Here is a 226,285-nt window from a genome sequence, read left to right as displayed (position 1 = left end):
CCTACATCCCGACGCCGGTTCGCCCGCTCGACAAGCCGTTCCTGATGCCGATCGAGGACGTGTTCTCGATCTCGGGCCGCGGCACGGTGGTGACCGGCCGCGTCGAGCGCGGCATCGTCAAGGTCGGTGAGGAACTGGAGATCGTCGGCATCCGTCCGACCACCAAGACGACCTGCACGGGCGTCGAAATGTTCCGCAAGCTGCTCGATCAGGGTCAGGCCGGCGACAACATCGGCGCGCTGCTGCGCGGCGTCGACCGTGAAGGCGTCGAGCGCGGCCAGGTTCTGGCCAAGCCCGGTTCGGTGAAGCCGCACAAGAAGTTCGTGGCCGAAGCCTACATCCTGACCAAGGACGAAGGCGGCCGTCACACGCCGTTCTTCACCAACTACCGTCCGCAGTTCTACTTCCGCACGACCGACGTGACGGGCATCGTGACGCTGCCGGCCGGCACCGAGATGGTGATGCCTGGCGACAACATCACCGTCGACGTCGAGCTGATCGTGCCGATCGCGATGGAAGAGAAGCTGCGCTTCGCCATCCGTGAAGGCGGCCGCACCGTCGGTGCCGGCATCGTCGTCACCATCAAAGAATAACCGATCCGGCTTTTGCCGGCTCGACAAGGCAAGGGCGGTCTTCGGGCCGCCCTTTTTCGTTTCGGCGACAGGATCGCACGGCTCTTCGTCAATTCTGTTGCAAGCATCGTCGCCCCAACTAGTATGGGTTGTATCCTTGGGGCTGCCAGACGTGGTTTCCATATTCCGTTCAAAGACCGTGCGGTGCTGGCGCGGACTGCTCCGCGTGGGGGCGGCCGTTGTCATGGCGCTGGCCGCGTTCGGCGCCACCGCAAAGGAAGATCCCCCGGATTACGGTCCGACGATGCGTTTCGTCGTCGTGCGGTCCAGCGCGCCGGGCTGCGAGCCAAACTGCCCGGAATGGATTTCCGCCGAAGGCACGATCGACGTGGGCACGCCGTTACTGCTCAAGCGCCTGCTGAAGACGCTCGGCGGGCGGCCGCTGCCGATCGTCGTCAATTCTCCCGGCGGCAATGTCGATGCCGCGCTGCAGCTTGGCCGCTTGGTGCGCAAGAACAAGCTCGATATCGCGGTCGGCATCACCGAATTTTCCGGCTGTTCGCCGGGAATGAAGAATTGCCGGGATAATGACGGCAAGGGCGAGTCCTATTCCGGTGTCGCTCATGACAGTGGCGCGATGTGTAATTCTGCCTGCCCGCTGATGTTTGCCGGCGGCATCCGCCGCGTCGTTGGTGAATGGGCCTATCTCGGTGTGCATCAGATCACCACCACCTTCCGGCGCGAGAAGCTGCTCTACCGCACGACCTATCGGATGGTGAACGGCAAGAAGAAGATCATCAGCACCAAGATCGTCAGCCGCAAGAATGCCGGCAGCTACAAGACATTCGAGATGAGCAACGCGGTCGAGAAACGGCTGTCGGGCTATCTGAAGGAGATGGGCGTGGAACGGGGCGTGCTGGACGTGATGAAGGCGACGCCCGCCAGCGACATCAGGCAGATCGAGCCCAAGGACATGCTCGGGATGAAGCTCGTCACCAGCCTCGATTCGCTCGATTTGCTGACCGAGAGGACCATTTGCCAGCGTCAGCCGGTGCCGGCGAACTGTCGCGCGATTCCGGCGAACGCCAAGCCGACCGAGGTTGCGGCCGTCGATGCCAAGCCTTCTCCCATTGCCCCGGCTCCTGCGCCCGCGCCGCAGGCCCAGGAACAAGAGATGCGCTTCGTTCTTGTTCGCGGCAGCAATCCGCTTTGCAATCCCGATTGTCCGGAATGGATTTCGGCGGAAGGCACGATCGCCTCGGGCACGGCCGACAAGTTGCGCCAGTTGCTCGATACCATCCGTGAGCGCCGGTTGCCCGTCATAGTCAACTCGCAGGGTGGAGATGTGCAGGCCGCGCTTGCCGCGGGCCGACTGATCCGCGAACGCAGGCTGGATGTCGCGGTCGCCCGAACCGATTTTCTCGATTGCGACCCGGATACGGTTGGTTGCGTCGCAACCGACGGTCTCCATTCCGGCCTCACCGTCGATGCAGGCGCCGAATGCGACGCCGCCTGCGCGGTGATGGTCGCCGGCGGCGTGCGGCGCCTGGTCGGCGCCGATGCGCATTTCCTGGTGCATTCCATGGGCATGGAAGACAAGGTCAGGACGTATCTCGACGAGATGACGATCGGCTCGGGCTTTTTCGTCACCATGCAATCGGCCGAATATGCGAAGCACAGGGAACTCAGCCGGGACGAATTACGGAAATTCGGACTGACGACCGGGCCGCAATCGGTGGACGCGCTGACGGGCGCCACGATCTGCAGATCCGCGCCGAGGCCGGACAATTGCCGGGTCCTTCCGGCCGCCGACGCCGAGGCAAAGGCGCCAGCGAGGCTCTAGCCACTTGCACTGGCCATGGAGGCAGGTTGAGCCGGGCAGGGCGCTGGCACTATCTTCCCGATGCTGTCTGCAGAATGGAGGAGCGGAGATGAGCGAGGACATCCCGACTTTGTATCAATGGGCCGGCGGTATCGAGGCGCTGAACCGGCTGACACGGACCTTTTACGACAAGGTGGCGCGGGATCCGATCGTAGGACCGGTGTTCAAGACCATGTCGCCCGATCATCCGGCGCATGTCGCCGCCTTCATCGGCGAGGTCTTTGGCGGGCCGAAGACTTATAGCGAGGAGTTTGGTGGACATCGCGAGATGGTGATGCATCATCTCGGCAAGCACCTCACCGAAGAACAGCGGCGCCGCTGGATCAACCTGCTGGCCGACGCGGCGGATGAGATCGGCCTGCCCGACGACCCGGAATTCCGTTCCGCTTTCATGGGCTATGTCGAGTGGGGATCGCGGCTGGCGAAGATGAATTCGAATCTCGGCGAGACCTGCGATCCCGAGACCGAGCCGATGCCGGCCTGGGGCTGGGGCGTGCCCGGCGGACCGTACAAGCCGCCGGCCGGAAAGCCCTAGGCGCGAACGCGCTCAATCGGGAGCGAGATTGGCAGCTGAACCGGAATCCAGATTTCCGGCAAAGCTTTCAAAACAGCATCGGAGCGCTCTTTACAGAGGGCCCGGAAGCTTTTAGGAAGCGCCTGCGCCGAACAAGCGCATGCACGGGCATAGCTCAGTTGGTAGAGCGGCGGTCTCCAAAACCGCAGGTCGTAGGTTCGAGCCCTGCTGCCCGTGCCATTTTCCAAATGGCCAATCCAAGCCTCGATATTTGAAAATCGCCGGGTGGCTTGCCATATAGTGGGAATTCGGGCATAAGCCCCGCATAGCCGGGACGGGACGACTGGATGGTTCCGAGGCGGCGCTAGAACATAAAGCGGACCCTTGCCACTTGCGTGGATTAAGAATCGGTTTTATGTAGACAGAACAGACACGCGACGCGTGGAGCTGGGAAGCCAGCTTTACGCGTCTGATTTGCATGGGTGAAATGGTGGTGCTGAATCGGCGCCGCATAGAGCCCAGGCGGTACGTCCCGGCCAGCGGGATCATCCAGGAGGCCCGGCCAACGGGTCTTTAAAACAGGCGGCACATGGCTTCGAAAACCACTAATCCTTTCACCTTTCTCCAGCAGGTTCGCGCGGAGACGGCAAAGGTGACATGGCCTTCGCGGCGCGAAACCATGATCTCGACCGTGATGGTCCTGGTGTTCGCGGTGATCGCGATGCTCTTCTTCTTCGCTGCCGATATTCTGATGGGCTATGCGATCGAGTGGATCCTGGGTCTCGGGCATTAATTCGGCGGTTTACGGAGAGGTCGTGAAATGACTGCGCGGTGGTATATCGTCCACGCCTATTCGAACTTCGAGAAGAAGGTCGCCGAGGATATCGAGAACAAGGCCAAGCAGAAGGGCCTGTCCGGCGAGATCGAGCAGATCGTCGTGCCGACCGAAAAGGTCGTCGAGATCCGCCGCGGCCGCAAGGTCGATGCCGAGCGCAAGTTCTTCCCGGGCTATGTGCTCTTGAAGGCTAACCTGACGGATGCCGTGTTCTCGCTGGTCAAGAACACGCCGAAGGTCACCGGCTTCCTGGGCGACTCCAAGCCCGTGCCGATCACCGAGACCGAGGCGCAGCGCATCCTGAATCAGGTTCAGGAAGGCGTCGAGCGGCCGAAGCCCTCGGTCACCTTCGAGATAGGCGAGGCGATCCGCGTTTCGGACGGTCCGTTCGCGTCGTTCAATGGCGTCGTCCAGGAAGTGGACGAGGAGCGCGCCCGCCTCAAGGTGGAAGTTTCGATCTTCGGGCGCGCCGTGCCCGTCGATCTGGAATTCGGACAGGTCGAAAAGGGCTGATCCGAACACCCGCGCCCGAAGGGCGTCGGGAACCCGCGCCGCAGGGCGTTGGGGCGGTTGCTTGAAGCGCCGCATGAACGGGTGGGAGGCGAAGGCGGCATAGCCGGCCGTCGGAACCGCACCACCAGACTGCAACCGCCGCGCTTCCCGCATAAAGGGGCCGGCATGAGAAAAGGCAGGAATAGAGATGGCTAAGAAAGTTGCAGGCCAGCTCAAGCTCCAGGTTGCCGCGGGTTCGGCTACGCCGTCACCCCCGATCGGCCCGGCGCTTGGTCAGCGCGGCATCAACATCATGGAATTCTGCAAGGCGTTCAACGCGCAGACCCAGGAGCTCGAGAAGGGATCGCCGATCCCGGTCGTCATCACCTACTACCAGGACAAGTCGTTCACCTTCGTCATGAAGACGCCGCCGGTGAGCTACTTCCTGAAGAAGGCCGCCAACCTGAAGTCGGGCTCCAAGGAGCCGGGCAAGACCAAGGTCGGCACGATCAGCCGCGACAAGGTGCGCGCGATCGCCGAGCAGAAGATGAAGGACCTGAACGCAAACGACGTCGAGGCGGCCATGCGCATGGTCGAGGGCTCCGCCCGCTCGATGGGCCTGGAAGTGGTGGGCTAAGATCATGGCAAAGATTGCAAAGCGTGTTGCCAAGAGCCGCGAAGGCATCGATCCGAACAAGGCCTACGCCCTCAATGAGGCGCTGCAGCTGCTCAAGGACCGGTCCAAGGTGAAGTTCGACGAGACCGTCGAGATCTCGATGAATCTCGGCGTCGATCCGCGTCATGCCGACCAGATGGTCCGCGGCGTGGTCAACCTGCCGAACGGCACCGGCCGCTCCGTGCGTGTCGCCGTGTTCGCCCGTGGCGACAAGGCCGAGGAAGCCAAGGCCGCCGGCGCCGATATCGTTGGCGCCGAGGACCTGGTCGACATCGTCCAGAAGGGCACGATCGATTTCGATCGCTGCATCGCCACCCCGGACATGATGCCGCTGGTCGGCCGCCTGGGTAAGGTGCTCGGCCCGCGCGGCATGATGCCGAACCCGAAGGTCGGCACCGTGACCACCGACGTGGCCGCGGCCGTCAAGGCTTCGAAGGGCGGCGCCGTCGAGTTCCGCGTCGAGAAGGCCGGTATCGTCCAGGCCGGCGTCGGCAAGGTCTCGTTCGACGTCAAGGCGCTGGAAGAAAACGTGCGCGCCTTCGCCGATGCGGTGAACAAGGCCAAGCCGACCGGCGCCAAGGGCAACTACGTCAAGAAGGTGTCCGTCACCTCGACGATGGGTCCGGGCCTCAAGCTCGACCTCTCGACGCTCGCCGCGTCGTAAGTGTTATCGGATCGGCTTAAAGCCGATCACTGAAGAATTCCGGACCGCCGATCCGTCGGCGGCCCGGTACCCCGGAAGCCGAAAGGTTTCCGGATATCCTGTCCGAGATTGCAGGCGGCCCAAAGCCTTAATTCGTCTGGGCCTGCATGAGACGGGTGAAGACCCGACAAAGGAGCCCAAAGCTCCAATGAAAGGTTCGAACCGTGTTTGCCTTTTGTCAGCGCATCGCCGGCTTTGGCCGTCGGTGTGGCGAAAGGGGGCAGGATCCTCGAGCGCCGTTCGGGAGATCCAGGATTTGGATGGCCCGGCCGGCAAAAGGCAACCCGACTTCTGACCTCGAAAATGAGGCAGGGGTCAACTGGAGATAGGCAGTGGACAGAGCGGAAAAGCGCGAACTCGTCACGGGCCTGAACGAAGCGTTCGGAAACGCAGGTTCAGTCGTCGTGGCCCACTACGCCGGTATCACCGTGGCGCAAATGAACGACCTCCGGTCGAAGATGCGCGCCGCCGGCGGCACCGTCAAAGTCGCGAAGAACCGTCTCGCCAAGATCGCTCTTCAGGGCACGGACTCCGCATCGATCATCGATCTGTTCAAAGGACAGACGCTGGTCGCTTATTCGGAGGATCCGGTTGCGGCGCCGAAGGTCACGTCCGATTTCGCCAAGGGGAATGACAAGTTGGTCATTCTCGGCGGCGCGATGGGCTCGACCTCGCTCAACGCCGACGGAGTGAAGGCACTCGCCACACTTCCGTCGCTCGACGAGTTGCGCGCCAAGCTGGTTGGCATGATCGCCACGCCGGCAACCCGGATCGCCCAGATCGTCAATGCGCCCGCGGCTTCGGTCGCGCGTGTCATCGGCGCTTACGCCCGGAAGGACGAGGCGGCATGAGGCCGTTCCTCGCTGTCAACAACACACGTTCGAACCAAGTAAAGGAATACAACAATGGCTGATCTGGCAAAGATCGTAGACGACCTTTCGAAGCTGACCGTCCTCGAGGCGGCCGAGCTGTCGAAGCTCCTGGAAGAGAAGTGGGGCGTTTCGGCTGCCGCTCCGGTGGCGGTTGCCGCTGCTGGCGGCGCTGGTGCCGCTGCTGCTGCTCCGGCTGAAGAGAAGACGGAATTCGACGTCGTTCTCGCCGACGCCGGCGCTCAGAAGATCAACGTCATCAAGGAAGTCCGCGCCATCACCGGTCTTGGCCTCAAGGAAGCCAAGGACCTGGTCGAAGCGGCTCCGAAGCCGGTCAAGGAAGGCGTTTCCAAGGCCGACGCCGACAAGTTCAAGGCTCAGCTGGAAGCAGCTGGCGCCAAGGTCGAGCTGAAGTAAGACGTATCAAGCGGCGGGCGGCCTCGCGCCGTCCGCCACTCCCCTGCCTGGCAGGGGAGAACGCGTAGCGCGAGAACAGACGAGAACCTCTTTCCTGAGGGCCGCGGTCCGGCCTTCAGGAAACGGGTTTTCTCCCGTTTTAGCCGGCCGCCGCCAAATAATTGGCAAGGGAGGCCGGAGAACAGACAGAGAGCCGCCGCCCAGGTGGCTCGGCATGCAAGGCGAACCACGGCGAGGTTCGCCCCGAGTTCAGAGCTAAGGAGCGACGATGGCCCAGACCCAGACTTTCAATGGCCGCAGACGCGTACGCAAATTCTTCGGAAAAATCCCGGAAGTTGCGGAGATGCCGAACCTCATCGAGGTTCAGAAGGCATCCTATGACCAGTTCCTGATGGTGGACGAGCCCAAGGGCGGCCGTCCGGACGAAGGGCTGCAGGCTGTTTTCAAGTCGGTCTTCCCGATCTCCGACTTTTCCGGCTCCTCGATGCTGGAGTTCGTGAAGTATGAGTTCGAGGCACCGAAATTCGACGTTGACGAGTGCCGTCAGCGCGACCTGACCTATGCCGCGCCGCTCAAGGTGACGCTGCGCCTCATTGTGTTCGATATCGACGAGGATACCGGCGCGAAGTCGATCAAGGATATCAAGGAGCAGGACGTCTATATGGGCGACATGCCGCTCATGACGTCGAACGGCACCTTCATCGTCAACGGCACCGAGCGCGTCATCGTCTCGCAGATGCACCGCTCGCCGGGCGTCTTCTTCGACCATGACAAGGGCAAGTCGCACTCGTCGGGCAAGCTTCTGTTTGCCGCGCGCGTCATTCCCTATCGCGGCTCGTGGCTCGACATCGAGTTCGATAGCAAGGACGTCGTGCACGCCCGCATCGACCGCCGCCGCAAGATCCCGGTGACGTCGCTCTTGATGGCGCTCGGCATGGACGGCGAAGAGATCCTGTCGACCTTCTACAACAAGATCACCTACAAGCGCGCTGGCGACCATTGGCGCATTCCGTTCAACGTCGAGCGCTTCCGCGGCCTCAAGGCCGTCGGCGACCTGATTGATGCCGATACCGGCGAGATCGTCGTCGAGCAGGGCAAGAAGATCACCGCCCGCCAGGCGCGCCAGCTTGGCGAGAAGGGTCTCAAGGCCATCAAGGCGACCGACGAGGATCTGCTCGGCAACTACCTCGCCGAGGACATCGTCAACTACGCCACCGGCGAGATCTTCCTCGAAGCCGGCGACGAGATCGACGACAAGACGCTGAAGGTGCTGCTCGGCACCGGCGAGGAAGAGATCCAGATCCTGGACATCGACCACGTCAATGTCGGCGCCTATATCCGCAACACGCTCAACGTCGACAAGAACGAGAGCCGCCAGGACGCGCTGTTCGACATCTACCGCGTCATGCGCCCCGGCGAGCCGCCGACGCTCGAGACCGCCGAAGCCATGTTCAACTCGCTGTTCTTCGACAGCGAGCGCTATGACCTGTCGGCCGTCGGCCGCGTCAAGATGAACATGCGCCTCGAGCTCAAGGCCGAGGACACCGTGCGCGTGCTGCGCAAGGAAGACATCCTGGCCGTGGTCAAGACGCTGGTCGAGTTGCGTGACGGCAAGGGCGAGATCGACGACATCGACAATCTCGGCAACCGCCGCGTGCGTTCGGTCGGCGAGCTCATGGAGAACCAGTACCGCGTCGGCCTGCTGCGCATGGAGCGCGCGATCAAGGAACGCATGTCCTCGATCGAGATCGACACGGTCATGCCGCAGGACCTGATCAACGCCAAGCCGGCGGCCGCCGCCGTGCGCGAGTTCTTCGGTTCCTCGCAGCTGTCGCAGTTCATGGACCAGACCAACCCGCTGTCGGAGATCACCCACAAGCGTCGTCTCTCGGCGCTTGGACCGGGCGGTCTGACCCGCGAGCGCGCCGGCTTCGAGGTGCGCGACGTGCACCCGACGCATTACGGCCGCATCTGCCCGATCGAGACGCCGGAAGGTCCGAATATCGGCCTGATCAACTCGCTGGCGACCTTCGCGCGCGTCAACAAATACGGCTTTATCGAAAGCCCGTATCGCAAGATCGTGGGCGGCAAGCTCACCAATGAGGTCGTCTACCTGTCGGCCATGGAAGAGGCCAAGCACCACGTTGCGCAGGCCAATGCCGAGCTCGACAAGAATGGCGGTTTCGTCGACGAGTTCGTCATTTGCCGTAACGCCGGCGAAGTGATGATGGCGCCGCGCGAAAACGTCGACCTGATGGACGTCTCGCCGAAGCAGATGGTGTCTGTCGCGGCAGCGTTGATCCCGTTCCTCGAGAACGACGACGCCAACCGCGCGCTGATGGGCTCGAACATGCAGCGTCAGGCCGTGCCGCTGGTGCGCGCCGAGGCGCCGTTCGTCGGCACCGGCATGGAGCCGGTCGTCGCCCGTGACTCTGGCGCCGCCATCGGCGCCCGTCGCGGCGGCGTGGTCGACCAGGTGGACGCGACCCGTATCGTCATCCGCGCCACGGAAGATCTCGATCCCGGCAAGTCCGGCGTCGACATCTACCGGCTGATGAAGTTCCAGCGTTCGAACCAGAACACCTGCATCAACCAGCGTCCGCTGGTGCGCATGGGCGACCGCGTCAACAAGGGCGACATCATTGCCGACGGTCCGTCGACCGAGCTCGGCGATCTGGCGCTCGGCCGCAACGTGCTGGTCGCGTTCATGCCGTGGAACGGCTACAACTACGAGGACTCGATCCTGCTCTCCGAGCGCATCGTGGCCGACGACGTCTTCACCTCGATCCACATCGAGGAGTTCGAGGTCATGGCGCGCGACACCAAGCTCGGGCCGGAGGAAATCACGCGCGACATTCCGAACGTTTCGGAAGAAGCGCTGAAGAACCTCGACGAGGCCGGCATCGTCTATATCGGTGCCGAAGTGCAGCCGGGCGACATCCTGGTCGGCAAGATCACGCCGAAGGGCGAAAGCCCGATGACGCCGGAAGAAAAGCTTCTGCGCGCCATCTTCGGCGAAAAGGCCTCGGACGTTCGCGACACCTCCATGCGCATGCCTCCGGGCACCTTCGGCACGGTCGTCGAAGTGCGCGTCTTCAACCGCCACGGCGTGGAGAAGGACGAGCGCGCGATGGCGATCGAGCGCGAGGAGATCGAGCGTCTGGCCAAGGACCGCGACGACGAACAGGCGATCCTCGACCGCAACGTCTATGCGCGTCTTTCCGATATGCTGGTCGGCAAGGAAGCGATTGCCGGGCCGAAGGGCTTCAAGAAGGGCTCGAAGCTGTCGAAGGACACGCTCGACGAGTATCCGCGCTCGCAGTGGTGGCAGTTCGCCGTCGAGAACGAGAAGCTCCAGGGCGAGCTCGAGGCTCTGCGCGGCCAGTACGACGAGTCCAAGAAGGCGCTCGAGCAGCGCTTCATGGACAAGGTCGAGAAGGTGCAGCGCGGCGACGAAATGCCTCCGGGCGTCATGAAGATGGTCAAGGTCTTCGTGGCGGTGAAGCGCAAGATGCAGCCGGGCGACAAGATGGCCGGACGTCACGGCAACAAGGGTGTCGTGTCGCGCATCGTTCCGGTCGAGGACATGCCTTTCCTCGAGGACGGCACGCATGCCGATATCGTGCTCAACCCGCTGGGTGTGCCGAGCCGCATGAATGTCGGCCAGATCCTGGAAACGCATCTGGGCTGGGCTTGCGCAGGCATGGGCAGGAAGATCGGCGAGCTGATCGACGCGTATAAGGGTGGCGGCGACATCAAGCCTCTGCGCAAGACGCTGGAAAGCTTCATGCCGGCCAACGACCGCAACGAGCCGATCCGCGAATATGACGACGAGAGCATCGTTCGCCTCAGCGAGCAGATGCGCCGCGGCGTCTCCATCGCGACACCGGTGTTCGACGGCGCGCACGAGGCCGACATCAACACCATGCTGCAGCAGGCTGGCCTGCACACCAGCGGTCAGTCGCAGCTCTATGACGGCCGCACCGGCGAGCCGTTCGATCGCAAGGTGACGATGGGCTATATCTATATGCTCAAGCTGCACCACTTGGTGGACGACAAGATCCACGCGCGTTCGATCGGTCCGTACTCGCTCGTCACCCAGCAGCCGCTGGGCGGCAAGGCGCAGTTCGGCGGCCAGCGCTTCGGCGAAATGGAGGTCTGGGCGCTCGAAGCCTACGGCGCCGCCTACACGCTGCAGGAAATGCTGACGGTGAAGTCGGACGACGTCGCCGGCCGCACCAAGGTCTACGAGGCGATCGTGCGCGGCGACGACACGTTCGAGGCGGGCATCCCGGAGAGCTTCAACGTTCTCGTCAAGGAAATGCGCTCGCTCGGTCTCAATGTCGAGCTGGAGAACACCCAGGTCGAAGAGAACCAGACGCGTCTGCCCGACGCAGCCGAGTAAAGGCTATGGCGCGCCGCTCCTGGAGCGGCGCGTCCTTCAGGTTTTTCGGCCGGTTTGACCGGCCAGTCTGCGGACATTTCGTCCGCGATCGATGCAAGGGGTTATCGAGGACCCCGAAAAGGAGAACGGCATGAACCAAGAGGTCATGAATCTCTTCAACCCGCAGGCGCCTGCGCAGGTGTTCGATTCCATCCGGATCTCGCTTGCCAGCCCAGAGAAGATTCTGTCCTGGTCGTTCGGCGAGATCAAGAAGCCGGAGACCATCAACTACCGCACCTTCAAGCCGGAGCGTGACGGCCTGTTCTGCGCGCGCATTTTTGGCCCGATCAAGGACTATGAGTGCCTGTGCGGCAAGTACAAGCGCATGAAGTACAAGGGCGTCATCTGCGAAAAGTGCGGCGTCGAAGTCACGCTGTCGCGCGTTCGCCGCGAGCGCATGGGCCATATCGAGCTCGCCGCGCCCGTCGCCCATATCTGGTTCCTGAAGTCGCTGCCCTCGCGCATCGGCACGCTGCTCGACATGACCCTCAAGGACATCGAGCGTGTGCTTTACTTCGAGAACTACATCGTCACCGAGCCGGGCCTCACCGCGCTGAAGGAGAACCAGCTCCTCAGCGAGGAAGAGTACATGCTCGCCGTCGACGAGTATGGCGAGGATTCCTTCACCGCCATGATCGGCGCCGAGGCCATCCATGACCTTCTGGCCGGCATGGACCTGGAGAAGATCGCCGGCGACCTGCGTTCGGAGCTGGCTTCGACCACTTCCGAGCTCAAGCAGAAGAAGTATCTGAAGCGGCTCAAGGTCGTGGAAAACTTCATGGAATCCGGCAACCGTCCGGAGTGGATGATCATGAAGGTGGTTCCGGTCATCCCGCCGGACCTGCGCCCGCTCGTCCCGCTGGACGGCGGTCGTTTCGCCACGTCGGACCTGAACGATCTCTATCGCCGCGTCATCAACCGCAACAACCGCCTGAAGCGGCTGATCGAGCTGCGCGCTCCCGGCATCATCGTGCGCAACGAAAAGCGCATGCTGCAGGAAGCCGTCGATGCGCTGTTCGACAACGGCCGTCGCGGCCGTGTCATCACCGGCGCCAACAAGCGTCCGCTGAAGTCGCTGTCCGACATGCTCAAGGGCAAGCAGGGCCGGTTCCGCCAGAACCTGCTCGGCAAGCGCGTCGACTATTCCGGCCGCTCGGTCATCGTGACCGGTCCGGAGCTGAAGCTGCATCAGTGCGGCCTGCCGAAGAAGATGGCGCTCGAGCTCTTCAAGCCCTTCATCTACGCCCGTCTCGACGCCAAGGGTTTCTCCTCGACCGTCAAGCAGGCCAAGAAGCTGGTCGAGAAGGAGCGTCCGGAAGTTTGGGATATCCTCGACGAGGTCATCCGCGAGCATCCGGTGCTGTTGAACCGCGCGCCGACGCTGCACCGCCTCGGCATCCAGGCGTTCGAGCCGACCCTGATCGAAGGCAAGGCGATCCAGCTGCATCCGCTGGTCTGCACCGCCTTCAACGCCGACTTCGACGGCGACCAGATGGCGGTCCACGTGCCGCTGTCCTTGGAAGCGCAGCTTGAAGCCCGCGTGCTGATGATGTCGACCAACAACATCCTGCACCCGGCCTCCGGCGCGCCCATCATCGTGCCGTCGCAAGACATGGTTCTCGGTCTCTACTATCTCTCGATCGTCAACCAGAACGAGCCGGGCGAAGGCATGGTGTTTGCCGACATGGGCGAGCTCCAGCACGCGCTGGAGACCAAGGCCGTGACGCTGCACGCCAAGATCAAGGGCCGCTTCCGCACGGTCGATGCCGAAGGCAACGTCGTGTCGAAGATCTACGACACCACGCCTGGCCGCATGATCATCGGCGAGCTTCTGCCGAAGAACGTCAACGTGCCGTACGAGACCGCCAACCAGGAGATGACCAAGAAGAACATCTCCAAGATGATCGACACCGTCTACCGCCACTGCGGTCAGAAAGAGACGGTCATCTTCTGCGACCGCATCATGGCGCTCGGTTTCGCTCATGCCTGCCGTGCCGGCATTTCGTTCGGCAAGGACGACATGCTGATCCCGGACACCAAGCTGAAGCTTGTCTCCGACACCGAGGCTTTGGCCAAGGAATACGAGCAGCAGTACAATGACGGCCTGATCACGCAGGGCGAGAAGTACAACAAGGTCGTCGACGCCTGGGCCAAGTGCTCGGAGAAGGTCGCCGACGAGATGATGGCGCGCATCAAGGCGGTGGAGTTCGAGGACAACGGCCGCCAGAAGCCGATGAACTCGATCTACATGATGTCGCATTCGGGTGCGCGCGGTTCGCCCACCCAGATGCGTCAGCTCGCCGGCATGCGCGGCCTGATGGCCAAGCCGTCGGGTGAAATCATCGAGACGCCGATCATCTCGAACTTCAAGGAAGGCCTCACCGTGCTCGAGTACTTCAACTCGACCCACGGCGCCCGCAAGGGTCTGGCCGACACCGCCTTGAAGACGGCGAACTCGGGCTACCTCACCCGCCGCCTCGTCGACGTGGCGCAGGACTGCATCGTCAATTCCGTGGATTGCGGCACCGACAAGGGCCTCACCATGCAGCCGATCGTCGATGCCGGTCAGATCGTCGCTTCGGTCGGCCAGCGTGTGCTGGGCCGCACCGCGCTCGACGACATCAACCATCCGGTCTCCGGCGATCTGCTGGTCAAGGCCGGCAAGCTGATGGACGAGCGCGATGTCGAGCAGATCGAAAAGGCTGGCGTGCAGTCGGTCCGCATCCGTTCGGCGCTGACCTGCGAGGTCAGGACCGGCGTCTGCGCCGTCTGCTACGGACGCGACCTGGCCCGCGGCACCCCCGTCAACCAGGGCGAGGCCGTCGGCGTCATCGCGGCGCAGTCGATCGGCGAGCCGGGTACCCAGCTCACCATGCGTACCTTCCACATGGGCGGCACGGCGCAGGTGGTGGACAGCTCGTTCCTTGAAGCCTCCTATGAGGGCAAGGTGCAGATCCGCAACCGCAACGTGGTGCGCAACTCGGAAGGCCAGCAGATGGTCATGGGCCGCAACATGGCGGTACTCATCCTTGATGAGACCGGCAAGGAGCGCGCCACGCACCGCGTCGCCTATGGTTCGCGTATCTTCGTGGACGACGGCGACAAGGTGAAGCGCGGCCAGCGTATCGCCGAGTGGGATCCCTATACCCGCCCGATCCTCACCGAAATCGAGGGCAGGGTGGCGTTCGAGGATCTGGTCGACGGCATCTCCGTTCAGGAAACGGCCGACGAGTCGACCGGCATCACCAAGCGTGAGGTCATCGACTGGCGTTCGACGCCGCGCGGCAGCGACCTAAAGCCGGCGATCGTCATCCAGGACGCCAAGGGCAAGGTCGGCAAGCTGTCGAAGGGCGGCGATGCACGCTTCCTGCTCTCGGTCGAGGCCATCCTTTCGGTCGAGCCGGGCGCCCATGTGAAGCCGGGCGACGTGCTGGCGCGTATCCCGATGGAAAGCGCCAAGACCAAGGACATCACCGGTGGTCTGCCGCGCGTTGCGGAACTGTTCGAGGCTCGCCGTCCGAAGGATCACGCCATCATCGCCGAGATCGATGGCACGATCCGCTTCGGCCGCGACTACAAGAACAAGCGCCGCATCATCATCGAGCCGCATGACTCGACGCTCGAGCCGGTGGAGTACCTGATCCCGAAGGGCAAGCCGTTCCATCTCCAGGACGGCGACGTCATCGAGAAGGGCGACTACATCCTCGACGGCAACCCGGCGCCACACGACATCCTGGCGATCAAGGGCGTGGAGGCGCTTGCCTCCTACCTCGTGAACGAAATCCAGGAGGTCTACCGTCTGCAGGGCGTGTCGATCAACGACAAGCACATCGAGGTGATCGTTCGCCAGATGCTGCAGAAGGTCGAGATCACCGTCCAGGGCGACTCGACCTACATCCCGGGCGACCACGTCGACGTGATCGAGCTGGAAGAGGTCAACGAGCGCCTGATCGAGGACGGCAAGAAGCCGGCCGAAGGTCAGCCGGTGCTGCTCGGCATCACCAAGGCCTCGCTGCAGACGCCGTCCTTCATCTCGGCCGCCTCCTTCCAGGAGACGACCAGGGTGCTGACGGAGGCTGCGGTCGCCGGCAAGACCGACATGCTGCAGGGCCTGAAGGAAAACGTCATCGTCGGCCGTCTGATCCCGGCCGGCACCGGTGGCACGATGAGCCAGATCAGGCGCATCGCCACCTCGCGCGACGAGTTGATCATCGACGAGCGCCGCAAGGCCTCCGGTGTCGAGGTCGCCGACCCGATGCTGACCGACATGGTCAACGCCGCGCAGTAAGCGGCATGACATGAGAAACGAAGAGAAGGGGCCATACGGCCCCTTTTCGCATTTTGGCTTCACGCAAAGAGGAAGAGCTATGAGCAGCAAGACCTGGACGGCTGTCGACGACTACATCGTTTCTTCTCTTTTCGAAGCGGATCCCGTGCTGGACGCGGTCCTTGCGGCCAACCGCGACCGGGGCCTGCCGGCGATCGACGTTTCGGCCGCGCAGGGCAAGCTGCTGTCGCTGCTGGTACGCATCCGCGGCGCGAGGAAGGTGCTCGAGGTCGGCACGCTCGGCGGCTACTCGACCATCTGGATGGCAAGAGGACTGCCGGCGGACGGCAAGGTAGTGACACTGGAGCTCGACCCGCACCACGCCAAGGTCGCGCACTCGAATTTCGAGCAGGCAGGGGTTTCCGACAAGGTCGACCTGCGTGTCGGACCGGCGCTTCAGTCGCTCGCCGCGCTGGAGGGCGAAAACGCCGGACCGTTCGACCTGATCTTCATCGACGCCGACAAGCCGAACAACCCGAACTATCTGACCTGGGCCATGAAGCTGTCGCGATCAGGCACGGTCATCGTCTGCGACAACGTCATCCGCGTCGGCGCGGTCGTGAAAAAGAACAGCGGCGACGCCAATGTCGAAGGCGCCCGCGCCGCGTTTTCGTTCATCGGCGGTAACAACCGTCTGGACGGCACGGCCATCCAGACGGTTGGCGCCAAGGGCTATGATGGATTTGCGATCGCAATCGTAGAGTGACGCGAGCTGGCGTCAGCCTTAATCGAAAAACGCCTCGACCACATTGCGCTTGCCCAACATGAACGCGTCGGCGACGTGCTGCAGCGGCGCGAGGTCGACATCGGAAGTTCCGGCGCGAACGATCTCGGCGAAGCGCTTGTAAAGCATCGGATATTCGGCTTCCGGCTCGTCATGGACGATCTTGCCGTCGATGGCGAGCTTCGCGCCGCCGCCGGACAGGACCATCTTGCCCTTGTCGGTTTCGGCCAGGATGTCCCAGCTCTGCGGGCCGGTCTGCAGCCAGTCGAGCTCCATCGTCACCGGCAGGCCGTTCGAGGTGCGGAAGGCGACATGCGCCGCGACCGGCGCCGCGCGATTCTCCGGAAAGTCGAGCACGGCCGAAGTGATGAACATCGGCGGCAGGATGTGGGTGGCGATCGACAGTGCATTGATGCCCGGATCGAACACGCCGAAACCGCCCGGTTCCCAGATCCATTCCTGGTTGGGATGCCAGCGGCGCACGTCTTCCTTCCAGTTGATGGCGGCTGACGTCAGCCTGGCCGAGGCGAGGAAAGCGCGCGCGGCCTCGACAGCCGGCGCGTAGCGCGAATGCCAGCTGGCAAAAAGCGAAACACCGTTCTTTTCGGCGAGCGCCTTGAGGTGCTCGACTTCGCTCACCGTGGCGCCCGGAGGCTTTTCCAGGAACACATGCTTCTTGGCTTCCAGCGCGGCGCGCGCGGCGTCGTATCGGAACTGCGGCGGCATGCAGAGTGAGACCGCCTCCAGACCGGGTTCAGCCGCAAGCATCGCCTCGATGCCGGGATAGTTTGGAATGCCGTCGACCTTGCCGTGGCGGCTGGCCGCGGCGGTGAACTGGTAATCGCCATTCTTGGCAACCGCCGGCAGGTGCTGGTCGCGGACGATCTTCCCGACGCCGACGATGCCGAGCTTGATGGGATTGCTGGTCATGGGAACTCCGGAAAGGGAAAGAGAGTGAATGATTAAGCGACGAGCGGTTGACCGATAGGCCGGGGAAGGGACGTTGCGCCGAGCGGCGAGATCAGAACGGCTCGTCGAAGGTGACGATCGAGACCTCGCCTTCGAGCGCGCCCTGATAGGCAGACAGATGCGGCTCGTCGTCGGGCTCGCCTTCCATGTCGCCGATCTGGTCGAGCTCGGCCTCCGCGAATCCCTCCGCGGCGAGCGATTCGAGCGCGCGGCGCACGGCAGAATCATCGTCGGGTGCCACCAGCATCACATGCACGCCCTCAGGCTTGCCGCCCTTTTTCTTCCAGACCCGTCCGGTGATGATGGTGACCGGCCGTTCTTCGTTGTCGTTCACGGGCTGATTCCTCGTTTGCCGGGAGATTGCCCGGCTTAAGCCGCCTTTTGGCACGAAGCCGGCGTGGAAGACAGCCGCAAGCCGGTCACTTTCTTCCTCGCTCTTGAAAAAAGACGCAAGAAAATTACATGCGTTTTGCGCATGGCTGCCACGCCCCGGATTGACCGCAATATTTGCCGTTGCGGGGTTGACGGGCAATGGCCTTACGAGTAGAAGCCGCGACGTCAGAACCGATGTGAGGCTCTCCTGTCCGAAGCGACACGCTTTGGAGTTTGCCTCAAACAGGGTTCGTTTTACGAGCGAAAAGACATTTCCGGCGCGCATGAAGCGGCTTCCGCTTCCTCTGCAATTTGTTCGGGCAGGACCGCGAGGCGCGGTGTGTTGCCCGAATTTGCGTATGGAAATGACGCTTTGAGCGGCCCTGACAGGGCAGACACGGAATTGAGAGACAAGAGGGTTTAATGCCTACCGTCAACCAGCTGATCCGCAAGCCGCGCCTGGCGCCGGTGAAGCGAAACAAGGTCCCGGCCATGCAGCAGAACCCGCAGAAGCGGGGCGTCTGCACGCGCGTCTACACCACGACGCCGAAGAAGCCGAACTCGGCGCTGCGCAAGGTGGCCAAGATTCGGCTGACCAACGGTTTTGAAGTGATCGGCTACATCCCGGGCGAAGGCCACAACCTTCAGGAGCACTCGGTGGTCATGATCCGCGGCGGCCGCGTCAAGGATCTGCCGGGCGTCCGCTACCACATCATCCGTGGCGTGCTCGACACGCAGGGTGTGAAGAACCGCAAGCAGCGTCGTTCGAAATACGGCGCCAAGCGTCCGAAGTAAGGGTTTTCCGATGTCCCGTCGTCACAGTGCAGAAAAGCGTGAGATCAATCCGGACCCCAAGTTCGGTGATCTCGTCGTCACCAAGTTCATGAACGCCGTCATGTATGACGGCAAGAAGTCGGTTGCCGAGACCATCGTCTACGGCGCGCTCGACCAGGTTCAGTCGAAGACCAAGCAGGAGCCGGTCACCGTCTTCCATCAGGCGCTCGACAATGTCGCGCCGCATGTGGAAGTGCGCTCGCGTCGCGTCGGCGGCGCCACCTACCAGGTTCCTGTCGACGTGCGCCCCGAGCGCCGTCAGGCTCTGGCCATCCGCTGGCTGATCGCCGCCGCCCGCAACCGCAACGAGACCACCATGGTCGACCGCCTCTCGGGCGAGTTGATGGACGCGGCCAACAACCGCGGCACCGCCGTCAAGAAGCGTGAAGACACCCACAAGATGGCAGAAGCCAACCGCGCCTTCGCGCACTACCGCTGGTAAAGCGCGAACGAGACTGAGAGGCAACCTCCCATGGCCCGCGAATACAAAATCGAAGACTACCGCAATTTCGGTATCATGGCGCATATCGACGCTGGCAAGACGACGACCACCGAGCGCGTCCTGTATTACACGGGCAAGTCGCACAAGATCGGCGAAGTCCATGACGGCGCTGCCACCATGGACTGGATGGAGCAGGAACAGGAACGCGGCATCACCATCACGTCCGCCGCGACCACGACCTTCTGGAAGGGTCGTGACGGCAAGATGCGCCGCTTCAACATCATCGACACTCCCGGACACGTCGACTTCACCATCGAAGTCGAGCGTTCGCTGCGCGTGCTCGACGGCGCCATTGCGCTGCTCGACGCCAACGCCGGCGTGGAGCCGCAGACCGAGACCGTGTGGCGCCAGGCCGACAAGTACCACGTGCCGCGCATGATCTTCTGCAACAAGATGGACAAGATCGGCGCCGACTTCTACCGCTCGGAAGAGATGATCGGTTCGCGCCTCGGCGCGCAGGCCGTCGTCATGCAGCTGCCGATCGGCGCTGAGACCGAGTTCAAGGGCGTCGTCGATCTCGTCGAGATGAACGCGCTCGTCTGGCGCGACGAAACCCTGGGCGCTGCCTGGGACGTCGTCGAGATCCCGGCCGACCTCAAGGCCAAGGCCGAGCAGTATCGCGAGAAGATGATCGAAGCCGCCGTCGAGATGGACGAGACCGCGCTCGAGAACTACCTCGAAGGCAAGATGCCGTCGAACGACGAGATCCGCGCGCTGATCCGCAAGGGCACCATCGCGGTCAAGTTCTTCCCGATGTTCTGCGGCTCGGCCTTCAAGAACAAGGGCGTGCAGCCGCTGCTCGACGCCGTCGTCGAATACCTGCCGTCGCCGATCGACGTGCCGGCCATCAAGGGCGTCGACGCCAAGACCGACGCCGAGATCGAGCGTCATGCCGATGACAATGAGCCGCTGTCGATGCTGGCGTTCAAGATCATGAACGACCCGTTCGTCGGTTCGCTGACCTTCGCTCGCATCTATTCGGGCAAGCTCGCCAAAGGCACCTCGCTCGACAACACGGTGAAGGGCAAGAAGGAGCGCATCGGCCGCATGCTGCAGATGCATGCGAACTCGCGCGCCGACATCGAGGAAGCCTATGCCGGCGACATCGTCGCTCTGGCCGGCCTCAAGGACACGACCACCGGCGACACGCTTTGCGATCCGCTGCATCCGGTCATCCTCGAGCGCATGGAATTCCCCGATCCGGTTATCCAGATCGCCATCGAGCCGAAGACCAAGAACGACCAGGAAAAGATGGGCCTCGCGCTGCATCGCCTGGCGGCTGAGGATCCGTCCTTCCGCGTCAAGACCGACGAGGAAAGCGGCCAGACCATCATCGCTGGCATGGGCGAGCTGCATCTCGACATCATTGTCGACCGCATGCGTCGCGAGTTCAAGGTCGAAGCCAATGTCGGCGCGCCGCAGGTGGCTTATCGCGAGACGATCACCCGCACGCACGAACAGGATTACACGCACAAGAAGCAGACCGGCGGTACTGGCCAGTTCGCTCGCGTCAAGATCATCTTCGAGCCGAACACCGAGAGCGAAGAGTTCGTGTTCGAGTCCAAAATCGTCGGCGGTGCGGTTCCGAAGGAATACATCCCGGGCGTCGAGAAGGGCATCAACAGCGTCATGGGTTCCGGCCCGTTCGCCGGCTTCCCGATGATCGGCGTCAAGGCGACGCTGATCGACGGTGCCTTCCACGACGTGGACTCCTCGGTGCTGGCGTTCGAAATCGCCTCCCGCGCCTGCTTCAAGGAAGCCGCTCCGCGCCTCGGCGTGCAGCTTCTAGAGCCGATCATGAAGGTCGAGGTCGTGACGCCCGAAGATTATGTCGGCGGCGTCATCGGCGACCTCAACGGCCGCCGTGGTCAGATCCAGGGTCAGGAAGCGCGCGGCGTTGCCGTCGTCATCAACGCGATGGTGCCGCTCGCCAACATGTTCAAGTACGTCGACAATCTGCGTTCGATGTCGCAGGGCCGCGCCCAGTACACGATGCAGTTCGACCACTACGAGCCGGTTCCGACCGCGGTCGCCCAGGAAGTTCAGAAGAAATACGCGTAACTCGAGCGGGTTGCACGAGACCTTAATTCAAGGCCCGCACGGGCAAGCAGGATTGGAGAGATCACATGGCAAAAGGTAAATTCGAGCGCACCAAGCCGCATGTGAACATTGGCACGATCGGCCACGTCGATCATGGCAAGACGTCGCTGACGGCGGCGATCACGAAGTATTTTGGCGAATACAAGCGCTATGACCAGATCGACGCGGCCCCGGAAGAGAAGGCGCGCGGCATCACCATCTCGACGGCGCATGTCGAGTACGAGACGGCCAACCGTCACTATGCCCACGTCGACTGCCCCGGCCACGCCGACTATGTGAAGAACATGATCACCGGCGCTGCCCAGATGGACGGCGCGATCCTGGTCGTGTCGGCCGCCGACGGCCCGATGCCGCAGACCCGCGAGCACATCCTGCTTGCCCGTCAGGTCGGCGTTCCCTCGATCGTGGTGTTCCTGAACAAGGTCGACCAGGTCGACGACGCCGAGCTGCTCGAACTGGTCGAGCTCGAGGTTCGCGAGCTTCTGTCGAAGAACGAGTTCCCCGGCGACGACATTCCGATCGTCAAGGGCTCGGCGCTGGCCGCGCTCGAGGATTCCAACAAGACCATCGGCGAGGACGCCATCCGCGAGCTGATGGCTCAGGTCGACGCCTACATCCCGACGCCGGTTCGCCCGCTCGACAAGCCGTTCCTGATGCCGATCGAGGACGTGTTCTCGATCTCGGGCCGCGGCACGGTGGTGACCGGCCGCGTCGAGCGCGGCATCGTCAAGGTCGGTGAGGAACTGGAGATCGTCGGCATCCGTCCGACCACCAAGACGACCTGCACGGGCGTCGAAATGTTCCGCAAGCTGCTCGATCAGGGTCAGGCCGGCGACAACATCGGCGCGCTGCTGCGCGGTGTCGACCGTGAAGGCGTGGAGCGCGGCCAGGTTCTGGCCAAGCCGGGTTCGGTCAAGCCGCACAAGAAGTTCGTGGCCGAAGCCTACATCCTGACCAAGGACGAAGGTGGCCGTCACACGCCGTTCTTCACCAACTACCGTCCGCAGTTCTACTTCCGCACCACGGACGTGACGGGCATCGTGACGCTGCCGGCCGGCACCGAGATGGTGATGCCTGGCGACAACATCACCGTCGACGTCGAGCTGATCGTGCCGATCGCGATGGAAGAGAAGCTGCGCTTCGCCATCCGTGAAGGCGGCCGCACCGTCGGTGCCGGCATCGTCGTCACCATCAAAGAATAATTGGACTGAAACCGATCTGTCGCGGGCGCGGGAGCTGCCCGCGCCGCGCCAGAACAAGGAATTGACGCATGAACGGACAGAATATCCGCATCCGCCTTAAAGCGTTTGACCACCGGGTGCTCGACGCCTCGACTCGCGAAATCGTGTCGACCGCCAAGCGCACCGGCGCCAACGTCCGCGGCCCCATCCCGCTGCCGACGCGGATCGAAAAATTCACGGTCAACCGGTCGCCCCACGTCGACAAGAAGAGCCGCGAGCAGTTCGAGATGCGCACGCACAAGCGTTTGCTCGACATCGTCGATCCGACCCCGCAGACGGTCGATGCTTTGATGAAGCTCGATCTGGCCGCCGGTGTCGACGTCGAGATCAAGCTCTAAAGGAATGAGAGCGCGGTAAGGGGCGGTGCCCCTGGCCCGGAACTCTAAAGGAATTGAACCGATGCGTTCAGGTGTGATTGCAAAGAAGGTGGGAATGACCCGCATCTATAACGATGCCGGGGAACACGTTCCCGTCACCGTTCTCCAGATGGAGAACTGCCAGGTCGTGGCTCAGCGCACGCAGGAGAAGAACGGCTACACCGCCGTCCAGCTCGGCGTTGGCCTTGCCAAGGTGAAGAACACGTCGAAGGCGATGCGCGGCCATTTCGCCGCCGCTTCGGTCGAGCCCAAGGCCAAGGTCGCGGAATTCCGCGTCTCCGCCGACAACATGATCGACGTCGGCGCCGAGCTGACCGTCGAGCATTTCGTCGCCGGCCAGAAGGTTGACGTCACCGGCACTTCGACCGGCAAGGGTTTCCAGGGCGTGATCAAGCGGCACCACATGGGTGGCGGCCGCGCCACGCACGGTAACTCGGTCTCGCACCGCACGCACGGTTCGACCGGCCAGCGCCAGGACCCCGGCAAGGTGTTCAAGGGCAAGAAGATGGCCGGCCACATGGGCGACACCCGCGTGACCACGCAGAATGTCGAGGTCGTCTCGACCGACGCCGACCGCGGCCTGATCCTGATCCGCGGCGCGGTTCCCGGCGTCAAGGGCGCCTGGATCCTGGTTCGTGACGCTGCCAAGGTTGCGCTGCCGGCCAATGCGCCGAAGCCTGCCGCGATCCGCGCCGCTGCCGCCAAGAACGAAGCCCCGGCCACTGAGGGAGCCGAATAATGGATCTCAAGATCACAACGCTGGGCGGCAAGGACGCCGGCAAGGTGAAACTCTCCGAGGAGATTTTCGGCCTTGATCCGCGCGAGGACATCCTGCAGCGCGTCGTGCGCTGGCAACTCGCCAAGAAGCAGCAGGGTACGCACAAGGCCAAGGGTCGCGCCGAGATCGCGCGCACCGGCGCCAAGATGTACAAGCAGAAGGGTACGGGCCGCGCCCGTCACCACTCGGCTCGCGCTCCGCAGTTCCGAGGCGGTGGCAAGGCGCACGGCCCGGTCGTTCGCAGCCATGAGCACGAACTGCCGAAGAAGGTCCGCGCCCTCGGCTTGAAGCATGCTCTGTCGGCCAAGGCCAAGAGCGCTTCCATCATCGTCATCGACGAGCTGAAGCTCGCCGAGGCCAAGACCAAGACGCTGGCGGCGAACCTCGAGACGCTGGGGCTGACCAACGCCCTGGTGATTGGCGGCGCCGAGCTCGACCAGAACTTCAAGCTGGCGGCGACCAACATTCCGAACATCGACGTGCTGCCCATCCAGGGCATCAACGTCTACGACATTCTGCGCCGCGGCACGCTGGTCCTTTCCAAGGCCGCCGTCGAGGCTCTCGAGGAGCGCTTCAAATGACCGACCTTCGTCACTACGACGTGATCGTCTCGCCGGCGATCACCGAAAAGTCGACCATGGCTTCCGAGCAGAACAAGGTCGTCTTCAACGTCGCCAAGAAGGCGTCGAAGCCGGAAATCAAGGCAGCCGTGGAAGCTCTCTTCGGTGTCAAGGTGACGGCAGTGAACACGCTCGTCCGCAAGGGCAAGATCAAGCGCTTCCGCGGCACGGTTGGCCGCCAGGGCGACGTCAAGAAGGCGGTAGTGACGCTGGCCGACGGCCAGTCGATCGACGTCGCGACGGGTCTCTGAGCAAGGCCGCGAGGACAGGACAATGGCACTTAAGAAATTCAACCCGGTAACGCCGAGCACCCGCCAGTTGGTCATCGTCGACCGCTCGGGCCTCTACAAGGGCAAGCCCGTCAAGGGCCTGACCGAAGGCCTGACCAAGTCGGGCGGCCGCAACAACTACGGCCGCATCACGGCCCGCTTCATCGGCGGCGGTCACAAGCGTTCGTACCGCATCATCGACTTCAAGCGTAAGAAGTACGACGTCGTCGGCACGGTCGAGCGTATCGAATACGATCCGAACCGCACCGCCTTCATCGCGCTGATCAAGTATGACGACGGCGAGCTGTCCTACATCCTGGCCCCGCAGCGCCTTGCCGCCGGCGACAAGATCGTGGCCGGCGAAGCGGTCGACGTGAAGCCGGGCAACGCGATGCCGCTGGCCTCGATGCCGGTCGGCACGATCGTCCACAACATTGAGCTGAAGCCGGGCAAGGGCGGCCAGGTCGCCCGTTCGGCTGGCGGTTACGCCCAGCTCGTCGGCCGCGACCAGGGCATGGCGATCCTGCGCCTCAACTCGGGCGAGCAGCGCGTCGTGCACGGTTCCTGCATGGCCACCGTGGGCGCCGTGTCGAACCCCGACCACGGTAACATCAATGACGGCAAGGCTGGTCGCACCGTGTGGCGCGGCAAGCGTCCGCACAATCGCGGCGTGACCATGAACCCGGTCGACCATCCGCATGGCGGCGGCGAAGGCCGCACCTCGGGCGGCCGTCATCCGGTTTCGCCCTGGGGCAAGCCGACCAAGGGCAAGAAGACGCGGTCCAACAAGGCGACCGACAAGTTCATCCTGCGCTCGCGTCATCAGCGCAAGAGCTAAGAAGAGGTAACGCCAAGTGACTCGTTCGATTTGGAAAGGCCCCTTCATCGACGGCTACCTTCTCAAGAAGGTGGACAAGGTTCGTGAAGGTGGTCGCAATGAGGTGATCAAGATGTGGAGCCGTCGCTCCACCATCCTGCCGCAGTTCGTCGGCTTCACCTTCGGTGTCTACAACGGCCAGAAGCACGTCCCGGTCTCGGTGAACGAGGACATGGTCGGCCACAAGTTCGGTGAATTCGCTCCGACCCGGACCTATTACGGTCATGGCGCGGATAAGAAGGCGAAGAGGAAATAATCATGGGCAAGGCCAAAGCTCCGCGCAGGCTTGCTGATAACGAGGCGCGTGCCGTTCTGCGCACGATCCGTATCAGCCCGCAGAAGCTGAACCTGGTTGCCGCGCTGATCCGCGGCAAGAAGGTCGCGACAGCGCTTTCCGACCTCGAATTCTCGGCCAAGCGGATTTCCGGCACGGTCAAGAAGACGCTGGAATCGGCGATCGCCAACGCGGAAAACAATCACGACCTCGACGTCGACGCGCTGGTCGTGGCGGAAGCCTATGTCGGCAAGTCGATCGTCATGAAGCGTTTCCACGCTCGTGGCCGCGGTCGCGCCAGCCGTATCGAAAAGCCGTTCTCGCACCTCACGATCGTCGTTCGTGAAGTCGAGGAAAAAGGGGAGGCCGCATAATGGGCCAGAAAGTCAATCCGATCGGGCTGCGTCTCGGCATCAACCGTACCTGGGATTCGCGCTGGTTCGCGAACACCGGCGAGTACGGCCAGCTGCTGCACGAGGACCTCAAGATCCGCAAGTATCTCGAGAAGGAACTCAAGCAGGCCGCGATCTCCAAGGTCGTGATCGAGCGTCCGCACAAGAAGTGCCGCGTCACCATCCACGCCGCGCGTCCGGGCCTGATCATCGGCAAGAAGGGCGCCGACATCGAGAAGCTGCGCAAGAAGCTGACCGAGATGACGAAGTCCGAAACGCACCTCAACATCGTTGAAGTGCGCAAGCCGGAAATCGACGCCACGCTGATCGCCCAGTCGATCGCCCAGCAGCTCGAGCGCCGCATCGCGTTCCGTCGCGCCATGAAGCGTGCCGTTCAGTCGGCCATGCGTCTCGGCGCCGAAGGCATCCGCATCAACTGCTCCGGCCGTCTCGGCGGCGCCGAAATCGCACGCATGGAGTGGTACCGCGAAGGCCGCGTGCCGCTGCATACGCTGCGCGCCGATGTCGACTACGGCACGGCCGAGGCGAACACGGCTTACGGTATCTGCGGCGTCAAGGTGTGGGTGTTCAAGGGCGAGATCCTCGAGCACGACCCGATGGCCTCCGAGCGTCGCGCCACCGAAGGTGATGCAGCGCATGGCGGCGGTGGTGGTGAGCGTGAACGCGGCCGTCGTCGCGAGAACGCCTGAGACATTTGAGAATTTGGAGTTAGAACGATGCTGCAGCCAAAGCGCACAAAGTTCCGTAAGCAGTTCAAGGGCCGTATCCACGGTACCGCCAAGGGCGGCACCAATCTGGATTTCGGCGGTTTCGGACTGAAGGCGCTTGAGCCGAACCGCGTCACCGCGCGTGAGATCGAGGCGGCCCGCCGCGCGATCACCCGCGAGATGAAGCGCGCCGGCCGCGTCTGGATCCGGGTGTTCCCGGATCTGCCGGTCACCTCGAAGCCGACCGAAGTCCGCATGGGTAAGGGCAAGGGCGCCGTCGACTACTGGGCGGCGCGCGTCAAGCCCGGCCGCATCATGTTCGAGATCGATGGCGTCAGCGAGGAGACCGCGCGTGAAGCGCTGCGTCTCGGCGCCGCCAAGCTCTCGGTCAAGACGCGCTTCGTGCAGCGCATCGCAGAATAAGGACAGGCGATCATGAAAGCCGAAGACATCCGGACCAAGACCCAGGATCAGCTGACCGACGACCTGGCAGCCCTCAAGAAGGAGCAGTTCAACCTGCGCTTCCAGAAGGCCACCGGCCAGCTCGAAAAGACCGCGCGCGTGAAGCAGGTCCGCAAGGACATCGCGCGCATCAAGACCATCGCCGCGGAAAAAGCCGCGGCCAAGAAGGCTTAAGGACGAGAACCATGCCAAAGCGCATCCTGCAGGGCACCGTCGTCAGCGACAAGAACGAGAAGACGGTCGTGGTCAAGGTCGAGCGTCGCTTCACCCATCCGGTGATGAAGAAGACCGTGCGTATGACCAAGAAGTACAAGGCGCACGACGAGAACAACGCCCACAAGGTCGGCGACCAGGTGTTCATCCAGGAATCGAAGCCGATTTCGAAGGACAAGCGCTGGGTTGTCGTCTCTTCGGATCAGGCTTGATCCGGGCGAACGAACCGAATTTTGGACAGACCGGGGAGGGGTGAGAGCACCCGTCCCGTGAAAAAAGAAGAAGGCGGCCAGTCATGATTCAGATGCAAACAAACCTCGACGTCGCGGACAATTCCGGCGCCCGTCGTGTCATGTGCATCAAGGTGCTGGGCGGCTCGAAGCGGAAGTATGCCTCCGTCGGCGACATCATCGTGGTGTCGATCAAGGAAGCCATTCCGCGCGGCCGCGTTAAGAAGGGCGACGTGATGAAGGCGGTCGTGGTTCGCACGGCCAAGGACATCCGCCGCCCGGACGGCAGCGTGATCCGTTTCGACAAGAACGCGGCCGTTCTCGTCGACAATAAGAAAGAGCCGATCGGCACCCGTATCTTCGGACCGGTTCCGCGCGAGCTGCGCGCCAAGAACCACATGAAGATCATCTCGCTCGCGCCTGAAGTGCTGTAAGGAGCCGGACCAATGCAAAAGATCAAAAAAGGCGACAAGATCGTCGTGCTTGCCGGCAAGGACAAGGGCCGTTCGGGCGAAGTCCTGTCGGTGCAGCCGAAGGAAGACACCGCGGTCGTCCGCGGCGTGAACCTCATTCGCCGTCACCAGAAGCAGACCCAGTCCCAAGAGGGCGGGATCATCACCAAGGAAGCGCCGATCCACCTGTCGAATATCGCGCTGGCCGACCCCAAGGATGGCAAGCCGACCCGCGTCGGCTTCATCGTCCAGAAGGATGGCAAGAAGGTGCGCGTCGCCAAGCGTTCGGGAGAAGTCATCAATGGCTAAGTCTGAAACCAAGCAGGCAGCTGCCAAGAACGAGCCGCGCCTCAAGAAGGTCTACAACGAGACCATCCGCAAGGCGATGCAGGAGCAGTTCGGTTACGACAACGACATGCAGGTTCCGCGCATCGACAAGATCGTGCTGAACATGGGTGTCGGTGAAGCGACCGGCGACTCCAAGAAGCCCTCGGTCGCGGCCGAGGATCTCGCGATGATCGCCGGCCAGAAGGCCGTCGTCACCCGTGCCCGCAACTCGATTGCCGGCTTCAAGGTGCGCGAAAATATGCCGATCGGCGCCAAGGTCACGCTGCGCAAGGAACGCATGTACGAGTTCCTCGACCGCCTCGTGAACATCGCGCTGCCGCGCGTTCGCGACTTCCGCGGACTGAACCCGAAGAGCTTTGACGGCCGTGGCAACTACGCCATGGGCATCAAGGAACACATCGTGTTCCCGGAGATCAACTACGACAAGGTTGATCAGGTCTGGGGCATGGACGTCATCGTTTGTACGACGGCGAAGACGGACGACGAGGCCAGGGCTCTGCTCAAGGCCTTCAACTTCCCCTTCCGCCAGTAACGGCAGCGAAAAAGGAAAAATCTGAAATGGCAAAGACCAGCTCAGTCGAGAAGAACAACCGGCGCCGCAAGCTCGCCGACCAGTACGCCGCCAAGCGCACGGCGCTCAAGGCCATCATCATGGATCAGTCCAAGCCGATGGAAGAGCGTTTCCGCGCCCAGTTGAAGCTTTCGGCGCTGCCGCGCAACTCGGCCAAGATCCGCATCCGTAACCGCTGCGAAGTCACGGGCCGTCCGCGCGCCTACTATCGCAAGCTGAAGCTTTCGCGTATCGCGCTTCGCGATCTGGGCAATACCGGCCAGATCCCGGGCCTGGTCAAGTCGAGCTGGTAAGGAGACACTGAGATGTCATTGAGCGATCCTCTCGGCGATATGCTGACCCGCATCCGCAACGCCTATGGCCGCAAGAAGTCGAGCGTCTCGACTCCGGCCTCGCGTCTGCGCGCCCGCGTCCTCGAAGTGCTGAAGTCGGAAGGCTATATCCGCGACTACAGCCAGACCGATTTCGAAAACGGCAAGTCCGAAATCGAGATCGAGCTGAAGTATTTCGACGGCGCTCCGGTCGTGCGCGAAATCGAGCGCGTCTCGAAGCCTGGCCGCCGCGTCTATGTCTCGGCCAAGTCGATCCCGCAGGTCGCCAACGGCCTCGGCATCGCCATCCTTTCGACGCCGAAGGGCGTCATGGCCGACCATGAAGCGCGCGAGCAGAATGTCGGCGGCGAGATCCTCTGCCAGATCTTCTGATCGGCCAAGAGATTGATGAATGGGCTTCGGTTCTCGGGATCGCGCCCGGGAACTGGAACCTGAAACCAAAGAAGTGACGAGGACAACAAAATGTCTCGTATCGGAAAGAAACCCGTTTCGCTGCCGCAGGGCGTGACCGCTTCCGTCAACGGCCAGACCGTGACGGCGAAGGGCCCGAAGGGCGAGCTGAAGTTCGTGGTGAACGACGAAGTGCTGGTCAAGATGGAGAACAACGAGATCTCCGTCCAGCCGCGCGACCAGACCAAGAACGCACGCTCCAAGTGGGGCATGTCGCGCACGCAGATCGTCAACATCCTGCAGGGCGTGAAGGACGGCTTCGAGAAGAAGCTCGAGATCACCGGCGTCGGCTATCGTGCGGCGCTGCAGGGCAAGAACCTGCAGCTGGCGCTCGGCTTCAGCCACGACGTGGTCTATCAGACGCCGCAGGGCATCACCATCACGGTGCCGAAGCCGACCGAAATCACGGTTTCGGGCATCGACAAGCAGCAGGTCGGCCAGGTCGCCGCCGAGATCCGCGAATATCGCGGTCCGGAGCCGTACAAGGGCAAGGGCGTGCGCTATGCCGACGAGCGCATCGTGCGCAAGGAAGGCAAGAAGAAGTAAGATTTACACAGCCGCGGGGAGCGGCCGCGGGAGGCCTGGCCTACCGCACAGGGTTGCCCCCGTTCTCTGAAGGCAAGGAACCGACATCATGGCAAGCCCCAAAGAAACCATCCAGCGCCGCGCGCAGCGCGTCCGCCGCCAGCTGAAGAAGGTCGCCGGTGCGCGTCCGCGGCTTTCGGTGCACCGCACATCGAAGAACATCTACGTCCAGGTCATCGACGATGCCAACGGCCACACGCTGGCCGCCGCCTCGACGCTCGAGAAGGACCTCAAGGGCTCGCTCAAGACCGGCGCCGACACCGCTGCTGCCGCTGCGGTCGGCAAGCTGATCGCCGAGCGTGCTTCGAAGGCCGGCGTCAAGGAAGTCGTCTTCGACCGCGGCCCGTACATCTACCACGGCCGGGTCAAGGCGCTGGCCGAGGCTGCCCGCGAAGGCGGTCTCAGCTTCTGATTTTAAACCGTCGGCGACCCGAAATGCGGCGTCGGCAAACAGCAACCCGTGCTTCCGGAAAAGAACAAGGAACAGGATATGGCACAGGAACGTAGAGAAGGCGGCCGCGGCCGCGAGCGTGAACGCGAAGAGCGTGACGACGGCATGGTGGACAAGCTCGTCCACATCAACCGCGTCGCCAAGGTGGTGAAGGGTGGCCGTCGTTTCGGCTTTGCCGCTCTCGTCGTCGTCGGCGACCAGAAGGGCCGCGTCGGCTTCGGCCACGGTAAGGCGCGCGAAGTGCCGGAAGCGATCCGCAAGGCGACCGAATCGGCCAAGCGCGACATGATCTTCGTGCCGCTGCGTTCGGGCCGCACGCTGCATCACGACGTCGAGGGCCGTTGGGGCGCCGGACGCGTTCTGTTGCGCGCCGCCAAGCAGGGTACCGGCATCATCGCCGGTGGTCCGATGCGCGCCGTATTCGAGACGCTCGGCATGCATGACGTGGTCGCCAAGTCGATGGGTTCGTCGAACCCGTACAACATGGTCCGCGCCACTTTCGACGCGCTGAAGAGTCAGATGCATCCGAAGGATGTGGCTGCCGCGCGCGGCATCAAGTACTCGACCCTTCAGGCCCGCCGCGGCACCGCCGTTGCGGCTGAAGAATAGTCGACGCTGACCAGGGATTTAGACCATGGCCAAGAAAGCTACCAAGACCATCACCGTCGAGCAGATTGGTTCGCCGATCCGCCGGCCGAAGGAGCAGCGCGCGACGCTGGTCGGCCTCGGCCTCAACAAGATGCACAAGCGGCGCACGCTGGAAGATACCCCTTCCGTGCGCGGCATGATCGCTGCCGTTCAGCATCTCGTCCGCGTCGTGGACGAGGCCTGAACCGAAGCGCAGGAGAACTCAGATGAAACTCAACGATCTGCGTGACAAGGACGGCGCCACGCACTCCAGGAAGCGCCTCGGTCGCGGCATCGGCTCCGGCTCGGGCAAGACCGCCGGTCGCGGCGTCAAGGGCCAGAAGGCTCGCTCGGGCGTTGCCATCAACGGCTTCGAGGGTGGCCAGATGCCGCTCTACCGGCGCTTGCCGAAGCGCGGCTTCAACAACATCTTCGCCAAGAGCTTCACCGTCGTGTCGCTGGCCAAGATCCAGGCTGCGATCGACGCCAAGAAGCTCGACGCCAAGGCGACAGTGACGGCCGAGGCCCTGGTTGCCGCCGGCGTCATCCGCCGCGCCAAGGACGGCGTGCGCGTTCTGTCCGACGGCGAGCTCAAAGCCAAGCTCTCCTTCGACGTCGCCGGCGCCTCCAAGGCCGCGATCGAGAAGATCGAGAAGGCCGGCGGTTCGGTGAAGCTGCCGGAAGCGGCCGCCGCCGAGTAACGGCGATTTGAAGCGCATCGGGCCCGAATGATTTCGCATTTGGTGCCGAACCGCGCTTTGATCTGATGAATTGGGCGGCCGCGTCAACGCGGCCGCTTGCATGTTTACGGTCCGGAGCTTATCTCGTGAGCTTCGGTGACACGCGCCGCCTGAGCTGCGGGCATCGAGCGTGGTTATAGAAATCAAAGAAGTAGAGCATGACGTTGTCCGAATACCGCTCCACACTTTTCGGCGGCATGCTCTAGCGGAGAATCAGGCATGGCTTCGGCTGCTGAACAACTAGCCTCCAATCTGAATTTCGCGGCCTTCGCCAAGGCCGAGGATCTCAAGAAGCGCATCTGGTTCACCATCGGCGCGCTGCTCGTCTACCGCCTCGGCACCTACATCCCGCTGCCCGGCATCAATCCGGACGCCTTCGCCCAAGCCTTCTCCTCACAGAGCAAGGGCGTGCTCGGCATGTTCAACATGTTTGCCGGCGGCGCCGTGCAGCGCATGGCGATCTTCGCGCTGGGCATCATGCCCTACATCTCCGCCTCCATCATCATGCAGCTGATGACCTCGGTCATCCCGTCGCTGGAAACGCTGAAGAAGGAAGGCGAGCAGGGCCGCAAGATCATCAACCAGTACACGCGCTACGGCACGGTGCTTCTGGCGCTGATTCAGGCCTATGGCATCTCGATCGGCCTCGAAGGCGGTAACGGCATCGTCAACGATCCAGGCATGTTTTTCCGCATCTCGACCGTCGTGACGCTGGTCGGCGGCACCATGTTCCTGATGTGGCTCGGCGAGCAGATCACCGCGCGCGGCATCGGCAACGGCATTTCGCTGATTATCTTCTCGGGCATCGTCGCCGGCTTGCCGCGGGCAATCTCCGGCACGCTGGAACTCGGCCGCACCGGCGCGCTGTCGACAGGCCTGATTCTCGCGATCATCGTGCTGGCCATCATCGTCATCGCGCTGATCGTCTTTTTCGAGCGCGCGCAACGCCGCCTGCTGATCCAGTATCCGAAGCGCCAGGTCGGCAATCGCATGTTCCAGGGCGACACCTCGCATTTGCCGCTGAAGCTCAACACCTCTGGCGTCATCCCGCCGATCTTCGCGTCCTCGCTGCTGCTTCTGCCGGCGACGGTCGCGGGCTTCTCGCAGGCGACCAACCTGCCGGCCTGGGCAAGCACGATCCTGGCCTCGCTGGGCCACGGCCAGCCGCTCTACATGATCTTCTATGCGAGCATGATCGTCTTCTTCGCCTTCTTCTACACGGCGATCGTCTTCAATCCGAAGGACACGGCCGACCAGCTCAAGAAGCATTCCGGCTTCATCCCGGGCTATCGTCCGGGCGAGCGCACCGCCGAATATATCGACTATGTTCTGACGCGCATCACCGTCATCGGTGCCATCTATCTGGTGCTGGTCTGTCTGCTGCCGGAGTTCCTGATTTCGGCGACTGGCGTACCTTTCTACCTCGGTGGCACATCGCTTCTGATCGTGGTCAGTGTCACGCTCGACACGGTGGCGCAGATTCAGGGTCACCTGATCGCGCACCAGTATGAGGGCCTGATCAAGAAGTCGAAGTTGCGCGGGGGGAAGAGGAGCAGATGAGGCTGATATTGCTTGGGCCGCCAGGAGCGGGCAAGGGGACGCAAGCACAAAGACTGGTAGACAAACACGGCATACCCCAGCTCTCGACGGGTGACATGCTGCGTGCCTCCGTCCAGGCCGGAACCGAGGTCGGCAAGCGCGCCAAGGCGGTGATGGATGCCGGTGAGCTGGTCTCTGATGCGATCGTCAACGCCATCGTCGCCGAACGCATAGACCAGCCGGACTGCGCCAAGGGCTTCATCCTCGATGGCTATCCGCGCACGCTGGTCCAGGCCGATGCGGTGGAAGCGATGCTTGCCGAACGCGGCATTGCGCTCGACACCGTCATCGAGCTGGTCGTCGACGACAAAGCGCTGGTTGGCCGAATCGTCAAACGGGCCGAGGAGGCCCAAGCCGCCGGCCAGCCGGTGCGCAAGGACGACAACCCGGCGGTGTTCGAGGAACGCCTGCGCGAATACTACAAGAAGACGGCGCCGCTGATCGGCTACTACTATGCCAAAGGCAAGCTCAAGACCGTCGACGGCATGGCCAACATCGATGCAGTGACCGCGGAGATCGGCAGGGTGCTCGCGGCGGCGGCGAAGTAAGCCGTGCCGACAATTAAAGATTGCGCTTGGCGACAATTGAAGATTGCGCTTGACTGAACCGGGTCGTTGGGTTATGGCGGCCCGTCTTCCTATCAGGCATGGACTTTGCTTGCCCTTGCGGGCAAGGCAGTCGCTTTGAACCAGGAAACTCCCGCAAGGGCCGGTCTCCACCGGACGCGGGGCAACTTCGACAGCGCCGGGCTTACCTTGTTTTAGAGGGTTGGCCGGCCCACATGGAGAAAGAGAAGAAAATGGCTCGTATAGCCGGCGTCAACATTCCGACCAACAAGCGCGTCGTCATTGCGCTTCAGTACATTCACGGCATCGGCAAGAAGTTTGCCCAGGAGATCGTCGACAAGGTCGGCATCCCGGCTGACCGCCGCGTCAACCAGCTGACCGACGCGGAAGTGCTGCAGATCCGCGAGACGATCGACCGCGACTACCAGGTCGAAGGCGACCTGCGCCGCGAAGTCTCGATGAACATCAAGCGGCTCATGGACCTCGGCTGCTACCGAGGCCTGCGTCACCGCCGCTCGCTGCCGGTTCGCGGCCAGCGCACGCATACCAATGCGCGTACGCGCAAGGGCCCGGCCAAGGCGATCGCCGGCAAGAAGAAGTAAGTGAGCGAATAGCGAGTAGCCGTTAGCGAGTAGGTCCCTATTCGCTAATCCCTACTCGCTTTTACAAGGTGGAGCCGCTGGCATTACGGCGGTGTAGAGATCAACTGAAAGGACTACCATGGCCAAGGAAGCCGCTCGTGTTCGCCGTCGCGAACGCAAGAACATCTCGTCGGGCGTTGCCCACGTCAATTCGACCTTCAACAACACCATGATCACCATCACCGACGCGCAGGGCAATTCGATTGCCTGGTCGTCGGCCGGCGCCCAGGGCTTCAAGGGTTCGCGTAAGTCGACCCCGTTCGCCGCCCAGATGGCCGCCGAGGACGTCGCCAAGAAGGCGCAGGAACATGGCATGCGCATGCTCGAAGTCGAGGTCTGCGGACCCGGCTCCGGTCGTGAATCGGCGCTACGCGCGCTGCAGGCCGCCGGCTTCACCATCACCTCGATCCGCGACGTGACGCCGATCCCGCACAACGGCTGCCGTCCGCGCAAGAAGCGCCGCGTCTAATTTTTCAACGCCGCGCGAACGCCAAGGCGTTCCTCCGCGGTTTTCCAGGTCGCCCGCCACGATTGGATGGTGGCGGGGCAAAGGAAGGAAGACATTTATGATCCAGAAAAACTGGCAGGAACTGATCAAGCCGAACAAGATCGAGTTCTCGTCGAAGAAGAAGACGCTGACCACGCTGGTGGCCGAGCCGCTCGAACGCGGCTTTGGCCTGACGCTGGGCAACGCGCTGCGGCGCGTGCTTTTGTCTTCGCTGCGCGGCGCGGCTGTGACCGCCGTGCAGATCGACGGCGTGCTGCATGAATTCTCGTCCATCGCCGGCGTGCGCGAGGACGTGACCGACATCGTGCTCAACATCAAGGAAATCGCCATCCGCATGGAAGGCGATGGTCCCAAGCGCATGGTCGTGCGCAAGCAGGGCCCGGGCGCCGTGCTGGCGGGCGACATCCAGACCGTGGGCGACGTCGAGATCCTCAACCCCGACCACGTCATCTGCACGCTGGACGAGGGCGCCGAGATCCGCATGGAGTTCACCGTCGACACCGGCAAGGGCTATGTGCCGGCCGAGCGCAACCGCGCCGAGGACGCGCCGATCGGCCTGATCCCGGTCGACAGCCTCTATTCGCCGGTCAAGAAGGTCTCCTACAAGGTCGAGAACACCCGCGAGGGCCAGGTTCTCGACTATGACAAGCTGACCATGACGATCGAGACCAACGGCTCGATCTCGGGCGAGGACGCGGTGGCTTTCGCCGCCCGCATCCTGCAGGACCAGCTCGCGCTGTTCGTCAACTTCGACGAGCCGCAGAAGGAAGTCGCGGCCGAGGCCGTCACCGAGCTCGCCTTCAACCCGGCGCTGCTCAAGAAGGTCGACGAGCTCGAGCTTTCGGTCCGCTCGGCCAACTGCCTGAAGAACGACAACATCGTCTACATCGGCGACCTGATCCAGAAGACCGAAGCCGAGATGCTGCGCACCCCGAACTTCGGCCGCAAGTCGCTGAACGAGATCAAGGAAGTGCTGGCGGCCATGGGCCTCCATCTCGGCATGGAAGTGCCGGACTGGCCGCCGGAAAACATCGAAGACCTCGCAAAACGTTACGAAGACCAATATTGAGCATGAATTCCAAGGATCGGCGGCGTGAGCCGCTCGATCCGACGGTCATGCGGAAAACCATCAGAGGCCGTGGCCTCTTGAACAACTGAAGAAGGAAAAGAGCCATGCGCCACGGTTTCAAAGGCCGTCGTTTCGCCCGCAGCATCAGCCACCGCAAGTCGATGTTCGCCAACCTCGCCGTGTCTCTGATCGAGCACGAGCAGATCGTCACCACCCTGCCGAAGGCGAAGGACCTGCGTCCGATCGTCGAGAAGCTGGTGACGCTCGGTAAGCGCGGCGACCTGCACGCCCGCCGCCAGGTCATCGCGCAGATCGGCAATGAAGGCGTCGTCAAGCGCCTGTTCGAAACCCTCGCCCCGCGCTACGCCACCCGCAACGGCGGCTATCTGCGCATCATGAAGGCAGGCTTCCGCAAGGGCGACAACGCCGCGATGGCGGTCATCGAGTTCGTCGACCGCGACACCTCGGCCAAGGGTGCCGGCGACCGCGCCCGCCTTGAGGCGGAAGGCGCCAAAGAGGAAGCCGCGGCCGCCTGAGGCACGGATATTCCGAGAAAGCGTTCAAGGGGCCTTCGGGCCCCTTTTTTGCGTTCGCCCGCTATCGAAGCAGGTTCAGATAATGCTGGCCGGTCAGGAGCTGCCAATTGAATACTTCGGGCAGCTCTTCGGTGGCCTTCCGCAGATAGGAGTAGACGCTGTCAACCTTGGTTCGGGAGTCGATATCCCGGACAAGCTGGAGCTCGGTCGACCTATTCAAATACTCCATCGCGTCGCGATTGCCGATGAAAGATGTGTCGACCTGGAAATGAATCTGGATGCCTCCAGCACAAATGTTTCAGCAGGATGTCGTCGCTTAGCGCCGCGTAGTAGACTGACGCCTGCGTGGGATCCCACAAGCTCGCTGCAAGGAATTCGGACGGCCTCGTTGCGCCGCTGAATCCATCCAATGACATTTTCAGCTGTTTGGTCAAAGGTTCAAATTCACCCTCGAGCTGCGATGCCTCTTCAATCTGAAACCAATGCATCGAGTGGGGTGCGGTGCTGTCGAAGGAAATCTCCAGCTTGCCGAAGAACCAGTAGACCGGAATCGGGTCGCCTTCGTCGATATTCCATCCATCGGGTGACCCGAGTGCCTGCGCAACCTCGATAAGCCTCATGTCTAGCGACACCGGCCCCAAGACACCGGTCGCCAGGAAGTCGCGGAAGGAGACGAGCTGTTTTTTCATGAAACGGACAACAGTACCTGATTGGGGATGTAGCTATAGCCGGTTACTGGCTGAAAATAATTCGATTTCATCGCCTTAGCCTTTCATTCTGCACAATCGTCGGGACAATGGCGCCCGATCTGGAGGATTCGGAATGCACCTCAAACGACTGTTTCTTGTCGCGGTTTGCGCGCTGGCCGTTTTCGCCGCGGCACCGGCCGCAAGACAGGCTTTTGCCGAGGATGCCGCCAAGCCGGCCGATCCGGGCCTCTCCGACGTGCTGACCGATCTCTTGCATGGCGTCGAAGGCGAGAACGGCACGCCCGGCCCCGACAAGCGCGTGCCGTTCGGCCGCGAGGAGGTGCAGCTTTCCTTCGCGCCGCTGGTCAAGCAGACGGCGCCCGCCGTCGTCAACGTCTACGCCTCGCAGACCGCCAAGGTGACGTCGCCTTTCGAGGGCGATCCCTTCTTCGAAGAGTTCTTCGGCCGCGCCCAGCCGCGCGCGCAGTCTTCGCTGGGCTCCGGCGTGCTGGTCGATCCGAGCGGCGTCATCGTCACCAACTACCACGTCATCAAGGACGCCGACGAGGTGAAGGTCGCGACCGCCGATGGCCGCGAATTCACCTCCAAGGTCATGCTCAAGGACGAGACGCTCGATCTCGCGGTGCTCAAGATCTCGGCCGACAAGCCGTTCCCGGTGATCGCCATCGGCGATTCCGACGCGCTCGAGGTCGGCGACCTAGTGCTGGCGATCGGCAACCCGTTCGGCGTCGGCCAGACCACCACCAGCGGCATTGTCTCCGCACTCGCCCGCAGCCATATCGGCGTTTCGGATTCTGGCTATTTCATCCAGACCGATGCCGCCATCAATCCCGGCAATTCAGGGGGCGCGCTGATCAACATGGGCGGCCAGCTGGTCGGCATCAATACGGCTATCTACAGCCGCAGCGGCGGCTCGATCGGCATCGGCTTCGCCATTCCCTCGAACATGGTGCGCGCCTTTGCCGATGCCGCCAAGGCCGGTCTCGACTTCTTCGAGCGCCCCTATATCGGCGCGGAATTCGAAATGGTGACGCCGCAGATCGCCGAGTCGCTCGGCATGGAGAAGCCCACCGGCGCATTGGTGTCATCTGTCGACGCCGCCGGGCCTGCCGGTAAGGCGGGGCTGAAGCCGGGCGATGTCATCCTGTCGCTCAACAACACGCCGGTCGAAAGCATCGAGGCGCTCGACTACCGCATGGCGACGCTGTCGATCGGCACCAAGGCGACCTTCGCCGTGCTCAGCAAGGGTCAGCAGGCGACGATGGAAATTCCGCTGGAGCGCGCGCCGGAAGGCGCCAAGCCCAGCGAAGTCACCTTGCGCGGTCGCAGTCCCTTTTCCGGCGCCAAGGTCGCGGAACTGTCGCCCAGGCTTGCCCAGCGACTTGGCCTTCGCACCGATCTCAAGGGCGTCACCGTCATCGATATCAGCCGCGATTCGCCAGCCGCCGATTTCGGCTTCCAGCCCGGCGACATCGTGCGCGAGGTGAACGGAACCACCATCGACAACGCGGCGACGTTGGCACAGGTTGCCCAGCAGGACACGCGCTGGTGGCGCTTTACCGTCGAGCGCGGCGGGCAGATATTGCGCCAGGTGTTGCGCTATTGAGGCGGTCCGAGGGTCGTCTCACAAGCTTTGAAGATTTGAATGGCGGATCTCTTCAGCGCAGATGAACCGGAGAAAGCGCCGCCCGGCCGGCCGCTTGCAGATCGGCTGCGCCCGAAGAACCTCGGCGAGGTCGTCGGCCAGGAGCATCTGACCGGCCCCGATGGCGCGCTGACCAGGCTGATCGATTCCGGCTCGCTCGGCTCGATGATCTTCTGGGGCCCGCCCGGCACCGGCAAGACGACCGTGGCGCGGCTGCTGGCCGGCGAGACCAATCTCGCCTTCGAGCAAATCTCGGCGGTGTTTTCCGGCGTCGCCGACCTCAAGAAGGTCTTCGAGGCGGCCAAGCTGAGGCGGGCCAACGGCCGCCAGACGCTGCTCTTCGTCGACGAGATCCATCGCTTCAACCGCGCCCAGCAGGATGGTTTTCTCCCCGTGATGGAGGACGGCACGGTGGTGCTGGTCGGCGCCACCACGGAAAATCCGTCCTTCGAGCTGAATGCCGCGCTTCTGTCCCGCGCGCGCGTGCTGGTGTTCCGTTCGCTGGGCGAGGAAAGCATCGCCAAGCTCCTGGTGCGGGCGGAAGAAACGGAGGGCAGGGCGCTGCCGCTCGACGACGAAGCACGCTCGATGCTTATCCGCATGGCCGACGGCGACGGCCGCGCCTCGCTGACGCTGGCCGAGGAAGTCTGGCGTGCCGCCAAGAAAGGCGAAGTGTTCGGCCCGGAAGGCCTGCAGCGCGTCATCCAACGCCGCGCGCCGATCTATGACAAGGGCCAGGACGGCCACTACAACCTGATCTCGGCGCTGCATAAATCGGTGCGCGGTTCCGATCCGGATGCCGCGCTTTATTACCTTGCGCGCATGTTCGATGCCGGCGAGGATCCGCTCTATCTCGGCCGCCGGCTCGTGCGCATGGCGGTGGAGGATATCGGGCTCGCCGATCCTCAGGCGCTGGTCATCGCCAACGCGGCCAAGGACGCCTATGATTATCTTGGCTCGCCGGAAGGCGAGCTCGCCTTCGCCCAGGCCGCCGCTTACTTGGCCACGGCACCGAAATCCAACGCCGTCTACAACGCCTTCAAGGCCGCGACCGCCGCCGCCAAGGAGTTCGGCTCGCTGCTGCCGCCCAAGCACATCCTCAATGCGCCGACCAAGCTGATGAAGCAGGAGGATTACGGCGCCGGCTACCGCTACGACCATGACGAACCGGACGCGTTTTCCGGTCAGGATTATTTCCCTGAGAAAATGGGCCGCCACACTTTCTACGATCCGCCGGAGCGTGGTTTCGAGCGTGAGATCAGGAAGCGGCTGGAATACTGGGCAAAGCTGCGCAAGGAACGCGAGTAACGCCCCAGCAAAACTTTAGTGCTGGTGATCGAAGGGCGCCGGCCTTTACCTTTGTGGCTCGCGCCCCTGATCAAACCTCAAGAGAAAGGCCCGCTGCGTCTTCGCAGTCGGGCCAATGCGTCCACCTATGCGGGACGCACTCAGTGGTCCGTCACCAGCGGCTCGGAAGATGAGTCATCGGATCCGTCGGTCTCGGTACCGGAATCTGCGCCAGTGCCAGTCGTGCCTGTGTTATGCTCACCCTGGTCGTCAGCAGATTCCTTTTCACCGTCATGGCTGCCAGAGGTTCCGCTGCTGCTGTGGCCGTCGCCGCCATCGTGTTCGCCGCCGTCACCGCCACCATCGCCGCCGTCGTGACCGCCGTCGCCGCCGCCACCACCGCCCTCGGACTCGGCGTGGGCAACGGCCGGAACGAGCTTAGCCGCACCATCGAGCGTCAAGTGGTAGGGTGCAATGGTGAGCGCCAGCGCCGTCGACGCGCGCAGCGCGAGCCAGACGAGCCGGTTGAAGGGAATTCGGGTCATCTTATCCTCCTCGTGGAGCGCTGTTAGTGAACCAATTCGGCCAAAGATGTCGCAGCCGTGCTGCATCTGCTGGCTGCCAGAGCGGGTCCGGCGACCATGACCGCGAGGGCGGGTGAAGCAAGAGTGCGATACATGAGGTCTCCTTTCGGGAGGTTGGGGGAAGTGCAGTGCGATTGATAATTTCGACGACAGGCCACGACGGCTTGCGACCGTCATTGGTACGGGATAGCGAATCCGACCTGACAACTGGCTGACAGCCGTTTAGGTGCTGCCGGCCAAGCCGACGAGTTGGGGCGCTTCTGATCGTGGAGGAAAAGAGCGCGGCGATGATTCTGGCTCAGATTGTGCGGAGCCGTGAAAAATTCTATCAAGACGCACGGCTGGCGGGGGTCGCCGTGATTTTGGCTCTTGGAACAGGATCGCGCTCCCGCGCGAAAGACAATGACAAAACAAACCGTCAAGACGCTCCGCAAGGCTGCCATCGCGGTCGTGGTGCTCGCGCTCGCCTTCTATTTCATCCCGATCCTGACGACGATCTGGGTCGCCTGCGGCCTGATCGACGTCATGCGCAACGACCAGAAGGACCGCAACCTGTTCGAGCGTTATTTCCTCGGCAACGGGCTGTTCACCTGGCTGCTGTCGCCCTTCAATCTGATCGTCGACCTTCTCTGCTACCGCAACCCCGGCGTCTGGAAGCCCGAGCAGTTCCCGGAGGACTATCAGCGCGAGATCAACGAGGTGCTGGGCGTCTTCAAGTCCCGCAAGGACGAGATCATCGCCGACATCGATGCCAATTTCGGCGCCGGCCGGCGCGGCATGTATGTCTACCAGTGGTACGGCAAGCACAAGATCGACAACGTTCCTGAATTCAACAAGGACTACAAATACATCAAGACGATCGCCGTATCGGTTTTCAGCAAGGGCGAATCCACGTCCTGGCATTTCGGTCCGCTGCGGCTGAGCCTGCGCATCCTCTACAATCTGATCCCGGTGAAAGCCGAGATCTTCGTCCAGTGCGGCAGCAGGAAGAACTACTGGCACGAGAACCCGCTGTTCATCTTCGATGACACGCTGTTTCACCGCTCGGTCAACGAGTATGACGGCCGCCGCTATTGCGTCTTCGTCGACATCATCCGCCCGTCCCCGTTCCCGGGCCTGATCGCCGGCCTGCTGGCCATCGTCTCGGTCAGCGTCGAGCGCATCAATTCCGTCTTCTACAAGAATTGGAAGATGATCGGCTCGTCCAAGCCGAAGGCCGCCAACTGATTTGGCATTCGGTTGTTGTTCTGGTTCGGCCGATATCGTCGTTGATGAGGCGCCGCGCTGTTTGGGGTAATCGTCGCGCTTTGTTGGGTCTTTGGCTCGCAACCTGTTCGCCTTAGTGCTATGGCGCCGCTTTCAAACGGAAAAGCGTAGTCATGGCAGGTGTTGAACAGATCACGGTGGAGGCCGGCGAGGCGGGCATGCGGCTCGACCGCTGGTTCAAGGTCCATTTTCCGGGCCTCGGCTTCGGCCACCTGCAGAAGCTCTTGCGCTCGGGCCAGATCCGCGTCGATGGCGGCCGGGCGAAGGCAGATACACGCGTCGAACCCGGCCAGACGGTGCGCATCCCGCCGCTCGACGTCGACAAGAAGGGTGACGCACCGCTCACCGGCCACTCGATCCGCAACCAGGGCGATGCCGATGTGCTGGCCAAGATGCTCTTGCACGAGGACCCGAAAGTCTTCGTCTTCAACAAGCCGGCAGGCTTGGCCGTGCAGGGCGGTTCGGGCGTCACCCGCAATGTCGACGACATGCTGGAGGCTTGGCGCAACCAGAAGGGCGAGAAGCCGCGTCTCGTTCACCGTCTCGACCGCGACACCTCAGGGGTGCTGGTCGTTGCCCGCACCCGTCTTGCCGCGATGAAGCTCTCGGAAGCGTTCCGGGCGCGCGAGACCAAGAAGACCTATTGGGCGCTGGTCAAGGGTGTGCCGCCGAAGCGCGAGGACAAGATCTCGACCTGGCTGATCAAGGAGGCGACGCCGGACGGCGACCGCGTGCGCATCGCCAAGCATGGCGAGAAGGGCGCCGACCATGCCGTGTCTTACTATCGCGTCGTCGAGCAGGCGGCGCAGTCGCTGTCCTGGCTGGAGATGGAGCCTTACACCGGCCGCACGCACCAACTGCGCGTCCACGCCGCCCACATCGGCTGTCCGATCATCGGCGATCCCAAATATTTCGAGGCCGACACCAATTGGGACTTTCCGGGCGGCATGCAGAACCGGCTGCATCTGCATGCGCGCCGCATCGTCATCCCGCATCCGGACCAGGGTGTGATCGACGTCACCGCGCCGATGCCGCCGCATATGCGCCAGAGCTGGAACCTGCTCGGCTTCGACGAACAGAGCGCGGAAGACTGAACAGGGGGCGCAACAATGGAAGGATCTACCGTTACCAGCCAGTTGATCGGATGGTTGCCATTCATCCTGGTTTTCGCTGTGTGGTTTGCCTACACGCGGCGGATTGCGACCAGGCAGGGCTCGATGGCCGAGGTTGGACGTGAGAACACCGAGGCGGTCAGACAAAACACTGAGGCGCTGAAGGCGCTGCTCGCAAAACTGGAAAGCCAATCGAAGCAATGACCACCGCTGCCGAAATAGATCGCCGCGACGCGGTCGACATGACCGCGGCGGTCATCATGGTCGGCCTGACCTTTTCCTGGGGGTTGAACTACGTCGCCGCCAAGGTCTCCTACGCCGGCTACGGCCCCGTCTTCGTCTCGATCGCGCGCTCGGTTCTCGGAGGGCTATGCGTGCTCGGCTGGTGCCGGATGCGCGGCATCAAGCTGTTCGAAGCGGACGGCACGCTTGGTGCCGGCATCGCCGTCGGCGCGCTCTTCGGCGTCGAGTTCCTGTGCCTCTATATAGGGCTGGAATACACGACCGTCGCCCGCAACACGCTCCTGGTCAACACCATGCCGTTCTGGGTTCTGATCGGCGGCCATTTCCTGCTCGGCGAGCGCATCAACGCGCGCAAGTTCGGCGGTCTCCTTCTTGCTTTCTGCGGCCTGGTGGCTGTCTTCTCGGATGGCATTGTCACCGGCGCTGACAGGACGCTGACGGGCGATCTGCTCAGCCTGGGCTCCGGCGTGCTCTGGGCGACGACCAGCATCGTCATCAAGCGGTCGAAACTGGTGGAGACCAGCGCCGAGAAGCTGTTGCTTTACCAACTGGCCGGCGCCGCAATTGTCGGCGTGCTTGTCATGCCTTTCGCCGGCCCGCCGTTACGCGCGGTTGCGGCGTTGCCGACACTGGCGCTGCTGTTCCAGTCTTTCTATATCGTGGCCTTCACTTATGTGTTGTGGTTCTGGCTGCTCACGCGCTATCCGGCCGCCGGCTTGTCGAGCTTCGCCTTCCTGTCGCCGGTCTTCGGCGTCCTGTGCGGCGCGGTGCTGTTGGGCGAGCCGCCCACGCTCAGGATCTTCCTGGCGCTGGCGCTGATCGCCGCCGGCCTGATCATCGTCAACCGGCCGGCGCGCAGGCAGCCCACGGTTTAAGGAGTTCGACATGCGCGACATCCTCGAAGATCTCGAAGCCGGAAAGCTGCTCTCCGATCCCGACCCTGTGCGGCGCGCACAGATCCAGATGAAGACGCCGCTACCGAAGCGTTTCTATGAGGCTGTCTCGGTTGTCCCGGTGGAAAACGGCTTTGCCGTGCATCTCGACGGCAGGCCGGTGCGAACGCCGGGCAAGGCCATGATGGTGCTGCCGACGGAAAAGGCCGCCGTGCTCGTGGCCGATGAATTCAGCGCGCAAAACGAGGTCATCGATCCCGTGACGATGCCGGTGATGCGTCTCGTCAACACTGCAATCGACGGCGTCGCGTCAGACCCGCAGGCGGTGCTGGAGGATGTCCTGCGTTTTGCTTCCTCCGATCTGCTTTGCTACCGCGCCGACGCGCCCCAGGGCCTTGTCGACCGGCAGAACCAGCTTTGGGATCCAGTTCTTGATTGGGCACGCAGTCACCTCGGCGCGCGCTTCAACCTTGCCGAAGGCGTCATTCATGTCGAGCAGCCGCGCGAGGCGATCGCCGTTCTGGGCGCGCATCTTGGCCAGCGTTCCGAGCCGATGCGGCTGGCCGCCATCCATGTCATGACCGCGCTGACCGGCTCGGCGCTGCTGGCTCTGGCCGTCGATTTCGGCGAGCTCGACGGTGAGGAGGCCTGGGCGGCGGGCCATGTCGACGAGGACTGGCAGATCGAGCATTGGGGGCAGGATGCCGAGGCCGCCGCGCGCCGCGCGGCCCGCAAGCGCGACATGATGGCGGCGGTCAGTCTGCTCGAGGCGCTGCAAGGCTGAGGCGGCGCCGCTTTCGCAGCGCACCTAATACCAAAGTCATAATCCCATCGTCGCGGTGCCTTTCACCCGGCCTTTCTGTCATTTCTTCCTTTGTTGGCTGCGTTTTTTCGAGTCCGCGTTCGAGGAACGTGGACGGTGGCGCATAGCCATCGAGGACAGACGGGATCTCACGGGAGGAAATATCAATGGCAATGGCTTCGACCGCCGGCGGAACCAGCCGCGGCATGACGCGAGAGGAGAAGAAAGTCATCTTCGCCTCTTCGCTCGGTACCGTTTTCGAATGGTACGATTTCTACCTCTATGGCTCGCTGGCGGCCTTTATTGGCTCGACCTTCTTCAGTCCGGCGATCCCGGAGGCGACGCGCAACATCTTCGCGCTGCTCGCCTTCGCGGCCGGCTTCCTTGTCCGACCGTTCGGCGCGCTGCTTTTCGGCCGCCTCGGCGACCTCGTCGGCCGCAAGTATACTTTTCTCGTCACCATGACGATCATGGGCCTGTCGACCTTCCTGGTCGGCTTGCTGCCCGGCTACGCAACGTTGGGCATCTTGGCTCCCATAATCCTGATCGGACTGCGCATGCTGCAGGGCCTGGCGCTCGGCGGCGAATATGGCGGCGCCGCGACCTATGTCGCCGAGCATGCGCCTGACGACCGCCGCGGCTACTACACCTCCTGGATCCAGACCACGGCGACTCTCGGCCTGTTCCTGTCGCTGATCGTCATCCTGATTGCCCAGAGCTCGCTCAGCAAGGAAACCTACGCCGACTGGGGCTGGCGCATTCCCTTCATCGTTTCTTTCCTGCTGCTCACCATTTCGATCTGGATCCGGCTGTCGCTCTCCGAATCGCCGACCTTCCTGCGCATGAAGGAAGAGGGCAAGGGCTCCAAGGCGCCGCTGTCGGAAGCCTTCGGCCAATGGAAGAACGCCAAGATCGCGCTGCTGGCGCTGCTCGGCCTCACCGCCGGCCAGGCCGTCATCTGGTATAACGGCCAGTTCTACGCGCTGTTCTTCCTGACGAACGTGCTGAAGGTCGACGCGCAGTCGGTCAACATCATGATCGCGATCGCGCTGGCGGTCGGCTCGATCTTCTTCGTCGTGTTCGGCTGGCTGTCAGACAAGATCGGCCGCAAGCCGATCATCATGGCCGGCCTGGCGCTTGGCATCGTCTGCACCTTCCCGTTGTTCAAAGCGCTGACTTGGGCCGCCAACCCGGCTTTGGCCACCGCGCAGCAGAACACGCGCGCCACGGTGACCGCGGCACCAGGCGACTGCAGGTTCCAGTTCAATCCGGTCGGCACGGCGAAGTTCACGACGTCCTGCGATATCGCGACCTCGTTCCTGACCAAGAACTCGGTGCCTTACGACGTCGTTTCGACGGCAGCACCTGGCACGGCGGCCACGGTCAAGATCGGCAACGAGACAGTGGACTCCTATGACGCCGTCGCCGCCGGCGACCAGGCCAAGGCCAAGGACGCGGCCTTCGTCAAAGCGGTGAACATGTCGCTGAAGGACGGCGGCTATCCGCTGAAGCGCGCCGCGGCCAAGGTGGCGGATCAGAAGCTCGACGCCTTCATCGCGGCCAATCCGGAACTGAAGCTCGATGCGACCGCCATCCGTGGCGGCGAAAAGACGACGGTTCCCACCGACAAGGCGATCGCCGACAAGCTCTTGACCAAGGATGAAGCAGCCGGCACGCCGGAAGTCACCGTCTATACCATCCCGGGCGGCGGCGCCTTCGCCATGACCGCCGATCCGGCGGCCATCAACTGGCCGATGACGATCGGCATCCTGTTCATACTGGTGCTGTTCGTGACCATGGTCTACGGGCCGATCGCGGCGATCCTGGTCGAGATGTTCCCGACCCGTATCCGTTACACCGGCATGTCGCTGCCTTATCACATCGGCAATGGCTGGTTCGGCGGCCTGCTGCCGGCGACGGTGTTCGCGCTTAGCGCCTACAAGGGCGATATCTACTATGGTCTCTGGTATCCGGTGGTGATCGCCGCGATGTCGCTGATCATCGGCATGATCTTCGTCAGGGACACGCTCGGCACCGACCTGCACGGCAAGGACTGACTCAAACAAAAGCCCGGCGCGAGCGCTCGCGCCGGGCTTTTTCGTGCCCGAACCTCAAGAGCCGGTCAGCTCCCGCGCTGCTGGTTTTCTTCCTCGACGGCCGCTTCGTGATACCAGCCGTCAAAGTCGGCATGCTCGCCGCGAAGCGCTGCAAGTTCTGCCGCGAATTTGGCCTTGGCGCCTAAATTTGAGGCAGGCCTGCGCCCTGCCAGCGGGAACATCAGGATTTTCGCCGTGGGACGGGCGGAGACGATCTCCATTGCCTGTCTCCTTTCTTCTTCGCGCGCTTTTCGATTCACCTTTTCTACAATCTAGGTTCTGCGAGTCATTTAGGCAATATGCCTACCAAAAGATCAGTATCTGCATACTATTTATGCATATCGCAATTCTGATTGATCTCGGCGCAGCGCTGAGACGGCTCAGCAAATCCAACACGATCTCGTGACCATTTTGCCGCACCCGACGGGGCGTGTGTGGCATACGAATTGCTTTTTAACGACCGGCAGGCCGGCTAGCCCGGCCATGCGTCGACACCGCATGCGGCGATCAAGCAACGAGAGGCTCTAGAATGACCAAATACAAGCTCGAGTATATCTGGCTCGACGGATACGTCCCGACCCCCAGCCTGCGCGGCAAGACCCAGATCAAGGAGTTTGCCGAGTTCCCGACGCTCGAGCAGCTGCCGCTTTGGGGCTTCGACGGTTCCTCGACGAACCAGGCAGAGGGCCACAGCTCCGACTGCGTGCTGAAGCCTGTCGCCGTCTATCCAGATCCGGCGCGCACCAACGGCGTGCTGGTCATGTGCGAAGTCATGATGCCCGATGGCGTGACGCCGCATGCCTCCAACAAGCGCGCCACCATCCTCGACGACGAGGGCGCCTGGTTCGGTTTCGAGCAGGAGTATTTCTTCTACAAGGACGGTCGTCCGCTGGGCTTCCCCGAAAGCGGTTATCCGGCGCCGCAGGGCCCGTACTACACCGGCGTCGGCTACAAGAACGTCGGCGATGTCGCCCGCACGATCGTCGAGGAGCATCTCGACCTCTGCCTCGCCGCCGGCATCAACCATGAAGGCATCAACGCTGAAGTGGCCAAGGGCCAGTGGGAATTCCAGATCTTCGGCAAGGGCTCCAAGAAGGCCGCCGACCAGATGTGGATGGCCCGCTACCTGCTGCTGCGCCTGACCGAGAAATACGGCATCGACATCGAATTCCACTGCAAGCCGCTCGGCGACACCGACTGGAACGGTTCGGGCATGCACTGCAACTTCTCGACGAGCTACATGCGCGAGGTCGGCGGCAAAGCCTATTTCGAGGCGCTGATGGCGCAGTTCGACAAGAACCTGATGGACCACATCGCCGTCTACGGCCCGGACAACGACAAGCGCCTGACCGGCAAGCACGAGACCGCGCCGTGGAACAAGTTCTCCTACGGCGTCGCCGACCGCGGCGCTTCGATCCGCGTGCCGCATTCCTTCGTCAAGAACGACTACAGGGGCTATCTGGAAGATCGCCGCCCGAACTCGCAGGGTGACCCCTACCAGATCGCCTCGCAGGTCCTGAAGACGATCTCGGAGGTTTCGACCGCCGCCGTTTCGGCTGCCGCCTGACTTCTCACCGCGCAGCCGCGCCTGCGCGTAGATAGGCCCATTTGCGAAAGGCCCCGGCGTTCTCCGCCGGGGCCTTTCGCATGGCAACTGCCGGCGAGAAAGCTGCGCCCGCAGCCGTCAGCCGGCAATGATGCCGCGCGATTTGAGCGCCGCCGCAACCTTGGCATGCGACAGGGCAGGCGTTCGATTGCCGTCGCGGCCGACCATCTCGATGTTGGCGATCATTGCATTGAGCACGGCTTCCTCGGTCGCCTGCACGACCGCCGTATAGAAACCGTCCATGCGGCCCCATGCGGCTGTAGCTATCTTCGCCTGCAGCGCCCTTCGGAAAACGGCCGTTGAGCACATCCCGATTGGCGGTCGAGAATGCGAGAAAAATATCGCCGGAGAAATGCGATCCGGCGGTGTCCGTACGCGCCAACCCGAGCGCTACGCGTCTGGCCGGCGCCTTGCACTGCCCTGGCAGCAGCGGCGCGTCGGTGGCGACTATGCCTGTGCAGGAGCCGGCGCCCGTCGGGCCGCCGCTGAAGTAGGCCTCCATCGGATTGTCGGTCGCGAGCTCAGCCCCAAGCGGTAAGCCGGCGATGCTCAGCTCCTGGCGCGAGCCGAAATTGGCCTGCAGGAAGACCCCGACCGTATAGGAGCGATTGCCGTAATCGACGATCCGCGACGCCGAGCCGGAGCCGCCGTTGAAGGCGTAGCAGTTCATGCCGGTGCCGCCGCCGACCGATCCTTCCTCGATGGCGCCGCCGGCCGCATCGTCGATCGCGTCGATCGTGTGGTCGACGGCGACATGCGAGCCGTTGATGTCGTTGAGATAGCCGTCCCAGGTCTCGGCCACGCTCGGGAACATGGTCGCGAAAACCCGTCTCCGAAAATGAAAAGCCCTTGGAAGCAGCTGCCTCCAAGGGCTTGATTTCAGCATTCGATCAGAAGCTTAGACCGAATAGTACATGTCGTACTCGACCGGATGCGGGGTCATTTCGAAGCGCATGACCTCGGCCATCTTGAGTTCGATGTAGGAGTCGATCTGGTCGTCGTCGAAGACGCCGCCGGCCTTCAGGAAGCCGCGATCCTTGTCGAGGCTCTGCAACGCTTCGCGCAGCGAGCCGCAGACGGTCGGGATCTTCTTCAACTCCTTCGGCGGCAGATCGTAGAGATCCTTGTCCATCGGCTGTCCCGGATGGATCTTGTTCTTGATGCCGTCGAGGCCGGCCATTAGCATGGCGGCGAAGCCGAGATAGGGGTTCGCGCCCGGATCGGGGAAGCGGACCTCGACGCGCTTCGACTTCGGCGAGGAGCCGAACGGGATGCGGCAGGAGGCCGAGCGGTTGCGCGCCGAATAGGCGAGCAGCACTGGCGCCTCATAGCCCGGCACCAGACGCTTGTAGGAGTTGGTGAGCGGATTGGTGAAGGCATTGATCGCCTTGGCGTGCTTGATGATACCGCCGATGTAGAACAGGCAGCTCTCCGACAGGCCGGCATATTCGTTGCCGGCGAAGGTCGGCTTGCCGCCCTTCCAGATCGACTGGTGGACATGCATGCCCGAGCCGTTGTCGCCGAACACTGGCTTCGGCATGAAGGTGGCCGTTTTGCCATAGGCGTTGGCGACCTGGTGCACGACATACTTGTAGATCAGCATCTTGTCGGCGTTGCGCACCAGCGTGTCGAACTTGATGCCGAGTTCGTGCTGGGCGGCGGCGACCTCGTGGTGGTGCTTTTCGACGCGCACGCCCATTTCGGCGAGCACGGTCAGCATCTCGGAGCGCATGTCCTGGCAGGAATCGATCGGCGGCACCGGGAAGTAGCCGCCCTTGATGCGCGGGCGGTGGCCGAGATTGCCGGTCTCGTAGTCGGTGTCGTCGTTGGACGGCAGCTCGGTCGAGTCGACACGGAAGCCGGTGTTGTAGGGGTCGGCCTTGTACTTGACGTCGTCGAACACGAAGAACTCGGCTTCCGGGCCGACATAGATGGTGTCGCCGATGCCTTCCGACTTCATATAGGCCTCGGCCTTCTTGGCGGTGCCGCGCGGATCGCGGTTATAGGCTTCGCCCGAGACCGGATCGAGAATGTCGCACAGGATGACCATGGTAGACTGGGCGAAGAACGGATCCATATGGACGGTATCCGTATCCGGCATCAGCACCATGTCGGACTCGTTGATCGCCTTCCAGCCGGCGATCGAGGAGCCGTCGAACATGACGCCGTCGGCGAACATGTCTTCCTCGACCTCGACGACATCCATCGTCACATGCTGCAGCTTGCCCCGCGGATCGGTGAAGCGCAGGTCGACGAATTTCACGTCGTTGTCCTTGATCTGCTTCATGATGTCTTTGGCTGTCGTCATGTCATGTATCCCTGTGTGATGACGTGTTTTGATGATGACGTTGCAGAGAGATGGGGACCTCAGATGGCGTCGATGCCGGTCTCGCCGGTGCGGATGCGCACGACTTCCTCTATGTTGGAAACGAAGATTTTTCCATCGCCGATGCGGCCAGTCTGCGCCGCCTTGCGGATGGCCTCGATGGCACCTTCGACGGCCTCGTCGCCGAGCACCACTTCGATCTTCACCTTAGGCAGGAAGTCGACGACATATTCGGCGCCGCGATAAAGCTCGGTGTGGCCCTTCTGGCGGCCGAAACCCTTGGCCTCGGTAACGGTGATGCCCTGCAGTCCGGCCTCCTGAAGCGCTTCCTTCACTTCGTCCAGCTTGAATGGCTTGATGATCGCTTCGATCTTTTTCATGTAAAAAGTGGCCTCCACTGCCAAGAAGACGGGTTGTGTGCCCCGCTTGCGCCTCCAAGCACGAAGCGTGCCAATCCAACAGAACGAAGAGGGCGCAGGGCGTTTTCGATCGCATGCCGCCCTCGGATGCAAATTCGCGTCATCCGCTGCATCGGATGCGTCATGGACGCCCAAACCCTATACATCGCTCCTCCTCACGCCTGCGCAAAAAATGGGCAGGCAGCGCAATTTACAGGCAGAACCCTCTCGGATGCGACCGCATCTTGCAAACAAAGCGTGGTCGCGATGGTTTGCGTCGAACCGAAAACTGGACAATGCTTGATCGCATGAAGATCGGCAATCCCATGCGCAATGAACTTCTGTCGCCGGCCGAAATGGCCGAGGCCGACAGGCTGGCAATCGCGGCCGGACCGCTCGACGGCTACGGGCTGATGCAGCGCGCCGGCGAGGCGGTCGCGGCGATGGTGCTGGCGCGCTACCCGGCGGCGAAAAAGGTGCATGTGCTGTGTGGTCCCGGCAACAATGGCGGCGACGGCTATGTCGTGGCGCGGCTGTTGGCCGAAGCGGGTGTCGATGTGGAGCTATGGGCGGAAGGTAAGCAGAAGCCCGGTAGCGACGCGGCTTTGGCTTCCGAGGCCTGTAACCTGCCGGTCAACCACATCGGCCATTGTTATCCAGAGGCGGGTGACGTGGTGGTGGACGCGCTCTATGGCGCGGGATTGTCGAAGGATATCTCCCAACATGCTTTGGCTGTTTCGGGCGTCAGCAGCGCGGAGCGCGTACCGGTGATCTCGATCGATTTGCCCTCGGGCGTGTCTGGTGAGACCGGACAGATGAGAGGGCACTTCGACGCCGCAGTGACGGTGACTTTCGCACGCAAAAAGCCCGGTCATCTGCTCATGCCAGGTCGCAGGGTGTGCGGCGAAATCATTGTCGCCGACATTGGCATCCCGGATTCGATCATTGACCAGCTGAAAATCACGACATTCGAGAATACGCCGGACCTTTGGCTGCGATGGTATTTCCCGAGAACGGCGATCGACGCGCACAAATATAAGCGCGGCCATGTTGCTGTCTTTTCTGGCGGATCCAGTGCGACCGGCGCCGCGCGCTTGTCGGCGCTGGCTGCGGCGCGCACCGGGGCGGGAGCGGTGACTGTCCTTTCGCCTGGAAATGCCATGCAGGTGAACGCTGCACATTTGACTTCGATCATGCTGCGCAAGGCCGACACAATCGAAGACATAGCAGAGTACCTTGCAGAGCGTCAGCCTTCTGCATTTGTGCTTGGCCCCGGATTTGGCATCGGTGAAAGGGCACGCGCCTTCGCCTTGCGGCTACTGCAACAGAACCGCGTCTATGACTATGACCGTGGGATCGAGTTATGGGGCATCGTGCTGGATGCCGATGGCCTCACTTCGTTTCGTGATAACCCCGACACTCTGTTCGAGGCATCACATCGCGCTTTGGCGCCGCCGCTGGTATTCACACCGCATGAGGGAGAATTCGCCAGGCTTTTTCCCGACATCGCCAGATCGAAGAAGCAGTCGAAACTTGCCAAGGCTCGCGCCGCCGCGCAGCGCGCCAATGCGGTCATCGTCTATAAGGGCGCAGATACGGTGATTGCCGCGCCGGACGGTCACGCGGCAATCAATGCCAACGGCGCGCCATGGCTTGCCACGGCCGGCTCTGGTGATGTTCTGGCGGGCATTATCGCCGGGCTTCTGGCGCAAGGCATGCCACCCTTCAAGGCTGCTTGCGCCGGGGTCTGGATTCATGCTGAAGCCGGCCGCCGTTTTGGTCCAGGAATGATCGCCGAGGATCTGCCGTTGGCGATCGTACCGGTCTTGCACGAATTGATCGAAAATCAACCGGACCTTCGATGAGACCTCTTGCTGTCGTCTTCTCGGCGTTCATCATGGCCGCGTTAGTAGGACAATCGGTGCGTGCCGCCGATCATCCCGTCACCATCGTCGACGACCCGCGCGTGCTCGCTACGCTCGATGCCAAGGGATACGGCTTTGCCGGCCTGTTCGGCGTCGATGGCAGCGACGACCTGAAATCCCTTTACGATGAGGCGCCGGCCTACCACGCCATCGTCGACACGGTGACCGCCGATGTCGCGGCACTGCGGGCAGACATGAAGGTCGGTGGGCGAACTCTCTACGAAGTCACCGACGGCAATGTCGGCCGCATCATCGACATGCGCTGGCTGAAGACGAACTTCGCGCGCTTCCGTCTGGTCGGCGTCGTCAACCGGCTCGACCGGCGCGACTTCGCCACGCTGAACGATGACAAGAGCTGCGGCGAGGTGCGGTTCATCTACCGCCTTGCCTACGCCTTCAAGAAGGACGGCAAGCAGCTGGCCTCTCGCCTGCCGTTCAATCTCAGCGCCATATACCGCGTCGCTTCCGATCCCGACGGCGGTTGCGCCGGCGTGGCCGGCCGCTGGACGCCACAGATCGACGAAACGGTCGATGCCGGCTGGCTGACCGGCGGGCCGCTCGAAAGGACCTCGCTGTCCTTCAAGCAGCTCGAACTCAACGCGCAGGTGGTGCGCTTTCCATCCGGCCAGGAGACCGAGTTCGGCGGGCAAGCCGCCTACCTGATGCGCATCTTCAGCATCGATGGCGCGGCGGTCGGCGAGAGACCGCTGGAAAATACGCCGGACACGGCCCGCCTTGCAGAAGATGCGGCACTAAAGGCACGGCTTGCCGACTATGTCCGCGCAAATGCCACGGCGGTCGATCTCGGCGTCTACGAAATCCCGGACGAATTCCTGGCGCGCAAAGTCATCTCCTGGTCGACCTTCGGCAGCGCAAGGCAAGCCAATCATCCGTTCACGCCGCTGTTCGACCCCAAGGAGTTCGCCGGTCTCGACTATTCGAAGTTTTCCCTGGCGCGCACGCCGGAGGCCCTGGTCGAGCGGCTCGACAACGGCGCCTGCCAGGGCTGCCACCAGGCAGGTTCGACCGCCGGCTTCCATTTCATCGGCCTCGACGATGCAACGACCTCGCCGCTCAACCGCATCGAGGTCGGCGCCGCATCTCCATGCCGAGATCCCGCGGCGCGAGGCATGGCTCGAGGCGGCGGCCGAAGGCAGGCAGCCCAATCGTTTTCGTCCGCTCTCCTTCGCGCCGCCGGCCGCCTGGAAGAACACCGGCGAGGTGGCTTACGCGCCAGCAGTAACGACGATGCCATGCCTGATGCCGGAAGACGCGAGCCGCTTCGGCGGCACCTGGCAATGCGGCGGCGGCACGGTCTGCACGCCGATCGCGACTGCTTCAGGGGTGAGGACCAAACTGGCGCAATGCCTGCTGCCGAAAGACAGTCCCGCGATGTTTTCCGGCCATCCTTGCCTCACCGGCTCGATCGCCTCCAACGCGGCGCAACCGTTCAACGACGGCTACAAGATCACCGGCCAGTTCGCCGCCCCTGCGCCTGCGATTTCGCGCACCGCCTATACCTGCCGGCCACCCAAGATCGGCGTTCCAGGCGGCCTCGCCTACCGCGCCTGCGACGAGAAGGACCGCGCCTTCTCCGCCTTCAAATCCGGGAAGCCTATGCCGAGCGAAATCTGCGGCCTGGTCGGCGGCAAGAAATTCGACATCTGCGTGGCGACCAACAATTTCGACCAGTGTCTCGGCGGCGCCGTCAATCGCGGCAACCGCCCGGCCTGCTCGGCCGACCATTTCTGCCGCGAGGACTATATGTGCCAGTCCCTGCCGGCGGACACGCCGGGCGCGGCCAGGATCAAGGGCATAGGCTTCTGCTCGCCGACCTATTTCATTTTCCAGATGCGCATCGACAACCACGCCACGCCATGGACGACCACGGCGCGCGCCGGCATGGACGCCGGCTTCGGCGCGGCAGGCGAGGAGTAGGTCAGGCCTCCTGCCTGCGGCCCGACTGCGCCACGGCGTCGGCCAGAGCCGCAAGGACGCGTTCCTCGCTGACGCCGCGTGTGTCGTGGACCCAGCTCGGCGTCGAAATCGGCGGCTCGAGATAGCGGACCTGGTCGTTCACCGGTCCGGTCTCATAGGAGCGGTTCGATCCGAAGATGAGCACGCAGGGTCCGCCCAAGGCTGCGGCCGCATGGCAGAGCCCACCGTCGACGCCGAGGAAGGCGGTCGAGGCGGCGATCTGGCATATGGCGTCGGTCAGTTGCGGTGTCGACGTGAAATCCACCGCCTCCGGAAGCGCTGCCCGGATCTGGGCGGCCGCCTCGCGTTCCCGCGGGCCGCCGATGAGCCAGACCGACCAGCCGCGCCGGGCGTGATCCTTCGCCACCGAGATAAAACGCTCCGCCGGCCAGGAGCGGAAATTGGTGAAAGCGGAGGTGTAGAGCGCCAGCGCCGGCCTCGCCGGATCGATCCCGTGCCGGGCGCGCCAGTCGGAAAGTTCCTCGGCCGAAACGGCCATTTGTGGCGCAGGCAATCGCATGTCATCGGCAGGCTTCTCGCCCAGCATCGCGATCGCGCAGGCCTGCTCGAACAATCTCGTCTTGCGCGGGCCGAACGCCACGAAGCTCTTCGGCCAGCCGGCCGGCAGGCGATTGATGATGCCGAACTGGAATTCGCGGGGATAGCCGATGCGCTCCGGAATGCCGGCCAGCCACGGAATGAGCGCGGCCTTGGTGCTGCTGGTGAGCATATAGGCCGCCTGGTAGTCCTCCTTGCGGATTTCGCGCGCCAGGCCTGCGCGCTCTTTGAGCCCCGGTCTCCAATGTTTCTCGACGATCCAGGTCTTGCGGATATGCGGCATCAGCCGCGCCAGCGGCGCGGCTAGCGGCGAGGTGGCGACGTCGATCGGATGTCCCGGAAACTTCTCGGCCAGAATCTGGATTGCCGAATGGCAACGGATGAAGTCACCGATCGCCGGCAAGCAGAAGACGAGGATGGGACGCAACAGGCGCTACCTTTCCGATCCGGAACAATCGCCGCCGATGGCGGACATGACGGTGATTTGTCACGGAAGCGCTTCGCCATCAAGGATGCGGGCATAGAGTTCCAGATAGGCCTTCGCTGTCTTCTCGATCGGAAACCTGTCGGCGGCCGACTGGCGGCATCGTTGCGCCGGCAGGCTTCCGATCTCGGCAAAACCGCGCCCGAACTCCTCGTCGGTCTCAAAGAAGCGGCCGGTATCCGCATCGACGGTCTCTACGAGCGCGCCGCGCGGTGTGGTGAGCACGGGCGTGCCGCACAGCATGGCTTCGACCTGCGCCATGCCGAAAGGCTCTTCCCATGAGATCGGGTTGAGGAATGCCTTCGATTCCCCCAGCAGGCGCAACTTATCCCGGCCGTCGACCATGCCGTGAAAGCGGTAGCGGGCGGAAAGGCTCTTGAAGAACACGCCCTCGCGGCGCGTCTTGCTGCGACCGAGCAGCTTCCAGCGCGAACCGCCGGCGATATCGAGCGTGAAGTCGAATTTTTTGGCAAGGTCCACCGCCCGGTTCAGCCCCTTTCCGGCGCGCGCGATGGCCGCCATGAAGAACAGGTGATCGTTCTTCGACGGCGCCAGCCGGTAAGCATCCACCGGAAAGCCGTTATAGACGAAGGTCTTGCGGCCATGCAGTTCGGCGTGGCGGGCGCTGAGGAAGTTCCAGTTGGGCTGCGGCCGCGGATAGTCCGGAAGATGGCCGTGCTCGGTGTTGAGCGTCGGGAAGGGGACCTCGACCTTCCAGGCGTGCAGGTTGACGATCTGCGTATCGCGCGGGATCGCCGCCCGGCATTCGGCATCGCTGACGGCATGCCTGACCTCGCACATCGGATGCGACGATCCCGGCGCGGCGATCAGGACGACATGGTGCCCGAGCCTGACCAGTTCGGTGACCAGCCATTCGACCTGGCGCTGCGTGCCGCCATACCCCTTGGCTGGAATAAGGCTCTGGGCTGCAAGGGTTATGCGCATTTCTCGCCGGCGCAGCTTTCTCACAATGGGATGTTGTCGTGCTTCTTCCAGGGATTCTGCATGTCCTTGTTGCGCAGCATGCGCAGCGCGCGCGCCACGCGGCGCCGGGTCGAATGCGGCATGATCACCTCGTCGACATAGCCGCGTTCGGCGGCGACGAAGGGTGACAGGAAGCGATCCTCGTAAACCTTTGTATGGGCTGCGATTTTCTCCGCATCGCCGATATCCTTGCGGTAGATGATCTCGACCGCGCCCCTGGCGCCCATCACCGCGATCTGCGCCGTCGGCCAGGCATAATTCATGTCGCCGCGCAGATGCTTTGACGCCATGACGTCATAAGCGCCGCCATAGGCCTTGCGTGTGATGACGGTGATCTTCGGCACGGTCGCCTCGGCATAGGCGAAGAGCAGCTTGGCGCCGTGCTTGATCAGCCCGCCATATTCCTGCGCGGTGCCCGGCAGGAAGCCCGGCACATCGACGAAGGTGACGATGGGAATGGAAAAACAGTCGCAGAAGCGCACGAAGCGCGCCGCCTTGCGGCTGGCGTCGGAATCGAGCACGCCGGCCAGCACCATCGGCTGGTTGGCGACGAAGCCGACCGTGCGGCCCTCGACGCGCCCGAACCCGGTGACGATGTTTTTCGCAAAGCTCTGCTGGATCTCGAAGAAATCGCCTTCGTCGACGACCTTCAGGATCAACTCCTTGATGTCGTAGGGCTTGTTGGCATTGTCTGGGATCAGCCGGTCGAGCGACAGGTCGTGGTCCGTCACCGACTGGTAGCACTCGATCTCGGGGATCTCGGCCGTGTTCGACGCCGGCAGCAGGTCGACCAGCCGCCGCATCTGCAACAGCGCCTCCACGTCGTTGTCATAGGCGCCGTCGGCGATCGAGGATTTGGTGGTGTGGACGGAAGCGCCGCCGAGGCTTTCGGCGGTCACCGTCTCGTTGGTCACCGTCTTCACCACGTCCGGCCCGGTGACGAACATGTAGGAGGTGTCGCGCACCATGAAGATGAAATCGGTCATGGCGGGCGAATAGACGTCACCGCCGGCGCAAGGACCCATGATCAGCGAGATCTGCGGAATGACGCCGGAGGCCAGCACGTTGCGCTGGAAGATCTCGGCATAGCCGCCGAGCGCCGCCACCCCTTCCTGGATGCGCGCCCCGCCGGCGTCGTAGAGGCCGATGATCGGCGCGCGATTGCGCAGCGCCATCTCCTGAACCTTGATGACCTTTTCGGCATGCGCTTCCGACAGCGAGCCGCCGAACACGGTGAAATCCTTGGCGAAGATATAGACCGGGCGCCCGTTGACCGTGCCCCAGCCGGTGACGACGCCGTCGCCGGCGATCTTGGTCCTTTCCATGCCGAAATCGGTCGAGCGGTGCTCGACATACATGTCGAACTCTTCGAACGAACCCTCGTCGAGGAAGATCTCGATGCGCTCGCGGGCGGTCAGCTTGCCCTTCTTGTGCTGCGCCTCGATACGGTCCTTGCCGCCGCCCATGCGGGCGATTTCGCGACGGCGCTCGAGTTCCTTCAGCACGTCTTTCATCGCTGGTTCCCCAAAACGGATAAATAATTTGTGGTAATGGCGAGGGCAGGGCAGCGCAAGCGTCCTTGTTTTGCTGCATTGCAGCATGGCCTCTTGCATTTCGGCGCGGACTCGGCCATATGCGGCGGTATAGGCGCTTGGGCCGGCTCGTCCGGCTTTCTCCACGCATGAGACTGGTTGCGTCTGTTTTCCCTCTTTCCGGTATGTCGGCCTCGGTCGATCGGCAAGACGGCGAAAAAGCCCCGGGGCATGAAGTCCGCGGGCACGACAGCGCAGCCGTGCGGACACTCCTGTCCGCCGCCTTGTCGTTTCCTGATGATTTGTTTCGACGGCAGGTTGCGCCCCGCCGCCATTGACGTTTGCGGCGATTGCGCCGCTTGAAAGAAGATAGATTTGACCAACGAAAACACTCTCCCCGGTAACGATGCAGGGGAACTCTCCGGTTTCGCAGCCCTTGGCATCAGCGGCGCGTTGCTGAAGGCCACTGCCGCCGCGGGCTTCACCGAGCCAAAGCCGATCCAGGTGCAGGCGATCCCGCCGCAGCTGGAGGGCCGCGACATTTTCGGTATCGCCCAGACCGGTTCGGGCAAGACGGCTGCCTTCGCGCTGCCGATCCTGTCGAAGATCATCGGCCTCGGCACCAAGCGCCGGCCTAGGACGGCGCGCGCGCTGATCCTGGCGCCGACGCGCGAACTCGCCGTGCAGATCGAGGACACCATCAAGCTGCTCGCCAAGGGCGCGCACATCTCGACGGCGCTCGTTCTGGGCGGCGTCTCGCGCTTCAGCCAGGTCAAGAAGATCGGCCCCGGCGTCGACGTCTTGATCGCCACGCCTGGGCGGTTGACCGACCTGGTGCGCGAAGGCGACCTCATCCTTGCCGACACCAAATGGCTCGTCCTCGACGAGGGTGACCGCATGCTCGACATGGGCTTCATCAACGACGTCAAGCGCATCGCCAAGGCGACCGCGCCGGATCGCCAGACGGCGCTGTTCTCGGCCACCATGCCGGATGAGATCGCCGAGCTCGCCAAGGGGCTGCTCAAGAACCCAGTCCGCATCGAGGTCGCGCCGCAGAGCACGGCCGCGGCCGAGATCGTGCAGAGCGTGGTGCTCGCCCGGACCAAGCAGAAGCGCCAGGTGCTGTCCAAGATGCTGGCCGACGAAGCGATGCACTCGGTGATCGTGTTCTCGCGTACCAAGCATGGCGCCGACCGCGTCACCAAGGACCTTGCCCGCGACGGCTTCGAAGCTGCGGTCATCCATGGCAACAAGTCGCAGAACGCCCGCCAGAAGGCGCTCAACGATTTCCGCGACGGCTCGGTCCGCATCCTGGTCGCGACCGATATCGCCGCGCGCGGCATCGACGTGCCCGGCATCAGCCATGTCGTGAATTTCGACCTGCCGGACGAGGCGGAAAGCTATGTCCACCGCATTGGCCGCACCGGCCGCAACGGCAGGGACGGCATCGCGATCACGCTTTGCGATCCCTCGGAGAACGCCAAGCTGCGGCAGGTCGAGCGGATCATCCGCATGAAGCTGCCGGTCGTCGCCGATCATCTAGGCAGTCCTGATCCGCAGCGTGACCCGAGGGAAAAGACCGAGCGCCATTTCGAGCCGGTCAACGACCGCGAGCATCATGGCGGACGCCGCGACGGTCGCCGTCCGGGCAACGGCGGCGACATGAAGCGTTTCGGTGCCAAGCCGAATGGCGAGCGCGGGCCGAAGCCGCAGGGCGAACGCCCGGCGGCGGCCAAGCCGAATGGCTCGGGCAAGCCCGACGGCTTCAAGCGCTTCAAGGGCAACAACAAGCGCCGCTTCGGCGGCAAGCGCCCGGCGAACCGGGCTGCCTGAGCCGATCAAGGCTGATCGAAGTAAAGAAACGGCCGGAGCATAGCTCCGGCCGTTTCTCGTTTCACTGGCCTGACTGCTGCTGCATCAGCGCCTTTACCCAGACCACGATACGCTCCGTAAGAAAGGGCGTGGTCTGCGGCGACAGGACGTCGCCCACGATCACGTGGCTGTCCGGATCGCCGTTGTCGTCGACCGGCACCAGCTCACGCGGACCGCCCCAGCGCCCGGCGATCTCGCGAGTACGGTCGGGCCGCACCACCTTGTCGGAATCCGAGAAGATGAACAGGGCAGGGATTTTTGCCTTCTCGACCGGCGCGGCATAGGCGAGCTCGGTAAGCGCGGCCATCGGCAGCACCGCCTTCATGGGATATTTGGTGGTCCAGAACTTTTCGTGCAGCGCGTTGCGCGCCGGGAAGCTGCGCTCCTTGCCGCCGATAAGCTCGGCGAGCTGGCCGCCCCAGGGCATGGTCAGCAACTCGGCCCCGGATGCCTTGACGCCGAAATTCGGCGATATGAACGCGATTGCCGCGACATCGTCCGAGGCGCCCGGCTGCGTCGCGGCCCATGCGGCCAGCGAGCCGCCGGTCGAGGTGCCGATGACGATGACCTTGTCGCCGATGGCGCGCCCGATGGCCAAGGCCTCCTCATAGTCGTTGATCCAGGCATTGACGCTACCTTCAGCCATCGCCGCGCCGTCCTGGCCGTGACCGGTCAGGCGTGTGTAGAAGAGGTTGGCGTTCAGTTCGTCCGCGACATCGTCCGGCAGGGGGCGAACCTCGCCCTTCGAGGCGGAGAAGCCATGGATGTAGACGATGGCCAAAGGCGTCTTGGCATGGACCATCGGGTTGGCCCAGATGATCTCCTTGTCGAGCCCGTCGCGGATGTTGGGCACGGCAGCCTCTTCGCGTGCCAGATAGGCCTGCGGATCGTCGCCGATCACCGACGGATCGAAACGGATCGTCGTGTCGGCCCGCACGCGCGGGCCGAGGAAGAAGCCAGCGACCAGGATGACGACAAGGCAAAGCACTGCAAACACGATCCGTCGCCCCATCGCAGTCTCCAGGTAATGATTCTCAACCTATGGCCGTCCCCGCCGGCGGGCAATCGCCGTTTCGCCGGCTTACGTCGTCTTGTCGCGGGACGGATCTTTTTCGCCAGGCAGCCTGCGATCGAAATGCAGCGGTCGCCCCCACCATTTGGTGGTGTGCCCGATGACGAAGCGGCAGATCGGCCGCGGCAAGAGGCCAAGCAGCTTCAACGGCCAGCTTATGTGGTAGGGGAAGGTAACTTCGAAGCCGCCCTTCCTGATGCCGCGCGCCATGCGGCGCGACGCGCGATGCACGGGCATCAGGCCCGGCATGGGCAGTTTGTTCTTTTCCGTCAGCGGCGTGTCGACGAACCCCGGATTGATCACCTGAACGCGGATGTTGAGCTTGTCGAAATCGTATTTGAGCGACTCCGCCAGGATGTTGATCGCGGCCTTGGTGCCGCCATAGGCCGCCGTGGTCGGCCAGCCGGAATAGGCGGTGACCGATCCGACCAGGACGACATGGCCGCGTCCCCGCACGCGCATGTGGTCGACGACAGGCACCACGCCGTTGACGATGCCGAAATAGTTCACGGCGAAGGAGCGGTGGAAATCGCGCACCACCAGATTTTCGCCGGGGGTGGCGATGTAGTTGCCGGCGTTGAACACGGCAAGCACGATCGGTCCCATTTGCTCCTCGATCGCGGCGGCCGTTCGTGCCATGCCGGCCTCGTCGGTGACGTCACAGGGAAAGGACTTCACATGCCCGGGCATTTGCGCCGTTTCGACGATCAGCGTGTCGGCCGGATCTTCCGGCAGGGAGGTCACCGCGACGGCATAGCCCTGATTGGCGAGATCCTTGGCCAGCGCGCGGCCGAGGCCGCTGCTGCCGCCCGTGATCCAGGCGACACCGTCCTTCGGATTGGCCCGGTAGAGTGTCATGCGATGCCCTGCGAATGTTCGGGCCTGCTCTAGCGGTGAAGAAAACGAATGAAAAGAGCGGTTCTTGCGCCCGGTGTTGAAATGATCGCGAGCACAGCAGCATCAGAAATGCGACTGGACCAGGCAAAATCTTGCCTTGAAACCGCGGCGTCCGGTTTTTAGGGTCTCGCCGCACACTTGAAGGAATCCTGCATGCCCCGTTCTGTGATCGAAGCGATCGGCAACACGCCCCTGATCCGGCTCAACAAGGCCTCGGAGGCGACCGGCTGTGAGATTCTCGGCAAGGCCGAATTCATGAATCCGGGGCAGTCGGTCAAGGATCGGGCCGGCCTGTTCATCATCCGCGACGCCGAACAGCGCGGGCTGCTCAAGCCCGGCGGGCTCATCGTCGAAGGCACGGCAGGCAACACCGGCATCGGTTTGACCTTGGTTGCCAAGGCGCTCGGCTACCGCACCGTGATCGTCATCCCCGACACCCAGAGCCAGGAGAAGAAGGACACGATCAAGCTGCTCGGTGCCGAGCTGATCGAAGTGCCGGCCGTGCCTTACAGGAACCCCAACAATTACGTGAAGCTGTCCGGCCGCCTTGCCGACCAGCTGGCGCGCGCGGAACCGAACGGCGCGATCTGGGCCAACCAGTTCGACAATGTCGCCAACCGCGACGGCCATGTCCGCACGACCGCGCAGGAGATCTGGGCGCAGACCGGCGGCAAGGTCGATGGTTTCGTCTCGGCCGTCGGCTCCGGCGGCACGCTCGCCGGCGTCGCGATCGGGCTCAAGGGCAAGAGCAAGGACGTCAAGATCGCGCTCGCCGATCCGCTGGGCGCCGCGCTCTACAGTTTCTACACCAGCGGCGAATTGAAATCCGACGGCAGCTCGATCACCGAAGGCATCGGCCAGGGCCGCATCACCGCCAATCTCGAAGGCTTCACGCCGGATTTCTCCTACCAGATCCCGGACGAGGAAGCCTTGCCGATCATCTTCGACCTGATCCAGGAAGAGGGGCTCTGCGTCGGCGGCTCGACCGGCATCAACATCGCCGGCGCCATCCGGCTGGCGCGCGAGCTCGGCCCTGGCCATACCATTGTGACAATCCTCGCGGACTACGGCACGCGCTACCAGTCCAAGCTCTTCAATCCGGAGTTTCTGCGTGGCAAGAACCTTCCGGTGCCGGGCTGGATGGAAGAGAAGACCGACATTTCGGTGCCGTTCGAAAAGGTGGCATGATGATGCAAAAGACCGAGGCGCTGTTTCGCGACGACGCTTATCAGAGCACGGCGGAGGCCGAGGTCGTGGCGATCAACGAGCGCGGCGGCATCCTGCTCGACCGCACGATCTTCTACGCCACGTCGGGCGGCCAGCCGGGCGATACCGGTATGTTCGAGCGGGCCGACGGTGGCCGCATCGCCATCGCCGCCACCATCACGGGCGAGACCAAGGACGAGATCATCCACGTGCCGGCTCCGGAGCAGGCGCTGCCCGTAGTCGGCGAAAGGCTGAATCTTCTCATCGACTGGGAGCGGCGGCACCTTCTGATGCGCATGCATTCGGCCTGCCACCTCTTGACCGTTGTCTGTCCGTTTCCGATCACCGGCGCGGCGGTCGCCGAGGACGACAGCCGCGTCGACTTCGACATTCCCGATGCCGGCTTCAGCAAGGAGGACGTGACGGCGCGGTTGATGGAGCTGGTGCGCGCCGACCATCCGATCTTCACCCGGCTGATCACCGACGAGGAGCTCGCCGCCAATCCCGGCCTGGTCAAATCGAAAAACGTCCGCCCGCCCGTCGGCACCGGTAAGATCCGCCTGGTCTGCATCGGCGACAACGGTTCGATCGACAGCCAGCCTTGCGGCGGCACGCATGTGAAGTCGACCGGCGAGGTCGGCGAGATCCATATCGGCAAGATCGAGAAGAAAGGCCGCGAGAACCGGCGCTTCCGTATCCGCTTCGGGCCGATGCCAGCGAACTGAAGCGAAGCGGGGCAGGGAGAACAGAATGGCGCAGGACAGTCCTTTCATCGTCGACGCCGACTGGCTGCAGAAGCAGCTTGGCGAGCCCGGCCTCGCCATTATCGATGCCTCCTGGTATCTGCCGGCGCAAAAGCGCGACGCCCGCGCCGAGTACGACGCCGCCCATATCCCCGGCGCGCGCTTCCTCGACCAGGATGCCGTCTCGGATCCGCGGTCCGGACTGCCGCACACCTTGGCGTCGCCTCGGGATTTCGCCCAATATGTCGGCGCTATGGGCGTTTCAGCCGACGACACCATCGTCGTCTATGATGGGCCGGGCCTGTTCTCGGCGCCGCGCGCTTGGTGGATGTTCCGGGTCATGGGCGTCTTCCAGGTCTACATACTGAACGGCGGCTTCGATCGCTGGAGGGCCGAGGGCCGACCCGTGACAGCAGAGCCGACAAGGATCGCGCCCAACATCTTCCATGCCGACTTCGATGCGGGCCGCGTCGTCAGCCTCGACGAAATGCGCAGGATCGTCGACAGGCGGGAGAGCCAGATCGCCGATGCCCGCTCCGCCGGCCGCTTTGCCGGAACCGATCCGGAGCCGCGCCCGGGTGTCCGTTCGGGTCATATGCCGGGCGCGCACAATGTCCCGATCACGGTGCTTGCCGAAAATGGCGAGCTGCTGCCCAAGGATCGCCTGCGCAAGGTGATCGAGGAAGCAGGCATCGACCTCTCGAAGCCGGTCGTCACCTCCTGCGGCTCGGGCATTACGGCCGCGGCGATCACGTTGGCGCTGGAGACGCTCGGCCATGCCGACAACCGGCTTTACGACGGTTCCTGGACAGAGTGGGGCGGTCTCAGCGACACGCCGGTGGTTACGGGGAAAGAATGATGGAAAACGGCGCGATGCAAGATATCGACGTCACGGTCACGTTCCTGGAGATGCATGCCGCGCCGGCGGTTTCGCCGCCGATCCCCTACAACCGCCCGATCGCGCTGTTGAAGACCAAGGATATCCCGCTCCATTTCTACCGCTATCTGATGGATCGCGTCGGACGCAAATGGCACTGGGTCAATGTGCTGAGGCTAAGCGACGAGGAGCTTGCCGCCGGCCTGCACCGCGAGGACCGCGACATCAGGGTCCTCTATCTCGACGGCGCTCCCGCAGGCTTCTTCGACCTCAAGCCGCATCTGCCGGACGAAGTGGAGCTCGCCTATTTCGGCATGATGGAGCATGCGCACGGCCAGGGCATTGGCCGCTGGTTCCTCGGCGCCGCGATCTCGGCGGCCTGGGCGCATGGCCCAAGGCGCGTCACCGTGCAAACCTGCACGCTCGACCATCCGGCGGCGCTTCCGCTCTATCAGAAACTCGGCTTCACGCCGGTGGCACAGAAAAAGGAAGTCGTGCATCCACTGACCTTCGCCGAGCGCTCGGCCAGCGTCATGCGAGCCTAGAGCCTTGGAATCGCTCGGCGCCTGAACATTCCATTCATCGCCGCTTCAGACTGTCTTTGCCATTGTCCGGCCCGCATAACGAGGCCGAGCTTTAGGAGAAAGACATGTTGACCCGACGTACATTTACCATGGCCGTGATTGCGGCAATTGCCATGCCGAGCCTGGCATCCGCGCAGGCGACCACGCCTTCGGCGGCGACCATCGAGCGCCAGCTCGACGCCGCTCCCAGGAAGAAGCTGCGTCCCAATGAGCGTGTCACCGTTCGCGAATTCAAGCGTCGGCCGGACCTGCGGCGCATGGCGCGATCGATCGACATTCAGTCGATCAATTTCGAATTCGGCTCCGCCGCCATTGCCCCCTCGCAATACGGCAAGGTCGAAATCATCGCCGACGCGCTCCATCGCATCCTGCGCCGCGACCGCGGCGCGCGGATCCTGATCGAGGGCCACACCGACGCAGTTGGCTCGTTCGAATCGAACCAGGTCCTGTCCGAACGCCGCGCCGCCTCCCTGAAGCGGACATTGGTGGGTGAGTTCGGCGTGCCCGCCTACGCATTGGACACTGTCGGCTACGGCGAGGAATTCCTGCTCGTGCCGACCCAGCAGGAAAACTGGCGCAACCGCCGGGTGACGCTGCGCCGCTTCGACGACTTCGTACGGTAGCGCCCAGGTCGACAATGCCCATATTGAGAGCCCGGTTGTTCGAAGCTGCCGAGCTTTTTTTGGTATGCAGGCCGCTAGTCAGGAATCGGGTGGGCGCGGCCATGGCCGCGGCATAATTTCCGGACATCGCCACCGGAGATTTGCCATGAGCATCCAGTTCAAAGCCTTGCCGACCGAAGCCGTGCGCGCCTTGCAGCGGGGAGGGCCTGATGCCTATGGCCGCACCCCTGAGCACAGCATTTCCGACGGCGACGGCGTGCCTTGCAGGCACTGCATGAAGAACGTTGCCGCCGGTGAGGGCTATCTGATCGTCGCCTACCGGCCGTTCCCGGAGCTGCAGCCCTATGCCGAAACCGGCCCGCTCTTCCTGCATGCGGAGGAATGCGAACGCGCCGTGGAGGGGGATGCGCTGCCCGAGATGCTCGAAAGCAGCGACTACATCGTCAGGGGCTATGGCAGGGATGACCGCATCGTATATGGCAGCGGCGCCGTCACGCCGACAGGCGACATAGCCGCTCGTGCCGAAACGCTGTTTGGACGCGACGACATCGCCTACATCCACGTCCGCTCGGCCCGGAACAATTGCTATCAATGTCGCATCGAGCGGGCCTGATCCCAAACCGGCATGACCCAAAAAGAAGCCCGCCGATGGGCAGGCGGGCCGTTGGAGGGTCTGACAGAAGCTGTCGGCCAGTGCTGCCAGGCCGGAATTGTCCGAAACCGGCAAGCAGCACAGACCGCCAGTAGCACTGCGTGTCTAGGCATCTTTCCCGCCGGGCGAATGTGAAGCATTTCACACACCCACGCATAGCGGCCGGAAGATAGGTTCGAGGCCTTCCAAGACTGTCGTATTCTCGTCGTACTACTACGCTAAGAAGTAACCGTTGATGATTTGTCGACCGCGGATGGACCGGCGGCAGATCGCAACACCGAGGAAGCGGGGCTTTTGCTCCGCTTTTTTGTTGCCCGGATTTCCTTCCGTAGCCTTGTTCCGCGCAAGAAAAAGCCCGCCGGAATGAACCGGCGGGCGTGTCGGGAGGAGTTCTTGCCGGATATCAGGCGGCAAGCACCGCCTTCGGCTCGACCATTTCGTAGCCGAGCGCCTCGGCGACGGCGCGGTTGGTGATCTTGCCCTTGTGGACGTTGAGGCCGTTGCGCAAATGATGGTCGTCGACCAGTGCCTTGAGGCCCTTGTCGGCGAGTTGCAGGCCGTAATGCAGCGTCGCGTTGTTGAGCGCGTGCGCCGAGGTGACCGGCACGGCGCCGGGCATGTTGGCGACGCAGTAGTGGATGACGCCGTCGACCTCATAGGTCGGCTCGGCATGGGTCGTGGCATGCGAGGTCTCGAAGCAGCCGCCCTGGTCGATCGCGACGTCGACCAGCACCGAGCCCTTCTTCATGCCGGTGAGCATTTCGCGGGTGACGAGCTTGGGCGCCGCGGCGCCCGGGATCAGCACCGCGCCGACGACGATGTCGGCCGAGAAGCATTCGTCTTCCAGCGCCTCGACGGTCGAATAGCGGGTGTGCACGCGGCCGCCAAAAATGTCGTCGAGCTGGCGCAGGCGCGGGATCGAACGGTCGATGATGGTGACGTCGGCGCCGAGGCCAACCGCCATCTTGGCCGCATGCAGACCGACGACGCCGCCGCCAAGCACGGTGACCTTGCCGGGCAGCACGCCGGGCACGCCGCCAAGCAGTACGCCACGGCCGCCATTGGCCTTCTGCAGCGCGGTCGCGCCGGCCTGGATCGACAGGCGGCCGGCGACTTCCGACATCGGCGCCAGCAGCGGCAAGCCGCCGCGGTCGTCGGTCACGGTCTCATAAGCGACCGCGGTGACGCCTGAACCGAGAAGACCCTTGGTCTGCTCCGGATCCGGAGCCAGGTGGAGATAGGTGTAGAGGATCTGGCCATCGCGCAGCTGCACCCATTCATTGGGCTGCGGCTCCTTGACCTTGACGATCATGTCCGACTTCGCAAACACGTCCGCCGCGGTCTTGGCGATGGTCGCGCCGGCGGCGCGATAGGCGTTGTCGTCGGCGCCGATGCCGGCGCCCGCACCCGTCTCGACCAGCACTTCGTGGCCATGCGCGACATATTCGCGGACCGAACCGGGCGTCAGGCCGACGCGATATTCATGGTTCTTGATTTCCTTGGGGCAGCCGACACGCATTTTCTTCTCCTGTGCGCGCCCTTCGAGGGGCGCTCTCCCTGTCACTCGCGCGTGCCGGCAACTCCGGATGCGGAGGCGACACGCAATAACCGCAGTCAACCATGAATCGTTCCGCATGTGTTTGCGAATGCACTTGCGGCAGCGGTCGCTCTTCGATAATCGTTGCGCAAAATGCCAGGAAATTCGCAGGAACCACGAAAAATGCCGCTCGACAGGATTGATATCGCCATTCTGGAGACTTTGCAGAAGGATGGCCGGATACCCAACGCGGCGCTTGCCGAGAAGGTCGGCCTTTCGCAATCGGCCTGTTCGCGCAGGCTCGACAATCTCGAAAAGTCCGGAACCATCCGCGGCTATCACGCACGGCTTTCCAACAGCGCGCTCGGCCACCAGATGACGGCGATCGTGCACATATCGCTGTCGGGGCAATTCGAAAAGACGCTGTCGGATTTCGAGGCGGCGATCAAGCGCTGCCCGAACGTGCTCTCCTGCCATCTGATGTCGGGCGAATATGATTACATCCTGCGCATCGCGGCCAAGGATCTCGTGGACTATGAACGGATCCACAAGGAATGGCTGTCGGCCATGCCGCATGTCACGAAGATCAACTCGTCCTTCGCGCTGCGCGAGATCGTCGATCGCACGGCGGTCGGGCTGCGGCCAGAGATGGCTTAGACGCTGGCCTCGGTCACCACCTCGCTCATCGGAATGTCGTGCGGCTGCGGATAGATGGTCGGGATGCGCTGCAATTCGTAGCCGACGCCGATGACGAGCGGCCTGAACGGCATCGCCGCCAGCGTGCGGTCGAAAAAGCCGCCGCCATAGCCAAGCCGATAGTTGCGGGGATCAATGCCGACGATCGGGGAAATCACGATGTCGGGCAGCACCGGATCACCCTCGGCCGGGATGGGGATGTTCCAGACGCCTTTTTCCAGCCGCTCGCCCGGCCTATAGGCGCGAAACACCAGCGGGTGCCCCTTCTCGATGACGACAGGCAGCGCCGTGCGACCGCCGCGCTCGTTGATCGCGGCCATCCAGCCGCGCAAATCCGGCTCGCCGCGGAATGGCCAGTAGAGGCTGACCATCCGCCCGACTATCTGTCCGATCAGCGCATCGAGACCGTCGGCAATGCGCGCCGACATTGCGGTCCGCGCGTCGGCAGAAACGGCAAGGCGGGCATTGATGAGCCGCTCGCGCTCGGCCTTGCGCCATCGCCGGACATCCGTCCAGTCGGAAAGCGGCTCCCGGCATTCCGGATCGAGTTCGTGCATGAAGCAGGGCGGTGAGGCGTATTGCGCCGGTCCTTCATCGTCGCGGTTGTCCGCCATGCTTGGCTCCTGTCGTGGTGTCACACGCTATACCCGCGGTAGCACACGTTACATGTGCAATCACGACGCCGCGCGACGACTCTGGGGCATGTTTCCAACCCGGCAAGGCGTTGTTGCGGTGCACAAAAATACCTACATCTTTGTGGTAGTTTCACTTCGCGAGGTGGGATGAAATGAGCGAAACCACGCATCATGTCGTTGTCGTCGGCGCCGGATTCGGCGGCCTCGAACTCACCCGCGCGCTGGCCGGGGCTCCGGTGCGCATCACCATGATCGACAAGCGCAATCACCATCTTTTCCAGCCGCTGCTCTACCAGGTGGCGACGACGTCGCTGGCAACCTCGGAGGTTGCCTGGCCGATCCGTCATCTGCTGCGCAGGCGCAAGGACGTGACGACGCTTCTCGGCAATGTCACCGGCGTCGACCGCGCCGGCAAACGCGTGTTGCTCGAGGACGGCGACTCTATTCCCTACGACACGCTGGTTCTCGCCACCGGTGCGCGCCACGCCTATTTCGGCCATGACGAGTGGGAGCCGTTCGCGCCGGGCCTGAAGACGCTCGAGGATGCCACGACGATTCGCCGCCGCATCCTGCTCGCCTTCGAGCAGGCCGAGCGCGAAACCGAGCCGGCCAGGCGCCAGGCGCTGCTGACGCTGGTCATCGTCGGCGGTGGACCGACCGGCGTCGAACTCGCCGGCACTATCGTCGAGCTGGCGCACGACACCTTGCGCGGCGAGTTTCGCAACATCGATATGCGGCAGGCGCGCGTCGTGTTGATCGAGGCCGGCGACCGGATCCTCGCCAATTTCGCCCCGAAGCTGTCGGCCTATGCGCAAAGGGCGCTGGAGCGGCTCGGCGTCACCGTCGAGCTCGGGCACCCGGTCACCAAACTCGATGCCGAAGGCGTCGTCTTCGGCGACAAGCGCCTGCCGGCAAGGACGATCATCTGGGCCGCCGGCGTTGCCGCCTCGCCGGCAGCCGAGTGGCTGGGCGCTTCGGCCGATCGGGCGGGCAGGGTGCTGGTCGAGCCCGACCTCACCGTGCCAGGCAGTCCCGATATCTTCGTCATTGGGGACACCGCACTAGTCTTGCGGCCGGATGGCAAGCCGGTGCCGGGCGTGGCGCCCTCGGCCAAGCAAGAGGGCAAGCATGTCGCCGCGACGATCAAGGCGCGGCTTGCCGGCGACACCGCGACGCGGCCTTTCCAATACCGCCATGCTGGTGATCTGGCGACTATCGGCAAGCGCGCCGCCGCGATCGACTTCGGCTGGATCAAACTCACCGGCTGGCTCGCCTGGTGGCTCTGGGGCATAGCCCACATCTATTTCCTGATCGATTTCCGCAACCGCCTGGCGGTCTCGCTTAGCTGGCTATGGATTTATCTCACGGGGCAGCGCAGCGCCCGGCTGATCACGCAAGGCGACGACGACAAGAGCTGACGAACCCCGTTCATCGACACGTCACCTTGTCGTGATCGAAACGCCTCCAGCGCACATGGACTCAACGTGCCTTCAACGCCATGCTCCGGCTTGGGGCAGGGGTTGCAGCATTGTCCAACAGGAGAACACGATGTCACGACTGCCAGCCGCTCCCAGTGAATTCTCCCGCCGCGAGTTCCTGGCCGGCGTTGCTGCCGGCGGCGCGCTGATCATGCGGCACCCATTCTCCGCCCTTGCCGCGACCAACCAGGCGCATCTCAGGATCATGGAGACGACCGACATCCATGTGAACCTGCTGCCCTACGATTACTACGCCGACAAAGCGAACGACACGATGGGCCTGTCGCGCACCGCCTCGCTGATCGACGCCGTGCGCAAGGAAGCCACCAATTCCATGCTGATCGACAATGGCGACCTCCTGCAGGGCAGCCCGATGGGCGACTATGTCGCCTATGAGCAGGGCATGAAGGATGGTGACCTGCACCCGGTCATGAAGGGCATGAACCTGCTCGGCTACGAATGCTCGACGCTCGGCAACCACGAATTCAACTACGGCCTGTCCTTCCTCGACAAGGTTTTGGCCGGCGCCAATTTCCCCTTCGTGTGCGCGAACCTGATCCGCGGCACCACGCTTGCCACCAACCCGCGCGACGACAAGCTCTATCTCAAGCCCTATGTGATCTTCGACAAGAAGATCAAGGACGGCTCTGGCGCCGAGCAGCCGATCCGGATCGGCGTCATCGGCTTCGTGCCGCCGCAGATCATGGTCTGGGACCTGAAGAACCTCGAAGGCAACGTCCAGACGCGCGACATCGTCGAGGCGGCCAGGGCATGGGTGCCGCAAATGAGGGAAGAGGGCGCCGATATCGTCATCGCGCTCTCGCATTCCGGCATCGACATCAAGCAGGGCGACAAGATGGAAAATGCCTCCTTCTTCGTCGCCGGCGTCGAGGGCATTGATGCTGTCTTCACCGGACACCAGCACCTAGTCTTCCCCGGAAAGAAGGATTTCCAGTCGCTTCAAGGCGTCGACACCGAGAAGGGCACGCTGCAGGGCAAGCCGGCGGTGATGGGCGGTTTCTGGGGTTCGCATATGGGTCTGATCGACCTGCTTCTGGAGCGCGACGGCTCGAAATGGCGGGTCGTCTCGGCCACCTCCGAGGCACGGCCGATCTATGAGCGTGTCGACAACAAGAACAAGGCGAAGGTCGGCGACGACAAGCGTATCATCGCCGCACTCGAGCAGGACCATCAGGCGACCCTTGCCTATGTCCGCCGCCCGGTCGGCAAGACATCGGCGCCGCTCTATTCCTATTTCGCTCTGGTCGCCGACGATCCGTCCGTGCAGATCGTCAACCAGGCCCAGAGTTGGTACCTCAAGGACATATTGAAGAGCACTGAGTGGAAGGACGTGCCGCTGCTGTCGGCGGCAGCACCTTTCAAGGCCGGCGGCCGCAACGGCGCCGACTACTACACCGACGTTCCCGTCGGCGATATCGCCATCAAGAACGTCGCTGACCTCTACCTCTATCCGAACACGGTGCGCGCGGTCGAAATCACCGGTGCCGAGGTGAAGGAATGGCTGGAGATGTCAGCCGGTATCTTCAATCATATCGACCCGGGCAAACCGGATCAGCCCCTGATCAACACCGACTTCCCGTCCTACAATTTCGATGTCATCGACGGCGTCACCTACAGGATCGACCTGTCGCAGCCGCCGAAATACGATGCCAAGGGCGGCATCGCCAACGCCGGTTCAAACCGAATCGTCGATCTGAAATTCGACGGAAAAGCCATTGATCCGGCAGCGAAATTCGTCGTTGCCACAAACAATTACCGCGCCGGCGGCGGCGGCAACTTCCCCGACATCAACGCTTCGAAGATCATCTATGAGGCGCCGGACACCAACCGCGACGTGATCGTGCGCTACGTCGTAAGCCAGGGCACGATCAATCCGTCGGCGGACGGCAACTGGTCGTTCACGCCTCTGCCCGGCACCAGCGTCGTCTTCGAAACCGGACCGAAGGCCAAGGATTTCATCGCCGAAGTGAAATCCCTGAAGATCGAGCCTGCCGGCGATGGCGAGGCAGGCTTTGCCAAATACCGCATCACGCTTTGATTGGGCGCTGTCGGGCTGCCGATCGCGGTTTCATCATGTCGCCTCACGAACGTATGGCTCCGCCTTGCGGGGCGGGGACGGGCGCCGTTAACGGAAAAGTCGCCGTTTCGCAAAAAGCAGTGAACTGGAAGGATCGCAGCCGCCGCCACTCTGGTTCCGGCCGCTCGCATGCGATAGTTTTAGCCATGCGTTATGTAATCGTCATCGCCGCCATCACCTTCTTCCTGTTCTGGGACGGCCTCTACAATCATGGCCACTACCTCGACGTGACCGTACGCGAGGTGTCGCACATCGTGCGATACGTCACCGGGTAAGGTCCCGCCGGTTTCGCATGGCGGGCGCGACATCGTTGCCGGTTGACGCCCAGGCGTTGCTCCCACAAAAACACCGCTGAATCGACGATCAGGGAGGCTGGATTGATCCGGCACATCGTTTTCTTCAGCGTGCGGCGCAAGGAAGATGTCGGGGCCGTCCGCTCGGGCCTGCTGGCGCTCGGCAAGATCCCGCATTCGAAGCATTTCGAAGTCACGCTCAACACCAAGGTCGATCTGTTCTCAAACGCGATCGACGTGGTCGTCTATGCCGAATTCGAGGACGAGGCAGCCCTTGCCGCTTACAAGGCGCATCCGATTTATGCCGATACGACCAGCAAGGTGAAACCGCTGCGCGAACTGCGCTATTCGGCGGATGTCGTAGCCGCCGCTTGAGCCGCCACAGCGCCATCTGTCGGCCCGCTGCTCTTGAACCGCCGGCCGGAATGGGGCACACCGCGCCGGCATGATCAAAACATCAGCCCACCCGCTCGATCATCTGGTGCTGCCGGTACGCAGCCTCGACGTCGCGCGAACCCGTCTGGCCTCGCTCGGTTTTGTCGTCGCGCCGACCGGCGTCCATCCTTTCGGAACCGAGAACGCTTGCGTCTTTTTCGTCGACGGCACCTATCTGGAGCCACTGGCGGTTGGCAATGGAGCCATTACCGAGCAGGCGATCGGCTCGGGCAATGTCTTCGTCGCACGCGACCGCATCTATCGCGACAGACTGGGTGATGACGGTTTTTCCGCCGTCTCCCTCGGGACGGGCAACGCCGATTCCGACCACGCCCGCTATCTTCAAGCCGGCCTTTCGGCCGGCGATATGCTGAGCTTCTCGCGCGCCTTCACCGATCCAAACGGCAAGAGCGACACGGCGTCGTTCAAGCTCGCCTTCGCATCGGGCAAGGAGACAATGGATGCCTTCCTCTTTGCCACTGAGCGCGTCAACGCGCCGAACATCGACCGCTCGGCGCTGCAGGCCCATGCCAATGGCGTGATCGGCATCGTCGAAATCGTCGCCGTCAGCGACAGACCTGCCGCGCAATTCCCTCTGATCTCGATCGCTGCCGGCGCGGAAGGTGCCGACAGCGACGCGGTCCGTTTGCCGAATGCAAGCCTCACCGTCCTGACGCCCGACGGCTACACCTCCCGCTTCGGCGTGCCGGCCGCGCCGTCGCAGCATTTGCGTTTGCAGGCCATCGTATTCTCGATCCGCGACAAAGCGGCCACGGCCCGCCTGCTTGCAGCCAGCGCCATCGATCACGACATGACCGGCAATGATATCGTCGTTGCGCCGGCGCCCGGGCAGGGCGCCGCCTTCATCTTCCGGGAGATCCCATGAGCAAGCCCCTGGCGCCCAATGCATCGGTAACCGTCGGCAAGGTCGTCTTCGCCAACAATGCGCCGCTGTCGCTGATTGCCGGCCCGTGCCAGCTTGAATCGCGCCAGCACGCTTTCGACATGGCCGGCGCGCTGAAGGAACTGACCGGGCGGCTGGGCATCGGCCTCGTCTACAAGACCAGCTACGACAAGGCCAACCGTACCTCGCTGTCGGCGACGCGCGGCGCCGGCCTCGATGCGGCGATGCCGATCTTCGACGATCTGCGCAAGGAGTTCGGCCTTTCGGTGCTGACCGACGTCCACACCGAAGAGCAGTGCGCGATCGTCGCGCCGCATGTCGATGTCCTGCAGATCCCCGCCTTCCTGTCGCGCCAGACCGACATGCTGGTCGCTGCAGCCAGGACCGGCAAGGTCATCAACGTCAAGAAGGGCCAGTTCCTCGCGCCCTGGGACATGAAAAACGTGGTCGCCAAGATCACCGGTTCCGGCAACCCCAACGTGCTCACCACCGAGCGCGGCGCCTCCTTTGGCTACAACACGCTGGTCTCGGACATGCGCGCGCTGCCGATCATGGCCGAGATCGGCGCCCCGGTGATCTTCGACGCCACCCATTCCGTGCAGCAACCAGGCGGGCAGGGCGGTTCGTCCGGCGGCGAGCGGCGCTTCGTCGAGACGCTGGCGCGCGCGGCGGTTGCGGTCGGCGTCGCCGGCGTCTTCATCGAAACCCATCAGGACCCGGACAACTCGACGTCTTCCGACGGTCCCAACATGGTTCCGCTGACGGACATGCCGGCACTGCTGGAAAAGCTGATGGCCTTCGACCGCATCGCCAAGGGGCACTGATCCCGGCCGGATCCAACGAATCCTGCGCCGGCTTGTGGTTGCAATGAGCCGGCGCTACGCTCGTTTTCGTAACTGAGCGTCTTGGCAGGAGGAAGCCATGTCCGTTGCCCGCGTCACCGAGATCACGTCGTCGTCCAAGAAGAGCTTTCAGGATGCCATCGAGAAGGGCATCGCGCGCGCCGCAAAAACCCTGAAGAACGTCGAGGGCGCCTGGATCCAGGACCAGAAGATCGTCGTCGAGGATGGCAAGATCGCCGCTTACCGGGTCAATATGAAGGTCACCTTCATCCTCACCGACAACTAAGCCGCAAGCCGGAACCTTCGTCCGCGCCCCTCATTGTCACCGTATCGCAACGACAAAGAGGAGCACCACCATGACCACCCCGTCCGGGCACACCGAAGCCATTGCCGCCTCGCGCGTCATCGGCACGTCTGTCTACAACACCGCGGGCAACAGCATCGGCAGCATCGAGGACGTCATGCTCGACAAGATGTCGAACGGCATCATGTTCGCCGTGATCGGCTTCGGCGGCTTCCTTGGCATGGGCGAGAAGTACCACGCCGTTCCGTGGGCGACCCTAGACTATGACGAGGATCGAGGCGGGTACGTCGTGCCGTTCACCAAGGAGCAGTTGCAGGCCGCGCCGGCATACTCGATCGAGGAACTGACCGGTTCCGACGGCGAAGCCGCCCGCGATGCTTCATTCCAGTACTACCATGTGAAGCCCTATTGGCATTGACCGCTCGATCGGCACACTGAAAACGTCAAAGGCCCCGGACAAGCCGGGGCCTTTGACGTTTGAACTACTCCGCCGCGTAGAGCGGTGACAGCTCCATCGAGCTCTGCTGGGGCTTCTGGCTGTCGCAGGACGTCAGGAACGCCGCCGCGATCAGGAACAAACTCACGATACCGCTCAACTGGGACATGGCGAAACTCCTCCTGTTTCGCCCCGCGCGAACGCGACCATAGATGAGAAGGCCGCGCGGCGCGCATGACTTATGATGACAGAAATTTGCGCTTCGTGAATCCTGCCCGCGGCAATAATTGCGGCACCGCCGATTGCCTTTTGCTCCGCTTTGGCTAAGAGGGGCGCGACGCTTCAATCGATCAATCGGGGACATCGCAAATGACCGCCATCATCGACATTGTCGGGCGTGAAATCCTGGACAGCCGTGGCAATCCGACCGTCGAGGTCGACGTGGTGCTGGAGGACGGCTCGATGGGCCGCGCCGCCGTGCCGTCGGGCGCATCGACCGGCGCGCATGAGGCGGTCGAACTGCGTGACGGCGGGCCGCGTTACCTCGGCAAGGGCGTCCAGCGCGCCGTCGAGGCCGTGAATGGCGAACTGTTCGAGGCGATCGGCGGCATGGAAGCCGAGAACCAGATCCATATCGACCAGACGATGATCGAGCTCGACGGCACGCCGAACAAGAGCCGCCTCGGCGCCAACGCCATCCTCGGCGTGTCGCTGGCGGTCGCCAAGGCTGCCGCGGAAGCCGCCGGGCTGCCGCTCTACCGCTATGTCGGCGGCGCCAAGGCGCACGTCCTGCCGGTGCCGATGATGAACATCATCAATGGCGGCGCGCATGCCGACAACCCGATCGACTTCCAGGAATTCATGATCCTGCCGATCGGCGCGCCGACGCTGCGCGACGGCGTGCGCTGGGGTTCGGAAATCTTCCACACGCTGCGCAAGAAGCTGAAGGATGCCGGCCACAACACCAATGTCGGCGACGAGGGCGGTTTCGCCCCCAATTTGAAGAGCGCGCCGTCGGCGCTCGATTTCATCATGGAATCGATCGAGAAGGCCGGCTTCAAGCCCGGCGAGGACGTGGCGCTCGGCCTCGACTGCGCCGCGACAGAGTTCTTCAAGGACGGCAACTACGTCTATGAGGGCGAGAAGAAGACCCGCGACCCGAAGGCGCAGGCCAGATACCTCGCCAAGCTCGCCTCCGATTATCCGATCATCACCATCGAGGACGGCCTTGCCGAGGACGACTGGGAAGGCTGGAAGATCCTGACCGACCTGATCGGCAAGAAGACCCAGCTCGTCGGCGACGATCTCTTCGTCACCAACACGGCCCGCCTTCGCGACGGCATCCGCATGGGCGTCGCCAACTCGATCCTGGTCAAGGTCAACCAGATCGGCTCGCTGACCGAAACGCTCGACGCCGTCGAGACCGCGCACAAGGCCGGCTACACCGCCGTCATGTCGCACCGCTCGGGCGAAACCGAGGATTCGACCATCGCCGACCTCGCCGTCGCCACCAATTGCGGACAGATCAAGACCGGCTCGCTGTCGCGCTCGGACCGCATGGCCAAGTACAACCAGCTCATCCGCATCGAGGAAGAGCTCGGCAGGCAGGCGCGCTACGCCGGCAAGTCGGTGGTCAAGGGCTGATCCAGCCTGGTCGAACGGTTCGAAAGGGGCGGGTCATTCCCGCCCTTTTTCGTTTTCGGAGATGCCTGATCAGGCCACCCGTAACCGTCCATTAAGCACAATCGGGCGAAATACGACTCATGGCCGCTTGCGTTCGCGGCCGCGAGGGTTCGGGTTATGTGGACACGTCAGCACAAGCAGAGAAACACCGGCAGGCTGATCATCCCCTCGCTCTGCGTGCTCTTCCTGGCCTATTTCGGCTTCCACGCCTATCACGGCGAATTCGGCATCTATTCCAAGTACCGGCTTGAAGCCCGCAAGGTCGAACTGCAGGCGCAGCTCGATGCCGTCAAGGCGCGCCGGGTCGACTTCGAGCGTCGCGTCCAACTGATGCATGAAGGCACGCTGGAGAAGGATATGCTTGACGAGCAGGCTCGAAAGGCGCTCAATCTGTCCCAGCCCGACGAAATCACCATCATGCTTCCCGCACCGACGAAATAACCGAATTCCGGTTAATCGTTGTTATTCGCAATGATTCTAATCGCTTAGACGCATGCCAGCCATGCATTTTTCAGCATGGCGCAATGCATCCTTGCGTGTTAGCTTCTCGCAAATCGGTGGGGAGGCGATCGATCTCCCTGAATGTCCGCAAAGAGACGCCAACAGGGAGTGACGCATGGCCACCGCCGCCAAAAAAGCGCCCGCCAAATCCAGATCCGACAAACAGTCCAATCTGTCAGCACCCAAGCCGGCGGATTTCACCAAGGAAGACGAGCTTTCCGCCTATAGGCATATGCTCTTGATCCGCCGCTTCGAGGAAAAGGCCGGCCAGCTTTACGGCATGGGCTTCATCGGCGGCTTCTGCCACCTCTATATCGGCCAGGAGGCCGTCGTCACCGGCATGAAGATGGCGCTGATCGAGGGCGACCAGATGATCACCGCCTATCGCGACCACGGCCACATGCTGGCGATGGACCTGTCGCCGCGCGGCGTCATGGCCGAGCTCACCGGCCGCCGCGGCGGCCTGTCGAAGGGCAAGGGCGGCTCCATGCACATGTTCTCCAAGGAGAAGCATTTCTATGGCGGCCACGGCATCGTCGGCGCGCAGGTGTCGCTCGGCACCGGTCTCGCCTTTGCCAACCGCTACCGCGACAACAAGAATGTTTCGCTGACCTATTTCGGTGACGGCGCGGCCAATCAGGGCCAGGTCTACGAAAGCTTCAACATGGCCTCGCTGTGGAAGCTGCCGGTGATCTACATCATCGAGAACAACCGCTACGCCATGGGCACGTCCGTGTCGCGCTCGTCGGCCGAGACCGACTTCTCGCATCGCGGCGCTTCCTTCAAGATCCCCGGCATCCAGGTCGACGGCATGGATGTGCGCGCCGTGAAGTCGGCGGCCGACCTGGCCACCGAATGGTGCCGCGCCGGCAACGGCCCGCTGATCCTCGAGATGCAGACCTACCGCTATCGCGGCCATTCGATGTCCGATCCGGCCAAATACCGCTCCAAGGAAGAAGTGCAGAAGATGCGCTCCGAGCATGACCCCATCGAGCAGGTCAGGGCGCGGTTGCTCGACAAGAAGTGGGCGAGCGAGGACGAACTCAAGGCCATCGACAAGGAAGTCCGCGACATCGTCGCCGACGCCGCCGAATTCGCCCAGCACGACGCCGAGCCGGATCCGTCCGAGCTCTGGACCGACATCGTACTCTAAGGAGAGGGCAAGGACATGCCGATCGAAATTCTCATGCCCGCGCTCTCCCCGACGATGGAAGAGGGCAATCTGTCCAAATGGCTGAAGAACGAAGGCGACAAGGTCGTCGCCGGTGACGTCATCGCCGAGATCGAGACCGACAAGGCGACGATGGAAGTCGAAGCCGTCGACGAAGGCACGCTCGCCAAGATCGTGGTTCCCGCCGGCACCGAGGGCGTCAAGGTCAACGCAGTGATCGCGGTGCTTGCCGTCGACGGCGAAGACGTCGACAAGGCCGGCGAAGGCATCGGCGAGGAAGCGCCTGCCAAGGCTGAAGCCGCGCCGGCGCCGGCACCCGCTGCAGCCAAGAGCGAAGCCGCGGCGCCTGTCGCCGCCGCGCCGAAGACGGAAGTCGCTGCCGATCCGGACATCCCCGCCGGCACCGAGTTGGTGTCGACCACTGTGCGCGAGGCGCTCCGCGACGCCATGGCCGAGGAAATGCGGCGCGACGGCGATGTCTTCGTCATGGGCGAGGAGGTCGCCGAGTACCAGGGCGCCTACAAGATCACGCAAGGCCTGCTGCAGGAATTCGGCCCGCGCCGCGTCGTCGACACGCCGATCACCGAGCACGGCTTTGCCGGCGTCGGCGTCGGTGCGGCGATGGCCGGGCTGAAACCGATCGTCGAGTTCATGACCTTCAACTTCGCCATGCAGGCGATCGACCAGATCATCAACTCGGCCGCCAAGACGCTCTATATGTCCGGCGGCCAGATGGGTGCGCCGATCGTCTTCCGCGGCCCGAACGGCGCCGCTGCTCGCGTCGCAGCGCAGCACTCGCAGTGCTACGCGGCCTGGTACAGCCACATTCCGGGCCTCAAGGTGGTGATGCCCTATACGGCAGCCGACGCCAAGGGCCTGCTCAAGGCGGCGATCCGCGATCCGAACCCGGTCATCTTCCTCGAGAACGAGATCCTCTACGGCCAGTCCTTCGACGTGCCGAAGCTCGACGATTTCGTGCTGCCTATCGGCAAGGCGCGCATCCACAAGAAGGGCAAGGACGTCACCATCGTCTCCTTCGGCATCGGCATGACCTACGCGGTCAAGGCCGAAGCTGAACTGCGCGGCATGGGCATCGATGCCGAGATCATCGATTTGAGGTCGATCCGACCGCTCGACTTCGACACCATCATCGCCTCGGTGAAGAAGACCAACCGGCTGGTGGTGGTGGAAGAAGGTTTCCCGCAGAGCTCGGTCGGCGACCATATCGCCAACCAGGTCTCGCAGCGCGCCTTCGACTTCCTCGATGCGCCGGTGATCACCATCGCCGGCAAGGACGTGCCGATGCCTTACGCGGCGAACCTCGAAAAGCTGGCTTTGCCCAATGTCGGCGAAGTCGTCGAGGCGGTCAAAGCCGTGACGTACCGGGGATAACCAGATGGCGCGCGAACTCGCAGTTCCCGCAGCGGTAACCGAGAACGGCGAATTCGATGAGATACTCCGCGTCTGGATTGGTTCGGACGCGGTTGTCACGATGCAGGACTTCTTTGGGCCAAACGCTCAAAACTGGGGGATGGTGCTAGCTGATGTCGCCATGCACATAGCCAGGATGAGATTGGAACAGGACGACGTCCCTGAAATCGAGACGCTTCACGCCTTGGAAGACGGCTACCGCGGCAGAATGTCGGAACAGTTCAATATCCAGCACCGTTCGCTGACCGGGCGGAACTGAGGAGGAAAAATGCCGATCAACATTACCATGCCGGCCCTCTCGCCCACGATGGAAGAGGGCAATCTTTCCAAATGGCTGGTCAAGGAAGGCGACAAGGTTTCACCGGGCGACGTGATCGCCGAGATCGAGACCGACAAGGCGACGATGGAAGTCGAAGCCGTCGATGAGGGCACCGTCGCCAAGCTGGTGGTTCCAGCTGGCACCGAGGGCGTCAAGGTCAACGCGCTGATCGCCATCCTGGCCGGCGAGGGCGAGGATGCCGGTGCCGCCGCCAAGGGCGGTGGCGAGGCCGCGCCAAAGGCTGAAGCGCCGAAAGCGGATGCCCCGAAGGCCGAGGCGCCCAAGGAAGCGCCGAAGCCGGCTGCAGCCGCAGCGGCGCCCGCACCGGCAAAGGCCGAGGCCGCTCCGGCTGCTAACGGTCATGCGACTGGCGATCGTGTGTTCGCGTCGCCGCTCGCCCGTCGCATCGCCAAGGATGCCGGCGTCGATGTGTCCGTCGTGACGGGCACCGGCCCGCACGGCCGCGTCGTCAAGGCCGACGTCGAAGCGGCTATTTCTTCCGGTGGCGCGAAGGCTGCCCCTGCGGCGAAGGCGCCCGCCGGCGCGCCACCGTCCGCCCCAGCCCCCGCGCCGAAGCCGATGTCGGACGACCAGGTGCTAAAACTGTTTGCCGAAGGCTCCTACGAACTCGTGCCGCATGACAACATGCGCAAGACCATCGCGCGCCGCCTGGTCGAGGCGAAGTCCACCATCCCGCATTTCTATTTGACGCTGGATTGCGAGCTCGATGCGCTGCTGGCCTTGCGCACGCAGTTGAATGCCGCCGCGCCGGTGAAGAAGACCGACAAGGGCGAAGTGCCGGCCTACAAGCTCTCGGTCAACGACATGGTGATCAAGGCGATGGCGATGGCGCTGATGGCGGTGCCGGATGCGAACGCTTCGTGGACCGACAGCGCCATGGTCAAGCACAAGCACGCCGATGTCGGCGTCGCCGTGTCGATCCCCGGCGGTCTGATCACGCCGATCATCCGCCATGCCGATGAAAAGACGCTGTCGACCATCTCCAACGAGATGAAGGATCTGGCGAGCCGCGCCCGCAGCCGCAAGCTGAAGCCGGAAGAGTACCAGGGCGGCACGACGGCGGTGTCCAATCTCGGCATGTTCGGCATCAAGGACTTTGCCGCCGTCATCAACCCGCCGCATGCGACGATCCTGGCGGTCGGCGCCGGCGAGGAGCGGGCGGTGGTGAAGAACGGCGAGATCAGAATAGCGACTGTGATGTCGGTGACGCTGTCGACCGATCACCGGGCCGTCGATGGCGCGCTCGGCGCCGAACTGCTCGGCGCCTTCAAGCGCATGATCGAAAACCCGATGGGCATGCTGGTCTAACAAGGAAAAGGCGGTGCGGGCATTCTTCACCAGCCTTTTCGCCTTCATCCTTTCCGGGTTCCTGGGCAGGGTGGTCGCGCAGCAATTGGCGGTCGCGACCGGTGCCGACGAGACATATATCATCGTCTTCATGGCAACGGCCCTCGTGGCCGTCCTGGTGACGATCTTCTTCTTCGTGGCCCAGTTCCGCTCCGACCCGGTCCGCGCGGCCGACCGGACAATGTGGCGACTGCTTGCCATATTCGGCATCGCGCTGGTCGTGCTCGCCGGCTGGACCTTCGCGGAGCCGGGCGCGAACCGGTCGACGGGGCGCGATCTTTCGATCATTGCCGGGTTGATCCTGCCCGGCGCGGCGACGATTGTCGCGCAATGGTTGTTCGTGCGCTGGCGGCTCAAACGCTCGGCGATCAAGTTCGGTAGAGGCGGGGCAAACGCGTGAAGACAATTCTCTGCTATGGCGACTCTTTGACCTGGGGCTACGACGCCGCCAGCCTTGGCCGCCATGCGCTGGAAGACCGTTGGCCAAGCGCGCTGAAGGCCGCGTTCGGCGGCGAAGTCGAAGTCATCGCCGAAGGCCTCAATGGCCGCACAACGGCATTCGACGATCATCTGGCCGGCGCCGACCGCAACGGCGCCCGCTTGCTGCCGACGATCCTGACCAGCCACGCGCCGCTCGACCTGATCATCATCATGCTCGGCTCCAACGACATGAAGCCGTGGATCCACGGCAATCCGGTCGCCGCCAAGCAGGGCTTGCAGCGCCTGATCGATATCGTGCGCGGCCATGATTACCCGTTCGACTGGCCGGCGCCGCAGATCCTTCTCGTCTCGCCGCCTGCCGTCTCGCGCACCGACAATGCCGAATTCAAGGAGATGTTCGCCGGCGGCGACGACGCCTCGAAGCGGCTGGCGGTGCAGTATTCGGCGCTGGCCGACGATGCCGGCTGCGGCTTCTTCGATGCAGGCAGCGTCGCCACCACCACGCCGCTCGACGGCGTCCATCTCGATGCCGAAAACACCCGCCATATCGGGCGGGCGCTGGCGCCGCTCGTGCGCGTGATGCTGGAACTCTAGAAAGAAAACCGGAGAAAACCCCGTGGCTGAATCCTACGACGTCATCATCATCGGCTCAGGCCCCGGCGGCTATGTCACGGCGGTGCGTTCAGCCCAGCTCGGCTTCAAGACGGCGATCGTGGAGCGCGAGCATCTTGGCGGCATCTGCCTCAACTGGGGCTGTATCCCGACCAAGGCGCTGCTGCGCTCGGCCGAGATCATGCATTATTCCGATCACCTCAAGGATTACGGCCTGAAGCTCGAAGGCGGCAAGGTCAGCCCCGACACGGCCGCTGTGGTCGACCGCTCGCGCAAGGTTTCGCTCAGGCTGAATGGCGGCGTCGCCTTCCTGATGAAGAAAAACAAGGTCGACGTCATCTGGGGCGAGGCAAAGCTCTCCAAACCCGGCGAGATCGTCGTCTCCAAGACCGCCAAGAAGGCCATGGAGCCCCAGCCGCCAGTGCCGAAAGGTGTCAAGGGCGAGGGCACCTACTCCGCCAAGCACATTATCCTCGCGACCGGCGCCCGGCCGCGCGCTCTGCCCGGCATCGAGCCGGACGGCAAGCTGATCTGGACCTATTTCGAGGCGATGGTGCCTAAGGAAATGCCGACGTCGCTGCTGGTGATGGGTTCCGGCGCCATCGGCATCGAATTCGCCTCCTTCTACCGCACCATGGGCGCCGACGTGACCGTCGTCGAACTCTTGCCGGCGGTGATGCCGGTCGAAGACGCCGAGGTCTCGAAATTCGCGCAGAAGCAGTTCGAGAAGCAGGGGATGAAGATCATCCTCGAAGCCAAGGTGACCAAGGTCGAAAAGGGCGCCAATTCGGTCACCGCGCATGTCGAGATGAAGGACGGCAAGGTCGAGAAGATCACCGCCGATCGCATGATCTCGGCCGTCGGCGTGCAGGGCAACATCGAAAATCTCGGCCTGGAGGCGCTCGGCGTGAAAACCGATCGCGGCTGCGTCGTCGTCGACGGCTATGGCAAGACCAACGTGCCTGGCATCTACGCCATCGGCGATGTCGCGGGGCCGCCCATGCTTGCTCACAAGGCCGAGCACGAGGGTGTGGTCTGCATCGAGAAAATAGCCAATTTCCCCGGCGTTCACGCCACCGACAAATTGAAGATTCCGGGCTGCACTTACTGCAATCCGCAGGTCGCCTCCGTCGGCCTGACCGAGGCCAAGGCCAAGGCCGAAGGCAAGGACATCCGCGTCGGCCGCTTCCAGTTCGGCGCCAACGGCAAGGCGATCGCGCTCGGCGAGGACCAGGGTTTCATCAAGACCATCTTCGACAAGAAAACCGGGCAGCTGCTCGGCGCGCATATGGTTGGCGCCGAGGTGACCGAGCTGATCCAGGGTTTTGTCGTGGCGATGAACCTGGAGACGACCGAGGAAGAGCTGATGCACACCATCTTCCCGCATCCGACGCTCTCGGAGATGATGAAGGAGAGTGTGCTCGACGCCTATGGCCGCGCTTTGAACGCATGATAAGTTACCGACCGGTGATAGGTCACCAATGGGTGACAGATCACCAATCGGTGATAAACCGCCAATCGGTGATAGACGCCCAATCCGTGCTAACGTGGTCGGGCGAGACTCACACGCGGCAGCCGGAGAAACCTGACGGCAAGGCAGTTCGTATCCGGATGCGTTTTCACCTGATCGAGGAGGAACTGGCATATGCATTTGAATGGCGTCGGTTGGATCGCAGCCATCATCGTCGGCGGCCTGGCGGGCTGGCTCGCCGAGATGGTCATGAAGAGCAACACCGGCATCTTCATGAACATCATCATGGGCATCGTCGGCGCGATAGTGCTGAATGCGATCCTGCAGGCTCTCAACATCCAGTCGTTCGGCGTCGGCTGGGTGGCCTATCTGATCACCGGCTTCATCGGTGCCTGCCTGCTGATCTTCGTAGGGCGGCTTGTTCGCCGGTAGGGCGCGCGAATGCGTCGCTGAACGAAGCCGCTATGCGAAAACGGCCGTGGCGGCATTCGCTGGCGCGGCCTTTTTCTTTGCCACGAAAAGTCCTAGATGACGAAGGATGGCGGCTGAAATAGCGGCCGCGAAGGGTTTGAGATGGTCACAGTCGTAGACACGATCGCCAACCGGCCGCGCCCGCGGCATCCCGAGAAGGCGCACAGGCCCGACCAGGAAGTGCTGCGCAAGCCCGACTGGATCCGCGTCAAGGCGCCGGTTTCCAAGGGCTATGCCGAAACGCGCGAGATCGTGAAGTCGCACAAGCTGGTGACGGTGTGCGAGGAGGCCGGCTGTCCGAATATCGGCGAATGCTGGGACAAGAAGCACGCCACCTTCATGATCATGGGCGAGATCTGCACGCGCGCTTGCGCCTTCTGCAATGTCGCGACCGGTATCCCGACCGCGCTCGACCCCGATGAGCCCGCGCGGGTCGCCCACGCGGTCAAGCAGATGGGGCTGAGCCACGTCGTCATCACCTCGGTCGACCGTGACGATCTCGCCGATGGCGGTGCGCAGCATTTCGCCGACGTCATCCGCGCCATCCGCGCGGCGACGCCGTCGACCACGATCGAGATCCTGACGCCCGACTTCCTGCGCAAGGACGGCGCGCTGGAGATCGTCGTCGAGGCCAAGCCCGACGTCTTCAACCACAATCTCGAAACCGTGCCGTCGAACTACCTGACGGTTCGCCCCGGCGCCCGCTATTTCCACTCGATCCGGCTCTTGCAGCGGGTCAAGGAGCTCGATCCGTCGATCTTCACCAAATCCGGCATCATGGTCGGCCTCGGCGAGGAGCGGAACGAGGTGCTGCAGCTGATGGACGATTTGCGGTCGGCCAATGTCGACTTCATGACCATCGGCCAGTATCTGCAGCCGTCGAAGAAGCATCATCCGGTGATTCGCTTCATCCCACCCGACGAATTCAAATCCTACGAAACGGTCGGCAAGACCAAGGGCTTCCTGCTGGTGGCATCGAGCCCGCTGACGCGCTCCTCGCATCATGCCGGCGAGGATTTCGCCAGGCTGCGCGCCGCGCGCGAGGCGCAGCTCAAGAAGGCCAGCTGACCTTCAATGCCGAAATTCGAGGCGACACGCCGCGTCGCGCATACGCCGGAAGAGATGTTCGCGCTGGTTGCGGACATCGAGGCCTACCCGCAATTCCTGCCGCTCTGTGAATCGCTCACCGTGCGCTCGCGCAAGGAGCGTGACGGCCGCACCATCCTGGTTGCCGACATGAGCATCGGCTACAAGGCGATCCGCGAGACCTTTACCACGCAGGTGCTGCTAAGGCCTGACGAGAAAGCCATCGACGTCAAATACATCGATGGGCCGTTCAAATATCTCAGCAACATCTGGCGCTTCGATCCCGCGACCGGCGGCTGCGAAGTGCATTTCTTCATCGACTACGAATTCAAGAGCCGCATCCTGGGCGCGGTCATGGGCACGATGTTCGATCGCGCCTTCCGCATGTTCTCGGAAGCCTTCGAGAAACGGGCCGACGTCATCTACGCGGCAAAACCGGCCTAACGCTCGCCGAGCGCACGCAATCCCAGTTGCAGCGCGTGTCGCACCGTCTCGTGCCGGATGAATTCGCGGCCCTTGTGGCCAAACAATTGCTGTTCGGCGACGACCGGCTGTCCGGCCAATGCAATCCCGAACCAGACAAGGCCGATCGGCTTTTCCGCCGAGCCACCGCCGGGGCCGGCAATGCCTGTGACGGCAAGCGCGATCTTCGCTTGCGAATGCGCCAGCGCGCCGGCAGCCATCTCCAGCACCGTCTCGCGCGAGACCGCGCCATGCGCGCCCAGCGTGGCGGTGGAGACGCCGAGCATCTCCATCTTGGCTTCGTTGGAATAGGTGATGAAGCCGCGATCGATCACGGCGGAAGACCCGGCGATGTCGGTCAGCGCGGCGATGATCAGGCCGCCGGTGCAGCTTTCGGCGGTCGCCAGCATGATGCCGCGCTGCTGGCAGGCCTGCAGCAGGGTGTTTGCAAGTTCAGCGTTGCTCATGCCGGCACCTCGCCCGGATAGACGACGCTGGCCGTGGCGATCGCCGCTATGCCTTCGCCGCGCCCGACAAAGCCGAGCTTCTCGTTGGTCGTCGCTTTGATCGAAATCCGCTCGGGCGCTATGCCGAGCATCGCCGAAAGCGCTTCCGTCATCGCCGCGCGATGCGGCCCGACGCGCGGCGCCTCGCAGATCAGCGTGATGTCGGCATTGGCGATGCGCCCGCCGCGCTCGCGCACCAGCTTTGCCGCGTGCTCGACGAAGATCTTAGAGGCAGCACCCTTCCATTGCGGGTCAGAGGGCGGGAAATGCGTGCCGATATCGCCGGCGCCGCAGGTGGCAAGCAGCGCATCGGTCAGCGCATGCAGCCCGACATCGGCGTCCGAGTGGCCGGAGAGTTTTCGCTCGTAGGGAATGGCGACGCCGCAGAGCGTGACATGGTCGCCAGGCTCGAACGCGTGCACGTCGTAGCCATTGCCGGTGCGAATGTCCGGGAAGCGCTGCGCGCTCGAGAGCCGCTGGTCGGCCAATGCAATATCCCTTGCCCAGGTGAGTTTGACGTTGTCCGGCGATCCGGGAACGATCTTGACCGGAATATGCGCCCATTCGGCGATCGCCGCGTCGTCGGTAAAGTCCGCCTTGCCCAAATGATGCGCCTTCTCATGCGCGGCAAGCAGCGGCCAGAACGGAAAGCCCTGCGGCGTCTGCGCGGCATGAAGGCCGGCCCTCGACACCGTCTCGTCGATCATGCCGGTCGCCGATTCCCGCTTCAGCGTGTCGGCGACGGGCAGCGCCGGCAGCGCGCCCTGGCGCTCGCCGATGGCTTCGATGGTGCGGTCGATCAGCCCTGCATCGACGAACGGACGCACGGCGTCATGCACCAGCACCTTGCCGGGCGCCTGGTCCTTCAGCGCCAGCAGGCCGAGCCGGACGGAAGCTTGGCGCGAGGGGCCGCCGATGACGGTTATGAGACGTTCGCCATGCGCTCCAGCCGCGCGCTGCAAAAGCTCGGCATCGTCGGCGTGGATGGCGACGACCACCGGGCCGATCATCGGGTGGGAGAGGAAGATATCCAGCGTATGGGCGATAACGGCGCGGCCGCCGATGCGCTGATATTGCTTCGGACCGTCGGCTTGGCCAGCGCGCGCGCCACGGCCGGCGGCGACGATCACCACCCCGATCCCGCCGCTTGGGTCAGCCGCTTGCTTTTCGCTTGCCTCGCTCATTCCGATCGGTCCTAGAGCCGGATGATTTCAGGTCGATTCGACCTGAAATCTGAATCCGTCTCTAAATCAAAGAAGTAGAGCATGATGTCGGCCGAAAACCGCTCACACTTTTCGGCATCATGCTCTAGTCGGGGTGATGGCCGAAGGCCAGCTTTTTCCAAAATGCGCCTTAATGTGACGTCATTGCGCGTTGCACAATGCCACACTTCTGGCTAGAGAATGTGCAACGATAGAATATGCTTGGTTTTTGTGCATGGCTGAACTGACCACATTGGCATCGCCACTCGATGTCGGCGGCGTGAGAATCCGCAATCGCGTCTTCCTGGCGCCGATGTCGGGCATCACCGATGAGCCGTTCCGGCACCGTGCCCATGCGCATGGCGCGGGCCTGGTCGTGTCGGAAATGGTGGCTAGCGGTGAGCTGGCCAAGGGGCGCACAGGCTGCGACCTGCGCATCCGTCATTCCGGCCTGCCGGTGCATATGGTGCAGCTTGCCGGTCGCGAAGCGGTGCACATGGGCGAAGGCGCGCGAATCGCGGCGGGCGAGGGCGCCGACATCATCGACATCAATATGGGCTGTCCGGCGAAGAAGGTGACCGGCGGCTGTGCCGGTTCGGCGTTGATGCGCGACCTCGACCATGCTTTGTCGCTGATCGAGGCTGTGGTCGGCGCCGTCTCGGTGCCGGTGACGGTCAAGATGCGGCTCGGCTGGGACGAAGGCGCTCTCAACGCGCCGATGCTGGCGCGCCGCGCCGAGCAGGCTGGCGTCAGGATGGTGACCGTGCATGGCCGCACGCGCTGCCAGTTCTATCAGGGCAAGGCCGATTGGCGCGCGATCGCGCGCGTCAAGGAAGCGGTGTCGATCCCGGTAGTCGCCAATGGCGATGTCAGATCACCCGAGGAGGCCAAGACAATCCTTCAACAGTCCGGCGCCGACGCCGTGATGATCGGCCGCGCGCATTTTGGTGCTCCCTGGGTTGCCGGCGGCATTGCCGCAGCCGCGGCCGGCACAAACACACAAGGCATTCCGCAAACGCCGCAAGAGTTAACCGATTACGTCGTCTCGCACTATGAGGACATGCTTTCGCTCTACGGCATTGAAAGCGGCCTGCGCCAGGCGCGAAAACATCTCGGTTGGTATCTCGACCGCCATGCCCCGCTTGCTTCGGCTGGGCAGCGCAAGCGTATCCTCACCTCGTTCGATCCCGCTGAGGTCGTCGTCGAACTGCGGCAAACATTCTCCGAAGGCACCGCGATGCCTGGAATGCGGAGCGCGGCATGAAGGCGGACGTCCCACAGCCGGTTGGCATGGCGGACGCCGCCAATATCGTGCTCAACACCATCCGCCGCCCGGTGATCATGGTCGATCCCGACGGCTTCATCACCTTCGCCAACGCCGATGCCGAGGACTTCTTCCGCTCCAGCGCGACCATGCTCGCCCGCAACACGCTTTCCAAGCTGGTGCCGTTCGGCAGCCCGCTACTCACGCTGGTCGACCAGGTGCGCGAACGCGGCGCGCCGGTCAACGAATACCGCGTCGACGTATCGTCGCCGCGCCTCGGCATCGAAAAGATGGTCGATCTCTATGTCGCGCCAGTGCCGGAATTTCCGGGCTCCGTCGTCGTCATGTTCCAGGAACGGTCGATGGCCGACAAGATCGACCGCCAGATGACGCATCGCGGTGCTGCGCGTTCCGTCACCGGCCTTGCCGCCATGCTGGCGCATGAGATCAAGAACCCGCTCTCCGGCATCCGCGGCGCCGCCCAATTGCTCGAGCTTTCCGCCTCCGACGAAGACCGCGCGCTGACCCGCCTGATCACCGACGAAACCGACCGCATCGTTTCGCTGGTCGATCGCATGGAGGTGTTTTCCGACGAGCGGCCGATCGAGCGGTATCCGGTCAATATCCATGTCGTTCTCGACCATGTGAAGGCGATCGCCAAGAACGGTTTTGCGAGGCGGATCAAGATCTTGGAGGAATATGATCCATCATTGCCTCCGGTCTTTGCCAACCGCGATCAACTGATCCAAGTCTTCCTCAATCTGGTGAAGAACGCCGCCGAGGCGATCGGCGCCGACCCGCAGGGTGAGATCGCGCTGTCGACGGCTTTCCGTCCGGGAATCCGCGTCTCGGTGCCAGGAACGCAGGACCGTGTCTCGCTACCGCTGGAATTCTGCGTGCATGACAACGGCCCCGGCGTGTCCGAGGACATCCTGCCGATCCTGTTCGATCCGTTCATCACCACCAAGCCGAACGGCTCCGGCCTGGGCCTGGCGCTGGTTGCCAAGATCGTCGGCGAGCATGGCGGCATCATCGAATGCGATTCGACGCCGCGCGGGACGACGTTTCGCATCCTGCTTCCCGCCTGGAAGGAGACCGCGCCAGGCGCCGGCGACGAAGCTGAAGGAGACCGCACATGACCGCTCGCGGCAATATTCTGGTCGCCGACGACGATGCGGCCATCCGCACCGTGCTCAACCAGGCGCTGTCGCGCGTCGGCCACGAGGTGCGCGTCACCTCGAACGCCTCGACGCTGTGGCGCTGGGTGGCGGCGGGCGAGGGTGATCTCGTCATCACCGATGTGGTGATGCCCGACGAAAACGCCTTCGACATGCTGCCGCGCATCAAGAAGGCGCGGCCCGAGCTTCCGGTCATCGTCATGAGCGCGCAAAACACCTTCATGACAGCCATCCGCGCCTCCGAGACCGGCGCCTACGAATATCTGCCGAAACCGTTCGACCTGACGGAGCTGCTCAACATCGTCAACCGGGCGCTGGCCGAGCCAAAGCGGCCGAAGCTCGATGCCCGCGCCGAGGATCAGCCGGAGACAATGCCGCTTGTCGGCCGCTCGGCCGCCATGCAGGACATCTACCGCATGCTGGCGCGCATGATGCAGACGGACCTCACGGTCATGATCAGCGGCGAGTCCGGCACCGGCAAGGAGCTGGTGGCGCGCGCGCTGCACGAATATGGCCGCCGCCGCGGCGGCCCGTTCGTGGCCATCAACATGGCGGCGATCCCGCGCGACCTCATCGAATCGGAGCTGTTCGGCCACGAGAAAGGCGCCTTCACCGGCGCCCAGAACCGCTCTAGCGGCCGTTTCGAGCAGGCGGAGGGCGGGACGCTGTTCCTCGACGAGATCGGCGACATGCCGATGGAAGCGCAGACGCGGCTGCTGCGCGTGCTGCAGCAGGGCGAATACACCACGGTCGGCGGCCGCACCCCGATCAAGACCGACGTGCGCATCGTCGCCGCCACCAACAAGGACCTGCGCACGCTGATCAACCAGGGCCTCTTCCGCGAAGACCTGTTCTATCGCCTCAATGTCGTTCCGCTGCGGCTGCCGGCGCTGCGCGAGCGTTCCGAGGATATCCCCGACCTGGTGCGGCACTTCTTCAAGCAGGGCGCCAGCGAGGGCCTGCAGACCAAGCGCATTTCGGCCGGCGGCATCGAGCTTATGAAGCGCTATCCGTGGCCGGGCAACGTGCGCGAGCTGGAAAACCTGGTGCGCCGGCTGGCTGCCCTCTACTCGCAGGACGAGATTTCGTCGGAAATCATCGAATCCGAGCTGAAGACCGGCGAGCGACCGGTCGTACCGGACGGCGGCGCGCTCATCCCCGACGATCTGTCGATCGGCCAGGCGGTCGAGCATTTCCTGCAACGCTATTTCGCCTCCTTCGCCGGCGAATTGCCGCCGGCCGGGCTCTACCAGCGCATTCTTGCCGAGGTCGAGTATCCGCTGGTGCTGGCTTCGATGACGGCGACGCGCGGCAACCAGATCAAGGCGGCGGAGCTTTTGGGGCTCAATCGCAACACGCTGCGCAAGAAGATCCGCGAGCTTGGCGTCAACGTCTACAAATCGGCCAGGCAGCCGTAGCGTCGCCTCGTCCTTTCGGCGAATTCGCCCATTTAGCGAATTGACGGGGGAAAGATTTCCGTCCCGGCCACACTTGTTGCATAATCGCCACAATGCGTTGCATACATCCGACGCAATGACCGACTCTGTACCACGACATGGCAGCTGAGGCTCCGATCCTGAACCGACCGCTTTTCAGCCACACCGGCACGGGTGAAGGCCGAAGGTTGCTGGCATTGCCCGGCGTGGTCGCTATCGTAGGCGCCGTGATCACGGCGGCGATCTCGTTTGCAATCCTGGTCGGCGCCACGCCGATCGCGCCGACCGCCGACACGACCTGGGCCCTGATCGCGGCCAATGCCGTCTTTGTCCTGTTCCTGATCGCGCTGATCGCCCGCGAGGTGCGTCGCATCGTCTTGGCAAGGCGCCATGGCAGGGCCGCCTCGCGGCTGCATGTGCGCATCGTCGCGATGTTCGCGCTGGTTGCCGCCATTCCGGCGATCATGGTGGCGATCATCGCCTCGATCACGCTCGACATCGGCCTCGACCGCTGGTTCGAAATCCGCACCAAGACGATCGTCAACTCGTCGCTGTCGATTGCCGACGCCTACGTTCAGGAGAACGCGCGCAACCTGCAGGGCACGACATTGTCGATGGCGTATGATCTCGATGCCTCGCGTACGCTTTACGGCCTCGACCGCGGCGGTTTCCTCGATTTGTTGAACAAGGAAGCCGTTGGCCGTGGGCTGGCGCACGCCGCCCTGATCAAGCCCGATGGCTCGTTCGTCATGAACGCCAAGACCGACGCCGACTTTGCCATGCCCGAACCGCCGGCAGGCGCTGTCAACACCGCCGCGGACGGCAAGCCGGTGCTGATCGAGCCGCGCACCCGCAACATCATGGGCGCCATCATCAAACTGCGCGAGATCGAAGGGCTTTACCTGTATACGATCCGGCTGGTCGATCCCGACGTGATCAAGGCGCGCCAGATCGTCAGGTCCAACACCGACGAATACCGCAACCTCCAGGATAACCGCCGGACCTCGCAGGTCGCCTTTGCGCTGCCCTATCTGTCGCTGACGCTGATCATCACCCTGTCGGCGATCTGGACCGGCATTGCGGTTGCGGACCGCATCGTGCGGCCAATTCGCCAGTTGATCGGCGCCGCCGACGAGGTGGCGACAGGCAATCTCGACGTCGCGGTTCCCGTGCGCCAGTCCGACGGCGACGTCGCCTCTCTCGGCGAAACCTTCAACAACATGATCCTGGAGCTCAAATCGCAACGCAACGAGCTGCTGTCGGCCAAGGATCTGATCGATGAGCGCCGGCGTTTCTCCGAGGCGGTGCTGGCCGGCGTCACCGCAGGGGTCATCGGCGTCGACCCTTACGGTATCATCACCATCGTCAACCGCTCGGCCGAAACCATGCTGGCGATTTCGGCGAATGCGACGCTCGGCCAGAACCTTTCGGCGGTTCTCCCCCTGGTCGGGCGCGTCTTCGAGATCGGACGGCAGTCCGGCAAACCGGTCTATCGCGAGCAGGTGACCTTCTTCCGCACCGGGCTGGAGCGCACTTTCAACGTCCAGGTTACCGTCGAGTCCGGCGACGACGGCGAGGAAGAGAAGTCCTATGTGGTCACGGTCGACGACATCACCGATCTGGTCCAGGCACAGCGTTCGTCGGCCTGGGCGGATGTGGCGCGGCGCATCGCGCATGAGATCAAGAATCCGCTGACGCCGATCCAACTCTCGGCCGAGCGCATCAGGCGCCGCTACGGCAAGGTCATCACCGAGGACCGCGAAGTCTTCGACCAGTGCACGGACACCATCATCCGCCAGGTCGAGGACATCGGCCGCATGGTCGATGAATTCTCGGCCTTTGCCCGCATGCCGAAGCCGGAGATGAAGACGATCGACCTGCGTGAATCGCTGCGCGAGGCGTCCTTCCTGGTCGAGGTCAGCCGCTCCGACATCGCCTTCCAGCGCGACTTCGGCAGCGAACCGTTGAAGGGCACCTTCGACAGCCGCCTGATGGCGCAGGCCTTCGGCAACGTCATCAAGAACGCCGCCGAGGCAATCGACGGACTTGATGCGGAAGGTCGTTCGGACGGCACAATACGGATTCAGGCCGGACGCCAAGATGGCGCCATACGAATCGACGTTATCGACAACGGCAAGGGGCTGCCGCGCGAGAATCGCCAAAGGCTTCTCGAGCCCTATATGACGACGCGAGAGAAGGGCACCGGACTTGGCCTCGCTATCGTCAAGAAGATCGTGGAGGACCATGGCGGCCGTCTCGAATTGCATGACGCGCCAGCGGATTTCCACGGCGGCCGGGGCGCGATGATTTCGATCATCCTGCCCCCGTCGACAGTCGTAGCCGCGCCGCCACGCGGTGAGGGTCGAAGCGAACACGAACGAGAAACTGAAAAGGTCGGTAATGGCGTCTGACATTCTCATCGTCGATGACGAGGAAGACATCCGCGAACTTGTCGCCGGTATCCTGAGCGACGAGGGCCACGAAACCCGCACTGCACATGATGCCGACAGCGCGCTCGCGGCAATTGCCGATCGTGCGCCGCGTCTGATTTTCCTCGACATCTGGCTGCAAGGCTCGCGCCTCGACGGCCTGGCGCTGCTCGACGAGATCAAGACCATGCATCCGAGCATGCCGGTGGTGATGATTTCCGGTCATGGCAACATCGAAACGGCGGTGTCGGCCATCCGGCGAGGCGCGTACGACTTCATCGAAAAGCCGTTCAAGGCCGATCGCCTGATCCTGATCGCCGAACGCGCGCTGGAAACATCCAAGCTGCGGCGCGAGGTCTCCGACCTCAAGCAGCGCAGCGGCGAGACCTTCGATCTGATCGGCATGTCGTCGGCGATGAGCCAGTTGCGACAGACCATCGAGCGCGTCGCGCCCACCAACAGCCGCGTCATGATCATCGGTCCCTCCGGCTCCGGCAAGGAACTGACTGCGCGCGCCATCCACGCGCTTTCGTCGCGCAAGACCGGCCCCTTCGTCACGCTGAGTGCCGCCACCATCACGCCCGAGCGCATGGAGATCGAGCTGTTCGGCACCGAATCGAACGGCACCGAGCGCAAGGTCGGCGCGCTCGAAGAGGCGCATCGCGGCATCCTCTACATCGACGAAGTTGCCGATATGCCGCGCGAAACGCAAAACAAGATCCTGCGCGTGCTGGTCGAGCAGCAATTCGAGCGGGTAGGCGGCACCAAGCGCGTCAAGGTCGATGTCCGCATCATTTCCTCGACCTCGCAGAACCTGGAAGCCATGATCGCCGACGGCCGTTTCCGCGAGGACCTTTATCATCGCCTGGCGGTGGTTCCGGTCATGGTGCCGGGGCTTGCCGAGCGCCGCGAGGACATTCCCTATCTCGTCGACAATTTCATGAAGCAGATCGCGCGCCAGGCCGGCATCAAGCCGCGCCGCATCGGCGACGATGCGCTGGCCGTGCTGCAGGCCCATAACTGGCCGGGCAACGTTCGACAATTGCGCAACAATGTCGAGCGGCTGATGATTCTGGCGCGAGGCGAAGAGGCCGATGCGCCGATCACCGCCGACCTTCTGCCCTCCGAAATCGGCGACGTGATGCCACGCACCCCAAACCAGTCGGACCAGCACATCATGGCCCTGCCGCTGCGCGAGGCACGCGAGCAGTTTGAGAAGGACTATCTGATCGCCCAGATCAACCGCTTCGGCGGCAACATCTCGAAGACCGCCGAGTTCATCGGCATGGAACGCTCGGCGCTCCACCGCAAGCTGAAGTCGCTGGGAGTTTAGGACCGGCGTGGCTCAGCCGATTGTCTGTTACGACAGCGGTGGAATCGCCTAAGAAAGCCGGACGTTTTTCCCGAGGGGGCCCATGCCGCGCATTGCCTATGTCAACGGGCGCTATGTCGTCCATGCTCAAGCCAGCGTCCATATCGAGGATCGCGGCTACCAGTTTGCCGACGGCGTCTATGAGGTCTGCGAGGTGGCGCGCGGCCATATCGTCGACATGCCGCGTCATCTTGCCCGGCTCAAGCGCTCGCTCAAGGAACTGTCGATCGCCTGGCCGGTCTCGGAAGGCGTCCTGCCGATGCTGCTGCGCGAGGTGGTCGGTCGCAATGGCGTGGTCAACGGCCTTGTCTATGTGCAGGTGACGCGCGGCGTTGCCAGCCGCGAGTTCGTCTTTCCAGCGGCGGGCACAAGATCGGCCCTGGTCATAACCGCCAGGAAAGCCGATCCGGCCTTGGCGGCCAAGCGCGCGGAGACCGGCATCAAGGTCATCACCGTGCCGGAGAACCGCTGGGACCGTGTCGACATCAAGAGCACGGGCCTCCTGCCCAATGTGCTTGCCAAGCAGAAGGCCAAGGAGGCCGGCGCGCAGGAAGCCTGGTTCGTCGACACCGACGGCAACGTCAAGGAAGGCGGTTCGTCCAACGCCTGGATCGTCACGAGGGACGGGGTCCTGGTGACCCGGCCGGCCGAGCACGGCATCTTGCGCGGCATCACCCGCACGACGCTTTTCGACGTCGCCGCCAAACTCGGCCTCAAGATCGAGGAGCGCGGTTTTTCGGTCGCCGAGGCGAAGGCAGCCAGGGAAGCGTTTATCAGTTCGGCGACGACAATCGCCATGCCGGTGGTCGAAATCGACGGTGCGCCGATCGCAAATGGCCACCCTGGTTCCATGACACTTTCGTTGCGGCAGGCCTTTTTTGACGTTGCGGAAAAAAGTCCAGCCTGATAACCGCACAACTGGAATGAACCTTAACTATCTCGTTCTGCTTGCCATTGTGTCGGCAAGAGGGGGTTTGCGCGCTTGACAGGTGCCGCGTAATTTGGCGCATTGGCCCGCAAACCGAAGGGGATCGGCGAAAGACAAGAAAAATGGCGGAACGATCGCAAAACCTTCAGGACCTGTTCCTGAACTCAGTTCGCAAGAGCAAAAACCCACTCACCATCTTCCTCATCAATGGCGTGAAGTTGACCGGTGTGGTCACTTCGTTCGACAATTTTTGTGTGTTGTTGCGGCGTGACGGGCACTCCCAGCTCGTCTACAAGCACGCCATTTCCACGATCATGCCGAGCCAGCCGGTTCAGATGTTCGATGGCGAGGAAAGCCAGGGCGCCTGATTGGCACGTGATAAGGACGCGGACCGCAGCGTTCGCGGAAAACAAGGGCATCAACTCGGGCCGGAAGCCAAAGATCCGACCCGAGCCGTCGTCATTGTGCCGGTGCTCACCCGCCAGCCGCGCGGCGACGAGGAAACCAGCCGTCCGCGGCTGACCCGTTCAGCCGATGCGCGCCACGACGAAGCGGTCGGGCTTGCCAGTGCCATCGATCTCAATCCGGTCCACACGGCCGTGGTGACGGTCGCCGACCCGCGCCCAGCGACGCTGCTCGGCAGCGGCAAGGTGGCTGAGTTTGCCGACATCGTGAAGGAGCGCAAGGCGGAGCTGGTCATCGTCGACCATCCGCTGACCCCGGTGCAGCAGCGCAATCTCGAAAAGGAACTGAACGCCAAGGTGCTCGACCGCACCGGGCTGATCCTCGAGATCTTCGGCGAGCGGGCGCGCACCAAGGAAGGCACGCTGCAGGTCGAACTCGCCCATCTCAACTATCAGAAGGGCCGGCTGGTGCGCAGCTGGACCCACCTCGAGCGGCAGCGCGGTGGTGCCGGTTTCCTCGGCGGTCCGGGCGAAACCCAGATCGAATCCGATCGCCGCATCCTACAGGACAAGATCACCAAGCTGAAGCACGAGCTGGAAACGGTGCGGCGCACGCGCGACCTGCACCGCGCCAAGCGCAAGAAGGTGCCGTTCCCGGTTGTAGCGATCGTCGGCTACACCAATGCCGGAAAGTCGACGCTGTTCAACCGTCTGACCGGGGCAGGGGTGCTGGCGGAAGACATGCTGTTCGCGACGCTCGACCCCACGCTGCGGCGCGTGCGGTTGCCGCACGGCACGCCAGTTATCCTGTCGGATACGGTCGGCTTCATCTCCGATCTGCCGACGCATCTGGTCGCCGCCTTCCGGGCGACGCTGGAAGAGGTCGTCGAGGCCGATCTGGTACTGCATTTGCGCGACATCTCCGATCCCGACACGGCTGCCCAGGCTGAGGACGTCGAGCGCATCCTCGCCGATCTCGGCGTCGATGCCGCCGACGCCACCCGCGTGGTGGAGGTCTGGAACAAGATCGACCTGCTCGATGAAGGCAACCGGGAGCGCCTGCTTGCCGAAGGCGCGAGCGGCAAGGCGCCGCCGATCGCCATATCGGCGGTGACCGGTGAAGGGTTGGACACGCTGAAAGCGCTCATCGAGACGCGCGTGTCGGGTGAACTGGAGACGATGACGGTGACGTTGAGCCCGGCTCAGCTCGGTCAGGTCGACTGGCTCTACCGCAACGGCGACGTCGTTTCGCGCGCCGACAACGAAGACGGCAGCGTCACGCTCTCGCTGACGGCCACGCACAGCGCCAGGCAGGAAATCGAGAGCCGCCTGCACCGCAAGAACGGCAGCTAACCAGCTGTTTATTTTGCGCCTTTGGCCTGCTGCCAGAGCGCTTCCATCTCGTCGAGCGTTGCCTTCTCCAGCGAGTGGCCCGAAGCCTCCAGGGCTTGCTCGACATAGTGGAACCGCGAGCGGAACTTTTCGTTGGTGCCAGCCAATGCCGCTTCGGAATCGAGCTTGAGGTGGCGGCCGAGATTGACGAGGGCAAACAGCATGTCCCCAAATTCGTCCATGATCGGTCCGGTATCGCCCCCGGCAAGCGCCTCGCGCAACTCGCCGATCTCTTCCTCTATCTTGTCGAGGATCGGCGCTGCCTCGCTCCAGTCGAAGCCGACGCGCGCCGCTTTCTCCTGCAGCTTCAGCGCCCGCGTCAGGGCAGGGAGCGCCACCGGCACGCTGTCGAGATAGCCCTTGCCGTGATCTTCCGGGTCGAGCCCGCGCGCGATGCGGGCGTCGCGCTTCTCGGCTTTCTCGGCCGCCTTGATCTTCTCCCACATGCCCTTGGCCATGCCGGCGCTGCGCGCCTTCTCATCGCCGAAGACGTGCGGATGACGGCGGATCATCTTGGTGGTGATGGCTTCCACGACGTCGCCGAAAGCGAATTCGCCGAGCTCCTCGGCCATCTGCGCGTGATAGACGACCTGCAGCAGGAGGTCGCCCAGTTCCTCGCGCAGATCGTCGAAATCCCCGCGCGCGATTGCGTCCGCCACCTCATAGGCTTCCTCGACCGTATAGGGCGCGATGGTCGAAAAATTCTGCTCGATGTCCCAGGGGCAGCCGGTCTTGGGCGCTCTCAGCGCCGCCATGATCTCGATCAGCCGGGAAATGTCCTTGGAGGGCGTCATGGGTCGAGCCTATCCCGTGGCCAGCGGCCGACCAATCCCGGTCGGACACCGAGACGAGTTGTCCACAACCTCAGTCGAGCACCGAGACGATCGCCTTGGCGAGATCGTCCATGCCGTCCTCCGGCAGGCCGGCAACGTTGATGCGGCTGTCGCCCACCATATAGACGGCATGCTCGGTACGCAGGCGTTCGACCTGCGCCTCGGTCAGCCCAAGCCTGGAAAACATGCCGCGATGGCTGGCGACGAAATCGAAACGGTCGGAGTTGGACTGCCGCCGCAATGCCTCGGCGAAGGCGACGCGCAGGCGAAGCATGCGCAGGCGCATCTCCTCGAGTTCCGTCTCCCAGTCCTTCTTCAACCCGGCATCCTCGAGCACCATGCGCACCGCCGCCGCGCCATGATCCGGCGGCATCGAATAGAGCGCACGCGCCGCCGCCAGCATCTGGCTCATGGCCACATCGGCCTGCCCACCGTCCTTTGCCATGATCATCGCCGCGCCCACGCGGTCGCGATAAACGGCGAAATTCTTCGAGCAACTCGAGGCGACGACCATTTCCGGCACCTTGTCGGCCAGCAGCCGCAGACCGGCCGCGTCGGCGTCCAGGCCTTCGCCAAAGCCCTGATAGGCGATGTCGACGAAAGGCAGCAGGCCGCGCTCGAGAAGGACGTCTGCGACCTTGGCCCACTGCACGGCATCGAGGTTGGCGCCGGTCGGGTTGTGGCAGCAGCCGTGCAGCAGCACGACATCGCCGGAGTTGGCCGTCTTGAGCGCCGTCAGCATCTCGTCAAAGCGGACGGCGCCCGAAGCGGCATCGAAATAGGGATAATCACGAACCTGGAGACCGGCCGCCCGCATCACCGGCAGATGGTTCGGCCAGGTCGGATCGGAGAGCCAGACGGTAGCGCCGGCACGGGTGCGCTGCAAAAGCTCGGCCACCAGCCTGAGCGCTCCCGATCCACCCGGCGCCTGTGCCGCGCGGATGCGCGAATGGTCCGCCTTGCCGCCGAAGGCAAGCTTGATCATGGCGGCGTTGAAGCCGGTATCGCCGGCAAGGCCGAGATAGGTCTTGGTGTCCTGGCTGGCGAGCAGCCGCTTCTCGGCCTCGCGCACGGCGCGCATCACCGGCGTCCTGCCGTCGATGTCCTTGTAGACGCCGACACCGAGGTCGACCTTGCCGGGCCGCGGGTCGTTGCGATAGAGGCCGATCAGGGCAAGGATCTTGTCGGCGGGCGCAGGCTGCAGGGTCTCGAACATCGATAGGACTCCAGTGGCGGCGGAGTGATACGCAAATCGGTCCCGCCGCGCCAGCGACACGTAAAAGAAAATGCCGGGCAGGGGATTAAAATCCCTACGTGCTCCGTAAACAGGGCATGAAACGGTCGATGGCACGCTTCGATATTGTTGGGCAGTTGGGGTCACTGCGGCGTTACGCGCGCTCGCTGACGCGCGACAGCACCGACGCCGAGGATCTCGTCCATGACGCGCTGGTGCGCGCCTATGAGCGGCGCTCGACCTTTCGCTCGGGCGGCAATCTGCGCGCCTGGCTGCTGGCGATCGTGCACAACATCTTCATCGACCGCATGCGCTCGCGTCGCTCCGAGGCGGCGCGCATCGAACGGGCCGGCCTTGTCGCCGACCAGAGCATCCCGGCCTCGCAGGACCATTCGGTGCGCCTGTCGCAGGTCCGCGAGGCGTTTCTTTCGCTCCCCGAGGAGCAGCGCTCCGCCCTGCATCTGGTCGCCATCGAGGGGCTTTCCTATCAGCAGGCCGCCGAAGTCATCGGCGTGCCGCTCGGAACCTTGATGTCGCGCATCGGCCGCGCGCGTGCAGCGCTGCGCGAGATGGAGGAGGGCGCGCCGCAGAAGGCCAGGCCTCATCTCAGGATCGTGGGAGACGATCAATGACCGCCATCGTCGACCCCGTTACCGATGCCGATCTCGACGCCTATGTCGACGATCAGCTGGATGTCGCCCGCCGCATCGAGGTCGAGGCGTTCCTCTCGGCACGTCCGGAAGTGGCGGCGCGCGTGATGTCCGATCTGAGGACGCGCGACGAACTGCGCGTTGCGCTTGCCGGCCCCGTCGGCATGGCGCGCCCGGCCACGACCGAAGCGGCGCGGCGGCTGGAAAGAGCGCTCGCCAGGGGGCGTATGCTTGCGGTGCTGCAGCGCGCCGCTGCTGCGGCCGTGCTGGTCGCGGCCGGCTGGCTGGCCAATGGCATATTCGGTCCGCTCGCGGTGACCAAGGTGGTCGCCTCGACGCAGCCGCCGGCGTATGTCGAGGATGCCGTCAGGGCGCACCGCACGACCTTGGTGCGCGAGACGATGCCGTCGCAGAAGGAAGCGCCGGGCTACGATGCCGACGAGATCCGCGCCGCCACGGCAATCGTCATGCCGTCACTGCCGGACGATTGGAAGATCCGCGACGTCCAGGTCTATCCCTCGCAGTTCGGGCCAAGCGTCGAAGTGGCGGTCGAGACCAGCGACCTCGGTCTTGTCTCGCTGTTCGCCATCAGGCCGGGCACGTTCGACGTCGTGAAGCCGACCATCGCGCCCTCCGATGACATTTCGACCGCCTATTTCCAGATCGGCGAGGTTGCCTATGCGGTGGTCGGACGCGGCGAGGCCGGCAATCTCGACCGTGCCGCCGAAAAACTCGCAAAAACTCTCTACTGAGAATTTCCAACGAAGGAGCATCACATGAACAGCCCCAATCCGGGATACCGAATGGGCACCGGCGCCCAGGCCGGAGCCGTCTATGACGAGGGCCTGCGCAAGCACATGCTGCGCGTCTACAACTATATGGGCCTCGGTCTGGTCGTCACCGGCCTCGTCGCCTTCTTCGTAGCCTCGACGCCGGCGCTCTACGTGCCGATCTTCTCCAGCCCGCTGAAATGGGTGGTGATGCTGGCGCCGCTCGCCTTCGTCATGATCTTCTCGTTCAAGATGCAGACCATGTCCGCCTCGGGCGCCCAGACGATGTTCTGGGCCTTCTGCGCCGTGATGGGCCTGTCGCTGGCCTCCGTGTTCCTGGTCTTCACCTCGACCAGCATCGCGCGCACCTTCTTCATCGCCGCCACGATGTTCGGCGCCACCAGCCTTTACGGCTACACGACCAGGCGCGACCTGACGCAGTTCTCGTCCTTCCTGATCATGGGCCTGATCGGCGTGGTGATCGCCAGCCTTGTCAACCTGTTCCTCGGCTCGACCGCTCTGCAGTTCGCGATCTCGGTGATCGGCATCGCCGTCTTCGTCGGGCTCACCGCCTGGGACACGCAGACGATCAAGGAACAGTATGCCGAGAACTTCGATGCCGAATCGCAGCAGAAGCTCGCCGTCTTCGGCGCCTTCTCGCTTTATCTGAACTTCATCAACATCTTCCAGCTGCTCTTGAATTTCACCGGTGAGCGCGAATAGCCGGACCGTGGCAGGCAACACTGCTGACCTCGGCTGGCCGGAGGGAAACCTCCGGCCATTTTGTTTGGGCTGGGGCGGCCCCAGGCGCGAGACTCGGCATGACAGCCGCTCTTGAGTTCTCGCTCGGCCTTTTGCTAGCCTGTCGTCCACACCAGCCAGCCGCGAGGACGTAATGGAACAGCTGACGCTTCACGCTGACGGTATTTCGGCGACCATCGTCGGGCAGGGGGCCGAACTGGTCTCGCTGCGCGACGCCGACGGCATCGAGCTTCTGTGGCAGGCGGGGCCTGCCTGGCGCCGCCACTCGCCGGTTCTGTTTCCGATCGTCGGCCGGCTGAAGGGCGATCAACTGCGCCATCGCGGCCAAACCTATCCGATGACGCAGCACGGCTTTGCCCGCGACCGGCTCTTTGCCTGGGCGGAGCAGGGGCCGACCTCCTGCACATTGGTCCTGACGGATGATGCCGAGACGCGGACGCATTACCCGTTCGCCTTTCGCCTCGCCATCGGTTACGAGCTGAAGCCCCGCCAACTCGGCGTGACCTTCGAGATCGCCAACACAGGCGACGAACTGCTGCCGGCCTCGATCGGCGCGCATCCGGCGTTCAACTGGCCGCTGCTGCCGGAACTGCCCAAGGAAGCCTACCGGCTGACATTTGCCGACAACGAGCCTGCGCCGGTCCGGCGCCTGAAGGACGGCCTGCTGTTGCCGGCCCCGCGACCGACGCCCATCGAGGGAAGGACGCTGCCGCTTTCCGAAAAACTGTTCGACGACGACGCCGTCATCCTCGACCGGCCGGCCAGCACCAGCGTGCGCTATGCCGCAAGGCAAGGCCCGGCGATCGAGATGTCCTGGCAGGGTTTCAACGAACTGGGCATCTGGTGCAAGCCCGGCGGCGCGCCGTTCCTGTGCATCGAGCCCTGGCACGGCATCGCTAGTCCCGTCGATTTCGACGATGAATTTGCTGACAAACCAGGCGTCATGCTGATCGAGCCGGGCGCCCGGCGGGTGGTGAGCTACCGGATCGATCTCAGCCGGGAACCATAAGCATGGCATACGCCATCAAGGCCGAGATCGAGGATCCGCGGGCGGAGACGTTCAATTTCGCCGGCCAGAAGACCATGTATGGCGGCAAGAACATCGCCGAAGGCGATGTCGTCTTCCTCTTCGCCAGCGAGAACGAAGGCGGGCAGGGGCTTGTCGCGCGAGGCGTCGTGACCTCCTCCGAATCCATCCCGAAGCGCCCCGATCTCGAACGGCAGACGCCGCGCGTCAGCATCGCCGTCCGTCACACCGCCTTGGCGACGAAGCGACTGGGCCGCGGCGAGCTCAAGCGCTTCAAGGATTGGAAGGACGGCCGGCCCGAGACCGAGCTCAACTTCAAGTTCTACCGGCAGGCGACGAACAAGATCGTCGGCATTTCCGACGCGGCGGCGGCGTTTCTCGAAGGATTCTTCTAGCGCCGGTTTCTCTGCTGCCGTGGAAAGGCGATCACCCGGACCGTGGCTGGTCGTCTTTCAGGGGCTTGGCTGCCGGACGATGGCGCCGATCGCATTGACGAGAAGGCGCGAAGCGGTGAGGGCGGAGAGGCCGTCTATATCGGCGGGCGGATAGAACTCGACCAGATCGAAACCGGCGATCCTGGCTCGCGTGCCCAGACCGGCGATCAGGTCGATCGCCTGCGTGTAGGTGAGGCCGCCGGGCGTACGCGCCGCCACGCCCGGCATAAAAGAGGGATCGAGGCCATCGCAGTCGAGGGTGACGACGACCTGCGCGCCTTGCGGAATATGCCGAAGCGCGGCATCCACGCCTTGATCGTGTACCTCGCGCGCGGTCACGAAGCGGCTGCCATAGAGCTGCGCGGCTTCGATTTCGGCGATGCGCGCACTGCCGACGCTGCGCAGGCCGACCTGCACCATGCCGGCGACATGCGGCATCTCGCTCGCCCGCCGCATCGGGCTCGAATAGCCGTGGCGTTCGCCATGCACCTCGTCACGCCAGTCGATATGGGCGTCAACCTGCAGGATCCAGATCGGGCCGTGATCGGCAAAGCCTGCAAGGAACGGAATGACGATGGAATCATCGCCGCCGAGCAGGATCGGTACGGCCGGCAATGACAGGATCTCGCGTGTTTTCGCCTCGATGCGGGCTCGGTTGCCGGCATTGTCATGCATGACGGTCGAGATGTCGCCGAGGTCGACGCAGCAGGTCGGTTCGCCGTCGAACAGCGGACCGCCGAGGTCGAAATCCCAATGCTCGACCAACGGGGCGTCGTCCTGGCTTGCGGCTCGGATGGCATTGGCGGCCAGGACATAAGCGCCGCTGTCCTGGCCCGGATAGGTGGTGCCGTGACCGGCGCCGAAGATCACCGCGCGCGGCGTGTGCCCGTCGGCGAAGCGATCGGGAAAGCCGAGGAAAGCAGGCCTGGCATTCACGTCCTTGTCCTTTCATTGTGTTGTGTCCCACAGATGGAACGGCTTGGAGCAGGGTAGTTGCTTCGCCTCGGAGTTTTGCGACAATTGCCATTTCGGGGATCAGATAGGGCTGCAATGATGAAGAGCATTCTGATGTTGGCGGGCTGCGGTCTGCTCCTTGCCACTCTATCGCCCGCTGCGGCCGAAGAGAAAGTCCGCGCTTCGGACAAGGCGGCGCTCGCCGAATGCCTGAAATATGTCAGCGATTTTCCCGGCGACGTTCCCGGTGTGAACGATACACCGACGCCGGCCATCCATATCGACAACATAGTCAAGCTCGCCGGACACGAGCCTGCTTCGTGCATCAACTACGTGACCGAGCTGTGCTCTTTCGAGAGCGACGACGGCCAGTCACAGCTCGGATTGATCGACTGCGCCAACCGCGAGGTCGCTGTGTGGGAAGACCGTCTCAACACGACCTATGCGGCGCTGCTGGCCAAGGCCGCGCCCAAGGCGAAGGACGGCTATCGCAAGATGCAGCGCGCCTGGATCGGCTTCCGCGATGCGCGATGCGCGGCCGAGGGATCCGCCGAAACCGTCAACACCGACCGCCAGAACAACATCATCGTCAGCTGCGTGCTCGACGCGACGGCCAGGCAGGCGCTGATCCTCGATGATGAGCTGTCGGATCTGCAGTAATCGGCCAGCGAAAATTATGGCGGAACGGCGGGCTAGCTTGAGACTGCGCCATTGTCGTTGCTACAGTGGCTGATCGTCAGAAATTCCGGGGGAACGCAATGAAGCAGAGGGTCATCGTCTGTCCGCTTATCGAGAACGATGGCGCCTATCTGCTTTGCAAGATGCCGAGTGACCGAGGCGTTTTCCCCGGTCAATGGGCTTTGTCCGGTGGCGGAATGGAAGCCGGGGAGAAGATCGAAGAGGCGCTTCGCCGGGAGATCCGTGAAGAGCTCAGTGAGAAGCTGGAGATCGTGCAGGCAACCCCCTGGACATTTCGCGACGATATCCGGGTCAAGACCTATGCCGATGGGTCGACCGAGGAAATCTACATGATCTACCTCATCTTCGATTGCCGCGCCGCCAATCGGATGGTCGAACTCAACGATGAGTTCGAGGATCACGCCTGGATCCGGGCAGGCGAGTTCGCTTCCTATGACCTGAACGCGGCTACGAGGATAACCCTGGCGGCAAAAGGCCTGATCTAGGCCTGATTGTGAAAGGGTGGCTCATTTAGTGCTCCTGGAGGAATGACGCTGCCAAAGTTCTCGTTGCGCATGGGGCTTCTTGTCGGCCTGTGCGCTACGCCGATCGCGCTGCTGCTGGCACTATTCTCGGCCGGATCCGGGCATGGCGACTACGTGCTGGCGCGCGTTCTCTATCCGATACCCACGTTGGCGACGCTAATGACCAATAAAACTATCACCGGCTTGTCCGTGGGGTTGGCCCTGGTTCAGTTTCCTGCCTATGGGGCATTCGTTGCCCCAGGCAGCCGCACCAGATGCCTGGCGCTCATTCTCGTGCATGCTGTTGCAATCGCAGCTGCCTTCAGTGGCGTTCTTGACTATTTTGAGGGATAACAGCCGCGTGCAAGGGTAGCCGGTGATTGTGCCAAGTTGGAGACGCGGCCTCGCGCGGGCCGAGCGGGCAATGCTCTGGAAGGCATAAATGATGACTGACGAGCCTCCTAAAAGAGAAGACCTCGGGCTCATGGCCAATCCTGTCAACAAATGGGTTGGATCATGGCTGGCGTATTCCATTCGATGGATTGTTTGGAAGGTGAAATCAGTCCAGGGTCTCAAACGCCAATAACCCACCGCCTCGATCAAGAGAGGGCGTGGAGCGGCATTCGACCTACTTGCGGCTGACATACCTTCGGTCCCAGCTTCATGTAAGCGGGAAGTGTCGCATCTAACCGGCATCCGTAAGTCGCATAAGATAGATTATGGAACTCTCGTATCAGGCACAGACCCGGTAATTGCCATGGCTTTCACCGCTGATTGCGAACTCCGTGAATCGCTCTATGTAGCGATTCCAGAATTCGGATCATGGCTGAACACCACGAGAGACGAGCTGCAACGCCAACTAAGCAGTCGTCGCTATCGCGCTGACTCGTAAGGGATTTCGATCACCATGCCGTCATAAGCCGGCACCACGTGCTCCGGGGTCTCGGCCATCACCGCGGCATAGTCCAGCGGCACATGCATGTGCGTCAGCACGGCCTTGGCCGGCGCCAGTTTCTCGATCCAGCCCAGCGCCTGGCCGAGTGACAGATGACTGGGATGCGTGTTGTGCTGCAGCGCGTCGATCACCAGCATGTCGAGGCCGCGCAAGCGCTCGGCGGTGGCGTCTGGGAAGCCGCTGATGTCGGGGCAATAGGCAAGCCCGCCGATCCGGAAACCCAGTGAAATGATCTCGCCATGGAACTGCGGCAGCGGCTCGAGGGTGAGGGCGCCCCCCTCGCCCTCGATCACCACCGGTATCGCGTGATCGATGATGTGAGCCTTGACGATCGGCGGATACGAGCTGCCGGGCGGCGTCTCGAAGCAATAGCCGAACGCCTCGCGCATCCGGCGCATCGTCGGCTCATCGGCATGGATGTCGATCCGATGCCGCTGGTCGTGCACGTAGCCGCGCAGATCGTCGATGCCGTGGATATGGTCGGCATGCGGATGGGTATAGACGACGGCGTCAATCCGCCTGACCGAAGCCATCAGCATCTGCTCGCGGAAATCCGGCCCGGTGTCGATGACGACCGTGGTGCGCGCGCCATTGGCGGCAATCCGCTCGACCAGGGCGGCGGTGCGCATGCGCCGGTTCTTTGGATTCGCGGGGTCGCAATTGCCCCAGTCACCGGTGATGCGCGGCGTGCCTGGCGACGAGCCGCAGCCAAGAACGGTAAAGCGCAGCCGGTCGCCCATGTCTCAGCCTGCCGCCATGTCCGGACGCGGCATCTTGGTAAACAACCGAAAGAAGTTCCCGGTGGTGATATCGGCGATTTCAGCCTCGCTGACGCCGATAGTCTCGGCAAGCACCTTCGCCGTGTTCGCCACATAGGCCGGTTCGTTGCGTTTTCCCCGATACGGGATTGGCGCGAGGTAGGGCGCATCCGTCTCGACCAGCAGCCGGTCGCGCGGGACGTCGGCGGCGACGGCGCGCAATTCGGTCGAGTTCTTGAAGGTCAGGATGCCTGAGAAGGAGACATAGCCGCCCAGCGCCACGCCGACTTCGGCCAGCCTGCGCCCGGACGAAAAACAGTGCAGAATGAAAGGGAAGGCGCCCTTCCCTGTCTCGTCCTCGAGGATCGCCGCCATGTCGTCGTCGGCGTCGCGCGAATGGATGACCAGCGGCAGGCCAGTCCGGCGCGCGGCGGCGATATGGGTGCGAAAGCCTTGCGCCTGCGCATCGCGCGGCGCCTTGTCATAATAGTAATCCAGCCCGGCCTCGCCGATCGCCACCACTTTTGGATGGCCGGAAAGCCGCACCAGCTCGTCGGCGGTGACGTCGAGTTCTTCGGCGGCATTGTGCGGATGGGTGCCGACCGAGCAATAGACTTCCTCGAAAGTTTCAGCGATTTCAAGTATTTGCTGAAAGCGCTTCACGCGCGTTGAGATCGTCACCATGCGGCCGATCCCTGCGGCGCGGGCGCGGGCGACGATAGCCGCCCGCTCCTCGGCGAAGTCCGGAAAGTCGAGATGGCAATGGCTGTCGACCAGCATCAGGCGTTGCCGTCTTGCACGTATCTCGGAAACACACCCACCGGCGCCGGCAAGGCCGTACCCGGCATCAGCGCATGGTCGGCATGGACATGCTCGAAAGCACGCTCGTCCGCCGGTACCGCCAGCAGGTCGAGCAGCTTCGCCGCCGATCCGGGAACGAAGGGCTGACTGAGAAGCGCCACGCGCCGCACGACCTCGGCAGTCGTCCACAGCACGGTTTCCATGCGCTCCGAGTCGGTCTTCTTCAGCGCCCAGGGCTCCTGGGACGTAAAATAGCGATCGGCTTCGGCCGCGACGCCGAAGATCGCGGCGAGGGCCAGATGGATGCCCTGCTCCGCCATCGCCCGGCGCGCGACGGCCAGCGCTTCCACGGCCTGGTCGAGGATCGCCGTGTCGGCCTCGGCCAGCTCGCCGCGCTTCGGCACCACGCCGCCGCAGTTCTTGGCGATCATCGACAGCGAGCGCTGTGCCAGATTGCCGAGGCCGTTGGCGAGGTCGGCGTTGGTCCGGTTGACGATCGCCTCGTGGCTGTAGCTGCCGTCCTGGCCGAACGGCACCTCGCGCAGGAAGAAATAGCGTACCCGGTCGACGCCGTAATGCTCGACCATGGTGAACGGATCGACGACGTTGCCGACCGACTTCGACATCTTCTCACCGCGGTTGAACAGGAAGCCGTGGGCAAAGACCCGCTTCGGCAGTTGAATGCCTGCCGACATCAGGAAAGCTGGCCAGTAGACCGCGTGGAAGCGCACGATATCCTTGCCGATGATATGCGTGGCCGGCCAGTAGCGCCATTGCTCGGCCTTGGTGTCGGGATAGCCGGCCGCGGTGATGTAGTTGGTCAAGGCGTCGACCCAGACATACATCACATGCTTGTCGTCGCCCGGCACGGGCACACCCCAATCGAAGGTGGTGCGCGAGATCGACAGGTCCTTCAGTCCCGACTTGACGAAGCTCATCACCTCGTTGCGCCGCTCGGTCGGGCCGACGAAGTCGGGCTGGCTCTCATAGAGCGCCAGCAATTTGTCCTGATAGGCGGACAGCCGGAAGAAGTAGCTTTCCTCCTCATTCCATTCGACCGGCGAGCCAAGCGGCTCGCGGCGCACGCCATCCTCGCCGAGCGTGGTTTCGCTCTCGTCGAAATAGGCCTCCTGCCGCACCGAATACCAACCGCTGTAGCGGTCGAGGTAGATGTCGCCATTGGCGGCCATCGCCTTCCAGATCGCCTGGCAGGATTCGTAGTGGCGTTGTTCGGTCGTGCGGATGAACTGGTCGTTCGAGGCGCCGACCGTCTCGGTCATCAAGCGGAAGATTGCCGAATTGCGGTCGGCGAGCGCCAGGGGCGCAATGCCTTCCTTCTCCGCAGTCTGCTGCATCTTGAGGCCATGCTCGTCGGTGCCGGTGAGGAACAGCACATCCTTGCCGTCGAGACGCTGGAAGCGAGCAAGCGCGTCGCTGGCAATCACCGTATAGGCATGACCGATATGCGGCTTGCCGTTCGGATAGAAGATCGGAGTGGTGAGGTAAAACTTTTCGCGTGACATGAATGAACCGTCATGAATGTCTGAATGTGAGTTGTGGCGGTGGATATCGCATCGGGGCGGCGATTGCCATCCCGTTGCATGCCGCCAAAGTGGCCCCGGTCATGGGGCGACGGCATGCACCGTCACATTCGCATTGCAGAATTCAGGCGGTCGATCATGGTCAGGGCGTGCTGCTTCTTGTCGAGATTGTAGGTCTCGGCCTCAGATATCGTGTTCAGCGCCTCGTGCCAAGCCTCCGACAGGGTTTTGGCCCTGGCGAGGTCGCCCGATAAGGCTGCTTCGCTGGCGGCGGCCGAAAGCAGGTCGAGCGCGCGGCGGTTGAAGATGTCGAACTGGATCGCCTGGTCGCGTCCCGCCACGGCCTCGGCAAGGCGGTGGGCGCTGGCAATGTCCGGCTTCCTGGCCGTCACCAGCGTGTCGAGCGCGCCGGCGATCTCCAGCCCGCCATATTGAGTGAGCAGGATGGCGTTGCGGGCACTGCCCCCTGCCCGCTCGGCAAGTGCCGCGCGCGCGGCCGGATCGTCCGGCGGCGGCGGCTCGACAGTCTCCAGCACCGCCATCAGCTCATCGGCGGCCAAAGGCGCCAGCCGCACCATCTGGCAGCGCGAGCGGATCGTCGACAGCAGGCTGCCCGGCGCATGCACGATCAGAATGAACAGAGTGCGCGCCGGCGGCTCTTCGAGATTCTTGAGCAGAGCATTGGCGGCGTTGATGTTCATGTCGTCGGCCGGGTCGACGATGACGACGCGGTAGCTGCCGTCATGCGAGGTCATCGACAGGAAGCGGCTGACCCTGCGGATTTCGTCGACGGTCAGAACCGTCTTGAAACTCTTGGTCTTGTCGTTGGCCGGACGCGTGAGATGCAGCACCGAAGGATGCGCGCCGGTGGCGATCTGGCGAAACAGCGAGGAAGCCGGATCGGGTACGGCAAGCGTGTCGGGCGCCGCCTTGAAATCCGGATGCTTCAAAAGGTGCTGCGCCAGATGGAACGCCAGCGTCGCCTTGCCGATGCCGTGCGGTCCGGCAAAGATGAGCGCATGCGGCAGCTTGCCGGCCCGGTAGGCGCCCGCAAGCATGCCCGCCGCCGTCGCGTGGCCGATCAACCGCGGCGTTTCCGCCGGCTCGGGCACGCCGTCGAGCGTATCGTGCTGTTCTGGGGCGATGCGTTCGAATATCATGCCGGCGCCGTCTGCTTCCTTTGCGCCGGTATCCGCGCTTCCAGCGCCGCGAAGACGGCGGCGGTGACGACATTCTCAACCGTATCGGGATCGGCGGAAGCGTCGACGACGATGCAGCGCTCCGGCTCTGCCGCGGCAATCGCCAGGAAGGCTTCGCGCCGACGCCGGTGGATATCCAGAGTCTCCTTCTCGAAGCGATCGGCGGCATCGCCGGCGCCACGCCGAGCGGTCGCCCGCTTCAGGCCTTCAACGGGATCTATATCGAAGATCAGCGTCATGTCCGGCATCATGCCGTTGATGGCCACCGCCTCCAGTGCCTTCATGAAATCGGCATCGATGCCGCCGGTGACGCCCTGGTAGACGCGCGAGGAATCGATGAAGCGGTCGCACAGCACGATCGAGCCGCGCTCGACCGCCGGCCGGATGACCTGCTCGACATGGTCGGAGCGCGCGGCGGCGAACAGGATCGCCTCCATCTTCGGCCCGAAAGGCTCGGCGGCCCCGGACAGAAGCACGTGCCTTACGGCCTCGGCGCCGGGCGAGCCGCCCGGTTCGCGGCTGACCAGGACCTCGTATTTCTTGGCGCGCATGCGCCGCGCCAGCCGCTCGATCTGCGTCGACTTGCCTGCTCCTTCGCCGCCCTCGAAGGTGATGAAAAATCCGCTCGCCAATCGAGACTGCCTTTGCCCGTGCTGGCCGCTGTCATAGCTCCCGTCCGACAAAAGGTCCACGAACTTGCCCGATTACAAATGTTTCTGTCGCAGCCAGCCGACAGCGAGTTCCTTGGCCGCGTCGAGCGCACGCTGCGGCAGCGTGCCCACTTTCACCGATTCGGCGGCGTAGAGCGGCGTCTGCTGGCTGAGCGTGTCGCCTATCCAGACGCGCAGCTCTCCGACCGGTTGCCCTTCCTCGACCGGCGCCGACACAGGGCCCTGATAGACGATCCTGGCGGTCAGCTTGTCGCGGTTGGCGATCGGCAGAAAGATGTCTACGGGACCTTTCGCTTTCAAGGCCAGGCCGGATTTGGCGCCGCCGAAGACCTGCGCCTCGCCGACCACCTCGTCCTTGGCGAAAATCTCGGTTTTCTGGAAGGAACGCGAGCCCCAGTCGAGGAGCTTGCGCGCCTCTTCGGAGCGTTCGCGGTCATTCGCCAGCCCGGTGAGCGCGGCAATCACACGGATGCCGTTGTGGCTGACGGTGCCGACCAGGCCGAACCCCGCCTGCTCGCTGGCGCCGGCCACGAAGCCGTCGGCTTCTATTCCCATGGCGATCAGCGGATTGCGGTTTCGCTGCGCGATCTTGTTCCAGGTGAAGTCCGGCTGGCCGTAATAGTGGAAGAACTCCGGATAATCGCGCCACAGATGCAGCGCCAGCATCGTCAGCTCCCGCACCGTCGTCTGCTGGCCGTCGGCCGGCAGGCCGGTCGAATTGACGAAGGTCGATTTCGAAAGGCCGATCTGGCGGGCGCGATCCGTCATCTGCGCGGCGAAATTCGCTTCCGACCCGGCCATGCCCTCGGCAAGCACGATGCACCCGTCATTGGCGGCCTGCACAGTGACACCCTGGATCAGGTCCTCGACGCGAACCTCAGATTTGAGCTTGGCGAACATGGTCGAAGTACCCGACGGCGCCCCGCCGGTGCGCCAGGCATTTTCGCTGACGACGAACGTGTCGTCGAGCGTGATGCGCTTCGACTTGATGGCGTTGAAGACCATCTCCATCGTCATCAGCTTGGCCATCGAGGCCGGCGGGATCGGTTTGTCGGGATCCTTGGCGAACAGCACCGTGCCGGTGTCGGCATCGATCATGAATGCCTGCGTCGCCTTGGTCTCGAAAAGCTGCGCGCTCGCCGGAACGGTGCAAAGCACCAACAGCACCAATCCCAGAATGCTGGCGAATGGCGGAAAAAGGCGCAACTGCATGAATGTCGACCCGATCTGGGCGATACCGGAAAGTGCTGAGCGGCTTTTCCGCCCCGGCATCGCGCAAAGACTACCCCGTGGCCAAACTATCAGGGTTCTTTCGACTGGAACAACGGCTCGTGCGAATTTGATCAGTTACGCACAACCAGCGCGTCCGGGGCGCCATGCGACCAGGCAGCCTTGAGCAGGTCGTCGATGCTGCCATGGCCGTCCGGATAGACGTTGACCGCATACCAGTCATTGCCGTCGAGTTCCGTGCGCTGGATCTCGGTCCGGCCAAACGGCTTGAGCGCCGCCGCCACGCGCTTTGCCTCGGTGGCTTCGTCGAAGGAACCGGCGGCGACATAGTCCGATCCGGGCGCCTGTTCCTGGCGGTTCGATTTCCGCCACGACTGCAGGACGTCGGCCGGCGACATGCCGCCTGCATCGAGCGCCGCAAAGATATCGGCGCGCTTCACCCGCTCATCCGCGTAAGAAAGCGAAGCCATGGCGAAGGGCGAGTTCGCCGGAAGGGTGAGGTCCGGCCGCTCCGGCACGATCGGTCCGAAATCGGGCAGCGTGACATCGCTGGCGCCCTCGACCGAGTATGCCGCCGGTTGCACGGTCGGCTGCTCCGACAGGCCCGGCTGCGCGGCAAAAGCCTGCCCCGAATTGGTCAACTGGCCCGGGAACGGCACGGCGGCCGGCGGCGCTCCCACCGAGAGGCTCGGCGACGGGCCGTTCATGGCCACCATCACACCAGTCGGAAGGCCGTCCGACGGATCCGGCCGGTTGTTGCCGGGATGGTAGGACGCCACCAGATACTGGTCGTCATCGCCGTCGAGCGGCGCGCGGCCGACATATTCGACCTTCACCTTTGCGGTGCCGGCCGTGCCATAGTCGAGCATCTGCGCGGCGCGCTGCGAGACGTCGATGATGCGACCCTCGTGGTATGGGCCGCGGTCGTTGACGCGCACGATGATTGAGCTGCCGGTTTCGAGGTTGGTGACGCGGGCATAGCTCGGCAGCGGCATCGTCGGATGCGCCGCCGTGAGTTGCATCGTGTCATAGACTTCGCCATTGGCGGTCAGCCGGCCATGAAAGGCGTCGCCATACCAGGATGCCAGCCCGACCTTGGTGAAGCCCTTCCTGTCTTCCTTCGGATAATACCACTTGCCGCGCACCTGGTAGGGCTTGCCGAGCTGGTCGCGGCCGCCGCCGCGCCGCATGAACTGGACGCGCGGGCTGGCCTTCACGCCATATTCGGTTTCGGCAAAGTATTCCTTGGAGCGCGGTTTCTTGTAGACCATGCTCTTGGGTTCGGGCTGCGAGGCGCAAGCAGCCAAGAGCAGCCCCGAAAGGGCGCACAGGGCGAAAGCAGAAGCGCGACGAAGACGCGGGCGCGCCGAAGTCTGCATGTTTTCGATTGTCCCCTACCGTGCCGCCACTCGACGGAGCCAAGCGTCCGCCAATGCCAACACCTTGATCCCCAATCCCTTTGTGCACAGGAATTGCTTATTACGATGTTAATCGATTATGGCCGCAACAGGGCGAGATTGTGACAGGGCTGACACTGCCCCGATTTCCCGGAGACATTGGCTAACATGAGCGGCCGCGCCGTAGCCGCGTCAGCCCCATCAGGACAGCAACGACGAGGGCATTGGCGAGCAGGCCGGCCAGGGCGCTCATCTCAGCGAGCATGCCTGTCTGACCCAGGACCAGGAACGGAAAGGCAAACGCGACGATGACGGCGCCGACGACCAGACCGAGGAGGCCCACGGTCCAGTTGGAGGCCAGCCGCGTCACCCCGAAGATGATGCCCAGCACCACGATCCGGACCGGATCGAGCACCTGAGCGGTTACGATGGCCAATAGCAGCATTGTGGAACCAGCGGGACGTCTCGCATGGACAAATGACTTAAGGCACCAGGATGCCTGAAGCGGCATCTCAGCGAACTCACGCCCGCCTGCAAGGCATTCACCGCAAGAAAATGAAAATCACCACAGATCCGCTGCCACTGAGACACAGATGACAGCGGACCATTTTGGTGCAACGGGAGTGCTGTCCCGTTGAGCAGGAGACACTGCTCAACGCCGATTTAAACTGGTTTCCTCAGAACCGGCGACATACGGATTCGTAAGCTTTGCCGGCGTTGGGTGTCGGAACTGGCTGGCCAGCGGGCCAGCATTTTGCGCGGCAGCGTGTCTCGCGCATATGGCGGAGGGAGTGGGATTCGAACCCACGGTGAACTTGCGCCCACGCCGGTTTTCAAGACCGGTGCCTTAAACCGCTCGGCCATCCCTCCAACTGGTTGCTTTCGTTGCTCTTTCAGGTCCTGCCGGGTTGAATGAAACCGGCATTCGCTACACGAACTGCAACTTTGTGGCTCTGGTTCGCCTTCTATAGCGGCCCGCAACGCGGCGTCAACTCGCTCGGCGGCACCCGCACACATCCCGGCATGACAGGCTGCCCAGGGAGCTGAAGTCGTCCTACTTTGCCTCTTGCACACGCACCGCCATCAAACCCACCCCAAGCAACCTGACATCTCCGGGCGTCACGTTTGAAGCGGGTATGGGGCCGCCCTCGAGCGCCAGCTCGATCGTCGTGAAGCCCGTCGGCGGCAGCAGCGTCGGAGGGATCGTGACGCGCTGGTCCTCCGGCTGCATCGGCCGCGCCGCGCTTATTGTGCCTATCAGGGTTTGATTGACGCGCACTTCGATGCGCGGAATTCGACCATTCTTGTCGGCGAGCTGCATCATTCGCAGATCCAGGATGAGGCCGCGTTGACCAAGCTCGCGATTGGGCAGGAGTATGCGTTGCGTCGTGCCCCTGCCCCATCGCCCCCAAGGCTCCGGCGGATACCATCCCCGATCCAGGAGCGCTTCACCGCCGGCGGCGGCGCTGAGCCAGCGATCGAATGGCAGCAAGGGTTGCGAACATTGCGACGCCGGCAGGCGATAGAGGCGACGAACCGGGTCGTCGTTGACCAATCGCGCGCCGGATGCGGTCAGTTGACTATCCCATGCCGCGAGTTCGCCGGCATCGTAGCCACGACGATCGATCAGCACCGCATCGAACTTGTCGCCTGGTGACAACTCCGCGAGGACACAGGGCCAGTTCGCCATTCCCACCAGAGCTTGCAGGCGCGACAGGGCGTCGGTTCCCTCCAGCGCGCCGTAACTCCAGTGCCGGGAACTATTTGCGGCACTGAAGATGAAGGGGAGGAAATGATCGTAGGGCTTGAAGTCGCGGATCGGCGGCGCCTCGGGCCACTGTGCCACCGGTAGCTGGAGGATCCGCCGCAGTCCCGCCGCATCCGCCGCGGCCAAGGTCGAGCGGATGCTCGTCATCTCCGCGCCAAAAGCCGGCTGGCGCAGCAAGGCGCGCTGCTGTCGCGCGAACAGCGCTTGGCTGCCGGCGCTGTTGACAAGCACAAGGGCAACGAGACCGAGCGCGGCTGTTGCGCCGCCGATCGAACGGCCGAGCCGCGATTGCAGCCAGAGCGCCACGTGCCGCCACGACCCGAAGAACACCAGCAGGGTCGCGAACGCAAAAAACGGCGCGATCCGATTCTGCGCGCGGATTTCCGGCGCGATCAGCAGATTGAAGATCAACCCCAAGCCATAGGGCACGCAAAAGATCATGCAGAAGACCAGATAGGCGATGAATGTCGGCGCCAGCCTTTCATAATCAGGCCGGGCCTCAGGACCGCGCTCGCGCGACAGCACGACGCCGAACAGGGCGGCAAGCAGTGCGAAGGCCGACAAAACCGGACCGGGCCAGACGTCGACGCCTTCGGCTGTCCCACGGATCGCCATGTAATTCTGCAGCGCGTTCCGCGCGATGCCGAATTGCTGCAGCCTGAGGATCACATCGGAGATGCGCAGGCCGTATATGGGTTGCTCGGATGCCAGTCTTGCGGTGCCGGCATTCTCCGGCGCGACCACGACAAAGAACGCCAGGATCGGCACCAGCACGACCAATGTCAGGCAGGCTGGAAAGGCCATGGCCGGCAGATAGCGCCAGTTTCGTTCCCGCGCGGCCAGCGCAAGCCCGGCGAATGCCCAGGTCAGCAGCGCGAAAAAACTGTAATAAATTCCTGACGTGGCGATCACCACGCAGCATACGAGCGTGAGCGGATCCTTGAGGAAACGGGCGAGCGACCGACCGCGAACGGCCGCAACGATGCGAGGCAGGATCAGGAACGCCAGCGGCGCGGCATAGTAGGCGGCCAGATAATCGTGCCCGGTCGAGCGCGCGCCAAAATAGGGAATGAAGGCAAAGGCGAACGCGCCCGCGAGGCACCACCAGCCACGAATCTGAAAGGCGAGCAGCGCCCAGAATGCGGCGGCGAAGTTCGCCGCGACGATCAGGATAAGATAGAGATTGGCGCCGACGATGACGTCGCCAGTCAGACGCGTCGTCAGAAATTGCAGCAGGCGCTCGGTGAAGTCCGTGAAGGGAAAGCCAAACAGATCGAGCCCATCAGGAAAGCCAACGGCGTCCGTTCGAAAAATATGCGGCCAATCGAGAAACAGCCTGCCGTGGAGCAACAGGAAGATACGGTCGCTCCACAAATTGGTCGGGACATCGAGCCTCATGAACGGCACGCCCGCCATGAGCCAGACAAGCAATATTCCTAGGCAAAGAAGAGCAACAGGTCGCCTTTCAAGAATGGCAAATAACGCGCTAGGATATCGTGTCATTCGGGAGGGTATCGCATGTCGGCCACCACTACCATGAACGCCACGGGCTGTCATGGAGGCCGATCGGTTGTTCGCTGACCGGCAACCTCTGAGTTCGCGGGCCCTCCGCAGGCTGATCCTTGAAGAATCACACCGCGCCCATGTCGGACATATCGGCTCGGCGTTGTCCGTGGTCGACCTCCTCGCGGCACTTTACGGCGGAGCGATACGATCGAAATCGCCGGACGATCCGGATCGCGATCGCTTCGTCATGAGCAAGGGCCACGCCGCCCTCGCCCTCTACGCCGCTCTGTTCCTGCGCGGGTGGATGAGCCGCGGCGAGCTGGCAACTTACTGCGGCGACGATTCCAGCCTTGGCGTGCACCCGACGCATCACCTGCCCGGCATCGATTTCTCGACGGGCTCACTCGGTCTTGGCCTGTCCATCGGCGCTGGCTCGGCGCTTGCCGCGCGCCTGCTCGGCAAGGATCGCCGCACCTATGTCCTGTTGTCCGATGCCGAATGCAATGAAGGCGCGACATGGGAGGCCGCGATGTTCGCTGGGCATCACCGGCTCGCGAATTTGATCGCCATCGTCGACGTCAATGGACAGCAGGCGCTGGGCCCGACCGCCGAGATCCTGAATCAAGGTCGCATGGCTGAGCGCTGGGCGAGCTGCGGCTGGACCGTCCGGGAGGTTGATGGGCATGTACCCACCGCTGTTCGCGAGGCGCTGACGCCAAGTCTCCATGAGCCGCTTGCGGTGCTGGCCCGGACCGTCTCGGGGCGTGGCGTGAGCTTCATGGAACGCCAGGTGAATTGGCACTATTTGCCGATGTCGGACGAGCAATACGCGATAGCCCTTGCGGAGAGCGAGGCGCTGGCGTGAGGCGCGAGTTCATTGCCACGCTCTGCGAACTGGCCGCTTCCGATCGGCGCATAATGTTGCTGACGGCCGACCTCGGCTTCTCCGTCGTGGAGCCGTTTGCGCAGGCCTATCCGGACAGGTTCGTCAATGTCGGTGTCGCCGAACAGAACATGATCGGCGTCGCCACTGGTTTGGCGGAAGCCGGCTTTCTTCCGTTCTGCTATTCGATCGCGACCTTCGCGACCCTGCGGCCGTACGAATTCATCCGCAACGGCCCGGTCGCGCACGAACTGCCTGTGCGCATCGTCGGCGTCGGCGGCGGCTTCGACTACGGCACGGGCGGGCCGACGCACCACAGCCTCGAGGACATCGCCGTGATGCGTGCCCTGCCCGGAATGATGGTCGTTGCACCGATCGATGGACCCCAGACCGCCGCGGCGCTCGAGTGCCTGTGGTCGGCGCCGTCGCCGATCTATTTCAGGCTGGGCAAGGACAGTCCGCGGGTCGCGATTTCGGGCGATCACTTTGAGGTCGCGCGGGCTCAGACTTTGCGTCAGGGCACGGACGCGCTTCTCATTTCAACCGGTGCGATGGTCGCCGAGACCATCAGGGCCGCGGAAATCCTGGCAGACGCCGGCACGCAGGCGATGGTGCTGTCCGTACCTTGCCTTGCGCCTGCGCCACTGGCGGATCTGCGAGCCGCGCTGGCGGATGCCAGGGCCGTCCTGACCGTCGAGGCGCATCAGCAGGCAGGAGGGCTGGGTTCCTTGGTTGCCGAGGTTCTGGCGGAGGCTCGGTTGGCAAGACCTTTCCGCCGGCTCGCGGCAAGTCAGCTTGGCCTGGGCCGTGGCGGCAGCGCAGCCTGGTTGCTGGAACAGAATGGCTTGACCGCTGATGCGATTGCGGCTGCTGCTCAGACATTGCTTTCCTAGATTTGCCAATGAGCCCGACAGTATCGATCATCCTTCCCATCCATAACCAGGCCGATCATGTCGCCGGCGTGGTCGGCGAATATCAGGCCGCCCTGCTCGACCTTTCGGTGCCTTGGGAAATCATCCTCGTCGAGAACGGATCGCGTGATGAAAGCGCCATGCTTTGCACGGAGTTGGCAACCCGCCATGCCAATGTGCGCGCCTTGTCCGCCGACCATGCCGGCTGGGGGCGTGCGGTCAGGGCCGGCCTGGCGGCCGCCCGGGGAGAATTTCTGTGCTACACGAATTCGGCGCGCACCAGCGGTGGCGATCTGCGGCGAGCGCTGGATATCGGAATGAGCCGGCCGGACCGCATCCTCAAAGCCGAGCGAAAGCAAGGTCGGGCATGGCTCCGCGCGCTCGGATCCGAGTTATATAACCTTGAGGCGCGGCTGCTGTTCGGGCTGCGCTTGCGCGACATCAATGGCACGCCGAAGCTGTTTCATCGTCGTTTCGCGGCGCTGCTCGACCTGCAGCGTGACGACGACCTGATCGATCTGGAATTCTGCATGGTCTGTCGCCGCCACGGATATTCGATCGCCCCCTTTGACATGGCTTCCCGCCCCAGGCATGGCGGTCGTTCGACAACCGGCTGGCGGACGGCCATGCGGCTCTATCGCGGAGCGCTGCGCATGAGACTGCAAAATTGAGCGACGAAACCGACGCACGTTTCCAGGACGACCATCAGGCGTGGCGCGATCCGGCCGGAGTCGTGGCGCAATGGCAGGACGCGGGAGCCGTCGACAGCAGCCTGCTCGATGCGGAGGTGACCGGGCCGTGGTGGCAAATTCTCGCCGAGGCCGGCGTCACCCTGCTGGTCAGCCGCGAATATGAACATCTGCTGATCGCGCTCTCCATGGCCTCGGGATCGCCCCGGATAAGTTACTTGCGGCTGCCGCATCCGTCGGGCATCGCGTTCGATGCGGCGTCCGTCCAAGTCCACGTCGCAAGCACACGCAATCCGAATATGCTCTACACGTTGCGGCCGGCGGACCGGCTTCTGCCGCGCCGGGATCTCGACCCGAATAGCTTTGCCGGTCGCGTGCTGATGCCTGCGAGCGCCCGCTTCCTGCCCGGCAGCACCTATCTGCACGATCTGGCGATGATCGGCTCCGAGCTTCATGCCAGCGCGGTTGGCGAAAACGCCATCGTGGCCTTCCCGGCCGGCGGCGACAGCCGGCGGGTATGGTGGCCGTCATGCATCGAGGGAACCACGGGAGCGGATTTCGGTCTGAACCATCTGCAGCTCAACGGCATCGCCGCCGGGCGGAGCCTCGCGGAAAGCTACTTCACCGCGTCCAAGGACGATCTCCTCGGCGCGCGACCAGGCGAGATCGAATTTGCCCCGGAAGCACGCGGCGTGGTTTTGAGCGGCGCGACCCGCTTGCCGATGACGCGTGGGCTGACCCGCCCGCACTCGCCTCGCTTCGTCGGCGGAGCCTTATGGGTAGCCAACAGCGGGCTCGGCAGCATCGTGAATTGCGAACAGGACGGCAGCTCGGTACTCGTCGCGCGCCTGCCCGGCTGGACTAGGGGCCTGTGCTCGATCGGCGACATCGCGATCGGGGGAACCTCGCGGATCATCCCGCGTTTTCGCGCCTACGCGCCGGGCCTCGATCCGGACGAATGTGTCTGCGGGCTGCACGCGGTCGACGTCAAGACCGGCCGCATCCTGGCCAGCCTGATCTGGCCGGCCGGTAACCAGATTTTCGCGATCGAGGCGGTGCCATCGTCGCTGATCGACCGTCTTCCGTTTGACGGCCTCGAGAGGCAGCCGGATGCGGAGCGCACATTGTTCTACGCGTGGCAAACCGCTTCCAGAAATCATGCAGGGGAAAATTGATGACCGACGGCTTTCGCTTGCTGATGCTCGGCGCCATGTACGAGAATGGCGGAAACACCACGCACCGGTTTCTCGACGGCCACCCGGAACTGTTCGTCTATCCGTTCGAGTCGCAGATCGGCACACGGCTCGTCAATGATGCTTTGACATCGCTGTTCCCGGTCAAATACCGCTGGCCGGTCTTTCCGCTCGATGCAAGTCCGGTGGACGACTACAGACTGATCATCGACGAAGAGTGCAAAGTGCGCGCCCGCACACCCCATGTCAGCAAGTTTCGAGACATGGCCTTCGATTTCAACGACGATGGGCGCTGTGACCGATACATCGACTATGTGAGGGCCAGCGGCCGCGGCACGGCGAACAACGTCGCGGCATTCTTCAGGTCCACCTTCGACGCCTGGAGGGACTACAACCGCAGCGGTCGCGAAAAGGTCTATGTCGGTTACAGCCCGATCATCACGGTGGACTCCGAGGCGATCCTCGCGGCCATGCCCGGCGCCCACATGCTGCATATCGTGCGCAACCCGTTCTCCGCCTATGCCGATACGAAGAAGCGGCCCGTCCCCATGCGCCTGCCGGACTACATGCGGGCCTGGTGCCTCAACCAGTACCATGCGCTCCTTGCCCGCAAACGTGATCCGGACCGGGTTCACATCGTCAGGTTGGAAGATGTCGTGTCCGACGCGCGCGGGGCCCTGGCGCCGGTTCTGTCCGCGTTGGGCATCGACGATGATGACGCACTTTCGGTGCCGACGTGGAACGGCCAGGCCTTGCGAGAAGTCTACCCGTGGGGAACGATCCGCCGCGCCACACCGGACGCCAATCGCGCGACGGCTGCGGAACTCTCGTCCGAGGAGCATGCGAAGATCGCCGAGGCCGCCTGGCAATATCTCGATGTCTTCGACTATGGCGACTTCGCCGGAATGCGGGCCGGTTGAGATGCAGCGCGTCGTCGTGACCGGCGGCAGCGGCTTTGTCGGCGCGAGTTTGGTCAGACGACTGCTGTCGATGGATTGGCAGGTCGGTCTCTTGCTGCGGCCGGGCTTCGCGACCTGGCGTGTTCCCGACAGGCAGAAGAGGCTCTCGACGCATGTGGTCGACCTGACGGACGCATCGTCGGTGGAGACGCTGCTGCGGCGGCTGCGGCCCCGCTACGTGTTCCATCTGGCGGCGCATGGTGCATATTCGTGGCAGACCGACGCCGCCAGGATCGCGAACACGAACCTGGAAGCCACCCGCACATTGGCGCTTGCGTCGCTCAATGCGAATGTCGAGGCTTTCGTGCATACCGGGAGTTCGCTGGAGTACGGTCGCAAGCGGCACGCCCCTTCCGAGGATGAACCGACCGAGCCCGAAGGGGCCTATGCGATCTCGAAGGCCGCCGCGACCGCGTTCTGTCGCGATCTCGCGCGACAATCAGGCGTCCGCATGCCGACGCTCCGCCTCTACTCGGTCTACGGGCCATGGGAAGAGCCGCGACGCCTCGTGCCGTCACTGTATCTTCATGCGATGGCCGGGAAATGGCCGCCGCTTGCAAATCCCGACACAGCTCGGGATTTCGTCTGGATCGAGGACGTGATCGACGCCTTGATCCTTGTGGCCACGCGTCCGCTCGCGGACCCCGGAGCAATATTCAACATCGGCACCGGTCGACAAACCACGCTCGGCGAAATCGTCGAGCTCGTAGGCAAAACGACTGGCTGCGAGGCCGAGCCGCATTGGCAGAGTATGCCCGATCGAGACTGGGATACGGATATCTGGCGGGCCGAGACCCGGCACGCGGCCACCGAGTTGGGCTGGATCGCGCAAACGACGTTGCGGACCGGTTTGTACCAAACGGTGGAATGGCTACGGGAAGATCATGATCGCCTCGACTTCTATCGAGCGAGCGTCGACCTCACCTCGCCCCCCCCTACCAGTTCAGCTTAAAGCCGACATCGCCGCCATAGCTCTGCAAGCCGTCGCCGAACTTGCCGTCGAAGGCTGCAAACATCGAGGTGTTCGAGCCCCAGTTCATCTTCAGCCCAGCATTGACGGCAACCGCGTCCTCGGCCGCCGAGGCGCCCTCGATGACGAAGGAGGTGCCCGGCGCCGCCTGGAAGCTTGGCTTCACCGAACGATCCGTCTCGAATTCATGCACCCAGGCCGCGCGGCCCCAGGCCTGCAGCGACTGGCCGTCGCCGACGCCGATCGTTGTGTCGATCTGCAGGCCAAGCGAAGTCGGCAGCGAAGTGATGACGCGGTGGTCGAAGCTCAGGCCAAGCGCCCCGCCGTCTGGCGAAGTCTCGTCGAAAGCGTCCATCGACAGCAACGCGAACTGCAGCCCGGCGAAAGGCGTGATCGCGCCCTCGCCCACCTGCTGTCGCCAGCCCGCCTCGATGTTGGTGCCGAAACCGGCGCTCAGGAAATTGCTGCGCCAATCCTCGGTCGTCAAACCGGCTATGGGATCGATCGGCGAGGCCGAGCCGGGCACGGCCGTGGCGCGGTGGATGTTGTTGTTGTAGAGGCCGAAAGCGAGCGCGCCGTCGATGTAGAACTGGTCCCATTTGCGCGCGACATAGGCGCCGGCCCGGGCGCCGACGATGTTGCCCGACGTCTGGCGGTCGTCGACGACAAATGAACCCGCCGAGGCGCCCAGCGCGAAGCCCACCAGCATGTCGGGATCGCCGGCGGTCTCCATGCCCGCGGCGAGGTTGCCGCCTCTGTAGGTCGTGCCGGCACTGCCCACGGCCGCATCGCCGCTGATCTCGCCGCCATTGCCGCCGGCGCTCGCCCAATAGCTCCAGCGCCGCTGGTCGGGCTGCAGGGCCTTGAATGGATCCTTCTTGGTTTTCGCCGGTTCGTCATAAGCCTGCGGCGTGACCGTGTGATCCGTCGGATCGGTACCGACGCCGGTACGCCAGAAATCGGCCTGGCGGCCCATCGACGCGAAGAAGCTCTCATAGGCACCGAACTGCGGCTGCTCGGCACCGGAAACGCCCTCGCCCGAGATCGAATCGTAGACGGCGCCAAGCTGGCTCACCGTCGGAATGTAGAACAGCGCCTCGGCGATCTTCTGGAAATCCGGCGAGGTCGGGCCGCTCTGAATGGCGTTGACTGCGTTCGCTATCGGAATCTGGTTCCCGGTCAGGCCGGTGGGGGCAAAGCTGATGTCGACACCGAGATAGACGTCGTTGGCGCCTTGATATTGCAACTCATATTGCGCGACGGCGCTTGCGATCGAACTGAGTTCCAGTCCGGTGTGCGAGACGCCGCCATCGGCATGCAGGATGTGGAAGGTCTGGCTTCCGGGCTTCGCCGCGGCCGCATCCATGATGTTGAGATCGACCGCGCCAGCCAGATCGGCGGTGCCGGTGACGTCGATGAGGTCGGCTTGCGGATCGAGGTCGACGTCGAGCTTGTAGGCGCCGGTCGCAGCCTGGTTCCAATTGCCGACGAGGTTGGTCGTCATCACGTTGTTGTCGCCGCCCGGCGAGAAATAGCCGCTGTCGGCGAACAGGTTGCCGGCACCGAGCTTGGCGTCGGCGCCTGCATTGAAGATGGCATTGGCCGCATTGGTGAAGCTGTTGGCGCCGGCGCCGAGATCGAAGGAGCCGGTGACGGTGCCGTAATTGGTGACCGCCTCCTTGGCGTCGCCGGACAGGATCGCCCAGCCGCCGGCCGTGCCGCTCGCGGTCGTGATCGTGCCCTTGTTGCTGACCGTGTTGTTGTTGCCGTCGATGATCCAGACGCCGACCCCGATATGGTTCGCGTCGGTGGCGCCACCCAGGACCTTCCCGGATGCGCTCGTCAGATTGATGGCAATGGTGCCATTGCCGTCCACGGCCTTGCTCTGCGCGACGATGGCGTCGGTGCCGGCGGCATGGGTGACGACCGACCCGTCGAGATCGACGGTGACGTTGCCTGCGGTGCCGAGATAGTTCTGCGTCGCGTCCTTCTTGCCGCCATTGCTCTGGGCGAAGATGCCGATGGAGCCGGCGCCATAGGTATCGATCGTGCCGGCATAGTTGACGTGGACGATGCCTGAATCGCCGGCGTCGCCATTGCTGCCGACAGCCCAGTTTGTGACGGTGCTGACGCCCGGGATCAACTCGTTGCCGAGCGTGCCGAGGATGCCGCCGCCGCCGCCGACCGATTGGGCGAAGATGCCGGCCGAGGACGAGCCGTGGGTGATGATCGCGCCATTGCCATCGACCGTGACATCCTTGCCCGAGCCGCCGCTGCCGCCGCCCTGTTGGAAGGCAAGGCCGATGCCGAGATTGAGCGCCGGGAGCGGTCCCAGCCCATTCGCGAGCACGCGATCGACATTGCCGGCGACGCCGCCGCCGCCGCCCACCGATTGGGCGAAGATGCCGTTGGAGGCCGCGCCGAAGGTTTCGATCTTGCCGTTGCCGTTGTTGGTGACGTGGACGATGCCGCCATCGCCGCCGCTGGTACCCTTGCCGCCCACGCCGATCGTACCGGTGGCGCCGATGTTGCCTTTGCCGCCGACACCGCCGCCGCCGCCCACCGACTGGGCGAAGATGCCGTTGGAATTGCTGCCCTTCGTGGTGATGTTGCCGGTGTTGGTGACCTCGACAAGGCCGCCAATGCCTGACCCGCCGCCATTGCCGCCAACGGCTGCGCCGAGTGAGCTGTAAAGCTTGGTCTTGCCGAAGGCGAGGTTGGCGATCAGGGCCGCTGGAACCGGAATCAACTCGTCCGTGCCGAGGATGCCGTTGCCACCCGCGCCGCCGCCGCCACCCACGCTCTGCGCATAGATGCCGTCGGCAAGCGAACCGTTGGTTGTGATGCTGCCGTCATTGGTGACAGTCACGTGGCCGCCATCGCCGGCGGCGCCGCCCTGACCGCCGACAGCGACCGACATGGCGACGTTTATCAGCGCATCCGGGGGAGCCTCGCCCTTTCCGACCAGCACGTTGATCGAATTGGCGCGGCCACCGATGCCGCCGCCGCCGCCGATCGACTGCGCGAAGATGCCATAGGCACTGTTGCCCGTGGTCACAGTATCGCCGGCGATGTCCGTACTGGTGGTGATGAGGCCTGTCTCGATGTTGCCGTGGTTGTTGACGGCAACGTCCTTGCCGTCGCCCGCCAGCGCACCGTTGCCGCCGACCGCCACCGAGATGTTGGTGTTCTGCGCGCTCGAGCTGGTCGCGTTGGCCCAGCTTCCGACCGCTGTGATCGCGTTGCCGCCATCGCCGCCGCCGCCGCCCGCGCTCTGCGCGTAAATGCCGGCCGAATTGTCGCCATAGGTACGGATGACCGACCAGTTGTTGACTGTCGCGGTCGAGCCGTCGCCGCCGAGCGCGCCCTGGCCGCCCACGGTGACGCCGATGGACGCGAGCGGCAAATTGCTGTTGTTGATGCCGAGATTCACGCCGATCGCGAAGCCGCCGTCGCCGCCGCCGCCGCCGATCGACTGTGCCCTGACACCGTCGGCGCCGAGGCCGTAGGTGGTGATTGTAGACCCGGCAACGACGTCGCCAAGTTCGTTTTTGCCGGCATCGACGAAGACGGCGCCGCCGTTTCCGCCAGTGCCGCCCGTGCCGCCGACGGCGACCGATATATTGGCGCCCGGCCCCAACGAGCCGGAGCCCGATCCGGCGTAACCGCCGGTGCCGCCGCCGCCGCCGACCGATTGCGCCCAGATGCCGTGGGCTTCGGTGCCATGGGTGGTGATGTTGCCGCCATTGGTGACACGCACCGTGTCGCCGATGCTGCCTGTGCCGCCACTGCCACCGACGGCGACCGAAACTGCGACAGCAGGGATCTCCTCGGGATCTGGCGAAACAGCGAGCGAGAAGGCGATCGCCCCGCCGCCATTGCCGCCGCCGCCGCCGACCGACTGCGCGAAGATGCCGTAAGCCTTGGCGCCCGAGGTGACTATGTTCCCCTGGTTGTCGACGGTGACGGTTCCGCCGCTGCTGCCGTCGCCGGCATCGCCGCCGATGGCGGCCGATATCGCGCCGACCGCAAGCGCGCCGGCGATGGAGAAGCCGCCATTGCCACCGCCGCCGCCGAGACTTTGCGCGTTGATGCCGATTGAACCGTCCGCATGGGTGATGATCGAGGAGGCGTTGTAGACGGTAACGGCCTTGCCGATACCACCCGCGGCTCCCTTGCCGCCGAGGGTGACGGTCAGCGCGACCGCGCCGATCGTGCCGCCGCCGGCAAAGCCGCCATTGCCGCCGCCACCGCCGACCGACTGCGCGAAGATGCCGTGGGCCTGAAGGCCGTAGGTCTCGATCGTGCCGCCGGTCGTGTTGACGGTGACGATGTCGCCACTTCCTCCGACATCGGCAGCGCCGCCCATGGCGAGGCCAAAATTGAACGCGCCGCCGCCGCTCACCGCGACGGCGCCGCCGCCATCGCCACCGCCGCCGCCGACCGACTGCGCGAAAATGCCATAGGCGCCGTCGCCCTGAGTGGTGATGTCGCCCTTGTAGTTGACGGTCACGTCCTTGCCGTCGCCGCCGGGGCCGCCCTTGCCGCCGAGCGCGAAGCTGGCGCCGGCGCCGGAGGTGGCGGTCGAGACTGCGACCGCAAGGCCTCCCCTGCCGCCGCCGCCGCCAACCGACTGCGCGAAGACGCCATAGGCCTTGGCGCCTGTGACGACGGTTTGGCCAAGAAAATTGGTCGTGCGCGTGCCGGTGGTGATGTCGGAGGCGAGGAGGCCGCTGAGATTGCCCGGCGTGGCCACGTGGTTGACCTCGACCGATCCGCCGTTGCCGCCCTTGTCGCCGGAGCCGCCAATGGCGATTGCCACGGCTTCACCGACCGTATAGGAACCGCCGCCATTGCCGCCGCCGCCGCCCAGCGATTGGGCGAGGATGCCGACCGAATTGTCGCCGGTTGTCGCCAAGAGGTTTGACGAATTGACGATGACGTTCTGGCCGTCGCCGCCGCCCCCGCCTGAGCCGCCGATCGAGAAGAGTCCGCCGCTGGAGCCGCCATCGCCGCCGCCGCCGCCGATCGACTCCGCCTGGATGGCGGTGCCCGCGGTCGCGATGATGCCGGTATTGTTGACGGTGACCGTGCCGCCATTGCTGGTGGAGGAGCCCTTGCCGCCAATGGCGACCAGGCCGCCTGAATCGCCGCCATTGCCGCCGCCGCCGCCGATCGACTGGGCATAGATGCCGCGCGCCCTCGGTCCGGTGGTGATGAGCGTGCCGTCATTGGTAACGGACACCGCCCCGCCGGCGCCGCCGGTGCTGCCCTCGCCGCCGATGGCGACCAGGCCGCCGCTGCCCGAGCCGTTGCCGCCGCCGCCGCCGATCGATTGCGCCACGATCGCATCCGCGCCGACATCCTTGATGGTTGGGCCTAGATCTGTGACGCTCGTGTCTGTGCCGCCGTAGGTCGTAATATTCGCGTGGTTGTTCACGATCACGGTCTTGCCGTCGCCGCCGGAACCCGAGTCACCGCCAATGGCAACAAGGCCTCCCGCCCCGCCCGCATCGCCACCGCCACCGCCGATCGACTGCGCCAGGATGCCGAAGGCGCCAACGCCGTAGGTTGTAATGTTGCCGCCGGCATTGTTGTTGACGGTCACGGTATTGCCGGTGCCACCACCGGATCCAAGCTTGTTGCCGAGCGCGACGATGCCGCCGGAATCGCCTGCATTGCCGCCGCTCCCACCGAGCGACTGCGCCCAGATGCCGTAGGATCGAGTGCCCATGGTCTGGATGACGCCGGTGTTGGTCACCGTGACCACGCCACCATCGCCGCCAGCAGAGGCCGAGCCAGGCTGGCCCACAATGCCGAAGCTGTCGCCTCCACTGCCACCGCCGCCGCCGATCGATTGCGCAAAGATGCCGACAGATTTGTCCTGGTTCGTGGTGATCTGGCCGCTGTTGGTGACGGTGACTGTACCGCCTTTGGTCGGCGGGCCGCCGGAGCCGCCCTGGCTGAAGATATAGCCGTTGCCGCCGGCGCCGCCCTGGCCGCCCTTGCTCATCACGAAGATGCCATCGGCGCCGACCGCGTCGGTGGTGATGGTCGCGGCCGAATTGAGCGTGATGTCGCCGCCCTGGCCGGCCGCGCCGCCCTGGCGCGCGTCCTGATTGCCGTAGGAATCGCCTCCCTTGCCGCCATCGCCACCAATGCTGACGATCTCGACAGCGGGCTTGCCGGGCTGGCTGGAACTGTAGCTGGTGCCCACCGGAAGCGTGTCGTTGATCGTCGGACCATTGCCGCCCGGCTGGCCATCGGACCCGCTCACACCGATTGTCAGGCTGCCGAGAATGCCGAAGTTGATCTCGATCCCGTAGGCATTCGAGCCGCCCGAGCCGTTAGAACCGGTCTGCCGGTCGACAAAGCGAACGTCATTGCCCTGGGTCACGGTGCCGCCGGTGCCGGACGCTCCGCTGCCGCCGCCCGCGGTCGGAACATTGAGCTGGTAGGTGTTGAGCGTGCTTTGCGGATGGTTGGAGTCGGTCTCGTTCTCGACAACGATGCCGGTGTAGTAGCTTTGGCCACTCACGGTCGTCGTGGTGTAGGATAGGACCTTGTAGGTCGTTCCACCGGAAACGAAGGTGCTGTTGACGGCGGGCGGCGAGACGATGACGGCGTTGAAGGTGGTGCCGCTGCCGGAGGAAACCGCGGTCACCACCCAGCCGTTGGGCGGCGACGGTATCTGGACGACCGTCTCGAAATTGCCGGTGCCGGGATTGTAGATGGAGTCGCCGACCTTCACTGCGGCCAGCGCGCTGCCAACGGGCAGAAGCAGCATGGTGCTCGTCAGCATCGCGAACACGCTGGACCGGGCTGACCGGCGCAGAGCCTTCAGCCCAATCGCGGGCACACCGATAGTCTTCATTGCCGCATTCCCCCCGGGCCGTCCAACCAACCCGTCCCCGTACTCACGTGGCGTGACCCAAGGGAACCGCCTTGTCAACTTCACTTCAACTATCAAGACCCGAGTGACTTCACGGATTTGTTACCTCACGCAAGTAATCAGGCTTATGTCCGGCTGTTATAAAAAGTATTGAACCGTTTGGATTTCCTGAACTTTCCTGCCGGCGAGCCGCGCAGTCGACGTGCCGGTCAACCTGCCGAGCGGCGCCATGGCGGCCTAGCATGAAGGTCGGACGCGGGACGTCAGGGCTGACTTTTTCTGGGCATATCGCGGCTTCGGCAGAGGAGATGCACGAACGTAACGGCCTCTGCGCCGATCCGGCGCCTTCGTATGGATTAGCGATTCTGCAAGTCGCGGTCACCAAGAGTTGTGCGCCGCCTGCATTGGTTGATGGGCCCGACCCGATCCGACGCCCAGGATCGAGGTCAACCGTTGGTGAAACAGCGTTTATTTGATTTCTCGGACAAAATATGCTGCTTGTCGCGCCCATGAAAAAGCTCTGCCTGATGGTTCTGGCGTCGTTGGCGCCGGTCTTGCCGGCCAAGGCGATGGACAATGCGTTGCGTGCCGGCCTGATGAAACTCGATCCCGAAACCCGCCTCGAGCAGCGGTGCGACGCCGAGGTGCTCGACCGGATCAGTCACGACGATCACAACTACAAGGCTGACCGCGTCGTGGCCTACGCCTTCGGCACGCCGCAGATGAGCGCCGACGCCATCAAGAGCTCCGGTGCCGCCTTTCGCAGCAAGGGTCAGTGGTATCGGCTGAAGTTCAAATGCCAGACCGCGCCGGACCATATGGAAGTGCTGCAGTTCCGCTACAAGATCGGCGACGAGATCCCGGAATCCGACTGGGCCAGATATAATCTCTACGACTGATCGGCCATCGGGCGAACCTCGCCAATCGACACAACAGCCGCAAAATTCCTTTGATATCCGGTGGACCCAGGATGCCCCGAAAGAGCTGGTCCCGGCCTGTTCTCTTGACGCGCGGGAACCATACACGTTAGGGCGTCAGGACAGTCGACGATCGAGACTCAGCGAACAGCAAAGGGCCTCCAGCCGATGGATATTTTCAGCGCCGCAAGCATGACCGCCTTGCTTCAGGTCATTGCCATCGACCTGGTGCTCGCCGGCGACAATGCGATCGTCATCGGCCTGGCGGCGGCGGGACTGCCCGCGGATCAACGCAAGAAGGCAATCCTCATCGGCGTGATTGCAGCGACGGTGCTTCGCATCCTCTTTGCGGCGATCACGGTGAAGCTGCTCGCCATTGTCGGCCTGCTGCTGGCCGGCGGCATCCTGCTGCTTTGGGTGTGCTGGAAGATGTATCGCGAGTTGCGCACCTCCGATGCCGACGAGCATGAAGCCACGGAGGCGCTGGCCAATTCCGACCTCGACAGCGACAAGGCGATCGCTGGTAAGGCGCGGCGCAAGACGCTTGGGCAGGCGGCGCTGCAGATCGTCGTCGCCGACGTGTCCATGTCGCTCGACAATGTGCTCGCAGTCGCCGGCGCGGCGCGCGATCATTTCCCGGTGCTGGTCATCGGCCTCGTGCTGTCGATCGCGCTGATGGGCCTCGCGGCGAGCTTTATCGCCAGGCTCCTGCACCGCTATCGGTGGATCGCGTATATCGGCCTGCTGATCATCCTCTATGTCGCGCTCGACATGGTCTATCGCGGTGCGGTCGAAGTCTGGCCGCACGTCAATGCCGCGGTAAGTTGAGGCAATTCCAACCGGTCCGGCAGTTGCGCCTGACAATGCGTTTTGCCGCAGGATGGGCCAGCCCATACCAATGCCGCAATTAGTGTGGTATTGCGCCGCCGATCCCCAAAAGCCCGGAAGACCTTATGTCCGCCCCACGCGTCAGTTTCGTCAGTCTTGGATGCCCGAAAGCGCTCGTCGATTCCGAGCGCATCATCACGCGCCTGCGCGCCGAAGGCTACGAGATCGCGCGCAAGCATGACGGCGCCGACCTCGTCGTGGTCAACACTTGCGGTTTCCTCGATTCCGCGCGCGACGAGTCGCTCAGCGCCATCGGTTCGGCCCTTTCGGAAAACGGCCGCGTCATCGTCACCGGCTGCCTCGGCGCCGAGCCGGACGTCATCCGCGAGAAGCATCCCAATGTGCTGGCGATCACCGGTCCGCAGGCCTATGAGAGCGTCATGGCCGCGGTGCATGAGGCGGCCCCGCCGAGCCACGATCCCTATATCGACCTGCTGCCGCCGCAGGGCGTGAAGCTGACGCCGCGCCACTACGCCTATCTGAAGATTTCCGAAGGCTGCAACAACCGTTGCACGTTCTGCATCATTCCCGCGCTGCGCGGCGATCTCGTCTCCCGCCCGGCCGCGGATGTGCTGCGCGAAGCCGAAAAGCTGGCCAAGGCCGGCGTCAAGGAGATCCTCGTCATCTCGCAGGACACCAGCGCCTACGGCATCGACATCAAGTATCAGACCAGCATGCTCGGCGACCGTGAGGTGCGGGCGAAATTCCTCGACCTCGCCGAGGAGCTCGGCAAACTCGGCATCTGGATACGCATGCACTACGTGTATCCCTATCCGCATGTCGCCGACGTCATCCCGCTGATGGCTGACGGAAAAATCCTTCCCTATCTAGACATCCCCTTCCAGCACGCCTCGCCGCAGGTGCTGAAAAACATGCGCCGTCCCGCGCATGGCGAAAAGACGCTGGACCGCATCCGCGGCTGGCGCGAGGTCTGTCCCGACCTCGCCATCCGCTCGACCTTCATCGTCGGCTTCCCCGGCGAGACGGAAGACGATTTCCAGATGCTGCTCGACTGGCTGGACGAGGCGAAAATAGACCGCGCCGGCTGCTTCAAATACGAGCCGGTCAAGGGCGCGCGTTCCAACGATCTCGGGCTGGAGCAGGTGCCGCAGGAGATCAAGGAAGCGCGCTGGCACCGTTTCATGCAGCGCCAGCAGAAGATCTCGGCTGCGCAACTCGCCAAGAAAGTCGGCAAGCGCCTGCCGGTGCTGATCGACGAAGCGCATGGCACGTCCGCCAAGGGCCGCACCAAATATGATGCGCCCGAGATCGACGGCTCGGTGCACATCCAGTCGCGGCGGCCGCTGCGCGCCGGCGAGATCGTGACGGTCAAGATCGACCGTGCCGACGCTTATGACCTTTACGGCTCGGCGGTCTGATAGCGCACGCCAAAGTGGGTATCTTCAATGAATAAGGGCGCCTCACGGCGCCCTTTGACTGTCGAGACATCCTCGGCGTCGGCAGCCTCTCGTCAGAGCTTCACCGCTTCGATTGCCGACAGGGAACGCTCGATCACCTGATCGAGAGTCTTGTCGAGGCGCGTGCCCGTTTCGACCGCCGACAGCCGAGCGGCAAATCCCAAATGATAGTCGACGAACCACTCGGGGCGCGGCTCCGGTTCCGGGAACGGTCCCCACCATGGGGGCAGCTTCGGGATCTTTGGTCGCGTGGGGCACCAGTCGTCGAGATCGCTCATCAGCGTCTTCATATCGAGACCGCCTCGCTCGGCCACCCACAAATAGCGGACGAATTCCTCGGCGACCGCGGCGCCCAGTTCATGCGGCGGCAGCGGCTGCGGGTTGAGTGCGACCCGCGCCAGCCCACCCTGTGGTCCGCGCGGGATGACGTCGTATATGGCGGGAAAACGTTTCCCGATGATTGCCAGAAGCTTCTTATTCAACTGCATAAGACCCCCTTCCGCGGGCGCTCTGTCACGCCAGCTGATTTCGTCTAAGTTGCGCGATCAGCATGGAAGTAGAGGTCGCCGGCGTATGTGAAAGTGGTTACGTAAACCTGCAAGAATATTGCACCATTATCGTAAAATGTCTGAATTCATAAAATCTGCATCGAAATTGATATTAAATACTCAACACGAGAGACTGTCGAATGATCTTTAGCCAACTGGCAAAAAACCAAGTCAGCTCTCGTTCGACACGCCAAAGTCTTGCCGATCGATCTCACAAACGAAAGAGGGCGCCTCGCGGCGCCCTCCCCGGTTCGAGACGTCGGCGGCGCTTACTGCGGCAGCTTGTCGTCGATGCCCTTGACGTAGAAATTCATGCCGAGCAGCGTGCCGTCGTCGGCGACTTCGCCGTCCTTCAGCCACGGCGAGCCGTCCTGCTTCGACACCGGGCCGGTGAAGGGGTTCCAGCCGCCGGCGATCTTCTTCGACGTCGCTTCGGCCATCGCCTTCACGTCGTCGGGCATGTTGGTGAAGGGCGCGAGCTTGACGGCGCCGTCCTTGATGCCGAGCCAGACATTGTCCGGCTTCCAGGTGCCGTCGAGCGCTGCCTGGACGCGGCTGATGTAATACGGACCCCATTCGTCGGTCAGCGAGGTCAGCTGCGCGTTCGGCGCGAACTTGATCATGTCGGACGACTGGCCGAAGCCGTGCAGCTTGCGCTCCTCGGCCACCTGCAGCGCGGCGGTCGAGTCGGTGTGCTGGACGATGATGTCGGCGCCCTGATCGAACAGCGCCTTGGCGGCGTCGGCTTCCTTGCCCGGATCGAACCAGGAATTCACCCACACGATCTTCACCTTGAAGTCGGGATTGACCGACTGCGCGCCGAGGATGAAGGAGTTGATGCCCATCACCACTTCCGGGATCGGGAAGGAGACGATGTAGCCGGCGAGGCCCTTCTTCGATTCCTTCGCCGCGATCTGGCCGAGCACATAGCGGCCCTCATAGAAGCGGGCATTGTAGATGCCGAGATTGCCGCCGGTCTTGAAGCCCGTGGCATGCTCGAACATCACCTTGGGGAACTTCTTGGCGACCTTCACCTCGGCATCCATGAAGCCGAACGAAGTGCCGAAGATGATCTTGCACTTCTCGCGCGCCAGTCGCTCGAAAGCGCGGTCGGCGTCGGGGCCTTCCGACACGTTTTCGAGATAGGCGGTCTCGACCTTGTCGCCGAGCGCCTTCTCCACTTCGAGGCGGCCCTGGTCGTGCTGGTAGGAATAGCCGAAGTCGCCGATCGGGCCCGTATAGACCCAGCAGGCCTTTAGCTTGCCCGCCGCCTCGGCACTTGCCGCAAGCGACAGGGCCGCGGCTGTGGTCATCAATGCAATAAGCAGTTTTTTCATTGTGTTACCTCTCTGAGTTAAGCCTTGGAGCTTCCCGTCTTTTTGTTGTCGTCAACGATCCGGAACGAATGGCTGCCCCAACGAAGCCGGCGTGTTCATCATCGTCAGCCGCTTGTTGCGCGAGATTAGAACGAGAACCACGATGGTTGCCAGATAGGGCAGCGAAGAAAGAAACTGCGAGGGCACCGGAATGCCAAAAGCCTGTGCATGAAGCTGGCCGATCCACACCGCGCCGAAGATATAGGCGCCGGCCAGCACCCGCCACGGGCGCCAGGAAGCGAACACCACCAGCGCCAGCGCGATCCAGCCGCGGCCAGCGCTCATGTTCTCGACCCATTGCGGCGTGTAGACCAGCGACAGGTGGCCGCCGGCAAGGCCGGCGCAGGCGCCGCCGAACATCACGGCGAGATAGCGGTACCGGATGACCTTGATGCCGAGCGCATGGGCGGACGTATGGCTGTCGCCGATCGAGCGCAGCGTAAGGCCGGTGCGCGTCTTGAACAGGAACCACATGACCGCCGCGGTCAGCGCGATCGAGATGTAGAAGACCGGATCCTGGCCGAAGATCAGCTTGCCCACCACCGGGATCGAGCTGAGCCCGGGGATATCGAGATTGGGCAATCTGACGCCCGGCTGGCCGACGAAGCTGGTGCCGATCATGCCGGACAGGCCGAGGCCGAGCAGCGTCAGCGACAGGCCGGTGGCCACCTGGTTGGTGGCCAAAGACAGCGTCATGACGGCGAAGAGCAGCGAGAACAGCGCGCCGACGATGATCGCGGCCAGCAGGCCGATCCAGGGCGAACCGGTGAGGTAACCGGCGCCGAAACCGCCGACGGCGCCCATGATCATCATGCCTTCGACGCCCAGATTGAGCACGCCGGAGCGCTCGACCACCAGCTCGCCGATTGCCGCGATCAACAGCGGCGTGGCCGCGGTGGCGATGGTCAAAAGGATGTTGACGGTGATGTCCATCAGCGGGCCTCCTCGAGCTTCGGCGCTGCTTCGAGCTTCGCCGTGCCGTTCGCCTTCGTCAGCGCCATGCCGATCAGGCGGATGCGGTAGTGGATGAGCGTGTCGCAGCCGAGCACGAAGAACAAAAGCATGCCCTGGAAGACACGCGCCACCTTGTCGGAAATGCCGAGCGCGCTCTGCACCGCCTCGCCGCCGAGATAGGTCAGCGCCAGCACGAGACCCGCGGCCACGATGCCCAGCGGATTGAGCCTGCCGAGGAAGGCGACGATGATGGCGGTGAAGCCGTAGCCGGGTGAGATCACCGGCTGCAACTGGCCGATGGCGCCGGACACTTCCGAGATGCCCGCCAGGCCGGCCAGCGCGCCGGACAGAAGGAAGGTGAAGAACACCATCTTGTTGAAGCCGAAGCCGGCGAAGCGCCCTGCCCGTGGGCTGGAGCCCAGAACGCGCACTTCAAACCCTTTCAGCATGCGGCTCATCATCAGCCAGATCAGCACGGCGGCGACCAGCGCGAAGACGAAGCCCCAATTGGCGCGGCCTGCATCGGGCATCAGTTCGGGCAGCACGGCGGAGTCGCCGAACTGGATGGTCTGCGGAAAACCGTGGCCTTGCGGATCGCGCCATGGGCCGCGCACCAGCCAGTCGAGGAAGAGCTGCGCGACATAGACCAGCATCAGGCTGGTCAGGATCTCGTTGGTGCTGAACCGCGTCTTCAAAAGCGCCGGGATCGATGCGTAGAAGGCGCCGCCGACCATGCCAAGCAAGAGCATCAGCGGGATCACCAGCGGGCCCTCGAATTGCGGGAACAGCACCGGGATGATCGAGCCGAAGATCGCGCCGAAAATGAACTGGCCCTCGGCGCCGATATTCCAGATGTTGGCCTTGTAGCAGACCGACAGGCCGACCGCGATCAGGATCAGCGGTGCCGCCTTGATCGCCAATTCGTGCAACTGCCAGACCTGGCTGATCGGCTCGACGAAATAGATCTCGAAGGCGTTGAGCGGATTGACGCCGAGCAACGCGAACATGATGGCGCCGGCAATGATCGTCAGCGCGAAGGCGATGAAGGGCGACAGCATGGAGAACAGCGCCGAGCGCTGCGGGCGTTTGACAAGTTCGATGCGCATCATGCCACCTCCATTCCGTGTTCGGCGTGGCCCGGCTCGGCGCCGCCCATCAACAGGCCGATCTTCTCGAAAGTCGCCTCGGCGATCGGCAGCGGTTTCGACAGTTCGCCGTTATGCATGACGGCGATCGCGTCCGACAGTTCGAACAATTCATCGAGGTCCTGGCTTATGACCAGCACCGCCGACCCGCTGCGGGCGAGCTCGATCAGCGCCTGGCGGATATGCGCGGCCGCACCTGCGTCGACGCCCCAGGTCGGCTGGTTGACGATCATGACGCTCGGCTTGCGGTCGAGTTCGCGGCCGACGATGAATTTCTGCAGATTGCCGCCCGACAGCGCCGCCGCCTCCGGGTCGGGCGCACTCTTGCGCACGTCCATGGCGGTGATAATGCGCTGGGCGGCACTGTAGACGGAGCCGTTCTTGACCATGCCGCCCGAGCCGACGAAAGCCTTGCCGTCTGTGGCGTGGCGCGACAGCAGCAGGTTCTCAGACAGCTTCATACGCGGCGCCGCGCCATGGCCGAGGCGCTCTTCCGGCACGAAGGCAGCCCCCATCAGGCGGCGTCCCGTGATGGAGAATGCGCCGGCGTCCTTGCCGCGAATCCGCACGGAACCGGCATCCTGCTGCAGCACCTCGCCGGAGACGGATTCGAAGAGCTCGCCCTGGCCGTTGCCGGCAACACCGGCGATGCCGATGACTTCGCCGGCGCGTACGGTGAGGTTGATGTTCTTGAGTGGGATGGCGAAGGGCGTCGCCGGCTTGCGGCTGAGGCCGCGGATCTCCAGCAGCGCCGATGCGGTTTCGATGCCCTCTGCCGGCGCGCGCACCACGGCCTTCACCTCGCTGCCGACCATCATGCGGGCAAGCGATGCGGCCGTCTCCTCACGCGGATTGCAGTGGCCGACGACCTTGCCGTGGCGCAGCACGGTCGCGCGGTCGCAGATGCGTTTGACCTCTTCCAGCCGGTGCGAAATGTAGAGGATCGACTTGCCCTCCGAGCGCAGCCGTTCCAGCGTCTCGAACAGCTTGTCGGCTTCCTGCGGCGTCAGCACCGAGGTCGGCTCGTCGAGAATGATGAGCTGCGGCGTCTGCAAGAGGCAGCGGATGATCTCGATGCGCTGGCGCTCGCCCACGGAGAGGTCTCCGACCAGCGAGTCCGGATCGAGCGGCAGGCCATAGCTGAAGGACAGCGCCCTCGCCTTGGCGGCAATGGTGCTGATCGGCGAACCGTCATTGAGCGAAAGCGCGATATTCTCGGCCGCCGTCAGCGCCTCGAACAGCGAGAAGTGCTGGAACACCATGCCGATGCCGAGCTTCTTCGCCACGCCCGGGCTGGTGATCTTGACCGGCTTGCCGTCCCAGAATATCTCGCCAGAATTCGGCTCGAGCGATCCGAACAGCATCTTGACCAGCGTCGACTTGCCGGCGCCGTTCTCGCCGAGCAGCGCGTGAATCTCGCCTTTTGCGATATTGAGATCGATGTGATCGCACGCCGTCAGCGTGCCAAAAATCTTCGTAAGGCCACGACCCTCGAGCAGGTTCGCCCTGTCATGATTTGCACTCACAGTGCCTCCCATCTGGTGTCCCAGATATGTTCTGTGTTCCCGAGATCATGGTATGCGCGGCCGGCTCCTGTCGGAAAGCGGCACCCAACTTGAAAGAGCTTCAAGAATTCCAGCGGAAACTCAAGGGGTAAGATAGACCTCTTGAGAACGGCGGCAAATCCGCAGCGCTTTTCGGGCAAGCCGTGCCTCCAAGCACGGCAAGCCGCTGAAAAACAAGGCAAGTCGGCTCGAGCATGATGCCGAAAAGTGTGAAGCGGTTTTCGGGCGACATCATGCTCCAGTTTTTAGGGAATGAGGATGGTCGTTCCCGTCGTCTTGCGGGCTTCGAGATCAGCCTGCGCCTTCGCCGCGTCCTTCAACGCGTAGCGCTGGTTGATCTTGATCTCGACGGCGCCGCTCTTGACCACGTCGAAAAGCGCTTCCGCCGACTTCACCAGATCCTCGCGCTTGGCGTTGTAGGCGAAGAGTGTCGGGCGCGTGGCAAACAGCGAGCCTTTCTGCGCCAGGATCGACATGGAGAAAGGCGGGATCGGCCCGGACGACTGGCCGAAGCTGACGAACATGCCAAGCGGCCGCAGGCAGTCGAGCGATGCGGGAAACGTGTCCGCGCCGACCGAGTCGTAGACGACGTCGCATTTGCGGCCTTGCGTCAGGGCCGAAACAGCGGCGACGAAATCCTGTTCCTTGTAGTTGACGACATGGTCGAAGCCATGCGCCTTCGCGAGCTCGATCTTGTCCTTGGAGCTTGCGGTGCCGATCACCGTTGCGCCGAGATGCTTCGCCCATTGGCCGAGGATGAGGCCGACGCCGCCTGCCGCCGCATGGTAGAGGATCGTGTCGCCGGCTTTCACCGGATAGGTGCGGCGCAGAAGATACTCGGCTGTCATGCCTTTGAGCATCATTGCCGCGGCCTGCTCGTCGCTGATGCCGTCCGGCACCTTGACGACGCGCTCGGCGGCGATCACCCGTTGCTCGCTATAGGCTCCGACACTGACGGCATAGGCGATGCGGTCGCCGGGCTTCAGCCAGTCGACGCCGGCGCCCAGCGCCAGCACCACGCCGGCCGCCTCGCCACCCGGGATCAGCGGAAAACCGCCGGGCGGCGGATAAAGCCCGGAACGGTGGTAGACGTCGATGAAGTTTAGGCCGATCGCCGTGTGCCGGATGAGGATCTGTCCTTCGCCCGGCTGGCCGGGTTCGGCATCCTCGTAAGACAGCACTTCGGGGCCGCCGTGGGCGTGGATGCGGATAGCCTTGGACATCGCTCAACTCTCTGAAGGTATGGACAGTATCTAGCGCATGATGCCGAAAGATCATGCTCCGACAAAAAGCCAGATCAGGATTTCCTGGCGCCCAGCTTGGGGAACATCTGCATGATGCCCCCGATGCTGGCGAGATAGAGGCCCGTGATCGTGATGCCGATCTTGGTGAAGTCGCTGACCTGTTCGCCAAGCACACCGATCTTGTCGTAGAAGGCGGCCAGGGCGGCCTGCGCCAGCGCCAACGCGCCGAAGGCGCACCACAAAAGCGTCATGCCGAGATTGACCGGCCTTAACCTCACCACGCGCACCGGATGGATGAAGTTGATCGGCACGAAGGTCAAAATGCCGGCAACCACCACCACGGCGAAAGACACCCATTGCCCCGGCTCGATGACGAAAAGCGTGAACACCACCATGTTCCAGACGACCGGGAAGCCTTTGAAGAAGTTCTCCTTCGTCTTCATGCCGGTGTCGGCATAGTAGATCGCGCTGGAGACGACGATGATGGCCGCCGATAGGAAGGACAGATTCTCGCCCATGAAACCGCGCTGATAGAGCGCGAAAGCCGGGATGAGCACGTAAGTGACGTAGTCGATGATGTTGTCGAGGAGCTCTCCCGACCATGTCGGCAGGATCTCCTTGACCTCGAGCTTCCTGGCGATCGGTCCGTCGATGCCGTCGACGAACAGCGCCAGCCCCAACCACCAGAACATCGAAGTCCAGCTCTCCTCGCTCGCCGCCACCAGTGACAGGAAGGCCAGGAAAGAACCCGATGCGGTGAGCAGATGCACCGAGAACGCGCGCGCCTGCGGCCAGGTCACCTTCTTCTTCGGCAGCGGAAGCCGCTCCGCGATCTTCTTGGCCGCTTTGCGTGCCGCTGTGTTCTTGCTCACGGTCCCCGCCAGTCCAGCTTGCAGATCTCGGCCGAGCGGCCGGCAAAATTCCAGTTGCGGCCGAAGGCGCGCATCTTGCTCTTGTCGGACTTCGCCACGATGATTTCCGGCGCGATCCAATATTCGGAGTTGGTGATCACCGTATCCTTCTCGCGGTCTTTGCCGGGGATAGGTGTTACCGCGCCGTCGATGATCTTCGGTATCTGGAAGACGCGCGTCTTGTCGCGCGTCTCATAGGTAATCGGCACCTGCTCGACGCCCAGGAACTTCCCGACGAGGATCGACAGCAGCGAGGTGGTGCCGCCGGCCTTGCCGGTGAATATCTTCGTCAATGCCTTCGCCGCATAGACCGAGGCGCGCTTGTCGATGAACAGGCCGGCGGTCCAGTTGCCGCGGCTCATATAGCCTGGGATTTCCATGATCAGGCCGAGATTGAGGCCCGAAAGGTCGACCTCGCCGAAATGGCCGGCATCGATACGGAAGCCCGCCCAGGTCTGGCAGTACCCCTCCGTCGGCGGATGGCTGCCGAGCGACAGCACGCAGGGGCAGAAAACCGTGCAATTGCAGGAGAGTACCAGCTCCCCTTTCATTGCCCAGCCTTGGTCGGTCATCAAATTCTCCCTCATGCCGAAACTAATAGCAGGGCAGCCGCCCACACAAGCAGTATCGCGCCGGCAACCCGGCTGGCCACCCTGCCGGCGGTCTGTTTCTCGATAAGGGTGAACAGGCCGATCAGCGCCATCCAGAAGACGTTCATCGCGCCGACGGCAAACATCACCAGCATCAGCGCCCAGCAGCAACCGAGGCACCAGACGCCCTGCTCCAGCCCCAAACGGAAGATGCGGCCTGGTTTCGCGCTCCAGTTGGCGAACAGGATCGAGAACGGGTTGCGGCATTTTTCCAGGCATGCCTGTTTCAGGCCGCTGAACTGGTAGAGACCGGCGACGAGCAGCGCGGCGCCGCCGGCGAGGCCGACGGCTGGATCGAGCATCCGGCCGGAGTTGGCAAAGGCATAGACCGCGAGCGTCAACACGGTAAAACCCACGGATGCGCCGAGCCATGTGGCGAGGTATCCGGCGACGAGCACCAGCGGATGAACGACCGGCTCGCCCTTGATCCTCGCCGTGTCGGCGATTTCGCAATAGGTGCGGATCAATGGCGCCGCCGACGGCAGCATGGTCGCCACGGCCATCAGGAACCACATCGGCACAAGCGCCGACGCTTGCAGGCCGGCCGCGCCGGCAAACGGCGCCGGCGCAAGGCAAAGAGCGAAGAAGCGGCCCAGGAAATCCGGCAGCGGCAAGCTCGGCAGGTTTTTGAGCAGCATATCGCCGGGTGCCCCGACCAGGCGGCTTTCAGCGCCACGGATCGCCATGGCGCCGAGAAGCAGCCAAGCAAGGATGATGCCGATACCGATCGTCAGCATGACCGTAAGGCGCGGGCTGCGCGCTACGCCCGCCGTCGCGCGGCCGGCACGGTCGAGATGGCTGAAATCGTGCTGCTCGCCGCTCATGACAATCGAATGGGCTGAATCGCCGCGTTGATCAAGCCAGTTGGTCCGACCTATATCGATATAAAGGCCCGACGGGTCGCCTCTCATTGTGGGAGCTCGGCGTGGAGCACAACGATACAGCCCGTGTTCTGGTTGCCGGCAGCGGTCCTGCCGGCCTGATCGCGGCGCTCGGCTTCGCCGAGGCCGGCTTTGACGTGACGCTGGTCGGCCCAGATGCCAACAGCGGCGACGGCCGGACCACGGCACTCATGAATCCGGCACTGAAAGTCCTCGACCGGCTGGGCGTCCTTGCCGAACTGAAGCCAGAGGCGGCACCTCTCAAGGTGATGCGCATCGTCGACGCCACCGGACGACTGATCCGCAGCCCGACCGTCACCTTTCGCGCCAGCGAGATCGGCGAGGAACAGTTCGGGCTCAACCTGCCAAATAAGACTCTTATCCCTGTCCTCGCCAAGGCCGTTTCGGCTCATCAAGGCATCAATTGGCTGAAATCCATCGTAAAATCCTGGCGCCTTGACGCCGGGCAGGCCCATGCCCGGTTGGCCGATGGCAGCGAAATCTCGGCGTCCCTGGCAGTCGCCGCTGACGGACGCCTGTCGCCGGCGCGGGAAGCCGCCGGCATTCGCGCCTCGGCACGGCCCTATCCGCAGTCGGCGCTTGTCCTCAATTTCGGCCATCGCAGCGAGCACGGCTTCGTCTCGACCGAATTCCACACCGAAACGGGACCGTTCACGCAGGTGCCGCTGCCGGGCAAGCGCTCGAGCCTTGTCTGGGTGGTGAAACCGGAAACGGCACAGGAGCTTGCGGCGCTCGACGACGCAAGCTTGTCGGCGCGAGTCGAGGAGCAGATGCAGTCGATGCTTGGCCGGGTCTCGGTCGAACCCGGCCGCCAGGTCTATCCTTTGTCGGCGGCCTCGCCCGGCCGCTTCGCCCAAAACCGCGTCGCGCTCGTCGGCGAGGCGGCGCATGTGTTTCCGCCGATCGGCGCCCAGGGGCTCAACCTCGGCATCAGGGACATCGACGATCTGGTTGGAATCGCCGGCGAAAACCGGGACGATCCCGGCTCGCGCAAGGCACTCGCCGCCTACGACACCAGGCGCCGGCCCGACATATGGGCACGCAGCGGCGCGGTGAACCTGCTCAACATGTCGCTGCTGTCCGATTTGCTGCCAGCCCAGTTGGCGCGCAGCGCCGGCCTCAATGCGCTGGGCAGCTTCGCGCCGTTGCGCGCCTTCTTCATGCGCGAGGGCTTGCGGCCCGGCAGCGGTTTTCGCGCCATTGCCGGCGGCCTGCGCAAACCGGCTGGGCAATAAGCTCATTCGCCGCCCTTTTCCGCTGCGCCCGCGAAACCCTACGCGCAGCCCATCCGTGGCTTGCAGCATGGGCCGCGGCATTGAATTGAGGCGGCACCTGCGCCAAATAGGCAACAGCCCGAAAGTCGGGGTCGATTTTTGGCGGCGTAGCGCGTAATTTCAAGATGTTAGGGCGTTTTGCGTCGAGCAGGGACGCCCAGTGGTGAGTGCGATGAAAACGGCCAAGTTCTCGATCGGGCAAGTGGTTCGCCATCGGCTCTTTCCGTTCCGTGGCGTGATCTTCGACGTCGATCCCGAATTCGCCAACACCGAGGAATGGTACGAAGCTATTCCCGCCGACGTGCGTCCGCGCAAGGACCAGCCTTTCTACCACCTTCTCGCGGAGAATTCGGATACCGAGTACATCGCCTATGTGTCCGAGCAGAACCTGCTCGAGGACCGGTCTGGCGAGCCGGTACGGCATCCGCAGATCGGCGAGATGTTCGACAAGCTGCCGGACGGCCGCTACGAGCCGAAGCGCCAGTCGAAGCATTGAAGGCGGCAACAAAAAAGCGGGGCAATTGCCCCGCTTTTGTTTTTCCGGACGGCGCTTGCGCGATCAGTTCGCGGTCTTGGCCTTGTCCTGCTCGTCCTTGAGCTTCTTGGCGAAGTCCTGGTTGTTCTTCGCGACGAAGTCCTGCAGCTTCTTCTGTCGGTCCTCGATGTCCGACTGCTGCAGCGGCGGGCCGTCATAGGCGCCGCTGAAGCCGGTCAGCGCGATCTTGATCGGGTTCGGCTGGTTCTGAAAGTTGATCGAGGTCAGCGAGATCGCCTGGCCCTTCTTGAAAGACGCCACGATCTGATCCGTCAGCGGCACTTCGGCGACGCAACGATCCGGGAAGCAGATCACATAGTCAAGCTTCTGCGCTTTGCCGCCATCGATCTGCAGGCCGATGCCCGGGGGAATAAGACGGCCCGTCGGGACCGTGACCTGGAAGACCTTGCGGTTCACCTTGCCCTTGAGCTCGATCATGCTCACGCCGGTGACGAGCTGACCGTTGCCGGCGGTGACGATGTTCTGGACATTGCAGATGTCGACGTCTTCCTGCTTGGTGCAAGCCTTGAACCAACCCTGGGGAATCTGCGGCTGCTGCTGAGCCGAGGCGGTGAAAAGCCCGGCGCCCAGAACGCCGACCACGCCTGCGGCCAGCACCGAAAGGCGGTACGCGTTGATCGTCATATGGTGCACTTTCCTCTCAAATGATCCCGGGGTCCGGCTTCTTCGTGCCGTGCGGTCCAGCTACCTGTTGCCCAAATGAGGCAACAGGATGACTTCGGAGCGCGTGTTACACTGCCAGCGGCGCCGAATCCAGCCCGGTTTCCGCGATTTCTTCGTGGTTTCCCGTCACCGGCACGGGTGTCGATTGGCGGCGCGCCCGTTGAACCCGATTCCCATTGGCGCGCCGATTCAATCGGGTAACGAAATGCTCTAGGGTGCATGGCGAATCACAAAACCGCCCGGCAAGGAGACGGTCATGGACCGCGTTCTCGTTCGGCTGATCGCCGCGACCTCGTTTCTGGCTCTTTCGCTCCTTCCGGCGCAGTCGGAGCCGAAGCACGGCATAGCCATGCAAGGCGAGCCTGCGCTGCCGCCCGACTACCAGCATTTCGACTACGTCAATCCTGACGCGCCGAAAGGCGGCAACGTCACCTATTGTGTCGTCGGCTCCTTCGATAACCTCAATCCGTTCATCCTGAAAAGCCTGCGCACCACCGCGCGCGGCATGATCGATACCGTCTACGGCAATCTCGTCTTCGAGCCGCTGATGCAGCGCAGCTATGACGAGCCTTTCAGCCTTTACGGATTGCTGGCCGACAGCGCCGACATGGATCCGGAGCGCAAGAGCATCGAGTTCCATCTCAACCCCAACGCAAAGTGGTCGGACGGCCAGCCGGTGACGCCGGAGGATGTGCTGTTCACCTATGACGTCTTCGCCGATAAGGGCCGTCCGCCCTACAGCGACCGCATGAGCATGATCGCCAAGCTGGAGAAGACCGGCGACCACAGCGTGAAATTTACCTTCAACGACAAGGCCAATCGCGAATTCCCGCTGATCGTAGCGCTGACGCCGATCGTCCCCAAGCATGCCTTCGACAAGGACACGTTCGACAAGACCACGCTGAAACCGCTGATCGGCAGCGGGCCCTACACCGTGGACAAGGTGCAGCCCGGGCAGCGCATCGTCTTCAAGCGCAATCCGGACTATTGGGGCAAGGACGTCCCCGCGAAGCGCGGCTTCGACAATTTCGACCAGATCACCATCGAGTATTTTCTCAACGCCAACGCCAAGACGGAGGCGTTCAAGAAAGGCATCTGCGCCCTCGACGACGAGAGCGATCCGGTCAAGCGCGAGCGGGACATCGACTTTCCGGCCTTCCGCAGGGGCGATGTGAAGGAAGAGTATTTCAACACCGGCATCCCTCCGGTGGTGACGGGCTTCCTGTTCAACACCAGGCTGCCGAAATTCGCCAACCCAGTGGTGCGACGCGCGCTGGGCATGCTTTACGACTTCGAATGGGCGAACAAGAACCTGTTCGGAGGCAAGTTCAACCGCACCATGAGCTACTGGCAGAATTCGGAGCTTTCCGCGCTCGGCCATCCGGCCGACGACCGCGAAAAGGCGTTGCTTGCGCCCTACCCCGGCCGCGTGCCGCCAGACGTCATGGACGGCACCTGGCGGCCACTGGTTACCGACGGCTCTGGCCAGGACCGCAAGGTATTGAAGGCTGCCTTCGAATTGCTGAAGAGCGCAGGCTTTCGCGTGCAGGACGGCAAGATGCTCGACCCGCAGGGCAACGCCTTCGCCTTTGAGATCCTGACCTCATCGCAGGATGAAGAGCGGCTGGCAGCCATCTATCAGCGCACGCTGGAAAAGATCGGCATCGACGTCGGTATCCGCACCCTCGACGGCGACCAGATCCAGTCGCGCAAGCAGCGTTACGACTTCGAAGTGCTGATCGGCACCAGCGGCTTCAGCAATTCGCTGTCGCCCGGCAGCGAGCAGCTCGGGCGTTGGGGATCGGTTGCCGCGAAAACGGAGGGATCGTTCAATCTCGCCGGCGTCGCGGATCCTGCGATCGACGCCGCGATCGACGCCATGCTGAACGCCCGAGCCAAGGAAGACTACGTCGCCGCGGTCCGCGTGCTCGACCGGCTGCTGATCTCCGGCAACTACATCGTGCCGATGCAATTCAACACGCAGCAGTGGCTGGCTTACTGGAACTATCTGGAACATCCGCAAAAGACCCCCATATTCGGCTATCAGCTGCCGACCTGGTGGCGAAAGCCCAACTGACGAAATCTCACCCTATCGGGACCAAGCAGGAGACGAGCATGAGCGCCGAGAACTCCATCACCGTCGATGTGGTGTCCGATGTCGTCTGTCCGTGGTGCTTCATCGGCCAGAAACGGCTGGACAAGGCCATTGCCTCCGCAGGCGACATCGACGTGCATGTCCGCTGGCGGCCGTTCCAGCTCGATCCGACCATCCCGGCGGGCGGCATGGATCGCCGTCAATACATGCTCGGCAAATTCGGCAGCGAGGAGCGCATCCGCGAGATCCACGCCCGCATCGAGCCGCTCGGCGAAGCCGAAGAAATCCATTTTGCCTTTGGCGCCATCAAGGTCGCGCCAAACACGCTTGACGCGCACCGTGTCATCCGCTGGGCGGGCGCCGCCGGCGAAGACGTGCAGAACCGGCTGGTGCGCCGCCTCTTCCGGCTGAATTTCGAGGAAGGCGTCAATCTCGGCGACCATGCCGTGCTGGCCGAGGCCGCCGGCGAGGCCGGCATGGATGCATCGGTGGTCGAAACGCTGCTGCCGACGGATGCCGACGTCGAGGCGGTCCGCAACGAGATCGCCACCGCCTCGCGCATGGGCATCACCGGCGTGCCCTGCTTTCTGATCGAGGGCAAATATGCCGTGATGGGCGCGCAGGAGGCCGACACGCTTGCCGACGCCATCCGCCAGATCGCCCAGGCCAAGGCGCGCGGCGAACTGGAAACCGCCACGGGCTGAGTTGTTTCTTCCGCGCAGTTCCGCTCGAGTTGCGCTGCTACTTCGCGGTCACCTTGGCCTTGCTCAGGAAGAAGCCGTGGCCATTGCTGCCCGTGCAGCTCAATCCCTTCGTCGACGACTGGCAGGAGAACGGCCCCTTGCTCCAGCTGTTGCCGTAGGCGAGCTTGGTCACGTCACTGCAACAGCCCTGCTCGCCGGGATTCTTGATCAGTGTCGCCGGCCCTTTGGGACCCAGTATCACCGTGACGTAGCTCGGCTCGACCCGTGAGCAGGAAAGCTCCGGCCCGCCGTCTCGGGCTGATAGGTGCTGGTGCCGCCCTTTGGCGTATAGATGCAGCCGATATTGCCGGACGGCGTGTTGAACTCGATCTGGCCTTCGGCGCTGGCCGGAATGCTCTGGCTACCCGCATGCCCTGCCGACGGCCAGATGAAAACAGCAAGCAACGCGGCGGCAATTTTCCGTGCAGGCATGTCATCCCCCCTCGACATCAACCATTGCCGAGGCAGGTTCGACCCAGGGAGCCGCCTTGTCAAATGCTATCCAGCTGGCCAAACACGATCTGGTGAATCGCCCCGGACACGGCGCTGAGCTGGAACTCCCAAGGGTTTGGCTGATTTGAGGGGACTCATATGGCGGTCGGGCATCGCGCATTGCTGTTGCTGTCCTTGCCTTTCGCCCTGGGGCTCCCGTTGGCATTGCAGCGCGTATCCGCCGAGGAAGCCGTCATGTCGGCGACTTTCGAAGGTAACCCTGGACGGCGTCTTTCACCCTGGCCCAGACAATGCGGATGGCCGGCAAGCCGATGCTGAACCTGTCGGGAACCGAGCAAGGCTCGCCGACCATGACCTTCAATTCGCTGCTGGTGCTGAAGGATCCGAACGAACTTGCCGGCAGCTATCCGCTCAAGACCGGGTCCGCCGTAAACAGCGCCAACTTCAACATCCTCGATTCCGGCGCCATGGTCGGCCATGTCCGTTTCGGCGACGGTGAGATCGTCATCGACAAATACGCCGCCAGCAAGACCATCTCCGGTCATTTCAGCGCCGCCGGAAAAGACGAATCGAGCAAACCCGAAAAGCTCACCGACGGTAGATCTTCGGGCATTCCGGTCACCGCGCAGTAACCATTCCAGCTGATCGGCACCTCTTTTTCGTTCACAAACCCGTGTTTTTTGCTTCCCCAAGGGAAGGTCGGCGTCGGCTGGCTCAATCGCCTTTAACGCACTGGAATAAAAGCCGAAATCAGCGTGCTGGACGGTCCCTTGGCCACCGGCTTTCTGTTGCCTTCGCGCCACGGCGGGTAACCCTGTTCACATTCCCCGGCAGAAAATTAATGGAAAATGATCAATTGGTGTTACTCTGTGTAACAAAACGAAGAAGGTTTGGGCGGGATCGTGACTTGGGTCGGTAGACCGCGACGTACAGTACCGGAGCAAACATCCAGCGAGGCAAAGACCTCGTCCCTGACGCCGGTATCGTCGATGCGTACATTCTGGGGGTTGATGCGAGCCTACTGGTTCTCCGACCGGTGGAAGGAAGCCTGGACGCTCACCCTGGTCATCGCGCTCCTGACCGCTCTCTCCAGCAAAGCCGGCGTTTGGTTTGCCGTGGCATTGGGCGAACTGGGCAATTCGATCGCCTTCCTGCACGATGCCGCCAACACCCATCCGCTGCAGACCATCCTGACCAATGCCGGTATACTGGTGTTGCTGGTGGTGCTGAAGGACGCCGGCTTCACCGGCGTGCGCACTCTCGTTTCAGCGACCTTGCATCGTAAATGGCGCGGCTGGCTGAACAGCCAGTTCAACCAGGCCCTGCTCGACGGCAATCACACCCATTTCCATGCCCAGCATGGTTCGGCGGCCGGCGGTATCGTCGCTCCCGACAATATCGACCAGCGCATCCAGGAATCGATCAAGGACATGACCGGTGGCGCCATCGGGCTCGCCATGGGCGTGCTAGGCGTGGCGACTTCGCTCTATTTCATCGGCGAAAACCTGATCGGGTCCTCGGTCGAGGTCAAGGGCCTGGAGTTCCTGGGCGGTTACGGCACCGCGGTGCTGGCTTTCCTCGCCGTCGCCATTTACGTACCGCTGAACACCTGGATCGCGGTCAAGCTCGGACGCCTGCTAGAGCGGCTCAATGTCCGCATGCAGCAGGCGGAGGGCAGTTACCGCAGCGAACTGATTACATTCCTGCGCCGCAGCTTCCACGTCGCCGCCTCGCATGGCGAGGGCGTGCAAAAGTCGATGCATGACCGACTCTATGTCGATATCGACAAGACATGGGGCCGGCTCAATGTCGTCAACACCAGCTACGCCTCCTTCGAGCTGATCTACAATTTCGTCGGTGCTCGTATCGTTGCCTTCGCACCGGGCCTCTTGTCGTTCATCCACAACCGCCTGGACTACAAAGGCTACATCACCGGCTCCGAAATGGTCGCCCAGTTGATCGGCCAGTGCTCGTGGTTCATCCATGTGATGCCGGCGATTGCGACGCTGAGAGCCAACAGCCAGCGCGTGACCGAACTCGCCAACGCCATCGAGAACGTCCAGCACCCGCGGGAATTCTATCAGCAGACCGGCCGCTCCGACTTCAGCTACGCTACCCAGAATCCGGTGTTCGGCCTGACCATCCAGAAGCTCGAACTGGCGCATCAGGGCGAGGACGCGACGCCGTTCGTCAGCGCCGCCAATTTGCGCTTCCGCCGCGGCGAATGGACCTTCCTCAAGGGCGAGTCCGGGAGCGGCAAGACTTCGCTGATCAAGGCGATCAACGGCCTGTGGCCCTATGGCCGCGGCACCATCGTGTTCCCCGAGGGCGTGACGAATTTCTATGCCGCGCAGGAGGTCAAGCTACAGCAGGTTTCGCTGAAGCAGCTCGTTTGCCTGCCCGGTTCCGAGAACGACCACAGCGACACGCAGGTTGCATCCGCCCTGCACAAGGCTGGTCTCGGCGACTTCATCGAGCATCTGGCCGACGAGAGCCGCGAGGGCAAGATCTGGGACCAGGTGCTTTCGGGTGGCCAGAAGCAGAAGCTGGTGGTCGCACGCATCATCCTGCAGCAGCCCGGACTTCTCTTCCTCGACGAGGCGACCGGCGCGCTCGATCCCGAGGGCAAGATCGCCTTCCACCAGGCGATCAAGGACAATTGCCCGAACGTCACCGTAATCAGCGTCATGCACGAGGTGGTGCCGCCGCGTTCGCTTTCCGGCGAGGAATTCTACCACAGCGTGGTCGCGATCGCCGATAGCGTCGCCACCAAGAAGCCGCTCGCCCCCAGCCTGCCGCGCGAGCTCACCACCATCCTCGCGCAGCCGCCGAGGCCGACCGAGGACAAATGGCTGCGCTTCCGCCGGATGAAGCAGAAATAGCAGTCATACCAAGCCTTTGACCGGATGCAGTGGCTCCGCTCAGGCTGCTTTCGATCACAGTCTCGCGATCCGGCGTGCCCGCATCCATTTTCAGCGCCCTTCGCGATTGACTCGGCAAAAACCGCTCCTATGTTGCGCCCGCTCGCCAAATTCAAACTCGAACCTCGCGAGCAGAAAGGTCAACCCGCCATGCCTGGCGACAGTCACAGTCGAACGCAATCGCCGTCCGCCCTGACGTGACCTGACAGCTCACGTCCTGCCGGACGGCAAGGAGTGAGCCCATGAACGAATTCGCACCCGTATTGGACGACGAAGCCGTCGCCGTCGCCCGTGTTCTTGCCAACGATCACGTCGCCGACGTCGTCGAGGCCCTCAACCACGAGCCCCGCGAGACAGCCATCGAGCTGCTCTGCGTCGTGCCGTTCGAGCGGCTGGTCGAGATTTTCGATCAGCCCGAGCTCGAAGCAGCACCCGAGCTCGCGGAAGCCCTACCGCGCCCCAAGGCAAGCAAGCTCTTGACTGCCATGTCGGTCGACCGCGCGGCCGACATCTTGCGCGAGCTTGATGAACCGGCCCGCTCGGAGCTGCTCGGCGCCTTGGCTCCGCCGCTGCGCGCGACGCTGCTTTCCATCCTGGGATATCCGGAGGGCAGCGCCGCCTCGATCATGACGACGGAATTCGTCAGCGTGCCTTCGGACTGGACCGTCGGGCGCACGCTCGACTACATCCGCAAGGTCGAGCGCACGCGCGAGACCATCTACGCCATCTACATCGTCGATCCCAAGACGCAGCTCCTGCTGCGCGCGACCGGATTGCGCCGGCTGATCACGGGCAACGTGGAGGATTCGGTCCTATCGGTGGCGCCCGATCGCGCGCCGGTGACGGTGACGCCGCTCACCGATCGCGAGACCCTGGCGCAGACCATCTCCAAATACGATCTGCTCGCCCTGCCGGTGGTCGACCACGGCAGAATCCTCGGCATCGTAACGGTCGACGATATCATCGACACGATGATCGAGGAGACGACCGAGGACGTGCATCGCTTCGGCGGCATGGAGGCGCTTGACGAGCCCTATATGAAGATGAGCTTCCTCGCCATGATCCAGAAGCGCGCCGGCTGGCTCTGCGCGCTGTTCCTAAGCGAAATGCTGACGGCCAACGCCATGCAGAGCTATGAGGGCGAGCTGGAGAAGGCGATCGTGCTGACGCTGTTTATCCCGCTGATCATGAGCTCCGGCGGCAATTCCGGCTCGCAGGCGACCTCGCTCGTCATCCGCGCGCTGGCGCTGCGCGAGATCGGTCTCGGCGACTGGTGGCGGGTGGCCTTGCGCGAGCTACCGACCGGCCTGGTGCTGGGCTCGATCCTCGGCCTCGTCGGCATCTGCCGCGTCACGCTCTGGCAGTATTTCGGCTTCTATGACTACGGCCCGCACTGGATGCTGATTGCGGCGACGGTGGGCGCGGCACTCGTCGGAATCGTCACCTTCGGTTCGCTGTCGGGATCGATGCTGCCCTTCGCGCTGAAGCGCCTCGGCTTCGACCCGGCGAGCGCCTCGGCGCCGTTCGTCGCCACGCTGGTCGACGTCACCGGGCTGGTCATCTACTTCTCGGTGGCGCTGGTGATCCTGCGCGGAACGCTGCTTTAGACCGGAAAGCAACAACCGTCGCCGGCATTGTCGGCGGCGGCTGGTCCAACTTTAGACCCGTTCGCCGTTCTTCACGCGATAGGTGGGCTTGTACATCGTCACCAGTTCCTCGGCCGCGGTCGGATGCACGGCCATGGTGCGGTCGAAATCGTCCTTGGTCAGCCCCGCCTTCAGCGGGATGCCGAGAAGCTGCGCCATCTCGCCGGCATCCGGTCCCAGGATATGGGCGCCAAGCACCTTCCTCGTCGAGCCGTCGACCACCAGCTTCATCAGCATCTTCTCGTCGCGGCCGGACAGCGTGTGCCGCATCGGGCGGAAGGATGCGCGATAGACCTCGACTTCCGAATAGCGCTTGATCGCGTCGTCTTCCGATAGGCCGACGGTGCCGATCTCCGGCTGCGAGAACACCGCCGTCGGAATGGTGTCGTGGTCCGGCGCCGTCGGGTTGTTCTTGAAGGCGGTCTCGATGAAGCACATCGCTTCGTGGATGGCGACCGGCGTCAGTTGCACGCGATGGGTGACGTCGCCGATGGCCCAGATGTTGTCGAGGTTTGTGCGCGAATATTGGTCGACGACGATCGCGCCAGTCTTGCTGAGTTCGACGCCGACGCCTTCCAGGCCCATATTCTCAGTGTTGGGGATACGCCCGATCGCCAGCATCACCTGGTCGACCGTCAGCGTGCGGCCACCGGACAGCAGCACGTCCAGCCTGCCGTCGGGCGTCTTGCGCACCCATTCTGAAACGGCGTGGCAAAGGATCTTGATCCCCTTCTTCTCCATCATCTCGTGCAGCGAGCGCCGCAGGTCCATGTCGAAGCGGCTGAGGATCTCCTGGCCGCGATAGACCAGCGTGGTATCGACGCCCAAGCCATGGAAAATATTGGCGAATTCGACTGCGATGTAGCCGCCGCCCTCGATCATGATCGCCTTCGGCAATTGCTTGAGATCGAAGGCCTCGTTGGAGAAGATGCAGTATTCGTGGCCCGACAGCGCCGGGTGCGGCGCCGGCCGGCCGCCGGTGGCGATCAGGATCTGGTCGGCGCTGACGGTGCGGTCCTCGGCAACCAGATACACCGAATGCGGATCGACCAGCATCGCGCGCGAGTGAAAGGCCTCGCCACCCGCGCCTTCGACATTGCGCTTGTAGATCGCTTCGAGCCGCGCGATCTCCTTGTCCTTGTTGGCGACCAGCGTCGGCCAGTCGAAGCTCGCCTCGGGCACGGTCCAGCCATAACCGGCCGCGTCGGCGAAATGTTCGGGAAATTGCGAGGCGTAGACATAGAGCTTCTTCGGCACGCAGCCGCGGATGACGCAGGTTCCGCCATAACGGTATTCCTCGGCGATGGCGACACGCTTGCCAAGTGCCGCCGCCACCCGTGCCGCCCTTACTCCGCCCGAGCCGCCGCCGATGACGAACAGATCATAGTCATAACCGGCCATCGCGATGCGCTCCTGCGGATAAAAAAGACCGGTCACAGGTAGGCTGCGAAGCGGCAAAAGAAAAGCCCGGGCAAACCCGGGCTTTGTGGTCCAGAGACCGTAGGCCGATTTGAAGGCGCTCAGTTCGCCGAATTGTCGGCGGGAGCCGATCCGTCAGCCGGAGCCGAATTGTCGGCAGGCGCGGAACCATCGGCGGGCGCGGTGGCGTCCGGGGCCGGCGCTGCCGGCGCCGCGGCCTTGGCGGCGGCCGCGAGCGTCTCGCCGACCTGCTGGGCGAGGTCGCGCGCAACGCCGTTCTGCCAGATGTCGGCGGCCTTCACCAGGTCGCGCGTCACCGTTGGGCCGCTGTCCAGCAGCTTCTTGCCGGCATCGGAGCTGTAGAAGGCGGCGATATCGTTGAGGTCCTTCTCGGAGAACACCTTGGCATAGGCAAGCGCGGCCTCCTTTTCGAGGTCGGCGCGCCGCGAAGCCATGCCGAGCGCCTTCTCGGTCACGGTCTTGCTGATCAGCTCCTGCATATCGGGGTTCTTCTGGATGAGCTGCGATTCCAGCGCGGCAGCCGCCTGCGGCAGGATGTTGTCGAACGAGTCCGTGGCGTGAATCGCGGCAACGGCGGCGCGCGCGGCCTTCAGGTGCAATTCGCTGACATCCTGCGCAAACACCGGCGAGGACAGCGCAAGGACGGCCGAGGCCGCCAGGAACATCGAAAGGCGGCGAACCCGTTTATGCAACATCATGGTCGATAGAACTCCCTGGTTTTCGGGCGGCATGGACGGTTTGGATGCCGTCGCCGCCGGCGATGATGGCCGTTGACGCCAGCCCGATGAAAAGACCGTGCTCGACGACGCCCGGAATGGCGAAGAGAGCATTCGAAAGCGCTCTTGTATCCGGAATGCGGCCAAAAGATGCATCGAGGATAAAGTGGCCGCCGTCTGTAACAAATGGCTGGCCCCCAGTCATCCTCAATGTAACCGGACCGGAAAGGCCAAGCGCTGCGGCCGCCGCGCCGATCGCGATCTCGGTGGCGCGCAGGCCGAACTTGTTGACCTCGATCGGCAGCGGGAACCGACCGAGCGTCTCGATCATCTTGGACTGGTCGGCGATGACGATCATGCGGCCAGACGCCGCCGCGACGATCTTTTCGCGCAGCAGCGCGCCGCCGCCGCCCTTGATCAGGGTCAGATCCGGATCGACCTCGTCGGCGCCGTCGATGGTGAGGTCGAGCTCGGGCGTCTCTTCCAGCGTCGACAAAGGCACGCCGAGCTCGCGGCAAAGTGCGGCGGTGCGCTCGGAGGTCGGCACGCCGATGACCTTGAGGCCGGTGGCGACCTTCTCGGCCAGCAGCCGCACGAACTCTTCCGCCGTGGTGCCGGTGCCGATGCCGAGCCGCATCCCGCTCCGGACATGGGCAAGCGCTGCCCGCGCCGCCTCCACCTTTAATTGCCTTGCATCCATGCGGAGCCTCGATTTCGCCGGTTTCGCGCGCCTCCTAGCATTTTTGCCTGTCGCGTCAAAGGCCATCAAAAGGCTCGGCTGTGGACCGATCGAGGCTTCTTGCTTGAACCCGGCCCGGCCTGTATCGGCTGCGGCAACTCAACCGCTGCAGGACCGCCCATGACCCGCCCGATCATCGTTTTCGACCTCGACGGGACGCTGGTCGACACCGCGCCCGACCTGCTCGACAGCCTCAACCACAGCCTGGCGGCAAGCGATCTCGCCGCCGTCGACGAAGCCGGCTTCAGGCGTTTCGTCGGCCATGGCGGCCGTGTCATGATCGAACGCGCGCACACCGCGCAGAACAAGGCGCTGGTGGCCGAGGAGCACGACCGGCTGCTGCAGCTGTTCCTCGACCATTACACGCTGAACATCCCCGGCAAGTCGCGCCCCTACCCCGGCGTCGTCGCCGCGCTCGACCGTTTTCAGGCCGCCGGCTATCTGATGGCGGTCTGCACCAACAAATACGAAGCCAATTCCGTAGCGCTGATCGGCGCGCTTGGCCTGTCGAAATACTTTGCCGCGATCTGCGGCCAGGACACGTTCGCTTTCCGCAAGCCCGACCCGCGCCATCTCACCGAGACGATCAGGCTGGCCAGCGGCGATCCGGAAAGCGCTGTGATGGTCGGCGATTCGCAGACCGATATCGACACTGCCAAGGCCGCCGGCATTCCGGTGGTTGCGGTCGATTTCGGCTACACCGACCGTCATGTGCGCGAATTCGAACCGACGCTGGTGATTTCGCATTTCGACACGCTGACGCCGGACCTAGCGGAACGGCTGATCGCGGCGGCGCGCTGATCCGGTGGGATCGAACTGGATTGGTGGAAGCTCGTTAGATCATCCAACTTTTTCAGAAAGTTGGATGGTGGGCGATGCAGGGATTGAACCTGCGACCCCACCCGTGTGAAGGGTGTGCTCTCCCGCTGAGCTAATCGCCCGCTCGTTGCCCGAAGGCCAAGCGAGCCGCGATATAAGGGAGGCAGGCTCTCGAAGTCAAGGCGATCTGCCGACGATCTTCCCGGGCCGTCAATCTCAATCGCGCAGCGTGCTAGATCAGCCCTCTCCGCACATTCATCCGCGTCACGGCCGTCACCAAAACGGCGCCGGTCATGAAATAGAGCGTGGCGATGATGTGGCCTTGGTGGAAATGCAGCCCGGCAAACAAAAGGGCCGTGACCACCGCAAGGAAGGCAATGACGCGAGAGAATGCATCGGGCATGGGGCGACCTTGTGCAATGTGTTGACCAGCCGCCCTCATTCAGCCGACCGGTGCATAGAGCGCTTTTCGATTTTTCGCAATCGGCCCGGTGGCAAAGTCAGCGCCTCTCAGACCAAGTCCACCTCCACCCACAGCCCGCCCGGTCCTCGGGCCGCATCGCGCGGCGAGCTGCGCACCGCCTGGATCGAGCCGGACGGCGAAGCAAAGGCTGGCTTGCCGTTCTTGTCGGCCAGCCACGGATCGTCGGCGCGGATGACGCGGCCCTTGGTCTTGGTCTCGAGCGCGGTCAGGATGCCGTCATAGGGCATCTCGCCCCAGCGCACTTTCACCGCGTCGACCTTGTTGGTGGGGATGAAGGCCGACAAATCGGCGCTCGTCAGCAGATCGAAACCCTGTTTCTGCGGCGTGGCGTTCTGGCTGCCGTGATGAGCGACCTTGAGGTAGACGGTGCGCGCCAGAAGATCGGCCGAGGTGACGGTGCCCGGTCCGACCGGCCATTTCAGGTCCTTCCAGCTAAGCCAGTTGCCGATCTGGGCGTCGCCCGGGAACAGGAACACCCGGCCGCTGTCGATGAATTCGAAGGCAAGCACCAGGCTGGTATTGTTGACGCCGCGGTCGAGCTGCAGGGCGAGGTCGGCGGCGATCCCCATCCAATCGGCGTCGATGCGCCGCCAGGACTGATCGCGGTCCTCCGTCGCTGCCGCGGCCGAAACCGGCCCGGCATAATGCTTGCGCACATAGGCGCCGGCGTCGATGGCCGGATCGCTGCCCTTGTCGCCATTCAGCGCCGCGGAAAGCGGCGTGCCGACATTGCGTTCGAACGGACTGAGCTCGTCGACATAGCCGGCGTCGGCCGCCTCGTTCATCTTGAGGCCGCTTGCCAGCGCCCGCGCGAACGGGCCGCCGCTGGCCAGCGGGAACATCTCGCTCGCTTTCTCCTCCAGCCGCAGCGCCGCCTTGTCGCGCGGCGGGCCGAGCACGTAGACGCGAAGGTTGGGCAATACGTCGATCGACACCGGCGGCCCGCCGGGTTCGAAATAGGTCGGCGACGGCTTTTGCGAGAGCTTGGCCGCCGCGTCGCGGGCCGAGCGCACCCGCTCGCCGGCGGCGCCGAACTGGAAGCCGAGCACGGATTGCAGGCCGTCGCGGACGCCGGCCATGTAGGAGCTCAGCCCCTGCATCCCATCGAGCTTCTGACCCACGCCTTGCAGCGCGGAGAGCGCCTGGCCCTTGAACTTGTCCAGTTCCGCAGCCTCGGCGTCGGCGGGATTTTCGGTCCACGCCATCCAGACATCGCCCACGACAAAATCCTTGAAAAGGTCCTTCGCGGTCAGAAAGCCGGAGACATGGTCCCAATGCTCGTGTGTGACGACGAGAATGTCGATCTTGCCGCCGGTCTCTTTGTTGATGTCGGCGACGATGTCGGCGACCAGCGCCGGGCCGCCCGTGATCGAAACATGAACGCCGCAATCGATCAGCATGCGGAACGGCTTGCCGACCGCCTTCTTGAACGTGAGCAGGTGGCAATCGCCGATGCCCTGGCAGTAATGCCGGACGGTGAAACCCGCTGCCGGCGCCGCCGCGGCAACCGCTTTCGCCGGCCTTGCTCTCGTCGCTGGCTTCTTAGACATGGTCGTCGTCTCCGTCGCTGGCATGCAGCAGAGCAAAGGGCTCCGACACCTCGCCGCCGAAATAGAGCGCCCGCAGCGGCGATAGATAATTCGCCGCCATCGTGCCGGCCTGCCGCTTCTGCCGGTCGGCGCTGCCGGTATTCTTGATGATCGAGTAGCGGATTTCCTCGAAACCCTCGCGCGGGTCGATGATGATCGTGGCGCCGCCGCGGAACCAGAAGAAGCCGTCGCCCTTGTTCATGCCTTGCGGCATCGGCGTGCCGTCGAACGCGATGGGAATGCGCTGCTGGATGACGGCGATGACCTCGACGCGGAACGAGCCGTCCGGCTCGACGCGGCGCGTCGGGCGCACGCTATAGATGTCGAAGGTCGTTTCGCCTTTCTTCGGCGCATGCATGACCGTGCCGTCCTCATTGTAGCGCGGCAGATCGGGCAGCAGGCCGAACTGCTTGTAGAGGTCCGGGTTGGAGGCGAAGGTCCTGTGCATCGCCTTCCACAGCGTGTAGCGGTTCTTGTCGTTGAGCGCGAAGATCTCAGCCCGCTTCAGTTTCTGGTTCCAGCCGAGGTCGATCTTGCTGAGCAATCCCTTCAGCCAGACCGGCGACGGATCCAGCGGAGCGCTCCAGGCGAGCGTCTCTTCCGAGATGGTGCGAACGTCGCGCGGCAACAGCTTCCATTTGCGGAACGATTCCAGGAAGGCCAGCCGGTAGTGGAGCGGGTCGTCAGGGTAAGCGTCGCGGTCGGCGGTGATCAGCGCGCGCAGATATTCGCCGAAGGTGATGTCGACGGCGGGGCAATAGTCGAGCGCGCGGATGCACATGGTCAGCATCTGCCTGGCGGTCTTGGCGACCTCGTCGGTCAGGCGCTCGACCAGGCTCGGATGCAAGGTTCCCGCCGGCAGGATGCCGGAGCCGCCGGTGGCGAGCTGGATCAGGTCGTCCGTCCGCCGGTCGGTGATCGCCAGGAAGGCCTGATAGACGGCAAAGACCAGGATCGAGCCGCGGTCATGGGCCTCGAAGGTCTTGTCATAGTCGAGATCGGCCATGCCGGCACCGGCATATTCGCGCAACGGCCCGGCCCTGCCGCTGCCCTCGCCGAACTGCTGGGCGATACCGGAAAGCAGCGACGCGGCCGATAGTTCGCCCCTCGCCTTGCCGATTTCGAAACTGACCAGTTCCTTCAGCGTAAAATGCTGGAACAGCGCGACGATGTCGGCGAACGCCTCGTGGAAGGCCGGCACGTCGGGGTTGGACGCTTCCTGGAAGCGGCGATGCAGCCCGTCGAGTAATGCATGCGACATCTCATGCGCGACGATGTCGCTGGACAGGCACGAAAACACCGTCGTTCCGGGCGTGGTGACGTCGCCCTCGTTGCTGGTCGCCGGGAAATAGCCGAACAGCAGCGCCTTCTTCTCCGGGCTGTAATAGGCATTCTCGGCGCGCAGCGCATGCGGGTAGATGCGCAGGCGCGGCACATAATGCGCCTTCACCGTCATGTCGCCGCTGCGACCGGGAGCCTCGGCATAATGCGGCGCCCACAATGCCCGCCGTCCAAGCGCGCGCTCGAAATGGCCGATCGTGGTCATGGCGACCGCGTAGACCATCTGCTGGTGGAATTTCGGATTGCCCTCCGAAGGCGGCAGCCCGTCCTGCGCCAGAAGCACTTTGTCGTTGAGGTCGACCGGATCGTAGACGCGGTCGGACGCCGGATCGACATCGACCACTTCAAGATATTCGCCGATCGGACCGGGCAGCAACGGCTTGTCGGTCGCCGGCTCGTCGTCCCACGGCACGGAGAGCGTCGCCTGATACACCGAAACCGAATCCAGCCGCTTGGCGACCGAAGGATCGAGCGCATAAATGCGCAGGCGCCGTTGCGGCGGCGGCAGTGGCCGCGGCTTGCGCCTGATGGCCGGCGCGGGGCTGACGACCGGCGCGGGAGCGGTTACGCTGGCGCCCGGCCGCCCGAGCAAACCTTCGAGAAAGGCCTTGAGCGGTTTCGACGGATTGCCCTGGTCGAGCGCCGCTTCGAGGTAGCGGTTGCGCGCCGCGGCCGAAACATTGTCCGGATCGCCATCCGGGTCGGCGATGGCCTGTTCGACGGCAGCCGTGTGCTGCGCCATCTGCGTCAGCTCCAGCGCAAACATCATGCGCTGCCGCAATGTCGCCGGCGTCGGCGCCGCCAACGAGTTGCCGCCGGTCAAGAGGTCCAGCCAGCTCCAAGTGTAGGTGGCGGGCGCGAGCTTGGTGAGGCTTCCGGCCGCCGGCGGCAGGACGTCGAGCGCGTCGAGAGCCCGCAGCACACCCTGCCCGATCTTCTCCCTGGTTTCCGCCGCATTCATTTTGGCCGTCGATTTCAAAGCCTTGGCGAACAAGGCCTTGCGTACCGCCTCGATGCGCATCCACGGCTGAGGATAACCCTTCACCACGTCCCAATGCTCCGCCAGCCAGAGCGCGGCGGCGGCGGCGACCTGGGGCGTCGCGGCCGAAGTGCCGCTGCCGTCCATGTCGACGACCTTGCGGCAATCGATCTCGGCCCAGGGTACGTTCGGTGTGTAGGCCCCAAGCGCGGTGGCCATCTTCGAGGGCGGACCGTAATTGCCTTGCATGGTGCCGAGGCTGAGCCCGGCATAGGCGCGCCCGTCGCCCATGACGCCGCAGGCGGCCAGCACCCGGTTGTAGCGCGCGGGATAGACGATGCTGCTCGGCGTGATGGTGAAATTGTTGCCGGCCGCGGTGACCATGACCACGCCGTGCTCATAGGCAAGGTTGACGGCGTCGACCAGAGCCTGCGAGGCGAGGCCGCCCATGCTCATCGACAACACCTGCGCGCCCTGCTGGCGCGCATAGTCGATGCCTTGCACCATGGTGCCGGTGGTCAGCCGCACCACCCAGTCGGCGATCCGCACCGGCAGGATTTTCGCCAATGGCGCCCCGCCGACGAAATCGGCGAAGCCCGGCCAGTGCGGCGAGGTACCGTCGAGCTTGTTGCCGGCAAGCAGGCCGAGCGTGCCGGTGCCATGGCCGCGGTTGCTGGTCAGCGTGCCCGCCGGAGCGTGATCGGTCGCGTTGTTCGAACCGGTTCCATCATCGACGAAATTACGCTGCTGCGCCGTAAGAAGCCCGGACGGAAGGGTCTGGTGGCCAGGATCGAAACCGGTGTCGAGATGGGCGATGGTGATGTTGGCCTGCTTCGCGCCCACCCTGTTGCGCGCCGCCGCGAACTGGCTGAAGTCCGGCGCGGCGTTCCAGGCGACCCTGCCCGGTACCGTCGCCTGCCCCCCACTCGGATCCTGTTCGTCGAAAGTGCATGCCGGAGCCGCACTTGCCGCCACGCCGCGATCGCCGCCACTGTCCTTGTATTTCCACGGCTGCAGGATGTCGGGCTCGATCGCGAGCACCTCGGCGCCCGCGGCCGCCAGCGCCGGGTTCTGCGCGACGACGTCGTGGGCGTGGTCCCAGGGATTGTCTGATTCGGAGGCCTCTGAGGCCAGCCGCAGCCATGTAGCGCCGCGATCAGCGGCCGCGGCCGGCATTGCGCCGCCGGCGCCAGGCGGGAGAGAAAGGATCGGTTCGGCTTCGACCCCGCCGATCCGGGGCGGCCCACCTCGCACCGAGAGCCCTGCGCCATCGCCACGAACCTTTACAAGGAGTCCCTTCGCGGCTGCCATGACGTGCCCCTCCCCCCAAAGGGAACCATGGCGCCGACCGTTCGCTCCAGTCAAGCCAGGGTTCCGGCCATACCTCGACTGATCAATTTGCCGACTAGGCAATCATGCCAAAGTCTTTCGAAGCAAAGATCGATCGAGCATGGACCACACATTCCTAAAATAACAATCGCTCTGCCCCATGCGTATATCTGTGAGCGCCTTCACATACGCCAAACAGGGTCTGTGCCCAGATTGTTGCAACGGCGGCATCGACGGGGTGAGCTGATCTACAGCGTCCGAAGACGGCTTCCAGACTGCGATGGACGTGGTTTCTCAGGAAGGGATTTGATCACCTAGCCATTTTCAGATTTGCTGTCTGCGCGCGTGGGTACCTCCCACCCAAGCGCGCGGACGGCGTTCTCGAAGGATCGGCCCGTGCCCGCCAGTGCGCCCGGTCTCCTTACAGTTTGCCGGCTTGCCCATTTTCGACGCGACGGGCGTGACATTCGAACTTTCGTCACCCACGCGCCGAACACGGTCAGCCACCGTAGAAGGAGACGACACTTTGATCGAGCACGCACTTGTCCTACAATTTCCGCTCAACGAGAGGCGGAATCGTATCATGGCTACAAACGGCGCGGACGACAGGAACATGCCGCGCCTGGCGCGCATTGATCCGCGCCAGTTCGACCTGCTGTTCAGCGGTTGCAAGCTGGAACGCTACGCCGCCGGCCAGCACCTGTTCGTCCAGGAGGATGCCTCCGACCGCATCTACGGTGTGATGAGCGGCACGGTCGAGATTTCGATCTATTCGCCGGGCGGGCAGAAGCTGGTGGCCAACATCGAGCTGTCGCGCAGCCTTGTCGGTGAGATCGGAGCGCTGGACGGGCGTCCGCGCACGGCCACCGCCATCTGCCTCACGGCATGCGAGCTGGTTTCGCTGAGCCGGGCACAACTCTTTGACCGCATTGAGAAAAACCCACCTCTTGCACGCGCGATGATCGAACTGCTGTGCACGCGTCTGCGCTGGGTCAGCGGTGAGTTGGGCGACCAGGCCTTTTTCGGCATCGAGGCCAGGCTGGCGAAGCGGCTGGTGTTCCTGAGCGGCGTCATGGCCGACTCCGCCGGCTGGATTCCGATTTCACAATCCGAGCTCGGCGAATTCCTCGGCGCGACGCGCGAATCGGTCAACAAGACGCTCAACGACTGGCGCAACCGGCAGATGATCGCCATCAAGCGCGGCGGACTGCGCATCACCAACGCCGCCGCGTTGAGCCAGATCGCCAATTCGCAGGACGACGACTAAGCTCGGCTACCTCGCCGTAGCTGCTCGGCGACTTCGCCGTAGCTAGGCTCGGCGACTTCGCGGCAGCCTTCGATCGGAATTGCGCTGAAACAACAAAACGGTCCATCGTCTCCACGAACGACGGACCATTTTTGCATGCTCGATCACAGGCGCGAGATCAGGTAGCGCAACGCCGAGCGGCTCGGCATGAAGAAATAGCCGCCGCCTTTGGTCGAGACGAACTGCGGTATGTCCTTGATCACGGTCACCTTTTCCCACGACGGGATCGAAAACCGGCCGCCGCTTTCGCGCGAGCCGATCGTCGGATCCTTCTCGCCGACCAAGCCCTGGAACGAGCTCGACGAAACCCAGGTCTGCTGGATGAACTCGTATTGGCGCTCGATATCGGCGTTGAGACACATGAAGAGCAGGCCCTTCTCGGTCTTTCCGCCCCTTTCCTTCTTCTCGTAGGTCCGGCCGACCCGCAGGATGCGGTGGCGTTTGCCGATCCTGATCTGTGTTTCGCGGTCCTCACCAAGCGAATCGCGAGGGTTGGAACGGCGGACGTGTGAGCCGAGCGGACAGGCGTGGCCTTGCGGATCCTCCGCGCCGAGCGCGAAATCATTGTCGATGCTGCGGCCGGGGCGTCCGTTGGGATTACGCACCAGCGAGCTGCCGTCCTGCCAGCGGCCGAGCATCTTTGCAGCGACCCAGCGCTGGTCGATGGCAGCATCCCCTGTCTCCGCGGCCGCCTGCGCCGCCGCCTTGCGGCAATAGTCGTCGAACAATTCGACATGCTGCTCGAACTGGCGCATGACGAGGAAGCTGCCGTTGCGACCGAAGTCGCGTGGTGGCGGCGGCTGACCCGGCACCTGCCGGTTGCGCCGCACCTGCGACAGGATGCCAGTGCGATCCTGCGCCGCTTCGACCGAGGGCGACGCGGGATAGAAACCGTGCTCGTCTCGATAGCCGAACAGGAACTCGCCCGGCGCGACCAGATGCATGGGGGCCGCCCCCTTGTTGGCACGCGCAGTGCCGCGCACGATCGGCTGCGAGACGCCGTCGACGAAACCGAAATGCTCGTACGCGCGAAGACGTCCCGACTTGCCATGGCTCGCGCCGTCGCCGTTCTTCGCGGGCTCCTGGGAGGCAGCAGCATCCTTGTTCGGCTGCCGCTTGACGAGAAGCGGCAGCTCCGCAACCAACGACATTCCCGCGCCCGCCGTCTGCCGCTTCACGGCGGTGATCTCGGTTTTCAGCGTGGCCGCTGCCTCGGCATAACAGACGATGACGGCATCGACCCGCTTGTCGGGTGAGCCCCACTGCCATGTCGACGGGCCGTCGGGACCGGTATCGTCGAGGATGCGGCTACGCTCCGGCGTACCCATGCCTTGGCGGAAGGCGACTGGAAATGTGTCGAGTGGATTGTCGTCGACACCGCCTTGCAGTCCGAGCCGGCGCAGGCCGCAGGGGCCGAAGGCTACGGTCATGGCTCGCCCGGCGGGCACGCCGTCGCCGAAACTCGTCTTCGCGATGATGAAATCCAGCCACGCCTTGCGCTTCGTTGCCGGCAGACTATCTGGCACCTGGATTGCAAGCATATGCCCATGACCGAGCGCGCCGAACGGCCCAAAGAAGATCGATTGGATTTCTCCGGACTCCAGCTCTTCGAGCGGGGTGGCTGGCGGAGCGGCCGGGCCGGCCGCATCCGCTGCCCGCGCTTGCGGGCGCGGCAAGGAACCGAACAGGCTCAGCCAGTCGCGCGCCTCGTTGCCGGTGGCCGAAGCAATGCCGCGCCTGATCCTCGAATTGATGCGGATGCGCGTCGTGTTGAGATGCGGATAGGCGCTGTACCAGAACAGCGTCGGCACCTGCTGGCGCCGCGCCCAGCGCTTGAAACGGTCGCCGTCGCGCGCGCCGTCGAGGAACAGCCAGCGCGTGCGCGGATAGCCCACGGTGTTGCTCCATACGCCGGTCAGGCCTTCGGAGGCCTTGGCAATGAAATCCTCCAGGTAGCTTTCCCAGCTGCCGCCATAGTTGGAGAAGAACACCAGCCTGTCGGTGCCGGGCAGAAGCACCCAGCGGGCGAAATGAATGGTGTTGATGGTGGCGAGAAAGCCGGGCCTGAACACTTTCTGCGCTGCTATCGAGATGACGTAGAATGAAAACCTGAGCGCCAGTCGCCGTAAGATACCCACCTTCATCGTAGAGATCGCCGTCAGGTGATTTTGGGCGGCGAGGTCCTCGTGGGCGAGGATCTTCTCCAGCGCCTTTACGCCGATCGAGGTGTTTTGCGGCTGGTCCCGATCATCGAGGCGCTGCAATGCCCAAAGGCCCAGAAGCGCCAGCAGCGCCAGCAAGACCAGCAACCCGGCAAACGCCAGCACAAGCGAGGTTATGGCGATGGCAATGCCGGTAAACGAGATGTCGCTTATGTCGACAGGTCTGCCGAATACCAGATGATAGGTCATATACCAGGAAGCGGCCAGAATGACTGCCACCGTCGCGAAAACCGGCGGCACCAGCAGCGTCGTCATCAGAGCGCGTCCAAAACTGCCGGGCGACCTTTCGAGCATGCTTTCAGCAGGCTCAAACGCCCATCCGAACTGGCCGAGGGACCGGACATGACCGCGCGCCTCGGCAAGCACGTCCGGGGCATTGCCGTTGCCGGTGCGCGGCTTCTCGGCGATCTCGCGCACGCTGTCGGCAAGCTTGGCTTCGGCCAGGATACGGCGCACCGAATGTCCGGGCGTGCCGGCGAAAACCAATCCGGCGGTACTGCCAAAAGAGGGCGATATCTCGATATTGTGCTTCTTCAGGAAGTCCTCCAGCGCGCCGCCATCCGGCAGGCCGCAGACATCCTTGAAGATCGGCCGCAGGCGATGGCCGATGGCCTGAGAGATGGCGGCGATGACCTCGTCGGCGCTGCCGTCGCCGGAGATTTCGAACACCAGCGCGCCGGTCTCGAGCCCCGATTTTTCATCCGTGCCGGTCGGAGCGACGGCCAGGCTGGTGAAATGGATGGTGCCGATCTTGTCGAGCGCCTCACGGATCTCGCCGGCGGGTGGATTCCCGAGGTCTGTGATCTTGCCTCGCACCGCGTCCAGCGGCACGGTGCGGGTGATCGGGCAAACCACCGTCACCATGGACTGGTCGACGGTACTGCAAAGCGGCGACCGCTCGAAATCGACCTTGAGGTTTGCCGGATAGGCGCCGACATCGGCCATCTTGCCGGCCCTGCCCCGCGCGCGGGCCAGCTTCGGTTTGCTGAACAGGGCGCGAACGCATTCGCCGATCTGGATCCGGGCGATTTCGGCGCCGATGCACAGATGGATACCGTGGCCGAAAACCATGTAGTCGCGATACGGACGCGAGGTATCGAACTCGTTCGGCCGCTGCACGATCTCCGGATCGAACATGGCTGAAAGCGTCGCCGGCATCACCACCGTGCCCGCTTTCACCAGGCGCTCGCGGCGCGTGCCCTTGCCGATCACCGCGTCGCGCCTGGTATAGCGCCAGGGTCCGATCCAGATCGGCTTGAAGCGCATGGCCTCCATGATCGCCCGGTCGAGCTTGCCGGTATCGCCGGCTGCGATTGCCTCATCCACGGCCTGCCGCGCATCGGTTCGCGTCAGGATCACATTCAGGCAATTGCTGCCGGCGAGCACATTGGTCGGGACGAAGCCGGCGACCATCCCGAGCATGATGGAATGAATGTCGGGCAGCGACAGGCGCCCCTGGTCCATCAGCGCGACGAGGCGGGCCAGCGGCCGGTCGTCCTTGCCGGTTCTTTCCCTGACGGCGGCGATCGAACGGTCTATGATCTTGATCAGCCGGTCGCCGGCGACCACGGCAAGCTGGCGCGTGGTGGGATTGGCCGTCGGATCGGAAAAGAACAGCGCGCTGAGCGCGATCGACCAGTCGGCGAACTCGGTTTCGTCGTCGATCTCGAGGCCGAAATAATCGCGGCAGATCCGCACCGGCACGATTTTCATCAATCCGGCGATGGCATCGAAGCCCGGGCTGGCGCGGGTCATGATGTCGCGCGAATGGCGCTCGGCGATCGGCCTGACGGTGGCTTCGACTTCCGCCGGCGGGAACGCGCTCAGCACCGCCGATTTCATCTGCCGGTATGCGGCGCCGTCCTGCATGCCGAGGATGAAATTCGAGCCGCGGGCCAGTTCGGCCATTTCCGGCCCGTAGGGCGTCTCGAACTCGTCGCCACGCTCCAATATGTCGCGAACATCCACGCCCCTGGTGACGAGCAGGAAATTGCCGAAACCCACATTCGGCTTGAAACGGCGCAGCAACGCCAGCAGCCAGCGCGGATCGCCGAGAAGAAGGCCGGCGATGCGCGCAGCAATGCCGCCCTTCGATCGCAGGCGATTGATGTCGAACGGTGGCATGTCGGCGACGGGACGCTGGCTCTTCTGTGCGGCCCGGACGGCGGCGAAGTACTTCAATGTGATCATGCGCGTTCAAGCCCCCCGGCTGTCCACGTCAATACAATGCCGGCATCTATCTGGCCTAGGTTTGCATCGATCCGGCGTATGTGAATTCGCTCACAGTCATCTTGTTGTCGGCCCTGGCGATCATGCGGCAGACTTGGCCCGATCGAAATTGGCGATCAGGAAATTGTTCCTGGACGGGTCGACGAACGGTATCCAGCGTATCCTCTGCTCGGAGAAATCCGGATGCCTAGTCATGAAAATGTCGAGTTCGCGCGCCGCCTCGTCGCGCCGGCCGCTTCTCATCAGGGCGCCGATCTTCAGGAACCTGGCATAAAAATAGCTTGGCGACAGGTTGAGCGAGCGCTCGGCCGTGGCGATCGCGGCAGGCCAGTCCTCGACGAAGCAATAAGCCGCGGCCAGCTCCCCCAGATTGTGGAAGCGGTAGAGATCGAACGGGCTCAAGCGCTCCGTGTCGAGGAAGAACGGTATCGCGTCAGCCGCATCGCCGAGCAGCAGGTGCGCGCTGCCCATGGCCGAACGGGCAAAGGCGAAGCTCGGATTGATATGGATCGCCTCGGCGAGATGCTCGGCCGCCAATGCCGGCAGGCCGCGCATGATGTCGGCCGCGCCGAGATAGGCGTGCGGGCGGGCATCTAGGCTGTCCATCAGAAGCGCCTTGCGCGCGAGCGTCTCCACTTTTTCCAGATCGTCGCTGTCGCCGAAACGCAGCCAGGCCCGCCAGAAGTACCACCATGCGAGCTCGTTCAGCACAGCGCTCGAATTCGGATCGTCGCGGTAGCCCTTGTCGAAGAAATCGAGGGCGATTTCGGTATCGCGACGCGTTCGCCTGTTCATGTGCCAGCGGCCACGCCTGACCAGTTGCCAGGTCTCGAGACTTTCCCACGGCACCTGGAAAGTGCGCGCCTGCTCGGCGCGATCGACCTCCTTGTCGAGGATGGAAACGATCTCGCTGCCGATCTGGTCGCGCAGGCTGAAGATGTCGACGAGGTCGCGGTCGAAGCGCTGCGACCAGACCAGGCGCCCGTTCGACGTGTCTGTGAGCGACGCATTGAGACGTATCTGCCTGTCAGAGCGCGCCAACGTGCCGCTGACTATGTAGCGCGCGCCAAGCGCATTGCCGATCAGCTTCGTGCCTAGGCTGTCGTCGCGAAACTGAAAGCTTGAACCCTTGGCGATGACCGAAAGCCAGCGCGTGTTGGAAAGACCGTAGATGATGTCCTCGGCGATACCATCCGCCATATAGCCGACGTCGGGTTCGCTTCCGTTGCCCTGGAACGGCAGCACCGCGATTGCCGGTGGACCTTTGGCGACCGGCCCGTAATGGCCAGGCGCGATAGGAATGGAAGCGAAGGAAACCGCCGCGGCAGACCCGTTGCCGCCGCGGCCGGCGATCAGGACATGCACCGGCAGGGCGATGTTCTTCAGGCTGAACTCACCTAGATCGGTGAAGACCGCCGCCGTCTTGTCCCTCACATGGTGCCATGTCGTCGCCGAGATGGCGACGCCGTCATGCGGTGCGAATTCCTGCAGCCGGGCGGCGATATTGACGTCGTCGCCATAAAGACGGCCTTCGCGCACAATGACGTCGCCGGTGTTGATCCCGGCGCGAAACGGCATGCGCATATCCTCGGCAACCGCGGCATTCAACGCCACGATCCTGGCCTGGAAATCGAAGGCCGCACGCAAGGCTTCGATCGGATTGCCGAATTCGGCCATGATGCTGTCGCCGGCGTCGCCGAACGTGCGCCCGCCAAAAGCGCCGCAACTGCCGGCGATGATGTCGCGCCTCTCCTCGAAGGCGGCGACGGCCAGCTCGTCGTCGATGCCCATCAGCCGCGAAAACCCAACGGCGTCTATTGAAATGATTGTCGCAAGCTGACGGGTATAATTCCGTTCAGCCATGATCGAGCCCCCAGTCCCCCGCTTCCAGTCCAGAACAGGCGGCTAGCGCTCGAAAAAACACGTCGCCGGCCGCCGACGGAGATCCTCGGCGGGCTCGGCGCACTGTTGCCACCCTGTTATGACCAGAATTCTATCAGGGTCTTGTCGAAAGCTCTACCACGAACAGCTAATATAACGAACTCGCCATCCGGCGCATGGTTAGTCATTCGTTACGTCAAGAGAATCATCCGTATCCCACCGCTACCCATTGGAATCGCAGACTCTTTCGCAGCCAGGCAATCCAGGCTTGGCTGCTGCCGGGCGAAAATCGGCCGCATAACGGCAACCGCTTCAAAATACGTTTTTTGGCGCTGCGGAACCAACCCGCCCGTGTGGGAGTTTCTGACGGCACCTACGTCGGCCCGGGATTTGGCGCTGACACGAGATTTGGCCATACGAGATTTGAGGGCTCTCATGCGCGCTGTTGTCTTGGCAACCAGTATCGCTTTCCTCCTTATCGGTGGACAAGCCTTTGCGGCAGATGACCAGCCATTGCCGCCGCAAAACGCCAAGAAGCTGTCGGAGATCATCGCCAAGGTCGAGCAGCGCACCGATTTCCGTTATGTGAAGGAAGTCGGCTGGGATAGCGACGGCTACACCGTTACCTATTACACGACCGACAAGGCCAAGGTCCAAATCACCTACGATCCCGTGACGGGCGAACCCAAATAGGGCTGCACTCGATTGCCCGCCCGTCCATTCCGCCGGGCTTGCATCCGGCATAGACTTGTTCTTCGAAAACGCCGGGCGGAGGACAATATGCGGCTTCATATCTGGACAACCGCCCTGCTTGTGGCCGCATCGATGCCCGGAGCGACCAGCCTGGCGCATGCGGACGGCCCGTCCTTCGACTGCCGAAAGGCGCAACTGCCCACCGAGAAGGCGATCTGCGCCGACCCGCAACTGTCGGCCATCGATGCTTTGGTCACCAAGGCCTATGGCGGTTTCGAGCCCGCCTTCGGCGGCGACAAGCGCAAGATCGCAAGGGGACTGATCGCCGACCGGAATGCGTGCAAGACGGACACGGCCTGCATCGTAAGCGCGCAGAACAATGCCCTGCAGACTTACGGCAACGCGCCGTCATGGGTGGAGGACTACAACATCGCGCTGATAGGCAGGAAGGCGCTCGACCTCGCGGCGAAGACGCCGAAGCCGATCGACCAGCCCCTGCCCGCCTCGATCGGAAAATGCGGTTTCACCCACATCAAGGCGCTGACGACGAGACTGGGCGACGACCCGCTGGAAACCGCCAGCCCGGAGGCCGGCAGCGCGGCGACGTTCACCAACGGCGGCACGGCGGTCTCTTATGACCGGGAGCCGGGCCTGGCGAGTTCCAAGGTTGGCGATCCGGTCGTCATGTGCCTGATCGTGATCCCGCGCGACTGTCCGAAAGACGATCTGCGCGGCAAGGTCTACTACGCCATCGACCTCGCCGCCAAAGGCACATGGGCACTGCCCGACTCCGAGCATCTGTGCGGCGGCGCCTGAGGACCAGCACATCGCCTCTGGAGTCAAGCACAAAGGACTGCCCTTGCATCAGCACGACTTTGATGGCTGACTGCCCGGCATGATTGCGGGCACGGGGGTGCGTGGCAATGATCGGTTACGTCCTGAAGCGCATCCTGATGGTGCTCGTCGGCTATCTGGTCGCGGCGCTGGTCGGGTTGATCGCGGTGGTGGTGATCTACGCGATATTGAGCGCGCTGCCCAACGCACCGGGCTATTTCGGGCTTATGGAATTCACGCCCGTCGCCGTGCTGGTGGTGCCGCCGCTCGGCATGTTCGTCTACTTCCTGACGATCGTCCTGACGGGAATGCAGACGCTGGTCTTCGCCCTGATCGCCGAGTTCTTTTCGTTGCGAAGTTTTTGGCTGCACATGGTGTTCGGTGCCATGGCCGCCGCTGCCGGCTTCATGCTGATCTGGCCCGACGCGGCCGATGATCCGGAACGCTGGGCCGACATGGGCATCATCGCCGGTGCCGGCCTCGTGGCCGGCCTGATCTACTGGCTGATCGCCGGGCGTGACGCCGGCTTCCGCCGGCAGCTCATCGACCGCTCAGCTTGACGGCGTGCGCACCGCTTCGGTCGCGTCCAGCGCCTGCATCAGCTTGGAATCGCGGTCATAGACGTCGTCGAAATACTCGACCTTGCCGGACATGTCCGGCCATGCGGTGAAATAGGCGACATAAACCGGGATGACGCGCGTGACATTCTCGGTCGAATGCCCGTGCTTCAGTTTCTCGGCAATGTCGTCGACGGTGGTGCCGAGCACGGCTGCGGCCATGCCGCGCGGATCCTGCAGCCGGACGCAGCCATGGCTGAGCGCCCGCATGTCGCGCGCGAAGAACGACTTTTGCGGCGTGTCGTGCATGTAGATGGCGTGCTTGTTGGGGAACAGTATCTTCAATTCGCCCAGCGCATTGGCCTCGCTCGGCTGCTGGCGCACGCTGAATGGGATGTTGGCGCCATATGCACCCCAATCGACCGCCGAGGACGGGATCTTCTTGCCACGTGCATCCGTCACCTCGTAACCGGCGCGGTCGAGATAGCCGGGATCGCTACGCAGCCGCGGCAACATCTCGTTGACGATGATCGACTGCGGCACGCCCCAATAGGGATGGAAGTCGACCTGCTTGATCTGGTTGTAGAAGAAGGCGGTCTGGTTGGTGACCCGACCGATGACGACGCGCGTCTTCAGCTTCTCCTCGCCATTGTCGATATAGCTGGCGGTGAAGGCGGGCTGGTTGATGAAGACACGCGGGCTGCCCAGATCGGACGGCATCCAGCGCAGTTCCTCGAGCGCCACCTCGACCTTCTCGATCTTGTCGGCCTTCGACGTCCCCGCCAGCGACGCCACCGTACGCGGGCCGATGACGCCGTCGCCCTTCATGCCGGCCCGCTGCTGCACCGCCTTGATCACCGGCACCAGGTCCGGCTCGTAGAGCTCGCTCTTGCCCAGCCGGGTGAGCACATCGCCATAGTTGCCGCCCATCTCGTCATCGAGATTGCGGGAAATCAGCGTCAGCAATTTGGGCAGTTCCGGGCTGCTCTCACCGGGTTTGAGCAAAAGCTTCGGATCGACGACGATCTCGTTTTCCTCGCTCGCTTCGAGCGCTTCCAGCTCGACGCGCAGCGCCTGGTACTCGGCGTTCTGCGGATGCCGTGACTCGAGATAGGTGCGGACTTCCTGCGTATGCGCCAGCGTCTTCAGCGCGCCTTCCAGATCGAACGGCTTGGCCGGGAAATCATAATAGCCGGTCATGCGGTTGGGATCGACGCGGCCGCTCTGTGCATCTTGCGCATAGCGCAGCACGCGCACCGACAGCGCCATCTCGAAGCGGACCAGTTCCTTGGTCCGCTCTTCCGGTGTGGCCGAAGTCGCGGCAGCCGGAACATCGACTGAGTAGTCGGCCGGCGTCAGGCCATAGCTGGCGGCCTCGCCAAGCACGCGCACCGCATCCTGCGCCCTGCCGTTGGGGGCGTTGTCGCTTACCCAGATAAAATCCGGATTGGCCGAATAATAGGCGATCAGCGCCTTGGCGATGTCGGGTTCGGCGAAAAGTTCATAGTCGCTCAAGCCTGCAACCGCATCGCGGAACGCGGTGCTCGTCACGGACGGCACGAAGGCGGCATCCTGCGCCGTCGCGGACGGCGGTGCCGGTAACAGTGACTTGAAGTCGATGCGAATAAGCTTGTCGGCCCTGTACGTGTTGTAGGTCGGACTGCTGATCCTGACGCCGCCACCACCCTCACCGGCCGGCCGTATTTTGCGCGGCTTCGGCGGCGGCGGAAACTCGCCCTCCGGGTTGTGCCGGATGCCGCCGCCGAACAGCATGTCGAACAGCCCTTGCGCGCCTGCAGGCTGCTGCCCGAAGGCAAGCGTCACCGCAATCGCGATCGGCATGACAGCTTTTTTGTTCCCGAGAATTCTCATGCTTCACCCGCACCGGTTGTGACCGGTTCCCGTTCCGCGCCGCTGGACGGTCCCGCCCTCCGCATGGCGGATGTATGACGTGACTATACTGATTCATACCGATTTCGTTAAGCTTCCATAAATTTTCGAAGCCGTGTGGCAGAACGGTTTCACTTCATCGTGAGACCCGAGGCAGCGATTGCTTCGGGCCTCACGCACTCGCCAGGGCGTCGAAAAACAATCAGGCGTTGGCGCGGCGCTGGACGTACCCACGCATGCCACCTTGGTGGCAACAAGGGGCTCGCGCCACCCCCAATAAACCGACCACCAGCGCGACCGAGGCGTGACAAACGCAAGGCTTTGTGATCGAAATTTCGGCGGCCGCGACAACCGTGGCCAGGAGGGTCTACTGTGAAGAAAGGTTATCGCCAGCTGCTCGATGAAGCGAATGCCGAGATCGAGGTCGTGTCGCCGGAGGAGGCAGCTGGACTGCTGGAGGATGATGACACGATCTTCGTCGACCTGCGCGATCCCCGCGAGGTCGAGCGCGACGGCAAGATTCCCGGTGCCAGGCATGTGACGCGCGGCATGCTGGAATTCTGGATCGACCCCGAAAGTCCCTACCACAAGCCATTCTTCGCCAGCGGAAAGACCTTCGTCTTCTTCTGCGCCGGCGGCTGGCGCTCGGCACTCGCCACCAAGACCGCGCAGGACATGGGCCTGACGCCGGTCAAGCACATCCTCGGCGGCTACACCGCCTGGAAAGCGGCCGGCCTGCCGGTCGAGCCAGGGCAGAAAAAGAAGGTGGACTGATAACAGCTTCCCAGCAACGCCTGGAATCGATCGACGATGGTTTTCTGGATAGCGGGTGCAGTTGGGCTGGCGATCGCTTATCTGCTTGGTTCCGTGCCCTCCGGCTATCTGGCCGGCAGGCTCCTCCAGGGCATCGACATCCGCGAGCATGGCTCCAAGTCCACCGGCGCGACCAACGTGCTGCGAACCGTGGGCAAATGGCCCGCGCTGGCGGTGCTGGTGGGCGATGTGCTGAAAGGCGTGGCGGCGATCGTCTTTGCCCGCTGGTTCTATCCCTGGTGCTACGCGATTTCGTCGATCGCGCCACCGACGGTGCCTGACCTGCAGACTCTGGTGCCTTGGACCGTTGGCCTGGCTGGGCTTGCAGTGCTGCTGGGGCATGGCCGGTCGATCTGGTTGAATTTTACCGGCGGAAAATCGGCCGCGACGGGCCTGGGCGTACTGCTGGCGCTGTCATGGCCGGTCGGGTTGGGCGCCGCGGCGGCATTTGCCGTCACGCTCGCTCTTTTCCGGATTGTTTCCTTGAGCTCGATGCTGGCGACCCTCACCGCGGTCGCGTTTGTCTGCGGGCTGGAGCAACCCCTGCCCTATCGGCTGCTGGTGATCGCAGGCAGCCTCTACGTGATCCTACGCCATCGCGCCAACATTCAGCGGCTGCTGGCCGGCACGGAGCCACGCCTTGGCAGCGGCAGCCCGGGATCGGAAGCAGGTTCGCAAATCTAGGACACCTCGCCCCCTAGTGCAGGGTCGATTCCCGCTGTCCGGTCACAAAGCCCACCGCCCGCGCGACGACATCCCTGTCGGCGAGGATACGGCGGTGGCCAAGCCCATCGGCCCAATGCAGGTGGACATGTTCGCCGGCGCCGGCATAACGCTTTGCATGATCGGCATGGACCTCGCGGTCGTCGGGCGCATGGACGATCAGCGTCGGCAAGGACGCCGCGGCAAGCTGGCGGTCGCCGGTGAATTCGTTGAGCGGCCGGCCCGACAGATGCTTTACCCGATCCGCCATGGCCACCCTGGAACGCGGCCCCACGTTGAGCCTATTGCTGAACTCGTCGAAGATTGCTGGCAGCGAGCTCGGCGCGGCAATCAGCACCAGCTTTTGCGCCTTGAGCGGCGGCATCCCCTTGACCGACGCCGCAACGGCGTTGGCGGCAATCGCGCCGCCGAAGGAATGGCCGACGACGGCAGCAAACGGTCCAAACCATTCGCCGGCAACCCGCGCGGCGTCCACCGCATTGACCATGTTGAGATGACGTCCGATCGAATGTCCGTGCCCGGGCAGGTCGAGCGAGACGACCTTGTAGCCGGCGCCACGAAACCCTTCGATCAAAGCGCGCATATATTCGGTGCGCGAGCGCCAGCCATGGATGACCAGCACCGTACCGCGCGATTCGGTGCCCGGCTCCGGCCGGAATTCATGCACGGCCACACAATCCGTCCTGGTCTTCAGCCGGTGATGGCGCGCCTCGGCCATGAAGGCTGAGGCACGCTCAACGGCGCGGCGCTCGCCGTCGCTGAGCGATTTGACGTTGGGTGTGCGGCAAAACAATTCGAAGGCGGCGCGGCCGCTGAGGCGTGGCGCGACATGCTCGGCAGCGCCAAAAACGCCCCGGATGACCTTCATTCCAAATGATGCCATATTGGCAGTCCATCCATTCGTTCAAGCATGAACATAATAGTTCAAATATGAACATTAAGCAAGAGCTGCCCTGGGACAACCCGCGTTTTCGCAACTGGGTGGCGGTGGCGCGCGCCTGCCATGTGCTGGAGCGCACGCTGGCGGTGAAGCTGGCGCCGCTCGACCTCAAGCCGGCGCAGCTCGACGTGCTGATGAACCTCTACCGCCACCCCGGCATGTCGCAGCACGACCTTGCCCGCAAGCTCCTGGTCGGCCGCTCCAACATCACCATGCTGTTGCCGCAGCTCGAGTCGCGTGGCCTGCTGCGCCGCGAGGGCGACGAGAAGGACAAGCGTGTGCTGCGGCTGAACCTCACCGAGGCGGGCGAGGCGCTGCTGATGAAGGCGCTGAAGGTGCATATGGCGCTGATCGAGAAGGCGATGAGCCAGTCGACGCCGGAACAATGCGACATCATCGGCGAGCAGATGCGCAAGATCGCCGACGTGCTGAAGGAAGCCTAGCACCGACGGTGCACCGAGATTCAGGTCAGGATGCGCCGCAAATGGTGGCTTCCGAGAACCGGAGCGGAGCGTACTAAAGTACATGAGCACCGGAAGCGCAGGAGGCCGCCATTTGCAGGCCAGCCTCACCTGAATATCGGTGCACCGGCTACCACATGGTCTTTTTTGCCCGCTCCGGCCATTCCTTGTCATAGGTTGCGCCGTCGATGTTCTTGCGGCTGGTGACCTCGAGGATCTGGCCGGGTGTCGGCAGCGACTTCGGGTCGACATGCTTGGCCGGGTTCCAGAGGTCCGAGCGCACGATGGCGCGGGCGCATTGAAAATAGACCGTGTCGACATCGACGACGGTGACCGAGCGGACCGGCTTGCCGTCGACCATGAAGGAAGCGCAAAGCTCGGCGTCGGTGGTGATATGCGCGCGGCCGTTGACGCGCAGCGTCGTGCCCGAGCCCGGCACCAGAAACAGCAGTCCGACGCGCGGATCGCGAATGATGTTCTTCAGCGAATCGGCGCGGTTGTTGCCGCGCCTGTCGGGCATCATCAGCGTCTTCTCGTCGACGAGGCGCACGAAGCCGGCGAGATCGCCGCGCGGCGAGCAGTCGAGCCCGTCCGGGCCGCTTGTCGCCAGCGCCACGAAGGGCGAGGCTTCGATAAAGGCGGCATATTCGGGAATCACATGATCGAGTTCCTTGACGATCGAGGCCTCGCCCGGCAGCCCATAGAGCGCCTCGAGCTGTTCGACGGATGTGATGAGCGACATTTTCTCGTTCTCCGAGCCTTTGCCGGCGCTACGCCAAGCCCATGACGTTTTGACGACGGCCGGCCGCCGAGATTGAAACTCCCTGCAATCGGGCTAGCGATCCCGGCTTAGCCCCTTCTCGGCCAGCTCGGCGAGATAGGCGTTCCAGCGCTCGTCCTTTTCGTGACCGAGCGTATGCAGATAGCTCCAGGTGAAAATGCCGGTGTCGTGGAAATCGTCGAAGGTGATGCGCACCGCATAGTTGCCGACGGAGTCGATCTTGAGGATCGCGACATTGCGCTTGCCAGGCACGGTCACCCGCTGGTCCGGCGAATGGCCTTGCACTTCCGCCGACGGCGAGGCCACGCGCAGGAACTCCGCCGGCAGCTCGAACGGCTGATGACCCGGAAAGGTCACGGTCAGCAGCTTGCGGTCCTTCGAGACCCTGAGTTCCTTTGGCGCGGTCATGGCTGGTCCTGTCTGGTTTCGCCCTTCCCTACGCCGCTTCGCACGATCCGAAAAGGTCAGTGGCAGGCAGCCGACACGCGATGTCGGTCGGGGAATGTTACCAAAGATCAAGACCTTCTATCTTGAATGCGGCATTGGATCGTATCACATAGCTGTATATGACGACGCCGCTCAGGCCACGGGAAACGCTTGCGAATGGACATGATCGACCCCTCTGGTCGTAACATGATCGACCCCTTCGGTCGCACGGTCAGTTATCTGCGCGTGTCGGTCACCGACCGCTGCGATTTCCGCTGCACCTATTGCATGGCCGAGGACATGACCTTCCTGCCGAAGAAGGATCTGCTGTCGCTCGAGGAGCTTGATCGGCTCTGCACCGTCTTCATCGAAAAGGGTGTGAAGAAGCTCAGGCTGACTGGTGGCGAGCCGCTGGTGCGCAAGAACATCATGCATCTGGTGCGCCAGCTGTCGCGGCATCTGGAAAGCGGCGCGCTGGAAGAGCTGACGCTGACCACCAACGGCTCGCAGCTGTCGCGCTTCGCCGCCGAACTCGCCGACTGCGGCGTCAAGCGCATCAATGTCTCGCTCGACACGCTCGATGCCGACAAATTCCACCAGATCACCCGCTGGGGCAATCTCGGCAAGGTGATGGAAGGCATCGATGCCGCGCAGCGGGCCGGGCTGAAGATCAAGCTCAACGCGGTTGCGCTGCGCGATTTCAACGATGCCGAGATCCCGGAGATGATGCGCTGGGCGCATGGCCGCGGCATGGACCTCACCTTGATCGAAACGATGCCGATGGGCGAGATCGAGGCTGACCGAACCGACCAGTATCTGCCGCTGTCGCTGCTCCGCGCCTCGCTGGAGCGTCAGTTCACGCTCTCCGACATCCCTTACAAGACCGGTGGCCCGGCCCGCTACACGCACGTCGCGGAGACCGGCGGGCGGCTCGGCTTCATCACGCCGATGACGCATAATTTCTGCGAAAGCTGCAACCGCGTGCGGCTGACCTGCACCGGCACGCTCTATATGTGCCTCGGCCAGGAGGACGCCGCCGACCTCAGGGCGCCGCTGCGCGCCTCCGAGGGCAACGAGTTGCTCGACGCGGCAATCGACGAGGCCATCGGCCGCAAGCCGAAGGGCCATGATTTCATCATCGACCGCCGCACCAGCCGCCCGTCGGTCTCGCGCCATATGAGCGTCACCGGCGGCTGATTTTTTCTCTGCATTGGTGCATGATCGCCCCCGGTCGTCGACCAGGGGGGAACATGCAACGTCTTCAGCACATCGGCCGGCTGTCAGTGGCGGCTATTCTGTCCCTGTCGGCAATCACGACGTCGACGGCAACCGCTAAGCCGTTCACTTACGTGAATGCACGGTTCGGCCAGTCCTGCACATTCCCCGATGAAATCTTCAGTGACCCTCTGCCGGAGCCGGAAAACGGTGACGGCCAGCAATGGCTCAGCGCCGACGGCGCCGAGCTGACCTGTTCCGGCATCAACAATGTCGACGACGAAACGCCACGGAGTTTCGTCGACGAGGAAAAAACGAGCACCGAAGCCGGCTACAAGGTCACCTACAGCAAGACGGGCAAGAACTGGGCGGTTCTGTCCGGCACCAGGGACGGCAAGATCTTTTATGAGCGCCGCCTGTTCGGCAAGGATGGCGTCATCCGCACCGTTTTCATCGAATATCCTCCCTCGCTCAAGACGAAATACGATCCACTGGTCGGCGCCATCGCCAAGAGCCTGCGCGGCCCTTGAGGCAGCCTCGCCACGCTAGAAAATAAAGCGCTCGCGCTACCGTCCGCCCGATTTACCGCGAGCCTTTTCGGGCCTAGCTTCCCTACGCGGTTTTCGCTCTAGGGGGAGTGCCATGCGCACAATCATGCTTTCACTTGCAATGCTTGGGGTTGCTGCCTTGCCGGCGGCGGCTCAATCGATCGGGGGCACCTACACCGTCGCCGGCACCAACTTCGACGGCTCGAAATATGATGGCGAAGCGACAATCACGCTGACCAGCGACACGACCTGCACGATCCACTGGGAAACCGGGGGCTCGAGCTCGGACGGTATCTGCATGCGTAACGACGATGCCTTCTCCGCCGGCTACGCGATGGGCAAGGAGATCGGCCTTGTCGTCTACAAAGTGCAGGAAGACGGCACGCTGAACGGACTGTGGACCATTGCCGGCAAGAACGGCAACGGCACCGAGACGCTTACACCAAAAAAATAATTCTGAAAAACACCGGTCGAACGACAAATGGGCCACGGAAAATCCGTGGCCTATTTCTTTAGCGTTGCTGTTTGCCGGTCGCCTGCTACGGCTTGATCAAGAAAAGAATCCGGAAACGCCTTTGCCTCTCTCGCCAAATCTGCGCGGCGCGCTGTTCATGATCGTGGCCATGGTCGGCTTCACCTTGAATGACGCGATCACCAAATTCTCTTCCGAATCGATGAACATGGCGCAGGTCATGCTGGTGCGCGGCGCCTTCGCATCGCTCTTCGTCGGCCTGCTGGCCTGGCGGCGCGGCGCGCTGGCCAATCCCGGCGCCATGCTGCAGCCGATGGTGGCGACGCGCGTGGCGGGCGAAGCCGGCGCCACCGTATCGTTCCTGATCGCCCTCGCGCATCTGCCGATTGCCAACGTCTCCGCCGTGCTGCAGGCTCTGCCGCTGGCGGTGACCATGGGCGCGGCTCTGTTCTTCGGCGAAGGCGTCGGCTGGCGGCGCTGGCTCGCCATTGCCGTCGGCTTCGCCGGCGTGATGATCATCGTGCGGCCGGGCTTCGAGGGCTTCAGCGTCTATTCGCTGCTGGCCTTAACCAGCGTCGTCTGCTGCGCGGTGCGCGACCTTGCCACCAAGCGCATCCCGCAGGCGATCCCCACCATGCTGGTCTCGACCGCAACCGCGCTCGCCATGACGGTCCTCGGCGCGCTGCTGTTGTCGCCAATGGGCGGCTGGACGCCGATGAGCGGCAAGGCGACCGCGCTGTTGGCGCTGGCTGCTGTGCTGGTGCTGATCGGCTATCAGTTCATCATCATGGCGATGCGCTCGGGCGACATCTCCTTCATCGCGCCGTTCCGCTACACCGCGCTGCTGTGGTCGATTCTGCTCGGCCTCGTCATTTTCGGCGACATCCCCGATCTGCCGATGATCGTCGGCGCCGCCATCATCATCGGCTCCGGCCTCTATGCGCTCTACCGCGAACGCGTCGTCGGACGGCGGCAACCGGCCGCCGAAAGCGCTGGACCCGACATGGCGCCGGACGGCATATAGGCGCGATGGACCGAAGCGTTGCGGGGATCATTCTGGCCGGCGGCCAGTCGCGCCGGATGGGCGGTGGCGACAAGCCTCTGCTTTCATTGGGTAAAGCCAGGCTTATCGATCACGTCGCCGCGCGACTGAGGCCGCAGGTCGCAACCCTGGGGCTCAATGCGAACGGCGATCCCGCGCGATTTGCCGCCATGCGCCTGCCGGTGATCGAAGACACGGTGCCGGGCTATGCCGGCCCGCTGGCAGGCATTCTCGCCGGTCTCGAATGGGCATCCGGTCAAAGGGGCTGCCGGTGGCTGATAAGCGCCGCCGGCGACACCCCGTTCTTCCCCGACAACCTCGTCGAGCGCCTGACGGCCGCAACCCACGATCGGTCAAGCGCGATCGCCGTCGCCAGTTCTGACGGCAGATGGCACCCCACCTTCGCGCTCTGGCCGCTCGGCCTGCGCGACGCCTTGCGCCATTTCCTGGTCGACGAGGACAACCGGCGGGTCTCCGCCTTCATGGAGCGCCACGGTTTTATCCAGGTCGAGTTCCCAATGATCGAGGCGGACGGCCAGAAGATCGACCCGTTCTTCAACATCAACACGCCGGACGACCTTGCGGCGGCGGAGCGACTGTTGCAAAGCCTTCGGCAATGAGACGCGTATTCGGCATCACCGGCTGGAAGAACTCCGGCAAGACGACTTTGACCGAAAAGCTGGTCACCGAACTGGTGACGCGCGGCTGGACGGTTTCGACGGTGAAGCATGCCCATCATGACTTCGACATCGACAAGCCGGGCGCCGATAGCTTCCGCCACCGCCAGGCCGGCGCGACGGAGGTCGCGATCGTCTCCGGCCGGCGCTGGGCGCTGATGCACGAATTGCGGGGCGAGAATGAGCCGACGCTGGACGATATCCTGGCGCGGCTGGCGCCAGCGGACATCGTGCTGGTCGAAGGCTACAAGCGCGAGGCGCATAAGAAGATCGAGGCAAGGCGGCTCGAGGCCAGGGACCGGACACCGCTTTCGGTCAACGATCCGAACATCGTCGCGGTCGCCGCCGACTTCGCGATCGAAGGCGAAAAGCTGCCGGTTTTCGATCTCAACGATACCAAATCCATAGCCGACTTTGTCGAGCAGATTACCGGTCTCGTCGCTCAAACCAAGTAACGCTACGGCAGATGGCGATTGTCGTTTGCCGTTGATTTGCGGTTGCTTTTTTCTCGCAAAGAGTGGGAGTATCCACCCCAGCGGGCGGTCAAGAAACGACCACCCACAAAGAGCCGCACGGGACAGCGGCCATGACACTATGAGAGGATCATCATGCGTATTGCACTGCGTATCGCGCTTGCCGCTTCGGCCGCGCTGCTGACACTTGGCGTCGCCCAGGCACAGGAAAAGACCCTGAGGATCGGCACCGAAGGCGCGTACCCGCCCTTCAACAACCTGACTTCGGACGGCCAGCTGGTCGGCTTCGACATCGACATCGCCAAGGCTCTCTGCGACGAAATGAAGGTGAAGTGCACCTTCGTCGCGCAGGATTGGGACGGCATCATCCCGGCGCTCCAGGCCGGCAAGTTCGACGCCATCGTCGCCTCGATGTCGATCACGCCCGAGCGGGCCCAGAAGGTCGACTTCAGCCACAAATACTACAACACCCCGTCGGCCATCGCCGTGCCGAAGGATTCGCCGCTCAAGGGCGTGACCAAGGAGGACCTCGCCGGCAAGAACATCGGCGTCGCCACCACGACCACGCACTACAATTATGCGTCGAAGACCTACACGGACAGCACGATCAAGGGCTATCCGAGCAGCCCCGAGGAACAGGCCGACCTCGCCAATGGCCGCCTCGACGCCATCGAGGACGACATCGTCGTGCTGCAGCAGTGGCTGGATTCGCCTGACGGCGCCTGCTGCAAGATCCTCGGCCAGCCTTCGCCGCAGCCGGTCGAGATCTTCGGACCGGGCGCGGGCATTGCCGTGCGCAAGGGCGAGACCGATCTGGTCAACAAGCTGAATGACGCGATCGACGCCATCCGCAAGAACGGAAAGTACAAGGAAATCAACGACAAGTACTTCAAGTTCGACGTCTACGGCGCCGAATCCTGATCGATGAGCCAAGGGCGGCGAGGAACCCCTCGCCGTCCCTAAATCCTTCCGGGATCGCCACGGAGACACGACCCGTCAATGCCGGCCCAAAGCATTTGGACACTTCTCAGCTGGGGACCGGATGGCTGGAGTGACGACATTGCGTCTGGCGTTCTGGTCACCATCGTGCTGGCGCTCGCCACACTGCCGATCGGCCTGACGATCGGATTCTTCGTCGCCTTCGCCAAGCAGCATGAAGAACCTTCGCTGCGGCTCGCCGCCAACATTTACACCACGGTCTTTCGCGGCCTGCCGGAACTGGTGACGCTGTTCCTGTTCTTCTTCGGCATGCCGCTTCTGCTGCAATATATCGTGCGTCTCTTCAATCCGAATGCCACCATCGACGTCAACAGCTTCATAGCCGGCATGATCGTGCTGTCGCTGATCTTCTCCTCCTACGCCAGCGAGGTCTTCCTCTCGGCGTTCCGCGCCATTCCGAAAGGCCAGTACGAAGGCGGTTACGCCATTGGCCTGTCGAAATGGCAGACGATGCGGCTGATCATCCTGCCGCAGCTGATCCGCATCGCATTTCCCGGCCTGGAGAATTGCTGGCTGAGCCTGCTCAAGGACACCTCGCTGGTCTCGGTGGTCAATCTGGCGGAGACCTTGCGCCAGTCCGGCGTCGCGGCGCGCGTCACCAAGCATTCCTTCCTGTTCTACAGCGTCGCGGCGCTGATCTTCCTGGCGCTGGCCATCCTGTCGTCGATCGCCACGAGCTACATCCTGCGCCACCTCGGACGGAGGGAAGCGCGATGAGCGTCAGCCAGGCGATCGCCATCGACAAGCCGCCACCGCAAGGGCGCGGCTGGCCGCGCGCCCGCATCCTCGGCTACGCGCTAGTCGGCATCTGGGTGCTGTTCGGCGCCGGCATCGTCGCCTATCTGGTCTATGCATGGAACGCCGAGTTCTTCGCCAGATACGCCCCAGCCTATCTGCAGGGCCTGGGAACCACACTGTCGCTGGTGAGCATTTCAATGGTCCTCGGCGCCATCTTCTCGCTGCCGGTCGCCTATGGCCGCATGTCGAAGAACCGGCTCCTGTCCGGGCTCGCCTATTGCTATGTCTATTTCTTCCGTGGCACGCCGCTGCTGGTGCAGACCTACCTGGTGTATTACGGCATCGGCTCGTTCCGGCCCGAGCTGGAAACGGTCGGGCTGTGGTGGTTCTTCCGCGAAGCCTTCTATTGCGGTGTCTTCGCCTTCTCGCTCAACACCGCCGCCTATCAGGCCGAAATCCTGCGCGGCGCCATCGAGAGCGTGCCGCGCGGCCAATGGGAGGGTGCTGCCTCGCTCGGCCTGCACCGATTGCAGACGCTGCGCAAAGTGGTGCTGCCGCAGGCGATCATCGTCGCGCTCAGGCCCTATGGCAACGAGCTCATCCTGATGATCAAGGCGTCGGCGATCGTCGCGATCATCACCGTCTACGACCTGATGGGCAACGCCAAGCTCGCATATGCAAAGTCGTTCGACATCCAGGCCTATATCTGGGTGGCGATCGTCTATCTGGTTATGGTCGAGATCCTGCGTCACGGCGTCGAATGGATCGAGCGCCGGATCACCGTCCATCTGCATCGCTAGATTAAACGTCCAAGGCCTGTGCCAGTCGATGCGGCTTGCCGCGCCTTGACGAATTCGCTGCATGGCCTAGACGTTCCGGCACTGAAATCTCTGTTTTGTTGGAAGGCAGTCTTATGGCATCGGTTGCATTTCTCGGTCTTGGCGTCATGGGCTACCCGATGGCCGGGCATCTCAGGAACAAGGGCGGCCACGACGTCACCGTCTACAACCGCACCAAGGCAAAGGCCGAGCAGTGGGTGGCCCAGCATGGCGGCAGCCTGGCGTCGACGCCGGCCGAAGCCGCCCAGGGCAAGGACTTCGTCTTCTCCTGTGTCGGCAATGACGATGATCTGCGCTCGGTGACGACCGGCGCGAACGGCGCCTTCGCCGCGATGGAGAAGGGCGCCATCTTCATCGACAACACCACCGCCTCGGCCGAGGTCGCGCGCGAGCTCGACGAAGCGGCGCGCAAGGCCGGCTTCTCCTTCCTCGACGCGCCGGTCTCCGGCGGCCAGGCCGGCGCCGAGAACGGCGTGCTGACCGTCATGGTCGGCGGCGATCAGGCCGCCTTCGACAAGGCGAAGCCGGTCATCGACGCCTATGCCCGGATGGTCGGCCTGATGGGGTCGGCCGGCGCCGGTCAGCTGACGAAGATGATCAACCAGATCGCCATCGCCGGCCTCGTCCAGGGGCTGGCCGAAGGCATCCATTTCGGCAAGAAGGCCGGCCTCGACATCGAAAAGGTGATCGAGGTGATCTCCAAGGGCGCCGCCGGCTCCTGGCAGATGGAAAACCGCCACAAGACGATGAATGCCGGCAAATATGATTTCGGCTTTGCCGTCGACTGGATGCGTAAGGACCTCGGCATCTGCCTGGCCGAGGCCAACCGCAACGGCGCCAAGCTGCCGGTGACCGCACTGGTCGACCAGTTCTACAAGGATGTGCAGAACATGGGTGGCAAGCGCTGGGACACGTCCTCACTTCTCGCGCGCCTCGAACGCTAGGCGCTGCGATGCCCCTGCCCGATCCGAGCTGGAGCGCCGACGACATCGTCGCTCACCTGCACTCGATCGGCACGGAGGACAACCGGGTGGGCATGGCGCGCTTCGGCATCAACACCGCGAGCGCGCTCGGCATCGGCAATTCCGAATTGCGGCCGCTCGCGCGCAAGCTGAAGAAGAACCACGAGCGGTCGCTGCAGCTCTGGGACAGCGGCGTCCGCGAGGCGCGTCTGATGGCCGCCTTCACCGGCGAGCCGAAAAAGGTCGACATCGACCAGTGCCGGCGCTGGGCCGCCGATTTCGACAGCTGGGAAATCGTCGATACCGTTGCCGACCTGTTTGCCGACACACCGTTCTGGCGTGAGCTGATCGACGAATTTGCCGAAGACGAACGCGAATTCGTCCGCCGCACCGCCTTTGCCATGCTGGCTTGGAGCGCGGTGCACCTCAAGAAAGAGCCGGACTCGACCTTCCTTGCCTACCTGCCGCTGATCGAGAAACATGCCGGCGACCCGCGCAATTTCGTTCGCAAGGCGGTGAACTGGGCGCTGCGGCAGATCGGCAAGCGGTCGATGAGCCTGCACGCCCCTGCCCTTGCGCTGGCGGAAAAACTGGCGGCATCGTCCGACAGGACGGCGCGCTGGATCGGCAAGGATGCGGTGAAGGAACTGACGGATGCCAAACAGATCGCAAGGCTCGCAGCCGCAAAAACCTGACTTTGCCGGCATCCGCTTCGTCGAGGTGACGCAAGAGACACGGGACTATTTCGAAGATCTGTTCGAGCAGCCAGGCGCGCCGAAATATTGCTGGTGCATGGCCTGGCGCCAGTCCAGCCGCGCGCACGTCCAGAACGATGAGAAGAAGCGCATGATGACCGCGCTCATCGATGCCGGCACCCCCGTCGGCATCGTCGCCGAGCTCGACGGCAAGTCAGTCGGCTGGTGCTCGGTCGCGCCGCGCGAGACCTACCGGAAACTCTCGAAGCAGCAGGACGACAGCGAGACAGGCATATGGTCGATCGTCTGCTTCTATGTGCCGAGGGCGCTGCGCGGCGGCGGGCTGGCTTCCGCCCTGCTCGATGCCGCGATCGGCCATGCCTTCGGCAAGGGCGCGCGCATCGTCGAGGCCTATCCCGTCGACGACACGGCGCCGAGCTATCGCTTCATGGGTTTTCGCGACATGTTCGTCGCGCGCGGCTTCCATGAGGTCGGCACCGCCGGCTCGCGCCGCCATGTGATGCGGCTGAGCCGGTGAGATCGGTCACGACGCTTTTACTCGATTCCGCATATCGACTGACGGAGGATGGAGCGACCATGAACAAGCGTTTCAGAACATGCGCGGCGCTGGCGGCAGCGCTCCTCCTCGTGGCCACCGGAGCCGATGCCGCGGCCGACGTGGCTCATATCTTCTGGAAGGATCTTCGCCCCGCCGCGCAAGCCGTCGCCGAGGACGCAAACCTGCCGATGATCGCGGCAAAACTGCCCGATCACGGCGAGACGCTGTCGCTCAGCTTGCAGGACAAGACGATACAATTAGCCGGCTATGCACTACCCGTCGATCGCGACGGCGACCTCGTCTACCAGTTCCTGCTGGTGCCGTGGACCGGTGCCTGCAGCCACATGCCGACGCCGCCCCCGAACCAGATCGTGCTGGTCACGCCGGCGCGTCCTTACAAGATGAAAGAGGCCTATGAGCCGGTCGCCGTCACCGGCGTGCTGGAGCCCGGCATGGAGAAGAGCCAGCTCTTCATCCTCGACGGCGTCTCGGTCGTCGAATCGGGCTATACCGTGCGCAAGGCCGAGGTGGCGACCGTCGACACAGTGCCGGATGCGGTTACCCTGCCGGTCAACTCGCCGTGGAGTTTCCTCAACAAAAAGAAGAACTAAGCGCAACTGGAACGATTGCGACACAGGTAGCCGGGACGCTTATGTCACACTACGTTGCAATTCCAAAAATGCGAGGATAACTTTGGCTGAAATGATCAGCAGGCGCGCGACTCTATGCTGCAGCTTTTTCGGAAATCATTTGGTCCTCGCCCAATAATTTGGTTCACTAGCGCCTTTGTGTGGTTTTGCGCATTTAACTTCATACACAATCACTACCAGAAGTATTTCTTCTATGTGGCGGCGTTCGTTGTTCTAATCGATATCGCGTATGGGTATTTCTTGAAATTTCATGAAAGGCGAGACCGCCAAGAGTAACCCGACGGCCAATGGCCGCGGTCGATCACGCCGCGTTCGCGCCCGATTCCTTGTCCAGCATCATGTAGTCGAGCGGAATCTCGGTCGTGTATTTGATCTGCTCCATGGCGAAGGACGAGGACACGTCGCGGATTTCGATCTTGGCGATCAGCCGCTTGTAGAAGGCATCGTAAGCCGCGATGTCCGGCACCACGACGCGCAGCAGGTAATCGACGTCGCCGCTCATGCGGTAGAACTCGACCACCTCGGGAAACTCCTGGATGACCTCGGAGAAGCGGCGCAGCCATTCATGGCTGTGCGAATTGGTGCGGATCGACACAAACACGGTGACGCGCACATTGACCTTCTCATGGTCGAGGATTGCGACGCGGCGCTTGATGACGCCCTCTTCCTCGAGCTTCTGGATGCGCCGCCAGCACGGCGTGGTGGACAGGCCGACTTTCTTGGCGACGTCGGCCACCGCAAGCGTGGCGTCCTCCTGCAGGAGGCGGAGAATTTTTCTGTCGAGGCGATCCATGGGGGAGGCTCCAGGGGAATAGTTTGGCTATAATCCCTTTTATCGGAGGCTTTCACAAGAAAGAAATTCTGCCGATGTCGGCAAAAGCGAGTGATATCTTGCGGAATGTCTAATCGATGCGATAGCGGATTTCCGACCTCAGGAAGGGCAGCAAATCCATTTCAAACCAGGGATTCTTCTTCAGCCAGCCGGTGTTCCGCCAGGACGGATGCGGCAGCGGCAGCACTTTCGCAACGCCCGATCCATCCCATATGTCGCGCCAATTTCTGACCGTCTCCGTCAGCGACGGCAGGCGCCCCGTGCCCATGTGCCAGGCCTGCGCATAGCCGCCGATGGTTAGCACCAAATTGATCTGCGGCATCAGTGCCATCAACTGGGCGCGCCAGGCCGGCGCGCATTCGCGACGCGGCGGCAGATCGCCGCCTTTGGCGTCCTGCCCCGGAAAACAGAAGCCCATCGGCACGATGGCGAATTTTCCGGTGTCATAGAATTCCTGCGAGGTGACGCCGAGCCAGCTTCTCAACCGATCTCCCGAGGTATCGGTGAACGGCATGCCCGACAGATGCACCTTGGTGCCGGGCGCCTGGCTGGCGAGCAGGATGCGCGCCCGCGAAGACGGCAGGAGAACCGGCCGCGGTTCGTGCGGCAAGGGCCGGCCGAGCGGATGTTCCACGCAAATGCGACAGGCCCGCACCTTCGCGGTAAGGCGCTCCAGCGTTTCGCTCATATCCGGCGATCTATCCAATAGCGTCGCTCAGGCCGTTGCGCTCGGCCGGCTCGTCAGCGCCGCATACCAGCGCAGCACGTTCGTGCACTCCTCCGGCACCTTGATGCGGGCTGGTTTCATGAAATCGACGGCGATCATACCGGTGATGTCGGCGACCGAATAGGCATCGCCCGCGGCGAATTCCCGCTGCGCCAGTTCCTTGTCGAGGAGATGCAGGAATTCGATCGCCTTCGGCTTGTTGGCCTCGCCCCATTCCGGAATCTGCGGCACTTCCCACTCCTTCATCGCCGGATGGATGTGCCGGAACGCGGCCGCGACGCTGACCATGAGGTTCAGTTCCAGGCGTCTTTGCCACATCTCGACCATTGCCTTGCCGAGCGCGCCCTCGCCGAACAGCGCCGGCTCGGGATGCAACTCCTCGAAATAGCGGCAGATCGCGATCGATTCTGTGATGATGGTGCCGTCATCGAGCTCGAGCACCGGCAGGCGCCGCAGTGGGTTGCGCTGCGCCACCTCGTCGCCGCGATGCTCCAGCGCGCCCATGTCGACCGGCACCAGCGGAACCGTCAGCCCCTTTTCGGCGAGGAAGACGCGCACCCGCCGGGGATTGGGGGCCCGGCCACCGTCGAACAGCTTCATTCTATCCTCCCAATTCCCTCACCGATCCTAGAGCGCCGGTCCGTCCCTCACCAGAAGCGAATGAATTCGCGCAATGCATCGCCGAACGAGGCCAGCATACCGTGCTTGCGCTCGACCGGCGCATCGTGATGGCCGTCGCGCCAGTCCCGCGGCTCCTCGAATGTGCCCGCCCAGATGCCGACCTTCGCCACCCTCGCCACCGCTTCTTCCGTCTCGAAATCGCCGAAGGCGACTGCCCATCCGGCCTGCACCTGGGAACGGTTGAGATCGGTGTCGCCTGCCTTGCAGTCGCCGAGCAGCCGGCCGTAGCGGTCTCGCTGCCAGCCGCTGCAGGAAACCGGCCTGCCGGCGATCAGCCGCACCAGCGACTGCCGGGCGAGCTTGCCGCACGGATAGTCGGCGCCGGCCTTCTGGCAGGTCTGCTGATACTCCGGAGCGTCGATGCCGCGCATGCGGATGCGCTCTGCCCCGAGCGTGATCGAATCGCCGTCATTGACGATCGCGGTGCCTTGCTCCTTGCGCGTTTCAAAACGGTCGAGCCGCGCCGCCACCAGGATCAAGAGCCCGAGCAGAAGGATGGCCAACCCGTAGTCCAGCAGCTTGCGCCAGAGGCTTCGCGGCGGGCTTGCCGCGTAACGCCGGCGCGGTCCTTGCGGGCCGAAACGGCTCATATGGCAAACAGTCTCTTAATCATTCGAACGTAGCTTAACGAACTGGAAATTGCCGCGCGCAGAAATTGAAGTCCGTATGCCTTTGCTACGCTCGAACACAGCGGATAAATTCATTGTGGACCGCCGTAAACCGCACCGCAACAGCGATGTGGCGCGTGCGGTGCGCAAGACGCGCGACCGCCTCTCGCAGCAGGCGGGCAGCCTCGACTTCGACCGAGAACTGCTGAAGCTGCATGCACGCGCCATGATCGTCAGCGCGGTCGCGATCCCGCCGCTCGTGCTTTCCGTGGCGGGCATCGGCTGGCTGGCGGGCCTGGAGAGCCGGATCATTATCTGGGCGCTCGCGACGCTGCTCTGCTACGCGATCGTCGCCTTCATGGCGCGGCGCGTGGAACGAACCGAGGCGGCCGAGCTCGACCCGGTGCTGGCGCGGCGCGACTTCCTGATCGGCCATTTCCTGTGCGGCCTTGGCTGGGCATGGTTCGCCTGGATCGGCTGCGCCACATGCCAGATCGACCAGTTCCATGTGGCCAAGGCCATGGTGCTGCTGATCGCGATGGCAACGACGGCGATCCTTGCGTCCTCGCTTGGCGGCGCTCTGTTCGCGACCTTCGCCATCCCCGTTGCCGTTTATGTCTACGCCGTTATCCGACTGTGGATGCCGATCGAAGCCACGATGGCGGCGCTTCTCATCGCCGCGCTTGTCTTCTTCGGTTATTTCGCGCGTCATCTCAACCGGGCTTCGTTGATGCTGCTCTCGTTCCGCTCCGAAAAGGACGCGCTGATCGCCGAGGTGGAGACGGCGAAATCGATGTCGGACGAGGCAAGGCGGCGCGCCGAGGACGCCAATCTGGCGAAGTCGCGCTTCCTCGCCTCGATGAGCCACGAACTCAGGACGCCGCTCAACGCCATCCTCGGCTTCTCCGAAGTGATGGCCAATGAAGTGCTGGGTCCGATGAACAATCCGACCTACCGCGACTATGCCCATGACGTGCATGAGTCCGGCCAGCATTTGCTCGATCTGATCAACGAGATCCTCGATCTGTCGCGCATCGAAGCCGGCCGCTACCAGCTCAACGAGGAGCCGGTGGTGCTGCTGACTATCGTCGAGGACTGCTGCCACATGATGGAGCTGCGCGCCCGCAACAAGGACATCCGCATCGTCCAGGAGTTCGAGGAGACCCTGCCGCGCCTCTTCGCCGACGAGCGCGCGGTGCGGCAGATCACGCTCAACCTTCTGTCGAACGCGATCAAGTTCACCCCGTCCGGCGGCGAGGTGCGCGTGCGGGTCGGCTGGACGGCGGGCGGCGGCCAGTATGTTTCGGTCAAGGACAATGGCCCGGGCATCCCGGAAGAGGAAATTCCGGTGGTGCTTTCGGCCTTTGGACAGGGCTCGATCGCCATCAAGAGCGCCGAGCAGGGAACCGGTCTCGGTCTGCCGATCGTGCAGGGCCTGCTCGCCATGCATGGCGGCGAGTTCGAGCTTCATTCCAAGCTGCGTGAGGGCACCGAGGCGATCGCCATCTTCCCGCTGAGCCGGGTGATGGAGGAACTGCCGGCTTTGCCGACCACGGCTGTCGCGGCGGCGCGCGCACGCCGTTGAAGCAACCTTGTCGGCTCTAACGCCGGACAGCCATCGCCATGCCGGAACTGGTCAGCGCCGCGGCCTTGACGATGCCGGTGGCCAGCGCAGCCCCCACCCCTTCGCCATGGCTGATGCCGAAGTCGAGCAGCGGCCGCAATCCGAGCGCTTCGGCCGCTTTGGCGTGGCCAGGCTCGAGCGACAGGCTGGCGAGCAGGCAATGATCGAGCGTGCCGGGATTGACCGCATAAAGGACAGCGGCCGCGGCGGTCGCCACGAACCCGTCGAGCAGGACGGGGATCTTCTGCATGCGCGCCGCGAGAATGGCGCCGCATATCGCCGCGAACTCGCGACCGCCGACCCGCCGCAAGGCCTCGAGCGGGTCGCCGAGAGCGGAACCATGAAACGCCAGCGCCCGATCCACGACCTCGGCCTTGCGTGTGATCATCGTCGCATCGGCGCCTGACCCCGGGCCGACCCAGTCCGCGCCCTTGCCGCCGAACAGCGCGGCGCAGAGCGCGGCGGCAATCGTCGAATTGCCGACCCCGAGATCGCCCAGGCACAGAAGATCGGCGCCACCGGCGACCGCCTCCATGCCGAAGGCCATGGTCGCGGCACAACCGCGCTCGTCGAGCGCGGCTCCCTCGGTGATGTCGGCCGTGGGAATGTCCAATGCCAGGTCGAAGACTTTCAGGCCGAGATCGTTGGCGATGCAGACCTGGTTGATCGCTGCTCCGCCGGCGGCGCAGAGCTCGACTTCATTGGCGGTCGCAGCCACCGGCCGCGGCGAAATGCCATGCCGTACCGCGCCGTGATTGCCGGCGAAGATCGCAACAAGGGGCCGGTTGATCGCCGGCGGCGCGCGCCCGCTCCAGGCAGCCACCCAAGCCGCTATGTCCTCGATGCGACCGAGCGATTCCTTCTGCTTTTCGGCCTTGGCGAAGAGCGCACGGACGCGGGCGTCGGCCGCGTCATCGGCGGGCGGCAACGCCGCCAGGAGGCTTCGGAAATCGTCGAAAGGCGTTGCGGTCATAGATGTCGGTCGCGGTTCGTTGCGGAAGTTGCACGCGGCATAGCCGCCTTCTCCGTGCTGCACAACCGCCTGACGATGCCGCGAACGCGCTGCCTTGCGGCGTGTTGCGGAGGGCTTGCATTGCTCCGACGGTTGCACCATGTGGAATAAAGGCAAGAGAACAGCATGACCGCCATCGAATCCCCCTGCATCCTGGTCTGTTCGATCGACATGAAAACCGGCTTCTGCTTCGGTTGCGGGCGCACGCGCGACGAGATTTCCGCCTGGCTGACGATGACCCCTGAAGCGCGCCGGTCAGTGATGGCCGCACTGCCGGCACGGTTCGAAACGGTCGAGCGGCGGCCGCGCCGCGAAACAAGGCGTACCCGCATGGCGCGCGAGCGCGGCGTTTTGTGAGAAAGAACCATGAACCGGCTATTCTGGATCGTGATGGCGGTGATCGGCGTCGCCGTCGTGCTGCTCATGCTCAACAATTCGGCCGGCAGCACCTTCGACATGAACAACAATGATTTCGGCCGGCTGATCTGGGTCGGCGTGCTGGTCATGGTGATCGGCGCCAGCCTGCTCCGCTCCGGCCGGCCGCTCGGCGACATGGCGCGCAATCTCGGCGTCTGGGCCGCGTTCGTGCTCGTGCTGATCGCAGGCTACCAGTATCGCTACGAGTTGCAGGACGTCGCGAGCCGCGTCACCGCCGGCCTTGTCCCGGGCAGCCCGCTGGCACTCGGCGTGGAGAACGGCCGCCCGACCGTCACGCTCGACAAGGCCGACAACGGCCATTTCGAAGCCCGCATCCTGGTCAACGGCACGCCGGTGCGCGCCGTGGTCGACACCGGCGCGACCAGCACGGTGCTGACGTCCGAGGATGCGCAAGCCGCGGGCTTCAACCCGGCGGCGCTCAGCTACAATGTGGACGTCTCCACCGCCAACGGCATGGCCCGAGCCGCGACCGTCAGGACCGATCAGGTGGCGATCGGCGGCATCGTGCGCAAGGACATGACCGTGATGGTCGCCGCGCCCGGCATGCTGGAACAAAGCCTGCTCGGCATGAACTTCATCGGCTCGTTGTCGGGCTTCGACGTACGCGGCGATCGCATGATCCTGCGGGATTAACCGGAAGTATCAGGCCGCCTCGGCCTCGGCCGCGGCGAAATTGATTGCCGCGAACGCGTTCTTCAGCACCTCCGGCCCGGCGCCGGGCTTGTTCGCATCCGTGGAAAGGATCTGGCGGAAGCGGCGCGCGCCGGGCAGGCCGTGGAACAGTCCGACCATATGGCGGGTGATGTGCCCGAGCCGCCCGCCCCGCTCGATATGGCGCGCGGCATAGCCGCCCATGGCGTCGATCAGCGCCGCGTAGTCGAAGGCGGCGACCGCCTCGCCGTAGAAGGCGGCATCGACGCCGGTGAGGATACCGGGTGTATGATAGGCGGCGCGGCCGAGCATCGCGCCATCGACATGCCCGAGATGCGCCGACACTTCGCCGAGCGATTGAATGCCGCCGTTGATGCCGATGAATTCATTCGGTTTTCTGGCCTTCAGCCGATAGACGCGCTCGTAATCGAGCGGCGGGATTTCGCGGTTCTCCTTGGGGCTCAACCCCTCCAGCCAAGCCTTGCGGGCATGCACCCAGAGCGCGTCGGCGCCGGCTGCGAGCACGCCGTCGGCAAGCGTGTCGAGGGCAGGCTCGGGGTCCTGGTCGTCGACGCCGATGCGGCATTTGACCGTGACGGGGATCTTTACCGCTGCCTTCATTGCCGCGACGCATTCCGCCACCAGCACCGGCGTCTTCATCAGGCAGGCGCCGAACGTTCCCGACTGGACGCGGTCGGACGGGCAGCCGACATTCAGGTTGATCTCGTCATAGCCGAAGGCCTCGCCGATCCGCGCTGCCTCGGCGAGCTTTGCCGGATCCGACCCGCCAAGCTGCAGCGCCACCGGATGCTCGACATCGTCGAAACCGAGCAGTCGTTCGCGTGCGCCATGGATGACCGCGTCCGCCACAACCATCTCGGTGTAGAGCAACGCGCGCCCCGTCAACTGGCGGTGGAAGAACCGGCAGTGCCGGTCCGTCCAATCCATCATGGGCGCCACGGCCACTCTATGGTCTTGATTTTTCAGCATTTTTTCTTTAACATCAAATCGTTAGAACATGCCAAGTGCACACGAATTTACGCCAGAATACGACCCTTTTCGCCACGTTTCGATCTCTCAGTGCACACGGAGCGCACACGAAAAAATGGCTACCTATACAAAGCTCTCGTCCGGTTCTTGGCGCGTCCAAGTCCGTCGCAAGGGTCGCTACGTCAGCGAGACCTTCCTGCGCCGAGACGACGCACGGCGCTGGGCGACCGAAACCGAGCGCCAGGTCGATCGTGGTGAGACGCCGACCAAGTCCCGTATAGCGCGCCTTAAAACCTTCGGCGAACTTATCGACCTTCATATCGACGACATGTGCGATGTAGGCAAGTCCCCTCGCCGCTCTAAGGCCGCGGCCCTTAATATGCTCCAAAGACATCTGGGGAAATGCAACATCGCAGCGCTTGATCGCGAGCGGCTCATTCGTTTCGGTCGCGACCGCGCCGCACAAGGCGCCGGACCGATGACCCTTGGCATCGACATCGGCTTTGTAAAGCTCATTCTGACTCATGCCGCTGCGGTGCACGGCCTGCCCGTCAAGGTCGAACCGGTCGATTTGGCGCGTGTCGCCCTAAAAAGACTTGGCCTTGTTGGGAAAGGCCATCAGCGCGATAGGCGACCGACCCAGGACGAACTGGACAAGCTCATCGCTCATTTCGATGCAAACGCTCGCCAAATAGCACCTGTTGGCCAGATCATACGTTTCGCAGTCGCAACCGCGATGCGCCAGGAGGAAATATGCAACGCGCGGTGGTCCGATATGGACGCCCGCACGCGCATGCTTCTGATCCGTGACCGCAAAGACCCTCGTAACAAAAACGGTAACAATCAACGCATACCGTTGTTCGCCGCAACCGGATACGATGCGTGGACCATTGTTGAGGATCGGTTGGCCAAGCGAAGGAATGGCGATGACCGAATTTTTCCATTCAATCATAGGTCAGTCGGAACAGCCTTCCGCCGAGGGTGTGCTGAGCTGGACATCCACGACCTTCATTTTCACGACTTGCGGCACGAAGGAACGAGCCGCCTGTTCGAAGCTGGGTTCACAATCGAACAGGTAGCGTTGGTTACAGGGCACAAAGATTGGAAGATGCTGCGCCGCTACACACATCTAAAGCCGGAGGCGCTTCATATTATTTACGCGGCGAAGGCCGCATAGTTAAGGTGAGAGGGGTGTCGGCCTGCGTTGAGTGCTATGATCGCGCAAGTCGACGACGAGATGCCTGCGTTCGTTGTCGGTTAGCCGAGCAACGTAAACGACATGGCGTCACCGTCTGATGCCGAATGGCGATCAGGCCGGCATCGGGTAAAATGTGGGGATCAGTTGCAGCGCTTCGATTACTAGCGGTTGCTTACTAGAGGACGGCCCACCGCCGTCACGTCTCCGAGACCTGCCAGTCGGCTAGCGGCCCTTTCCAGCGCCGTTAGTCGCTGTTTTGTCGTGCCGCACTGGTGTGCCAGGAGACAGGATCAGCGACCCACCGATTGATATCGGATTCCCTCCATCCCGCACCGTTTACGCTGATCTTGATCTGAGCCGGGAAGGTGCCTTCGGCGATTTTTCGGTATATCGTTGAGCGAGACAAGCCGGTCCGCGCGAGGACGGTCGTAAGGCGAATGATACGATCCGGTTCAGGCATGGCTGCCTTGCCTTTCGCTGAGAGCATCTGACACCTGCTGGAACCAGACAGGCAGCCCAGGCCTCGCGCAATCAGATTTGTAATCTCGTCGACCTGGGGCGTGGGACCGGCGGCAAATCGGAGGGGTTCAGATACCGATACCGAGCCCCCTGCCGATGCCGTGGCTGAGTGCGAGTTCCGCACCAAGGCGCCGACCGGATTCGACCTGGATGCCAAGGGCCTTCTTGTGATTGGCGAGCAGCGATTCCAGTTGCGGATCGCGCTCGAGGCTCTTGGCCATGTCGGACATAGCCGAGCGCGTTGACTTGTAGCCGGACATGTCGCCGGCCTGGTATTGCTCCTGGCTCGTCCGGTGAAGCTTCTGCCAGCGTTCCACGAAACGGTCCGCGCGGCGGATCGGATCGATGTCCATCCCGGTGCGGATTTCCGTTTCAAGCTGAAGAGCGAGCACGATGCGGTTGACGCGGCCGGTCGCCGCTTCACGAACCAGTTCCGGATTCTTGACGTAGGCCGCTTCGGCATCGCGCCAGCCATGCGGCCGAACCTTCTCGAATGCGCTGCGGGCCTCCCTCAATTCGCGCATCTGCTCGGGACTTCCCTGCCCGTCGGCATTTCCAGTGCTGATGATCGAATCGATGGCGCGCGCATGACGCACAAGCGCCTTCGTGCGAGCGCGGCGCAACGCCGCTTCCGGGTCCACCGGCACATCCGTTTCGCGATACGCTCCCCTGGCGGAAGCTTCTCTTCCAGGCGTGGGGCCGGCATCTCCAATTTGCGCTCCAACATTTTCCCTTACCGGCCGCCCACGGTCTTGTCTGGGCTCGGCATCTCCTGGCGAGCGCAACCCGTCGAGCAGCCCGCCGATCCTGTCGCGCAGCTTCTCCGGAACGATCCGGCGCACGATCTCGACCACGCGTTGCCGGAAGGTGATCCCGCGCCGCTCGGCATAATGTTGCGCCGGGTCGATACGGTCGTAGTCCGACGCCATGTCCTTGGCGCGGTCGCGTGACAGCGTCCGAACGAGCCGTTCGCGGGTCGCGAAGTCATCGCTGCCGTAATGCAGGTCCGTCCCGTCTCGATGCCGCGACAGGGCGACATAGCTGCCATGCGCATCCATGCCAGGCGTCGCCAGTACATGCGTGCGGTCGACGGTCATGCCCTGGGCCTTGTGAATGGTCGCGGCATAGCCGTGGTCGATGTGAGCATAGTCTTTCAGGTCGAACCGTACGGGCCTGCCGTCATCGGTGCGCGCCGTCATACTCTGTGTGCTGATTTCCTCTACGGTGCCAAGCGTGCCGTTCTTGACACCGAGCCCGCGCTCGTTGCGCAAGAACATGACGCGATCGCCGCTTGCGAAGTTTCTTGCGCCGCGCTCGACATTCACCTGAACATCGTCGCCGAGATCTCCCGCAGCGCGCATGCGCTCGCGCGCCGCCTTGTTGAGCGCGCGAACCTCGTCGTTTGTGTGGGTGAGAATGATCCGGCTTGCCTCTGGATGTGCCTGCCTGTCGCGGTCCCAGCGCTCGACCAGATCGCTGCGCGCCTCATTGCGCGTGGCAGCCTGGTGCACCATACCTTGCGCGTCATAGGCGCCGATCGCAGCGCCGATCCTGCCGGTTGCCAGATCGCGCGTGGCCTCGCGCTGCCAGTCCTCGCGCTGCCGGCGCACCTGACCGATCTCGACGCCGCCATGACGCTCATGGATGGAGCGGAACGCAGCGCCGGCCTCGATCGCCTGCAGTTGCTGCGGATCGCCGACCAGCACAACCTTTGCGCCAACGTCCGCTGCATGGGAGAGCACGCGCTCCAACTGGCGCGTGCCGACCATGCCGGCTTCGTCGATCACCAGCACATCGCGCGCGGCGAGAAGATCCCTGCCCTGTTCCCAGCAATGTTCCATACTGGCGATGGTGCGCGACGAGATCCCCGACCCGCTTGCGAGATTCTCGGCAGCAATGCCGGAGAGCGCCGCGCCTCGAACCTCGTAGCCCGCTGCCGCCCATGCCTGGCGCGCAACACCCAGCATGGCGCTCTTGCCGGTTCCGGCAAACCCGACGACGACATCAAGACCGCGGCCCTCGGTGATGTGATCCAGTGCACCGGCCTGCTCGCCCGAGAGGACAAGACCGCCTTGCGCTGCGCGCGCCAAAGCCGCCTCGCGATCTGCGTCACTCACCGCATGACGCTCTTGTCCAGCCATGCGTTCTGCCGCGCGATGCAGGCGCTGTTCGGTCTCGATCATCTGCCGCGTGGTGAAGCGATCTTCACCGCGTCCGTCCTTGCCGAGTTCGACCAGGTCAGGCGCTCCGCTGATGGCTCCCATCACCGCGTCGAACTGTTCCATTCCGTCGCTGTGGCGATGCGCGAACTTCGCAATGTCTTTGCGTGTAAAGGTCGATTGCTGATGCGTGATGGCATCCAGCGCCAGGCCAGGATCGGCGATGATGCGCGCGCCATTGTCGCGCGCGATCTCGCGATGCAGTTCGGTGCGCTCTGCTTCATTGCCGGCAACGTCAATGTCGCTGCCCTCAATGCGTTTGGCCGGTGCACCAATCTGGGTTTGCGGCTCCAAGGCAATACCTTGCGCCTCCAGACTGCGATGATCGATGCGGGCGTCGATGTCGAGTTCGGCCAGGCGCTCATTGGCAAGTTCCGCCCAACGCTGGCGCCAGCGCTCAACCAGCTCGGTTTGGTTCCAGTCGCGCACTTTCGGACCAAAACCGTTCTCGTCGACCGACCGCATGGTGAGCATGACATGGGCATGCGGTTTCGGGCTGCCATCCTCTGCCCTGTCCCAATGCACATTGATATCGGCGACCATGCCTCGGCTGACGAACTCGGCCTGAACGAAGTCTCGTGCCAGTTCGATCCCTTGCGCCTGGCTCAGTTCGCGCGGGAGGGCGAATTCCACCTCGCGGGCAAGCTGAGCATCCCTGCGCACCTCGAACGCCTCGACGTCGTTCCACAGCCGTTCGCGGTCACTCCAGGCATCTGGCGCATTCTCTGGCAGCAGGACCTCGGAATGGACGACCCCGCGCTTGGCCGAGAAGTCGTGACTTCGATCGATGCGCTCATCCCGTAGCCGCGAGGCCGAGCGGTAGGCGGCAGACGCTACAGCGCTGCTCCCTGCCTTGCGGCCAATGACCTTGACGTGAAGATGAAAGATCGCCATCGCGACCAGACTATTTGCACGTCAAAGCGCACGTCGGCACGACGTATAAGCGCGCCCTCCCTCGAAAAATTCTCGGGATGGACCAGCCCGTCTCGGGCTGTCTCGGCAGCCCTGAAGCCTTCCGGCAGCTGCTCCCCTATCATCGCCGCATCGACAATCGAAGGAGACAGCACATGCGTAAACCACGGGATTTTGACGCCGAACTGAAAGCACTGGAGGAAAAAGCCAATGAGCTGAAAAACCGAAAGGTGCAGCAGCTTGGCGAGCTGGTGATCGCCACCGGCGCCGATCAACTCAGCACCGACGAACTGGCCGGTGCACTGGTCGCGATCGCCGAGACGAAGGACGCCGCAAAGCGTGAGGCATGGGCCAAGCGTGGGGTGATGTTTTTCGACAGTCGGTCCCGGCGAACTGCTTCACAATCTCAGCGCAACCTGCGCGGCGCTCCAGCGCAACCGGGCAGCCCGCAATCGCCGGCAAGCGGCTCTGGCTCGGCATGACATGCGCACCTGGCAGGTCGAACGCCGCAAACGCACCCGGCACCTGATCGAGCTCGGCGGGCTCGTCGTCAAGGCGGGTATCGTTAATCTGACCGCCGATGATCGTGCCACTATCTACGGCGCTCTGCTCTGGACGGCTGACAAGCTCAAGAGCGATCAAGGTGAACAGATACGAGAAATATGGTCGAAGAGAGGTTGGGAGGCGTTCATCGGGGAACCAAGGCAAGAACAGTGACAAGCGCCGGCGCCGTGGGCTGACTCGCATAGCGGGCGACGCGAGGATCTCACATTTCGCAGCGTCGCCCGCCATTATGCCGGCAGGCGAGGCTGGCTTTTGAAGCGCCGAACGTCTCGATTGGGGCACAATGCGGAACGACCGACTAAGGACGAATTGACTCGAAAGAGGACCCTTGCATTTGGCAGGAATGTTCGTTTTGGCAGGCCTAGGTCGCGTCGATTTTTTTGTGAGGAATTCGGCACAAAGGTCAAGCTGAGGATTGATTCGGCTGCTCAACGACGGTCAAGGAACTGAGTCTGACCGCCTTCCGCGTCCGGCCACTGGAACGTCGAGCCAGCACTTCGCCCTCAGGCAGCACCCGGTGATGGAGTTGAAGGCCCCTGTCTCGAGCACATCGTTTGTTTCGCCATCCACGGAACCAAGTCGGCATACATCCGGAACTCAATGTCCGACCTTCAAGAAAGCGGCTCGCAACGCCTTCATGAACCGCGCTCCACGGCCGCCTGGTTGTGCGATGCGACCGTCAATCACCGCACTACGTGGTCCGATATCGATCGCCTTGTCGTAACCCTCGTGGATCGTTTGGACAACTAGGAACGGGAGACCTCCGCCAGTTGGGCGCGCTCCTCTTATATGGATGCTGCAGCTATGACCTCCGCTCCTTGCCTGACATTTACACCTTACATAGTCGGGCCACGAGGCCGCGAAACCCGAACGGCAACCAGACCGGGTGGATTTCGATTTGATCGGACCCAAACGCGCTGTTAACCAACAAGTCCTCCAGTCCTCTTTGGTCAAATGTTTGCTTGGTTTCAGGACCGATGAACTGCAACCCCCTCATGTAAGAGCAATCCGTCACGTAGATCGACATGGTACCGCCCCGGCGCAATACCCTGCGAGCTTCCTTGAGGGCGGTTCCTTCCGAGGAACAAAAGTAGATCACGTTGACAGCCAGAACTTTGTCAAAGGTGGCGGTTTCCAGTGGCAGCTGCTCGAATCTGCCCTGGATCAATTTCACCTTTCCGTCCTCAATTGCTCTTCGATTTCGAGACTGGGCCTGACGAAACATGGTCGGCGACCGATCCACTCCAATAATCGTTCCTGCGCGCGCAAGCTTGGCCATTCTCTTGAGGGCCCAACCCGGCCCAAATCCCATTTCGAGCACATCATCACGTTCGGCGATGTCCAATAGTTCGATGGCCCGCATGTTTGGCACATGGTTTATCAGCCCCATGACGGCCCCGGCTACGCGCCCACAAATACCTTCCGGCCTGGCAAACTGTTTTGCGATAAAGTTGTGCAGGCCCAAGGTGCCTATGTCATCAAGGGGCGCTACCCTTGCCTCGGGCGATGATGTCAGGCGCGCTCGCTGGCCAGGCACTTCTGGAGGCTCGCGGTCATGGCTCAGACTGCAACTGTCGACCCCAGGAACCAATGGTGTCACTGGCCACTCCTAGGCTTCTCATCTAGCATTCGCGGCTACTTTTTGTTGCGGCCGATACCCGCATACGACCGATCAGCGACCGCATAAGTGTACTCCCGACCATCGAGGAAAACGGGACAGTTCAGCCGGGGTTGGGGTGGCTCAGCCTTCCGGAGCAATGGACCATTGATGTTTCCCGCGCCTTACCGCGGGAATACATTTTCGTAAGGAGGGTGCGGGGCGCACTTAGTTGTCCGTCACCTGGGGCACGGCAGATGAATCATCGGATCCGTCGGTCTCGGTAGCAGAACCTGCACCTGTGCCCGTCGTGCCGGGGCCACCTATATTGTCCTCGCCCTGGCCGTCAGCAGCTTCCGGGTCGCCATCATGGCCACTAGAGCTTCCGCTGCTGCTGCTGTGGCTATCGCCGCCATCACCGCCGTCATTGCTGCCGCCGCCGTTGCCGCCGTCGTGACCGCCGTCGCCACCGCCACCGCCGTTACCACCGCCGCCCTCGGACTCGGCGTGGGCAGCGGCAGGCACGATCTTGGCAGCACCGTGAAGCGCCAAATTGTAGGGTGCAATGGTGAGCATCAGCGCCGTCGATGCGCGCAGCGTGAGCCAGACAAGTCGGTTGAAGGGAATTTTGGTCATATTATCCTCCGCGTGAAGTTTCTGTTATTAAGCCAGTTCGGCCGAAGATATCGCAGCCGTGCAGCAACTGCCGGGTCCAGCGAACATGCCCGCAAAGGCGGCTGGAATGAGAGTGCGATACATGAGGTCTCCAATCGGGTGGGTTGGGGGGTGCAATGCGATTGGTAATTCAATCTGTAGGCTACGACGGCTTGCGACCGTCACTGGTACGAGATAGCGAATCCAAGCTGACAACCGGCTGACAGCCATTTTCGGGTGTCGCCGGCCAACCTTTGGCTACCGGCAACGACTTTTCGATCACAGGCGTGCTAATTTCAGACGCCCAAGGCAAGTCTGCATAACTTCGGATTGCACATGGTCGCGTCGAAGGAGTTCGGCGAGGCGGCGCGATAGCCGCTGCCCAGGTCATAGAGGACGGCTGGAGTTAAGCGTCGCGTGAAATGTCTACTTCGCTCGCCTGTACGGCTGACAGCCGGATTTGGGCTCGGGCGAGTTTGCGAGAGCAAGGATGCTTTCGCATCTCCGGGCGTCCGAGAGGCGTAGCTCACCAACTCGTAAGCGCGTCCGGATTTTGGCTGAAGCGACTTTGACGCCTGGCTTTAGGGGCTTTCCAGACTGACGGTCTTCAGGCGGAAGGAGACTGCCCGGTTTGGAGTTAGCCGGAGCCAAAGCAGACAGACAGGCGCCCCCCGCGTGTAGGCGGCAAGGGCTTCCATCCACGGTCCGGCATGCACGGTGGAACGGCTTGCTGCGAGCGGCCTGGATACCTAGGATCGGCGAGATCGGCCAGTCGCATGTACAGCCTGTCCACTCGCTTACGATTGGTCTCGCAACTGTGACTGCACACGCCCGGGGCACCCCTATTCTGCCTGCAAAATGCCGCGATGGAGTTCCTTGATCCGCAGCCGGACCGGAAAGACATCCGGTTCATAGCAACACACAAAGGCATCACAAGCCATGCGCCTGCTCCTGGTTGAGGATGATTTGATCCTCGGCTCTTCGCTGAAGAAGGCTCTTGAAAAGCACGCCTACGGGGTGGACTGGATGCAGGATGGCGAGGCTGCAATTGCGGGGCTCGAGGATCTCGCCTTCGACGTGGTCGTGCTCGACGTCAACCTGCCCGGGGTGGACGGGATTGAAGTTCTGCGCTCGGCGCGGAAGAACCGAAACGATGTGCCTATCCTTCTGCTCACTGCCCGCGATACGTCCCTGCAAAAGGTCGAAGGGCTCGACAGCGGAGCCGACGATTATCTAATCAAGCCGTTCGACCTCGACGAATTGCTGGCACGGCTGCGCGCCCTCATACGCCGACGGGAGGGCCGCACTGAAGTCATTCTCAAAAGCGGCGACATCGAATTGGATCCGGCGGCAATGGTGGTGCGCGGCGCCGAGGGCCAGATCGCTATGACCGCCAAGGAATTCCGGCTGCTAAAGCTTCTGATGGAGCGCGCGGGCAAGTACGTCACAAAGAGTGACATCGAATACGCGCTTTACAGCGCCGATAGCGCGGTGGAAAGCAACACGACCGAGGTCATCATCTACAATCTGCGCAGGAAGCTTGGGGCCGAGTTCATCCGCTCCATCCGGGGCGTCGGCTATATGGTCGAGGCATGAGGCGTCTGACCCTTACTTGGAAGCTGTTTCTGCGGATAACACCGACGATCCTCATCGCGATTGCAATAATAGGAGCCCTTGCCTTCCGTTCAGCCCGGAGTGAGATCGACAAGATCTACGACGCCAAGCTGATCAATGACGCCAACGAGCTTTGGACGCTGCAGGAACATCAGATCGAAGCGCCTGGAAATAATCCACCGAAGCAAGTCAAGGACATGGACTTTGCGATGGGCAACCAGCTCGCCATCAACGATCAGGCGGATGACTATGCCGACGCGCACATATTTCGCCTGTGGAAGGACGGCAAGATCCGTATTTTCTCCAATGGCGCCTTCCCGGAGAGCGTCCCCGCCCAGCGGGCCGGCTTCAACACGCTAAATTACGCCAACGAGCTATGGCGTGTCTATTCGTTGCCTATCCCGAACACCGGCATCATCGTCGAAGTCGGCGAAAAGCGAGTCCTTCGCGACACTCTGGTGTCGAACATCATGCTCAATCTGTTCTTTCCGCTGATGGTGCTGGTGCCGGTCATCGGGCTGCTGGTCTGGTACGGCATCGGCGACGGCCTGCGACCCATTCACGGCTTGGTCCGCCAGATCCGCAGCCGATCGCCCGACGACCTCTCCGTAATCTCGATGGATGCATTGCCGCGCGACCTGCATCCGCTGGGCATGTCAGTGAACCAGTTGCTCAGCAAGCTCGACCGATCGCTGACGGCAGAAAGACGCTTCGCTGACCTGGCAGCGCACCAGCTACGAACGCCCCATGCCGGGATTAAGCTTCTGCTGCAGATGCTGGCCGATGCAGATGGCGAAACGGAGCGAGAGACGATCCTCGCCGATCTCACGGCCAGCAACGAAAAGGCCACCCGCCTCGTCAAGCAGATGCTGGAAGCGGCACGCATCAGCCATCAGCCGCTCGACCCGAAAGTAGTCCGGCTCTATGATGTCACTGCGTCGCTGATCGCCGAATTCGGCACGTTCATCACGCTGAAGCGGCATGATGTCTCGCTCGCCGGAGACGAGTCGGCCGAAGTCAACACGGACGAGCCCATGCTTCGTCTATTGATTGGCAATTTGATCGACAATGCGATCAAATACACGCCGGTTGGCGGTAAGATCAGGGTCTTGATCTCGCCTAAACCCGGCGCTTGGGCGCTTTCAATCGCCGACAGCGGCCCGGGCATTGCCCCCAAGCATCGGGAGGCGGTGTTCCGACGGTTTTATCGCGTGAACGTGCCCGAGGTGGAGGGAACCGGAATGGGTCTTGCCATCGTCTCGGGCATTGTTGAGCGTCTTTCCGCAAACATCACGCTCAGCACGCACTCGCCCAGCGGCGGCCTTCATGTTGCGGTGACATTGCCGCAGGCCTGATGCCACTGTCTCGGCTTCGATTTCAGTTTCGCTTCATCGTCACCTAATCCCGGCCTCAGCAACGGCTGCTAGGCAGGAGCGGCTTTTTCCAAGACCCGGGGAATGGCGGGTTCTACCGGGTTCGCTCCCCAGAGGTGCCGGATGACCGTAAATTTTCGCAGCCCTGCCCACAAACCGCCCTTTATACGTCCTACCGTTTCGGTCTTGATTGCCGCCTACAACGCGTCTCCGTTTCTTGAGCGCGCTGTCAGTTCCGCGGTGGCACAGGGGGATGCTGTTACAGAAATCATTGTCGTCGATGATTGTTCGACGGACGCAACCCCGGAGCTTGCCGGAGCGATGTCGCGGAAGGACAGCCGCATCAAGGTCATTCACCTGCCCAAAAATGCAGGGCCTTCGGCCGCCCGCAATGCCGGCCTGGAGGTCGCCAGCGGGGATTGGGTCGCAATCCTGGACGCCGACGACGCGTACGCGCCAGGGCGGGTCGAGCGGCTTGTCACGGTCGCCGCACCACAAGATGCCGACATCGTCACCGACAAGTTCTCATACTACGATCCGGCAACCGACGCCTCCAGTCCCGCGACCATCGGGTTCACCGACGACATGACGCTGATCGACATCGAGACGTTCCTGACACATGCAAGGCCCTACGGCATCGACACGGACTGGGGCCTGCTGAAACCGATGTTCAAGCAAAAATTCCTGGCGGATCGATCCCTGCGCTATCCGTCCAATTCTCGCCACGGCGAAGATTTCCTTTTTGTGATGGACGCGCTGCTCGAAGGAGCAAAGTACGTGGCCAGCAACGCTCACGGCTACATGTACACGCCTCGAGGCGCCGGGTGGAGCAGGACGACGGTAAACTACGACGGACAAGTCGATCAGTCGAAGAAGCTTTTGCTTGATCATCGACTATCTGCCAATTCGAGACTTGTTTGCCTTCTCAAGGAGCGCATTCGCGCAATGGAGCGTTTGTCTGCCGAGTACAAGACCCGCACACTACTCGCCGAGAGGAGGTTATTGCCGCTTGCGACGGCCGGGATGATGAACTGGCGGATTGCTGCGTCGATTCTGAGGCAAGTCAAAAACAAGGTCACGACTGTTCGAGCTGCTTGAGATGGCTTCGGCTAATAGATTTGCATTTTCTGACAACCGAATGTCACGGGCCGAGCTCAAAGTCGCCTCGGTGAACGGGACGGCCATCAATTTCGTGTCGCAGGCGCTCAAGTTCCTGATGCAATTCTGCTACCAGATCCTTGTAGCCCGGCTTCTCCTGCCTGAGGATTTTGGCATAGTGGCGATGGCTGCGCCATTGTTCGCGTTCGCGGCGCTTTTCTCGGATTTCGGCTTGACCCAAGCCACCGTCCAGAGGGACGAGATCAACCAAGAGCAGCTAAGCTTCGTTTTCTGGGTCAATGTGGGGCTCAGCGCGGCTATTTGCCTGACCGTGATTGCCCTTGCCCCGGTAGCCGGTGTTTTCTTCAGAGAACCGCGGATCGTGCCCATCGTGGTAGGCCTCAGCGCGACCTTTGTGATTGGTGGTCTCTGCGCCCAGCATTTGGCCTTGCTCAATCGGCAGCTTCTCTTCGCGAAAATCGCGCTGGTCGAATTGGTCAGCTTTCTGGCCGGGTCCGCGACATGCCTGCTTTTCGCGTGGAATGGCTTCGGTTATTGGGCGCTCGTCTACAGCCAGATCGCGACGGCGCTGACCACACTTTTGCTTGCCTGGTGGTTTGCCAAATGGGTTCCGAGCAGGCCTGCTCTGCGAAGCCAGAATTTCCATCTGTTGAATTTTGGCGCCAACATAACGTCCTTCAATTTCCTGAACTTTTTCGCCAGGAATTTTGACAACATATTGATCGGCCGCTACCTCGGTGAGATGCCTCTTGGCATTTATGATAGGGCATACAAGCTGCTTTTGTTGCCGCTAAGCCAGATCACAACGCCGATAGCAAAAGTCGCTCTTCCTTCTCTTGCACGAACCTTGAGCGAGCCGGGAACATACCGCCGTTTTTATTTCCGAATGCTGGAACTGACGATTCTAGCCACGTACCCGGCGGTGATATTCGCCATCATAAACAGCCAGTTGCTCATCCTGACATTGCTTGGGCCCAGATGGTCGGAGGTATCCGAGGTATTTTCCATTCTGGCCTTTGGCGCCATTTTCGCACCGATCAGTAGCAGCACCGGCTGGCTATTCATCAGCCAGGACCGGACAAAGGAAATGAGAAACTGGGGCGCCTTGAGCTCCGCCCTTTTTGTAGCCTCATTCGTATGCGGGTTACCATGGGGCATAAGCGGAGTCGCCGCCTTCTACATAGGCGTGGGCACCATCCAGGGACCGATCCTGTGGTGGGGGGCGACAAGGCGCGGCCCGCTAAGCTTCAAGCAGATGCTGGAGGTTCTGTGGCCGTACTTTGTGTCGGCCATCATGACCAGCGTCATGCTATACGGGCTTAAAGCATCGCTACCAGGTACCTTCATAGCGCTGTTGCTCTCTCTCGTCGCGTCTTATGTCATTTTCCTGGCCGTCGTCATGGCATTCAGCTCAAGCCGCAAAGGGATAATCGAGCTGGCCTTTGAGGCGAGTGTAATGGGGGGGCGCTTCTACCGGAAATTCGCACTTTGACTTGCATTACGACGGCCATCTTTTGGCGCGCCCAGTTCAAAGTCTAGAGCGGTCTGCTTTGAGGCAGAGCCCGATGGTCACCGAACGGCCGAAATGCTGCGCACAGCCGCCGTACAGCCCCCTAGGATTTCGGCGTGCCTTCGTGCTGACGCTGCGACCAGGTGTCATGTCCCAGAAAGTCGAAGCTCCTCCCGAATCTAATACCCATTTGTCCCATCAGCCCTCGCAATTCGGGCTGCTGAGCCCGCTTCGCGAAGGCCTACGCCGTCAGCGGGTAATTCCTCGTCGTCGCAAAGATCTCGCGACAGCCTGTATGCTCGAGCTAGGCCGCCGATATGGCGGGAGTGATCGCTTCAAATTTCAGCTGATATCCTATCGCGGGTTGACATTCGGGACTCCCTCGCCATGCTGCATTGCAGCATGAACAGTAGCCTTACCGAGTCATCGCGCATCGAATGCCTGGACGGCCTTCGCGCTGCCGCCGCATTATGGGTGCTGGTAGGACATTGCCTGCTCCTTACCGGCTGGCATGTTCCGGTGCTTGGCGACCCTGCGCTCGGCGTCGATCTCTTCATCATGCTGTCCGGCTTCCTGATGGTGTTTCACTATCAACTGCGCCAGGACAAGGAGCCCTGGCAAAGGCCTGAAACCTGGCTCAAATTCTGGACGCGGCGTTATTTTCGCATCGCGCCGCTGTTCTACGTCATGCTGTTCTTCGCGCTGGCGCTCGGCCCGTATCTTTATGAGTCGCGCACGGTCATCGACGCATTCCTGCAGCGCCCGCCGCAGGCGCCCGAGCGCTTCCTCGACAGCAGCCTGAAGAACATTGTCGCCCACCTGACATTCCTGTTCGGCCTTTCCCCGAACCTCGCCTACCGGACACCGCTGCCCGACTGGAGCCTCGGGCTGGAAATGCAATTCTACGCGGCCTTCCCGGCGCTCATGCTTTTGGCACGGCGTTTCGGATGGGTCTGGACCGCGCTAGTCGTGGCGGCGCTCGGCGCTCTGGCGGTGGTTGTCCTCAAGTTGATGTCGGTCCATTTCCCGATGCCGTCCTTCCTGCCGCTGAAGATCCAGGTTTTCCTGTGCGGCATGCTTCTGGCGGGCGTTCTGGGGCAGAGCCAACCGCGACCGCTGCTGCATTTGGCCTTGGCCATGGCGCTTGCGGCCATCCCTTTCGGCGACGGCTACGGCCTTGAGAAGTTCCTGATACGCGAGGCGCTGGTGCTTGGGTTCTTTGCCCTCGTCCTCTATCGGATGCTACCCGGCGCGGCGGGCGCCGTGGCGCGAAAGGTCGCCGTCGCGTTGGGCGGAGGCATCTTTCATGTGCTCGGCGAACTGTCCTACAGCATCTATCTGATCCACCTTCTGGTTCTGCAGCCGGTGGCGGCCTTCGTCATTGCCCGTTATGGCGACGACCTCGGCGCGCCGCTGCGCTTCGCCATCGTGCTGGCGGTCGTGCTGCCGGTGGTTTGTCTTCTGTCCTTCGTGACCTACAGGCTCGTCGAGATGCCCGGGCAGCAACTCGGACGCGTGGTGTTGCGCCGGTTTGCACGTAAGAAGCCGGCGCTTGAGCCAAGTCCCGCCGAGTAGCATCGGCAACGGTTGCACATCGCTGGTCCGGCGCATTGTCCGATCGCCGCCGATGCGGCAGGAACCCGGCTAAAGCGCGTCGCGATCCTTGGGATTCGCTCCATGCGCTTTAGGTTTTTGATTTACGCATGTCTTCATCCCGAAACCGGTTCCCACTTTCGGGAGACATGCTTTAGAACTGCGTCACCTCCTCGCGTGCGCGCCGCAGCGAAAGCAGATGCCGCAGAAACGTCCGCACATTCTTGTCGTAGACATAGTGCGCGAACGCCGCGACCGCGATGACGAAAATGGATGTTCCCACGACGAATGGCAGGCCGTGCTGGTTCCACAAGGTTCCAGTGACGGATTCGTCCAGGACGTTCACGATCCTGATCAGCGGCGTGTGAAGTGCATAGATGGCGTAGGAAATGTTGCCGGAGAACAGGGCGATCGCGCGCCAGAAGCCCGAGAGCCGCAGGCGGGAAGCCATGAGAACAAGCCAGGGCCAGACCAGCACTATAATCGCCAGATCGTACAATTGCGCATTTCCGGCGGGACGGAAGATCATCAGTCCCGCGCAAAGCGCCAGCAGGATCGGCATGTAAAGATTGCCATCCCGGCTGTCCCGGGCCGCATATCGCCGCAGATAAACCCCGAGGAAGAAGGAAAAGGCGATCCGGGCGGGAGCCGCGATCGTGCCGTCCCAATGGGCGCCGCCGCCCAGGATGACGCCGTCCCAGGCCATCAACGCCAGCGCCAGGAAAGCAAGGCTGAAGATAGCGGCCAGCGAGCGGCGAGCAAGCCTCAGGGCCAATGCGGCGAAAGCCGCGTTGGCGACAAGTTCATAAAAAAGCGACCATGCCGGACCATTCAGCGGAAAAAGCACATCTGGACCGACTGAAAGCGATGGCGGCGTGGGCAGGAAAAGAAGGGAAAACACAAGGCTCGCAAGCAAATCCAGACGCGAATACGAGCTTAGCCCGTGCATCGCGATGGTCGCGCCCACGCCGACCATGGCGACACCTATGGCGGCGAAATACAACGGGTAAAGCCTGATGATGCGGGCCTCCGCGAATTGCCAGAAAGACATCCCTTTTCGGAACTTCTCGTCACAGGCGTGGGCAATCACGAAGCCGCTCAGCAGAAAAAACAGGTCGACGGCGAGAAAGCCTGACGGCGCCAGATCAAGATGCCGCGCCGTAAGTTCACTGAAATGACCAAGCATCACCAGAACGGCAGCGATACCTCGCAATCCGTGCAACGCGTCGAAGTGTGTCGTATCGGGTCTCAGATCCGCTCTCCGGCCATCCTGACCCCGCCGCCAGCGTTACCCAAACCCATCTACGCATTGATTGTTGCGTTGCACAAGAACCTTTTGCAGCGCACGCGACCGTATGCGTCCACCAGTGTTCCAAGGCCCTCGTGAAAGGCGCAACATGACCGATACCCGCGCCCCCAAAGGCCGCTTCCGCGCCAGCACTTGACAGTGTCTAAGACCTTGGCGCCGCCCCACCCTTCGCGGCACCTTCTCCCCGTGAACGGTCCGTGAACGAGGAGAAGGTAGAGCCGACGATCAATAATCGCCGTTGTAGTACCGGTCGTCGCAGGGCGCGGTGTAGATGCGACCGTAGCGGTCCTGATAGCGGCAGAGTTGGTCGCCGCGGCGCTGTGGGGTGGTGGCGCTGCCAACGACGGCGCCGAGCAGCGCGCCGCTGGCGGCGCCAATCACCGTGCTCTTGGTGTTGCCGCCAATCGCCTGGCCGACCAGCGCGCCGCCGGCACCGCCGATGAGTGCGCCGGTGGTGGCCCGCTGCTGGCCTTCGGTCTGGGTCTCGCAGCCGGCGAGCGCGGCTGTCATGAGCACCGCCAGAATAGCCTTCTTAATCATCACTAGAACTCCTCTGAAGCCCCAGGAATTGGAAACGGGGGCAGAATCGCCAAGTGCGGTCGCATTGCGGCGGAACGGCGGCGCGCCGGCTCACGAAGTGAATCACGGTTTCCCGGCAGTTGAACATCATGGTTTCCAGAGGAGAAAGGCCCCTCTCCCGGCAGTAAACCTTTTAGCGGGTCCGCAGCGGGACCGTCATGACGGTGGCAAGTCCTCGCCGGTCGGCTTCTGCCATGACCCGCTCACGGGGAACAGGATCAGGAATAGTCTCGCCGTCGTCAATGAGACCCGCAACGTGAAAGGCCAGCGCCGCCTCGGCCAGCATGCGCGCCCCGTCAAGGGTCGCGCCAGCGGTGATGACGCCGGGAAAGTCGGGAAAGGACACGCCGAAATCGCTACCCTCGTCTTTGTGGATCAGCCCGAAATAGTGACGCATGTTCTACCTAGATGGAATGTCCGCTGCGCATACGCGTGATAAAGTTGTGTGTTAATACACACTATTTCTGACATTTTTCCGAAACCTGCCACCATTCAATAATAATTCTCACGTCAAGGCAACGAGCCATGAATTTGGCCGCATTTTGCTCACAAAATACTCAGGCGAGCCTCGCTAGTTGGTCTCCGCTGATATTGGGCTCGATGGCGCGACGATGGATAAGCCTCCAACGAACCCTTACAGCCCCTCAACAAGGCCCAGGGCTCGCGCGGCCGAGTATCTGCGCATGTCGACAGAGAGACAAATCTACTCGATCGACAACCAGAGAGATGCGATCCGCAATTATGCGAACGTCATGGGTTACGACATTGTTGCAACCTATGAGGATCCCGGGCGAAGTGGCCTCAGCCTCATGGGTCGCCCAGGTCTGAAGCGGCTGTTGGAGGATGTCGAAAGCCGGCGAGCCGATTTCGAAACGGTCGTTGTCTACGACGTGAGCCGTTGGGGGCGCTTCCAGAATACCGATGAAAGCGCCTCTTATGAATACCGGTGCCAGATAGCTGGAGTGCGGATCGAGTTCTGCGCCGAGCTATTCGTCAACGATGGGAGCATCGGGTCCGACGTGCTGAAGGCAATCAAACGAAGCATGGCTGCGGAGTACAGTCGCATGCTGTCGAACAGGGTCTTCGCCGGTCAATGCCGCATAGTCGCACTGGGTTTCAGCGGCGGTGGCCCCGCCGGCTACGGCTTCAGACGCCTTCTTGTTGACGGCTCCGGAAATCCCAAGGCAATGCTTCATCGCAACGAGCGAAAAGGGCTGGCCAGTGACCGTGTCATTCTCGTCCCGGGGCCAGAGAACGAGCTCTCGACTGTCCGATGGATGTTCAATCAATTCGTTAAAAAGGGAAAAACGGAAGCCGAAATTGCGACTGCATTAAACGCTCGCGGCCTGGTCACTGAACGCGGCAGATCATGGACCAAAGCATGCGTGGGCACGATACTGGCGAGCGAGAAGTATATCGGCAACAATGTCTGGAATCGAATATCCCATAGACTTCTACACGACCGGGTGAGAAATCCGCCAAGCGCATTTGTTCGCGCCGACAATGTCATCGAGCCGCTCGTGACCCGGGCGCTGTTCGATCGTGCGCAAGCTATCAGGCGCGCGCGCGCTTACCTCAAGCCCGATGAGGAGCTGCTTGCCGATCTGACCAAGCTCCTGAAAGCGCGGGGGAAGCTGTCCAGCCCAATCATTGACGCCGCCCCCGGCTGTCATTCAGCCTCCATTTACTCGCACCGATTTGGAAGCATGAAGGCCGCCTACCAGTTGATCGGATACGACGCCTCAGCGAATTATCGGAAACTCGATGTCAGCAACCGGCTCAATCAGATCCGCCAGCAGATCATCGAGGACTTGATGTCGGGCATTAGGAGGGTCGGCGGGTCCGCACTTTACGAGCCCAGAAGAAAGCTTATGCGCGTCAATGAAGAATTCTCCGTCGCGATATGGATCGCGCGCTATCGGATTATCGTCACCGGTTATCCACGCTGGATATTTTGGAACCGGGGTCTCGTTGGGCCAGATGTGACGATTTTGATCAGAATGAAGCCTGATCATCAAACTGTTCGTGACTTCCTCATTGCCCCAGCTCCTGAAGCGCAGTCTGCTCTTCGCATGCTTAAGGCAGACAATGGCGTGCGCCTTGATGCCTTCCTCTTCCCTTCGCTTGATCCTGTGGTTGAGATGGCGAGACGAGATTCGATTTCGGCAGCCCCGTGAAAATGACCAAGGCCGAGCTTCGTCGCTTCGTCGAGAACAACCGGCATGCCATTCGTCTGACTGCCAATTTGCAGGCGCCGCTGAATCCTTTGCGTGGCCCTGCGTTCTTGCGGACCTACAAGCGCGAGTTCGATCATATGCAGGATTTCATCAGAGAAGTCGACGCGGCGCAGCACCAACTGGAAGGCGTCGTCAATGCCACAGCTCAGATTCTATCCAACGCTCCGTTTCGCGCCTTGCTGCAGGCGCACGGTCTCGGAACGCTGCCCTCGATCTTGACGCAAGGTTCGCCAAGCGGACCGAATTCCCGTTCTGAGGAGCAGCAAGGCCCGTTGGCCTTCGCAGCGGAGCCGCAGCTTGTTGGCGGAATTTGTATCGAGGCTCTCGACCTTCTGAGGGACCTTAGCGCCCCCTTGAAGATTTTCCCCTTGTTGCGAGAGGTTGTGCCGAGCAGGCAGGTTGAAATCGTGCGGCTCATGATAGCGTTGGACCGCGTACAATTTCGAGTGGTGAGACTTTTGATCGCGCTCACACCACGATCGCAGCTCACCGATCCCTTTGCTCCCAGAAAGCAATATGAAGGCGTCTCCCCATCGCAATTGGCTGCCATGGAAACCGACTTGGCCAAGGTCAGCCATGAATTTCTGAGCGTCGCCAGCACCCATGGCGAAACAGTGCTCAACCTAATCGCTGTTATGAGCTATTTTGACAGATTGTTGAACAATCCTAAGTTGGTAATGTTTCTAGCACGCAATTTTATCGGGCACCTTGAGGTGTATCAGAAATTGCTGGACTTTCGCGAAAGTCGATTTCAGAAACGTGCACCGACCGTTTGAACAAAGCGAGCGGGATCACTCAGCTTCAAAACGGTCGAAGCGGATCGCGCGATGTGGAGATCGGGTAGCCTTGTGCCAGGGACGGACGTGGCTCCCCTGACGTGAACGCCCAATATTTTTTTGAAGCTCGGGAAGTAGACCCGTGACAATGCCTTTCAGCAAGACAGCACTGGGAGAACCATCCGCATCCCGAAGATCGCCGCCCCGACAAAGGCCAGCAAAAGAACGCCGAGATGTACCCAACCGGTGGAGTTCATCAGGCTCTTCCCCCGCTTCTTGCGGGCTAAATCCATACCACAGAGTTGAAGTGATCGCCATGTCGACGCGTTGCAGCGTGTCTTATCTCGGCTCTCGGGACGAATGGCCAGTCCAAAAGCGTTGGCTTTTCATGCCGGGCGCTCTCTCAGACCCCGAGCGCCCTCCTGAAACCATGCCTTTGGGAGAAAGCCATGAAACACCTCTTCGCAACTGTGGCCAGCTTGGTTCTAGCCTCTACCAGCGTCGCCCTGGCCGGCAACGTGCATACAGTGACCGGTACGACCGGCCAGCCTAATCAGACAATCGGAAGCGATCAGACGGGCAACGCCACGCCTGGCAATGCCAGCACTGCACCGGGCTCAGCCTTCAATCCGGGTGGCGTTGCCGATGGAAAATATGCAGGGACACAGCCGCAGAATTCAAACAATCCGAAGAGCGTGTCACAGTACGACGTGGCTGGCTTCCAACAGTCTCACAATCACTGAATATGAATGGCCCGGCCACCGGAGCCGCCGGGCCATCGTTTCCTATTGGATACAGGAGCCGGCGGGTAATGGCTGGGGTCGTAGCACCACGGCGAGACGAGTATGGACCCATCATTGTCTACCCGGATCGGGATCATTCCGAAGCAGGCGCTGCGATAGCGGTGGTGGAACGGGATGACGATCATTTCATTGCCTGGCTCCAAGAGCGCCAAGAGGCTTCGACGGGTTCATATACCCTGTCCTCCCTCGATTAGGCCGGGACAATCGTATTCGGTCGGATCGGCTTCCTGATCGTGGTCGACCTCGCGCTCATGATCTCCGCGCGCACCGTCCGCCCAATACTCCTGCGACTTGCCCGCGAAGCTATTCAGTTGCTGGCACCCTATTGCCGAGCGTTATCGGCCCGGCAACTGACCGATCATGTTGCAATCGACCGTGGGGCCGGAACGCTCGGTGTACGAGGTGTAGATCACCTGATCCATGTTCATGGAGATTTCACGAACCAGCTTTCGACGGACCGCGGTGGCGAACATCGCGGCCTCGGTGACGCCGACTGCAAATGCGTCCGGTCCGCCGATGACGCAGCTCTCGAAATAGGATTGCAGGTTGGAGGGGTCGTACCTCGCAAATCCGTCGGCCTCGCCAATGCGGGGCAGCGCGATAGGCAGCCCGTTGATCGTCACGCCTTCCGCGAGAAGAACCTGCCGGATGGGGTCGATGAGGGCCCCGGCATTGTTGGGTCCGTCGCCGGATACGTCGATAACCCGGCGCGGGCTGCGCAAGCCACTATTCGCGAACAGTCCATTCGCGGCCTGCAATGCGCCGGAAATCGAGGTTCCGCGGCCTTCAGTCAACGACAGAGCAGCGAGCCTGTCCGCCAAAGTCAGAGCGTCCTCGCGGCTTTCGACAATTGTCCACGGCACGATGACGGTTTGCTGATTTGGCCCCGCCCACTCCAGATAAAGCACTGCGATTCTTCCCAGTTCTCCCGCCTTGATTGCCATCGCAATGTCCGCGTGGCGGAAAGCATCAACATAGCCGTCGCGCTGCACTTTTTGCTCGGTTCTGCTCATCGACGGCGAGACGTCCACGGCAAGGATCAATTGCAAATCGACTGCGGCCAGGCCGCCCGCGGGACGGTCCGTCGAGTGAGCCTGTGGCGCCATCGCGAAGAACAGGGTGAGCAGGAAGGCGCCCGTGAGCCGCAGCACCGGTCTTGCGCCCATGCTTCCAGCAATCCGTACTAAGCAGTCCATGGCGAACCCCTGTCACTGACAATGGAATTGTGGAATTGTCGGTCTGGGGCATTTGCCAAGTCACGAACGGCTTACGATCATTCGCCGAAATCCGCGCGCCCCGCGCGGTCTGTATGATGATCAATCTTCGCAGCGCGAAACCGTGCTAATATGGGATCGCGGCTTCGTGCTTGAGGGGAACCGGCTTGAATAGCTCGCCGCCCACGACGTTCGTGCTCAACGGCGTTACCGCCGACGTGAGTAGCGAGACCTTGCGCGACCGGTCGAACAGGACAATCGCAGTTCGCCACCAGACCTTCGCGGTGCTTCGTCACCTTCTGGAAAACGCTGATCGCGTCGTCACCAAGGACGACCTGATGAAGGCGGTCTGGAATGGGCTAGCCGTCACCGACGACAGCCTTGTGCAATGCATTCACGAGATCCGTGCGGCGCTCAACGACAGTCGCCAGGCCGTCGTGCAGACAGTGCCGAGGCGGGGTTACAGGTTGGTCCTTCCCTCAAATGCCGGACCGAGAATGATTACAATTCTGGCGGCAGAATTGGCCGCCGAGGTCCGGCCGGCAGGCAAGGATGAGCGGAGCATGGCTGCACCTACCCCGGCGTACAGGCAGGTCCTCGATCGGCTACTGATACAACATGCGAGTCGTGTGTTCGCGAGCGTCGAAGAGACAGTCCTCGCGGAGTTTACTGGCCCTGTCGAGGCGTTGCGGTGTGCGAGCGAGATCCAGCATGAGGTCGATAGACGGAACCGCGAGGTTCCCGAGACAAAGCGGCTGTGCTTCCGCATCGGCGTTGACCTCGGCTACGTCGTCGCCGAGGGCGACCGCCTCAAGGGCGATGCCGTCGTGGTCGCAGCTCATCTTCAAACCTTGTCACGCCCGGGCGGCATTTGCATCACGGAAGCGGTCCGGTCCCAGGCTCAGGACCACCTCTCGCTGGAATTCATCGATCTCGGCGAGCACAAACTGAAGGACGTCGCCCGTGCCTTGCGCATCTACCGCGTATGCCTTGCGTCCGAGGAACCGGTCAGGTCGCCATTTCGCGGTCTCGATGCGTTCGAATTCCAAGATGCCGATCTCTTCTTCGGCCGAGCACGGGCGATTGCTGCCTGCACTGCCAGACTGGAGCAGCAGGCAGCAAGCGGTACGGCATTCCTGCTCATCTACGGAATGAGCGGTTGCGGCAAGTCTTCTCTCCTGCGGGCTGGCCTGCTGCCTTCATTGACACGGCCTGGAGCCGTGGCAGGCATATCCTTGTGGCGCCGCTGCCTGATCCGCCTCTCCGAAGGACCGGATACATTCGCTGTGCTGGCAGCGGCGGTGCTTCACGATGCTGCTGTGCCGGAGCTGTCTTCAGAAACAACAGCCGCGGAATTTGCTCGGCTCTGCAGAAGCACGCCGGATCGGGCCCTGGCGATGGTTCGACAGGCACTTCGCAAGGCCGCCGGGCCGCGCCGCTCGCAGATCAGACTGCTCGTAGTCATCGATCAACTGGAGGAGCTGTTCACGACGGAGAGGCAGCCGGCGACGCGCGAGGCCCTTGTGCGGTTCATGGCGGTGCTGGCCGCGAGCGGACTGGTCTGGGTGATAGCGGCGATCCGTTCGGACTTCTTTCACCGCTGCGGTGAGGTCAAGGGCTTCTCGGCTCTCAAGGACGGCCTCGCAAGCTACGAGCTTCTGCCGCCAACCGGCCCAGAGATCGCCCAGATGATCCGCGAACCTGCGGTCGTGGCCGGGCTCCGCTTCGAGGAGAGTGCCGAGTTCGGGCGGCTCGATGACGTGCTCCAGGCGGCAGCAACTGCCGATCCCGGATCATTGCCGCTTCTCGAGTTTGTCCTCGACGCGTTGTACCAAGCCAGTGGCGACCGACGCGTTCTCACCTTTGCGCACTATCGTGCGCTCGGCGGGCTCGAAGGCGCAATCGCGCGCCGCGCCGACGAAGTCCTGGACTTGCTGGTGCCCGGGATCCAGGAGGCCTTGCCCGCGGTGCTGCGCGCCCTCACCACGGCGAACCTGGGCGATGAAACGGTCACGGCACGCCCGGCTCTGTATACCGAAGTTGCGGGCACTCCCGCGCGATCGGCCCTCGTCAGGGCACTAATCGACGCCCGGCTCCTCGTCAGCGACGAGGACGTCGCAGGGCATGTGTTCGTTCGTCTTGCACATGAAGCACTGTTGAGCCGTTGGCCGCGCGCCGGTGACATTGTGAATGCAAACCGGAACTTCCTCGAGACGCGCGAACGCCTGAGGGCCGACGCCCACCGATGGCACCTGGAAAGCAGGAATCGAGAGCTTCTCCTGCCGTCCGGCAAACGTCTGGCGGAGGGCGAAGAGTTGATGCTGTCAAGACGGGAGGAGGTCGACGATGCCGTCCTTGAATACATCGAGGAGTCCTTGCATGCCCATCGGCAGAAGGAGGAGAAGGACCGTCACGCAGAACTGGCGCTGATCGCGGCTGCCGAAGAGGCAAAACGCGAGCGCCTGGAGCGAGAGGCCGAGCGCCGGAGCCTCGCGGCTACCGCAGCAAACCGGCTTGCCCGACGGACACGGAACGCCGCTATCGTGGCAATAATGCTCGCTCTTATGGCGGGTGCAGGCGCCCTCGTCGCCTTCAGAGCGCGGGAGGAAGCAACGGGCCAACGCGATCAGGCGCTGCGCAATCAGTTCCTTTCGCTCTCGTTCCTTTCGGAGCGGTCCGCCGCGGCCGGCAACACCGAGGCTGCAATCCGGTTGGCTCTTGAGGCGCTGCCCTCGAAAGAGCAGCCCGAGCGGCCATATCTCTTTGAGGCGGAGGCAGCCCTCTACAAGGCTCTGCTGGCGCACCGGCAGATCAAAATCCTCCGCGCTGGCGCCGGTGTGGCGCATGCGGCATTCAATCCCACAGGTGATCGCATCGTCACCGCATCCTATGACAAAACTGCAGCCGTCTGGGACATCTCCAGCGGTGCCGAAATTGCAATTCTAAAAGGTCATGATGGGGCCGTGGAGAGGGCCGAATTCAGCCCCGACGGGAGCCGCATCCTGACGGCCTCGAGGGACGGCACTGCACGTCTCTGGGACGCAGTCTCGGGAGAGCAGCTCTACATCCTGCGGCCGGTGGGCAATTATCCGACAGCAATCTTCAGCCCGGATGGCACCCGGGTGCTGACGGCGGGGGAGAACAGCGACGCAACGCTCTGGGATGCTCGGACCGGAAAGAAAGTCCTGGGTGTAAGCAGCGACGCATATACGCGCGCTGCTTTCAGTTCAGACGGCCGGAGCTTCGCGACGGCGGGCAAGCATTTTGTTTCGATCTGGAATACCGCAGACGGCGCGCTGACGCGGTCAATCCGAGTGACCTCCTGGCCCTACACCCTGACGTTCAGCCCGGACGGAAGCCGGTTGCTGGCCGGCCCGTGGGGTTGGCATTCACACCGCGACACTTCCAGCCTTTTCGATGTGTCGAAAGGAACGGAGATCGCAAAGTTGGCCGGCAGCAAGAGTGACACGCAATTGAACGGCGCGATTTTCAGCCACGGGGGTCAGCGAATCGCCACGGTATCCCTCGATGGCACTGCCCGGATTTGGGATGTAGCGTTAGGAACGCTGGATGATGTGCTCGGCCAAGAGGTTTCTAGGGTGAAGCCAGACATCGATACAGATGAACGCGATGTGGAGATGAACGGTGCTTTCACCCCGGACGACCACTTCCTGGCGACCGCCTCGATCAATGGCCCGATCCGCATCTGGGACGCTGAACGCGCCTCGTTGGTGACGACGATCGCCGGTCATGAATCCTTGGTCGAGCATTTGGAATTCAGCCCGGTCGACAGCAACATTCTACTCACTGCTTCACACGATGGCACCGCTCGGCTTTGGGATGTCGACGGCGCCCTGACGACGTCGCTCTCACACGAATTTCGGCCGACTTTCGCGGTCTTCAGCCCCGACAACGTCCACCTGCTGACCGGCGGCGGCGACAGCGCGGCGCACCTGTGGGATGTCGTGAGCGGGCGCGAGATAATCCGCCTCGACACGCATGAGATGGTTCAAAGCGCCTCGTTCAGCCCAGATGGGAGGCGCGTCGCCACGGCATCTCTTGAGGGCGTGGTTCGAATTTTTGACGTGGCCACGGGACACGAGACCGCCCAGTTCCGATCAGATGCCGGACTGATCAAGATCCAGTTTGGTCGCGAAGGCAAATCGCTTGTTTGCGCATGGATCAGCGGAACGGCGCAACTGCGGGACGCGACGACCGGCGCGGAGCTGGCCGCCATCGTTACAAGCAGCAATCTGCCGCAAGCGGTTCTTAGCCCTGATGGACGTCTGATACTCTCGGCCAGGGAAGACAATGTGGGACACCTCCTGACGACGAGCGGAGCCGAACTCCGTGCTCTGGTTGGGCATCAGGATCGCATCACGGTAGCGGCCTTCAATCCGGACGGTCAACTGGTCGCAACGGGCTCACTCGACCACACGGCCCGAATTTGGTCGACCACCGAGGGAACAAGCGTCAGAACGCTGGAGGGGCATACCGGCGCGGTGACGGCGGTCGCCTTCAGTCCCGACAGCCAGTCGCTGCTGACTGCTTCACGCGATGGAACCGCCCGTATCTGGAGCGTCGCAGGCGGTCCGGAAAGGGTTCTCAGGGGCCACAGCGGCGCGCTGGACAGCGCCGAGTTCAGCCCCAATGGCTTGTATGTCGTGACCGCGTCGACCGAAGATCGAACGGTGCGGTTATGGGCGGCGCAATCGGGACGCCAGATTGCCGTCCTTGGGAGCCAGGACGGAGCAACCTTTCGACCGGGCTTTACACGTGCGGCTTTCAGCGCCGACGGCACCCATGTCGCGATTGTTTCCGGCGAACAAAGAGTCAGCATCGTTCGCGTCTTCCAGACACCCAAGGAGCTTGTTGAATTCGCCCATCGTACCGTCCCTCGCGAACTGACCCCTTGCGAGCGGCGAAGCTTCTTCCTTCCTGAAGACCCTGCACACGGCACTTGTCCGGGCTGACGATAACGGTCAGACTTTGCCCTCGGGCGGCTCGAACCGCCAACCGTCTGACCCAAGGTGATGACCGAGCGGATCGGGCCTCCCTGCGGACGGCGTGGCGCATAACCGTGATTCTTGGGATTTCGCTTGCCTTCGGATTAGCGCTCGGGTCCAAAGCAGAAGGTCGGCTTGTAGCGCCCGAAAAAGCGTTTGCGGACGCACGGTGCGGTGCGCGCCCAAGCCCTAGCTAGCCAATGGCAGCTAAAAGGGCGCGATAGACTTCACACCTTAGGGCCCATATACGGCCGGCATACCCTGTCACTCAGGCAGCCCGGCCTTGGGCATTCGACGAAGCCCATTTTGCGGCGGGTTACGTTTTCACGATGTCGAGACGACTTGGGTCGGCGGCGGAGGAACTGAACGAGGTACTGCAGCGCCGGCACTGCATGCTCGCATTCGAGGTAGGACTGGAATACGCTCGCCACCCGGAGCTTCGACCTTTGGGAGAGCCGGGACACAAGCATGGAGCGACGCCTCACCGCTATCCTTGCTGCCGACGTCGTCGGCTACAGCCGCCTCATGGGAGCCGACGAGGCTGGCACGCTTGCGCATCTGAAGAGGCTTCGCGCGGAAGTGATCGAGCCCAAGATCACAGGGTCGCACGGACGCATCGTCGGTTCCGCTGGCGACAGCCTTCTTGTCGAATTCGCCAGCGCAGTCCACGCGGTGCAGTGTGCGGTCGAAGCCCAGGAGGGATTGGCCGCTCACAATGCAAGCTTGGCCGAAGACAAGCGCATGACTTTCCGCATGGGCGTGAATTTGGGCGACGTGATTGCACAGGACGATACGATCTACGGTGATGGCGTGAACATCGCCGCGCGGCTCGAAAAGCTTGCAGAACCTGGCGGCGTCTGCATCGCGAGCAACGTCCACGAGCAGGTCAAAGGCAAACTG

Annotated in this window: 221 protein-coding genes and 3 tRNA genes; 152 read left to right on the top strand and 72 right to left on the bottom strand. The window is 63.1% G+C overall.

Annotation, left to right across the window (positions count from 1 at the left end):
* The 13 genes from DPM33_RS22600 to DPM33_RS22540 all read left to right on the top strand — a co-directional run.
* On the top strand, positions 1–593 hold a 593-nt coding region (locus DPM33_RS22600; RefSeq protein ID WP_245442318.1), incomplete at its 5' end, for an EF-Tu C-terminal domain-related protein.
* Positions 594–816: 223 nt separating this feature from the next.
* Positions 817–2,415 (top strand): COG3904 family protein, encoded by a 1,599-nt coding sequence (locus DPM33_RS22595; RefSeq protein WP_112099621.1) that lies wholly within the window; start codon positions 817–819, stop codon positions 2,413–2,415.
* Positions 2,416–2,503: 88 nt separating this feature from the next.
* Complete coding sequence (locus DPM33_RS22590) at positions 2,504–2,989, top strand: group II truncated hemoglobin (protein ID WP_112099620.1); 486 nt, start codon at positions 2,504–2,506, stop codon at positions 2,987–2,989.
* A 143-nt stretch (positions 2,990–3,132) separates the two neighbouring features.
* Positions 3,133–3,208, top strand: a tRNA-Trp gene (locus tag DPM33_RS22585).
* A 349-nt stretch (positions 3,209–3,557) separates the two neighbouring features.
* Complete coding sequence (gene secE / locus DPM33_RS22580) at positions 3,558–3,761, top strand: preprotein translocase subunit SecE (RefSeq protein ID WP_027170383.1); 204 nt, start codon at positions 3,558–3,560, stop codon at positions 3,759–3,761.
* 27 nt (positions 3,762–3,788) lie between these two features.
* On the top strand, positions 3,789–4,316 hold the full coding sequence (gene nusG / locus DPM33_RS22575) for a transcription termination/antitermination protein NusG (RefSeq protein WP_041003121.1): 528 nt from the start codon (positions 3,789–3,791) through the stop codon (positions 4,314–4,316).
* Positions 4,317–4,503: 187 nt separating this feature from the next.
* The gene (gene rplK, locus DPM33_RS22570) at positions 4,504–4,932 is read left to right on the top strand and encodes a 50S ribosomal protein L11 (RefSeq protein WP_042642146.1); all 429 of its coding nucleotides are present in this window, start codon (positions 4,504–4,506) and stop codon (positions 4,930–4,932) included.
* Positions 4,933–4,936: 4 nt separating this feature from the next.
* The gene (rplA, locus tag DPM33_RS22565) at positions 4,937–5,635 is read left to right on the top strand and encodes a 50S ribosomal protein L1 (RefSeq protein WP_112099619.1); all 699 of its coding nucleotides are present in this window, start codon (positions 4,937–4,939) and stop codon (positions 5,633–5,635) included.
* 371 nt (positions 5,636–6,006) lie between these two features.
* Entirely contained in the window at positions 6,007–6,525 is a 519-nt protein-coding gene (rplJ, locus tag DPM33_RS22560) for a 50S ribosomal protein L10 (RefSeq protein ID WP_112099618.1), read from the top strand.
* A gap of 54 nt (positions 6,526–6,579) precedes the next feature.
* Entirely contained in the window at positions 6,580–6,960 is a 381-nt protein-coding gene (gene rplL / locus DPM33_RS22555; protein WP_059189560.1) for a 50S ribosomal protein L7/L12, read from the top strand.
* 268 nt (positions 6,961–7,228) lie between these two features.
* Positions 7,229–11,365: a DNA-directed RNA polymerase subunit beta gene (gene rpoB, locus DPM33_RS22550; RefSeq protein WP_112099617.1), complete on the top strand. Its 4,137-nt coding sequence runs from the start codon at positions 7,229–7,231 to the stop codon at positions 11,363–11,365.
* Positions 11,366–11,495: 130 nt separating this feature from the next.
* Entirely contained in the window at positions 11,496–15,692 is a 4,197-nt protein-coding gene (rpoC, locus tag DPM33_RS22545; RefSeq protein WP_112099616.1) for a DNA-directed RNA polymerase subunit beta', read from the top strand.
* Between the two features lie 79 nt (positions 15,693–15,771).
* A complete protein-coding gene (locus tag DPM33_RS22540; RefSeq protein WP_112099615.1) occupies positions 15,772–16,437 on the top strand; it encodes an O-methyltransferase in 666 nt (221 codons plus the stop codon).
* An 18-nt stretch (positions 16,438–16,455) separates the two neighbouring features.
* Here the strand turns inward: DPM33_RS22540 and DPM33_RS22535 are convergent, their stop codons facing one another.
* Both DPM33_RS22535 and DPM33_RS22530 read right to left on the bottom strand, forming a co-directional pair.
* Complete coding sequence (locus tag DPM33_RS22535) at positions 16,456–17,385, bottom strand: Gfo/Idh/MocA family protein (protein ID WP_112099614.1); 930 nt, start codon at positions 17,383–17,385, stop codon at positions 16,456–16,458.
* Positions 17,386–17,476: 91 nt separating this feature from the next.
* Complete coding sequence (locus DPM33_RS22530; protein WP_112099613.1) at positions 17,477–17,758, bottom strand: transcriptional regulator; 282 nt, start codon at positions 17,756–17,758, stop codon at positions 17,477–17,479.
* 461 nt (positions 17,759–18,219) lie between these two features.
* Here DPM33_RS22530 and rpsL point away from each other — a divergent pair, with 461 nt between their 5' ends.
* The 31 genes from rpsL to rplQ all read left to right on the top strand — a co-directional run bounded on the left by rpsL (position 18,220) and on the right by rplQ (position 37,168).
* Complete coding sequence (rpsL, locus tag DPM33_RS22525) at positions 18,220–18,591, top strand: 30S ribosomal protein S12 (protein WP_006202128.1); 372 nt, start codon at positions 18,220–18,222, stop codon at positions 18,589–18,591.
* 10 nt (positions 18,592–18,601) lie between these two features.
* Positions 18,602–19,072: a 30S ribosomal protein S7 gene (gene rpsG / locus DPM33_RS22520; protein WP_112099612.1), complete on the top strand. Its 471-nt coding sequence runs from the start codon at positions 18,602–18,604 to the stop codon at positions 19,070–19,072.
* Between the two features lie 30 nt (positions 19,073–19,102).
* Positions 19,103–21,193 (top strand): elongation factor G, encoded by a 2,091-nt coding sequence (gene fusA, locus DPM33_RS22515; protein ID WP_112099611.1) that lies wholly within the window; start codon positions 19,103–19,105, stop codon positions 21,191–21,193.
* Positions 21,194–21,258: 65 nt separating this feature from the next.
* A complete protein-coding gene (gene tuf / locus DPM33_RS22510) occupies positions 21,259–22,434 on the top strand; it encodes an elongation factor Tu (RefSeq protein WP_112099610.1) in 1,176 nt (391 codons plus the stop codon).
* A 68-nt stretch (positions 22,435–22,502) separates the two neighbouring features.
* Positions 22,503–22,811, top strand: coding sequence for a 30S ribosomal protein S10 (rpsJ, locus tag DPM33_RS22505; protein ID WP_006205468.1), 309 nt, complete (start codon positions 22,503–22,505; stop codon positions 22,809–22,811).
* Positions 22,812–22,872: 61 nt separating this feature from the next.
* Entirely contained in the window at positions 22,873–23,589 is a 717-nt protein-coding gene (gene rplC, locus DPM33_RS22500; RefSeq protein WP_095765515.1) for a 50S ribosomal protein L3, read from the top strand.
* The gene (gene rplD, locus DPM33_RS22495; protein ID WP_112099609.1) at positions 23,589–24,209 is read left to right on the top strand and encodes a 50S ribosomal protein L4; all 621 of its coding nucleotides are present in this window, start codon (positions 23,589–23,591) and stop codon (positions 24,207–24,209) included. The genes rplC and rplD overlap by 1 nt, the downstream gene beginning before the upstream one ends.
* Entirely contained in the window at positions 24,206–24,499 is a 294-nt protein-coding gene (locus tag DPM33_RS22490; RefSeq protein WP_112099608.1) for a 50S ribosomal protein L23, read from the top strand. The genes rplD and DPM33_RS22490 overlap by 4 nt, the downstream gene beginning before the upstream one ends.
* A 22-nt stretch (positions 24,500–24,521) precedes the next feature.
* On the top strand, positions 24,522–25,355 hold the full coding sequence (gene rplB / locus DPM33_RS22485; protein ID WP_095818138.1) for a 50S ribosomal protein L2: 834 nt from the start codon (positions 24,522–24,524) through the stop codon (positions 25,353–25,355).
* A 16-nt stretch (positions 25,356–25,371) separates the two neighbouring features.
* Positions 25,372–25,650, top strand: coding sequence for a 30S ribosomal protein S19 (gene rpsS, locus DPM33_RS22480; RefSeq protein ID WP_006205463.1), 279 nt, complete (start codon positions 25,372–25,374; stop codon positions 25,648–25,650).
* A 2-nt stretch (positions 25,651–25,652) separates the two neighbouring features.
* The gene (gene rplV / locus DPM33_RS22475) at positions 25,653–26,042 is read left to right on the top strand and encodes a 50S ribosomal protein L22 (RefSeq protein WP_010909277.1); all 390 of its coding nucleotides are present in this window, start codon (positions 25,653–25,655) and stop codon (positions 26,040–26,042) included.
* Positions 26,042–26,770 carry a 30S ribosomal protein S3 gene (rpsC, locus tag DPM33_RS22470; RefSeq protein ID WP_095818137.1) on the top strand — a complete coding sequence of 243 codons (729 nt, stop codon included), beginning with the start codon at positions 26,042–26,044 and terminating at the stop codon, positions 26,768–26,770. The genes rplV and rpsC overlap by 1 nt, the downstream gene beginning before the upstream one ends.
* A 27-nt stretch (positions 26,771–26,797) precedes the next feature.
* Positions 26,798–27,211: a 50S ribosomal protein L16 gene (gene rplP, locus DPM33_RS22465; protein WP_027170364.1), complete on the top strand. Its 414-nt coding sequence runs from the start codon at positions 26,798–26,800 to the stop codon at positions 27,209–27,211.
* 12 nt (positions 27,212–27,223) lie between these two features.
* Positions 27,224–27,424, top strand: coding sequence for a 50S ribosomal protein L29 (rpmC, locus tag DPM33_RS22460; protein ID WP_040983026.1), 201 nt, complete (start codon positions 27,224–27,226; stop codon positions 27,422–27,424).
* Between the two features lie 11 nt (positions 27,425–27,435).
* On the top strand, positions 27,436–27,675 hold the full coding sequence (rpsQ, locus tag DPM33_RS22455) for a 30S ribosomal protein S17 (RefSeq protein WP_023675136.1): 240 nt from the start codon (positions 27,436–27,438) through the stop codon (positions 27,673–27,675).
* Between the two features lie 83 nt (positions 27,676–27,758).
* Positions 27,759–28,127 (top strand): 50S ribosomal protein L14, encoded by a 369-nt coding sequence (rplN, locus tag DPM33_RS22450; protein ID WP_006205457.1) that lies wholly within the window; start codon positions 27,759–27,761, stop codon positions 28,125–28,127.
* A gap of 12 nt (positions 28,128–28,139) precedes the next feature.
* Complete coding sequence (rplX, locus tag DPM33_RS22445; RefSeq protein WP_112099607.1) at positions 28,140–28,454, top strand: 50S ribosomal protein L24; 315 nt, start codon at positions 28,140–28,142, stop codon at positions 28,452–28,454.
* A complete protein-coding gene (gene rplE, locus DPM33_RS22440; protein ID WP_112099606.1) occupies positions 28,447–29,025 on the top strand; it encodes a 50S ribosomal protein L5 in 579 nt (192 codons plus the stop codon). The genes rplX and rplE overlap by 8 nt, the downstream gene beginning before the upstream one ends.
* 26 nt (positions 29,026–29,051) lie before the next feature.
* A complete protein-coding gene (gene rpsN, locus DPM33_RS22435) occupies positions 29,052–29,357 on the top strand; it encodes a 30S ribosomal protein S14 (protein WP_042642199.1) in 306 nt (101 codons plus the stop codon).
* 12 nt (positions 29,358–29,369) lie between these two features.
* Positions 29,370–29,768 carry a 30S ribosomal protein S8 gene (gene rpsH, locus DPM33_RS22430; protein ID WP_042642201.1) on the top strand — a complete coding sequence of 133 codons (399 nt, stop codon included), beginning with the start codon at positions 29,370–29,372 and terminating at the stop codon, positions 29,766–29,768.
* 90 nt (positions 29,769–29,858) lie between these two features.
* Positions 29,859–30,392 (top strand): 50S ribosomal protein L6, encoded by a 534-nt coding sequence (gene rplF, locus DPM33_RS22425; RefSeq protein WP_112099605.1) that lies wholly within the window; start codon positions 29,859–29,861, stop codon positions 30,390–30,392.
* A gap of 88 nt (positions 30,393–30,480) precedes the next feature.
* Positions 30,481–30,843 carry a 50S ribosomal protein L18 gene (gene rplR / locus DPM33_RS22420; RefSeq protein ID WP_042642205.1) on the top strand — a complete coding sequence of 121 codons (363 nt, stop codon included), beginning with the start codon at positions 30,481–30,483 and terminating at the stop codon, positions 30,841–30,843.
* 78 nt (positions 30,844–30,921) lie between these two features.
* The gene (gene rpsE / locus DPM33_RS22415) at positions 30,922–31,491 is read left to right on the top strand and encodes a 30S ribosomal protein S5 (protein ID WP_027046810.1); all 570 of its coding nucleotides are present in this window, start codon (positions 30,922–30,924) and stop codon (positions 31,489–31,491) included.
* 25 nt (positions 31,492–31,516) lie between these two features.
* Complete coding sequence (rpmD, locus tag DPM33_RS22410) at positions 31,517–31,714, top strand: 50S ribosomal protein L30 (protein ID WP_027170355.1); 198 nt, start codon at positions 31,517–31,519, stop codon at positions 31,712–31,714.
* 22 nt (positions 31,715–31,736) lie between these two features.
* A complete protein-coding gene (rplO, locus tag DPM33_RS22405) occupies positions 31,737–32,210 on the top strand; it encodes a 50S ribosomal protein L15 (protein WP_112099604.1) in 474 nt (157 codons plus the stop codon).
* Between the two features lie 258 nt (positions 32,211–32,468).
* Positions 32,469–33,809, top strand: coding sequence for a preprotein translocase subunit SecY (secY, locus tag DPM33_RS22400; RefSeq protein WP_112099603.1), 1,341 nt, complete (start codon positions 32,469–32,471; stop codon positions 33,807–33,809).
* Positions 33,806–34,396: an adenylate kinase gene (locus tag DPM33_RS22395; RefSeq protein WP_112099602.1), complete on the top strand. Its 591-nt coding sequence runs from the start codon at positions 33,806–33,808 to the stop codon at positions 34,394–34,396. The genes secY and DPM33_RS22395 overlap by 4 nt, the downstream gene beginning before the upstream one ends.
* A 251-nt stretch (positions 34,397–34,647) precedes the next feature.
* A complete protein-coding gene (gene rpsM / locus DPM33_RS22390) occupies positions 34,648–35,016 on the top strand; it encodes a 30S ribosomal protein S13 (protein WP_027170351.1) in 369 nt (122 codons plus the stop codon).
* Between the two features lie 118 nt (positions 35,017–35,134).
* Positions 35,135–35,524 (top strand): 30S ribosomal protein S11, encoded by a 390-nt coding sequence (rpsK, locus tag DPM33_RS22385; protein WP_006205444.1) that lies wholly within the window; start codon positions 35,135–35,137, stop codon positions 35,522–35,524.
* A gap of 97 nt (positions 35,525–35,621) precedes the next feature.
* A complete protein-coding gene (locus DPM33_RS22380; protein WP_040983001.1) occupies positions 35,622–36,632 on the top strand; it encodes a DNA-directed RNA polymerase subunit alpha in 1,011 nt (336 codons plus the stop codon).
* A gap of 104 nt (positions 36,633–36,736) precedes the next feature.
* Positions 36,737–37,168 carry a 50S ribosomal protein L17 gene (gene rplQ / locus DPM33_RS22375; RefSeq protein WP_112099601.1) on the top strand — a complete coding sequence of 144 codons (432 nt, stop codon included), beginning with the start codon at positions 36,737–36,739 and terminating at the stop codon, positions 37,166–37,168.
* Between the two features lie 212 nt (positions 37,169–37,380).
* On the opposite strand, the gene DPM33_RS22370 is transcribed toward rplQ, so the two are convergent.
* On the bottom strand, positions 37,381–37,857 hold the full coding sequence (locus DPM33_RS22370; RefSeq protein WP_112099600.1) for a hypothetical protein: 477 nt from the start codon (positions 37,855–37,857) through the stop codon (positions 37,381–37,383).
* A gap of 133 nt (positions 37,858–37,990) precedes the next feature.
* On the opposite strand from DPM33_RS22370, the gene DPM33_RS22365 reads away from it, so the two are divergent.
* Together DPM33_RS22365 and DPM33_RS22360 are read left to right on the top strand one after the other, a co-directional pair.
* Complete coding sequence (locus DPM33_RS22365) at positions 37,991–39,484, top strand: DegQ family serine endoprotease (RefSeq protein ID WP_112099599.1); 1,494 nt, start codon at positions 37,991–37,993, stop codon at positions 39,482–39,484.
* 39 nt (positions 39,485–39,523) lie between these two features.
* On the top strand, positions 39,524–40,831 hold the full coding sequence (locus DPM33_RS22360) for a replication-associated recombination protein A (protein WP_112099598.1): 1,308 nt from the start codon (positions 39,524–39,526) through the stop codon (positions 40,829–40,831).
* A 140-nt stretch (positions 40,832–40,971) separates the two neighbouring features.
* On the opposite strand, the gene DPM33_RS22355 is transcribed toward DPM33_RS22360, so the two are convergent.
* Entirely contained in the window at positions 40,972–41,355 is a 384-nt protein-coding gene (locus tag DPM33_RS22355; RefSeq protein ID WP_146770307.1) for a hypothetical protein, read from the bottom strand.
* 441 nt (positions 41,356–41,796) lie between these two features.
* On the opposite strand from DPM33_RS22355, the gene DPM33_RS22350 reads away from it, so the two are divergent.
* The 6 genes from DPM33_RS22350 to DPM33_RS22325 all read left to right on the top strand — a co-directional run bounded on the left by DPM33_RS22350 (position 41,797) and on the right by DPM33_RS22325 (position 47,767).
* The gene (locus tag DPM33_RS22350) at positions 41,797–42,621 is read left to right on the top strand and encodes an aspartyl/asparaginyl beta-hydroxylase domain-containing protein (protein WP_112099596.1); all 825 of its coding nucleotides are present in this window, start codon (positions 41,797–41,799) and stop codon (positions 42,619–42,621) included.
* A gap of 152 nt (positions 42,622–42,773) precedes the next feature.
* Positions 42,774–43,754: an RluA family pseudouridine synthase gene (locus DPM33_RS22345; RefSeq protein WP_112099595.1), complete on the top strand. Its 981-nt coding sequence runs from the start codon at positions 42,774–42,776 to the stop codon at positions 43,752–43,754.
* Positions 43,755–43,769: 15 nt separating this feature from the next.
* Complete coding sequence (locus DPM33_RS22340) at positions 43,770–43,976, top strand: hypothetical protein (protein ID WP_112099594.1); 207 nt, start codon at positions 43,770–43,772, stop codon at positions 43,974–43,976.
* Entirely contained in the window at positions 43,973–44,890 is a 918-nt protein-coding gene (locus DPM33_RS22335; protein WP_112099593.1) for a DMT family transporter, read from the top strand. The genes DPM33_RS22340 and DPM33_RS22335 overlap by 4 nt, the downstream gene beginning before the upstream one ends.
* A 10-nt stretch (positions 44,891–44,900) precedes the next feature.
* The gene (locus DPM33_RS22330) at positions 44,901–45,692 is read left to right on the top strand and encodes an ATP12 family chaperone protein (protein WP_112099592.1); all 792 of its coding nucleotides are present in this window, start codon (positions 44,901–44,903) and stop codon (positions 45,690–45,692) included.
* 185 nt (positions 45,693–45,877) lie between these two features.
* Positions 45,878–47,767, top strand: coding sequence for an MFS transporter (locus DPM33_RS22325; RefSeq protein WP_112099591.1), 1,890 nt, complete (start codon positions 45,878–45,880; stop codon positions 47,765–47,767).
* A 65-nt stretch (positions 47,768–47,832) separates the two neighbouring features.
* Here the strand turns inward: DPM33_RS22325 and DPM33_RS22320 are convergent, their stop codons facing one another.
* A complete protein-coding gene (locus tag DPM33_RS22320) occupies positions 47,833–48,027 on the bottom strand; it encodes a DUF2735 domain-containing protein (RefSeq protein WP_112099590.1) in 195 nt (64 codons plus the stop codon).
* 308 nt (positions 48,028–48,335) lie between these two features.
* Between DPM33_RS22320 and DPM33_RS22315 the strand changes: the two genes are divergently transcribed.
* Positions 48,336–49,373 (top strand): glutamine synthetase beta-grasp domain-containing protein, encoded by a 1,038-nt coding sequence (locus DPM33_RS22315; RefSeq protein WP_112099589.1) that lies wholly within the window; start codon positions 48,336–48,338, stop codon positions 49,371–49,373.
* A gap of 4 nt (positions 49,374–49,377) precedes the next feature.
* Here DPM33_RS22315 and DPM33_RS22310 read toward each other — a convergent pair whose 3' ends face one another.
* The 3 genes from DPM33_RS22310 to DPM33_RS22300 form a co-directional block, all read right to left on the bottom strand.
* Positions 49,378–50,226 (bottom strand): P1 family peptidase, encoded by an 849-nt coding sequence (locus DPM33_RS22310; RefSeq protein ID WP_208648440.1) that lies wholly within the window; start codon positions 50,224–50,226, stop codon positions 49,378–49,380.
* Positions 50,227–50,310: 84 nt separating this feature from the next.
* Positions 50,311–51,720 (bottom strand): type I glutamate--ammonia ligase, encoded by a 1,410-nt coding sequence (gene glnA, locus DPM33_RS22305; protein WP_112099588.1) that lies wholly within the window; start codon positions 51,718–51,720, stop codon positions 50,311–50,313.
* Positions 51,721–51,779: 59 nt separating this feature from the next.
* Entirely contained in the window at positions 51,780–52,118 is a 339-nt protein-coding gene (locus DPM33_RS22300) for a P-II family nitrogen regulator (protein ID WP_018428041.1), read from the bottom strand.
* Between the two features lie 344 nt (positions 52,119–52,462).
* On the opposite strand from DPM33_RS22300, the gene DPM33_RS22295 reads away from it, so the two are divergent.
* Positions 52,463–54,001 carry an NAD(P)H-hydrate dehydratase gene (locus DPM33_RS22295; RefSeq protein WP_112099635.1) on the top strand — a complete coding sequence of 513 codons (1,539 nt, stop codon included), beginning with the start codon at positions 52,463–52,465 and terminating at the stop codon, positions 53,999–54,001.
* A 41-nt stretch (positions 54,002–54,042) separates the two neighbouring features.
* Here DPM33_RS22295 and DPM33_RS37070 read toward each other — a convergent pair whose 3' ends face one another.
* Complete coding sequence (locus tag DPM33_RS37070; protein ID WP_245442316.1) at positions 54,043–54,711, bottom strand: hypothetical protein; 669 nt, start codon at positions 54,709–54,711, stop codon at positions 54,043–54,045.
* Positions 54,712–55,117: 406 nt separating this feature from the next.
* Between DPM33_RS37070 and DPM33_RS37065 the strand changes: the two genes are divergently transcribed.
* Positions 55,118–55,999 carry a hypothetical protein gene (locus DPM33_RS37065; RefSeq protein ID WP_245442314.1) on the top strand — a complete coding sequence of 294 codons (882 nt, stop codon included), beginning with the start codon at positions 55,118–55,120 and terminating at the stop codon, positions 55,997–55,999.
* Position 56,000: 1 nt separating this feature from the next.
* Here DPM33_RS37065 and waaF read toward each other — a convergent pair whose 3' ends face one another.
* From waaF to DPM33_RS22275, 3 genes are read right to left on the bottom strand one after another with little or no spacing between them, the layout of a single operon-like run.
* Positions 56,001–57,023 (bottom strand): lipopolysaccharide heptosyltransferase II, encoded by a 1,023-nt coding sequence (gene waaF, locus DPM33_RS22285; protein ID WP_112099587.1) that lies wholly within the window; start codon positions 57,021–57,023, stop codon positions 56,001–56,003.
* Between the two features lie 60 nt (positions 57,024–57,083).
* Positions 57,084–58,025 carry a glycosyltransferase gene (locus DPM33_RS22280; protein WP_112099586.1) on the bottom strand — a complete coding sequence of 314 codons (942 nt, stop codon included), beginning with the start codon at positions 58,023–58,025 and terminating at the stop codon, positions 57,084–57,086.
* A gap of 20 nt (positions 58,026–58,045) precedes the next feature.
* Complete coding sequence (locus DPM33_RS22275) at positions 58,046–59,578, bottom strand: acyl-CoA carboxylase subunit beta (RefSeq protein WP_112099585.1); 1,533 nt, start codon at positions 59,576–59,578, stop codon at positions 58,046–58,048.
* A 393-nt stretch (positions 59,579–59,971) separates the two neighbouring features.
* Between DPM33_RS22275 and DPM33_RS22270 the strand changes: the two genes are divergently transcribed.
* Positions 59,972–61,429, top strand: coding sequence for a DEAD/DEAH box helicase (locus DPM33_RS22270; RefSeq protein ID WP_112099584.1), 1,458 nt, complete (start codon positions 59,972–59,974; stop codon positions 61,427–61,429).
* Between the two features lie 61 nt (positions 61,430–61,490).
* On the opposite strand, the gene DPM33_RS22265 is transcribed toward DPM33_RS22270, so the two are convergent.
* Together DPM33_RS22265 and DPM33_RS22260 are read right to left on the bottom strand one after the other, a co-directional pair.
* Positions 61,491–62,480 (bottom strand): alpha/beta hydrolase, encoded by a 990-nt coding sequence (locus DPM33_RS22265; RefSeq protein WP_112099583.1) that lies wholly within the window; start codon positions 62,478–62,480, stop codon positions 61,491–61,493.
* A 69-nt stretch (positions 62,481–62,549) separates the two neighbouring features.
* Positions 62,550–63,398, bottom strand: a complete 849-nt coding sequence (locus DPM33_RS22260; RefSeq protein ID WP_112099582.1) for an SDR family oxidoreductase — start codon at positions 63,396–63,398, stop codon at positions 62,550–62,552.
* A 192-nt stretch (positions 63,399–63,590) separates the two neighbouring features.
* Between DPM33_RS22260 and DPM33_RS22255 the strand changes: the two genes are divergently transcribed.
* From DPM33_RS22255 to DPM33_RS22230, 6 genes are all read left to right on the top strand, one after another.
* The gene (locus tag DPM33_RS22255) at positions 63,591–64,625 is read left to right on the top strand and encodes a cysteine synthase A (protein WP_112099633.1); all 1,035 of its coding nucleotides are present in this window, start codon (positions 63,591–63,593) and stop codon (positions 64,623–64,625) included.
* A complete protein-coding gene (locus tag DPM33_RS22250; protein WP_112099634.1) occupies positions 64,625–65,368 on the top strand; it encodes an alanyl-tRNA editing protein in 744 nt (247 codons plus the stop codon). The genes DPM33_RS22255 and DPM33_RS22250 overlap by 1 nt, the downstream gene beginning before the upstream one ends.
* 25 nt (positions 65,369–65,393) lie before the next feature.
* Positions 65,394–66,245, top strand: a complete 852-nt coding sequence (gene sseA / locus DPM33_RS22245) for a 3-mercaptopyruvate sulfurtransferase (protein WP_112099581.1) — start codon at positions 65,394–65,396, stop codon at positions 66,243–66,245.
* Positions 66,245–66,808: a GNAT family N-acetyltransferase gene (locus tag DPM33_RS22240; RefSeq protein ID WP_112099580.1), complete on the top strand. Its 564-nt coding sequence runs from the start codon at positions 66,245–66,247 to the stop codon at positions 66,806–66,808. Before sseA ends, DPM33_RS22240 begins: the two co-directional genes overlap by 1 nt.
* Before the next feature lie 104 nt (positions 66,809–66,912).
* Positions 66,913–67,470 carry an OmpA family protein gene (locus DPM33_RS22235; RefSeq protein WP_112099579.1) on the top strand — a complete coding sequence of 186 codons (558 nt, stop codon included), beginning with the start codon at positions 66,913–66,915 and terminating at the stop codon, positions 67,468–67,470.
* A 145-nt stretch (positions 67,471–67,615) separates the two neighbouring features.
* Positions 67,616–68,083, top strand: a complete 468-nt coding sequence (locus DPM33_RS22230) for a DUF1203 domain-containing protein (protein ID WP_112099578.1) — start codon at positions 67,616–67,618, stop codon at positions 68,081–68,083.
* A gap of 442 nt (positions 68,084–68,525) precedes the next feature.
* Here the strand turns inward: DPM33_RS22230 and ald are convergent, their stop codons facing one another.
* Positions 68,526–69,641, bottom strand: coding sequence for an alanine dehydrogenase (gene ald / locus DPM33_RS22225; RefSeq protein WP_112099577.1), 1,116 nt, complete (start codon positions 69,639–69,641; stop codon positions 68,526–68,528).
* Between the two features lie 201 nt (positions 69,642–69,842).
* On the opposite strand from ald, the gene DPM33_RS22220 reads away from it, so the two are divergent.
* Positions 69,843–70,316: an Lrp/AsnC family transcriptional regulator gene (locus tag DPM33_RS22220; RefSeq protein ID WP_040994689.1), complete on the top strand. Its 474-nt coding sequence runs from the start codon at positions 69,843–69,845 to the stop codon at positions 70,314–70,316.
* On the opposite strand, the gene DPM33_RS22215 is transcribed toward DPM33_RS22220, so the two are convergent.
* Positions 70,313–70,969 carry a 5-formyltetrahydrofolate cyclo-ligase gene (locus tag DPM33_RS22215; protein WP_112099576.1) on the bottom strand — a complete coding sequence of 219 codons (657 nt, stop codon included), beginning with the start codon at positions 70,967–70,969 and terminating at the stop codon, positions 70,313–70,315. The genes DPM33_RS22220 and DPM33_RS22215 overlap by 4 nt on opposite strands.
* Positions 70,970–71,142: 173 nt before the next feature.
* On the opposite strand from DPM33_RS22215, the gene DPM33_RS22210 reads away from it, so the two are divergent.
* From DPM33_RS22210 to DPM33_RS22180, 8 genes are all read left to right on the top strand, one after another.
* Positions 71,143–72,408 carry an NAD(P)/FAD-dependent oxidoreductase gene (locus DPM33_RS22210; RefSeq protein WP_112099575.1) on the top strand — a complete coding sequence of 422 codons (1,266 nt, stop codon included), beginning with the start codon at positions 71,143–71,145 and terminating at the stop codon, positions 72,406–72,408.
* Positions 72,409–72,538: 130 nt separating this feature from the next.
* Complete coding sequence (locus tag DPM33_RS22205) at positions 72,539–74,527, top strand: bifunctional 2',3'-cyclic-nucleotide 2'-phosphodiesterase/3'-nucleotidase (protein ID WP_112099574.1); 1,989 nt, start codon at positions 72,539–72,541, stop codon at positions 74,525–74,527.
* 185 nt (positions 74,528–74,712) lie between these two features.
* Entirely contained in the window at positions 74,713–74,841 is a 129-nt protein-coding gene (locus tag DPM33_RS37480; protein WP_281004805.1) for a hypothetical protein, read from the top strand.
* A gap of 102 nt (positions 74,842–74,943) precedes the next feature.
* A complete protein-coding gene (locus tag DPM33_RS22200) occupies positions 74,944–75,234 on the top strand; it encodes a Dabb family protein (protein ID WP_112099573.1) in 291 nt (96 codons plus the stop codon).
* A 70-nt stretch (positions 75,235–75,304) separates the two neighbouring features.
* Complete coding sequence (locus DPM33_RS22195; protein ID WP_112099572.1) at positions 75,305–76,180, top strand: VOC family protein; 876 nt, start codon at positions 75,305–75,307, stop codon at positions 76,178–76,180.
* On the top strand, positions 76,177–77,022 hold the full coding sequence (kdsA, locus tag DPM33_RS22190; RefSeq protein ID WP_112099571.1) for a 3-deoxy-8-phosphooctulonate synthase: 846 nt from the start codon (positions 76,177–76,179) through the stop codon (positions 77,020–77,022). The genes DPM33_RS22195 and kdsA overlap by 4 nt, the downstream gene beginning before the upstream one ends.
* 97 nt (positions 77,023–77,119) lie before the next feature.
* Positions 77,120–77,326, top strand: coding sequence for a dodecin family protein (locus DPM33_RS22185; protein WP_112099570.1), 207 nt, complete (start codon positions 77,120–77,122; stop codon positions 77,324–77,326).
* Between the two features lie 70 nt (positions 77,327–77,396).
* A complete protein-coding gene (locus tag DPM33_RS22180) occupies positions 77,397–77,762 on the top strand; it encodes a PRC-barrel domain-containing protein (protein ID WP_112099569.1) in 366 nt (121 codons plus the stop codon).
* Between the two features lie 64 nt (positions 77,763–77,826).
* On the opposite strand, the gene DPM33_RS37475 is transcribed toward DPM33_RS22180, so the two are convergent.
* Positions 77,827–77,949 carry a hypothetical protein gene (locus DPM33_RS37475; protein WP_281004804.1) on the bottom strand — a complete coding sequence of 41 codons (123 nt, stop codon included), beginning with the start codon at positions 77,947–77,949 and terminating at the stop codon, positions 77,827–77,829.
* A 200-nt stretch (positions 77,950–78,149) separates the two neighbouring features.
* Between DPM33_RS37475 and eno the strand changes: the two genes are divergently transcribed.
* The 12 genes from eno (at position 78,150) to DPM33_RS22120 (ending at position 88,778) form a co-directional block, all read left to right on the top strand.
* Positions 78,150–79,424 (top strand): phosphopyruvate hydratase, encoded by a 1,275-nt coding sequence (eno, locus tag DPM33_RS22175; RefSeq protein WP_112099568.1) that lies wholly within the window; start codon positions 78,150–78,152, stop codon positions 79,422–79,424.
* Positions 79,425–79,580: 156 nt separating this feature from the next.
* Positions 79,581–79,904, top strand: coding sequence for an FtsB family cell division protein (locus DPM33_RS22170; RefSeq protein ID WP_112099567.1), 324 nt, complete (start codon positions 79,581–79,583; stop codon positions 79,902–79,904).
* Between the two features lie 175 nt (positions 79,905–80,079).
* Entirely contained in the window at positions 80,080–81,117 is a 1,038-nt protein-coding gene (gene pdhA, locus DPM33_RS22165; protein ID WP_112099566.1) for a pyruvate dehydrogenase (acetyl-transferring) E1 component subunit alpha, read from the top strand.
* Between the two features lie 15 nt (positions 81,118–81,132).
* A complete protein-coding gene (locus DPM33_RS22160) occupies positions 81,133–82,527 on the top strand; it encodes a pyruvate dehydrogenase complex E1 component subunit beta (protein WP_112099565.1) in 1,395 nt (464 codons plus the stop codon).
* Positions 82,528–82,531: 4 nt separating this feature from the next.
* Complete coding sequence (locus tag DPM33_RS22155) at positions 82,532–82,825, top strand: DUF5076 domain-containing protein (protein WP_112099564.1); 294 nt, start codon at positions 82,532–82,534, stop codon at positions 82,823–82,825.
* A gap of 9 nt (positions 82,826–82,834) precedes the next feature.
* Positions 82,835–84,214, top strand: a complete 1,380-nt coding sequence (locus DPM33_RS22150; protein WP_112099563.1) for a pyruvate dehydrogenase complex dihydrolipoamide acetyltransferase — start codon at positions 82,835–82,837, stop codon at positions 84,212–84,214.
* A gap of 13 nt (positions 84,215–84,227) precedes the next feature.
* The gene (locus DPM33_RS22145) at positions 84,228–84,653 is read left to right on the top strand and encodes a hypothetical protein (protein ID WP_112099562.1); all 426 of its coding nucleotides are present in this window, start codon (positions 84,228–84,230) and stop codon (positions 84,651–84,653) included.
* Positions 84,650–85,288: an SGNH/GDSL hydrolase family protein gene (locus DPM33_RS22140; protein WP_112099561.1), complete on the top strand. Its 639-nt coding sequence runs from the start codon at positions 84,650–84,652 to the stop codon at positions 85,286–85,288. The genes DPM33_RS22145 and DPM33_RS22140 overlap by 4 nt, the downstream gene beginning before the upstream one ends.
* A gap of 22 nt (positions 85,289–85,310) precedes the next feature.
* The gene (lpdA, locus tag DPM33_RS22135; protein WP_112099560.1) at positions 85,311–86,759 is read left to right on the top strand and encodes a dihydrolipoyl dehydrogenase; all 1,449 of its coding nucleotides are present in this window, start codon (positions 85,311–85,313) and stop codon (positions 86,757–86,759) included.
* A 192-nt stretch (positions 86,760–86,951) separates the two neighbouring features.
* Positions 86,952–87,209, top strand: coding sequence for a GlsB/YeaQ/YmgE family stress response membrane protein (locus DPM33_RS22130; RefSeq protein ID WP_042642286.1), 258 nt, complete (start codon positions 86,952–86,954; stop codon positions 87,207–87,209).
* 141 nt (positions 87,210–87,350) lie between these two features.
* A complete protein-coding gene (lipA, locus tag DPM33_RS22125; protein WP_112099559.1) occupies positions 87,351–88,316 on the top strand; it encodes a lipoyl synthase in 966 nt (321 codons plus the stop codon).
* A 6-nt stretch (positions 88,317–88,322) separates the two neighbouring features.
* Positions 88,323–88,778, top strand: coding sequence for a type II toxin-antitoxin system RatA family toxin (locus DPM33_RS22120; RefSeq protein WP_112099558.1), 456 nt, complete (start codon positions 88,323–88,325; stop codon positions 88,776–88,778).
* On the opposite strand, the gene DPM33_RS22115 is transcribed toward DPM33_RS22120, so the two are convergent.
* Entirely contained in the window at positions 88,775–89,263 is a 489-nt protein-coding gene (locus tag DPM33_RS22115) for a CinA family protein (RefSeq protein ID WP_112099557.1), read from the bottom strand. The two genes, DPM33_RS22120 and DPM33_RS22115, sit on opposite strands and share 4 nt — an antisense overlap.
* On the bottom strand, positions 89,260–90,486 hold the full coding sequence (locus DPM33_RS22110) for a bifunctional 2-C-methyl-D-erythritol 4-phosphate cytidylyltransferase/2-C-methyl-D-erythritol 2,4-cyclodiphosphate synthase (RefSeq protein WP_112099556.1): 1,227 nt from the start codon (positions 90,484–90,486) through the stop codon (positions 89,260–89,262). The genes DPM33_RS22115 and DPM33_RS22110 overlap by 4 nt, the downstream gene beginning before the upstream one ends.
* A gap of 253 nt (positions 90,487–90,739) precedes the next feature.
* Here DPM33_RS22110 and dusB point away from each other — a divergent pair, with 253 nt between their 5' ends.
* The 8 genes from dusB to hflX all read left to right on the top strand — a co-directional run bounded on the left by dusB (position 90,740) and on the right by hflX (position 100,868).
* Positions 90,740–91,768 (top strand): tRNA dihydrouridine synthase DusB, encoded by a 1,029-nt coding sequence (gene dusB / locus DPM33_RS22105; protein ID WP_112099555.1) that lies wholly within the window; start codon positions 90,740–90,742, stop codon positions 91,766–91,768.
* Entirely contained in the window at positions 91,765–92,907 is a 1,143-nt protein-coding gene (locus tag DPM33_RS22100; protein ID WP_112099554.1) for a two-component system sensor histidine kinase NtrB, read from the top strand. The genes dusB and DPM33_RS22100 overlap by 4 nt, the downstream gene beginning before the upstream one ends.
* The gene (gene ntrC / locus DPM33_RS22095) at positions 92,904–94,364 is read left to right on the top strand and encodes a nitrogen regulation protein NR(I) (RefSeq protein WP_112099553.1); all 1,461 of its coding nucleotides are present in this window, start codon (positions 92,904–92,906) and stop codon (positions 94,362–94,364) included. The genes DPM33_RS22100 and ntrC overlap by 4 nt, the downstream gene beginning before the upstream one ends.
* Before the next feature lie 137 nt (positions 94,365–94,501).
* Complete coding sequence (locus DPM33_RS22090; RefSeq protein WP_112099552.1) at positions 94,502–96,793, top strand: sensor histidine kinase NtrY-like; 2,292 nt, start codon at positions 94,502–94,504, stop codon at positions 96,791–96,793.
* A complete protein-coding gene (gene ntrX, locus DPM33_RS22085; RefSeq protein WP_112099551.1) occupies positions 96,783–98,144 on the top strand; it encodes a nitrogen assimilation response regulator NtrX in 1,362 nt (453 codons plus the stop codon). The genes DPM33_RS22090 and ntrX overlap by 11 nt, the downstream gene beginning before the upstream one ends.
* Positions 98,145–98,226: 82 nt before the next feature.
* Complete coding sequence (locus DPM33_RS22080) at positions 98,227–99,090, top strand: D-amino-acid transaminase (protein ID WP_112099550.1); 864 nt, start codon at positions 98,227–98,229, stop codon at positions 99,088–99,090.
* 143 nt (positions 99,091–99,233) lie between these two features.
* Positions 99,234–99,479, top strand: coding sequence for an RNA chaperone Hfq (gene hfq, locus DPM33_RS22075; protein WP_006202172.1), 246 nt, complete (start codon positions 99,234–99,236; stop codon positions 99,477–99,479).
* Positions 99,480–100,868 carry a GTPase HflX gene (gene hflX, locus DPM33_RS22070; protein ID WP_112099549.1) on the top strand — a complete coding sequence of 463 codons (1,389 nt, stop codon included), beginning with the start codon at positions 99,480–99,482 and terminating at the stop codon, positions 100,866–100,868.
* 8 nt (positions 100,869–100,876) lie between these two features.
* Here the strand turns inward: hflX and mazG are convergent, their stop codons facing one another.
* Together mazG and DPM33_RS22060 are read right to left on the bottom strand one after the other, a co-directional pair.
* Positions 100,877–101,701 carry a nucleoside triphosphate pyrophosphohydrolase gene (gene mazG, locus DPM33_RS22065; protein WP_112099548.1) on the bottom strand — a complete coding sequence of 275 codons (825 nt, stop codon included), beginning with the start codon at positions 101,699–101,701 and terminating at the stop codon, positions 100,877–100,879.
* Positions 101,702–101,771: 70 nt separating this feature from the next.
* Positions 101,772–102,956 (bottom strand): amino acid aminotransferase, encoded by a 1,185-nt coding sequence (locus DPM33_RS22060; RefSeq protein ID WP_112099547.1) that lies wholly within the window; start codon positions 102,954–102,956, stop codon positions 101,772–101,774.
* A 116-nt stretch (positions 102,957–103,072) separates the two neighbouring features.
* On the opposite strand from DPM33_RS22060, the gene DPM33_RS22055 reads away from it, so the two are divergent.
* The 5 genes from DPM33_RS22055 to DPM33_RS22035 all read left to right on the top strand — a co-directional run bounded on the left by DPM33_RS22055 (position 103,073) and on the right by DPM33_RS22035 (position 106,578).
* On the top strand, positions 103,073–103,606 hold the full coding sequence (locus DPM33_RS22055) for a sigma-70 family RNA polymerase sigma factor (protein WP_425373558.1): 534 nt from the start codon (positions 103,073–103,075) through the stop codon (positions 103,604–103,606).
* Positions 103,603–104,376, top strand: coding sequence for an anti-sigma factor family protein (locus DPM33_RS22050; protein ID WP_112099545.1), 774 nt, complete (start codon positions 103,603–103,605; stop codon positions 104,374–104,376). Before DPM33_RS22055 ends, DPM33_RS22050 begins: the two co-directional genes overlap by 4 nt.
* Positions 104,377–104,400: 24 nt before the next feature.
* Positions 104,401–105,117, top strand: coding sequence for a Bax inhibitor-1/YccA family protein (locus tag DPM33_RS22045; RefSeq protein WP_112099544.1), 717 nt, complete (start codon positions 104,401–104,403; stop codon positions 105,115–105,117).
* Positions 105,118–105,289: 172 nt separating this feature from the next.
* Positions 105,290–106,165, top strand: coding sequence for an aldose 1-epimerase family protein (locus DPM33_RS22040; protein ID WP_112099543.1), 876 nt, complete (start codon positions 105,290–105,292; stop codon positions 106,163–106,165).
* A gap of 2 nt (positions 106,166–106,167) precedes the next feature.
* A complete protein-coding gene (locus DPM33_RS22035; RefSeq protein ID WP_112099542.1) occupies positions 106,168–106,578 on the top strand; it encodes a hypothetical protein in 411 nt (136 codons plus the stop codon).
* A 57-nt stretch (positions 106,579–106,635) separates the two neighbouring features.
* Here the strand turns inward: DPM33_RS22035 and DPM33_RS22030 are convergent, their stop codons facing one another.
* Entirely contained in the window at positions 106,636–107,553 is a 918-nt protein-coding gene (locus DPM33_RS22030) for an agmatinase (RefSeq protein ID WP_112099541.1), read from the bottom strand.
* 114 nt (positions 107,554–107,667) lie between these two features.
* Here DPM33_RS22030 and DPM33_RS22025 point away from each other — a divergent pair, with 114 nt between their 5' ends.
* From DPM33_RS22025 to DPM33_RS22015, 3 genes are all read left to right on the top strand, one after another.
* Entirely contained in the window at positions 107,668–108,231 is a 564-nt protein-coding gene (locus tag DPM33_RS22025) for a lysozyme inhibitor LprI family protein (protein ID WP_112099540.1), read from the top strand.
* A gap of 98 nt (positions 108,232–108,329) precedes the next feature.
* Positions 108,330–108,755 carry a nucleoside triphosphatase NudI gene (nudI, locus tag DPM33_RS22020; RefSeq protein ID WP_112099539.1) on the top strand — a complete coding sequence of 142 codons (426 nt, stop codon included), beginning with the start codon at positions 108,330–108,332 and terminating at the stop codon, positions 108,753–108,755.
* Between the two features lie 42 nt (positions 108,756–108,797).
* Entirely contained in the window at positions 108,798–109,127 is a 330-nt protein-coding gene (locus DPM33_RS22015; protein ID WP_112099538.1) for a hypothetical protein, read from the top strand.
* A gap of 519 nt (positions 109,128–109,646) precedes the next feature.
* Here DPM33_RS22015 and DPM33_RS22010 read toward each other — a convergent pair.
* From DPM33_RS22010 to DPM33_RS21965, 10 genes are all read right to left on the bottom strand, one after another.
* Positions 109,647–110,468, bottom strand: a complete 822-nt coding sequence (locus tag DPM33_RS22010; RefSeq protein WP_112099537.1) for an MBL fold metallo-hydrolase — start codon at positions 110,466–110,468, stop codon at positions 109,647–109,649.
* 3 nt (positions 110,469–110,471) lie between these two features.
* Positions 110,472–111,266, bottom strand: coding sequence for a TatD family hydrolase (locus tag DPM33_RS22005; protein WP_112099536.1), 795 nt, complete (start codon positions 111,264–111,266; stop codon positions 110,472–110,474).
* Positions 111,266–112,810, bottom strand: coding sequence for a methionine--tRNA ligase (gene metG, locus DPM33_RS22000; protein ID WP_112099535.1), 1,545 nt, complete (start codon positions 112,808–112,810; stop codon positions 111,266–111,268). The genes DPM33_RS22005 and metG overlap by 1 nt, the downstream gene beginning before the upstream one ends.
* Before the next feature lie 122 nt (positions 112,811–112,932).
* The gene (locus tag DPM33_RS21995) at positions 112,933–113,988 is read right to left on the bottom strand and encodes a DNA polymerase III subunit delta' (RefSeq protein ID WP_112099534.1); all 1,056 of its coding nucleotides are present in this window, start codon (positions 113,986–113,988) and stop codon (positions 112,933–112,935) included.
* On the bottom strand, positions 113,985–114,659 hold the full coding sequence (tmk, locus tag DPM33_RS21990) for a dTMP kinase (RefSeq protein ID WP_112099533.1): 675 nt from the start codon (positions 114,657–114,659) through the stop codon (positions 113,985–113,987). The genes DPM33_RS21995 and tmk overlap by 4 nt, the downstream gene beginning before the upstream one ends.
* A gap of 72 nt (positions 114,660–114,731) precedes the next feature.
* A complete protein-coding gene (locus DPM33_RS21985; RefSeq protein WP_112099532.1) occupies positions 114,732–115,910 on the bottom strand; it encodes a D-alanyl-D-alanine carboxypeptidase family protein in 1,179 nt (392 codons plus the stop codon).
* Between the two features lie 131 nt (positions 115,911–116,041).
* Complete coding sequence (locus tag DPM33_RS21980) at positions 116,042–117,307, bottom strand: septal ring lytic transglycosylase RlpA family protein (RefSeq protein WP_112099531.1); 1,266 nt, start codon at positions 117,305–117,307, stop codon at positions 116,042–116,044.
* Positions 117,308–117,488: 181 nt separating this feature from the next.
* Positions 117,489–117,761, bottom strand: coding sequence for a hypothetical protein (locus tag DPM33_RS21975; RefSeq protein WP_146770306.1), 273 nt, complete (start codon positions 117,759–117,761; stop codon positions 117,489–117,491).
* A 344-nt stretch (positions 117,762–118,105) separates the two neighbouring features.
* Positions 118,106–118,195 (bottom strand) — tRNA-Ser (locus DPM33_RS21970).
* A gap of 184 nt (positions 118,196–118,379) precedes the next feature.
* Positions 118,380–120,650, bottom strand: coding sequence for a hypothetical protein (locus DPM33_RS21965; protein ID WP_146770305.1), 2,271 nt, complete (start codon positions 120,648–120,650; stop codon positions 118,380–118,382).
* Between DPM33_RS21965 and DPM33_RS21960 the strand changes: the two genes are divergently transcribed.
* From DPM33_RS21960 to DPM33_RS21935, 6 genes are read left to right on the top strand one after another with little or no spacing between them, the layout of a single operon-like run.
* Positions 120,649–121,464, top strand: a complete 816-nt coding sequence (locus DPM33_RS21960) for a transketolase (protein WP_112099528.1) — start codon at positions 120,649–120,651, stop codon at positions 121,462–121,464. The genes DPM33_RS21965 and DPM33_RS21960 overlap by 2 nt on opposite strands.
* A complete protein-coding gene (locus DPM33_RS21955; RefSeq protein ID WP_112099527.1) occupies positions 121,461–122,375 on the top strand; it encodes a transketolase family protein in 915 nt (304 codons plus the stop codon). The genes DPM33_RS21960 and DPM33_RS21955 overlap by 4 nt, the downstream gene beginning before the upstream one ends.
* A gap of 8 nt (positions 122,376–122,383) precedes the next feature.
* On the top strand, positions 122,384–123,064 hold the full coding sequence (locus tag DPM33_RS21950) for a glycosyltransferase family 2 protein (RefSeq protein WP_112099526.1): 681 nt from the start codon (positions 122,384–122,386) through the stop codon (positions 123,062–123,064).
* Positions 123,061–124,257 (top strand): DUF4915 domain-containing protein, encoded by a 1,197-nt coding sequence (locus tag DPM33_RS21945; protein ID WP_167449177.1) that lies wholly within the window; start codon positions 123,061–123,063, stop codon positions 124,255–124,257. Before DPM33_RS21950 ends, DPM33_RS21945 begins: the two co-directional genes overlap by 4 nt.
* A complete protein-coding gene (locus tag DPM33_RS21940; RefSeq protein WP_112099524.1) occupies positions 124,257–125,195 on the top strand; it encodes a sulfotransferase in 939 nt (312 codons plus the stop codon). The genes DPM33_RS21945 and DPM33_RS21940 overlap by 1 nt, the downstream gene beginning before the upstream one ends.
* A gap of 1 nt (position 125,196) precedes the next feature.
* Positions 125,197–126,186 carry an NAD-dependent epimerase/dehydratase family protein gene (locus DPM33_RS21935; RefSeq protein WP_167449176.1) on the top strand — a complete coding sequence of 330 codons (990 nt, stop codon included), beginning with the start codon at positions 125,197–125,199 and terminating at the stop codon, positions 126,184–126,186.
* On the opposite strand, the gene DPM33_RS37470 is transcribed toward DPM33_RS21935, so the two are convergent.
* A complete protein-coding gene (locus tag DPM33_RS37470) occupies positions 126,170–133,078 on the bottom strand; it encodes a hypothetical protein (protein ID WP_112099522.1) in 6,909 nt (2,302 codons plus the stop codon). The genes DPM33_RS21935 and DPM33_RS37470 overlap by 17 nt on opposite strands.
* 509 nt (positions 133,079–133,587) lie before the next feature.
* Between DPM33_RS37470 and DPM33_RS21925 the strand changes: the two genes are divergently transcribed.
* The 3 genes from DPM33_RS21925 (at position 133,588) to rimO (ending at position 136,280) form a co-directional block, all read left to right on the top strand.
* Positions 133,588–133,995: a DUF930 domain-containing protein gene (locus DPM33_RS21925; RefSeq protein WP_112099521.1), complete on the top strand. Its 408-nt coding sequence runs from the start codon at positions 133,588–133,590 to the stop codon at positions 133,993–133,995.
* A 186-nt stretch (positions 133,996–134,181) separates the two neighbouring features.
* A complete protein-coding gene (locus DPM33_RS21920) occupies positions 134,182–134,841 on the top strand; it encodes a TerC family protein (RefSeq protein ID WP_112099520.1) in 660 nt (219 codons plus the stop codon).
* A 125-nt stretch (positions 134,842–134,966) separates the two neighbouring features.
* Complete coding sequence (gene rimO / locus DPM33_RS21915) at positions 134,967–136,280, top strand: 30S ribosomal protein S12 methylthiotransferase RimO (RefSeq protein ID WP_112099519.1); 1,314 nt, start codon at positions 134,967–134,969, stop codon at positions 136,278–136,280.
* A gap of 92 nt (positions 136,281–136,372) precedes the next feature.
* Here the strand turns inward: rimO and DPM33_RS21910 are convergent, their stop codons facing one another.
* From DPM33_RS21910 to DPM33_RS21870, 9 genes are all read right to left on the bottom strand, one after another.
* Complete coding sequence (locus DPM33_RS21910; RefSeq protein ID WP_112099518.1) at positions 136,373–136,807, bottom strand: hypothetical protein; 435 nt, start codon at positions 136,805–136,807, stop codon at positions 136,373–136,375.
* Between the two features lie 329 nt (positions 136,808–137,136).
* Entirely contained in the window at positions 137,137–138,204 is a 1,068-nt protein-coding gene (locus tag DPM33_RS21905) for a BMP family ABC transporter substrate-binding protein (RefSeq protein ID WP_112099517.1), read from the bottom strand.
* A 51-nt stretch (positions 138,205–138,255) separates the two neighbouring features.
* Positions 138,256–139,176 (bottom strand): ABC transporter permease, encoded by a 921-nt coding sequence (locus tag DPM33_RS21900; RefSeq protein ID WP_112099516.1) that lies wholly within the window; start codon positions 139,174–139,176, stop codon positions 138,256–138,258.
* A complete protein-coding gene (locus DPM33_RS21895; protein ID WP_112099515.1) occupies positions 139,176–140,306 on the bottom strand; it encodes an ABC transporter permease in 1,131 nt (376 codons plus the stop codon). Before DPM33_RS21895 ends, DPM33_RS21900 begins: the two co-directional genes overlap by 1 nt.
* Complete coding sequence (locus tag DPM33_RS21890; RefSeq protein ID WP_167449175.1) at positions 140,303–141,880, bottom strand: ABC transporter ATP-binding protein; 1,578 nt, start codon at positions 141,878–141,880, stop codon at positions 140,303–140,305. The genes DPM33_RS21895 and DPM33_RS21890 overlap by 4 nt, the downstream gene beginning before the upstream one ends.
* A gap of 272 nt (positions 141,881–142,152) precedes the next feature.
* Positions 142,153–143,130 (bottom strand): quinone oxidoreductase family protein, encoded by a 978-nt coding sequence (locus DPM33_RS21885; RefSeq protein ID WP_112099514.1) that lies wholly within the window; start codon positions 143,128–143,130, stop codon positions 142,153–142,155.
* Positions 143,131–143,204: 74 nt separating this feature from the next.
* Positions 143,205–144,023 (bottom strand): phosphatidylcholine synthase, encoded by an 819-nt coding sequence (gene pcsA, locus DPM33_RS21880; protein WP_167449174.1) that lies wholly within the window; start codon positions 144,021–144,023, stop codon positions 143,205–143,207.
* Positions 144,020–144,634 (bottom strand): DUF1326 domain-containing protein, encoded by a 615-nt coding sequence (locus DPM33_RS21875; RefSeq protein ID WP_112099513.1) that lies wholly within the window; start codon positions 144,632–144,634, stop codon positions 144,020–144,022. Before DPM33_RS21875 ends, pcsA begins: the two co-directional genes overlap by 4 nt.
* A gap of 11 nt (positions 144,635–144,645) precedes the next feature.
* Complete coding sequence (locus DPM33_RS21870; RefSeq protein WP_167449173.1) at positions 144,646–145,536, bottom strand: DUF2182 domain-containing protein; 891 nt, start codon at positions 145,534–145,536, stop codon at positions 144,646–144,648.
* 101 nt (positions 145,537–145,637) lie between these two features.
* On the opposite strand from DPM33_RS21870, the gene DPM33_RS21865 reads away from it, so the two are divergent.
* A complete protein-coding gene (locus DPM33_RS21865) occupies positions 145,638–146,849 on the top strand; it encodes a UbiH/UbiF family hydroxylase (protein ID WP_112099630.1) in 1,212 nt (403 codons plus the stop codon).
* Positions 146,850–147,060: 211 nt separating this feature from the next.
* Positions 147,061–147,384 carry a heat shock protein HspQ gene (gene hspQ, locus DPM33_RS21860; RefSeq protein ID WP_167449172.1) on the top strand — a complete coding sequence of 108 codons (324 nt, stop codon included), beginning with the start codon at positions 147,061–147,063 and terminating at the stop codon, positions 147,382–147,384.
* Positions 147,385–147,447: 63 nt separating this feature from the next.
* Here hspQ and DPM33_RS21855 read toward each other — a convergent pair whose 3' ends face one another.
* Complete coding sequence (locus DPM33_RS21855; RefSeq protein ID WP_112099510.1) at positions 147,448–148,068, bottom strand: invasion associated locus B family protein; 621 nt, start codon at positions 148,066–148,068, stop codon at positions 147,448–147,450.
* 295 nt (positions 148,069–148,363) lie between these two features.
* On the opposite strand from DPM33_RS21855, the gene DPM33_RS21850 reads away from it, so the two are divergent.
* Positions 148,364–150,184 (top strand): extracellular solute-binding protein, encoded by a 1,821-nt coding sequence (locus DPM33_RS21850; protein ID WP_112099509.1) that lies wholly within the window; start codon positions 148,364–148,366, stop codon positions 150,182–150,184.
* A 38-nt stretch (positions 150,185–150,222) separates the two neighbouring features.
* The gene (locus DPM33_RS21845) at positions 150,223–150,906 is read left to right on the top strand and encodes a DsbA family oxidoreductase (RefSeq protein WP_112099508.1); all 684 of its coding nucleotides are present in this window, start codon (positions 150,223–150,225) and stop codon (positions 150,904–150,906) included.
* Positions 150,907–150,943: 37 nt separating this feature from the next.
* Here DPM33_RS21845 and DPM33_RS37465 read toward each other — a convergent pair whose 3' ends face one another.
* Together DPM33_RS37465 and DPM33_RS37055 are read right to left on the bottom strand one after the other, a co-directional pair.
* A complete protein-coding gene (locus DPM33_RS37465; protein ID WP_281004803.1) occupies positions 150,944–151,078 on the bottom strand; it encodes a hypothetical protein in 135 nt (44 codons plus the stop codon).
* Between the two features lie 65 nt (positions 151,079–151,143).
* Positions 151,144–151,377: a hypothetical protein gene (locus DPM33_RS37055; RefSeq protein ID WP_245442310.1), complete on the bottom strand. Its 234-nt coding sequence runs from the start codon at positions 151,375–151,377 to the stop codon at positions 151,144–151,146.
* Between the two features lie 317 nt (positions 151,378–151,694).
* Here DPM33_RS37055 and DPM33_RS21835 point away from each other — a divergent pair, with 317 nt between their 5' ends.
* From DPM33_RS21835 to mgtE, 3 genes are all read left to right on the top strand, one after another.
* Positions 151,695–152,030 carry a hypothetical protein gene (locus DPM33_RS21835; protein WP_112099507.1) on the top strand — a complete coding sequence of 112 codons (336 nt, stop codon included), beginning with the start codon at positions 151,695–151,697 and terminating at the stop codon, positions 152,028–152,030.
* Positions 152,031–152,387: 357 nt separating this feature from the next.
* Positions 152,388–154,280 (top strand): ABC transporter ATP-binding protein/permease, encoded by a 1,893-nt coding sequence (locus tag DPM33_RS21830; protein ID WP_167449171.1) that lies wholly within the window; start codon positions 152,388–152,390, stop codon positions 154,278–154,280.
* 281 nt (positions 154,281–154,561) lie between these two features.
* Positions 154,562–155,926, top strand: a complete 1,365-nt coding sequence (gene mgtE / locus DPM33_RS21825) for a magnesium transporter (RefSeq protein WP_112099506.1) — start codon at positions 154,562–154,564, stop codon at positions 155,924–155,926.
* A 51-nt stretch (positions 155,927–155,977) separates the two neighbouring features.
* On the opposite strand, the gene gor is transcribed toward mgtE, so the two are convergent.
* The 3 genes from gor to rpiA all read right to left on the bottom strand — a co-directional run bounded on the left by gor (position 155,978) and on the right by rpiA (position 158,821).
* Positions 155,978–157,366: a glutathione-disulfide reductase gene (gene gor / locus DPM33_RS21820; RefSeq protein ID WP_112099628.1), complete on the bottom strand. Its 1,389-nt coding sequence runs from the start codon at positions 157,364–157,366 to the stop codon at positions 155,978–155,980.
* Between the two features lie 119 nt (positions 157,367–157,485).
* Positions 157,486–158,103 (bottom strand): DUF2059 domain-containing protein, encoded by a 618-nt coding sequence (locus DPM33_RS21815; RefSeq protein ID WP_112099505.1) that lies wholly within the window; start codon positions 158,101–158,103, stop codon positions 157,486–157,488.
* Complete coding sequence (gene rpiA, locus DPM33_RS21810; protein WP_112099504.1) at positions 158,090–158,821, bottom strand: ribose-5-phosphate isomerase RpiA; 732 nt, start codon at positions 158,819–158,821, stop codon at positions 158,090–158,092. The genes DPM33_RS21815 and rpiA overlap by 14 nt, the downstream gene beginning before the upstream one ends.
* A 159-nt stretch (positions 158,822–158,980) precedes the next feature.
* On the opposite strand from rpiA, the gene DPM33_RS21805 reads away from it, so the two are divergent.
* Entirely contained in the window at positions 158,981–159,661 is a 681-nt protein-coding gene (locus DPM33_RS21805) for a phosphoglycolate phosphatase (RefSeq protein WP_112099503.1), read from the top strand.
* Between the two features lie 65 nt (positions 159,662–159,726).
* Here the strand turns inward: DPM33_RS21805 and DPM33_RS21800 are convergent.
* The 4 genes from DPM33_RS21800 to DPM33_RS21790 form a co-directional block, all read right to left on the bottom strand.
* A tRNA-Val gene (locus tag DPM33_RS21800) sits at positions 159,727–159,801 on the bottom strand.
* A 110-nt stretch (positions 159,802–159,911) separates the two neighbouring features.
* On the bottom strand, positions 159,912–160,082 hold the full coding sequence (locus tag DPM33_RS36355; RefSeq protein WP_167449170.1) for a hypothetical protein: 171 nt from the start codon (positions 160,080–160,082) through the stop codon (positions 159,912–159,914).
* Between the two features lie 107 nt (positions 160,083–160,189).
* The gene (locus tag DPM33_RS21795; RefSeq protein WP_112099502.1) at positions 160,190–161,713 is read right to left on the bottom strand and encodes an MBL fold metallo-hydrolase; all 1,524 of its coding nucleotides are present in this window, start codon (positions 161,711–161,713) and stop codon (positions 160,190–160,192) included.
* Positions 161,706–165,383, bottom strand: coding sequence for a S8 family serine peptidase (locus DPM33_RS21790; protein WP_112099501.1), 3,678 nt, complete (start codon positions 165,381–165,383; stop codon positions 161,706–161,708). The genes DPM33_RS21795 and DPM33_RS21790 overlap by 8 nt, the downstream gene beginning before the upstream one ends.
* Before the next feature lie 601 nt (positions 165,384–165,984).
* Here DPM33_RS21790 and DPM33_RS21785 point away from each other — a divergent pair.
* Complete coding sequence (locus tag DPM33_RS21785) at positions 165,985–166,668, top strand: Crp/Fnr family transcriptional regulator (RefSeq protein WP_112099500.1); 684 nt, start codon at positions 165,985–165,987, stop codon at positions 166,666–166,668.
* Positions 166,669–166,811: 143 nt separating this feature from the next.
* Here DPM33_RS21785 and DPM33_RS21780 read toward each other — a convergent pair whose 3' ends face one another.
* Together DPM33_RS21780 and DPM33_RS21775 are read right to left on the bottom strand one after the other, a co-directional pair.
* Positions 166,812–171,119, bottom strand: coding sequence for a cytochrome P450 (locus tag DPM33_RS21780; RefSeq protein ID WP_112099499.1), 4,308 nt, complete (start codon positions 171,117–171,119; stop codon positions 166,812–166,814).
* A gap of 120 nt (positions 171,120–171,239) precedes the next feature.
* The gene (locus DPM33_RS21775; RefSeq protein WP_112099498.1) at positions 171,240–173,021 is read right to left on the bottom strand and encodes an adenylate/guanylate cyclase domain-containing protein; all 1,782 of its coding nucleotides are present in this window, start codon (positions 173,019–173,021) and stop codon (positions 171,240–171,242) included.
* A 453-nt stretch (positions 173,022–173,474) separates the two neighbouring features.
* On the opposite strand from DPM33_RS21775, the gene DPM33_RS21765 reads away from it, so the two are divergent.
* The 3 genes from DPM33_RS21765 to DPM33_RS21755 all read left to right on the top strand — a co-directional run bounded on the left by DPM33_RS21765 (position 173,475) and on the right by DPM33_RS21755 (position 175,126).
* Positions 173,475–173,732: a PepSY domain-containing protein gene (locus tag DPM33_RS21765; RefSeq protein WP_112099496.1), complete on the top strand. Its 258-nt coding sequence runs from the start codon at positions 173,475–173,477 to the stop codon at positions 173,730–173,732.
* A gap of 87 nt (positions 173,733–173,819) precedes the next feature.
* Positions 173,820–174,548, top strand: coding sequence for a lysozyme inhibitor LprI family protein (locus tag DPM33_RS21760; RefSeq protein WP_245442309.1), 729 nt, complete (start codon positions 173,820–173,822; stop codon positions 174,546–174,548).
* 107 nt (positions 174,549–174,655) lie between these two features.
* A complete protein-coding gene (locus DPM33_RS21755) occupies positions 174,656–175,126 on the top strand; it encodes a hypothetical protein (RefSeq protein ID WP_112099495.1) in 471 nt (156 codons plus the stop codon).
* Here DPM33_RS21755 and DPM33_RS21750 read toward each other — a convergent pair.
* Positions 175,118–176,995, bottom strand: coding sequence for a L,D-transpeptidase family protein (locus tag DPM33_RS21750; RefSeq protein WP_112099494.1), 1,878 nt, complete (start codon positions 176,993–176,995; stop codon positions 175,118–175,120). The two genes, DPM33_RS21755 and DPM33_RS21750, sit on opposite strands and share 9 nt — an antisense overlap.
* A 390-nt stretch (positions 176,996–177,385) precedes the next feature.
* Between DPM33_RS21750 and DPM33_RS21745 the strand changes: the two genes are divergently transcribed.
* Both DPM33_RS21745 and plsY read left to right on the top strand, forming a co-directional pair.
* Complete coding sequence (locus DPM33_RS21745) at positions 177,386–177,787, top strand: rhodanese-like domain-containing protein (RefSeq protein WP_112099493.1); 402 nt, start codon at positions 177,386–177,388, stop codon at positions 177,785–177,787.
* 36 nt (positions 177,788–177,823) lie between these two features.
* Entirely contained in the window at positions 177,824–178,510 is a 687-nt protein-coding gene (gene plsY / locus DPM33_RS21740; protein WP_112099492.1) for a glycerol-3-phosphate 1-O-acyltransferase PlsY, read from the top strand.
* Positions 178,511–178,523: 13 nt separating this feature from the next.
* Here the strand turns inward: plsY and DPM33_RS21735 are convergent, their stop codons facing one another.
* Positions 178,524–179,432 carry an alpha/beta hydrolase gene (locus DPM33_RS21735; RefSeq protein WP_112099491.1) on the bottom strand — a complete coding sequence of 303 codons (909 nt, stop codon included), beginning with the start codon at positions 179,430–179,432 and terminating at the stop codon, positions 178,524–178,526.
* A 47-nt stretch (positions 179,433–179,479) separates the two neighbouring features.
* Between DPM33_RS21735 and DPM33_RS21730 the strand changes: the two genes are divergently transcribed.
* Entirely contained in the window at positions 179,480–179,932 is a 453-nt protein-coding gene (locus tag DPM33_RS21730) for a MarR family winged helix-turn-helix transcriptional regulator (RefSeq protein ID WP_112099490.1), read from the top strand.
* Between the two features lie 148 nt (positions 179,933–180,080).
* Here the strand turns inward: DPM33_RS21730 and DPM33_RS21725 are convergent, their stop codons facing one another.
* Together DPM33_RS21725 and DPM33_RS21720 are read right to left on the bottom strand one after the other, a co-directional pair.
* Positions 180,081–180,692, bottom strand: a complete 612-nt coding sequence (locus tag DPM33_RS21725) for a pyridoxamine 5'-phosphate oxidase family protein (protein WP_112099489.1) — start codon at positions 180,690–180,692, stop codon at positions 180,081–180,083.
* A 93-nt stretch (positions 180,693–180,785) separates the two neighbouring features.
* A complete protein-coding gene (locus tag DPM33_RS21720) occupies positions 180,786–181,139 on the bottom strand; it encodes a gamma-butyrobetaine hydroxylase family protein (protein ID WP_112099488.1) in 354 nt (117 codons plus the stop codon).
* Between the two features lie 201 nt (positions 181,140–181,340).
* On the opposite strand from DPM33_RS21720, the gene moaA reads away from it, so the two are divergent.
* The 13 genes from moaA (at position 181,341) to DPM33_RS21655 (ending at position 190,987) form a co-directional block, all read left to right on the top strand.
* A complete protein-coding gene (gene moaA, locus DPM33_RS21715; RefSeq protein ID WP_112099626.1) occupies positions 181,341–182,354 on the top strand; it encodes a GTP 3',8-cyclase MoaA in 1,014 nt (337 codons plus the stop codon).
* A gap of 53 nt (positions 182,355–182,407) precedes the next feature.
* The gene (locus DPM33_RS21710; RefSeq protein WP_112099487.1) at positions 182,408–182,902 is read left to right on the top strand and encodes a hypothetical protein; all 495 of its coding nucleotides are present in this window, start codon (positions 182,408–182,410) and stop codon (positions 182,900–182,902) included.
* Positions 182,903–183,014: 112 nt separating this feature from the next.
* A complete protein-coding gene (locus DPM33_RS21705) occupies positions 183,015–183,374 on the top strand; it encodes a hypothetical protein (RefSeq protein WP_112099486.1) in 360 nt (119 codons plus the stop codon).
* Positions 183,375–183,495: 121 nt separating this feature from the next.
* Entirely contained in the window at positions 183,496–184,416 is a 921-nt protein-coding gene (locus DPM33_RS21700) for a DMT family transporter (RefSeq protein ID WP_112099625.1), read from the top strand.
* A gap of 5 nt (positions 184,417–184,421) precedes the next feature.
* Complete coding sequence (gene mobA, locus DPM33_RS21695) at positions 184,422–185,054, top strand: molybdenum cofactor guanylyltransferase MobA (RefSeq protein ID WP_112099485.1); 633 nt, start codon at positions 184,422–184,424, stop codon at positions 185,052–185,054.
* Complete coding sequence (mobB, locus tag DPM33_RS21690; RefSeq protein WP_112099484.1) at positions 185,051–185,566, top strand: molybdopterin-guanine dinucleotide biosynthesis protein B; 516 nt, start codon at positions 185,051–185,053, stop codon at positions 185,564–185,566. The genes mobA and mobB overlap by 4 nt, the downstream gene beginning before the upstream one ends.
* 153 nt (positions 185,567–185,719) lie before the next feature.
* The gene (locus DPM33_RS21685) at positions 185,720–186,505 is read left to right on the top strand and encodes an ABC transporter substrate-binding protein (protein ID WP_112099483.1); all 786 of its coding nucleotides are present in this window, start codon (positions 185,720–185,722) and stop codon (positions 186,503–186,505) included.
* 78 nt (positions 186,506–186,583) lie between these two features.
* Complete coding sequence (locus DPM33_RS21680; protein ID WP_112099482.1) at positions 186,584–187,300, top strand: ABC transporter permease; 717 nt, start codon at positions 186,584–186,586, stop codon at positions 187,298–187,300.
* The gene (locus DPM33_RS21675; RefSeq protein WP_112099481.1) at positions 187,297–188,121 is read left to right on the top strand and encodes an ABC transporter permease; all 825 of its coding nucleotides are present in this window, start codon (positions 187,297–187,299) and stop codon (positions 188,119–188,121) included. Before DPM33_RS21680 ends, DPM33_RS21675 begins: the two co-directional genes overlap by 4 nt.
* A 113-nt stretch (positions 188,122–188,234) precedes the next feature.
* Positions 188,235–189,104, top strand: a complete 870-nt coding sequence (locus DPM33_RS21670) for an NAD(P)-dependent oxidoreductase (RefSeq protein ID WP_112099480.1) — start codon at positions 188,235–188,237, stop codon at positions 189,102–189,104.
* Between the two features lie 8 nt (positions 189,105–189,112).
* Positions 189,113–189,817, top strand: a complete 705-nt coding sequence (locus DPM33_RS21665; RefSeq protein ID WP_112099479.1) for a DNA alkylation repair protein — start codon at positions 189,113–189,115, stop codon at positions 189,815–189,817.
* Positions 189,777–190,355, top strand: a complete 579-nt coding sequence (locus tag DPM33_RS21660) for a GNAT family N-acetyltransferase (protein ID WP_112099478.1) — start codon at positions 189,777–189,779, stop codon at positions 190,353–190,355. Before DPM33_RS21665 ends, DPM33_RS21660 begins: the two co-directional genes overlap by 41 nt.
* A gap of 59 nt (positions 190,356–190,414) precedes the next feature.
* A complete protein-coding gene (locus tag DPM33_RS21655) occupies positions 190,415–190,987 on the top strand; it encodes a DUF3299 domain-containing protein (RefSeq protein ID WP_112099477.1) in 573 nt (190 codons plus the stop codon).
* Positions 190,988–191,327: 340 nt separating this feature from the next.
* On the opposite strand, the gene DPM33_RS21645 is transcribed toward DPM33_RS21655, so the two are convergent.
* From DPM33_RS21645 to DPM33_RS21630, 4 genes are all read right to left on the bottom strand, one after another.
* Positions 191,328–191,819 (bottom strand): Lrp/AsnC family transcriptional regulator, encoded by a 492-nt coding sequence (locus DPM33_RS21645; RefSeq protein WP_027169345.1) that lies wholly within the window; start codon positions 191,817–191,819, stop codon positions 191,328–191,330.
* Positions 191,820–191,928: 109 nt separating this feature from the next.
* Positions 191,929–192,546: a uracil-DNA glycosylase family protein gene (locus tag DPM33_RS21640; protein WP_112099475.1), complete on the bottom strand. Its 618-nt coding sequence runs from the start codon at positions 192,544–192,546 to the stop codon at positions 191,929–191,931.
* 27 nt (positions 192,547–192,573) lie between these two features.
* Positions 192,574–193,185, bottom strand: coding sequence for a glutathione S-transferase (locus DPM33_RS21635; RefSeq protein ID WP_112099474.1), 612 nt, complete (start codon positions 193,183–193,185; stop codon positions 192,574–192,576).
* Positions 193,186–193,232: 47 nt separating this feature from the next.
* On the bottom strand, positions 193,233–193,856 hold the full coding sequence (locus DPM33_RS21630) for a thermonuclease family protein (RefSeq protein WP_112099473.1): 624 nt from the start codon (positions 193,854–193,856) through the stop codon (positions 193,233–193,235).
* 76 nt (positions 193,857–193,932) lie between these two features.
* Between DPM33_RS21630 and DPM33_RS21625 the strand changes: the two genes are divergently transcribed.
* Positions 193,933–195,459: a sensor histidine kinase gene (locus tag DPM33_RS21625; RefSeq protein WP_112099472.1), complete on the top strand. Its 1,527-nt coding sequence runs from the start codon at positions 193,933–193,935 to the stop codon at positions 195,457–195,459.
* A gap of 16 nt (positions 195,460–195,475) precedes the next feature.
* Here the strand turns inward: DPM33_RS21625 and DPM33_RS21620 are convergent, their stop codons facing one another.
* A complete protein-coding gene (locus DPM33_RS21620) occupies positions 195,476–196,471 on the bottom strand; it encodes a nicotinate-nucleotide--dimethylbenzimidazole phosphoribosyltransferase (protein ID WP_112099471.1) in 996 nt (331 codons plus the stop codon).
* A gap of 165 nt (positions 196,472–196,636) precedes the next feature.
* Between DPM33_RS21620 and DPM33_RS21615 the strand changes: the two genes are divergently transcribed.
* Positions 196,637–196,867: a DUF1289 domain-containing protein gene (locus DPM33_RS21615; protein ID WP_112099470.1), complete on the top strand. Its 231-nt coding sequence runs from the start codon at positions 196,637–196,639 to the stop codon at positions 196,865–196,867.
* A 9-nt stretch (positions 196,868–196,876) separates the two neighbouring features.
* Positions 196,877–197,581: a retropepsin-like aspartic protease family protein gene (locus DPM33_RS21610; protein ID WP_112099469.1), complete on the top strand. Its 705-nt coding sequence runs from the start codon at positions 196,877–196,879 to the stop codon at positions 197,579–197,581.
* Positions 197,582–197,590: 9 nt separating this feature from the next.
* On the opposite strand, the gene dusA is transcribed toward DPM33_RS21610, so the two are convergent.
* Positions 197,591–198,589, bottom strand: coding sequence for a tRNA dihydrouridine(20/20a) synthase DusA (gene dusA / locus DPM33_RS21605; protein WP_112099468.1), 999 nt, complete (start codon positions 198,587–198,589; stop codon positions 197,591–197,593).
* Positions 198,590–198,704: 115 nt separating this feature from the next.
* Here dusA and DPM33_RS21600 point away from each other — a divergent pair, with 115 nt between their 5' ends.
* A complete protein-coding gene (locus DPM33_RS21600; protein ID WP_112099467.1) occupies positions 198,705–199,766 on the top strand; it encodes a tyrosine-type recombinase/integrase in 1,062 nt (353 codons plus the stop codon).
* A 265-nt stretch (positions 199,767–200,031) separates the two neighbouring features.
* Here DPM33_RS21600 and DPM33_RS21595 read toward each other — a convergent pair whose 3' ends face one another.
* Complete coding sequence (locus DPM33_RS21595) at positions 200,032–200,247, bottom strand: helix-turn-helix transcriptional regulator (protein WP_112099466.1); 216 nt, start codon at positions 200,245–200,247, stop codon at positions 200,032–200,034.
* Positions 200,248–200,374: 127 nt separating this feature from the next.
* Positions 200,375–203,419, bottom strand: a complete 3,045-nt coding sequence (gene traA / locus DPM33_RS21590) for a Ti-type conjugative transfer relaxase TraA (RefSeq protein WP_112099465.1) — start codon at positions 203,417–203,419, stop codon at positions 200,375–200,377.
* A gap of 173 nt (positions 203,420–203,592) precedes the next feature.
* Between traA and DPM33_RS21585 the strand changes: the two genes are divergently transcribed.
* On the top strand, positions 203,593–203,919 hold the full coding sequence (locus DPM33_RS21585; protein ID WP_112099624.1) for a conjugal transfer protein TraD: 327 nt from the start codon (positions 203,593–203,595) through the stop codon (positions 203,917–203,919).
* A gap of 1 nt (position 203,920) precedes the next feature.
* On the top strand, positions 203,921–204,154 hold the full coding sequence (locus tag DPM33_RS21580; RefSeq protein WP_112099464.1) for a conjugal transfer protein TraD: 234 nt from the start codon (positions 203,921–203,923) through the stop codon (positions 204,152–204,154).
* 676 nt (positions 204,155–204,830) lie between these two features.
* On the opposite strand, the gene DPM33_RS21575 is transcribed toward DPM33_RS21580, so the two are convergent.
* Both DPM33_RS21575 and DPM33_RS21570 read right to left on the bottom strand, forming a co-directional pair.
* A complete protein-coding gene (locus DPM33_RS21575) occupies positions 204,831–205,601 on the bottom strand; it encodes a class I SAM-dependent methyltransferase (protein ID WP_146770304.1) in 771 nt (256 codons plus the stop codon).
* Between the two features lie 225 nt (positions 205,602–205,826).
* Complete coding sequence (locus DPM33_RS21570) at positions 205,827–206,234, bottom strand: hypothetical protein (protein WP_112099462.1); 408 nt, start codon at positions 206,232–206,234, stop codon at positions 205,827–205,829.
* A 957-nt stretch (positions 206,235–207,191) separates the two neighbouring features.
* Between DPM33_RS21570 and DPM33_RS21565 the strand changes: the two genes are divergently transcribed.
* The 5 genes from DPM33_RS21565 (at position 207,192) to DPM33_RS21545 (ending at position 213,443) form a co-directional block, all read left to right on the top strand.
* Positions 207,192–207,848 (top strand): response regulator transcription factor, encoded by a 657-nt coding sequence (locus DPM33_RS21565; protein WP_112099461.1) that lies wholly within the window; start codon positions 207,192–207,194, stop codon positions 207,846–207,848.
* A complete protein-coding gene (locus DPM33_RS21560) occupies positions 207,845–209,221 on the top strand; it encodes a sensor histidine kinase (protein WP_112099460.1) in 1,377 nt (458 codons plus the stop codon). The genes DPM33_RS21565 and DPM33_RS21560 overlap by 4 nt, the downstream gene beginning before the upstream one ends.
* Before the next feature lie 141 nt (positions 209,222–209,362).
* On the top strand, positions 209,363–210,337 hold the full coding sequence (locus DPM33_RS21555; RefSeq protein ID WP_167449169.1) for a glycosyltransferase family 2 protein: 975 nt from the start codon (positions 209,363–209,365) through the stop codon (positions 210,335–210,337).
* A 40-nt stretch (positions 210,338–210,377) separates the two neighbouring features.
* Positions 210,378–211,850: a lipopolysaccharide biosynthesis protein gene (locus DPM33_RS21550; RefSeq protein ID WP_167449168.1), complete on the top strand. Its 1,473-nt coding sequence runs from the start codon at positions 210,378–210,380 to the stop codon at positions 211,848–211,850.
* A 420-nt stretch (positions 211,851–212,270) separates the two neighbouring features.
* A complete protein-coding gene (locus DPM33_RS21545) occupies positions 212,271–213,443 on the top strand; it encodes an acyltransferase family protein (protein WP_112099623.1) in 1,173 nt (390 codons plus the stop codon).
* Between the two features lie 172 nt (positions 213,444–213,615).
* Here DPM33_RS21545 and DPM33_RS21540 read toward each other — a convergent pair whose 3' ends face one another.
* The 3 genes from DPM33_RS21540 to DPM33_RS21530 form a co-directional block, all read right to left on the bottom strand.
* Complete coding sequence (locus tag DPM33_RS21540) at positions 213,616–214,674, bottom strand: acyltransferase family protein (protein WP_281004802.1); 1,059 nt, start codon at positions 214,672–214,674, stop codon at positions 213,616–213,618.
* A 321-nt stretch (positions 214,675–214,995) separates the two neighbouring features.
* Positions 214,996–215,313 carry a YMGG-like glycine zipper-containing protein gene (locus DPM33_RS21535; RefSeq protein WP_112099456.1) on the bottom strand — a complete coding sequence of 106 codons (318 nt, stop codon included), beginning with the start codon at positions 215,311–215,313 and terminating at the stop codon, positions 214,996–214,998.
* 169 nt (positions 215,314–215,482) lie between these two features.
* Positions 215,483–215,746: a type II toxin-antitoxin system HicB family antitoxin gene (locus tag DPM33_RS21530; RefSeq protein ID WP_112099455.1), complete on the bottom strand. Its 264-nt coding sequence runs from the start codon at positions 215,744–215,746 to the stop codon at positions 215,483–215,485.
* Between the two features lie 214 nt (positions 215,747–215,960).
* Between DPM33_RS21530 and DPM33_RS21525 the strand changes: the two genes are divergently transcribed.
* From DPM33_RS21525 to DPM33_RS21515, 3 genes are all read left to right on the top strand, one after another.
* On the top strand, positions 215,961–217,526 hold the full coding sequence (locus DPM33_RS21525) for a recombinase family protein (RefSeq protein ID WP_281004806.1): 1,566 nt from the start codon (positions 215,961–215,963) through the stop codon (positions 217,524–217,526).
* Positions 217,527–217,528: 2 nt separating this feature from the next.
* A complete protein-coding gene (locus DPM33_RS21520; protein ID WP_245442308.1) occupies positions 217,529–218,362 on the top strand; it encodes a plasmid partitioning protein RepB C-terminal domain-containing protein in 834 nt (277 codons plus the stop codon).
* Between the two features lie 449 nt (positions 218,363–218,811).
* A complete protein-coding gene (locus tag DPM33_RS21515; protein ID WP_208648437.1) occupies positions 218,812–219,105 on the top strand; it encodes an adenylate cyclase in 294 nt (97 codons plus the stop codon).
* Positions 219,106–219,500: 395 nt separating this feature from the next.
* On the opposite strand, the gene DPM33_RS21510 is transcribed toward DPM33_RS21515, so the two are convergent.
* Entirely contained in the window at positions 219,501–220,331 is an 831-nt protein-coding gene (locus DPM33_RS21510) for a DUF1194 domain-containing protein (RefSeq protein ID WP_167449167.1), read from the bottom strand.
* A 215-nt stretch (positions 220,332–220,546) separates the two neighbouring features.
* On the opposite strand from DPM33_RS21510, the gene DPM33_RS21505 reads away from it, so the two are divergent.
* Together DPM33_RS21505 and DPM33_RS21500 are read left to right on the top strand one after the other, a co-directional pair.
* Positions 220,547–225,352 (top strand): nSTAND1 domain-containing NTPase, encoded by a 4,806-nt coding sequence (locus DPM33_RS21505; protein ID WP_146770303.1) that lies wholly within the window; start codon positions 220,547–220,549, stop codon positions 225,350–225,352.
* Between the two features lie 501 nt (positions 225,353–225,853).
* A partial coding sequence (locus DPM33_RS21500; RefSeq protein WP_146770302.1) for an adenylate/guanylate cyclase domain-containing protein occupies positions 225,854–226,285 on the top strand: 432 nt, incomplete at its 3' end.

This window comes from Mesorhizobium hawassense, assembly GCF_003289945.1.
GTDB classification, from domain to species: Bacteria; Pseudomonadota; Alphaproteobacteria; order Rhizobiales; family Rhizobiaceae; genus Mesorhizobium; species Mesorhizobium hawassense.
Note: the sequence above shows the minus strand (reverse complement) of the source record. Positions and strands in the feature narration are given on the sequence as shown.

Bases quoted from the DNA above. Each gene is read 5' to 3' on its own strand.
- DPM33_RS22595 (WP_112099621.1), top strand. From the start codon at position 817: ATGGCGCTGGCCGCGTTCGGCGCCACCGCAAAGGAAGATCCCCCGGAT.
- DPM33_RS22590 (WP_112099620.1), top strand. From the start codon at position 2,504: ATGAGCGAGGACATCCCGACTTTGTATCAATGGGCCGGCGGTATCGAG.
- secE (WP_027170383.1), top strand. From the start codon at position 3,558: ATGGCTTCGAAAACCACTAATCCTTTCACCTTTCTCCAGCAGGTTCGC.
- nusG (WP_041003121.1), top strand. From the start codon at position 3,789: ATGACTGCGCGGTGGTATATCGTCCACGCCTATTCGAACTTCGAGAAG.
- rplK (WP_042642146.1), top strand. From the start codon at position 4,504: ATGGCTAAGAAAGTTGCAGGCCAGCTCAAGCTCCAGGTTGCCGCGGGT.
- rplA (WP_112099619.1), top strand. From the start codon at position 4,937: ATGGCAAAGATTGCAAAGCGTGTTGCCAAGAGCCGCGAAGGCATCGAT.
- rplL (WP_059189560.1), top strand. From the start codon at position 6,580: ATGGCTGATCTGGCAAAGATCGTAGACGACCTTTCGAAGCTGACCGTC.
- rpoB (WP_112099617.1), top strand. From the start codon at position 7,229: ATGGCCCAGACCCAGACTTTCAATGGCCGCAGACGCGTACGCAAATTC.
- rpoC (WP_112099616.1), top strand. From the start codon at position 11,496: ATGAACCAAGAGGTCATGAATCTCTTCAACCCGCAGGCGCCTGCGCAG.
- DPM33_RS22540 (WP_112099615.1), top strand. From the start codon at position 15,772: ATGAGCAGCAAGACCTGGACGGCTGTCGACGACTACATCGTTTCTTCT.
- DPM33_RS22535 (WP_112099614.1), bottom strand. From the start codon at position 17,385: ATGACCAGCAATCCCATCAAGCTCGGCATCGTCGGCGTCGGGAAGATC.
- rpsL (WP_006202128.1), top strand. From the start codon at position 18,220: ATGCCTACCGTCAACCAGCTGATCCGCAAGCCGCGCCTGGCGCCGGTG.
- rpsG (WP_112099612.1), top strand. From the start codon at position 18,602: ATGTCCCGTCGTCACAGTGCAGAAAAGCGTGAGATCAATCCGGACCCC.
- fusA (WP_112099611.1), top strand. From the start codon at position 19,103: ATGGCCCGCGAATACAAAATCGAAGACTACCGCAATTTCGGTATCATG.
- tuf (WP_112099610.1), top strand. From the start codon at position 21,259: ATGGCAAAAGGTAAATTCGAGCGCACCAAGCCGCATGTGAACATTGGC.
- rpsJ (WP_006205468.1), top strand. From the start codon at position 22,503: ATGAACGGACAGAATATCCGCATCCGCCTTAAAGCGTTTGACCACCGG.
- rplC (WP_095765515.1), top strand. From the start codon at position 22,873: ATGCGTTCAGGTGTGATTGCAAAGAAGGTGGGAATGACCCGCATCTAT.
- rplD (WP_112099609.1), top strand. From the start codon at position 23,589: ATGGATCTCAAGATCACAACGCTGGGCGGCAAGGACGCCGGCAAGGTG.
- DPM33_RS22490 (WP_112099608.1), top strand. From the start codon at position 24,206: ATGACCGACCTTCGTCACTACGACGTGATCGTCTCGCCGGCGATCACC.
- rplB (WP_095818138.1), top strand. From the start codon at position 24,522: ATGGCACTTAAGAAATTCAACCCGGTAACGCCGAGCACCCGCCAGTTG.
- rplV (WP_010909277.1), top strand. From the start codon at position 25,653: ATGGGCAAGGCCAAAGCTCCGCGCAGGCTTGCTGATAACGAGGCGCGT.
- rpsC (WP_095818137.1), top strand. From the start codon at position 26,042: ATGGGCCAGAAAGTCAATCCGATCGGGCTGCGTCTCGGCATCAACCGT.
- rplP (WP_027170364.1), top strand. From the start codon at position 26,798: ATGCTGCAGCCAAAGCGCACAAAGTTCCGTAAGCAGTTCAAGGGCCGT.
- rpmC (WP_040983026.1), top strand. From the start codon at position 27,224: ATGAAAGCCGAAGACATCCGGACCAAGACCCAGGATCAGCTGACCGAC.
- rpsQ (WP_023675136.1), top strand. From the start codon at position 27,436: ATGCCAAAGCGCATCCTGCAGGGCACCGTCGTCAGCGACAAGAACGAG.
- rplN (WP_006205457.1), top strand. From the start codon at position 27,759: ATGATTCAGATGCAAACAAACCTCGACGTCGCGGACAATTCCGGCGCC.
- rplX (WP_112099607.1), top strand. From the start codon at position 28,140: ATGCAAAAGATCAAAAAAGGCGACAAGATCGTCGTGCTTGCCGGCAAG.
- rplE (WP_112099606.1), top strand. From the start codon at position 28,447: ATGGCTAAGTCTGAAACCAAGCAGGCAGCTGCCAAGAACGAGCCGCGC.
- rpsN (WP_042642199.1), top strand. From the start codon at position 29,052: ATGGCAAAGACCAGCTCAGTCGAGAAGAACAACCGGCGCCGCAAGCTC.
- rpsH (WP_042642201.1), top strand. From the start codon at position 29,370: ATGTCATTGAGCGATCCTCTCGGCGATATGCTGACCCGCATCCGCAAC.
- rplF (WP_112099605.1), top strand. From the start codon at position 29,859: ATGTCTCGTATCGGAAAGAAACCCGTTTCGCTGCCGCAGGGCGTGACC.
- rplR (WP_042642205.1), top strand. From the start codon at position 30,481: ATGGCAAGCCCCAAAGAAACCATCCAGCGCCGCGCGCAGCGCGTCCGC.
- rpsE (WP_027046810.1), top strand. From the start codon at position 30,922: ATGGCACAGGAACGTAGAGAAGGCGGCCGCGGCCGCGAGCGTGAACGC.
- rpmD (WP_027170355.1), top strand. From the start codon at position 31,517: ATGGCCAAGAAAGCTACCAAGACCATCACCGTCGAGCAGATTGGTTCG.
- rplO (WP_112099604.1), top strand. From the start codon at position 31,737: ATGAAACTCAACGATCTGCGTGACAAGGACGGCGCCACGCACTCCAGG.
- secY (WP_112099603.1), top strand. From the start codon at position 32,469: ATGGCTTCGGCTGCTGAACAACTAGCCTCCAATCTGAATTTCGCGGCC.
- DPM33_RS22395 (WP_112099602.1), top strand. From the start codon at position 33,806: ATGAGGCTGATATTGCTTGGGCCGCCAGGAGCGGGCAAGGGGACGCAA.
- rpsM (WP_027170351.1), top strand. From the start codon at position 34,648: ATGGCTCGTATAGCCGGCGTCAACATTCCGACCAACAAGCGCGTCGTC.
- rpsK (WP_006205444.1), top strand. From the start codon at position 35,135: ATGGCCAAGGAAGCCGCTCGTGTTCGCCGTCGCGAACGCAAGAACATC.
- DPM33_RS22380 (WP_040983001.1), top strand. From the start codon at position 35,622: ATGATCCAGAAAAACTGGCAGGAACTGATCAAGCCGAACAAGATCGAG.
- rplQ (WP_112099601.1), top strand. From the start codon at position 36,737: ATGCGCCACGGTTTCAAAGGCCGTCGTTTCGCCCGCAGCATCAGCCAC.
- DPM33_RS22370 (WP_112099600.1), bottom strand. From the start codon at position 37,857: ATGAAAAAACAGCTCGTCTCCTTCCGCGACTTCCTGGCGACCGGTGTC.
- DPM33_RS22365 (WP_112099599.1), top strand. From the start codon at position 37,991: ATGCACCTCAAACGACTGTTTCTTGTCGCGGTTTGCGCGCTGGCCGTT.
- DPM33_RS22360 (WP_112099598.1), top strand. From the start codon at position 39,524: ATGGCGGATCTCTTCAGCGCAGATGAACCGGAGAAAGCGCCGCCCGGC.
- DPM33_RS22355 (WP_146770307.1), bottom strand. From the start codon at position 41,355: ATGACCCGAATTCCCTTCAACCGGCTCGTCTGGCTCGCGCTGCGCGCG.
- DPM33_RS22350 (WP_112099596.1), top strand. From the start codon at position 41,797: ATGACAAAACAAACCGTCAAGACGCTCCGCAAGGCTGCCATCGCGGTC.
- DPM33_RS22345 (WP_112099595.1), top strand. From the start codon at position 42,774: ATGGCAGGTGTTGAACAGATCACGGTGGAGGCCGGCGAGGCGGGCATG.
- DPM33_RS22340 (WP_112099594.1), top strand. From the start codon at position 43,770: ATGGAAGGATCTACCGTTACCAGCCAGTTGATCGGATGGTTGCCATTC.
- DPM33_RS22335 (WP_112099593.1), top strand. From the start codon at position 43,973: ATGACCACCGCTGCCGAAATAGATCGCCGCGACGCGGTCGACATGACC.
- DPM33_RS22330 (WP_112099592.1), top strand. From the start codon at position 44,901: ATGCGCGACATCCTCGAAGATCTCGAAGCCGGAAAGCTGCTCTCCGAT.
- DPM33_RS22325 (WP_112099591.1), top strand. From the start codon at position 45,878: ATGGCAATGGCTTCGACCGCCGGCGGAACCAGCCGCGGCATGACGCGA.
- DPM33_RS22320 (WP_112099590.1), bottom strand. From the start codon at position 48,027: ATGGAGATCGTCTCCGCCCGTCCCACGGCGAAAATCCTGATGTTCCCG.
- DPM33_RS22315 (WP_112099589.1), top strand. From the start codon at position 48,336: ATGACCAAATACAAGCTCGAGTATATCTGGCTCGACGGATACGTCCCG.
- DPM33_RS22310 (WP_208648440.1), bottom strand. From the start codon at position 50,226: ATGTTCCCGAGCGTGGCCGAGACCTGGGACGGCTATCTCAACGACATC.
- glnA (WP_112099588.1), bottom strand. From the start codon at position 51,720: ATGACGACAGCCAAAGACATCATGAAGCAGATCAAGGACAACGACGTG.
- DPM33_RS22300 (WP_018428041.1), bottom strand. From the start codon at position 52,118: ATGAAAAAGATCGAAGCGATCATCAAGCCATTCAAGCTGGACGAAGTG.
- DPM33_RS22295 (WP_112099635.1), top strand. From the start codon at position 52,463: ATGCGCAATGAACTTCTGTCGCCGGCCGAAATGGCCGAGGCCGACAGG.
- DPM33_RS37065 (WP_245442314.1), top strand. From the start codon at position 55,118: ATGCAACGACCTCGCCGCTCAACCGCATCGAGGTCGGCGCCGCATCTC.
- DPM33_RS22280 (WP_112099586.1), bottom strand. From the start codon at position 58,025: ATGCGCATAACCCTTGCAGCCCAGAGCCTTATTCCAGCCAAGGGGTAT.
- DPM33_RS22275 (WP_112099585.1), bottom strand. From the start codon at position 59,578: ATGAAAGACGTGCTGAAGGAACTCGAGCGCCGTCGCGAAATCGCCCGC.
- DPM33_RS22265 (WP_112099583.1), bottom strand. From the start codon at position 62,480: ATGGGGCGACGGATCGTGTTTGCAGTGCTTTGCCTTGTCGTCATCCTG.
- DPM33_RS22260 (WP_112099582.1), bottom strand. From the start codon at position 63,398: ATGACACTCTACCGGGCCAATCCGAAGGACGGTGTCGCCTGGATCACG.
- DPM33_RS22255 (WP_112099633.1), top strand. From the start codon at position 63,591: ATGCCCCGTTCTGTGATCGAAGCGATCGGCAACACGCCCCTGATCCGG.
- DPM33_RS22250 (WP_112099634.1), top strand. From the start codon at position 64,625: ATGATGCAAAAGACCGAGGCGCTGTTTCGCGACGACGCTTATCAGAGC.
- sseA (WP_112099581.1), top strand. From the start codon at position 65,394: ATGGCGCAGGACAGTCCTTTCATCGTCGACGCCGACTGGCTGCAGAAG.
- DPM33_RS22240 (WP_112099580.1), top strand. From the start codon at position 66,245: ATGGAAAACGGCGCGATGCAAGATATCGACGTCACGGTCACGTTCCTG.
- DPM33_RS22235 (WP_112099579.1), top strand. From the start codon at position 66,913: ATGTTGACCCGACGTACATTTACCATGGCCGTGATTGCGGCAATTGCC.
- DPM33_RS22230 (WP_112099578.1), top strand. From the start codon at position 67,616: ATGAGCATCCAGTTCAAAGCCTTGCCGACCGAAGCCGTGCGCGCCTTG.
- ald (WP_112099577.1), bottom strand. From the start codon at position 69,641: ATGCGTGTCGGCTGCCCCAAGGAAATCAAGAACCATGAATATCGCGTC.
- DPM33_RS22220 (WP_040994689.1), top strand. From the start codon at position 69,843: ATGCCGCTCGACAGGATTGATATCGCCATTCTGGAGACTTTGCAGAAG.
- DPM33_RS22215 (WP_112099576.1), bottom strand. From the start codon at position 70,969: ATGGCGGACAACCGCGACGATGAAGGACCGGCGCAATACGCCTCACCG.
- DPM33_RS22210 (WP_112099575.1), top strand. From the start codon at position 71,143: ATGAGCGAAACCACGCATCATGTCGTTGTCGTCGGCGCCGGATTCGGC.
- DPM33_RS22205 (WP_112099574.1), top strand. From the start codon at position 72,539: ATGTCACGACTGCCAGCCGCTCCCAGTGAATTCTCCCGCCGCGAGTTC.
- DPM33_RS37480 (WP_281004805.1), top strand. From the start codon at position 74,713: ATGCGTTATGTAATCGTCATCGCCGCCATCACCTTCTTCCTGTTCTGG.
- DPM33_RS22195 (WP_112099572.1), top strand. From the start codon at position 75,305: ATGATCAAAACATCAGCCCACCCGCTCGATCATCTGGTGCTGCCGGTA.
- kdsA (WP_112099571.1), top strand. From the start codon at position 76,177: ATGAGCAAGCCCCTGGCGCCCAATGCATCGGTAACCGTCGGCAAGGTC.
- DPM33_RS22185 (WP_112099570.1), top strand. From the start codon at position 77,120: ATGTCCGTTGCCCGCGTCACCGAGATCACGTCGTCGTCCAAGAAGAGC.
- DPM33_RS22180 (WP_112099569.1), top strand. From the start codon at position 77,397: ATGACCACCCCGTCCGGGCACACCGAAGCCATTGCCGCCTCGCGCGTC.
- DPM33_RS37475 (WP_281004804.1), bottom strand. From the start codon at position 77,949: ATGTCCCAGTTGAGCGGTATCGTGAGTTTGTTCCTGATCGCGGCGGCG.
- eno (WP_112099568.1), top strand. From the start codon at position 78,150: ATGACCGCCATCATCGACATTGTCGGGCGTGAAATCCTGGACAGCCGT.
- DPM33_RS22170 (WP_112099567.1), top strand. From the start codon at position 79,581: ATGTGGACACGTCAGCACAAGCAGAGAAACACCGGCAGGCTGATCATC.
- pdhA (WP_112099566.1), top strand. From the start codon at position 80,080: ATGGCCACCGCCGCCAAAAAAGCGCCCGCCAAATCCAGATCCGACAAA.
- DPM33_RS22160 (WP_112099565.1), top strand. From the start codon at position 81,133: ATGCCGATCGAAATTCTCATGCCCGCGCTCTCCCCGACGATGGAAGAG.
- DPM33_RS22155 (WP_112099564.1), top strand. From the start codon at position 82,532: ATGGCGCGCGAACTCGCAGTTCCCGCAGCGGTAACCGAGAACGGCGAA.
- DPM33_RS22150 (WP_112099563.1), top strand. From the start codon at position 82,835: ATGCCGATCAACATTACCATGCCGGCCCTCTCGCCCACGATGGAAGAG.
- DPM33_RS22130 (WP_042642286.1), top strand. From the start codon at position 86,952: ATGCATTTGAATGGCGTCGGTTGGATCGCAGCCATCATCGTCGGCGGC.
- lipA (WP_112099559.1), top strand. From the start codon at position 87,351: ATGGTCACAGTCGTAGACACGATCGCCAACCGGCCGCGCCCGCGGCAT.
- DPM33_RS22120 (WP_112099558.1), top strand. From the start codon at position 88,323: ATGCCGAAATTCGAGGCGACACGCCGCGTCGCGCATACGCCGGAAGAG.
- DPM33_RS22115 (WP_112099557.1), bottom strand. From the start codon at position 89,263: ATGAGCAACGCTGAACTTGCAAACACCCTGCTGCAGGCCTGCCAGCAG.
- DPM33_RS22110 (WP_112099556.1), bottom strand. From the start codon at position 90,486: ATGAGCGAGGCAAGCGAAAAGCAAGCGGCTGACCCAAGCGGCGGGATC.
- dusB (WP_112099555.1), top strand. From the start codon at position 90,740: ATGGCTGAACTGACCACATTGGCATCGCCACTCGATGTCGGCGGCGTG.
- DPM33_RS22100 (WP_112099554.1), top strand. From the start codon at position 91,765: ATGAAGGCGGACGTCCCACAGCCGGTTGGCATGGCGGACGCCGCCAAT.
- ntrC (WP_112099553.1), top strand. From the start codon at position 92,904: ATGACCGCTCGCGGCAATATTCTGGTCGCCGACGACGATGCGGCCATC.
- DPM33_RS22090 (WP_112099552.1), top strand. From the start codon at position 94,502: ATGGCAGCTGAGGCTCCGATCCTGAACCGACCGCTTTTCAGCCACACC.
- ntrX (WP_112099551.1), top strand. From the start codon at position 96,783: ATGGCGTCTGACATTCTCATCGTCGATGACGAGGAAGACATCCGCGAA.
- DPM33_RS22080 (WP_112099550.1), top strand. From the start codon at position 98,227: ATGCCGCGCATTGCCTATGTCAACGGGCGCTATGTCGTCCATGCTCAA.
- hfq (WP_006202172.1), top strand. From the start codon at position 99,234: ATGGCGGAACGATCGCAAAACCTTCAGGACCTGTTCCTGAACTCAGTT.
- mazG (WP_112099548.1), bottom strand. From the start codon at position 101,701: ATGACGCCCTCCAAGGACATTTCCCGGCTGATCGAGATCATGGCGGCG.
- DPM33_RS22060 (WP_112099547.1), bottom strand. From the start codon at position 102,956: ATGTTCGAGACCCTGCAGCCTGCGCCCGCCGACAAGATCCTTGCCCTG.
- DPM33_RS22055 (WP_425373558.1), top strand. From the start codon at position 103,073: ATGAAACGGTCGATGGCACGCTTCGATATTGTTGGGCAGTTGGGGTCA.
- DPM33_RS22050 (WP_112099545.1), top strand. From the start codon at position 103,603: ATGACCGCCATCGTCGACCCCGTTACCGATGCCGATCTCGACGCCTAT.
- DPM33_RS22045 (WP_112099544.1), top strand. From the start codon at position 104,401: ATGAACAGCCCCAATCCGGGATACCGAATGGGCACCGGCGCCCAGGCC.
- DPM33_RS22040 (WP_112099543.1), top strand. From the start codon at position 105,290: ATGGAACAGCTGACGCTTCACGCTGACGGTATTTCGGCGACCATCGTC.
- DPM33_RS22035 (WP_112099542.1), top strand. From the start codon at position 106,168: ATGGCATACGCCATCAAGGCCGAGATCGAGGATCCGCGGGCGGAGACG.
- DPM33_RS22025 (WP_112099540.1), top strand. From the start codon at position 107,668: ATGATGAAGAGCATTCTGATGTTGGCGGGCTGCGGTCTGCTCCTTGCC.
- nudI (WP_112099539.1), top strand. From the start codon at position 108,330: ATGAAGCAGAGGGTCATCGTCTGTCCGCTTATCGAGAACGATGGCGCC.
- DPM33_RS22015 (WP_112099538.1), top strand. From the start codon at position 108,798: ATGACGCTGCCAAAGTTCTCGTTGCGCATGGGGCTTCTTGTCGGCCTG.
- DPM33_RS22010 (WP_112099537.1), bottom strand. From the start codon at position 110,468: ATGGGCGACCGGCTGCGCTTTACCGTTCTTGGCTGCGGCTCGTCGCCA.
- DPM33_RS22005 (WP_112099536.1), bottom strand. From the start codon at position 111,266: ATGCTGGTCGACAGCCATTGCCATCTCGACTTTCCGGACTTCGCCGAG.
- metG (WP_112099535.1), bottom strand. From the start codon at position 112,810: ATGTCACGCGAAAAGTTTTACCTCACCACTCCGATCTTCTATCCGAAC.
- DPM33_RS21995 (WP_112099534.1), bottom strand. From the start codon at position 113,988: ATGATATTCGAACGCATCGCCCCAGAACAGCACGATACGCTCGACGGC.
- DPM33_RS21985 (WP_112099532.1), bottom strand. From the start codon at position 115,910: ATGCAGTTGCGCCTTTTTCCGCCATTCGCCAGCATTCTGGGATTGGTG.
- DPM33_RS21980 (WP_112099531.1), bottom strand. From the start codon at position 117,307: ATGCAGACTTCGGCGCGCCCGCGTCTTCGTCGCGCTTCTGCTTTCGCC.
- DPM33_RS21960 (WP_112099528.1), top strand. From the start codon at position 120,649: ATGGAGGCCGATCGGTTGTTCGCTGACCGGCAACCTCTGAGTTCGCGG.
- DPM33_RS21965 (WP_146770305.1), bottom strand. From the start codon at position 120,650: ATGACAGCCCGTGGCGTTCATGGTAGTGGTGGCCGACATGCGATACCC.
- DPM33_RS21950 (WP_112099526.1), top strand. From the start codon at position 122,384: ATGAGCCCGACAGTATCGATCATCCTTCCCATCCATAACCAGGCCGAT.
- DPM33_RS21940 (WP_112099524.1), top strand. From the start codon at position 124,257: ATGACCGACGGCTTTCGCTTGCTGATGCTCGGCGCCATGTACGAGAAT.
- DPM33_RS21935 (WP_167449176.1), top strand. From the start codon at position 125,197: ATGCAGCGCGTCGTCGTGACCGGCGGCAGCGGCTTTGTCGGCGCGAGT.
- DPM33_RS37470 (WP_112099522.1), bottom strand. From the start codon at position 133,078: ATGAAGACTATCGGTGTGCCCGCGATTGGGCTGAAGGCTCTGCGCCGG.
- DPM33_RS21925 (WP_112099521.1), top strand. From the start codon at position 133,588: ATGCTGCTTGTCGCGCCCATGAAAAAGCTCTGCCTGATGGTTCTGGCG.
- DPM33_RS21920 (WP_112099520.1), top strand. From the start codon at position 134,182: ATGGATATTTTCAGCGCCGCAAGCATGACCGCCTTGCTTCAGGTCATT.
- rimO (WP_112099519.1), top strand. From the start codon at position 134,967: ATGTCCGCCCCACGCGTCAGTTTCGTCAGTCTTGGATGCCCGAAAGCG.
- DPM33_RS21910 (WP_112099518.1), bottom strand. From the start codon at position 136,807: ATGCAGTTGAATAAGAAGCTTCTGGCAATCATCGGGAAACGTTTTCCC.
- DPM33_RS21905 (WP_112099517.1), bottom strand. From the start codon at position 138,204: ATGAAAAAACTGCTTATTGCATTGATGACCACAGCCGCGGCCCTGTCG.
- DPM33_RS21900 (WP_112099516.1), bottom strand. From the start codon at position 139,176: ATGGACATCACCGTCAACATCCTTTTGACCATCGCCACCGCGGCCACG.
- DPM33_RS21895 (WP_112099515.1), bottom strand. From the start codon at position 140,306: ATGATGCGCATCGAACTTGTCAAACGCCCGCAGCGCTCGGCGCTGTTC.
- DPM33_RS21890 (WP_167449175.1), bottom strand. From the start codon at position 141,880: ATGGGAGGCACTGTGAGTGCAAATCATGACAGGGCGAACCTGCTCGAG.
- DPM33_RS21885 (WP_112099514.1), bottom strand. From the start codon at position 143,130: ATGTCCAAGGCTATCCGCATCCACGCCCACGGCGGCCCCGAAGTGCTG.
- DPM33_RS21875 (WP_112099513.1), bottom strand. From the start codon at position 144,634: ATGACCGACCAAGGCTGGGCAATGAAAGGGGAGCTGGTACTCTCCTGC.
- DPM33_RS21870 (WP_167449173.1), bottom strand. From the start codon at position 145,536: ATGAGCGGCGAGCAGCACGATTTCAGCCATCTCGACCGTGCCGGCCGC.
- hspQ (WP_167449172.1), top strand. From the start codon at position 147,061: ATGAAAACGGCCAAGTTCTCGATCGGGCAAGTGGTTCGCCATCGGCTC.
- DPM33_RS21855 (WP_112099510.1), bottom strand. From the start codon at position 148,068: ATGACGATCAACGCGTACCGCCTTTCGGTGCTGGCCGCAGGCGTGGTC.
- DPM33_RS21850 (WP_112099509.1), top strand. From the start codon at position 148,364: ATGGACCGCGTTCTCGTTCGGCTGATCGCCGCGACCTCGTTTCTGGCT.
- DPM33_RS21845 (WP_112099508.1), top strand. From the start codon at position 150,223: ATGAGCGCCGAGAACTCCATCACCGTCGATGTGGTGTCCGATGTCGTC.
- DPM33_RS37055 (WP_245442310.1), bottom strand. From the start codon at position 151,377: ATGCCTGCACGGAAAATTGCCGCCGCGTTGCTTGCTGTTTTCATCTGG.
- DPM33_RS21835 (WP_112099507.1), top strand. From the start codon at position 151,695: ATGGCCGGCAAGCCGATGCTGAACCTGTCGGGAACCGAGCAAGGCTCG.
- DPM33_RS21830 (WP_167449171.1), top strand. From the start codon at position 152,388: ATGCGTACATTCTGGGGGTTGATGCGAGCCTACTGGTTCTCCGACCGG.
- mgtE (WP_112099506.1), top strand. From the start codon at position 154,562: ATGAACGAATTCGCACCCGTATTGGACGACGAAGCCGTCGCCGTCGCC.
- gor (WP_112099628.1), bottom strand. From the start codon at position 157,366: ATGGCCGGTTATGACTATGATCTGTTCGTCATCGGCGGCGGCTCGGGC.
- DPM33_RS21815 (WP_112099505.1), bottom strand. From the start codon at position 158,103: ATGATGTTGCATAAACGGGTTCGCCGCCTTTCGATGTTCCTGGCGGCC.
- rpiA (WP_112099504.1), bottom strand. From the start codon at position 158,821: ATGGATGCAAGGCAATTAAAGGTGGAGGCGGCGCGGGCAGCGCTTGCC.
- DPM33_RS21805 (WP_112099503.1), top strand. From the start codon at position 158,981: ATGACCCGCCCGATCATCGTTTTCGACCTCGACGGGACGCTGGTCGAC.
- DPM33_RS36355 (WP_167449170.1), bottom strand. From the start codon at position 160,082: ATGCCCGATGCATTCTCTCGCGTCATTGCCTTCCTTGCGGTGGTCACG.
- DPM33_RS21795 (WP_112099502.1), bottom strand. From the start codon at position 161,713: ATGTCTAAGAAGCCAGCGACGAGAGCAAGGCCGGCGAAAGCGGTTGCC.
- DPM33_RS21790 (WP_112099501.1), bottom strand. From the start codon at position 165,383: ATGGCAGCCGCGAAGGGACTCCTTGTAAAGGTTCGTGGCGATGGCGCA.
- DPM33_RS21785 (WP_112099500.1), top strand. From the start codon at position 165,985: ATGGCTACAAACGGCGCGGACGACAGGAACATGCCGCGCCTGGCGCGC.
- DPM33_RS21780 (WP_112099499.1), bottom strand. From the start codon at position 171,119: ATGATCACATTGAAGTACTTCGCCGCCGTCCGGGCCGCACAGAAGAGC.
- DPM33_RS21775 (WP_112099498.1), bottom strand. From the start codon at position 173,021: ATGGCTGAACGGAATTATACCCGTCAGCTTGCGACAATCATTTCAATA.
- DPM33_RS21765 (WP_112099496.1), top strand. From the start codon at position 173,475: ATGCGCGCTGTTGTCTTGGCAACCAGTATCGCTTTCCTCCTTATCGGT.
- DPM33_RS21760 (WP_245442309.1), top strand. From the start codon at position 173,820: ATGCGGCTTCATATCTGGACAACCGCCCTGCTTGTGGCCGCATCGATG.
- DPM33_RS21755 (WP_112099495.1), top strand. From the start codon at position 174,656: ATGATCGGTTACGTCCTGAAGCGCATCCTGATGGTGCTCGTCGGCTAT.
- DPM33_RS21750 (WP_112099494.1), bottom strand. From the start codon at position 176,995: ATGAGAATTCTCGGGAACAAAAAAGCTGTCATGCCGATCGCGATTGCG.
- plsY (WP_112099492.1), top strand. From the start codon at position 177,824: ATGGTTTTCTGGATAGCGGGTGCAGTTGGGCTGGCGATCGCTTATCTG.
- DPM33_RS21735 (WP_112099491.1), bottom strand. From the start codon at position 179,432: ATGGCATCATTTGGAATGAAGGTCATCCGGGGCGTTTTTGGCGCTGCC.
- DPM33_RS21730 (WP_112099490.1), top strand. From the start codon at position 179,480: ATGAACATTAAGCAAGAGCTGCCCTGGGACAACCCGCGTTTTCGCAAC.
- DPM33_RS21725 (WP_112099489.1), bottom strand. From the start codon at position 180,692: ATGTCGCTCATCACATCCGTCGAACAGCTCGAGGCGCTCTATGGGCTG.
- DPM33_RS21720 (WP_112099488.1), bottom strand. From the start codon at position 181,139: ATGACCGCGCCAAAGGAACTCAGGGTCTCGAAGGACCGCAAGCTGCTG.
- moaA (WP_112099626.1), top strand. From the start codon at position 181,341: ATGATCGACCCCTCTGGTCGTAACATGATCGACCCCTTCGGTCGCACG.
- DPM33_RS21710 (WP_112099487.1), top strand. From the start codon at position 182,408: ATGCAACGTCTTCAGCACATCGGCCGGCTGTCAGTGGCGGCTATTCTG.
- DPM33_RS21705 (WP_112099486.1), top strand. From the start codon at position 183,015: ATGCGCACAATCATGCTTTCACTTGCAATGCTTGGGGTTGCTGCCTTG.
- mobA (WP_112099485.1), top strand. From the start codon at position 184,422: ATGGACCGAAGCGTTGCGGGGATCATTCTGGCCGGCGGCCAGTCGCGC.
- mobB (WP_112099484.1), top strand. From the start codon at position 185,051: ATGAGACGCGTATTCGGCATCACCGGCTGGAAGAACTCCGGCAAGACG.
- DPM33_RS21685 (WP_112099483.1), top strand. From the start codon at position 185,720: ATGCGTATTGCACTGCGTATCGCGCTTGCCGCTTCGGCCGCGCTGCTG.
- DPM33_RS21680 (WP_112099482.1), top strand. From the start codon at position 186,584: ATGCCGGCCCAAAGCATTTGGACACTTCTCAGCTGGGGACCGGATGGC.
- DPM33_RS21675 (WP_112099481.1), top strand. From the start codon at position 187,297: ATGAGCGTCAGCCAGGCGATCGCCATCGACAAGCCGCCACCGCAAGGG.
- DPM33_RS21670 (WP_112099480.1), top strand. From the start codon at position 188,235: ATGGCATCGGTTGCATTTCTCGGTCTTGGCGTCATGGGCTACCCGATG.
- DPM33_RS21665 (WP_112099479.1), top strand. From the start codon at position 189,113: ATGCCCCTGCCCGATCCGAGCTGGAGCGCCGACGACATCGTCGCTCAC.
- DPM33_RS21660 (WP_112099478.1), top strand. From the start codon at position 189,777: ATGCCAAACAGATCGCAAGGCTCGCAGCCGCAAAAACCTGACTTTGCC.
- DPM33_RS21655 (WP_112099477.1), top strand. From the start codon at position 190,415: ATGAACAAGCGTTTCAGAACATGCGCGGCGCTGGCGGCAGCGCTCCTC.
- DPM33_RS21645 (WP_027169345.1), bottom strand. From the start codon at position 191,819: ATGGATCGCCTCGACAGAAAAATTCTCCGCCTCCTGCAGGAGGACGCC.
- DPM33_RS21640 (WP_112099475.1), bottom strand. From the start codon at position 192,546: ATGAGCGAAACGCTGGAGCGCCTTACCGCGAAGGTGCGGGCCTGTCGC.
- DPM33_RS21635 (WP_112099474.1), bottom strand. From the start codon at position 193,185: ATGAAGCTGTTCGACGGTGGCCGGGCCCCCAATCCCCGGCGGGTGCGC.
- DPM33_RS21630 (WP_112099473.1), bottom strand. From the start codon at position 193,856: ATGAGCCGTTTCGGCCCGCAAGGACCGCGCCGGCGTTACGCGGCAAGC.
- DPM33_RS21625 (WP_112099472.1), top strand. From the start codon at position 193,933: ATGCCTTTGCTACGCTCGAACACAGCGGATAAATTCATTGTGGACCGC.
- DPM33_RS21620 (WP_112099471.1), bottom strand. From the start codon at position 196,471: ATGACCGCAACGCCTTTCGACGATTTCCGAAGCCTCCTGGCGGCGTTG.
- DPM33_RS21615 (WP_112099470.1), top strand. From the start codon at position 196,637: ATGACCGCCATCGAATCCCCCTGCATCCTGGTCTGTTCGATCGACATG.
- DPM33_RS21610 (WP_112099469.1), top strand. From the start codon at position 196,877: ATGAACCGGCTATTCTGGATCGTGATGGCGGTGATCGGCGTCGCCGTC.
- dusA (WP_112099468.1), bottom strand. From the start codon at position 198,589: ATGCTGAAAAATCAAGACCATAGAGTGGCCGTGGCGCCCATGATGGAT.
- DPM33_RS21600 (WP_112099467.1), top strand. From the start codon at position 198,705: ATGGCTACCTATACAAAGCTCTCGTCCGGTTCTTGGCGCGTCCAAGTC.
- DPM33_RS21595 (WP_112099466.1), bottom strand. From the start codon at position 200,247: ATGCCTGAACCGGATCGTATCATTCGCCTTACGACCGTCCTCGCGCGG.
- traA (WP_112099465.1), bottom strand. From the start codon at position 203,419: ATGGCGATCTTTCATCTTCACGTCAAGGTCATTGGCCGCAAGGCAGGG.
- DPM33_RS21585 (WP_112099624.1), top strand. From the start codon at position 203,593: ATGCGTAAACCACGGGATTTTGACGCCGAACTGAAAGCACTGGAGGAA.
- DPM33_RS21580 (WP_112099464.1), top strand. From the start codon at position 203,921: ATGCGCACCTGGCAGGTCGAACGCCGCAAACGCACCCGGCACCTGATC.
- DPM33_RS21570 (WP_112099462.1), bottom strand. From the start codon at position 206,234: ATGACCAAAATTCCCTTCAACCGACTTGTCTGGCTCACGCTGCGCGCA.
- DPM33_RS21565 (WP_112099461.1), top strand. From the start codon at position 207,192: ATGCGCCTGCTCCTGGTTGAGGATGATTTGATCCTCGGCTCTTCGCTG.
- DPM33_RS21560 (WP_112099460.1), top strand. From the start codon at position 207,845: ATGAGGCGTCTGACCCTTACTTGGAAGCTGTTTCTGCGGATAACACCG.
- DPM33_RS21555 (WP_167449169.1), top strand. From the start codon at position 209,363: ATGACCGTAAATTTTCGCAGCCCTGCCCACAAACCGCCCTTTATACGT.
- DPM33_RS21550 (WP_167449168.1), top strand. From the start codon at position 210,378: ATGTCACGGGCCGAGCTCAAAGTCGCCTCGGTGAACGGGACGGCCATC.
- DPM33_RS21545 (WP_112099623.1), top strand. From the start codon at position 212,271: ATGAACAGTAGCCTTACCGAGTCATCGCGCATCGAATGCCTGGACGGC.
- DPM33_RS21530 (WP_112099455.1), bottom strand. From the start codon at position 215,746: ATGCGTCACTATTTCGGGCTGATCCACAAAGACGAGGGTAGCGATTTC.
- DPM33_RS21525 (WP_281004806.1), top strand. From the start codon at position 215,961: ATGGATAAGCCTCCAACGAACCCTTACAGCCCCTCAACAAGGCCCAGG.
- DPM33_RS21520 (WP_245442308.1), top strand. From the start codon at position 217,529: ATGACCAAGGCCGAGCTTCGTCGCTTCGTCGAGAACAACCGGCATGCC.
- DPM33_RS21515 (WP_208648437.1), top strand. From the start codon at position 218,812: ATGAAACACCTCTTCGCAACTGTGGCCAGCTTGGTTCTAGCCTCTACC.
- DPM33_RS21510 (WP_167449167.1), bottom strand. From the start codon at position 220,331: ATGGGCGCAAGACCGGTGCTGCGGCTCACGGGCGCCTTCCTGCTCACC.